125 protein-coding genes, 1 tRNA gene and 1 pseudogene (1 of these 127 running past the window's edge) are annotated in these 192,457 nt (G+C 49.8%); 94 read left to right on the top strand and 33 right to left on the bottom strand.

All coding sequences use genetic code 11. From position 1 onward, the window contains the following. The 4 genes from S2091_RS07010 to S2091_RS07025 form a co-directional block, all read left to right on the top strand. Window positions 1-2,416, top strand: partial view of a DUF3683 domain-containing protein gene (locus S2091_RS07010; protein ID WP_105531087.1) — the 3' portion only. It extends 1,562 nt beyond the left edge of the window; only the last 2,416 of its 3,978 coding nucleotides appear in the window; the start codon falls outside the window, past its left edge; it ends in the stop codon at window positions 2,414-2,416. A 2-nt stretch (window positions 2,417-2,418) separates the two neighbouring features. Then, window positions 2,419-2,847, top strand: coding sequence for an HIT family protein (locus S2091_RS07015; protein WP_105531088.1), 429 nt, complete (start codon window positions 2,419-2,421; stop codon window positions 2,845-2,847). Window positions 2,848-2,969: 122 nt separating this feature from the next. Further along, complete coding sequence (locus S2091_RS07020; RefSeq protein WP_105531089.1) at window positions 2,970-3,896, top strand: Tim44 domain-containing protein; 927 nt, start codon at window positions 2,970-2,972, stop codon at window positions 3,894-3,896. Between the two features lie 205 nt (window positions 3,897-4,101). After that, a complete protein-coding gene (locus tag S2091_RS07025; RefSeq protein WP_105531090.1) occupies window positions 4,102-4,500 on the top strand; it encodes a gamma-butyrobetaine hydroxylase family protein in 399 nt (132 codons plus the stop codon). Between the two features lie 19 nt (window positions 4,501-4,519). Here the strand turns inward: S2091_RS07025 and S2091_RS07030 are convergent, their stop codons facing one another. Together S2091_RS07030 and S2091_RS07035 are read right to left on the bottom strand one after the other, a co-directional pair. Further along, on the bottom strand, window positions 4,520-4,825 hold the full coding sequence (locus S2091_RS07030; RefSeq protein ID WP_207769651.1) for an addiction module antidote protein: 306 nt from the start codon (window positions 4,823-4,825) through the stop codon (window positions 4,520-4,522). A 14-nt stretch (window positions 4,826-4,839) separates the two neighbouring features. Next, the gene (locus S2091_RS07035; protein ID WP_105531092.1) at window positions 4,840-5,133 is read right to left on the bottom strand and encodes a type II toxin-antitoxin system RelE/ParE family toxin; all 294 of its coding nucleotides are present in this window, start codon (window positions 5,131-5,133) and stop codon (window positions 4,840-4,842) included. A gap of 136 nt (window positions 5,134-5,269) precedes the next feature. Between S2091_RS07035 and ubiE the strand changes: the two genes are divergently transcribed. From ubiE to ppc, 5 genes are all read left to right on the top strand, one after another. Beyond that, a complete protein-coding gene (gene ubiE, locus S2091_RS07040) occupies window positions 5,270-6,004 on the top strand; it encodes a bifunctional demethylmenaquinone methyltransferase/2-methoxy-6-polyprenyl-1,4-benzoquinol methylase UbiE (RefSeq protein ID WP_105531093.1) in 735 nt (244 codons plus the stop codon). Between the two features lie 69 nt (window positions 6,005-6,073). Continuing rightward, complete coding sequence (locus tag S2091_RS07045; protein ID WP_105531094.1) at window positions 6,074-6,649, top strand: ubiquinone biosynthesis accessory factor UbiJ; 576 nt, start codon at window positions 6,074-6,076, stop codon at window positions 6,647-6,649. 1 nt (window position 6,650) lies between these two features. Next, on the top strand, window positions 6,651-8,207 hold the full coding sequence (ubiB, locus tag S2091_RS07050) for a ubiquinone biosynthesis regulatory protein kinase UbiB (protein WP_105531095.1): 1,557 nt from the start codon (window positions 6,651-6,653) through the stop codon (window positions 8,205-8,207). 25 nt (window positions 8,208-8,232) lie between these two features. Further along, a complete protein-coding gene (locus tag S2091_RS07055) occupies window positions 8,233-8,850 on the top strand; it encodes a methyltransferase domain-containing protein (protein ID WP_105531096.1) in 618 nt (205 codons plus the stop codon). Between the two features lie 181 nt (window positions 8,851-9,031). Further along, complete coding sequence (gene ppc / locus S2091_RS07060) at window positions 9,032-11,833, top strand: phosphoenolpyruvate carboxylase (RefSeq protein ID WP_105531097.1); 2,802 nt, start codon at window positions 9,032-9,034, stop codon at window positions 11,831-11,833. A gap of 317 nt (window positions 11,834-12,150) precedes the next feature. On the opposite strand, the gene S2091_RS23990 is transcribed toward ppc, so the two are convergent. Continuing rightward, window positions 12,151-12,330 (bottom strand): hypothetical protein, encoded by a 180-nt coding sequence (locus S2091_RS23990; RefSeq protein WP_165794937.1) that lies wholly within the window; start codon window positions 12,328-12,330, stop codon window positions 12,151-12,153. Window positions 12,331-12,426: 96 nt separating this feature from the next. On the opposite strand from S2091_RS23990, the gene S2091_RS07070 reads away from it, so the two are divergent. Then, window positions 12,427-14,115 carry a M14 family zinc carboxypeptidase gene (locus S2091_RS07070; protein WP_105531099.1) on the top strand — a complete coding sequence of 563 codons (1,689 nt, stop codon included), beginning with the start codon at window positions 12,427-12,429 and terminating at the stop codon, window positions 14,113-14,115. 152 nt (window positions 14,116-14,267) lie between these two features. Then, window positions 14,268-16,110: pseudogene (locus S2091_RS24775) on the top strand (DEAD/DEAH box helicase). A 66-nt stretch (window positions 16,111-16,176) separates the two neighbouring features. Here S2091_RS24775 and S2091_RS07080 read toward each other — a convergent pair. Both S2091_RS07080 and S2091_RS07085 read right to left on the bottom strand, forming a co-directional pair. After that, entirely contained in the window at window positions 16,177-17,427 is a 1,251-nt protein-coding gene (locus S2091_RS07080) for a DEAD/DEAH box helicase (protein WP_105531100.1), read from the bottom strand. A gap of 78 nt (window positions 17,428-17,505) precedes the next feature. Beyond that, on the bottom strand, window positions 17,506-18,543 hold the full coding sequence (locus tag S2091_RS07085; protein WP_105531101.1) for a questin oxidase family protein: 1,038 nt from the start codon (window positions 18,541-18,543) through the stop codon (window positions 17,506-17,508). Window positions 18,544-18,683: 140 nt separating this feature from the next. Here S2091_RS07085 and soxR point away from each other — a divergent pair, with 140 nt between their 5' ends. Then, on the top strand, window positions 18,684-19,211 hold the full coding sequence (soxR, locus tag S2091_RS07090) for a redox-sensitive transcriptional activator SoxR (RefSeq protein WP_105531203.1): 528 nt from the start codon (window positions 18,684-18,686) through the stop codon (window positions 19,209-19,211). Window positions 19,212-19,213: 2 nt separating this feature from the next. Here soxR and S2091_RS07095 read toward each other — a convergent pair whose 3' ends face one another. The 4 genes from S2091_RS07095 to S2091_RS07110 all read right to left on the bottom strand — a co-directional run bounded on the left by S2091_RS07095 (window position 19,214) and on the right by S2091_RS07110 (window position 22,457). Next, window positions 19,214-19,693, bottom strand: a complete 480-nt coding sequence (locus S2091_RS07095; RefSeq protein WP_105531102.1) for an FKBP-type peptidyl-prolyl cis-trans isomerase — start codon at window positions 19,691-19,693, stop codon at window positions 19,214-19,216. Window positions 19,694-19,784: 91 nt separating this feature from the next. Next, entirely contained in the window at window positions 19,785-20,336 is a 552-nt protein-coding gene (locus tag S2091_RS07100; protein ID WP_243405340.1) for an FKBP-type peptidyl-prolyl cis-trans isomerase, read from the bottom strand. A 122-nt stretch (window positions 20,337-20,458) separates the two neighbouring features. Next, window positions 20,459-21,760 (bottom strand): ATP-binding protein, encoded by a 1,302-nt coding sequence (locus S2091_RS07105; protein WP_105531103.1) that lies wholly within the window; start codon window positions 21,758-21,760, stop codon window positions 20,459-20,461. A gap of 7 nt (window positions 21,761-21,767) precedes the next feature. Further along, the gene (locus tag S2091_RS07110; RefSeq protein ID WP_423828231.1) at window positions 21,768-22,457 is read right to left on the bottom strand and encodes a response regulator; all 690 of its coding nucleotides are present in this window, start codon (window positions 22,455-22,457) and stop codon (window positions 21,768-21,770) included. 428 nt (window positions 22,458-22,885) lie between these two features. Between S2091_RS07110 and S2091_RS07115 the strand changes: the two genes are divergently transcribed. The 3 genes from S2091_RS07115 (at window position 22,886) to S2091_RS07125 (ending at window position 25,498) form a co-directional block, all read left to right on the top strand. Beyond that, a complete protein-coding gene (locus S2091_RS07115; RefSeq protein WP_105531104.1) occupies window positions 22,886-23,710 on the top strand; it encodes a MipA/OmpV family protein in 825 nt (274 codons plus the stop codon). Window positions 23,711-23,727: 17 nt separating this feature from the next. Continuing rightward, on the top strand, window positions 23,728-24,465 hold the full coding sequence (locus S2091_RS07120) for a hypothetical protein (protein ID WP_105531105.1): 738 nt from the start codon (window positions 23,728-23,730) through the stop codon (window positions 24,463-24,465). Window positions 24,466-24,823: 358 nt separating this feature from the next. Next, window positions 24,824-25,498 carry a hypothetical protein gene (locus S2091_RS07125; RefSeq protein ID WP_105531106.1) on the top strand — a complete coding sequence of 225 codons (675 nt, stop codon included), beginning with the start codon at window positions 24,824-24,826 and terminating at the stop codon, window positions 25,496-25,498. A 252-nt stretch (window positions 25,499-25,750) separates the two neighbouring features. Here S2091_RS07125 and S2091_RS07130 read toward each other — a convergent pair whose 3' ends face one another. From S2091_RS07130 to S2091_RS07165, 8 genes are all read right to left on the bottom strand, one after another. After that, window positions 25,751-26,419: an energy transducer TonB gene (locus S2091_RS07130; RefSeq protein WP_105531107.1), complete on the bottom strand. Its 669-nt coding sequence runs from the start codon at window positions 26,417-26,419 to the stop codon at window positions 25,751-25,753. Between the two features lie 8 nt (window positions 26,420-26,427). Beyond that, a complete protein-coding gene (locus S2091_RS07135) occupies window positions 26,428-26,826 on the bottom strand; it encodes an ExbD/TolR family protein (protein WP_105531108.1) in 399 nt (132 codons plus the stop codon). Window position 26,827: 1 nt separating this feature from the next. Further along, the gene (locus S2091_RS07140) at window positions 26,828-27,523 is read right to left on the bottom strand and encodes a MotA/TolQ/ExbB proton channel family protein (protein ID WP_105531109.1); all 696 of its coding nucleotides are present in this window, start codon (window positions 27,521-27,523) and stop codon (window positions 26,828-26,830) included. A 192-nt stretch (window positions 27,524-27,715) separates the two neighbouring features. Continuing rightward, on the bottom strand, window positions 27,716-29,965 hold the full coding sequence (locus S2091_RS07145) for a TonB-dependent receptor (protein ID WP_105531110.1): 2,250 nt from the start codon (window positions 29,963-29,965) through the stop codon (window positions 27,716-27,718). A 225-nt stretch (window positions 29,966-30,190) separates the two neighbouring features. After that, entirely contained in the window at window positions 30,191-31,645 is a 1,455-nt protein-coding gene (locus S2091_RS07150) for an efflux transporter outer membrane subunit (protein WP_105531111.1), read from the bottom strand. 10 nt (window positions 31,646-31,655) lie between these two features. Beyond that, on the bottom strand, window positions 31,656-34,772 hold the full coding sequence (locus tag S2091_RS07155) for a multidrug efflux RND transporter permease subunit (protein WP_105531112.1): 3,117 nt from the start codon (window positions 34,770-34,772) through the stop codon (window positions 31,656-31,658). After that, entirely contained in the window at window positions 34,769-37,933 is a 3,165-nt protein-coding gene (locus tag S2091_RS07160) for an MdtB/MuxB family multidrug efflux RND transporter permease subunit (protein ID WP_105531113.1), read from the bottom strand. The genes S2091_RS07155 and S2091_RS07160 overlap by 4 nt, the downstream gene beginning before the upstream one ends. 2 nt (window positions 37,934-37,935) lie before the next feature. Beyond that, window positions 37,936-39,255: an MdtA/MuxA family multidrug efflux RND transporter periplasmic adaptor subunit gene (locus S2091_RS07165; protein WP_105531114.1), complete on the bottom strand. Its 1,320-nt coding sequence runs from the start codon at window positions 39,253-39,255 to the stop codon at window positions 37,936-37,938. 520 nt (window positions 39,256-39,775) lie between these two features. Between S2091_RS07165 and S2091_RS07170 the strand changes: the two genes are divergently transcribed. The 5 genes from S2091_RS07170 (at window position 39,776) to S2091_RS07190 (ending at window position 44,019) form a co-directional block, all read left to right on the top strand. After that, a complete protein-coding gene (locus tag S2091_RS07170) occupies window positions 39,776-40,600 on the top strand; it encodes a class I SAM-dependent methyltransferase (protein ID WP_243405341.1) in 825 nt (274 codons plus the stop codon). A gap of 75 nt (window positions 40,601-40,675) precedes the next feature. Next, the gene (gloA, locus tag S2091_RS07175; RefSeq protein ID WP_105531115.1) at window positions 40,676-41,080 is read left to right on the top strand and encodes a lactoylglutathione lyase; all 405 of its coding nucleotides are present in this window, start codon (window positions 40,676-40,678) and stop codon (window positions 41,078-41,080) included. A gap of 229 nt (window positions 41,081-41,309) precedes the next feature. Further along, window positions 41,310-42,194, top strand: a complete 885-nt coding sequence (locus S2091_RS07180) for an alpha/beta fold hydrolase (RefSeq protein WP_105531116.1) — start codon at window positions 41,310-41,312, stop codon at window positions 42,192-42,194. Continuing rightward, the gene (locus S2091_RS07185) at window positions 42,191-43,318 is read left to right on the top strand and encodes a sensor histidine kinase (RefSeq protein ID WP_105531117.1); all 1,128 of its coding nucleotides are present in this window, start codon (window positions 42,191-42,193) and stop codon (window positions 43,316-43,318) included. Before S2091_RS07180 ends, S2091_RS07185 begins: the two co-directional genes overlap by 4 nt. After that, complete coding sequence (locus tag S2091_RS07190) at window positions 43,315-44,019, top strand: LytR/AlgR family response regulator transcription factor (RefSeq protein ID WP_105531118.1); 705 nt, start codon at window positions 43,315-43,317, stop codon at window positions 44,017-44,019. The genes S2091_RS07185 and S2091_RS07190 overlap by 4 nt, the downstream gene beginning before the upstream one ends. Window positions 44,020-44,056: 37 nt before the next feature. Here the strand turns inward: S2091_RS07190 and arfB are convergent, their stop codons facing one another. Further along, the gene (gene arfB / locus S2091_RS07195; protein ID WP_105531119.1) at window positions 44,057-44,464 is read right to left on the bottom strand and encodes an alternative ribosome rescue aminoacyl-tRNA hydrolase ArfB; all 408 of its coding nucleotides are present in this window, start codon (window positions 44,462-44,464) and stop codon (window positions 44,057-44,059) included. Between the two features lie 201 nt (window positions 44,465-44,665). On the opposite strand from arfB, the gene S2091_RS07200 reads away from it, so the two are divergent. From S2091_RS07200 to S2091_RS07210, 3 genes are all read left to right on the top strand, one after another. Beyond that, a complete protein-coding gene (locus tag S2091_RS07200; protein WP_165794938.1) occupies window positions 44,666-46,936 on the top strand; it encodes a TonB-dependent receptor plug domain-containing protein in 2,271 nt (756 codons plus the stop codon). 321 nt (window positions 46,937-47,257) lie between these two features. Next, window positions 47,258-49,750, top strand: a complete 2,493-nt coding sequence (locus S2091_RS07205) for an ATP-binding protein (protein ID WP_105531121.1) — start codon at window positions 47,258-47,260, stop codon at window positions 49,748-49,750. Window positions 49,751-49,787: 37 nt separating this feature from the next. Next, the gene (locus tag S2091_RS07210) at window positions 49,788-51,248 is read left to right on the top strand and encodes a sensor histidine kinase (protein WP_105531122.1); all 1,461 of its coding nucleotides are present in this window, start codon (window positions 49,788-49,790) and stop codon (window positions 51,246-51,248) included. Here the strand turns inward: S2091_RS07210 and S2091_RS07215 are convergent. The 3 genes from S2091_RS07215 to S2091_RS07225 form a co-directional block, all read right to left on the bottom strand. After that, the gene (locus tag S2091_RS07215; protein ID WP_165794939.1) at window positions 51,245-51,640 is read right to left on the bottom strand and encodes an Hpt domain-containing protein; all 396 of its coding nucleotides are present in this window, start codon (window positions 51,638-51,640) and stop codon (window positions 51,245-51,247) included. The genes S2091_RS07210 and S2091_RS07215 overlap by 4 nt on opposite strands. Then, window positions 51,637-52,035 carry a response regulator gene (locus S2091_RS07220; protein ID WP_105531124.1) on the bottom strand — a complete coding sequence of 133 codons (399 nt, stop codon included), beginning with the start codon at window positions 52,033-52,035 and terminating at the stop codon, window positions 51,637-51,639. Before S2091_RS07220 ends, S2091_RS07215 begins: the two co-directional genes overlap by 4 nt. 319 nt (window positions 52,036-52,354) lie before the next feature. Beyond that, window positions 52,355-53,386: an MBL fold metallo-hydrolase gene (locus tag S2091_RS07225; protein WP_207769653.1), complete on the bottom strand. Its 1,032-nt coding sequence runs from the start codon at window positions 53,384-53,386 to the stop codon at window positions 52,355-52,357. Window positions 53,387-53,486: 100 nt separating this feature from the next. Here S2091_RS07225 and S2091_RS07230 point away from each other — a divergent pair, with 100 nt between their 5' ends. Next, the gene (locus S2091_RS07230) at window positions 53,487-54,107 is read left to right on the top strand and encodes a TetR/AcrR family transcriptional regulator (protein ID WP_105531125.1); all 621 of its coding nucleotides are present in this window, start codon (window positions 53,487-53,489) and stop codon (window positions 54,105-54,107) included. 91 nt (window positions 54,108-54,198) lie between these two features. Here the strand turns inward: S2091_RS07230 and S2091_RS23995 are convergent, their stop codons facing one another. The 4 genes from S2091_RS23995 to imuA all read right to left on the bottom strand — a co-directional run bounded on the left by S2091_RS23995 (window position 54,199) and on the right by imuA (window position 59,999). Next, window positions 54,199-54,348, bottom strand: coding sequence for a hypothetical protein (locus S2091_RS23995; protein WP_165794940.1), 150 nt, complete (start codon window positions 54,346-54,348; stop codon window positions 54,199-54,201). Between the two features lie 359 nt (window positions 54,349-54,707). Next, window positions 54,708-57,842 (bottom strand): error-prone DNA polymerase, encoded by a 3,135-nt coding sequence (locus S2091_RS07235; RefSeq protein ID WP_105531126.1) that lies wholly within the window; start codon window positions 57,840-57,842, stop codon window positions 54,708-54,710. Between the two features lie 14 nt (window positions 57,843-57,856). Further along, window positions 57,857-59,326, bottom strand: a complete 1,470-nt coding sequence (locus S2091_RS07240) for a Y-family DNA polymerase (RefSeq protein ID WP_105531127.1) — start codon at window positions 59,324-59,326, stop codon at window positions 57,857-57,859. Then, window positions 59,259-59,999, bottom strand: coding sequence for a translesion DNA synthesis-associated protein ImuA (gene imuA, locus S2091_RS07245; protein WP_105531128.1), 741 nt, complete (start codon window positions 59,997-59,999; stop codon window positions 59,259-59,261). The genes S2091_RS07240 and imuA overlap by 68 nt, the downstream gene beginning before the upstream one ends. A 138-nt stretch (window positions 60,000-60,137) precedes the next feature. On the opposite strand from imuA, the gene S2091_RS07250 reads away from it, so the two are divergent. After that, window positions 60,138-60,350 carry a hypothetical protein gene (locus tag S2091_RS07250; RefSeq protein WP_105531129.1) on the top strand — a complete coding sequence of 71 codons (213 nt, stop codon included), beginning with the start codon at window positions 60,138-60,140 and terminating at the stop codon, window positions 60,348-60,350. Window positions 60,351-60,680: 330 nt separating this feature from the next. On the opposite strand, the gene S2091_RS07255 is transcribed toward S2091_RS07250, so the two are convergent. Continuing rightward, window positions 60,681-61,565: an HTH-type transcriptional regulator ArgP gene (locus tag S2091_RS07255; RefSeq protein WP_105531130.1), complete on the bottom strand. Its 885-nt coding sequence runs from the start codon at window positions 61,563-61,565 to the stop codon at window positions 60,681-60,683. A gap of 151 nt (window positions 61,566-61,716) precedes the next feature. On the opposite strand from S2091_RS07255, the gene S2091_RS07260 reads away from it, so the two are divergent. The 3 genes from S2091_RS07260 (at window position 61,717) to S2091_RS07270 (ending at window position 65,808) form a co-directional block, all read left to right on the top strand. After that, window positions 61,717-64,083 carry a penicillin-binding protein 1A gene (locus S2091_RS07260; RefSeq protein ID WP_105531131.1) on the top strand — a complete coding sequence of 789 codons (2,367 nt, stop codon included), beginning with the start codon at window positions 61,717-61,719 and terminating at the stop codon, window positions 64,081-64,083. 9 nt (window positions 64,084-64,092) lie between these two features. Continuing rightward, a complete protein-coding gene (locus S2091_RS07265; RefSeq protein ID WP_105531132.1) occupies window positions 64,093-64,716 on the top strand; it encodes a trimeric intracellular cation channel family protein in 624 nt (207 codons plus the stop codon). A gap of 255 nt (window positions 64,717-64,971) precedes the next feature. Beyond that, window positions 64,972-65,808: a DUF1460 domain-containing protein gene (locus tag S2091_RS07270; RefSeq protein WP_105531133.1), complete on the top strand. Its 837-nt coding sequence runs from the start codon at window positions 64,972-64,974 to the stop codon at window positions 65,806-65,808. Between the two features lie 133 nt (window positions 65,809-65,941). On the opposite strand, the gene S2091_RS07275 is transcribed toward S2091_RS07270, so the two are convergent. Continuing rightward, window positions 65,942-67,483 (bottom strand): hypothetical protein, encoded by a 1,542-nt coding sequence (locus S2091_RS07275; protein ID WP_133166873.1) that lies wholly within the window; start codon window positions 67,481-67,483, stop codon window positions 65,942-65,944. A gap of 423 nt (window positions 67,484-67,906) precedes the next feature. On the opposite strand from S2091_RS07275, the gene S2091_RS07280 reads away from it, so the two are divergent. The 30 genes from S2091_RS07280 to S2091_RS07425 all read left to right on the top strand — a co-directional run bounded on the left by S2091_RS07280 (window position 67,907) and on the right by S2091_RS07425 (window position 100,154). Further along, window positions 67,907-68,410 carry a transglycosylase SLT domain-containing protein gene (locus S2091_RS07280; RefSeq protein WP_243405342.1) on the top strand — a complete coding sequence of 168 codons (504 nt, stop codon included), beginning with the start codon at window positions 67,907-67,909 and terminating at the stop codon, window positions 68,408-68,410. Window positions 68,411-68,676: 266 nt separating this feature from the next. Then, complete coding sequence (locus S2091_RS07285) at window positions 68,677-69,228, top strand: helix-turn-helix domain-containing protein (protein WP_105531135.1); 552 nt, start codon at window positions 68,677-68,679, stop codon at window positions 69,226-69,228. A 41-nt stretch (window positions 69,229-69,269) separates the two neighbouring features. Further along, window positions 69,270-70,958: a type III secretion system outer membrane ring subunit SctC gene (gene sctC / locus S2091_RS07290; RefSeq protein ID WP_105531136.1), complete on the top strand. Its 1,689-nt coding sequence runs from the start codon at window positions 69,270-69,272 to the stop codon at window positions 70,956-70,958. Then, entirely contained in the window at window positions 70,948-72,090 is a 1,143-nt protein-coding gene (sctW, locus tag S2091_RS07295) for a type III secretion system gatekeeper subunit SctW (protein WP_105531137.1), read from the top strand. The genes sctC and sctW overlap by 11 nt, the downstream gene beginning before the upstream one ends. Window positions 72,091-72,098: 8 nt before the next feature. Further along, window positions 72,099-74,168 (top strand): EscV/YscV/HrcV family type III secretion system export apparatus protein, encoded by a 2,070-nt coding sequence (locus S2091_RS07300; RefSeq protein WP_105531138.1) that lies wholly within the window; start codon window positions 72,099-72,101, stop codon window positions 74,166-74,168. Window positions 74,169-74,225: 57 nt separating this feature from the next. Then, window positions 74,226-74,633 carry an InvB/SpaK family type III secretion system chaperone gene (locus S2091_RS07305; RefSeq protein WP_105531139.1) on the top strand — a complete coding sequence of 136 codons (408 nt, stop codon included), beginning with the start codon at window positions 74,226-74,228 and terminating at the stop codon, window positions 74,631-74,633. Then, window positions 74,630-75,928 (top strand): type III secretion system ATPase SctN, encoded by a 1,299-nt coding sequence (gene sctN / locus S2091_RS07310; protein ID WP_105531140.1) that lies wholly within the window; start codon window positions 74,630-74,632, stop codon window positions 75,926-75,928. The genes S2091_RS07305 and sctN overlap by 4 nt, the downstream gene beginning before the upstream one ends. Continuing rightward, entirely contained in the window at window positions 75,885-76,367 is a 483-nt protein-coding gene (locus S2091_RS07315) for a hypothetical protein (protein ID WP_165794941.1), read from the top strand. Before sctN ends, S2091_RS07315 begins: the two co-directional genes overlap by 44 nt. Continuing rightward, window positions 76,355-77,641, top strand: a complete 1,287-nt coding sequence (locus S2091_RS07320) for a SpaN/EivJ family type III secretion system needle length determinant (RefSeq protein WP_105531142.1) — start codon at window positions 76,355-76,357, stop codon at window positions 77,639-77,641. Before S2091_RS07315 ends, S2091_RS07320 begins: the two co-directional genes overlap by 13 nt. Continuing rightward, on the top strand, window positions 77,638-78,618 hold the full coding sequence (gene sctQ / locus S2091_RS07325) for a type III secretion system cytoplasmic ring protein SctQ (RefSeq protein WP_165794942.1): 981 nt from the start codon (window positions 77,638-77,640) through the stop codon (window positions 78,616-78,618). Before S2091_RS07320 ends, sctQ begins: the two co-directional genes overlap by 4 nt. Beyond that, a complete protein-coding gene (locus S2091_RS07330; RefSeq protein WP_279337503.1) occupies window positions 78,608-79,279 on the top strand; it encodes an EscR/YscR/HrcR family type III secretion system export apparatus protein in 672 nt (223 codons plus the stop codon). The genes sctQ and S2091_RS07330 overlap by 11 nt, the downstream gene beginning before the upstream one ends. 5 nt (window positions 79,280-79,284) lie before the next feature. After that, window positions 79,285-79,539: an EscS/YscS/HrcS family type III secretion system export apparatus protein gene (locus S2091_RS07335; RefSeq protein WP_105531145.1), complete on the top strand. Its 255-nt coding sequence runs from the start codon at window positions 79,285-79,287 to the stop codon at window positions 79,537-79,539. Window positions 79,540-79,556: 17 nt separating this feature from the next. Then, complete coding sequence (gene sctT / locus S2091_RS07340) at window positions 79,557-80,327, top strand: type III secretion system export apparatus subunit SctT (protein WP_105531146.1); 771 nt, start codon at window positions 79,557-79,559, stop codon at window positions 80,325-80,327. Between the two features lie 2 nt (window positions 80,328-80,329). Beyond that, window positions 80,330-81,424, top strand: coding sequence for an EscU/YscU/HrcU family type III secretion system export apparatus switch protein (locus S2091_RS07345; RefSeq protein ID WP_105531147.1), 1,095 nt, complete (start codon window positions 80,330-80,332; stop codon window positions 81,422-81,424). Window positions 81,425-81,444: 20 nt separating this feature from the next. Further along, complete coding sequence (sicA, locus tag S2091_RS07350) at window positions 81,445-82,008, top strand: type III secretion system translocator chaperone SicA (protein ID WP_279337476.1); 564 nt, start codon at window positions 81,445-81,447, stop codon at window positions 82,006-82,008. A gap of 22 nt (window positions 82,009-82,030) precedes the next feature. Next, window positions 82,031-83,824 carry a type III secretion system translocon subunit SseC family protein gene (sctE, locus tag S2091_RS07355; RefSeq protein WP_105531148.1) on the top strand — a complete coding sequence of 598 codons (1,794 nt, stop codon included), beginning with the start codon at window positions 82,031-82,033 and terminating at the stop codon, window positions 83,822-83,824. 37 nt (window positions 83,825-83,861) lie between these two features. Further along, complete coding sequence (locus S2091_RS07360; protein WP_105531149.1) at window positions 83,862-85,010, top strand: IpaC/SipC family type III secretion system effector; 1,149 nt, start codon at window positions 83,862-83,864, stop codon at window positions 85,008-85,010. 14 nt (window positions 85,011-85,024) lie between these two features. Beyond that, the gene (locus S2091_RS07365; RefSeq protein ID WP_165794943.1) at window positions 85,025-86,137 is read left to right on the top strand and encodes an IpaD/SipD/SspD family type III secretion system needle tip protein; all 1,113 of its coding nucleotides are present in this window, start codon (window positions 85,025-85,027) and stop codon (window positions 86,135-86,137) included. Window positions 86,138-86,159: 22 nt separating this feature from the next. Beyond that, a complete protein-coding gene (locus tag S2091_RS07370) occupies window positions 86,160-87,977 on the top strand; it encodes a hypothetical protein (protein WP_105531151.1) in 1,818 nt (605 codons plus the stop codon). Further along, entirely contained in the window at window positions 87,974-88,261 is a 288-nt protein-coding gene (locus tag S2091_RS07375) for an acyl carrier protein (RefSeq protein ID WP_105531152.1), read from the top strand. The genes S2091_RS07370 and S2091_RS07375 overlap by 4 nt, the downstream gene beginning before the upstream one ends. A gap of 187 nt (window positions 88,262-88,448) precedes the next feature. Further along, a complete protein-coding gene (locus S2091_RS07380) occupies window positions 88,449-91,805 on the top strand; it encodes a hybrid sensor histidine kinase/response regulator (protein ID WP_105531153.1) in 3,357 nt (1,118 codons plus the stop codon). 312 nt (window positions 91,806-92,117) lie between these two features. Continuing rightward, window positions 92,118-93,317 carry a PrgH/EprH family type III secretion apparatus protein gene (locus S2091_RS07385; protein ID WP_105531154.1) on the top strand — a complete coding sequence of 400 codons (1,200 nt, stop codon included), beginning with the start codon at window positions 92,118-92,120 and terminating at the stop codon, window positions 93,315-93,317. An 11-nt stretch (window positions 93,318-93,328) separates the two neighbouring features. Next, window positions 93,329-93,592, top strand: a complete 264-nt coding sequence (gene sctF / locus S2091_RS07390) for a type III secretion system needle filament subunit SctF (protein ID WP_279337481.1) — start codon at window positions 93,329-93,331, stop codon at window positions 93,590-93,592. Between the two features lie 31 nt (window positions 93,593-93,623). Further along, entirely contained in the window at window positions 93,624-93,923 is a 300-nt protein-coding gene (gene sctI / locus S2091_RS07395; protein ID WP_105531155.1) for a type III secretion system inner rod subunit SctI, read from the top strand. Then, entirely contained in the window at window positions 93,920-94,660 is a 741-nt protein-coding gene (locus tag S2091_RS07400) for an EscJ/YscJ/HrcJ family type III secretion inner membrane ring protein (RefSeq protein ID WP_105531156.1), read from the top strand. Before sctI ends, S2091_RS07400 begins: the two co-directional genes overlap by 4 nt. After that, window positions 94,644-95,246, top strand: a complete 603-nt coding sequence (locus S2091_RS07405; protein WP_105531157.1) for a hypothetical protein — start codon at window positions 94,644-94,646, stop codon at window positions 95,244-95,246. The genes S2091_RS07400 and S2091_RS07405 overlap by 17 nt, the downstream gene beginning before the upstream one ends. Then, window positions 95,218-95,940 (top strand): hypothetical protein, encoded by a 723-nt coding sequence (locus S2091_RS07410; protein WP_105531158.1) that lies wholly within the window; start codon window positions 95,218-95,220, stop codon window positions 95,938-95,940. Before S2091_RS07405 ends, S2091_RS07410 begins: the two co-directional genes overlap by 29 nt. Then, complete coding sequence (locus S2091_RS07415) at window positions 95,937-96,362, top strand: hypothetical protein (protein WP_105531159.1); 426 nt, start codon at window positions 95,937-95,939, stop codon at window positions 96,360-96,362. Before S2091_RS07410 ends, S2091_RS07415 begins: the two co-directional genes overlap by 4 nt. Before the next feature lie 132 nt (window positions 96,363-96,494). Beyond that, window positions 96,495-97,154 carry a response regulator gene (locus tag S2091_RS07420; RefSeq protein ID WP_105531160.1) on the top strand — a complete coding sequence of 220 codons (660 nt, stop codon included), beginning with the start codon at window positions 96,495-96,497 and terminating at the stop codon, window positions 97,152-97,154. A gap of 69 nt (window positions 97,155-97,223) precedes the next feature. After that, a complete protein-coding gene (locus tag S2091_RS07425; protein WP_105531161.1) occupies window positions 97,224-100,154 on the top strand; it encodes an OspG family effector kinase in 2,931 nt (976 codons plus the stop codon). 252 nt (window positions 100,155-100,406) lie between these two features. On the opposite strand, the gene S2091_RS07430 is transcribed toward S2091_RS07425, so the two are convergent. Next, window positions 100,407-101,573, bottom strand: coding sequence for a Fic family protein (locus S2091_RS07430; protein WP_105531162.1), 1,167 nt, complete (start codon window positions 101,571-101,573; stop codon window positions 100,407-100,409). Window positions 101,574-101,917: 344 nt separating this feature from the next. Here S2091_RS07430 and S2091_RS24000 point away from each other — a divergent pair, with 344 nt between their 5' ends. Beyond that, the gene (locus tag S2091_RS24000; protein ID WP_165794944.1) at window positions 101,918-102,079 is read left to right on the top strand and encodes a hypothetical protein; all 162 of its coding nucleotides are present in this window, start codon (window positions 101,918-101,920) and stop codon (window positions 102,077-102,079) included. Window positions 102,080-102,645: 566 nt separating this feature from the next. Here the strand turns inward: S2091_RS24000 and S2091_RS24005 are convergent. Then, a tRNA-His gene (locus S2091_RS24005) sits at window positions 102,646-102,718 on the bottom strand. Window positions 102,719-103,129: 411 nt separating this feature from the next. Here S2091_RS24005 and S2091_RS07435 point away from each other — a divergent pair. The 5 genes from S2091_RS07435 to S2091_RS07460 all read left to right on the top strand — a co-directional run bounded on the left by S2091_RS07435 (window position 103,130) and on the right by S2091_RS07460 (window position 153,890). Continuing rightward, entirely contained in the window at window positions 103,130-103,525 is a 396-nt protein-coding gene (locus S2091_RS07435; RefSeq protein WP_105531163.1) for a hypothetical protein, read from the top strand. A gap of 10 nt (window positions 103,526-103,535) precedes the next feature. After that, the gene (locus tag S2091_RS07440) at window positions 103,536-104,045 is read left to right on the top strand and encodes a hypothetical protein (RefSeq protein ID WP_105531164.1); all 510 of its coding nucleotides are present in this window, start codon (window positions 103,536-103,538) and stop codon (window positions 104,043-104,045) included. A 546-nt stretch (window positions 104,046-104,591) separates the two neighbouring features. Beyond that, complete coding sequence (locus S2091_RS07450; RefSeq protein WP_105531166.1) at window positions 104,592-152,249, top strand: tandem-95 repeat protein; 47,658 nt, start codon at window positions 104,592-104,594, stop codon at window positions 152,247-152,249. Window positions 152,250-152,431: 182 nt separating this feature from the next. Beyond that, a complete protein-coding gene (locus S2091_RS07455; RefSeq protein WP_105531167.1) occupies window positions 152,432-153,409 on the top strand; it encodes a hypothetical protein in 978 nt (325 codons plus the stop codon). After that, entirely contained in the window at window positions 153,390-153,890 is a 501-nt protein-coding gene (locus S2091_RS07460; RefSeq protein ID WP_105531168.1) for a hypothetical protein, read from the top strand. The genes S2091_RS07455 and S2091_RS07460 overlap by 20 nt, the downstream gene beginning before the upstream one ends. A gap of 369 nt (window positions 153,891-154,259) precedes the next feature. Here S2091_RS07460 and S2091_RS07465 read toward each other — a convergent pair whose 3' ends face one another. From S2091_RS07465 to S2091_RS07475, 3 genes are all read right to left on the bottom strand, one after another. Then, window positions 154,260-154,973 (bottom strand): IS6 family transposase, encoded by a 714-nt coding sequence (locus tag S2091_RS07465; protein ID WP_105531211.1) that lies wholly within the window; start codon window positions 154,971-154,973, stop codon window positions 154,260-154,262. Between the two features lie 90 nt (window positions 154,974-155,063). Further along, window positions 155,064-155,828 (bottom strand): FliH/SctL family protein, encoded by a 765-nt coding sequence (locus S2091_RS07470; RefSeq protein ID WP_165794945.1) that lies wholly within the window; start codon window positions 155,826-155,828, stop codon window positions 155,064-155,066. Window positions 155,829-155,954: 126 nt separating this feature from the next. Continuing rightward, window positions 155,955-156,668, bottom strand: coding sequence for an IS6 family transposase (locus S2091_RS07475; RefSeq protein WP_105531170.1), 714 nt, complete (start codon window positions 156,666-156,668; stop codon window positions 155,955-155,957). A 177-nt stretch (window positions 156,669-156,845) separates the two neighbouring features. Between S2091_RS07475 and S2091_RS07480 the strand changes: the two genes are divergently transcribed. Next, on the top strand, window positions 156,846-157,505 hold the full coding sequence (locus tag S2091_RS07480; RefSeq protein WP_105531171.1) for a hypothetical protein: 660 nt from the start codon (window positions 156,846-156,848) through the stop codon (window positions 157,503-157,505). 156 nt (window positions 157,506-157,661) lie between these two features. On the opposite strand, the gene S2091_RS07485 is transcribed toward S2091_RS07480, so the two are convergent. Then, window positions 157,662-158,375 (bottom strand): IS6 family transposase, encoded by a 714-nt coding sequence (locus tag S2091_RS07485; protein ID WP_105531172.1) that lies wholly within the window; start codon window positions 158,373-158,375, stop codon window positions 157,662-157,664. Between the two features lie 642 nt (window positions 158,376-159,017). On the opposite strand from S2091_RS07485, the gene fliQ reads away from it, so the two are divergent. The 29 genes from fliQ to S2091_RS07635 all read left to right on the top strand — a co-directional run. Then, window positions 159,018-159,284 carry a flagellar biosynthesis protein FliQ gene (gene fliQ, locus S2091_RS07490; protein ID WP_105531173.1) on the top strand — a complete coding sequence of 89 codons (267 nt, stop codon included), beginning with the start codon at window positions 159,018-159,020 and terminating at the stop codon, window positions 159,282-159,284. Between the two features lie 5 nt (window positions 159,285-159,289). Next, the gene (gene fliR / locus S2091_RS07495; RefSeq protein WP_105531174.1) at window positions 159,290-160,057 is read left to right on the top strand and encodes a flagellar biosynthetic protein FliR; all 768 of its coding nucleotides are present in this window, start codon (window positions 159,290-159,292) and stop codon (window positions 160,055-160,057) included. Beyond that, the gene (locus S2091_RS07500; RefSeq protein WP_105531175.1) at window positions 160,057-161,142 is read left to right on the top strand and encodes an EscU/YscU/HrcU family type III secretion system export apparatus switch protein; all 1,086 of its coding nucleotides are present in this window, start codon (window positions 160,057-160,059) and stop codon (window positions 161,140-161,142) included. Before fliR ends, S2091_RS07500 begins: the two co-directional genes overlap by 1 nt. After that, window positions 161,139-163,178, top strand: a complete 2,040-nt coding sequence (gene flhA / locus S2091_RS07505) for a flagellar biosynthesis protein FlhA (protein ID WP_105531176.1) — start codon at window positions 161,139-161,141, stop codon at window positions 163,176-163,178. Before S2091_RS07500 ends, flhA begins: the two co-directional genes overlap by 4 nt. A 40-nt stretch (window positions 163,179-163,218) precedes the next feature. Then, a complete protein-coding gene (locus S2091_RS07510) occupies window positions 163,219-163,956 on the top strand; it encodes a flagellar hook-basal body protein (protein ID WP_105531177.1) in 738 nt (245 codons plus the stop codon). Between the two features lie 34 nt (window positions 163,957-163,990). Next, entirely contained in the window at window positions 163,991-164,863 is an 873-nt protein-coding gene (locus S2091_RS07515; protein WP_105531178.1) for a flagellar hook-basal body protein, read from the top strand. After that, a complete protein-coding gene (gene flgA, locus S2091_RS07520) occupies window positions 164,863-165,831 on the top strand; it encodes a flagellar basal body P-ring formation chaperone FlgA (protein WP_105531179.1) in 969 nt (322 codons plus the stop codon). The genes S2091_RS07515 and flgA overlap by 1 nt, the downstream gene beginning before the upstream one ends. A 4-nt stretch (window positions 165,832-165,835) precedes the next feature. Then, entirely contained in the window at window positions 165,836-166,408 is a 573-nt protein-coding gene (locus S2091_RS07525) for a flagellar basal body L-ring protein FlgH (RefSeq protein WP_105531180.1), read from the top strand. After that, entirely contained in the window at window positions 166,405-167,538 is a 1,134-nt protein-coding gene (locus S2091_RS07530) for a flagellar basal body P-ring protein FlgI (protein WP_243405343.1), read from the top strand. Before S2091_RS07525 ends, S2091_RS07530 begins: the two co-directional genes overlap by 4 nt. Before the next feature lie 13 nt (window positions 167,539-167,551). Next, window positions 167,552-167,935, top strand: coding sequence for a flagellar basal body rod protein FlgB (locus S2091_RS07535; RefSeq protein ID WP_165794946.1), 384 nt, complete (start codon window positions 167,552-167,554; stop codon window positions 167,933-167,935). Continuing rightward, window positions 167,935-168,369, top strand: a complete 435-nt coding sequence (flgC, locus tag S2091_RS07540) for a flagellar basal body rod protein FlgC (protein WP_105531182.1) — start codon at window positions 167,935-167,937, stop codon at window positions 168,367-168,369. Before S2091_RS07535 ends, flgC begins: the two co-directional genes overlap by 1 nt. After that, entirely contained in the window at window positions 168,366-168,677 is a 312-nt protein-coding gene (gene fliE, locus S2091_RS07545; protein WP_105531183.1) for a flagellar hook-basal body complex protein FliE, read from the top strand. The genes flgC and fliE overlap by 4 nt, the downstream gene beginning before the upstream one ends. Window positions 168,678-168,689: 12 nt before the next feature. Then, window positions 168,690-170,168: a flagellar basal-body MS-ring/collar protein FliF gene (gene fliF, locus S2091_RS07550; protein WP_105531184.1), complete on the top strand. Its 1,479-nt coding sequence runs from the start codon at window positions 168,690-168,692 to the stop codon at window positions 170,166-170,168. After that, window positions 170,165-170,713 (top strand): hypothetical protein, encoded by a 549-nt coding sequence (locus tag S2091_RS07555; RefSeq protein ID WP_105531185.1) that lies wholly within the window; start codon window positions 170,165-170,167, stop codon window positions 170,711-170,713. Before fliF ends, S2091_RS07555 begins: the two co-directional genes overlap by 4 nt. Then, a complete protein-coding gene (locus S2091_RS07560; protein WP_105531186.1) occupies window positions 170,704-171,426 on the top strand; it encodes a FliH/SctL family protein in 723 nt (240 codons plus the stop codon). The genes S2091_RS07555 and S2091_RS07560 overlap by 10 nt, the downstream gene beginning before the upstream one ends. Continuing rightward, the gene (locus tag S2091_RS07565) at window positions 171,426-172,781 is read left to right on the top strand and encodes a FliI/YscN family ATPase (RefSeq protein WP_105531187.1); all 1,356 of its coding nucleotides are present in this window, start codon (window positions 171,426-171,428) and stop codon (window positions 172,779-172,781) included. The genes S2091_RS07560 and S2091_RS07565 overlap by 1 nt, the downstream gene beginning before the upstream one ends. Next, complete coding sequence (locus S2091_RS07570; RefSeq protein ID WP_105531188.1) at window positions 172,771-173,238, top strand: hypothetical protein; 468 nt, start codon at window positions 172,771-172,773, stop codon at window positions 173,236-173,238. The genes S2091_RS07565 and S2091_RS07570 overlap by 11 nt, the downstream gene beginning before the upstream one ends. After that, window positions 173,235-174,179, top strand: a complete 945-nt coding sequence (locus S2091_RS07575) for a hypothetical protein (RefSeq protein WP_105531189.1) — start codon at window positions 173,235-173,237, stop codon at window positions 174,177-174,179. The genes S2091_RS07570 and S2091_RS07575 overlap by 4 nt, the downstream gene beginning before the upstream one ends. A 4-nt stretch (window positions 174,180-174,183) precedes the next feature. Continuing rightward, a complete protein-coding gene (locus S2091_RS07580) occupies window positions 174,184-174,597 on the top strand; it encodes a flagellar hook assembly protein FlgD (RefSeq protein ID WP_105531190.1) in 414 nt (137 codons plus the stop codon). Window positions 174,598-174,615: 18 nt separating this feature from the next. Further along, a complete protein-coding gene (locus tag S2091_RS07585; protein ID WP_105531191.1) occupies window positions 174,616-175,809 on the top strand; it encodes a flagellar hook-basal body complex protein in 1,194 nt (397 codons plus the stop codon). A gap of 2 nt (window positions 175,810-175,811) precedes the next feature. Then, window positions 175,812-176,600: a FliM/FliN family flagellar motor switch protein gene (locus tag S2091_RS07590; RefSeq protein WP_105531192.1), complete on the top strand. Its 789-nt coding sequence runs from the start codon at window positions 175,812-175,814 to the stop codon at window positions 176,598-176,600. Between the two features lie 11 nt (window positions 176,601-176,611). Then, on the top strand, window positions 176,612-176,950 hold the full coding sequence (locus S2091_RS07595; RefSeq protein ID WP_105531193.1) for a FliM/FliN family flagellar motor switch protein: 339 nt from the start codon (window positions 176,612-176,614) through the stop codon (window positions 176,948-176,950). A gap of 8 nt (window positions 176,951-176,958) precedes the next feature. Continuing rightward, window positions 176,959-177,408, top strand: coding sequence for a flagellar biosynthetic protein FliO (locus S2091_RS07600; protein WP_105531194.1), 450 nt, complete (start codon window positions 176,959-176,961; stop codon window positions 177,406-177,408). Beyond that, a complete protein-coding gene (gene fliP / locus S2091_RS07605; RefSeq protein ID WP_243405344.1) occupies window positions 177,401-178,177 on the top strand; it encodes a flagellar type III secretion system pore protein FliP in 777 nt (258 codons plus the stop codon). The genes S2091_RS07600 and fliP overlap by 8 nt, the downstream gene beginning before the upstream one ends. Before the next feature lie 6 nt (window positions 178,178-178,183). Continuing rightward, window positions 178,184-178,939 (top strand): sigma-70 family RNA polymerase sigma factor, encoded by a 756-nt coding sequence (locus S2091_RS07610; protein ID WP_105531195.1) that lies wholly within the window; start codon window positions 178,184-178,186, stop codon window positions 178,937-178,939. Window positions 178,940-178,981: 42 nt separating this feature from the next. After that, on the top strand, window positions 178,982-179,590 hold the full coding sequence (locus tag S2091_RS07615) for a tetratricopeptide repeat protein (RefSeq protein WP_105531196.1): 609 nt from the start codon (window positions 178,982-178,984) through the stop codon (window positions 179,588-179,590). 18 nt (window positions 179,591-179,608) lie between these two features. Next, a complete protein-coding gene (locus S2091_RS07620; protein WP_105531197.1) occupies window positions 179,609-180,034 on the top strand; it encodes a hypothetical protein in 426 nt (141 codons plus the stop codon). A 56-nt stretch (window positions 180,035-180,090) separates the two neighbouring features. Beyond that, window positions 180,091-181,257 (top strand): tetratricopeptide repeat protein, encoded by a 1,167-nt coding sequence (locus S2091_RS07625; RefSeq protein ID WP_112886595.1) that lies wholly within the window; start codon window positions 180,091-180,093, stop codon window positions 181,255-181,257. Between the two features lie 543 nt (window positions 181,258-181,800). Continuing rightward, on the top strand, window positions 181,801-192,457 hold a 10,657-nt coding region (locus S2091_RS07635; RefSeq protein WP_133166876.1), incomplete at its 3' end, for an RHS repeat domain-containing protein.

Consider the following 192,457-nt stretch of genomic DNA (forward strand, 5'->3'; position numbering starts at 1 on the left):
TGTGGCAGTGTCGCCGGAAGCGCGTAAAAAGTTCTGGTTGGACCGCGCAAAAACTGCCGCCATTTCCAAGCACACCAATGCTTTTAAAATCAATGAAGATGTGGTGATTCCGCTTGACCGAATGGGTGAATATACCGACGGTATTGAGCGAATTAATATTGAATTATCGTTGCAAAATAAATTGGCATTGGTGCAGTCCTTGCGCCAGTATTTTGCCAATGGAAATCTGCCTCTGGGTAAAAATGAAGATGCAGAAGGTGACGATATTCCCGCTGCAGAAATTTTTGAAGACCGCGTCGCACAAGCACAAACCTTGCTGGATGCGGTGCATACGCGCTGGCAAACGGTGTTGGATCAATTAGATCAACCGTTAGCGAGCTGCATGACGCAATTCGTAGCTATCGGCCTGGAAAAACTCATTCCTGTATTTGAGGTTCGCTTAACAACGCAGCCTGACGCAACTTTATTTGATGTGGTGCAAGACCGCACAATTCGCATCTCATGGAAAAATGAATTACGTGCGCAATTGCGGCAAATTTTTACCGGCTCAGCGTTCAAATTAATTCTCGACGAATGTATCGCAACCCACAAAAAAATATTGCGCAGCCGGGTTTTTGTTGCTCTGCACATGCATGCTGGCGACGGTAATGTGCACACCAATATTCCAGTGAATTCAGACGACTACGACATGCTGCAAGTGGCGCACACTGCTGTGGCACGGATTATGGTGTTGGCGCGACATTTAAACGGTGTAATTTCGGGTGAGCATGGCATTGGGATTACCAAGCTGGAGTATTTAAACGAAGCGGAAATTCAAGATTTCCGCGACTATAAATTGCGCGTTGACCCGGAAGGTCGCTTTAATAAAGGCAAGCTACTTAATTTGCCGGGTTTTGACGCTGATTTACGCAATGCCTATACCCCGTCGTTCGGGTTGATGGGGCATGAATCGCTGATCATGCAGCAAAGCGATATCGGTGCTATTGCCAACAGCGTTAAAGACTGTTTGCGCTGCGGTAAATGCAAACCGGTTTGTGCAACGCACGTACCGCGCGCCAATTTATTGTATTCACCGCGAAATAAAATTTTAGCGACTTCCCTGTTAGTGGAAGCCTTTTTGTATGAAGAGCAAACGCGGCGCGGTATTTCGATTAAACATTGGGAAGAGTTTGAAGATGTGGCTGACCATTGCACGGTCTGTCATAAGTGCGTAACGCCGTGCCCAGTCGATATTGATTTTGGCGACGTGTCGATGAATATGCGTAATTTATTACGCAAGATGAATAAGAAATCGTTTAATCCTGGCACCGCAACGTCGATGTTTTTCCTGAATGCGAAAGATCCGGCCACCATTAAAGCGGCGCGCAAAGTGATTTTTGGCTGGGGTGTAGCCGCGCAACATTTAGCAAATACGCTACTCAAATCTTTGGCTAAAAAGCAGACCAAAGCACCGCCATCGACCGTCGGTAAAGCACCGATTAAAGAGCAGGTAATTCACTTCATCAATAAAAAAATGCCGGGCAACTTGCCCAAGAAAACCGCGCGTGCATTATTGGATATTGAAGACGATAAAGTCGTGCCGATTATCCGTAATCCGCAAACCACTAATGCTGATACTGAAGCGGTGTTTTATTTCCCCGGTTGCGGTTCAGAGCGCCTGTTTTCACAAGTCGGTTTAGCCACGCAAGCGATGTTGTGGCATGTCGGTGTGCAAACCGTTTTGCCTCCCGGTTATTTGTGCTGCGGTTATCCGCAGCGTAGCTCCGGCGATTTTGAAAAAGGCGAAAAAATCATCACCGACAATCGCGTGCTGTTTCACCGCATGGCCAACACCTTAAATTATCTGGATATTAAAACCGTGGTGGTGTCTTGCGGAACCTGTTACGACCAATTGGCGGGCTACCAGTTTGATAAAATTTTCCCCGGTTGCCGGATGCTGGATATTCATGAATATTTACTGGAAAAAAACGTCAAGCTGGAAGGCGTGACTGGTACCCGGTATATGTATCACGATCCTTGCCACACTCCGATGAAATTGCAAGATCCACTAAAGACGGTGAATGCGCTGATTACGACGGTAGATGATCAAAAAATTGAAAAAAATGACCGCTGCTGCGGCGAAGCTGGCACCTTGGCTGTTTCTCGTCCCGATGTGTCTACCCAAATTCGTTTCCGCAAAGAAGAAGAAATGATTAAAGGTGCGGATAAATTACGCGCCGATGGATTCACCGGTGATGTAAAAATCCTGACTTCCTGCCCAGCGTGTTTGCAAGGTTTGTCGCGGTTTAACGATGACAGCGGCAGCACCGCCGACTATATTGTGGTGGAAATTGCCAAGCATCTGCTGGGTGAAAACTGGATGCCGGATTATGTTGCGAATGCCAATAACGGCGGTATTGAACGGGTGTTGGTGTAATGATGACTAAATGTGAACCTTGTGAACTTTGTAGCACGTCCGGTGATGTCATCATCCAAAGTGCTGAATGGCGCGTAATTCTGGTGGACGATGCGCATTACCCCGGTTTTTGCCGGGTGATCTGGACAGCACATGTACAGGAAATGAGCGACCTCAGCGTAAGCGAGCGCACCATGTTGATGAACGTCGTGTGGCAAGTGGAATTAGCGATTCGTGAAGTCATGCGGCCGCATAAAATCAACTTGGCCAGTTTCGGCAATATGGTGCCTCACCTGCATTGGCACGTGATACCGCGCTTTACCGATGATATGCATTTCCCGAATCCAATCTGGGGGCAAGTCGAGCGCAGTGTTAATCCCGGGATCCAGCAAAGACAGTTACTGATACCGGCGTTACGCAGTGCCATCGTTCATCGCTTAACCGAGGATTGAAATAAGTCTACTAGGAAATATTGCAAGCGGGAAAGCGTAATATAAATTCAACTGTAATGGAACCGGTCGGTTATGACGCAGTCGAATCCCACTTTCTAGATGACTATTATTAGGAGTGGGATGTGAAGAAATTTGTAACGGTAGTAATGATGATGGCAAGTGCATTTTTCATGACAATCAATGACGCAGAAGCGAAGCGGATGGGTGGCGGCGGATCAAGCGGCCGTCAATCGCAAAACGTCTCCAAGCAGCAAGCCCCGGCGCAACAGGGTGCTAATCAGACTCAGCCGGCTACACCGGCAGCAGCACCTGGTGCAACTCCGGCAAAATCGGCGAGTCCATGGAAGGGTATGTTGGGTGGTGCCTTGCTGGGTCTTGGTCTGGGCGCGTTATTGTCCAGTTTTGGTATTGGCGGTGCTCTGGCCAGCATGATCAGCACCTTGCTGATGGCAGGTATTGGTGTGGCACTGGTGATGTTTGTCTTTCGTATGCTTAAGAAGAAACCGACATCTTCGCCATTTCAAACGGCCTATGCTGGCGCCAACTCCTACAACAGTACGCCAGAAATCGGATCGCGCTTGAATAGCGATGACACACCGAAAGCAAGGGAAACGATCAACGGTTCCGGTTTCGGCAGCAACGTTGCTGCCGAGGCATCTGATGCCACCTGGGATATTCCGGCCGACTTTGACGTGCCCGGTTTTGAACGTAATGCCAAAACTTACTTTATCCGTTTGCAAGCAGCCTGGGATAAGGCGGATATTAATGACATCCGCGAATTTACCACGCCAGAAATGTACGCTGAAGTGAAGCTGCAAATTCAGGAACGCGGTGCCGGGAGCAATGTAACTGATGTCTTAACGATTAATTCCAAGTTATTAGGTATTGAGACCCAGGGGGCGGATTATCTGGCTAGTGTCAAATTTACCGGTACGATCAAGGAAGCGCCGGACGCGCCGACCGAATCGTTCGATGAAGTGTGGAACTTGGTCAAATCGATGGATGGGGCCGGTGGTTGGTTGCTAGCCGGGATTCAGCAAGTGGCTTAGCTTCTGAATTCATCGCTTAATTCATAACTTTAGCTCCAGTTGATTCAGGTAAACTGGTAAACTAAGGGCCGACTGTGAGATACGGGCGGCCCTTTTTTTATATGCAAAATGAATCCACAATTCAATAAAGGCAAGTGATGATTCCGGCTTTAAAAGCCGCAATTCATGAGCACGTGTCGGCACCAAATAATGAATGAAAGTTTGAATGAACCCAACAGCTATCAACGTACGGATGCAATCCAGATTAGTCGAGATTGAATTTGACGACGTAAAATTTGCCTTATCTTTTGAGCTGATGCGCGTGTATTCACCTTCCGCCGAAGTGCGCGGACATGGCGCAGGGCAGGAGATTTTACAAACCGGTAAACGCGATGTCTCGCTCACGGCCTTGGAGCCGGTCGGCCATTACGCCGTTCAACCGCATTTTACCGATGGTCACAATACCGGCATTTTTAGCTGGGAATACCTGCATTGGTTAGGTGAAAATCAATCGCGCTTGTGGCAAGAATATCTCGATAAATTACAGGCCGCTGGCTTTAGCGGTGATTCCGGGCGCGATGCTCCGATGGAAGTGGCTGGCAAAGGTTGCTCTACTAAGGGTTGAGTAATTAAAAATTCGCAGATCAGGAATGGATGGGTTGCGCCACCAAACGAACACCAAGTGCTGCGCAAACACGACTAATGGTGTCAAAACGTGGTGCGCTATCAGGTCGTAGTGCTTTATAGAGCGCTTCCCTGGTAATTCCGGCTGACTTGGCTATTTCGGTCATTCCACGCGCGCGAGCAATGTCGCCCAATGCTGCCGCAAGTAGGGCTGCATCGTTTGCTTGGAGAATGTCAGTCAAGTAAGCGGCAATGGATGCTTCGCTGTCTAGATAGCTGGCTGCATCGAATTCAGGCAGGTTGGCCACGACTATATGTTTTTTCATGTTGATTCCCTTAATTAATCTAGCAATGCTGCTAATGATTTGGCGCGCTTTATATCGCGTTTTTGTGTACGTTTGGAACCACCAACCAGCAACACGATTATTTGTGTGCCGCGCTGTGTAAAATACACCCGCCAGCCAGCTCCTATGTGTATGCGTAGCTCAGAAACCCCGTCTCCAACCGATTCAACATCGCCCATTAATCCGCGTTCTAATCGTTTGATCCTGGCGACAACCACGCCTCGCACCGTTGTATCGCTAAGGTCGTTAAGCCAATTGGTGAATTCGGGAAGCGGTTTGATCGAAAACATGTGAAAAGTGTATTCGAACGATTACGTGTAGTCAAGTTTTTTAACTTTCTGTTTAAAACTATCTATTGGGATAAGTCAATTTGGTATCAAAGCATAAAACCTCTATAATTCAGCATCTTAGAATTAAGTGAACATCATGACAAACACCACCCATTTTGGTTACAGCACCGTTGAAGAAAATGAAAAAGTCCATAAAGTAGCTGAGGTTTTTCATTCGGTGGCTGCTAAATACGATGTGATGAATGACTTAATGTCTGCCGGATTACATCGGGCTTGGAAGATATTCGCTATTGCGCAAGCTGGCGTGCGGACCGGATTTAAAGTGCTTGATATTGCAGGCGGTACCGGTGACTTATCCAAAGAATTTGCTAAGCAAGCCGGGCCGACAGGTGAAGTCTGGCTGACCGATATTAATGAATCTATGTTGCGGGTTGGTCGTGACCGTCTGCTAAATAAAGGCATTATTACCCCGACCTTACTGTGCGATGCAGAAAAAATTCCTTTTCCTGATAATTATTTTGACCGCGTAACGGTAGCTTTTGGTTTGCGTAATATGACGCATAAAGATGCCGCATTAGCCGAAATGCACCGGGTCTTAAAACCTGGCGGTAAGTTGCTGGTGCTGGAATTCTCAAAAGTAGCTAGTGCCTTGCAAAAACCGTATGACGTATATTCGTTTTCGGTATTACCTTGGCTAGGCAAAATGATCGCGAATGATGCCGATAGTTATCGCTATTTGGCAGAGTCAATTCGTATGCATCCTGATCAGGAAACGTTAAAAACGATGATGCAAGAAGCCGGTTTGGAATGCGTTAATTATTTTAATTTATCTGCTGGCGTCGCAGCACTGCACACAGGTATTAAAATTTAATGATGTAGGCTGGGCTAACGTTCCATCAAGCCAGCATTCTTCGCGCACCAATAAACGTGTTACACAAATATGAACCCAACGTTACTCCTGCCTGCACTTAATCATCTGTTAGCTCAAGAGCCTTGGGCCAGCCAAAAATTGCAACTCCATGCAGGTAAAATCGCTTGCATCGATATGTCGATGTTTTCCTTGCGTGTGAAAGTAACTGCGCAAGGGTATTTGGAATCTGCTCCTGAAGATGCAACGGCGAATGTCACTATTCATGTGAATCCGGCCGATGTGCCATTGATTTTGCAAGATAAAGAACGTGCTGTGTCTTATGTGAAGCTAGAAGGCGATGCAGATTTAGCGCAAACCATTTCTGAACTTGGCAAACATTTGCGTTGGGATGCCGAGCAACAGTTAAGCCAGGTGTTTGGCGATATTGCCGGGCGGCGCTTGGCAAACACTGGCAAAGCCGCATTAAGCAGCTTGCAGGCCAATGCGCAGAAATTGCAGGAAAATTTAGCTGAATATTTTTTAGAAGAAAACCCTCTTTTAGTACGGCCAGCCCGTGTAACAGAATTTGCCCAAGAAGTTGGGCGTACCCGAGATGATGTGGAACGCTTACTAAAGCGCATCGAAAAATTAGAAAAGGCGCGTTAGGATGTTTCGTAAAATTTTCCGATTTCTTAAAATTTTTTTAGTCACAGTGCGTTATGGACTGGATGAAATTGCTTTCTCCAGTTTGGGCGTCGGGCGGGTAGTCCGCGCTTTGGAATTGCTGCTGTTCTGGCGCGATTTAAGTGCGCCGCGTGGTCAGCGATTACGTTGTGCCTTGGAAGAACTGGGCCCGATCTTTGTTAAGTTTGGACAGGTACTTTCTACCCGTCGCGATTTAATGCCGATGGATATTGCCGACGAACTGGCGAAACTGCAAGACCGCGTACCACCGTTTGACAGTGACTTGGCAATAGCCCAAATCACTAAATCGTTAGGCGCACATCCTGATCAATTATTTGCCAGCTTTGAGCGCATTCCCGTGGCTTCCGCGTCGATTGCGCAAGTGCATTTTGCGACACTCAAAAATGGCCGCGAAGTAGCGGTTAAAGTGCTGCGCCCTGGCATGAAAAAAAGTATCGATCAAGATGTGGCGCTAATGCATGTGGCCGCTAGTTTGTTGGAATGGGTTTGGTCTGACGGCAAGCGTTTAAAGCCGAAAGAAGTGGTCGCTGAATTTGATAAATATCTGCATGACGAATTAGATTTAATGCGCGAAGCCGCCAACGGAAGCCAATTGCGCCGTAATTTTGCGGACTCCGATTTACTGCTGGTGCCAGAAATGCTGTGGGATTATTGTTCCAGTTCTGTCATTGTGATGGAGCGCATGAAGGGCATTCCAGTTTCACAAATTGACCAGTTAATTGAAGCTGGAGTCGATTTAAAAAAACTGTCGCGCGATGGCGTAGAAATATTTTTCACGCAGATTTTTCGCGATGGTTTTTTCCATGCCGATATGCATCCCGGGAATATCATGGTGTCGACTGACCCTGCCACCTTAGGGCGGTACATTGCTCTGGATTTTGGTATTGTCGGTACCTTGAATGATTTTGATAAAGATTATTTATCACAGAATTTTCTGGCTTTTTTCAGGCGCGATTATAAGCGCGTAGCACAAGCGCATATTGAATCTGGTTGGGCGCCAAAAGATACCCGCGTTGATGAGTTGGAAGCAGCCGTGCGCGCTTGTTGCGAGCCGATCTTTGATCGCCCATTAAAAGATATTTCGTTCGGCTATGTGTTGTTGCGCCTGTTTCAAACTTCACGCCGCTTTAACGTGGAAGTACAGCCGCAGTTGGTCTTACTGCAAAAAACGCTGTTAAATATTGAGGGTTTAGGCAGGCAGCTCGACCCTGAACTGGATTTATGGAAAACCGCTCAACCGTACCTTGAAAAGTGGATGGCAAAGCAAATCGGCTGGGAAGGTGTCTGGCAGAATTTGAAGATCGAAGCGCCGCATTTCGCCCATATATTCCCGCAGTTGCCACGTTTGATGCATAAGGTACTTACACGTGCCAATGATGACACGCCGCCGCAAGTAATGGAGCAACTATTAAAGGAACAAAAAAATACCAACCAGTTATTACGCACCATAATCTGGTTTGTCGGTGGATTTTTGGGTGGACTTGTATTGTTGCAGCTCTGGTCATTCTTCATGTATTAGGGCTCATTAAAAACGTTGGAGCAGCATGTCAATACCACCCATCTTTGTACAGCGTGACGCAACTATGCCGGAATTCTGGAATGAGCGTTTTGAACAAAAATTTGTGCCCTGGGACAAAGGTGGCGTTCCCCTCGCTGTTCAGCAGTATATTCAACATCAAACTCAACCGGCTGATACGCAATGCCTGATTCCCGGCTGCGGCAACGGTTACGAAGCGGCGTATTTATCTGAGTGTGGTTGGGACGTGGTCGCAATCGACTTCTCACCTGCCGCCGTGGCTAGCGCCCGCGCCGCACATCCAGATTGGGCGGACCGGATTGTGGAAGCCGATTTCTTTAAATACCAACCTGCAAAACCACTCAGCCTGATCTATGAACGCGCCTTTTTGTGCGCCTTACCTCCTGCTTTGCGTCTTGATGTTGCCGCACGTTGGGCAGAATTGTTGCCGACTCGCGGGTTGTTAATGGGATTTTTTTATATCACCGACACGGGTAGTAAAAGTGGCCCGCCGTTTTCGATTAGTCAGCAAGAATTGAATACCTTGTTAGCTCCTCATTTTGTTTGTCTGGAAGATAAAGCTGTAGATGACTCCATTGCGGTCTTTGAAAACTGTGAACGTTGGCAAATCTGGCAAAAGAAATAAATTTATTTTGATCATAAACTGGTTTAGTTTTATTTACTTGACTTGAAGCAGCGTTAGCACGGAAAATTGTCAAAAATAACGGATTATTCAAAATAAAATTCTGAAAATTCGTTGTTTTCTATTCATTTATCATGTATTTATTTGGTTTTCTTTTTACTCCGACTTCATAAAGATTCGCAGCATGAACGCTCAAGCCATTCCTGCATCAACTCCGCCTAACGCCTCCGCACTGTTAAATAATGACGATAAAGATCAACAGCTACGTGACGATATTCGCCACTTAGGCCGAATTTTGGGCGACACGGTGCGTAGTCAGCATGGCGACGAAATTTTCAATATTATTGAAATAGTGCGCCAAAGTTCAATCCGGTTTGGACGCGATGAAGACGAGGTCAGCAAGCAAGCGTTAGAAGCCATGTTGGACGGATTAAGTAACGACGAAATGACCAAGGTGATACGCGCCTTCAGTTATTTTTCACACCTCTCTAATATCGCCGAAGATCAACATCACATACGCCGCACCCGTGCGCATCTGGTTGCAGGCTCACCTCCTAAACAAGGTAGTTTGGCGTACACCATTAGCACCTTGATGGAACGCGGCTACAGCACTGCGCAATTAGTCGAATTTTTTCAAACGGCGATAGTTAGTCCAGTGCTTACAGCGCACCCGACTGAAGTGCAGCGCAAGAGTATTTTGAATTGCCAGATGGTGATAGGGCGTTTGTTGAATGAGCGTGACCGCATGCAACTGACGCCAGAAGAAACTGCCGCCAATGAAGAGGCGCTGAATCGTGCGGTACTCACGTTATGGCAAACGCGCATGTTGCGCAACTCGAAATTGTCGGTGCTGGACGAAGTAGAAAATGGGCTGACTTTTTATGACTACACGTTGTTGCGTGAATTACCTAATTTATATGCGGGTCTGGAAGACTTACTGAGCCAGCAGAGTCCATCAAAAGAGCCAACAGAACTAGCAAGTTTTTTAAAAATGGGCAGCTGGATCGGTGGCGATAGAGACGGCAATCCTTTTGTCACTGCCACGGTGCTCGAACAAACGCTCACCATGCAATGCACTAGGGCGTTGCGTTTTTATCTGGATGAATTGCATGCCTTGGGTTCGCAATTATCGGTGGCGCAATTATTAGTTGGCGCATCCGACCAATTGTTGGCATTGGCTGACAGTTCACCAGATCAATCGGTACATCGCTCGGATGAACCGTATCGACGCGCGATTAGCGGCATGTATGCGCGTCTGTCCGCCACTTACCATGAATTACTCGGCGGTGAACCAGTCATTCATCCATCTGGGCAGGCTCGGGCGTATCAAAACGTAGAGCAATTGTCTGCTGATCTGGCTATCGTACATAACTCCCTGTTATTGAACGGTTCTGCTGCATTAACGCGTGGCCGTTTGCGTCACTTACGGCGTGCAGTTGATGTGTTTGGCTTCTCATTAGCGCCGATTGATTTACGTCAAAATTCCGATGTGCATGAACGGGTTGTGGCTGAATTATTTGCCGCAGCCAATCCGGCTTGTCGTTATTTGGAACAAGACGAAGCAGGGCGCATTGCTTTGCTTCTTGCTGAAATCAGCACACCGCGCCCACTGTCTTCACCGTATCTGGTTTATTCAGAAGAAACTCAATCCGAGCTGGCGATTTACCGCGCGGCCCGTACCGCGCAAGACCGTTATGGCAAAGCCGCTGTACCGAATTGCATCATCTCTAAAACTGACAGCGTTTCCGATTTATTGGAACTTGCGGTGTTGTTGAAAGAAGCCGGTTTATTGCATCCGCAAGAAGCGCGTTTGGACGTCAATATTATTCCGTTGTTCGAGACCATCGCCGATTTGCGCAATAGTGCGCCGGTGATGAAGCATCTGTTGAGTTTGCCTGAATATGCGCGCTTGCTGGATAGTCGCGATTTGGCGCAGGAAGTCATGTTGGGCTATTCCGACAGTAATAAAGACGGCGGGTTTTTAACCTCAGGTTGGGAATTGTACAAAGCCGAATTGGCTTTGATCGATGTGTTTGCCGAGAAAAAAATCCGTTTGCGGTTATTTCATGGTCGAGGCGGTTCAGTTGGGCGCGGCGGTGGGCCGAGCTACCAGGCGATTTTGGCGCAACCGGCTGGAGCTGTCCAAGGGCAAATTCGTTTGACTGAACAAGGTGAAGTAATCACTGCCAAATACGCTAATCCGGAAGTTGGGCGACGTAATTTGGAAGTGCTGGCTGCCGCGACTTTGGAAGCTAGTTTGTTGGCTGAGACTGAACCGGCGCCACGGCCGGAATTTTTAACCTGTATGAATGCTTTATCCGATCATGCGTTTGCGGCCTACCGTAATCTGGTGTACGAAACGGAAGGGTTTGAGCAGTATTTTTGGGAATCAACCGTGATCTCGGAAATTGCTGGATTAAACATTGGTAGCCGTCCGGCATCGCGTAAAAAAACGACTGCTATTGATGATTTACGGGCTATTCCGTGGGTGTTTAGCTGGTCGCAATGTCGTTTGATGCTACCCGGTTGGTATGGCTTCGGTTCGGCGGTGCGGGCTTATTTGGAGGCGCATCCCGATACCGGTTTGGCGTTGTTGCAAGAGATGTATAGAGACTGGCCGTTCTTCACCACGCTGCTGTCTAATATGGAAATGGTGTTGGCTAAGAGCGACCTTAGCATTGCCAGTCGTTATGCTGGGTTGGTTAAGGAAGAGCAATTGCGCGAGACTATTTTTACGCGTATTTGTAAGGGGCATGTGGCGACTATTGCGGCGTTAAAAAGTATTTCTGGACAGAGTGAATTGTTGGCGGCTAATCCGTTGTTGAAACGCTCGATTCGGAATCGGTTTCCGTATATGGCGCCGTTGAATCATGTGCAGGTTGAATTGTTGAAGCGGTTTCGGAATGGGGATCAGGATGAGCGGGTTCGGAGGGGGATACATTTGTCTATTAATGGGATTGCTGCGGGGTTGAGGAATAGTGGGTGAGGTTGGATTTAAATTTTGTAGGCTGGGCTAGCGTTCTATCCGCCCAGCATTTTTGATATTTAATCGCCGTAAATTCGTGGAATTAGCTTCGTTTATTTGCCTAGTATGCTGAAATTTAATTCCTGTTTTTTAAAATTACCTTTGGAGTTGATTTTAGAGCTGTAGGCCGGTGGTAGACCGGCGGCTAGTTACCTTTTTTGCGTCGCCAAAAAAGGTAACCCAAAAAAGGCGACCACGCTATTTCGGAAACCCCGATTTTTCTAAGAAAAAAAGGGAAAAGTTCGAAACTCGCCTGCGGCTCAAACAGCGAACCTTTCTTATCCTTTTTTCCTTAGAAAAACCGGCCGAATTAGAAGTGGGGGTAGGTCAACTTCAACAGCAACTTCAACCCCAACTTCAACCCCAACTTCAACTTCAACTTCAACTTCAACTTCAACTTCAACTTCAACTTCAACGGCAACTTCAACGGCAACTTCATCCCTACTTTCCAGCTGCATAAAGCATTCCTTCCTTGCAATTTCAGTGCATTTTGGAAAATGCTACAATTCTGTCCTAAAATCCAACTATCTCCCAATTCAATAACAAGGAATACCATGCTGCCCGAATTGCTTACTACGTATGAAAAAGGTAATAAGAATCAAACTACTACTTGGGAAGAGTGCATAGCTTTTTATCAGCATTTGTCTGGGCGTTTCCCTGCTATTTTGCAGTTTTTTCAAATCGGCGTGTCGGATGGTGGGGTGCCGCTTTACGCTGGCTTGGTGAGCGCTGATGGTGTGTTTGATCTGGAGCAGATTAAGCGTGAAGGGCGGCCGGTGTTTTTTAATAATAATGGGATACATCCCGGCGAGCCGGAAGGTATTGATGTTTGTATGGCGCTGGTGCGGGATTTTTGTATTGAGCCGGAGCGTTTGGCGGCGTTGGGAAGGACGGTGTTTTTGTTTGTGCCGGTTTATAACGTGGATGGTAGCTGGAACCGGAATAGTAGTTCGCGCGTTAATCAGGATGGGCCGGAGCTGTTTGGCTTCCGCGCTAATTCGCTGAATCTGGATTTGAACCGTGATTTTATTAAATGCGACAGTCTAAATGCGCAGGCTTTTAATCAATTATTTACCACCTGGAATCCAGATGTGATGGTGGATACGCACACCTCCAATGGCGCAGATTATAGTTATACGATGACGCTGATTCAAACTCAGGCGGATAAATTGGGTGGGGAATTAGGTGGGTTTTTGCGTAATACGATGGTGCCGGAAATTTATAAAAATATGGAGCAGCGCGGCTGGCCGACTTGCCCGTATGTGAACCCGGTTACTGAAATTCCTGATGATGGTATTGAAGATTTTTTGGAAGTGCCGCGCTTTTCAACCGGTTATGCCGCCTTGCATCACACTATCGGTTTTATGCCTGAAACGCATATGTTAAAGCCATATGCAGATCGCTATGAATCGATGCGCGCTTTGGTCGAAGTGGCGTTGAATTTTACGGTTAAACATGCAGAACAAATTCAAACATTGCGTGCGGAAGCCAAACGCGCTGCTGCGCATAAAACACAGTGGCCGGTGTCGTGGAAAGTCGATCGCAGCAAGCCTTCCACCTTCCGGTTTAAAGGTTATGCCGCTGTGTATAGCCCAAGTTTGCTAGGTAATTACACGCGTCTTGCGTATGACCGTAGCCAGCCTTGGGAAAAGGATATTGCCTACTACGATAATTTTGTTGAAGACGTGGTGGTGAATGTGCCTAAAGCTTATGTTATTCCTCAAGCCTGGCGCGCTGTGATTCAGCGTTTGCGCTGGAACGGTGTGCAATTGGATCGGCTTACCGACACCAAAACTTGTTCGGTGCAGACTTATCATATTAAAGCCGTTACTTCTCGCGCCACGCCGTATGAAGGGCATATGTTTCATGATGAAGTGGAACTTGAAGAACGCACCGAACAAGTGATTTTACGGGCCGGTGATTACCTTGTTTCACTTAATCAACCTAATGCTCGCTACGTGGTTGAAACGTTGGAACCGCAGGCGCATGACAGTTTTTTCAGATGGGGATTTTTTAACAGTGTCTTAGAAAAGAAAGAGGCATTTTCTAATTATGTGTTTGAAGATACCGCGCTGGAATTGCTGAATGCTGAGCCGGGATTAAAGGCTCAGTTTGAACAATGGAAATCAGAAAACCCGGCTTTGTTGTCGGATCAAAATGCCGTGCTGAGTTTTATTTTTGCTCATTGCAAACGCTTTAATGAACCAGAATGGAAGCGTTATCCGGTGTTGCGGTTGGTGTAACTGAGTTTGCGCTACTGGTGGGCGAACTATTGACATTATTTTTTGTAGGAGGGCGTCCTGCGTTGATGAGCTAATTGATGTAATACACAGTGTTATTACACCTTATGTGTTGCAAGAAGGTAATATGCTGCTCTATTAAATGGAGAACACACGTGGCGACATTATTACCAGCAATCGGCTCATGTCTTTCCCGGATGACATCGGGAGAAAAACGCTTTGCCACTCTTTTGGAAGAGAAATTAGAGGACGATTACCTCTGTTGGTATGACGTTTCCATCGGGGAGCGTACTCAACATCCTGATTTCATCGTGTTTCATCCTGGCCGAGGGTTGCTGGTATTGGAAGTAAAAGACTGGAAGCTTGAAACAATTCACAGTATGGATAAGCAGCAGGCAACGATATTGACCGATCGGGGCCTAAAGCATGTATTAAGCCCTCTGGAGCAAGCTCGGCAATATATGTTTGCCGTTACCAATAAGCTGGAGCGTGATCCGCAATTAGTCTGGCCGTCAGGATCATTAAAGGGGAAGCCATTTTTCCCGTATGGACATGGTGTGGTACTCACCAACATTAGCCGGAAACAATTTGATGATGCCGAATTGGGTAATGTACTCCCTTCTCATCTGGTTATTTGTAAAGATGAAATGACAAAAAGCGTGGAATGCGAAGAATTCCAACAGCGCTTTTGGTCTATGTTTCCGATTAAATTCAAGATGCAACTTTCGTTGCCGCAAATTGACCGTGTTCGCTGGCATATGTTTCCGGAAATTCGCATATCGGCACAACAAGAACTGTTTGACGAAGTCGACGGGCAAAAAGTCACCGAAATTCCTGATATTTTGCGTGTGATGGATTTGCAGCAAGAACAGCTTGCCCGGAGCATGGGGGATGGACATCGCATTATTCATGGTGTGGCCGGATCGGGAAAAACACTGATACTCGGCTATCGGGCTGAAGTGCTGGCCAATGTATGCCAGCGTCCTATTTTGATCCTTTGCTATAACAAGACGCTTGCCACAAAATTGGCCAGTGTGATGGAGACCAAGGGATTGCAGGATAAAGTGCATGTGGTCAATTTTCATGCGTGGTGCAGCAGGCAGTTAGATGCCTATCATGTAGGAAAACCTCCCAGAAATACCGATTTGAATGTATTTTGAAGCCTGTGTTGATCGAGTGATTCATTCTGTCGATCAAAAATTAATTCCGTCGGCACAATATGACGCGGTATTAATAGATGAGGGCCATGACTTTAAGCCTGAATGGTTCAAGCTGATTGTGCAGATGGTGAATCCCGACACCAATTCGTTACTGGTGTTGTATGACGATGCTCAATCGATTTACAACGCACCTAAAAAACTGCGGTTTTCTTTTTCTAGCGTTGGAATTCAGGCTAAAGGCCGTACTACTATTCTTAAACTTAATTACCGTAATACCGTGGAAATTCTTTCCGTGGCGCGTGCCTTTGCTGATGATCTGGTTTCTTCGCATGAGGTTGAAGAAGACCATGCTCCGACGGTGCAGCCGATGAGTGCTGGTCGCCGTGGGGCCAAACCGCTGCTGGTCAAGCTGCCTACCTTGAAGGAGGAAGCTGAATATCTGGCGAGTGCATTGATGGACGCTAATAAAACCGGAACTTCCTGGAATGATATCGGTATTATTTATCGACGTTACGCAGTCGGGCAGCAATTGGCAGAAACGTTAGCCCGGAAAGGCATTCCATTCCAATGGCAGCAGGATAAAAAGAATTCCTATACACCGTTGCATGACAGCGTAAAACTGATCACCATGCACAGCAGCAAAGGGCTGGAATTTCCCGTTGTGTATATTCCGGCTATCGGTGCGCCATCAAAAGAGGTAGAAGAAATGCAGGATGAAGCTCGCTTGCTGTATGTGGCAATGACCAGAGCGACGCATCAATTGGTGATGACGCACAGTGATGAATCGTTACTTTCAGAAAAAATGCAGAAAGCAATGAATGTGCTGGCTGCATTGTAAATAGCGCGGTAGGTTTGTGTAAATAATTTGGCTCATCATATCGTCACTACCGTATGGGAATGACGATTATTCTTTAACCTGTGCCAACGCCAGCGCCCGCAATTTATCCTTCTTATTCGGCCGTTTCCCCTTAATTCCGCCATCCCCTTTATCCTCAGTACTGATTGAAACATCAGTCAGCAAAGGCTCAAAGCCGCTAATTCGTTCACGTTCCAATTTTATATTCTGGCGGTTTTCAATCAGGCGGAAATGCGCTTCATTGCCGGTGCTAATAAAATTAATCGCGAGTCCTGATAAACCGGCACGGCCAGTGCGGCCGATTCTGTGCGTGTAATCGTCGGATGAGCGTGGTAAATCATAATTAATTACGACCGGTAACTGGGCGATGTCGATACCGCGTGCCGCAACATCGGTGGCGACCACGACTTTGACCCGGCAGGCTTTAAAGTCGGCTAAAACCTGGGTGCGTTTGCCTTGGCTTAATTCTCCGTGAAACGGCTCGGCGGCTATCCGTGCTTTGCGTAGTTTGACGGCGATTAGTTCGGCGCTATAACGGCTGGCGGCAAAGACTAATACGCGTTCCCAGCGCATGGTTTCGATTAAGTGGCGCAGTAGCTGCGTGCGTTTATCGGTATCCACCACGATCGAACGTTGCAGGATGTCAGGCTTGTTGATAGCAGTGTGCTCTACTTCAATGCGGGTCGGTGTACGTAAAAAATCTTCGGTTAGCTGGCTTAATTGTTCTGGGAAAGTTGCTGAGAATAAGATGTTTTGGCGTTGCGGTGGAAGCAGCGCTAACAGTTGAGTTAACTCATCAGCAAAGCCTAATTCGAGCAAGCGATCTGCCTCATCCAGCACCAACGTTTGTACAAAAGAGAGCGATACGGCGTTGTGTTTTATTAAATCTAGCAAACGCCCCGGGGTAGCAATGACGATGTCTGCGCCGCCACGTAAATGCAGCATTTGCGGATTAATTGAAATACCGCCAAACACAATGGCCAGCTTAATTGGCTTGGGTAGGTACTGCGCTAAGCTACGTAGCGTGTCGCCGACTTGGGTGGCTAATTCACGGGTCGGAACCAGAATTAAGGTACTGACTTTGCGCGGTGTGCTGGTGCGTTGGAGATTCCATTGCTGCAATAACGGCAAGCCAAATGCGGCAGTTTTACCTGAGCCGGTTTGTGCAGAAGCCACGACATCGCCGCCTTGCAAGATGGCGGGAATTGCGGCCAGTTGAATCGGTGTCGGTTCAGCATAGCCGCGTTGTGTAATAGCGCGCAACAAAGCGGGATGTAGATTCAGGGTGGTAAAGGGCATTGAGCAGGGCCTTGCAGAGTGGATGGTGCTAAGTGCACTAAGAACGTGATTTTAATCCACTCAGGGTGATATACCAAATTAGCTTGCCAAGATCGCATTGGCCGAGTCCAGATAAAGCGGCGAAGGATCGCGCAAATATTCCTGATGGCAGGTGTAAATCATTTTAATCATGTGATCTCGCTGGCTGTTCAGCGTTTGCGCAAAAAGCGCTTCCCAAGGCTGATTGTTAAGGTGTTTGGATGGTGCCGCTGTTGGTTCAGCCGTTAATATTTTCGGTGCGATTTGAGGTGCGCCGATAGAAGCATAGGCTGCGCAATAGGCCAGCCATAAACTGGGCATAAATTGCTTGATTAGAGATATTGGCAGGCGTGAAAAAACCAGTCTTGCCGCGTGCAAGCCGGTGACCATGTGCAAGGCCGTAAAGTTGTGTGTTTGACTGTAAATCACAATCGCTGTTTTTGCCATCTCATCCAATAGATCATCATGCAATGGCATTGCTGGCACCGTGCGCGCAAATCGTGGGTCTGCGACCACGGCGCGGATGCGGTCTGTGATGTTGATTTCTTGCGTATCAAATCCCTTCATTTCAGTTGATAAAGCCGCCAATCCATCTAAAACGTTTGCTGCGGGTTCTTTGTTACGAAACTCAATTGAAATCGGTAAATTGCCAACCACTAAAGCCGCCAGTCCTGCGGCGATTTCACCGGAGTGATTAACTTCAAGACCATAAGCCAGCCGTATTATTGCGTGAAAAGCTACGCTGGCGGGTGCGGCTGGAATTTGATTTAGTACCTCAATGAGCACCTGATCGGCGCTAGTTTGCGTTATCCAATTTTTAAAAAATATCTGTAGTTGGCTGAAGTTGTCAGTTTGATTAAGCTGCTGCGGCCAAGTTTGCTGCGTAATGCTGAGTTTTTTAGCTTGAGCCAACTCTGAGTGAAAGCGGTTTTCCTGATTTGAATTAGTTAAATAAGTGCGCAATTGTTGTTCCGATGCCCCCATTTTAGCTAGCGCGATTAATACCATCGGGCCATGATTAGAAAAACCTTCCGGGTCTAATAAAAAGGACGATTGCGACTCCAACATTTCTCCTAATGTAGATAACTTGATATGCATGATTTTCTTCCTTTTTGTGAGTAAGGACTTTAGAATACAAGTTAAAGTTAACTTGAAGTCAAGCGTAAATTGAAAAATAATTTAAACCATGAGTGGAGGGGGCAATGGAGGTGAAAAAGAAAGCGGAAATGAGTACGGAAATGAGTACGGAAAGAGCGGCGGAAATAACTACGTTGATCAGCATTGGCGAACTTGCCCGTCGTTCTGGCGTAGCCAGTAGCGCATTGCGGTTTTATGAAGAGCGTGGATTAATCCAGAGTATTCGTCCAGTGGCATTGGAGAGCGGTAAACCCCGCAGTTCGCGCAGAATGTATGCCAAAGATGTGCTGCGGCGGGTCTCATTTATCCGTGTCGCGCAAATAGTGGGCCTGAGCCTGGATGAAATTCAGCAAGCGTTGGCGACATTGCCGCAGCAACGTACACCAGGCAAACAGGATTGGGAGCGCTTATCGCGCAGTTGGCAACCGCTCATTCAAGAACGGATTGATACCTTAACTAAACTGCGCGATCAGTTATCGTCTTGCATCGGTTGTGGTTGTTTGTCGCTAAAATCGTGCGCACTGTACAACCCCGGTGATTTGGCGGGATTGCGCGGCAGCGGCGCACGCTATTTAATGGGTGATAGTTCAAAAACGGTATTGGCGGAAAATCGAATTAAAAAGAAGTAGCTTTACTTCACAGCCAACAGTTCAATTTCAAATACCAGCGGCGCATTTTTAGGAATGACGCCACGTCCTGCACCTTGCTCGCCATAGGCTAATTCGCTAGGAATAATCAGTGTACGTTTGCCGCCCACTTTCATGCCGGCGACGCCTTGATCCCAGCCGGGAATGACTTGATGTGCGCCGAGATAAAAGCTGAATGGCTGGCCGCCTGCTGCGCCATCTCTGGAACTATCAAATTGTTTGCCGTGGAATTGGTCGGCGTTGGAGTCATATAGCCAGCCAGTGTAATGCACAGTAACTTGATGGTCTTTAAGGGCTTCAGCACCGGTGCCGATTTGCGTGTCTTTGGCGCTCAGTGCCGTGACCGCGATTTGTGCCGGCGCGTTGGTCTTGCTGTTGTTCTGAGTTTCGTTCTTTGGCTCACATGCTGCAAGAGTTGCGCTGATAGCGATGACGGCAGCGATTAACGGTAAAGAAATTTTCATGATATGAATAGCTCTAAGTGGATCAAGAATACGGTAGGGAGCCGTCTTTTAAACATACTCCCCTTCGCGTAAGTCCTATTAATGATATTTACTATTTCACTGCCAATAGTTCAACATCAAAAACCAGTTTGGCGCCCGGCGGAATAACGTCGCCAGCGCCACGCGTACCGTAAGCTAATTCGCTAGGAATAATTAAGGTGCGTTTGCCGCCAATTTTCATTCCAACTACGCCTTGATCCCAGCCTTGAATCACGCGATGTCCGCCAAGCGGGAATTTAAATGGTTGGCCGTGATCGCGTGAACTATCAAATTTTTTGCCATGAAATTTTTTGGCCTTGGCATCATACAGCCAACCCGTGTAATGCACGGTAACGTCTTGGCCTGCCACTGCTTCAGCTCCCTTGCCGATTTTTGTGTCTTTGATGACGAGTGCTGGAGTTGGAACCGGTGCCGGTGCCGGTGCCGGAGTTGGGGCCAGCGCCGGAACTGGCTCGGGCGCTACCGTTGGTTCGACACTTTGCTCCGAAGCCTGATTCACTGGCGTCGTAGTTTCCTGCTGCTTGGCGATGGCATTGTGTTGAAAAGCGCAAACGGAGAGAGTTAGCACGACGATCATTGCGCGTAGCTGTTGTGCATGGTTCATATTTTTTACCTGTTATTTGGGTGAAAGAATTATAAAGCAAGTTCATTGAAGGATGGCGCAACTCTGTTGGTGGCCTTAGAACGTATCGATCATTGTCAGGTTGTTCAAGCCCAGCCTGCGCTTCACTGTCTGGCGATCACAAAATAAAACTTCGCTCCGCTCAACGCAGATTCGGAGATCTGAATGGTTGATCCGTGCAGTTGTACCGCTTTTTGTGCAATCGCCAATCCGAGACCGAAGCCGCCGGTACTACGGTCGCGGCTTTGGTCGAGCCGATAAAAAGGTTCAAACACCCTTACGCGCTCATTAGGAGGAATGCCGGGGCCGTCATCCTCCACCGCAAATTCAATCGCGCCATCTGACAAGGCGTGCGCTGATATCAAAATTTGCTGGTTGCCGTATTTGACGGCATTGAAAATCAGGTTGCTTAGCGCGCGCGTCAGTATCCGTTGGTCGGCAATGATGGTGCCCAAATTATCGGCATAGCGTATGCTGCATTGCTTTCCGTTCAGGCTATACAATGCCGTGTTTTTCAACTCTTCCAGCATGTTCTGCACAGAAAAGCTGGCGGCTTTCAATGACTGCTGATGGTCGAGTTTGGTCAGGTTAAGCAATTCATTGACCAGTGCATTTAATTCATCAATGTCCGCCTCCATAGCCTGGATTCTGGATTGATCACCACCCGATTCTTCACGCAGCAATTCTAAACCGAACCCCAGCCGCGCAATTGGAGTGCGCAATTCATGGGACACGGAATGCAACAGAGTTCGGTGTGCGCTCAATAAATTTTCTATGCGCTCGGCCATTAGATTCATGCATTGCGCCAGCGGGTACATTGTGGCATTTTCATGCATGACGATTTTTTTGCCGAACTGCCCCTCGCCGAATTGGTCGGCAGCTGTTGACAATGACTGCAAGGCACGCCAGTGTGCGCGTGACCAGAACACAATCGGTATCAGCAGGAACAGCGCTACGATGGCATAACGAAATGCTTCCATTTGCAGGGTTAAGCCGACATTGATCGGCAATCCCTGCACATGGATCACATCTTCTGCGCTGCCGATATAGCGTTCACCGTCCTGGTCCACCCGGCGATAAAAAGCTTTGCCCGGTACATCCAGCACCACCTCACCTTTTAACAGCTGTTTGGTTTTTACTGCGCTGAGCACCACAGAATTTAATGGCACCAATTCCAGTTTGATATTTGATACTTCCCGTACTTTGTTCAGCCTGACCAACCATTCATCGGTCGGAGCTTTGTCAACAAATTGTTCTAGCAAAAAAATTTGCGCGGCGGATTGTTTGCGCGCGATTTCTTCCAGCGGGTCACCAAACCAGTAGCTGATCGCAAAATACACCGCCACCGATGCCACCGTCACGGACAGCAGTACTAGCAAAATAAAACGGGGGAGCAGTCGGTTCATGTTGCAATTAGTTCCAGGCGGAAGGGCTGAACAAATAGCCTTCGCTGCGCACGGTTTTAATTTTCTCTGAATCTGCGTCGTCAAATTTGCGGCGCAGTCTGGAGATGATGTTGTCTATGCTGCGATTCAAGCCATCAAACTCGATGCCGCGCATTTTCACTAAAATATCATTACGGGATAAAACCTGACCGGCCGATTCTGCCAGCAAAATAAATAATTTATATTCGGCGCTATTTAATGTAACCGGCTGGTCACGCCAATGGATTGTGCGGTTACTTTTGGAGATATGCAGTGCGCCAAAACCTAATGCATCGATATCTGCGACGGTCGGATTGTCCTGCACTCTGCGCAGCAAGGCACGCAAGCGCGCCAGCAGCACGCGCGGTTGAACTGGCTTATTGACGTAATCATCTGCGCCCTGTTCAAGTCCTGAGACTTCATCAAAGGCATCTTCACGTGCGGTTAGAATCAGAATCGGTACTTTGCTGACCTGACGTATCTGGCTGCATACTACCATTCCATCCAATCCGGGCAGCATCAAATCTAGAATTACGATATCTGGTTCGCATTCATTAAACTGCGCTAATGCCTGATCACCGCGCTCAACTACTACGACAGAAAATTCATAACGTGCAAGATAATCCGACACCAACAAAGCAAGTTTAGGATCATCTTCTATTAACATTACTCTAAACATAAGTATCCTTTTTGCAATCCAGTGCAGCATTGTATAAGAAACTTTACTAATCCTGTTCGTAAAAAATAACCAAATACAATTCAATGACATTCTGCACAATACCAACACAAATACGTGACAGGAGCAGGGGGAAAGCCGGCTGGAAAACGGCTAACCTGTTCATACTTTCTAAGTCAGAAATCTTCCTGGCTGTTGAATTCTTTGGAGATCGTATTAACGGATGAAACCGTTCAGTGCCGCTTTTAGCAGGTTGTGAATATGATCAAAGCTGAGCAGCCTTAACTTGCGGTCACATCAGCCACGCCGAGCTAAAAAAATACAGATTTAACTTAACGATAGGTCTGATTTCTGCGCAATTTGGTTTTGGGCAAGCCGGGTACGCTGCTAGAATGCGTTTAAAATTTCCAAGTCACTAATAAATTGATAATATGAAAAAAATATTTTTGCTCTTGTTGTTGCTTGCTTTTGATGCTGCACATGCTCAAACCAACTTGCCCAATAATCTGTTTATTGAACAAATACAGAGCAATGATTCCTTGCCCGAACACAGTCAAGATAATTATGTTGGCGTCTATCTGGCGGAAATTCCCAAGTACCAGGGATCCACCGAAATGGAATCAGAATTGGCCATTAATGTACATCGGGAATGGAGCAATGGCGCCCTGATATCGATCAATACCTGGAAACCCTATGACACCTATCAAATCGGAATGCATTTGAATTCGACTGGCAATCTGGATTATGGCGTTCTGCTTGGAGTCGGACGTAATCGTGCTTCGTTTATTGATAGTGATGGAGGTAACAAAGGTAAAGACTGGATGCCTTTTGTCGGCGGCTTTTTAAATTATAAAATTGCTGATGATATTCAACTGAGCAACGAACTACTTTATTACTTCGGCCAGTACAAGGGCGGCCAGTATGACGACCTGAATCTGATCAAAAGCTTCGCCATCACTGATCATCAATCTCTGGCATTGAGCGTTGGCACCGTGCTCGGCAACCAGAAATTTGCCAACACTCAATTCGGGATTTCGCCTGACCAATCTGCCGAGTACGGCTATCCGGCGTACACACCTTCCGCTGGTGTGCAAGATGTGCATTTTGGCGTTAACTGGCGCTGGAGTTTTAGTAGCGCATGGACACTTAATTCCAGCCTTTATGCTTCGCATTTAACCAGTAATGTCAGCGAAACAAAACAGGTTAAGAATGAAAACAATGGTTCCATATCTGTTGGCTTGGCTTACCGCTTTTAATTGAAGATCTAATTGTAATGAATATCAAACAATTCCCGCTTGTGGCCCGTTATCTGGTCGCATTTATTTTATGTTGCTTCAGCCTGACCGCGCTGGCGCAGGCGACCGACCTGGGAGAATTTAAAGACGGTGCATGGGTCAGTTATCGCGACGCGTATTTGAAGATGATACGCTTCGAAAAATACGGCGGGCCCAAACAATTTATTCAGAATAATTTGCGCGTGGTCGTTACCGATAAAAAAACATCCATGGATGGATTGCGCTTAATCCTTGAAGGTAAAAACACTCATTTGAATTTGTTGCTGGATCCGATAGGCAGAGCAATTTTCCCGATGCTCAAAACTGCCTATGATGACAATGCCGAGCTGCGCGTTAACCGGCCTGATAACTCAGTGACGTTTGAATATCGGATCTCGATTTTTACCCGCCCTGACGGCGTGTACGATGTAAGCGATTTACGCAGCGCCTGTGACCAGGTATTGCATTATTTACGCTATCAGGATTTGTTGCGCTACACGCTCAAGCAATGTATTGGAGTTAAATTCTCGTATCTCAAAGATCAATATAATATTAGTCTGAAGGCCAAAATAAACGATCAGAATCCCGTATCAATTTCGCTTTCTGACGGTAGTGTATTTAACGAAGATAATTTCAATATGTTTAAAGTCGGTGTTTATAAATTTATTGGTGGCACTGAGAAGGGACAGATCATATCGAGTAATGTGCCGCTTGCAATTACTGCCATCATTGAATGATTGAACGGTCAGCCGATGATGGCTGGCTCAACGGCACTATGATCGGACAGGCCGTTCACTTCTGCGTTATAAATCCGCATTGACGAAATGTGCGTTTCGCGAGCAATTCGCAACCATCTTCACACTTCGATTTCTCAGCAATTTTTCAACCTCACTGAATTTACCCAATTTTTTTCTTACGCAAAACGTTATCAACGTGACGGATTGCTGACATGTCATGGACGTAAATTAACTTGCCATACATTTTAATGACAAATTTTACAAATTGACGACTATCGAGCGACAGGATGAAGAGGATTCTTTAAAAAAATAACTTTAATCTAGAGCCTCTTTCAACCCAATCAAAAAAGGAAATATCGTGAAATTACATTACACCGCTGCTGTCCTGTTGCCATTCATTCTGCTTAGCGCAAACACAGCCCGTGCAGACGACAATTTTGTCTACGGCACTATTGGGCAGGGAATCGGAGCTGGTTTTGGCAGAGTTATCAATGACAATTTTTCTGTCCGCGCCGATGTTGATCGGGTAGGCTCTCCCGTGTATCAGCATAATTTCGGCAACAATAACTATGACATTAAATCTGAAGCCAGCACCCGGCTCAATGTACTGGTTGATTGGTTTCCAATTACCGGCAGTGGTTTTCGTGTTAGTGGCGGTTTAGGCTTTAGCAACGACCAATCATACAATTCGATCGCAACTCCAAATAGCTCCGGTAACTACATCATCAACGGCAATACCTACTCTGCCAATACGGTCGGACAATTGAAGGCCACATCCACATTCAACAAAGTGATACCGCAAATTGGTATAGGCTGGGATTCGGCTCCTGCCAACAAACCTGGATGGCGCTTGATGACCGGGCTTAATTTGAGCCTGATAAGTTCCGGAAAAACAACACTGGCTGCTACGAATAGCGCACAAAATAGTGCCCTTCTTGCGGATGTCGGCGCAGAACAGAGCCGGGTTAATTCTGACTTTGGTCGCCATGCGGCGCAATTGAATGTATCGGTAGGCGTCGGGTATTCGTTCTAGTCCGGTTTGATAACCAGCCAGCGACTTTATAGATCAACATTACGTTTGTGGCCGACATGTTTGATTTTAAATTGTAGTCGGTCTCTTATTTCGACTTTGTGGCGCGTCTCACAGTCGGGTTGGAGGAGGGATAGTAATCCGCTGACCCGGCTTTTTTAATCTTGGCCGGATCAATTTCAATTGCCTTTAGCACGTGCTAAAAGGAAGGGGCTCGCAAGGAGCCCCTAATAAATCAGCTAATTCAAAACAACCTTAACGCGTCGATAACTCTACCCAAATTTGATAATGTAAATCTTCTCCACGTAATGCGGTGGGGGGCTCTGGATAATGTGCGCTTTGTACGGCTTGTAATGCGGCTTTATCAAACAGGGCGATGCCGCATGACTTCAATACGCGTGGTTCCACTACGTGCCCATCGCGCAATTGAAACTCCACTCTGACACGTCCAGAAAAATGCATTGCAGCGGCAGCTGGCGGATAATAATAAGCCGCCTGTACCGCGGCATGTACTTGAGCCGCGTATTCGGCGTTCGGATCTACTTTGCCGGTGCTGGGTGCGGGTATCGGTGGAGCGGCTTTGGCCGGTGCCGGCTCAGCAAAGGCTGTCTGTACATCCGATTCAACCGCCGCTTCGGGTGGTGTAATTTGAGTCGTTACCGGCGTCGGCGGTGTCGGCACTTTTGGTGCGACGGTTTTTGTGACCACTTTCACTGGAAGGGGTTTAGTTTCCGGTTTTGGTTCGGCAGGTTTTTCAGGCGGAGTTTCATCTGCTACCAGTGTCAGTAACACGGGTTCGGTGTGAGCCGCATGAATTGTTGCGCTGCTGGCGAGAATAAGCGCAACGCCAGCAACCAGTGCAATTTCCACTGCCACCGCTAACCCGAATGCTTGCAGTGATTTAGCTTGTTTTGGGGAAGACATAACTATTCTTATTTCCCCGCATCGTGGCGTGTTGCTATGCCGATTTCGGTCGCTCCGCCGAGTTTAATTGCATCAATCACGCTCATGACTTGCTGTAAGGTCGCGGTCTCGTTACCTGCAATGGTGACAGCGGTTTTGCTGCTGCCACGTTGGCGTAATAAGGTCGTTAACTGTTCAGCATTGAGTACCTTGGTTTCTACTAACAAAGAGCCGTCGGCAGTAATTTCAACCAGCAATTTCGGTGGCGGTATGGTGGCCGCCGTGGAGCTGGTTGGTAGTTTAGTGACGTGGCCTGAAGCTGGGATCATGCGCAGGGTGAGCATCGCAAAAAATACCAGCAAAAACAGCATGATGTCGATCATGGGAATGATCTCAATCCGGGCCTTTTTAGTTTCTAAATAACGCATATTAAGCCCTCGCTGGAGTGCGAATTAATTCTACTTGTGCGCTGACTGGCGGTGTTGCCGCTGCGACTGTGTTTGGATGGCGATTCACCAGCATGATTTTTAATGTTTCCAGCTGATGTAAAACAATCCGTACACGATTGTGCAAGGCGTTAAAAAATACCAGGCCGATCATGGCGATTAATAAACCGCAGGCGGTTGATACTAGCGCTTCAGCAATACCGCCAGTAACTTGTGCCGCGCCATTTTGCGCGTCGCCAAGAACATGAAAAGCGTTAAACATACCGATGATGGTGCCGAATAATCCGAGTAGCGGGGCCAGTGTAATGACGGTGTCTAACACCCATAAGCTACGATCTAATGCAGGTACTTCATGCATGATGGCTTCTTCTAAATGGCCGATTAAGGCTTCGCCGGAAAGTGGCACAGAAGGCGTAGAGGAAGTAGATGCGTCATGACGCAACACATTGAATAAACGTGCGTGCGGCAGGTGTGATAATTTTTTAGGGAGGTCGATTTGTTCAGCGTGGTTAGCTTCTTTTTTAACCATATTAATCAATTTGGCGCCGCCTTTTTCCATCGAACCTAAATGGCGGGTGCGCTCAATGATGACGGTTAATGCAACCAGTAACAGCACCAGCATTAAGTAAAGTATGCCGCCAGATTCGTTGGCGAGTTCAACTAAGTAAGAGATATTCATATTCAAGTCATCAATGTAAAAATGGTGAGCTTGGAATCAAGCTCACCGAACAAACGAACAAACTAGCTAATCAATTGTATTGATAGGACTTGCGCAAAACTGTTCCGGCAAGGCACGCTGACGCAGACAGTACTTTAGTACGGCAAGGAGAGCGTAACGCCGCTGGAGCGGTTTTTCGTAAGTCCTAATTGATTAGAAATCGACAGTCACCGTTAAAGCTACGCTACGTGCTGGCAGCATCGTAATAAAATCACCAGCCAACGGGTTTGAGTCAGAACCGCTTCCGGAAATGCCGGTAATGTTATGTTTATCAAACAGGTTGTTGACGGCCAGTTGTACCTTCGCTGCTTTGGCAAACGAAGTTGGATTTTTGACCGTGTAGTTGACAAACATATTGGTCAACACTACTGGATTAATGGTGTAGCTGTCGTCACCGGCAGCTGCGCCATCGTTGTACAGTTTGCCTACCCGTTTGGCGATGATGGAAGAATTCCAGCCGCCGTCTGCGTAAATAAAGCCCAGTGTTTCTACATCAGATGGTGCGCCAGCTACCCATTGACCAGTGCTGTACTTAGTTGTACCTACTGTGCCGTTGGCATAAATACTGAAGCCGCCGCCAAGCAATAAAGTGCCTTCCAGCTCTAAACCTTGGGTTGTTTCTGTTCCGCTGGCTACGCAAATTTGTGTAGTGATATCAGTTGGATCGGTAGCGCATGAATAGCTGTTATCCAGTTTGGTGTGGTACACGTCCGCATCAACCGTAAACTTGTCGGCTTTATAGACAGTGCCGATTTGGTAGGTGGTCGATTTTTGTGCTTTTGGTGGTGTGGCCACTTTGGCGTAAGGAACGTCGAACACGGAAGTTGGTGGAATTAAATCACCTTGCGCTGCCTGGAAATAAGTCGACCAGTTAGGTTGCAACTGATAATGCACATCCAATGTTGGTAATACGTCGTGGTAATTTACGCTGTTGGTCACATCTGGCATGCCACCTGTAGTAACACCGGTTGTTTTGTTTAATGTACCGCCGAGCAAGCCCACTTTTTTAAGATCTTGCAGATGGTCATAGTTCTGTTCGTAATCAGCCAGCTTCAAACCTGGAGTGATTTTAAGGTCGTTGGTTACCTTAAATTCAAATTCCGCATACGGTTGCAATGTCGTTGTTTGATAGGTTTCGCTAAAGCGTGGCGTTACTTCATCTTGCCAGCTATCTAACTCATTTGAGTTGTATTGATGACGGTCGCTGTTGGCATACTCCAGCCAAACTCCGCTACGGAAAGTACCCAGATCGGTGTCTTTGCTAACGCGCAGGATATTACCGGTAGTGTGGTAGGAATTGAGCTTGTCAATACCGGTGTCGTTACCAGGAACATTGGCAGTGGCGAGAACTTTTGCAGTGCTTTGTGGAACCGCGCCGCCGATATTTTCTTGATTGTGATAGCCGTAGTTGTAAAACTTATTGTCTAACTTCCAGCCGTTACCTAAGTTAGAAGCAACGTCGATGTATTGGAAGCTGGTTTTTACATTGTAAAAATTGTAGCCGTAGTAATTCGACTGAGTTGGATCGTTACTATTGAGGTAGTTGTCGCCGAATTGAGCAACTTGTGCGCGAGTCGGAGCACCTGCATCTAACTGATTGTTACGCACGTCCATGTAGGAAGCAAAAAGCGTTACGACTGTATCTGCAGAAACGATGTATTGGTATTTGCCCGAAAACGCTTCGCGATTTTGATGGTTATATGTTTGGTAGCCATCTGACGTCATTTGCTGCGCATTGATTAATAAATTGGATGCGCCTTCTGGGCCAAATTGACCGGTTTCATGTTCCAGAACAACCAGGCCGGTATCCCATGTACCGTAAGAACCAGTGATGCTGGTGCGAGGTGCTGTTTCTAAATTACGTGACAATAAATTGAGCGAACCGCCAAATGTTGCCTGACCAATAGTTGCCGCTGTTCCCGGGCTACGATCAACTACTGCACCGCCGATTTCCATGGCCGGAAAATAGACATAGGAATGATGGCTGACGCCGTTAGTATCGTTAAATGGAATGCCGTCAAAAGTAACTAGGTATTGGCTGTCAGTTAAGCCACGGATCGTAGTAGCAGCGTTACCTTGGCCGACACCGTTCGGGCTGTAGCTGAATGCGCCGGGTGTTAATTGAAATACCTGGCTGAAATCAGACACCGGCGACATGAAGTTGTCGATGAAGTCGGCACTAACAACGGATTGAGCTGAACGCGCATCCAACGAGCCTTGTGACAACGCGGCTTTTGACGCTTCAGTTACCGGTGCTGGACTGTTTGTTGCAGTACCATTCGCGCCAACCACACCCAAATCAGTCGTTTGTTGTGCATGCACGAGCATAGGCGCAGTAAGGCACATTACAGAGAGAGCACGAATAACATTTAAAGCGCAAGGCTTCAGGTCAAACTGGTTCATCAAAAACTCCGTTGAAAGAAAACGCAAATGGTAATGTTGCTTTATTTCAAGGAAGTTACATGCGGATGAAGATTTGATGACGAGCTACTATTTATCTTGATTATTTTTGATAAATGAGAATAATTTTCATTTCAATTCTTAATTAGCCAAATAAAAAACTGAGTACGCTGTAAGTTTTGCAGCGTACTCCGTTGTTTTGTTTAGCGAATTAACTGCTGTTATGACTCAATTTTGAGCCACTTTATCTTTATTATCTAACCCATTCCAACCGCCACCCAAAGCGGCAATCAGTTGTACCGCGGCGATTAAACGTGAATTAGTGATGGTTAATTCAGAACGTTCATTGGTGAGTGCTGTCGTTTGCGCGGTTACCACATTCAGATAATTGACGGTACCGGCTTTATATTGATTCATCGTGACGGCTAAGGCCTTGCGGGCAGAAATGGTGGCCGCATTTTGCACGATATATTCGTCTTTTAAAATACGCAGCGAGGCCAGGTTGTCTTCGACGTTTTGAAAAGCAACCAGCACAGTTTGGCGATAACCGGCAACGCTGGCGTCATACGCAGCAACTGCTTGCGCATTTTGAGCGCGTTTGGCACCGCCATCAAAAAGGGTAGCGGCAAGAGCCGGGCCAACTGACCAAACTCGGTTGGGCAAGGAGATCCAATTCGCCAATGTGCTGCTTTGGTAGCCGCCAGATCCACCTAGTGTCAAGTTTGGAAAATAGGCGGCTTTGGTTACGCCAATTTGCGCATTGGCAGCCGCGACGGAGCGTTCAGATGCCGCGACGTCAGGACGTCTTTCCAATAAACTGGACGGCACGCCGACTGGAATTTCTGGCATCTCAGGCATATACGCGGTGGTTCCGATGGGAATTGCCGCAATGGAAAAAGAAGCAGGAGTTTTTCCGATTAAGATAGCAATAGCGTGTTCTAACTGGGCGCGTTGAATACCGACTTCTAAAGCTTGCGCTTCCGTGCTTTGTAGTTGAGTTTCCGCCAACAGAACGCTGTCGGTGGCAACTACGCCAGACTTGTATTGGTTTTGCGTGAGCGTTAAAGAACGGCGATATTCTTCTACTGTACGTTCAAGTAATTCTTTTTGCGCATCGAGTACCCGTAATTGAAAGTAGTTTTGCGCTAGCTGTGATTGCATGGAAAGGCGAGTCGCCTGCACATTGGCAAAGCTGGATAACGCCGTGTTTTCCTGCACTTCTACAGCCCGCCTGACGCTGCCCCACAGATCTACTTCCCAGCTTGCTGCAACACCGACTGAATTTACGGTGGTGGTGCCGGCCATTAAAGAATTGCTGCGAGTTCTACTTAAATTACCCGTCAGGCTAGGGAAGTACGCTGCTTTGGCATTGTCGACCAAGGCGCTGGCTGCCCGGTAATTTGCTTCGGCCTGCGCTAAAGTTAAGTTGGAGGTGGCGACTTGCTCAATCAAGGTATTGAGATTGTCGTCGTTAAATATGGTCCACCATTTAGCTGGAATTTCATGATCTTGCGGCTGTGCTGCTTTCCAGTTCTCTTTAAATTCTTTTGGAATGCCTGCTTCTGCCAGCGTCGTTGGGCGCACATAATCCGGGCCAACATTACATCCACTCAACGAAATCAATGCCAGAGCAACTGCATTAGCCAATACAAATTTTTCTGCTATAAATTTTTTAGAAATCATGATTATTTCCTCAACTAGGTTCTATTTGGGTTGGCATCGCAGGCGCAGCATGGGCGTGCCTGCGCGCCTTAATGCGCTGCCCCAGTGCGTGCAGCTTATCCATATATAAATAAACGACCGGTGTCGTGAATAAGGTCAGGAGCTGGCTGACGATCAACCCGCCGATAATGGTCACTCCAAGCGGTTGGCGTAATTCTGAGCCAGTGCCGGTGCCAAAAGCCAGTGGCACCGCACCTAGCAAGGCTGCCATAGTGGTCATCATGATAGGGCGGAAGCGTTGCAGACAAGCTTGTTTGATCGCATCAAACGGTGTTTTCTTGTCGATGCGCTGCGCCACTAGTGCGAAGTCGATCATCATAATGGCGTTCTTCTTGACGATACCAATCAATAAAATAATGCCGATGAAAGCCATCATGCTGAGTTCCATTTTAACCAGCAGCAACGCTAATAAAGCGCCAACTCCGGCCGACGGCAGGGTAGATAAAATGGTGATCGGATGTACCAAACTTTCATACAACACACCAAGCACTATATAAATAGTAAGTAGCGACGCCACAATTAAAAACGGCATTGTTTTTAACGAGTCCTGGAATGTTTTGGCAGTTCCCTGGAAGCTGCCTTGTATCGTTGCCGGTAATCCGAGCTTCGCCGTTGCCGCATCAATCGCTGTAACTGCATCGCTTAATACTGCGCCCGGTGCCAGGTTAAATGACATGGTGGTCGCTGCGAATTGTCCTTGGTGGTTAACGTTTAGCGTAGTGGTAGTTGGCTCGAATGTTGCAAAAGAGGACAGCGGAACCAAGGTGCCAGAAGCGGACGTGACAAAAATGCTGCTTAAAGTTTCGGGACGCTGCCAATATTCTGGCGAGACTTCCATAATCACATGATATTGATTACGCGCTTCATAAATGACGGACACCTGACGCTGGCCAAACGCATCGTATAAGGCAGCGTCGATCTTGGTCTGCGTTACGCCCATTCGCAATGCGGTAGGCCGGTCTATGCTTAAGGTAACTTGCAAGCCTTTATCTTGTTGCGTCGAGTTGACGTCAGCCAGTTGCGGTAAGTCTTGCAAGGCGCGTAAAACTTTGGGTGACCATTTATCCAGTTCCTTCAAGTCGTCGCCTTGCAAGGTGTATTGGTATAAGGCATTGCCGGAACGTCCACCCACCCGAATGTCTTGGCGCGCTTGTAAAAACAGGGTAGCACCGGGAATAGCGGCCAGTTTGCCACGCAGCCGGTTAATCACATTGTCAGCACTAATTTTGCGTTCATCCAAGGGCTTTAAGGTGATAAACATTCTTCCTGAATTGGTTTGACTGCCGCCCGTGAATCCAACCACATGTTTTACCGCAGGGTCAGCTTTTACCACATCAATATAGGCTGATAACTTGGGTAACATAGCTTGAAATGAAGTGGCTTGATCGGCCACGATAGAGCCCATAATCATGCCGGTATCCTGACTTGGAAATAAACCGCCGGGCACTTTTGTAAATAAAAATACATTTAATCCGATGACTGCAAACATCGTGAGCAGCGTGATGCGTGAGTGACGTAAAGCGACATCCAGACCGTTGGCATATTTTTGTTGTAACCAAACAAAAGCACGTTCACTGGCTTGATAGATCCGGCCGTGTTTTTGCTCATTATGCGGCTTTAATAATCGGGCGCACATCATTGGCGTCGTTGAAATTGACACCACTAAAGACACCAACACCGCAACTGATAAGGTAACCGCAAATTCATGGAAGATCCGGCCGATTATGCCGCCCATAAACAACATGGGAATAAACACGGCTACTAATGAAATACTCATCGACAAAACCGTAAATCCAACTTCACGCGCACCGCGCAAAGTGGCTTGCCAGGGAGTCATGCCATCTTCAATATGGCGTGAAATATTTTCTAACACCACAATCGCATCGTCCACCACAAAGCCGGTAGAAACCGTGAGCGCCATTAACGAGAAATTATCAAGGCTATAGCCGCATAAATACATAATCCCGAAAGTACCTAATAAGGAAATAGGCACCGCAACAGAAGGGATAATGCTGGCGCGTACATTACGCAAGAATAAGAACACCACCAAAATGACTAAGCCGATGGAGATGGCCAAAGTACGCTCAACATCATGCAGGGAAGCGCGGATCGTGGTGGTTTGATCCAAGGTTTCCGTCATGTCGATGGAACTCGGTATTGATGCTTTAAGTTGCGGCAAGACGGAACGAATTCGATCAACAGTTTCAATAATGTTGGCGTTGGGTTGTTTGAAAAGAATCAGCAATACCGCTGGTTTGCCATCGGCGCTACCGGCATTGCGAACATCTTCCACCGAGTTGACTACGTTGCCGATGTCACTTAGGTGAATTGGGTTGTTGTTTTTGTAGCCGACAATCAGGGGTATGTAATCGACCGCTTTTTTGGCCTGATCATTGGTAAAAATTTGCCACTGTTTGTCACCTTCTTCAACAGTACCTTTGGGTGTATTGGCATTGGTGCTGGTAATGGCAGTTCGTACTTGTTCCAGACCTATGCCATATTTGTTTAATGTCAGTGGGTTCAGCTCAATACGTACTGCTGGCAAAGCACTGCCACCAACAATGACTTGCCCAATGCCTTCAACTTGCGACAGTTTTTGTTGCATGGTGGTTGAGGCAATGTCATACATCTGACCTTGATTCATGGTGTCCGAGGTGAGCGCCAAGATCATAATTGGCGCATCAGACGGATTCACTTTGCGGTAAGTCGGGTTGGTTTTTAAGGTAACTGGTAAATCCACCCGGGCAGCAGCAATTGCTGCTTGTACGTCGCGCGCAGCACCGTCAATGTCACGACTTAAATCAAATTGCAGAGTAATCGACGTGGATCCCAGCGAACTTGATGACGTCATTTCATTAATACCGGCGATGCGCCCAAGTGACCGTTCCAACGGCGTTGCCACCGTAGTTGCCATGATTTCCGGGCTAGCTCCGGGAATACCTGCGGAGACGGAAATAACTGGAAAATCAACGCTCGGCATCGGCGATACCGGAAGCAGGGAAAATCCGACGATACCAGCCAACGCAACGCCTATTGTTAGTAGGGTGGTTGCGATGGGCCGTCTGATAAAAGGAGAGGAAATATTCATTCTGGGCGTGCTGGCGGTAACTGAGTTGGTAACTTTGTTTCCAATTCGTCTGGCTGTTCTTCTTCCTCATTCTCTTCAAGGCGGGAGCTGGCTTGAGGATTAATGCGGCGCGCCAAGCGATCAAAGGCGAGATAAATTACCGGGGTGGTGAATAAGGTTAACACCTGACAAACGATTAAACCGCCCACAATCGTAATACCGAGCGGATGACGTAATTCAGAGCCAACACCGCCGCCCAGCATCAGTGGTAATGCGCCTAATAACGCGGCCATGGTGGTCATCATAATCGGGCGGAACCGTAACAAACAGGCTTGGTAAATCGCGTCGCGAGGAGACATGTTTTGATTGCGCTCTGCATCTAGCGCAAAGTCAATAATCATAATGGCGTTTTTCTTGACAATCCCGATCAGCAGAATAATCCCGATCACCGCAATAATGCCCAGATCAGAACCAAATGCCATCAATGCCAATAACGCGCCCATTCCAGCTGAAGGTAATGTAGAAAGAATGGTAATAGGGTGAATATAGCTTTCATACAGCACGCCCAAGACAATATATACCGTCACAATCGCCGCTAAAATTAATAGCAGTTCATTACCCAGCGACGCATTAAATGCCTGTGCCGCACCTTGGAAATTAATTTGTGTTGAGGCGGGTAAGTTGACGGCCAACTTGGCTTTATTAATCGCTTCAACCGCTTGCCCTAAAGATACGCCGGGAGCCAGGTTAAATGACACCGTATTGGCCGGGAACTGACCAATATGGTTGATGACCAGCGGCGTATGTTTCTCCGTGATGCTGGCAATGGCGCTCAAAGGAACTTGCGTGTCATTGGTGCCGCTGATGTAGATATTTTTTAACGCTGCCGGACTAATCTGGAATTCAGGCTTCACTTCCAAAATAACCCGATACTGATTTGTCTGGGTAAAAATAGTCGAAACAATGCGTTGACCAAATGCGCTATATAACGTGCTATCAATCGCCGTTGGTGTAATTCCCATCCGTGCAGCGGTGCTGCGGTCGATGGTGAGAGCAACTTGCAAGCCCTGATCTTGTAAATCACTGGCTACATCGCGCAGTTCAGGCAGCTTGTTAAGCACTTCAACTAATTTCGGAGTCCAAGTGCTGAGCTGTTCTGGGTCGGCATCTTCTACTGAGAATTGATATTGCGTCCGGCTAACCCGGGTTTCTATCGTTAAGTCCTGTACCGGTTGCATGTAAAGCGAGATACCTTCCACGTCAGCTAACTTTTTTTGCAAACGCTGGATGATTTCTGCCGCGCTGTGTTCGCGATCATCATGTGGTTTCAAGTTGATTTGAATCCGGCCACTGTTTAAGGTGGTATTGACGCCATCGACACCGATGAAGGACGATAAGCTTTCCACTTCAGGGTCTTGCAAAATAACTTTGGCTAAGGCTTGTTGACGATCAGCCATGGCTGGGAATGAGATCGATTGCGGTGCTTCGGAAATGCCTTGAATTACGCCGGTATCTTGCAATGGGAAAAAGCCTTTAGGCACCACAATATAGAGCAGCACCGTTAATACCAACGTTCCAATTGCGACCAGTAAAGTGGCAGTTTGACGTTCCAATACCCAATTCAGCCAAACGCCGTAACGTTCAATAACGCGCTCATAAAACTGACCGGATGCATGATAAAAACGGCTTTGCTGGTCTTCTGGTGTGTGGCGTAATAATTTGGCGCACATCATCGGCGTTAAGGTGAGTGAAACAATCGCGGAAATGACGATGGTGACTGATAAGGTAATCGCAAATTCGCGGAACAGGCGGCCGACGATATCACCCATAAACAACAAGGGAATTAATACCGCGATTAGGGAAATAGTCAGCGACAAAATGGTAAAGCCAATTTGCTTGGAGCCTTTGATCGCAGCTGCTAACGGTTCTTCACCTTCTTCAATATAGCGAGCAATATTTTCAATCATCACAATCGCATCATCGACCACAAAGCCGGTAGAAATAGTGAGCGCCATCAAGCTCAGATTGTTTAAGCTAAAGCCAGCCAGATACATGACGGAGAAGGAACCAATGACGGAAAGCGGCACGGCAACGCTTGGAATAATGGTGGCAGCCAGATTACGTAAAAACAGGAAAATCACCATCACCACCAGGGCAACCGAGAGCATTAATTCAAACTGCACGTCTTTGACTGAACTACGAATCGTGTCAGTCCGGTCGCTAAGAATACTGACTTCAATTCCGGCAGGAATCGCGGCTTTTAATCGCGGTAATAATTGTTTAACGTGATCCACCACGTCAATCACATTCGCACCAGGCTGGCGTTGAATATTTAAAATAATCGCCGGCTTGTCATTGACCCAGGCAGCGAGTTTAACGTTTTCAGCATCTTCAATGACATCGGCCACATCGGATAAACGCACTGGCGCGTTGTTGCGGTAAGCGACAAACACATCGCGGTATTCAGCGGCGCTTTTCAACTGATCATTCGCGTCAATGGTGAATGCACGGGCAGGGCCATCGAAGCTGCCCTTTGCCTGATTCACATTCGCAGCGCCAATTGCTGTACGAACATCTTCAATATTTAATCCATACGAAGCGAGTGCCGTTGGGTTGACCTGAACCCGCACCGCAGGGCGTTGACCGCCTGAAATGCTGACCAGACCGACACCGGATACTTGCGAAATTTTTTGTGCTAACCGGGTATCGGCAAACGATTGTACCTGCGGTAACGGGAGTGTTTTTGAAGTCAGTGCCAAGGTCATAATTGGCGTGTCTGCCGGATTAACCTTGTTGTAAATCGGCGGAGCCGGAATATCCACCGGTAATAAATTACCGGCGGCGTTAATCGATGCTTGTACCTCTTGTTCTGCCACATCCAGGCTCAGCGCGAGGCTGAATTGCAGGGTAATGACCGACGCGCCGCCAGAACTGCTGGACGACATTTGGTTTAATCCTGGCATTTGTCCAAACTGACGCTCTAAGGGTGCTGTAATCGACGAAGTAATGACTTCGGGACTTGCTCCCGGATATAACGTAACGACTTGAATCGTAGGGTAATCTACTTCCGGCAAAGCAGAAAGAGGCAGCAAACGGTAGGCCATTAAGCCAACCAGCAGCAGTGCCACCATTAATAACGCGGTGGCGACTGGCCTTTCAATAAAGGGGCGGGATAAATTCATGATTAGTTAGGCGCGCTTGCTGAACTGCTGGATGAAGCCGATGCCGATGCCGATGCTGCATGCTTATGTTTGCCGCTTCCGTCTTTGCTTCCTTTATCTCCTTTTGCCGCATCAGTATTGCTGGCCGTGTCTACTTTGGCACCGTCACGCAGTTTGTCTGCGCCGTCAATCACCACTATGTCACCACTTTGCAAGCCAGAAACCACTTCAGTTTTATCGCCCTGAGTGGTGCCAACTACCACCGTGTGTTGGCTAACCGTACTGTCAGCCGCAACGACGAAGGCAAAGCTGCTCGATCTGCCGCGTTGAATGGCGGAGCTCGGTACGGTGATGACATTATGTTTGGTTTCAAGCAGTAATTTAGCGTTAACAAATTGGCTAGGGAACAGGTTTAAATCCGTGTTGGCAAATTCTGCTTTGAGCTTAACCATGCCCGTGGTTGGGTCAATCTGGTTATCAATGGTTTGTAATCCACCGCTAGTTATTTTTTCTTTAAAGGCGCGATCATAAGCATCTACCGCAATTTTTTTACCTGATTGAAGATTCTTCAGCAAAGCTGGAATGCTGTCTTCCGGTAGGGTAAACAACACCGACATAGGTTGTAACTGGGTGATGATGACAATACCGGTGCTATCGGATGCATGTATGACGTTACCCAAGTCAACCTGACGCAGGCCAGCACGACCAGAAACTGGAGCGGTTACTTTAGAGTAAACAAGATTGAGTTTGGCGGTTGCAAGAAGTCCTTCATCTACTTTTACGGTGCCTTCATACTGATCTACTAATGCGAGTTGAGTATCTACCTGCTGCGAAGCAATCGAGTCTTGCTTAAGTAAAGTACGATAGCGTTCCAAGTCGATCCGGGCGTTAGCCAATAACGCTTTATCGCGCATCAGTTGTCCTTCGGCTTGAGTCCATGCCGCCTGGTAAGGGCGGGGGTCGATTTCTGCTAATACGTCACCGCGTTTAACCATTTGACCTTCGGTGAAATAAATTTTCATTATTTCGCCGTCGATACGTGACTTAACAGTTACGGTAGCGAGTGGTGTTACTGTGCCTAGACCATTTAGATAAACGTTAATGTCATCCGTTTTAGCTAATGCAGTTACGACCGGTATCGGTTTTGCCGCATTAGCTCCGCCATGTTTGCCTCCATCTGCACTCGCGGATGCTGCGCCGCCATCTTTGGCGCTTTTCGCTGATTTGGAAAAGTACACAGCACCAGCGCCAGCAATAATAACTAGCGCTAAGAGCCAAAGCCATTTGTTGGAGGATTTTGTGGATGGTGAAGAATTAGTAGATGAAGGCGTGATTTTGTTCATGGGATTTAAAGGAAGATCACTTTGAAAGTTGGAAGAATCTGTTCAAGATTCAAATACTGTTTACATATTGCGGGCAAACAGAAGAGTTTGTATATATGAGTTAGCTTATAAAAAGATGCGTTATTAGACACTGGATTGAGAATTGCTGGCAAACAATTCTTTGTATAGTGCTTGTTACATACCTGCTTGTATTTTCACACTTTGACTGCCGTGATTATGGCACTTCTCACCCTCATCAGGAATTCACGTGTTTATTCTTGACGGGGTTCGACTGCCTATTTATAAAATTGTTCCAGGGAAATTGATTTTTCTTTTAAAGGCTAAATTACTTATTTATTTGTAATTTTATTTAATTAATTATTGCGATTGAATTTGTCATAATTAGCGTATTGCCCAATGTGTTTTTTTTCATTAGTATCACTGCCATGTCAGAATCTGTCCGCTGCCACCTTCCTGCTTGCCCCTCTTTGTCAAAATAACTTTTGCAAAGCCAACCGTTGTCATTAATTGGAGTCGCACCATGAAACGTTTTCCGTCAATGAGATTATTACCTACGTTGCTCACCGCATTACTCTGTCTTGGTTTTTCGCAAACAGTGTTAGCGGATGAAGCTTTACAAACAGCGATTGATGGAGCACATCGTTCCGATGTAAATAAAAGCCGGGATGCCGCGCGTCATCCCAAAGAAGTGTTGCAGTTTTTTGGCATCACGCCAACCATGACGGTGGTTGAATTAATGCCTGGTGCTGGTTGGTATACCGAAATTTTAGCGCCTTACTTAAAGCCACAAGGCCAGCTCATTGAAGCTTTGCAAGACCCTGTTTCTGAGAGTGAATATGGGCGAAATAGCTATGCGAAATTTCAGAAAAAATTAAACGATAATCCAGCTGTTTTCGACAAAGTGAAAACGGCTATTTTTGAACCACCAGTCAAATTAAATTTTGCGCCGAATAACAGTGTTGACATGGTGCTGACCTTCCGAAATATCCATAATTGGGCTATTAGCGGTGACGAGAACATGAAGCAGCTGTTTAAACATGTGTATTCAAGCTTAAAAACAGGCGGCGTTTTCGGCGTAGTTGATCACCGCTTACCAGCAGGCAAGGTGCAAGATGCGAACGCGTCTACGGGCTACGTATCTGAAGCGTATGTGATTAAATTGGCGGAAAGCGTAGGCTTTAAACTGGTCGCAAAATCAGAAATTAACGCCAATCCTAAAGACACCGCTGACCATAAAGGCGGGGTATGGGCGTTGCCTCCAACCTACGCTAATAAAGACGCGGACCGTCAAAGTTATGCTGATATCGGTGAAAGTGATCGTATGACGCTGAAGTTTGTAAAATAAAAAATGAGATGCATAGCAGCTGCTTACTTTGCTGGCGGCTGCTATAAATTGAAGTAAATTTAAATAAGGACAGTGATGCGGATATTACATACGATGTTACGGGTAGGCGATTTACAACGTTCAATCGATTTTTATACCAACGTATTAGGGATGAAATTATTGCGTGTAACAGAAAACCCAGAATATAAATACACCCTGGCTTTTGTCGGTTACGGCACTAATCCGGAACATGCTGAATTAGAGCTGACCTACAACTACGGCGTAGATAATTATGAGTTGGGCACAGCTTACGGCCATATTGCGATTGCAGTGGCAAATGCAGTCGAAGCCTGTTCTGCTGCGAAAGCTGCCGGCGGCAATGTAACGCGTGAAGCTGGGCCGGTAAAAGGCGGTAAAACAGTGATTGCATTTATCACTGATCCTGACGGATATAAAATTGAATTGATCGAACGCAATCCTGATGGATCGCGCATCGATTAGCTCGTCAGAAATACTACCAATTCGGTGGAATTCCCCCTCTGGTTTCCTCGGAGGCTAGAGGGTTATTGGTAGCAGGATTGGGGTACTGCTGCGCATTGAAAAAGTGGGCGTAAGCGATACATTACCGCTTCCTGCAACCATTCATCCTCGCCATTGACCACTCAACCCAAATCGCTGGTATTGCCCTCGCTGTCAACACTAAACTGGCTGCTCACAGGAGGAAATACCCATGAAAAACCATTTTTACTCAGTCGTACGGTGCTTAGCCAGTTTGATGTTATTCGGGTTGTTTTGTCAGGCATATGCAGAGGACAATGTTTCGCATAGTGTGTTGAATATTCAGGTTACCGGCTCAGGCAAGCCGATGATATTAATTCCCGGTTTAGCTTCATCAGGTGAAGTGTGGGACAGCACCGTTGCCCACTATGCCAAAGACTATCAATGTATCGTTATCACCCTGGCAGGGTTCGCCGGTAAGCCTGCGGTAGATACCCCGCTGTTTAGTAGCGCTGAAAAAGAATTGTCACGTTATATCAGTGATAAAAAACTCGACCATCCGATCATCGTCGGGCATAGTCTGGGTGGGTTTTTAGCCATGCAATTTGCCGCGCAACATCCAGAGCAGGTTGGTAAAGTAGTGATTGTTGACTCCTTGCCAGCCTTGGGCGCTACGCAAATGCCTAGCGTCACCAAAGAACAACTGCAAGGAGCAGCAGCCAATATGCGCGACAACATGCGGCAGAGCGACCCTGCCCAGGCGTTGGCTTCACGCCGCATGGCAGTTACCAGCATGGTCAGCAAGCCGGCCGATATTGAGCGTGTTATGGGGTGGGGCGCAGCTTCTGATAGAAACACGGTCATCAATGCCATGTACGAATTAATGGCGACTGATTTACGTGATGATATCGCACAGATTAAAGCGCCGACGCTGGTACTGGGCACTTGGATTGCTTATCAGGAGTATGCGCCGCGCTCGGCCATTGAAAACACGTTTAAAATGCAATATCAAAAACTGCCAGGCGTTAAAATTGCCTTCGCGGATACTGCCCGCCACTTTATTATGTATGACGACCCACAATGGATGTTTGCTCAAATGGATGAATTTTTGAAGTGAAACTAACTAGCTTGAATGTGCCCGGTTACCCGGGCACACATCCCCAAACTGCTGCTAACTCAGGCGGCACATCGTCAGGCAGTACAGCGCTTCGTTATGGCTTATGCCAACTGCTGGGATGGGGCTTAATCGTGCTCTTCAATTTGAGTTACAGCTTTTTTATGCCGTCATCGGAATGGTTGGGTTTGACCCTAATCGCTGTTTGGGGTGGTTGTGCCGGGCTGGCCTTGTCACATAGTTGGCGTCGTCATTTACGTCAGCATCACTTGCTGGAGCAGGCGCTACTGAGTCGCAACGCGTTGCACATAGTGATCGGTATCGTGGTTATTGGAAGCATTCAATTGCTACTGGTGTACGGTGCATTTTTGTTGGTACAACCAGTCGGAATGAGCAAAGGTTGGGCCTGGATACCTTCTTCGCTGTTATTTTGGATTTTCACTTTTGTAGCGTGGACAGTATTTTATGCCACCGTACTTTCCAGACGACGCATTCGACATACTGAGCTGGAAAAACTACAGCTTGAAATTTATCTCAAAGAAAACGAGTTACGCGCTCTGCAGGCACAAATTAATCCGCACTTTTTTTTCAATAGTTTGAATAGTATTCGAGCCTTGATTTATCACGACGCTGATGCCGCGGCAGAAATGATCGACCAATTGTCGAATATGATGCGTTACACCTTGCAAGTAGGTCAGACGACCACTGTCACTCTGGCGCAGGAATGGGCAGCGGTGCGCAGTTATTTGAGCATTGAAAAAATCCGTTTTGCCGAACGCATTAAGGTCACTGAGCAGATGGATTCCGCCTTTGATCAGCTGGAAATTCCGCCGATGGTGCTGCAAATATTGGTTGAAAATGCAGTCAAGTACGGTGTCGAACAGCGTAGCAGCGAATGCCAAATTGAGTTGCGCGTGCAGCGGCAAGACAAGCACCTGCAGATTCAGGTTGCCAATCAGGGGCGCTTAGCCACGATAATCACGACCAACAATTCCACCCGGCTCGGTATTAACAACATCGCTAAACGGCTGCAATTATTATATGGCGAGCAAGCCAGCATCGGTATTGAAGAAAGAGATGGCTGGGTTATTGCAACGCTGCTTTTACCTCTACCTTCCACACCATGAAAATCATATTAATTGATGACGAACACTTGGCGCGCATGGAATTGCGCCGCCTGTTGGCGGTATATGCTGATTGCGAAATTGTGGCTGAAGCTGCGAATATCGAAGAAGCACAGCGCGCCATTGAAGAGCATAAGCCCGACCTGATTTTTTTGGATGTGCAAATGCCGGACGGGAGTGGTTTTGATTTGCTGGATCAGTTAGAAAGTGTGCCGGAGGTTATCTTTACGACGGCATTTGATAGTTACGCGCTGCGCGCTTTTGAAGTCAATGCACTCGATTATTTACAAAAGCCGATCAGTGCAGAACGTCTGACGCAGGCATTAAAACGGGTTCGTAGCAAGATTAATGAAGCCAAACCAGCGTTGCTGGCGTCGAGCAGTAAAATTTTTATTAAAGATGGTGAGCGCTGCTGGTTAGTCGCCTTGGAAAAAATTGCCTTGTTTGAATCGGAAGGCAACTACACGCGCGTGTATTTTGATCAGCATCGGCCACTGTTGCTGCGCTCGTTAAATCAACTGGAACAACGTCTGGATGCTACCCAGTTCATTCGTGCCAGCCGCCGGTTTATAGTAAATCTTCAATTCGTTGAGCACATAGGCCCATCTGCCGCGAGTGGTTTGGTTTTCACTTTGCAAAACGGCTTGTCGGTAGAAATGTCGCGCCGGCGCGCGGCGGAATTTAAAGAACTGAGTCGGATTTAAGTGCCACTTTATATGCCAGGGGATATCTCCTGCTCCGTTACATAATCACTTTACTCCTCAATGATTTCACTTGGCCGCGCTGCGTTTTTCCATCCAATCGGCGCGTTTTTGCGGCTTTGCCGGGCTTGGTCGGATAGCGCACTTTAGCCACATAAGCAGCCTCTTGCACTATTTCATGCAGCCTTTGCAACGCATCTTCTTTGTTGCGTTCTTGCGTGCGGTGCGATTGGGCTTTCAAGACGATGACACCGTTTTTGGTAATTCGCTGGTCGCCTGATTCCAGAATGCGTTGTTTTAATTCGTCTGGCAAACTGGAGTTGATCACGTCAAAGCGTAAATGCACAGCGGAAGACACTTTATTCACATTTTGGCCGCCCGCACCTTGAGCGCGTATCGCACTGAGTTCAATCTCGGCAAGTGGGATGTTGATTTCTGATAAGGTCATTGGAGTAAAAAATTCTTTTTAAGTTAATTATTGCTTTGTAGCAAACCTGTTGCAGTATGCTACAAATCTATACAGCAAGCAGCTGGCTATTTTAGAGTGCTATTAGATAAAATGCTCGCTTCTTCGCCTTCTTTTAAGCATTGCTTTTTGAGTAGGCGCGTAGTTTGCTTATCCCAGGCGCTACTTTTAGCTTCGTCTCCTATGTCCTCATTGATTTCTACCGCCAGCTTTGCCTTACTAGGGCTCTATTCAACCCATTTGTTGGCGGAAGACGTTTTGCAAACTGCACCCGAACCGACTACAACTGTTCAGACGCCTGCTACATCAGCTACACCAACCGCCACTCCCGCAGTTATTCCAACTCCATCTGATACACCAGATACGCCAGCGCCTAAAAAGAGGCATAAAGAGGTGCTGACAGATTCATCCGTGCCCAAGGTCGTGATTAGCGGTGCGGGGCAAACTGATCTTGATGTACGTCGGCAATCTACGGCGTCAAAAATAATCATTGGACGCGAAGAGCTAGATCGGGATGGAGATAGCTCGGTCGGTGAGATTTTAAAACGCCTGCCCGGTGTGACGGTAGGTGGCAAGCCAGGGCGCGGCGGTGACATTCGGATGCGTGGCATGGGTAGCGGCTATACCCAGATTCTGGTGAATGGCGAACGTATGCCGCGTGGCTTTTCGCTGGATACTTTATCGCCCGATCAGGTCGAGCGGATTGAAATAATTCGTGCGCCAGTGGCTGAATTTACGACGCAAGCCGTTGCCGGTATTATTAATATTGTGCTGCGCGAAGATTACAAACAAAAAGACACGCAGCTCAGGTTGTCGGATGGCGTCGAGCAGGGGCGTAATGCACCGAATCTGTCTATTTCTACACCGGGTGAAATTGGTCAGTTGTCTTACACTTTATCTGGCTCTATTTTTCAAAATAGACGGCGTGATGAAGCCTTTACTGATAATTTGATTAATGATGAGCCAGGCCAGAAAATTGTTGATCAGGATATCGGTGTCACCAACGGTGTACATCTCACTCCACGGTTTGAATATAAGTTTTCAGATAGCGATAAATTGGTGATGCAGCCATTTGTCATGTTTGCTAATACGCAGACTAACGGCACTAGTGTGCTGGATCAATTAAATGATCAGGTCGCCCCTTATCAAAATGCTGTGTGGCATACCGGTGTTAATTCATTCGTGTCGCGACTCTTCACCAATTACACCCATCGACTGGAAGATGGTGCCAAGCTGGAATTGAAGTTAGGCACGGGAAAATCAGAAAACAGTACGATCACTGATCGGGTGCAAACCGGCGACGCAACCGGTTATCAGGACTTGCTCACCACCAGCCATACTGAAGACTTTAATACCAGCGTCGGCGCAAAATATTCAAAAATATTTTCCAATGGACACAGCTTGGTGACGGGTGTTAGTGCCGATTGGACGCGTCGTAATGAAACCGAAGTGGCGACCGATAATGGCGCACCGACATTTGATAATTCGGGCGACAATTTGAGCGCCGGAATTCGTCAGTTGGCAGGCTTTGTGCAAGACGAATGGGACATTAATCCCAACTGGGCAGCCAATGCGGGTCTGCGTTGGGAAGGGATTCAAACTACCAGCACATTACCAACTGGTGAAATACTTAATCAAAGCAGTGTTTGGAGCCCCTTGTTGCATTTGGTCTACCGTATTCCAGATACGAAAGATCAAATCCGCATGAGTGCGACGCATAGCTATCGCCCTCCGGTGCTAAATGACCTGATCGCGTTGCCGGCACTCTCGCAAAACAATAGCCCGATCAGTCCGGACCGGATTGGTAATCCTAATTTAAAACCGGAATTAGCCAATGGTATCGACGTGGGCTATGAGCACTATATTTCGCATAGCGGTATTCTGGCTGCGAATTTTTTCTATCGTGAAATTCACGATTTAATGCGCCATGAAGTGTCCTTGGTTGATGGGCGTTGGGTGTCGGCACCGGTGAATTTGGCAAACGCCCAGACGCACGGCATTGAGTTGGAAGCCAAGTTTGATATAGTCGATTTTTTCCCAGAAGCACCGGCAATTTCTTTGCGCAGTAATTACAGCCATTTTTGGTCGCAAGTCGCTGACATACAAGGGCCGAATAACCGGATTGATCAACAGCCTTCGCAAACTGCGAATCTTGGTATGGATTATAAAATGGCGACATTGCCATTAACGCTGGGTGGTAGTGTCAATTGGACGCCGGCGTACATCGTGCAAAGCAGCACCACGCAGGGAAATACAATTGGTTTGAAGCGACAGTTGGATATGTATGCGCTGTGGAAATTTTCTGCCAGCTCGCAATTACGTTTTGCGGTGAATAATTTGGTGAATAGCGATTATTTAACCAGCACGTTTTCTACTTTGGGCTATCCAGAGGTGTCCACGGTCGTTGCGCCTACGTACACAACGTATACCTTGCGTTGGGAGCTTAAATACTAGGTTTTTGTGCCCACATTGGCCAATGTAGTTGATATATAAATATTGAATCAGACGGTAGGGTGGGCACGGTTTTGTGCCCACGCGTTACTTTCGATTAATGATATTCTCACACAACTCGTTGTTTATTAACGGTTACGCGTGGGCACAAAACCGTGCCCACCCTACGCGCTGAAATTAAAATAGGCGACCCATCATCCACAACTCTGCAACAACCCTCTCAACCACTCGGGAAAAACTTGGTTTCCCTTTCCTTTTTACTATACTTACCCTGTCTTGCCGTAAAAAATCTGGCTCACTATTTGATCAGCAAAACATGTAAAGATGAAATTTACTGCGACCAAGGTCCGAATAAGCATCATCGTTTGTTCGCTACTGCTATGTATAGCGTGGGGAAGCGGCGCGTGGTTCTATGAACTTGATCAATTTAAATTGCGTACCAACAGCCTGATTGACAAGGAAAATGAGCACGCAGGAACCCGCGGTGAAACGATTTCAGCTGATATCCGACGTAGCCTTAAAGTAATGTATGGACTGCCAGAAGTGCTTGCTTCATGGCAAGAGGTTGTTAATGTGCTCAAACCACAACAACGGGCCAGTGACGCAATTAAGCAGCGCTTAGCAAAAGGCCGGGTCGATACGACATTGTCCGCCTTAGAACAAATCAATCATTTATTGCTGCTAGCCAAAAGTGATTTTTCGGCGGATGTGATCTGGATAATGGACGCGAATGGCAATTGTGTTGCTGCCAGTAATTTTGACCTGCCAACTTCGTTCATCGGCACTAATTACAAAGAGCGCGAATATTTTACTTCCGCGATGGGTGGCAATAACGGATACCAGTTTGCTGTCGGTAAAGTGTCGCATCAACCCGGGTTGTATTTTTCTGCTCCGGTGTACTTAAAGCAGAAAGTAATCGGCGTGGTTGTGGTGAAGGTGGACATTACCCGTTTGGCGCACAATATTGATATTTCCAATACCTTTTTGGTCGATGAAAATGGGGTAGTGATTTTGTCGGATGCAAAACATCTGGAAATGAAAGTCGTACCGGGTAACACCATTGATAAGATGTCCATAGCGCGGCGGCTCTCTGTTTATCAGCGCGAACAATTTGAATTGGTTCAGATTCATGCTTGGCCAGATAGTCGCTATGCGCGCTTGACCATGATAGAAAATTCTCCAGAAGCCTATGTGCTCAATATCACTAGCATTAATGGTGGCGAATTAAAAATTTATGTGCTGTCGCCAGCCAAAGAAATTGTGGTGCTGGATCAAGAATATTTTCGCTTGTTTTTACTCGTTACTTTGTGTGGTTCGGCTCTCATTATTATCGCGGCTGGCATCATTTGGTATGTGCATGGAAATCTTGTGACGAGCCAAATTTTACAAATGCAGCATGATGAGCTTCATGAAGCGCAGCGCTTGGCGCAGATGGGTAGTTGGAGCTACGAATACGCATCAAGACAGCTGCATTGTTCCGATGAATTAATCCATAATTTTTTTATGCTGGAAAAATTAACGGTCAAGCCGACGCTTGATCATATCTTGGTGAACATTCTGCCTGAAGATCAGGAGCGAGTGAAGAAAGTCTTCAATGAGGGCTTAAAAACCGGTAACGGTTACACGGTCGAATATCGAATCATGCGCAAAAATGGTGAGATAAGGAATGTCATCGGCAAAACAATCATTGAGAAAAATGAAAAAGGCCAACGCATCAAAGTAACCGGAACTTGCCGGGATGTAACCGAAGAGCAGCGTGTATTACGTGCGATTGAAGCTAGTGAAAATCATTTGCGCCGAGTCTTGAATTCATCGCTGATCGGCATTATTCAAGGCAATGATACGGGCGTTATTTGTGAAATGAATAAAGCTTTCATGGCGCTGACGGGATATACCAAGGCGCATTTATTTGAAAATAAACTCAGATGGAAAGACATTGCCGCTGTTGAATACCAGCAGCTTGATGCAGCGAATATTTTTGGTCAGATCGATACACCAATACCATTTGAAATGGAGTTGAAATGTAGCGACGGTAAGTTACTGCAAGTGTTGATCGGATTGGCAAAGATTGAAGAGCTGCGTAGTGAATGGGTTTGCTTTGTTTTAGATCTGTCAGAACGGAACCGGATGAGTCGGCTCAAGTCAGAATTCATTTCTATCGTCAGCCATGAATTGCGCACACCGCTTACTTCAATACGCGGCTCGCTGGCTTTATTGGAAGGCGGAATTACCGGAGAGCTGGAAGAAAAAAGCATGGAGTTAGTGAAAATTGCGCACCGCAATAGCCGTCGCTTAATTGATATCGTGAATGATATTTTGGACATGGAAAAACTTGACGCCGGAAAAATGGTGTTCGAGATGCGATCAATTGAAATCACGTCGGCAATCAGGCAGGCAATCGAGGTGAATCAGGCTTTTGCGGCCAATTTGAATGTGCGCTATGTGATGCACTCCTTTCCAGAGCCGGCCTATATATGGGGCGACGCAAATCGCTTAATGCAAATTTTGACTAACCTGTTGTCGAATGCGGCCAAATTTTCTCCTTCCGGAGCGGAGGTTGAACTTCGATTGTGCAAAGCAGAACATCATTGGCGGATTGAAGTGCATGATACCGGACCGGGAATACCGGAAGAATTCCGCGGCAGAATATTTGGTGCTTTTGCTCAAGCCGAAGATGCTAATACCCGGCAAAAAGGCGGTACTGGATTAGGGTTGAATATTACTAAAATCATGGTTGAGAAAATGGATGGAAAAATTGGTTTTGATTCGGAAGAAGGGCAGGGGGCGACATTCTGGGTGTCATTTACAGCGTTGTAATTGATGATAAAAAGTATTGAAAAAGTTGATATGGACAATGAAAAATAACCCTGCTCAATCAGAACATCTGGCCGACGGAATGTCGGCCGACGTTGACGCCAAGTTGAATGCGAACCCGCCGTGGCAGGTGCGCCACCTGGTCACGCATAAAAACTTTCCAGTACTGGTCAGTTTTGCTGCCTTCTTCGCGGTGACGCTGCTTGGATGGTTGCTTTTGTCGCGGATTGTTACGCTTTCCAATAGTGCAGAATCCACTGGTTTGGTGCTGACGCTCGTGGTGTTTGTCGTGGGCGCAAGTATCAGCCTGTTATTATTTCTTTTAATGTCGACCAACCTGCAACAGCGTGACCGCGCCTTGGGCATGGCGCATGCCATGACAGAAGAAATTCGCCTTCAATCTGAAAAATTAAGCTTTAGCCAGGAACGTTTTGAACTTGCCATTCGCGGCGCTAATGACGGTTTATGGGATAGAGATCTCGTGCAGGGAACGGCTTACTACTCACCGCGTTGGAAGTCGATGCTGGGTTATTCCGAAAATGAACTGCCTAGTTCGCAAGAGGAATGGATGAAACGCGTGCATCCGGAGGATTTAGCATTCATTCTAAGAAAAGAAAAATTATGTTTAGACGGAAAAATCGAACGCTTCCAAAATGAATATCGATTGCGGCACAAGAATGGTAGCTATATCTGGATACTGGATCGCGGTTTAATTTTATTTAATGCGAACGGAACCGCGACCAGATTCATCGGCGTTATCAGCGACATCAGTGAGCAAAAGCGATTGGAAAAATTAAAAAGCGAATTTATCTCCACCGTCAGTCATGAGTTGCGCACTCCGCTCACCTCAATTGCCGCTTCACTTGGTTTGTTGGAAGCAGGGGTGTTCGGTGAACTGCCTTCAAAAGCACTGGGCTTGGTTAATATTGCGAGCAAAAATAGCAAACGGCTGACTACGCTGGTGAATGATATTCTTGATATGGAGAAACTACTTTCCGGTAAAACAGTATTTCGGACGGATGAGATCGACTTGGTTGAATTAATTAAGCAATCTATGGAATTGAATGCCGAATTTGCCAGTTCATTCGGCGTGAACTTTACCTTGTCATCGAGCACTGGATTTCGCAGTGTGATTGGTGATAAAGACCGCTTGTTACAAGTGATGGCTAATCTGATGTCGAACGCCACCAAGTTCTCGCACTTTGGCGGTTCCGTTGAAATTCGCCTGGTTCAGCAAGACAGGTGCGTCAGAGTGGAAATTGAAGATCGCGGTGCCGGTATTCCTGTGGATTTTCGACACCGTATGTTTGGTGAGTTTGCGCAGGCAGATAGTAGTGATACCCGTCAGCAGGGCGGCACTGGGTTGGGGCTGAATATTACTAAAAAACTGGTGGAAAGAATGGGGGGGGAAATCGGCTATATATCCGAATTTGGGCAAGGCTCCACTTTCTGGTTCACCATGCCATCGACTTCATCATGGCATTTTAGTGTTAAAACCTAGCCCGCTATTTTTTTGACATGGTTTTCACTCATCCAAACCATAAATTTGCGCTGGTCGCGAATGAATTCTAATCGGCCTTGTAGCGCTGCAATATCATCGGATTTAAGTATCTCATTGATGCGTTGCTCGAGTTCACTGGCGCGATCGCCCAACTCAGAAAATCCAAAACTACCTGATGAGCCAGCCAGGCTATGAAGCAGCCGGTAGAGTAATTTCCACGGTGCCGGGTCCTGGGGATCTAAGCTGATTAAGTTTAATTCTTTTTCCATTGCGGCGATCATGGTAGGGATTCGGCCGATAAAACCTTCACCTAGTGCGCGCATGGCCTCTGCCAGTTCTTGGGCCTGGGCAGCAGTTTGTTCATTGTATTTTGACTTGGATTCATCACTCATACGCTGACACATTCATTCCATAACTGGCGTATTTGTTCTGCCAGTTGCATTGGGTCAAACGGTTTGGCGATTACGCCGATGGCACCGAGCGATTTGTAGTAAGCCACTTCGCTTACCTGTACTTTTGCCGTCATAAAAATCACCGGCGTATTTTTTAAGCTGGGTATGCTACGCAAGTGTTTTAAGGTGGTTGGCCCATCCATTTCCGGCATCATTACATCGAGCAGCATTAAATCAGGGGCAAATACGATAGTAGAAGGATTAAGCGCTTCTTTGCCAGAACTACAGCTGAGCAAGGTTAACCCGCCGACAATTTCGAGCGCTATTTTGGCCACGGATTGAATATCTAAGTCATCCTCAACATAAAGGATTTTAGTTAATGTGGGCGCCATCATTTTCTCCTTAAGCACCATCGCAGTTGAAACCGCAACACCTATTTTTAGTATAGATCTTAGCTAACTATTTCTTTTGATATTGTTAAAGATAATTCGTTAAATATAACAAAATTCTCGAGAAGTTTTAGCCTATCACCTAAGTCTAGGCGATTAACGTGTAAACGATAAGGTTAATTTATTTCTCGATGGAAACCTTGGTTTATTTCTGAATTAGTATTGCAGTGAAGAATTGTAATTACGGTATAGCACAAAGTTTGGCATTTTTTTAGTAAAACGAGGCTCTCAACAGTTAGTTTCAAGCGCTCGTTTTTAGTTTATTTTACTTCGCAGCGTAGCCATTAACCCACCAACGACTGCCGGCAGAGGGGGCATTGATGGCAAGTGCCTCACCCATTTGCGGTGTGCTAATTGAAATACCTTTGGAGGCGGCAAGTTGGGTGATTTTATCGAAGGGATCGTCCCAGGCATGGAGCGCTAAATCAAACGTACCGTTATGGACAGGCAGCAACCAGCGGCCACGTAAATCCTGATGTGCTTGCAGCGTTTCTGTCGGCTGCATGTGTACGTCCGGCCATTCTGCATCGTAAGCGCCGGTTTCAATCATGGTCAGATCAAACGGGCCATAGGTGTCTCCTATGCTCTTGAAACCATCAAAATAACCTGAGTCGCCGCTAAAAAAGAGTCGCAGTTCCGGCGTGAGAATTACCCAGGAAGCCCACAAAGTCTGATTTGAATCGGTCAAACTTCGGCCGGAAAAATGCCGTGCCGGTGTGGCGACGAAGCGGATTTTGCCAATAGTCGTTTCCGACCACCAGCCCAATTCTTGCACCTTGTGAGCAGGAATGCCCCAATCGATCAACCGCCGCCCGACACCGGTTGGCGCTAAAAAGTGTTCCACTTTATCAGCCAATGCCAAAATCGCGTGGTAATCAAGATGGTCATAATGGTCGTGCGAAAGTATCACGCCTTTGATGGGCGGCAAGTCGGCAATGCTGATGGGTGGTTGATGGAAGCGCTTAGGCCCCAACATAGAAAACGGCGATGCGCGCTCGGAGAACACGGGATCGGTCAGCCAGAAGGCATTATCCAGCTTGAGCAGCATGGTGGAGTGCCCGAGCCGGTACAGAGTCTGATCTGGCGCGGCCATTAGTTGTGCCTGAGTTATGTTTTGCACCGGAATGGCATGGGATGGTGTGGTATTGGCGGGCTTTTGAAAAGCAAAGCGCCAAGCCAATTTTATGGTCTTGATCAAGCCGGAACGAGCAATCGGGCGAGAATTGCGAAACTTTCCGTCTCGTTGTATTGATGCCATCAAAAGCGGATTGTCGCTAATTATTAAAGGAGCAGTCATAAGAATGGTCGCGGTTTAAAACTACACAGTGTAGTTTTTATTTTGCCGAATGTAAACTGATCAGTGTAAAATCTTGCTTTTACTAATTAAATGATAATTAATGTCTAAGCCTTTGACACTGACTGAGCGCAAGCGCATAGCAATTCTTGACGCCGCCGTTGCCGAGTTCCGTTTGCACGGATTTGATGCTACCAGCATGGACCAAATCGCACTGCGTGCAGAAGTTTCCAAACGTACGGTCTACAACCACTTCAGCAGCAAAGATGAATTGTTTGCGACGATGTTGATGCAACTATGGAATACCAGTGCGTCAACGCTGGATATCGCCTATCAGCCTAATATGCCTTTGGTTGAGCAATTAACAAAGATTGCCGCGCAGAAAATGTCCATGCTGTCAGATGGGAATTTTTTGGATTTGGCACGCGTCGCGATTGCCGCAACAATTCACTCGCCAGAGCGTGCGCAAGAAATGATAGCGCGACTTGGCGAGCGGGAAGAAAACATCACTCTCTGGATACGTTCTGCCCTGGCAGATGGCAAGCTTAAACCGCTAGATCCTCTATTTGCATCCAGTCAGTTGCAGGGGCTGCTGAAGGCCAGTGCGTTCTGGCCGCAGGTGGCAATGGGTCAGCCAGTAATTTCTGCTGAAAAGCAGCGGCAGATTATTGACGGTGCAGTACATATGTTTTTGGCGTGTTATGGCGCGGATGGTGCTGTTTAGTACTTAAAAAAAGCTCACTAAAAAGTGAGCTTTTTCTTATCCTCAATAAAGAGATATTTGCATCCATTTAAAATGGATTAGTTGATTAAGGCTATTTCTGCGTCTTGATTTTTATTATCCGGCTATCAAGAATTAAATCCCACCCTAACCGCCTGCGTATTTCATCGGTGGATGGCGGTGGCATTTTTTCAGCCTGTCGTTCATGCATGTAGTGACGGACTTGTTCTTTGGTTGGCATCATAGCCTCCAATTTGTTCAAACTAATAGGGCAATAATAAATCCCCGGGTTCACTTTTCATTGTAGGAGCATTCTATAAAATACCCAGCAATTTTGCGTTTAGTGGTTGGCGCAAAAACCAAGAACCCGTACTGATATTAACGTTCGTACTTGGTTAACGGCTGACATCCGTAAAACGTTAATTACCTTGAATGCACCTATGCTGAAAAAATTTCAATAATCCTTTTCAAATTTTTCTCATTAGTTAAAGTTAAGTACCAGCGATGTAGTTCCGTGCTCGAACATATGGTAAATTTGCAACCGGTTAGGGTATTTAATGAGGGGACGAAGAGTTGGTTCAGTGGGTTTGCCGTGTCATTGTGCTAGGTGTAATCACGACTACGCGTCTCCAGTTCACCCAGAAAATGTGACAAATCAACGAGTCGCATGGCAACCAAATGGCGCACGTTGTGTTGCGATTGCCACTTGCCATAAACGCCGAGCAGTCGCGCGTTTGATAATTCAATACGCTGTTTTTCTGCCAGATCAGGCCAGACGATGACGTTGACATTGCCAGTCTCGTCTTCGATCGTGACGAAGGTTACACCCTTTGCCGTTTCGGGACGTTGCCTTACTGTGACGATACCGCAGCCGCGCGCCAATTTTCCGTCAGGGTACGTATGCAAAATTTCCGACGTGGAAAAACGCATCGCCGACAGTTTTTTACGCAACAGTGCGAGTGGATGCCGACCCAGAGTCAATCCAAGGTGCCGATAATCTGCCACGATGTTTTGCCCTTCAGTCGGAGCCTCCAAATGTACTTCGGCTTCTTCTATCGTTGTCGGGCGCAACAACCCTTTATCGGGGACGCTGGCCACTGCCTGCCACAGTGCTTGACGGCGATTTCCTGCCAACGTAAATAAGGCATTGGCCGCAGCGAGTGCGCGGATATGTCTGGCATTTAACTGTGCACGACTAGCCAGATCACGCATATCGGAAAATGGTCGGATGGCCCGGGCTTCTTCGATGCGCCAGCCAGCTTCGCGCTCGAAGCCGCTGACATTGTTCATGCCGAGGCACACCGCAGCATCCGGCTCCAGCCTGGAATCCCAATCGCTGGTGGTGACATCCACCGGTAATACGACCACACCGTGACGCCGTGCATCTTGAATCAATGCTGAGGGCGAATAAAATCCCATCGGCTGACTGTTCAGCAAGGCGGTTAAAAATGCCGCTGGTTCGTGACACTTCAGCCAACTGCTGGCATACGCTAATAAAGCAAAACTGGAGGCATGCGATTCCGGAAAACCGTATTCGGCAAAACCGCGGATCTGGCTGATGATCGACGTAGCAAATTCAGGGCTATATTCACGTTCGGCCATGCCGGAAGTTAATTTTTCTTCAAATTGCTCCAGATTACCTTTGCGTTTCCATGCCGCCATAGCGCGCCGCAATTGGTCAGCTTCACCTGCAGAAAAACCAGCAGCAACCATGGCGATCTGCATTACCTGCTCTTGAAATATCGGAATGCCAAGCGTTCGGCTTAGTACGGCTTCCATTGCTGGTCCAGGATAGCTGATCGGCTCAAGACCCTGACGGCGTCGCAAATAGGGTTGTATCATGCCGCCCTGGATCGGCCCGGGACGGATAATAGCGATCTCGATGACCAGGTCGTAAAACTTCCTGGGCTGCAGGCGCGGCAACATCGACATTTGCGCGCGGCTCTCGATCTGGAACACGCCTATCGTATCGGCTTTGCAGAGCATGTCGTAAGTTGCTGAATCTTCCGCAGGAATGTCTTGTAACTCGAACGGTTCGCCGTTGCGCTGCGCGACCAGTTCCAGGGTGCGGCGCAGGCAACTCAGCATACCGAGCGCCAGAATATCGATTTTCATCAGGCCGACAGCGTCGATATCGTCTTTGTCCCATTGCACTACTGAGCGGTCAGCCATGGACGCGTTTTCTATCGGTACCAGACGCGACAGCTTGGTATGGGAAATGATGAAGCCGCCAGGATGCTGGCTGAGATGGCGCGGGAAGCGCATCAGTTTTTCTGCCAGCTCACTCCATTTTTCTGCGAGTGCTGAATCGGGATCAAAGCCGCATTCGGTCAAGCGTTGGCGTAAGTCAGCGCTTCCGTACCAGCCGTGACTAGCTTTAGCTACTTTGTCGACCACCGACAAATCGACACCCAGCGCCTTGCCTACATCACGTAAGACACTGCGTGGTCGGTAGGTAGTCACGACGGCAGTTAATGCGGCACGTCTGCGACCGTACTTGTTGTAGATATACTGGATAACTTCTTCGCGGCGCTGGTGTTCAAAATCCACGTCAATATCGGGCGGCTCATTTCTTTCTTTGGAAATAAACCGCTCGAATAACAGAGTACTTCGTGCTGGATCTACTTCGGTGATACCCAAGCAATAGCACACTGCGCTATTGGCCGCCGATCCGCGCCCCTGACATAAAATTCGCTGCGCACGGGCGAAGCGTACGATGTCGAACACGGTCAGGAAATAGCTTTCATATTGCATCTCGGCGATGAGCTGTAATTCATATTCCAGCTGTGCCTGCACGTTTTTCGGTATACCTGACGGGTAGCGCCACTGCGCGCCGATATAACTTTCCTGACGTAGATAACTGGTTGGTGTTGCACCGTCGGGCACGAGTTCATCAGGGTAATCATATTTCAGTTCATCCAGAGAAAAGGTACACAGGCTGGCGACTTGGACCGTTTCATTTAATGCTGCACGCGTATACAAATTATTTAACCTGAGTCGGGAACGTAGATGTTGTTCGGCGTTCGGTGCCAACTGATAACCGCATTGCGCAATCGGCACACCGATCCGGATGGCAGTCATGGTGTCTTGTATCGGTTTATAGGAACGCACATGCATGCACACGTCGCCAGTGGCTGTCACCGGCAATCCATATTCTGTGGCAATGGCGTTGACGACTGCCTTGTGCATTTCATCCTGTACGCGATGGTGCAGGGTTAGCGCAATGCGCGCTCTGCCGGGCGCGCATTGTAATAGCCACGCGGCCTGACGTTCCAGTTTTTCATAGGCGATACCGTAGTCGGGTGCCAGAATAATTTGACAGTCGGGCAAACCTTTCAGATGTTTTAGTTCGTCGCCCGGATCGGCAATATCGCGCGGCCTGGCGAGGTAGCTGCCTTTTTCAATGCGAGTGCGCGCCACCGTAATCAGTTCGGACAAATTGCCATAGCCGTTTTTGTTCATCGCTAGAATGATTAGATTAAATGCATTGCTGCCGTCTTCCGGTGTGATGCGAATCTGACTTCCCACAATCAGATGTAAGCCGAGCCGTTTGGCTTCGACATGCGCCTTGACGACGCCTGCCAAGGTACATTCATCCGTTATTGCTAAGCTGTGATAGCCGAGCTTGACCGCACGTTGCACCAACTGTTCCGGTGATGATGCACCGCGTAGAAAGGTATAGTGGCTAAAGCACTGGAGTTCGGCATACGTCGATAGGGTGGAGGAAGAAGTGGACATGACGAATTTAAAATTTAGGCATACAGCCCATGCAAGAACCAGTGCGGTTCGCTCGTCCGTTCGAGATAAATCCAGTAGCAACTTGACTCGGTGTTTTGCGCTACAAAATAATCTCGGGCGATCGTCTGGCTATCCCACCAGCCGGCTTCAACGCGTTCTGGCCCACGCACCAATTTGAGGGGAGAGCCGTAGAAGGGACGGTCATCACGCATCAAGAGTGCAATTGGCTTGGCCAATATCCAGAATGGCCGCTCAACGATATTGCTACTCTCATTTTTATTGGATAACTTATCGGTAGCGGGCACCCACGTATTGCAAATCTCGGGGCGGTAATCGTCGACGCAGGCAGGTGTTAGCACATTGCTTTTTCCCAGCCGGGCAATTAATAATTCCAGCAAGCGATTTAAATCTGCTGGTGAGCCGCCTGGCTCAGGAAATAAGGACATGGTTGGTGGCAGCATCGCCGTCACTTTTCGAACTTCCAGGCGTATGGCGATCACCGGTGCAACTAGTTCTATCCGACCTAGCCGTTCCTGCAACAAGCGGATTAAGTGTTCTTCATGCCAGGCAGATTCTGCTAATCCAATTTCAATTTCTGTCGGAGCGATGGCGTAGCGACCACGTTCGTGTTCCAGATGAAGCACAAAAATGGATACGGCTTGCTGTAGCGATACCAGCCATCCGATGAGTTGCAGAATAAGACGGGTTGCACCAAACATGAGTGCATCGGCATGTTCGATACGATCAAAGGTTTCCATGCGAGCAGAAAATGTCGCTGGTGTTTTTATCCAGTCGAACAGTTCCGGCGCTAGACCATAGGCGCGATCAAGCTCTTCAAGCAGATGTTGATCGGTGCGACGTAATAAACCTGGTCGGGGCAATTTGCGTAAATCACCCAAAGTACACGCACCTATTCCAGACAGCCATTCCGCATAAGGCAGTGTCGCGGATAAGGATGTGCAGCTCAAATGATTCAGCAATGCAGTCAATGTCTTCATGGTTACAGCGCGGTGACGCAATGGACGAAATTTTTTGCGATGCGATCTGGATAGTAGCCACGCTCCGGTTGCGGTGGGTGCTGCGCCCAACGTCATAGTAAATCCCAATGCTTTGACGCTGGCATTGATTCGTCGGCAAATGGCAAGCGGGCCATTAAAAAGAGTCAGGCTGGCCGACACGTCTAGCAATATGCAAAAATCATCCGCACAAGTTACTTCCGGAGTGAATTGAAGTAGAGCGATTGCTATCGCATTCAGGGCGATACCTTCCTTATCTAAATTTCTGTCCAGAACAATGGTAGCGGGCGACACGGTCGCAACGCCGCCCGCGCGCATGCCAAAGCGCACTCCATTACTGAGTGCTTCGTGTGATGCGACTAGTACGCGTCCCTGCTGCAAGACGGCGTAACACCCCGGTTCAGACCAGGATGGGCGTATCGCTTCGAGCGGCAACAGCGGGACGTGTATGCATAACCACAGGCGCATTTTCTTTATCCGAATAGTGACGAGCCACCGGCATATCTGCCAGAGGAATAAATAAGTTCTGCTTTGCACTCGGGCCACGCCGTTTTACGATATTCAACGAAACTCCGCCAGCTGCGGGTCGTAGAGTAATGCGCAGAGACGCCGGTGATGCATCCATGCTTACGGCTAGCGGTCTCATCAGCCAAAGCCAGGTGTCGGTGCTCTGTGCCGCTAGATGAAGCCGCCGTAACGATTCGGTGCGTACATTCCCTTGCCATAAAATGACTGCACCGCAGCAGCCATTTTTAAGAATTTGTTCGGCGGCCCACAACCCGTCCGTTGCACTGGAAGTTTTAATCCACAGCAAATTGTTGATGTGTATTCCCCAGCTTTTACATGCCATCGCTTGTGGTAAATGCGGTGGTTGGATCAGGACTATCTTTTGAGTTTTGGATAACTGGGTCAGAACAGGTTTGAGTAACTGCATTTCGCCAATGCCAGGCTGCTGGAGCAATAATTCGATGAGTGCCGAGCGAGGCCAGCCTCTGCTGGGAAGTTCGTTATCGAATTCATCAAAACCGGTTGAGTAGGTTGCCGTTCTGCTGACGGCGAGTTCATTGGCACGCCATACGCCTGGGAAATCAAGTCCCTGCGCAGTACTGAATGCGCTATTTGGTTGTTGTAACGTTGACATAATTTCTTCCCTACGACGCATACATATACTGTTTATTTAAACAGTATATGTATGCGTGTCAGTATCGTCAAGGAGCATGATTGTCTATAGCTAAGTAAAGTTTATGTTGTGATATTTAGTTGATTTAAAATGATATAAATGACATCCATAGTTGTGGCTAATAAGGTAATTAAATATCGAGTTCCTAATGTTTTCCTAGCAAATAAAGGAGATTTTAAAAAATGCGAAGATAAATTAATGAGAGAGGAGAATCCGGAAAATGTATTTAATTATGTCTCTTTGTTTTTACCTCGCTTACTTGAGAGCAAACAAGCAGGAGGAAATGCGATCATTAACTCGCCAAAGAATTAAGGGAGGGAGCTTGAAATTGGATTAGGGGAGCGTCGGGCACCGTAGCCCTTGTAAAACGGTGCCCCCATCTCGATAACTATTTTTGCTTGCGGCATGTAGGTAAGGCGTGCGCGCAGAAAACAGTTGACTGTACTTAGACTGCACCTATGGAATGTGGCTCATTAATAAAGAACTGTGTCGTTCTTTAGTGGAGAGTTAGGATGCAGTGTCCATACGGAATAAAAACTGCTGTATTTACATATCTTTGTTCGTTACATAAATAGCGGTGGCCACGGATCGACCATTGAGGCGGAGGCATCCGGCGACATAAGCACGATGTAAGCAAAACACTTATTTCAGAATTTTTCGCGCCGCGGCAATAATCTGCCGCGACAGGTTTTCCATACGCGGCGACTGCACTTTCCAGGTGTGCCAGTACAGTGCAAGTTCCAGTGGCTTAGCTGGTGCCAGATGGGCCATTTTATTCTTACCGGCAGCCTTCAGTAGCAGTTCTGGCACCATGCCGTAACCCAGGCCATAGCGGATGGCGTTGAAGTGCGAAGCGCTGCCCGGAACGTAGTGGCAAGGAAAGGCGCCGGCTGGCAGCCCAAGCTTGCTGAGCAAGAACGACGACTGCAAGGTGTCTTTGTGCGTGTAGGCCACCACTGGTGCCTTGCGTGCCGCCTTGCGCGTCAATCCGTCGGGAAACCAGCGGTTGCGGAAATCTTCCGACGCTACCAACCAGTAGCGCATCACGCCGAGCAGCTCGGCCGAACAGCCGCGCATCGGTTTCGGTTCCGTGCTGATACAGCCGATTGCCAGTCCGGTCTCCAGCAGCGAATAGGTATGATCCTGGTCTTCCACGGTCAGATCCAGCAGCACGCGTTCGCGGATCAGTACATCTGACAATGCAGGGAAAAACCAGGTACCGATTGAGTCTGCGTTGAGCGCCAGCACCAGCGTTAGCGGCGCGTCCTGCTGTACCGCCAGTTCGGCAGCAAGGTCGGTTTCGAGCAATTTCGCCCGTTTCAGATATTGCATCAGGCGCTGTCCCATACGGGTTGCTCGTGCTGGCCGGCTGCGCACAATCAATGCATTACCTAGCTGGCTTTCGAGCGCCCGCACGCGAAGTGAAATTGCTGGTGAAGTCAGGTGAAGGCGCACGGCGGCCTGCTCGAAACTGCCGCTCTCAATCACTGCGCGAAACGCTTCAGTGTGTTTGGGATTCAGATTCATCCTAGCTGTCCTTAGATAAGAAATATTTATGATTACTTAATAATACTTAATTATGCTAAGTATATATCTTGCGTCCCTCACAATAGCTTTCACCAAATTCATTCACACCGCGTTCGCCTTCGATTCGTTCGCTATTTCAACAGGAGCGAGCATGCGGCCAGCAGCCCAGCAAACAACATCTGAACTTCCCTTTCGTCTCAAATTCATTCTCGGTTTTAGCATCGGTTTAATACTGGCTGCCAGCCTCGCCGGCGGCTACTGGCTGCGTCAGGCATGGCGACAGCTTCCTGCCGTTGATCATCTGAATCAGTACAGCCCAGCCTTGCCATTGCGAATTTATTCCAGCGAAGGAATCCTACTGGCGGAATACGGTGAAGAGCGTCGTCAATTTCTCCCAATCGAGAAAATTCCGCTGGTGATGCGGCAGGCCTTGCTGGCGATTGAAGATGCACGTTTCTATGAGCACGGCGCAGTCGACTTCACCGGCTTGCTGCGCGCCACCTTGGCCAACCTGGGCAGCGGACGGCAAGGTCAAGGCGCCAGCACGATTAGCATGCAGGTAGCGCGCAGTTTCTTCCTGACGCGCGAGAAAACGCTGCAGCGCAAGTTGAACGAAATTCTGCTGTCCTATAAGCTGGAACAGCGCTACAGCAAGGACAAGCTGCTGGAGTTGTATATGAACCAGATTTATCTCGGTGAACGATCATATGGTTTTGCGGCCGCGTCCAACATCTATTTCGACAAGCCGTTGGAGCAGATTAGTGTGGCCGAGGCCGCGATGCTGGCAGGCCTGCCGAAAGCGCCGTCGGCGTATAACCCGGTGGCAAATCCGCAGCGCGCGGCGACGCGCCAGCACTATATTTTGCAGCGCATGCTGGAACTCGGCTATATCAAACCTGAGGCTTACCAGCAAGCTATGGAAGAAAAACTGATCCTCAATCCCAGCCGTAATTCCTCGGTGCAGGAAGCCGCCTATGCAGTGGAAGAAGCAAGACAGCTGGTGATGCAGCTGTATCAGGAGCGCGCCTACACCATGGGGCTGGACGTCACCACCACGATCCAGATGGCGCCGCAGTTAGCAGCCGACAAGCAGCTGCGTTCCGGACTGCTGGACGCGCAGGGGCGCCGAGGTTATCGTGGTCCCGAAGCGCAGCTCGGTACCAGCGCCCACAAACACGCGAATAGCACTCTGAACAAGCTGTTGTTGCCTTATCCGGACAGCGGCGAAATCCTCGCTGCACTGGTCACGGAAGTATCTCCGAAACAGATCAAGGCGGTCCTGCGCAATGGCCGAGTGCTGCAGATCGGTGCCATTGATCCGCGCATCGCCGGCGGTTGGGCTAAGTTGCCGGCCAGCGGCAAACGCATGATCTCCGTAGGTTCTGTCATCCGTACTTATCGCGATAGTTCTGAGCGCTGGCTGCTGAGCCAGGCTCCGGAAATGGAGGGAGCGCTGATCTCGGTCGACGCCAAAACCGGCGATATCCTGGCGCTGGCCGGTGGCTTCGATTTTTTCCGCAATCCTTTCAATCACGCCTTGCAGGCATACCGCCAACCCGGTTCCAGTTTCAAGCCCTTTGTTTATTCGGCGGCCTTGGAAAAAGGGTATTTCCCGGGCACCATGGTCGACGACACGCAGCGCGTCCTGTTACCGCAGGATACCGGTGCTCGTTCCTGGCGACCCCGTAACTTCGGTGATAATTATGAAGGATTCATCACTGTCAGGCGCGGCCTGATGCGTTCCAAAAACCTGGTGGCGGTGAGCCTGATGCAGGCCTCCGGCGCCGCCTATGTGCAAGAATTTGCAACGCAGTTCAGCTTCCTGCCTGAACGCAATCCGGTCTCGCTGCCGCTGGCGCTCGGCGCGGGAGCGGTGACGCCACTGCAGCTAGCGCAATCCTATGCTGTGTTCGCCAACGGCGGCTATGCCCAGGCTCCGCGCTTGATCAAGGAAATACGTGACCGCTCCGGCCAGGTATTGTTTGCCGATAGCGCACGCAAGAATCCGGGCAAGAAAGTCGTTTCGGCGCGCAATGCCTACATCATGGACAGCATGCTGCAAGATGTCGTGAAAGCCGGCACCGGCCATGGCGCCAAGGTACTGGCGCGCGGCGATACCGCCGGCAAGACTGGTACCTCGAACAATGCTTACGATGCCTGGTTTGCAGGTTATTCATCTGGCGTGGTGTCGGTGGTGTGGTTAGGCTATGATCAGCCCAAATCGCTGGGAAATACCACCGGCGGCGTAGCAGCCTTGCCGATCTGGAGCCGCTATATGCAGGTCGCCGTCAAGGACAGGAATGAGTATTGGCAGGAAGAACCTGCCGGGCTCAGCGTCGTCGACGGCGACTATGTCTATTCAGAATACCTGATGGGAAGTTGCGTGGCAGACAGCTACCCCTTCATCCACAGCAAGTTAACGTGTCAGGCCGGCGGCAGCAGCGACCTTACGCTTGAAAAAGAAGCCTTGAACGCAGCACAGGAGCGCGAGCAGATCCTGAAACTATTTTCTTCCTGAGACTAAGCCATGCTTCTGCATACCATCTATCTGATCGCCATCGTGGCGGAAGCGATGTCCGGTGCCATCATGGGCATGCGGCGTGACATGGACCTGTTCGGCATCTGCGTGGTCGGCACCATCACCGCGCTGGGCGGTGGCACCATCCGCGATATCTTGCTGGGCAATTATCCGCTGGGCTGGATCATTCATCCGCAATACCTGCTGTTCACCATCGGCGCTGCCATCGTCACCGCATTTGTGGCGCGTTTCCTGCATCATCTGCGCAGCGTGTTCCTGATGGTTGACGGTCTCGGCCTGGTGGCGTTCAGCGTGATCGGCTGCGACATCGCCCGCGCCAACGGCATGGTGCCGGGTATCGTGATCCTGGCCGGCATGATCACCGGCGTCTTCGGCGGCCTGCTACGCGATGTCTTGTGCAACGAAATTCCGCTGGTGCTGCAGCGCGAGCTGTACGCCACTATCGCGCTCTTCACCGGCAGCTTGTATGTTGGCCTGCTCTGGCTCAATGTTGATCCGACGATTGCGCCGCTGGTAGCGATCGGCTGCGGTTTTCTGTACCGCCTGCTGGCGATGCGTTTCCACTGGAAGCTGCCGAGTTTTAACGGCAGCGGTATTCGGGGATTTGAGTAGCTTCATGGTGATAATGATCAGGTAGTCCATGCGCCAAATCAGATCGCACTCCATTCTGATAATGGCAGTTTGAGGACTGAATCTGACTGAACTTTTTTCATTATCGCTGTCAATAATTTAGCAAACGTTTGCACGCAATGGTAACGGGCTAAATTATGTACCAAACATTCCCAGTGTTTGTTTCTCCATAAATCCGGCTACGGCGTCATATAACCATTACTTTGTAATTACTAATGAAAACACTTGGAGAGTTAAATGCGAAGAGTATCTCAATTAATTTTAATTTCATCTATATCAGTCGGATGCGCTCCTGGCTCAGGCGTAGATGAAGTTGCGCAGAATGATGAGACGGAGTCACATCAGAAGGCTAAGATAAATATAGATCCGCGTACGTTAAAAAAACTTAACATACTTCTTGAAGAGCGATCGCTGAATGCCGGTATCAGCACTGGTCAGATGATCGATTTGTTGTCTGGCGCTTTTTTAGAGACACCGTACCGTGCCAACATGTTGCAAGGGGCTGTAAATACGCCTGAGAAGCTGGTTATCGACTTTAGAGGTTTGGATTGTTTCACTTACCTGGATTATGTTGAAGCATTACGGAAATCAACATCGCAGACGGAGTTCGTAGAGAATGTAATTCAGACGCGCTATGTTGATGGCGATATTAACTTCTTGTACCGTAAGCATTTCTTTACCGATTGGGCGCATAGAGAACATAAACTTGCAGACGATATTACTGCCCTGGTCAGCCCTGATATCGTACGTGTTGAAAAATATCTTAATAAAAAGGTAGATGGTGAAACCTATTTGCCTGGACTGCCAGTTGTTGAACGCAGTATCAACTATATTCCAAGTGAATTTATTAATGACAAAGTTATTAGTCGTTTACAGACGGGTGATTTTATTGGTATTTACACCAAGCTTGCCGGGTTGGATGTGACTCATGTTGGCTTCTTTATCATGACGGATAATGGCCCGGTTTTACGCAACGCTTCTTCACGAAAAGAAAATGAAAAAGTCGTGGATTCACCTTTTATGGATTATGTAGCCAAAACACCAGGGATTATTATTTTACGAGCAAAACAATAACTTATTGACGATGTCATTAATATTGTAAGGGGGCAGAGCCCCCTATTGCATTAAAAAATATCTTGGTAACGAAATCCGGCACTGTCGTAGTAACAGAATAAGGTTAATTTTTTAGAGCGTGATTGCCCCCTGCTTACATCGGACGGAATTGGTTTCGACGTTGCACCGATCCACCCATGGCCTTGATCTGATCAAGTACCTCATCCATCCTCATTTTTCCAGCTTCGCATTGGAATTTCAACTCGTCTGCAAATTTTATATAAGCATCCGTGAAAGCTGTTTTTGGATTCTCCAGAATGGTTTTTTGTTTTATGTGATCGAGTACCGGATGAGAAAACTCGCCAGAGAAAGATTCAATATCTCGTGCCACATTGGCCGAGCCGAAAGATCCATTGTTACGGATAAGCTGCAATATTGCGTTATCTCTTTCTTCGGTCGTCATACTGCCCGGATCAAAGGTTCTGCTAAGTGGATTATTTGGTTTGCCATTTTCAAGGTTTGGTGTAGAAAAAGTATGGTGGGGAAACTCCTCGAAAACTTCTACCGTACTGGTTAATTTACTGCAAAGTGCAAGCCCAGCTTCGCTCAGTTTTCCATTGTCAAAGAATGTTGTCCCAAAACTTTCAGGCTCCTTTTCTGCGCAATTTGATAGCAATCTATGCACAGCGGAAGCATTCTTGAAAATGACGTCATCTGTGGGGCGAGCCAGCCCGGCAAGATTGTTGCGCTGGGTATCACAGATGGCCAAAGTATACGCCATGGCTATAATTTCCCGGCCTGATTCGCTCAGATTCGCTGGCAGGGTTTTACCACGCAACATCCCTTCAATGATCGTCCCAAGCCCGGGTTTGCCGTCTCCACCAACGTTAGGCATGAAATTAAAGGCTGTACCGGCTGGAATAACTGCTCCGGCGACTTTAAGCAGAGCTTCTTGTCCAGCCGCATCGACTCCGGATTCACTGGCCAGGGTAGCCAGTGCCGCAGCGGTAGCAATCTCATTCAATCCCCAGTGCAGGCTATTGCCGACACCCATACCATGGTCATCCTTGATCTGCACATGATCATGGCAATAGGCAAGCGTGTTAGCCAAGTCCTGGTAAGGATTGTTGCCAAAGAAATGTCGAACATCACTGTGCATTTCCCGCGCATGGCCCATCCTGCCACTTTCATGCGTGGCCTTGTGATAGGGCAAATCAAGCATGTTCAAAGTTCTGTCCAGTTGGGTGCTGCCCTGGCTATCTATGTCACTGTGAAAACGAGCTTTTATTTGATTTGCCGCACTCTGTGCCTTCGTAAGATCGTCCCTGGTTAGATTGCCTAAAAGATGGTTTGTCAGGTTGCCAACGACTTCAAATTTTGCGTTGTTGCCTGCTGTGACTTCGCCTGCATGTATCAGCAAAGTGGCCAGATGGTTGGCCATGGTTTGCGCTGCCTGACCTGAATCGCGACATGTATTGCAGATATTTGAGAATTTCGCCTCACAAAAATGGCGCATGGATATGGAGGCTGGGATGTTGAGTGTATTTAAAACGCTAGGGGATACCGTCGGAGCTGTTATTAAACTGCTTGCCTTTGAGCGTGATACGGGTGCTGCTTGAGTTATTTCTTGGATGACTATAGGGAGCATGGTGTACTCGTTAGGATATTGAATGAACCGAAAAGATACAGAGAGCATTCGAAGTCAGCTTTCAAAAATCGCACATTAGCTATACACCTGAGCTGGTAATCGGCCGTTTCTCCGCACATTGAAGGCACCTTTAAGGCCTAAATTGTTGAGCGCTCATTTTTTCGATGGATATTCTACAAAATGACTATCGCGATTGAATTTTTTTGGAAAAATCCAACCATGAATTCGTCCTGAAAATAGTAAACCGGCATTGCTCGATGCCTTTGACGAATGTGCTGCATTGAGCTATTCCGCGTCCCAGATCACACGATATACGGCTCACTTTCATAGCTAAGCTATTTATTGCATCTAATCATATTCGTCCTATTTTTATTGCGACGTTACTGCCCTACTATTTCGTTTTTCGTTGCGATCTTGCGGGAACACTGCTGTGATCCTGCAACGATTTGTCAGAATTTTTTGAAGGTGATTATGAGTTTCATATCGAAACGCTGGTTCATTTTGTTGCGCTGGATTATTTTTACTTTACTCGTGATGTTGGTGTCATCGACAGATTCCGCTTATGCCAGTTGCTTTGTTAGCGCCGGTAAAAAATACACCATTGATCCACAACTGCTGGAAGCAATCGCGCAGGTTGAATCGTCCATGAATCCGCAGGCGCTTAATCGCAATCGTGATGGTAGCGAAGATATCGGGCTCATGCAAATCAATAGTTCGCACCTCGTACGCTTGCGTAAAGATGGCATTACACGTCAGCAATTACTGGACGATGCGTGCCTGTCGGTGATGATCGGTGCCGAGATATTGTCGGGGTTTATTGGACAGTTCGGTTACACGTGGCGCGCCGTCGGTGCCTATAACGCAGGTGGTAATCCTGGCTGCGATCTGCTGCGGGAGCTTTATGCCGCAAGGGTCGTTCGTGAGTATCGCCGTTTGAGAGGCAGACCCGAGCTTGCGGCTTCGGGGAAAATGTAGATGCACCGTTTTCATTGCAGCATGCTCACTGATGACCATCGGGTCAAGCACCTGTTCACCCGCCAAGCCCAGTGACAACCCCGAGATCATTAGTAGCTAAGAGGTCTCTGTATTTTTGGCTTCGTGCTTGTCCTAAGTATTTTTATGCATTTTTAATACCTGTCCTATTTTTTGATCGAGGAGGCTACGGTAGGCTTCGTTGTTCTGAACGTTGTTTGAAAAATGATGAAGACAATGTGTTGAGCACCGGGTAGGAAAGCCAAATTATGGATAGTAAAGACGTAAATTCTTTGGCCAAGCTACAGGCATTCATCGATAACGCTCTTGGCATTTCGGTGGGGGCGCCTGCAACGGCAAGTTGCCCGGGCGCGACGGCTGCTACCGCAGTTTCTTTGTCGGCCTTGTCTGCGGTAGGTGGTAGTCAGCTTACCGCCAACTTCCTGCGCATGGCAATTGATGGTACGCCTGAGTATTGCAGGATTGCGGCGTCGCTGCGGCGGACCGAAGCCTACTCGATGGTGTCGTTTCTGTTGCAAGAGGGGCAGGGTGAGAAGGTGCGGTCATTAAGTGCTCGCTACGGAATTTCGGCCGGCCATTTCCGTCGAATCTTCCGTGCTGCGTTGGGCGGTAGTCCTAAGTCCGCACTCAACGATTGGCGTCTGGCAACAGCGATTTTGGCCTTGGTAGAGCGACAGCAGTCAGTTACCGAAGTGGCTATGGCGCATGGTTTTGCATCTCCATCGCATTTCTCCAGCGAAGTCAAGAAATCGCTCGGACAGAGCTTGACGCATCTGTTTGATGCGCAAAAAAAACAATAGAGGATATTGGTGTGAGTAAGTGGAATAGTTGGAGTCCTTTGATGTGGCTCGTGGTAATGGCATTGCTGTTTGTTTATCCGAAGTCGTCGGCGGTTGATTTGAGTGCTGGTGATAAGAGTGTTGTTGGTACCGGCACCTCTGCGGGTTATGTCGCGCGACAGGAAAATATGCGCGCATTTTTCGGCGGCGTATCGTCGTATCTGGGTAAGCCGATCATCGTCAGTAAGTTGGCTGCCGGGAAGCAGATTTCGGGCGAATTCAATTTCGCTGCTGGGGATATTGTCAGTAAAGTCTGTCGTGAGCTCGGCCTGATTAATTACTATGATGGGAATGCAATTTACGTCTACGACGCTAGTGAGACTAAAAATAGTGTCATCAAACTTAAAAGTGTCACGCCCAAAGCGTTGACGTCGTTCCTTCGTAAATCCGGGCTGGCCGACCCGCGCTATCCGTTACGTGGTGACGGCATTGATACCTTTTACCTGGCGGGGCCGCCGATCTATGTGGACTTGGTCACGCAGGCTGCTGAGTTCATGGACAGTCAGCGTACCGGTCTGGATAACCAACAAGTCGAAGTAATTAAACTCAACAATACCTTCGTCACTGATCGCGCTTATACCCGTCGCGACGAGAGCGTCGTTATTCCTGGGATTGCAACGGTGGTTGAAAAACTGTTGGCAGGAGAGGACGCCCAAGTTGCGTTGACGGTGCAAAAGTCGAGCAGTGCTTCTCCTTTTTTGGATGAGCAGATCGATCGCGTGGCAGGGGCATCGCCTGACCCGTCGGCGGCGGCACTCAAATCTGCCAATGTTGCGGTGCAGTCGCAAGCCGCGGGAAACATCCGCATTATCGCTTATCCGGAAACCAATAGCTTACTAGTCAAGGGTACTGCGGAGCAGATCCGTTTCATTCGTAATTTAGTTGAAGCTCTTGATGAAGAAAAGCGGCATGTCGAGTTGGCGTTGTGGATTATCGACCTGGAAAAGGATGACCTCGATCAGCTCGGCGTCAATTGGCAGGGCTCCGTTTCGATAGGAAACCAGTTCTCGGCTGGGCTCAATACGGGTACCTCACTAAATTCGTTCGGCACGCTCGAAGGAAATAAATTCATTGCCTCGATCCTGGCGCTGACACGAGAGAACAAGGCTCAGATCGTGTCGCGTCCTGTGGTACTGACGCAGGAAAATACGCCAGCCATGTTCGACAATAATCGCACGTTCTACACGCCGTTGATTGCAGAGCGTGCAGTGGAATTGCAAAAGGTGACCTACGGAACATTGGTGCACGTGTTACCGCGCATTACCACTAAGGGTGAAATCGAACTGTCGCTCAATATCGAAGATGGTAGTGAAGTGCCACGCAATGAAGCGGATACGCAGAAGACGCTGCCGACTGTTGGTCGCACCAAAATCAGCACCGTCGCACGGGTACCCAAAGGTCAGAGTTTGTTGGTGGGCGGTTATACGCGAGGAGAGAGTAGTGAGCAGATAGGAAAAATTCCTTTGTTAGGCGATCTTCCGTTCATTGGAGGCGCCTTTCGCTATCATCAGACGCTCAACAAGAACACTGTTCGTGTCTTCCTGATTCGACCGCGTGAGATTGTTGATGGTCTTGACCTGGATGCCGAGAACCTGGATGAATCGGTTGAGTTCGAGACGCTGATTAAAAAGATGGATAAGACGCGCGAAACTGCACATGGCCAAAAGGAAGGTTTGACCGATGGCAACTAGTATCACAGGCGGAAGCGCTATCGTTGCTGCGCGGGTGCTGGCGGACATACGGCAAAAAGAGTCCGTCAAGGTAGCCGACGACGGAATGGCGCAATCGGCGGATGTCGACGATGGTACGCCCGCGGCACTGCAACAGAAGTTGGTAGACATGGCCGACGACATGGCCAGTGTCGCTACCCAATTCCGCAATCGTCGCGATTTAGAGAATAAAGGCGCCGCTTCCAGCGACGGTTTCGAACGCGTTCTGGATGATGAGGCTGCACCAAAGGCACAAAAGCTGGTGGAAGTGTTGGCCGTGCAAAATCTGACCATGGACACGTTGTTGGCACAGGCACGCAGTCTGTTTCCTGATGATAGTGATTTGTATCTGGTGCTAAAGGAGTTGCTCAAACGTAGGCAACTGTCGGCTCTTCAGCGCAAACGGCTGGAGGGCTTACTCGATACGGTCAGCCGCGAGGCTGATCCGAAAAAGCTTAAGGGCGGCATAAATTGCGCGCTCAAGGCGCGTCTGTTTGGTGCGACTCTGAGCTTGAAGGCATCGTTGTTGCGCCAGACCTATCGGCGCTTTCTCGAAAGTGACCGCATGCCGCTGGAAGACTACGAAGACTGGATCGCCAGTTACGGCTACAAAGTGCGTCACATTGTGCTTGAGTTTGTCGAAGAGTCGCTCGGAACGGACATTCGCGCAGAAGATCCAAGCTGCAATCACCTGGAGTTCAGTTACTTGCTTGCGCATATGCGCAAGTTGCAGGTGCTGCGCGGTGCTGATCGTGAATTTGTTTTGTCGCTGTTGGAAAAAAAACTGACGCCGTTGTATGGCGAAGAGGAAGCTGACTGGCTGCTATTGCTGTGCTCGCTGGTTAGGCGGGAAACGCCTGCGGCCAGTTTGCTGCCGCAGGCTTTGGATGCCACGCTCCTGTCATCGTATACACAACGTTCGACCTGGCTAAATGCCGTGCGTAGTGCCTGGAAACGCCTGCCGCCGGAATTGTTCGAACTGCCGGGCGGGGCATCCGGTGGCTGTCCCGAAGCCGCTGCTGCAGTTTGTGCCGAGGTGTTGGCTGTCTTCGACCAATTGATTGACTACAACTATGCGGCCGAACTGCAAGAGCAGCGCCGCTTACCAACCTGATCCTATTTATGATTTCCCGTTTTCTTACCAATGCCCGCGCTCACCCGGAATTGATCATCGTAATGCTGATGGTGATGGTTATTGCCATGTTGATCGTGCCGCTGCCGACTTTTCTGGTGGACTTCCTGATTGCACTTAATATTGTCATCGCAATCTTGCTGTTCATGGGATCGTTCTATGTCGAAAGGATTCTTAATTTCTCGACATTCCCTACTATTCTGCTGATCACGACCTTGTTCCGTTTGGCGTTGTCGATTAGTACCAGTCGGCTGATTCTGACGCAGGCCGATGCCGGTGAGATTATTGCGACCTTCGGCGACTATGTTATCGGTGATTCGCTAATTGTCGGTTTTGTGATTTTCTCCATCGTCACCATCGTTCAGTTCATCGTGATTACCAAGGGTTCGGAACGCGTTGCGGAAGTTGCGGCGCGCTTTTCCCTCGACGGCATGCCGGGCAAGCAGATGAGTATTGACGGTGATCTTAAAGCCGGCGTGATCGATGCCGAAGGCGCCAAGGAACGACGCAGTGTGTTGGAGCGCGAGAGTCAGTTGTACGGCTCGTTCGACGGTGCGATGAAGTTTATCAAAGGTGACGCCATTGCCGGCATCATCATTATTTTGGTCAACCTGATCGGTGGCATTGCCGTGGGCGTGACGAGCCATCACATGGACATGTACACGGCGTTGCAGACCTATACCATGCTCACCATTGGTGACGGTCTGGTGGCGCAAATCCCGGCGCTTTTGATTTCGATCAGCGCGGGTTTTATCGTCACGCGTATTAACGGTGACGACGCCAATCTCGGTCGCAACATCATGGGGCAGTTGCTGGGTATGCCATTTGCGGTTGCCATTACGGCGCTGTTGGCGGTGCTGGTGGCATTCTTGCCGGGCTTTCCGATGGTGGCGTTTCTTGGCTTGGCGGTGGTGTTGGGATTGTTTCTCTATATTGGTCAGCGTCGTCGTCAGCGCGAGGAGAGTGGCAGTGAGATTGTCGCCGGTGAAGCCGAGGCGCAGTCCGAGGCCGCGCAAGACAGCGACCGGTCGCAGTTGGGATTGATTACCGATCTTGACAAGGTCGCCACCGAAACGGTTGCCTTCATCCTGTTGGTGCCGCAGGCGCAGCAGCAGTATTGCATTGACGAGCAGTTGGGCCAGCGGCTGCGTAGTCAGTTTTTTATCGACTATGGCGTGCGCCTACCGGAGTTTCTGGTGCGCGGATCGGACACGCAGCCGAAGGATTGCGTAGCGCTGCTGATCAATGAAATTCGCACGGAGACCTTATATGTTTGCTTTAACAAGATGCGGATTGTCAACATGTCGGACGAAGTTGGTCAGCTCGGCATTCACGTTGAGGTGCTGACGGATGCAGCACAGCAGGACGGACATTGGGTTACTCCGTCGCACCGGGAGGAGCTGATCAAGCTGGGCTTCCAGCTGCGCAGCGCACAGGACGAGTTGTATCAATGCTTGGTGGCGGTGCTGGTCAAGCATGTTCCTGAATTTTTCGGTATCCAGGAAACCAAGAAGATGCTGGACCAGATGGAGACGAGTGCACCGGACTTGCTCAAGGAAGTCTTGCGTAATGTCACTGTACAAAAGATTTCAGAGGTGTTGCAACGCCTATTGTCGGAACGCATTTCCATCCGTAATTTCAAACTGATTCTTGAATCGCTGGCGCAATGGGGTGGTCGTGAAAAGGATGTGATCGCTCTGGTTGAACACGTGCGCGGCGCCATGGCGCGCTATATCTCACATAAGTTTTCCATTGGTAATAAATTGCGCGTGGTGATGTTGTCGACAGATATGGAAGAGCAGGTGCGCAAGGGAGTCCGCCAGAACGCCAGCGGTGCTTTTCTTAACATTGAGCCGTCGGTGTCGGAAGAGATCATCGACAAATTCGCGTTGTTGTTCCAAGCGTTTCCGATTGCTCAGAAAGATCTGGTTGTCCTGACTGCAGTCGATGTGCGTCGCTTCGTTAAAAAACTACTGGAGGCGCGTTTCAAGGATCTTGACGTGATCTCGTTCGGAGAAGTCGCTAGCAACGTGGAAGTCAATGTTCTTAAGGTTATTTAGCTTATTTGGAATCCTTATTTAACCCCTTATTTAGCCTCATTATTTCAAGGAATAACTATGCATCAACACGATCTCGGTGAACTCGTTAAACGAGCGCTCGTGCGTTCAGGTTGTGAGCCGTCTCTGATCCGGCAACTGGATCATCACGCGACCATTCAGATCGATCTCATCGATGCTCCGGCCCTGTATGTCGGGCGCATGGGTGAACAGGTAGTGATTTGGAGCGATTTATGTGAATTCTATGACGGCATCCTAAGGCGTAACTCTGACGCGTTGCTTCACGAACTTATGAGCGGCTTTCCTTATAGTCGTAACCAGCAGTTGGTGTTACGTGAAAGTGATGGGCAGTTGCAGGTATATGCCGATGTGGCCAGCGAGTGCCTTGACGACGTCGCTGCCATGTCCGAGGCACTCAATGCTTTTTTTGAAAGTCAGACGCGTTTGCTGGAGATTATTCGCCAATGACGCAGCCATTGAGACTGTTGAGACAGTTGGTGCATCCACACTATTTGTCCGGTCCGATTATCGAAGCGCCGCTGCGTGATGTTGCAGTAGGGGAAGTTTGCGACGTGCGTCGCCACTGGCGCGACGAAGACGTGGTTGCACGCGCCCAGGTAGTGGGTTTTCGTCGCGACATGGCTGTATTGAGCCTACTGGGCAATCCACGCGGGTTGTCGCGAGAATCTGTGCTGGTGCCGACCGGGGGCGCGTTGAGGATATGCATCGATGACAGCATGTTAGGCGCAGTGCTCGATTCCAACGGGGTACACATTGCACGGCTAGCACCGGCGTTACCGGTAATACATCCTCAACGCTGGTGTGCGTTGGATGCGCCACCGCCGTCGTTTGATCGACGCATGCCGATCAGTGAAGTTTTTCATAGTGGCATTCGCGTGATGGATGCGCTGACGACTTGCGGTGTCGGTCAACGTTTAGGTATTTTTGCCTCCGCAGGAACAGGAAAAACCAGCTTCGTCACGATGCTAATGGAGCATGCCTCGGCCGACGTATATGTGGTCGGACTGATCGGCGAGCGCGGTCGCGAAGTAACTGAATTCGTCGAGGAGATGAAGAAATCTCCTCAACGCCAACGCAGTGTGGTGGTGCATGCAACATCGGACGCTTCGTCGATTGATCGTTGCAATGCTGCATTGCTTGCCACTACGGTCGCCGAGTATTACCGCGATCACGGTTGTAAGGTTGTGCTGATTCAGGATTCGCTTACACGCTATGCGCGCGCTTTGCGTGACGTGGCACTTGCTGCTGGCGAAGCACCGGCACGGCGCGGATATCCGGCGTCCGTATTCGAGGCTTTGCCGCGACTGCTGGAGCGACCCGGAGTAACAGACTGCGGCAGTATTACCGCGTTTTACACGGTGTTGCTGGAGAGCGACGACGAAGTCGATCCGATCGCCGAAGAGATTCGTTCCATCCTGGACGGTCATATTTATCTCAGCCGCACATTGGCGGCGAAGAATCATTACCCGGCGGTCGATGTGTTACGCAGCCTGAGCCGTGTGGCCAGTCGGGTCTGTTCGCCAGAGCAGTTGCAGGCGGCTGGCCGCATCCGCGAAAAGCTGAGTCGCCTGGATGAGTTGCAACTGATGCTCGATCTTGGCGAATACCGTCCCGGGGAAAGCGATTTGAATGATGGTTTGCTACAGCAGAAGGACGCTTTGATGGAGTGGATGCAGCAGTCGCGTAATAGCGCTTGCGATGCTGGCGCGATCGTGGCGCAGATGGTTGCTCTTGCTGCGTAAATACCAAGCGTTGTTGCACCACAGTCAGCAGCGCCTGCAAGTGGGCGAGCGTCGTCTGACGCATGTGCGTCAGCGCTTGGCGGCGATGGAACAGGAGTGCGACCGCCTTCAAGGCGAAATCGGCGTGCAGGAACAGTTGGCGCACGCGGTGGGTCTAGATGGCGCAGCACTTGGTCGCCAGCAGTTGTTCGACTGGTTGCGTAAGAGCGCAGCGGACCGGCGACGTAGTCAGGCACTGCGACTGGAACTGCGTCGGCAGCAAGAACTTTGTAATGAATGCACGTACCAGGTCAGTGAGCAACATGCGCATTGCCTGCGTCTGGAGCAACGGCGGGAACGCTATCGAACTTTGCTTGATGGTGAGCGAAAGAAAGTGCGATTGCGCCAACTTGAAATTGAAGAATGTGAAATAGAGGAGCGTGTGTCATGGTCGAAATAAGGAGTGGAAATGCGCTGTCTGGTGCTTGCGCTATACCGGAACAAGACGTGTTGAACTTACAGGATCGGTTGACGCAGAAGAGTAAGCACGATCACCACGACAGCGAACAGGTCGAAAGCGTTGATCCGTTTCTGTGGCCGTTTCAGGAAATATTGCCGCCATTAGGATTGCAGGAAAATGTTGGTGTTGCACCTGCAAGACCGGAAGTCGGAGCAAGCCCGGGCCGGTACGCTACCGACACGCGTCCTGAAGCGAGAGAAGCCTTGCTGGATTGGTCATTGCACAGTCAGCCGCAGGCGTTGAACGTTCTAACCAAAGGTGCTTTCGTCTTATCGGATTCAAAGGCGTCGCCGTCACCCGGTCAGTTGAAACAGATCGTATCGCAAACTGGTGGGGTAACAGCCGAGGTTGCGACTGCCATAGTCGGTGGCGTATTAGACCATCTTAGCGACCAGCCGATGAAGAAGTTGCCAACGTATCTGCGTGCCGAAGAATTCCCTCGCACAGCCGACACGGGCCATAAAGGGACGGTTGCTGATGACGGGGAATTGCAGAGCAGGTCGTCACCGATTGTAGTCCAACAGCAGAGTCGTCAAGGCAGTGCCCTTACAACGCCGGCAACGGCACGTCAGGAGTCGCCGACCGAAGCCTTGCCGGATTCCAAGACGCCGCCGTCATCCGGTAATTTGACGCAGGTCGTATCGTACACCGGTGGAGTAACAGCCGAGGTGGTGGCTGACATTGTAGGTCGAGTTTTAGACGATCTCACCGACCGGACACTGACGAAGTCATCGGAGTATCCGCGTGCCGAAGAAACCCCTCGCACAGCCGAGGCTCGCCGTAAAGCGGCGACGGTTTTTTCTGCTGATGACGGGCAATTGCAGGGCAGGCCATCGCCGATTGAAGTTCAACAGAAGGGTCGTCAAAGCAGTGTCCTTACAACGCCGGCAACGGTACGTCAGGAATCTCCGACGGTGCATCCGGGGCGTATGGGAACGTCCGATCGCGTTGTCCAGAATAGCTGGGTTTACAAATTCCGTTCATGGGGGAAAGAACATGCCGTGACGATTTTGTCGACACTGGGATCGAGCCCTCAGTTGCTTTCGTCATTGACCTTGCAACCGACCAGCGCGCTGGTCGAACAACGCTTGAACGCGCATGGCGACATGCCTGGGAGCAGCGATCAGTGGGTCTTCCAGGATCACGGCGATGAACGGCGACAACAGCAGGACGCCCGACATCAGTATCGTGAGCAGGAAGAGGATGAATCGTGAAATATCCTTCCCTACGCCATGTAGTCGATGCCGAGTGCCATGCTCGTGCTGCGCTGGCGCTTTGGCCGCGACGTGATGCTGCGTTGATCGGACGGCTAGCTTACGCGCCGTTGCCGAACGGCCCTTCAGTGTATGCCGTGCAGGCATACCGTAAAGATCGCTGCTGGCGCGGTTACGTCGATCTGGCCGAGTGGCTGGCAAACACGGCGCCCGAACTGGCCAGTTTAGCCTGTGCCGCGGACGCCAGCACCGAGCATGTGCGACATTTGTTCGCGGCTAGCGCACATCCTGTTGACATGCCTTTGCCTGAGCTCGGCTATGACATGCTGCAAATCGAGCATAACCCCGAGCAATCCCTGGCGCAATCCAAACTATGTCTGTTATCGATCCTCACGCCGCAAGGCCGTGTCTGGTTAAGCGAATTTCCACAGCCGATCGCACCCGTTGTGGGTGCAGTTTCTGCGTCCATGCAGGCGCTGCCGCTTTTGCTGGCCTGGCATTTAGGCAGTAGTAGCGCCAGCCGTCGGCTGGTTGCCGACTTACGGCGTGGCGACGTATTGCTGATCGGATGCGAGGCATTTGAACTGACCAGCGCCGGTAGGGTTATAGGGCGCTTTTCAATTAACGAAGATGGAGAAATTTCCGTGCAAGCCACAACGATGAACGAACTAAAAGAAGCTACAACGCAAGACCATGTAGAGGCGCACACCGCGCCGACTGTTGCTATCACCATGGGCGACATTCCGTTGCGCCTCGATTTCATCCTGCAACGCCGCACCATGACGGTGGCCCAGCTGGACGCTTTGTATCGTGGGCAAGTCCTGTCATTGGATCCACAAGCGGAACAACAGGTGGAGATCACGGTTAATGGCATGCGTCTGGCCACGGGAGAGTTGGTCGAACTGAATGGCCGTTTGGGTATCGAATTGCATGACATCGCGGTCGGCACATCTCTCGCTGAGGCGCATCGTGTCTAATGACATTTCCCTGATCGGGCTGTTGGCCCTGGCGACGTTGCTGCCGTTCCTGTTGGCGGCCGGCACTTGCTATCTGAAATTTTCTATCGTGTTCGTCATGGTGCGCAATGCGATGGGGTTGCAGCAGGTACCGTCCAACCTGGTTCTTAATGCGGTGGCGTTGATGATGTCAGTGTTTGTGATGTTGCCGGTGTCGCAAAAAATTTATGACTACCAGAGCGAAAATCCGGTCAATTTTTCCAGCCTGGCTTCGGTTGAGTCATTTGTCGATAACGGCCTTGATTCGTACCGCGGCTACTTGCAAAAATACAGTGATCCGGAACTGACGGCATTTTTTGAGAAAATCCAGGCCGCGCGTCTGGCAGAAAAGAACACGCCGCATTTGGAGGGCGAGGATCAGGTTTCCATCTTCTCACTGTTACCGGCCTACGCCCTAAGCGAAATTAAGAGTGCTTTCAAGATCGGTTTTTACCTGTACCTGCCGTTCGTGGTGATTGATCTGGTGATTTCCAGCATCCTGCTTGCGCTGGGTATGATGATGATGAGCCCGGTGGTGATTTCCGTGCCGATCAAGCTGATTCTGTTCGTAGCGATGGATGGCTGGTCGTTGCTGAGCCAGGGTTTGATCCTGCAATACATTGATCTCGGAAGCGGAGGGTAGCCGCCATGGATGATATCGTTTATGCCGGTAACAAGACGTTGTATCTGGTGTTAAAGCTGGTGCTGTGGCCGGTTATCGTCGCCACTGTGGTTGGCTTGCTGGTGGGTTTGTTTCAGACCGTGACGCAATTGCAGGAGCAGACGCTGCCGTTCGGTATCAAGTTGCTGGCGGTAAGTTTTTGCTTATTCATGCTGTCGGGATGGTATGGAGAAGTACTACTTAATTTCGGTCGTGAAGTCATGCGTTTAGCCTTGGGGTGAGTGTTACCTATGTGCCCATGAATACCTCCCTATTTTTCGACGTTAACACTTGGTTGCTTGGCGCTGCGCTGGGTTTTACCCGGTTGGCACCGGTATTTTTTATGCTGCCGTTTTTTAATTCTAGTGTGTTGAGCGGCGCCACGCGCAACGCCGTGATCGCGATTGTAGCCATGGGATTCTGGCCGGTGCCGTTGGCGACCATGGCAACGATCGATACAAACATCTATGTTGCGGCTATTGGACAGGAACTGCTCATCGGTGTCATCTTGGGTTGTTTGCTGGCCTGGCCGTTTTGGGTGTTCCACGCGGTGGGAAATTTCATCGACAACCAACGCGGCGCAACATTGAGTAGCACGATCGATCCAGCCAATGGTGTGGATACGTCAGAGTTGTCCAACTTTTTCAATATGTTTGCAGCAGCTGTGTATCTCCAGGGCGGCGGATTAATGCTGTTTGTAGAGGCTGTCAGTGACAGCTATCGCTTGTGTGACCCCTTGCAGGGCTGCACATTCTCTAGCGCGCCGCTGCTTTCGTTGCTGACCAACATGTCCACGCGAATGATTGTGATCGCCAGCCCGGTCATTGCCGCCATGCTGTTATCGGAGTTCGTGCTTGGACTGTTGTCGCGATTTGCTCCGCAGCTTAATGCGTTTTCGATTTCACTGACGGTGAAGAGTCTGGTGGCGATGTTGGTGTTGCTGATCTACTTTGGTCCCTTGTTTCCTGATGAAATTATGCGCCAAAGCGGCATGGCGAATTATTTGCCGTTATGGTTTGAGGGGCGTTAACCATGTCGGAAAGCAAAACCGAAAAAGCCACGCCGAAGAAACGTCGCGATGCCGCCAAACGCGGGCAATCTTTCAAGGCGCGCGACCTGGTGGTGGCCTGCCTGATGTTTAGTGGTGTGTTACTGGTGGTTTGGCTGGGTACGTTGGCGGAGATCGGCGCCGCTTTTGTCGGTGCGGTGCGTAGCGGATTCACGCTGGACTTGCATCGCTATGCGGCGGATATCTTGCTGCTTGCGTTGAAGGTGGTGGGGCCGATTATCTTGTTGAGTATTGTCGCCACGGCATTTCCATCCTTGCTGCAAAGCGGATTTTCGCTAGCCAGCGAAGCGTTCAAGATTAACTTCGGCGCGCTCAATCCGATTAAGGGTTTCAAAAAAATTTTCAACCTGCGTACCGTAAAGGAGTTCGTTAAGGCCGTGCTGTACCTGTGCTGTTTTAGTGCTGCATTTATGCTGATGTGGTGGTCGCAGCGCAAACTGATTTTTTCTCAGGTGCATGCGTCGATTCCTGAAATTATCGGCATCTGGGGAAAACTGATCATCAGTCTGGTGTTGATCTGCCTTGGCTGCATCGCGGCGGTGCTGGTGTTGGACGCGCTGGCGGAATTGTTTCTTTACCTTAAGGAATTGCGTATGGAGAAGCAGGAAGTTAAGCGCGAATACAAGGAGCTTGAAGGCGACCCGCTGATGAAGAGCAAACGTAAGCAAGTCCATATGGAAATGCTGTCGGAGCAGGAAAAACACGACATTGAGAATTCACGGATGGTGATTGCCAATCCAACACACGTAGCGATCGGTATCTATTTCAAACCCGAGCTGTCGCCGATTCCGTTCATTTCGATACGCGAGAGCAACCAGCGTGCGCTGGCAGTGCGGAACTATGCTGAAAAGGTCGGTGTACCGGTGATCGTTGACATTGGCCTGGCGCGTCGCCTGTATCGTACCCATCGACGGTATGCCATGGTTAGCATGGAAGAAATCCAACCTGTCGTACGCCTTCTGTTATGGCTACAGCAGGTCGAGATTGCCGGCATTGAGATCGATGTGGATACAAATCCCGAAAACGATAATAACGACGCAGCAAAAGATAGTCTCTGATTATATTTTAAAGAGAATGTATGTTCGTTTTTTTAATGCGCCTGCAAGGTGTTTATTTGATACTGGCGTTATCAGTTGATGACGCGAAAGGAATATGTGGCATGAGTCATCAAGATGAAGAAACCGCAGAGCAGGATCTGGAAGTCATCCTCGATGCGGTCAATCAGGGAGTCACGCTCAAAGAAATTCACGGGATTTCCGATGAGCAGATGGACGGATTGTATAGCTTGGCCTATGACTTTTATAACCAGGGCAGGCTTGATGAGGCGGAGAAGTTTTTTCGTTTTCTGTGTATCTACGATTTTTACTGTGTAGATTTTCTGATGGGATTGGCGGCAGTCTACCAGCTCAAAGAAATGTATCAGAAAGCCGCTGATATTTACGCGATTGCTTTTGCCCAGGGAGATGCCGACTACCGGCCAATGCTGTATTCCGGTCAATGTCAATTGGCGATGGGTAAATCGGGAAAGGCGAAGCAATGTTTCAAGGTGGTGGTTGAGCAGTCGGACGACGATGCGTTGAAAGCGAAAGCGCAAGCCTATCTAACTGCGTTGCAGCGAAGCCGTACTTCAGGCTCGAAGTAAGATAAATCAAAGGAAAATTGAAATGAGTGCGGTAATTGTAAATAGGCGGGTTGAAAATTTTCTACGTGATCCTTCCATGGTTGAGAAAGCCAGGGATGTGACTACGATGTCGCCATCTATTCTTAAGGAAGCGGAAAGATTGGCGGATGAGTTGGCGGAATTGATTACTGATGAGCTCGAAGAAGATCAGGTCTCTAGAAAGCGGCGTCAAAGCAATGCCATGCGCCCGCAGTTGGCGCCGCCAAGACAGACTGGTGCGGAAGCGACCGCTGGTACCCGTGATGCAGGGAAGATGTTGGCATCGATGTTGGTTCTGTTGGAGGGGGCTAAGTTGAGCAAGCTGGCTTTTAATGCCTATTCGGCTGCAGTGCAGGGCGAGGCGCGCGATGCTGGCAATGCTAAGTTGGTCGAGGATTACGAATCTGCTCTGAACGCCGTCTCTGAGATGGTTGAGCAGCTTGCGGCGCTGAAAGATCAGTTGGCCGGCCTGAGTGACAAAGCGAAGGCGCTTGAGCGGCAGCTCGCTGATGCTGAGGCGGCGCTTGCTGAGCTGGATCCTGATACACCGGAATATGAGGCAGCAATGAGCGCGCGCGATACGTTGAGTAGTGCGTTGGCGATAGTGAAGTCCGACCTGGCTCGTGTGCAGGGTGAGGTGCGAGCAATGCAGAGTGGTGTGGCTGAATTGCAAAAAATTGCGGATGACTTGTTTGTTCGAGCAGGGCAGGCTGGCGTTGATTTGCCGCGAACAGTGGTGGAGAAAGATGTAAGTAATATTGCGCGCATGTTGGCCTTGATGACGCAACTTGGGGAGCTGATGCTTGAGGTCGGCGAGACGCTTTTTGCGGTGCAGCGCGAATTGTTAAAGGTTCAGGAAGACGCTCGCATCACGCAGTTAAACAAGGACGCTGAGAAGGCCGAAAAGGAAATGGCCAAAGCGGAAGCGTTGAATAAAGCGATGGGTTGCGTTGGCAAGATCCTCGGCGCAATTGTTACTGCGGTGTCTCTAGTCGGCGCGATCTTTACCGGTGGTGCCAGTCTGGCGCTGGCTGGCATCGGTCTGGCGCTCATGATGGCGGATGAAATTTATAAAGGCGTAACCGGTAATTCCTTCATGGAGGAGGCGTTCAAGCCGCTCATGAAAGTGCTCGAGCCGATTCTGCAATATGTGATGAATATAGTGAGCGACATGCTTGTAGGACTTGGTGTTGATGCGCAGACGGCGAAGATGGCGGCCATGATTGTGGTCTCGGTTGTCATCGCGGCGGCAGTGGTTGCACTAGCGGTCACTGGAGCTGGTAGTGCGATCGCAAAAGTGGCGTCCTCCGCAGCAAAACAGGTGAGCAAGGTGCTGACCAAGGTGATGGAAAAGACCATTGCCAAGCTGGTCCCTCAGATGCTGAAGAAATCGATTGCGCAGATGACGAAGAAGATGTCGGGCACTACATCAAAAATGTTCGATGCTGTCAGTCAACGCTTGGGCCTCTCTACGGATGTTGCCAGCAAGCAGATCTATGCATCTAACTTAGGACGCGTGGCGGCTGGGGTCAACTTCGGTAAGACAGTCATTACCAGTGGACTCGATGTTGGGGCGCAGGTTGCCAATAAGGAGGTCGAAGAGAGTGTCGTTAGTATGGATAGAGTAATGTTCCTACAAGAACAGGGTCGAAAAGCGACTGATGATCTAGTGGCTCGGCTCATAAAATCATCCTCTTCTTGGGGGGAGCCGTTTGCTTTCATTAGCGAAGCAATCGGCCAGAGTACCAGTGTCGCCGTCGCCGTGATACGGGCTATCAGAGGCGGGCGTGCCGCCTGAATTTATAAGAAACACTACATACTTTAAAGGATGAAAAATGACAACTGTAGCTATTAATAATCAAGTATCGTTCCCGTTACAGGGTGGCGTAAAAGTAAGCGGTCTATTGGGCGCGAACGATGTAGCTAATGCCGGTATTGGGAATAAGAAGAGTGACCCGTTTCCGTTAGCGTTGGTGAGGTTTGATGAGGACGGTGACTCCGATAACGCGCGGATTCGAAATGACTTGAGCAATGCCCTGGTGGCGATGTCGCCGGAGCGTAAAGGCCGCGTTATCTCTAACCTCACGGATATGGCGCACAGCGCAGCGGTTGCTGGAGATTCTAAAGTTGTCGATGCCCTTAAAAGCAAACTGCCGGATGTCGAGAAAGAGGCGCGTAATGGCAACAGCTTTGATCACTTGCTGGAGCTGTTGTTTATGCTGATAACGCTACTAGGTCAAGCTAATACGGCGCGCAAAAATAGCGCAGCGAAGTTTGGCGAGATTGCGTTTAAGCAGGTGCAGATTGCTGGTGCTAATAATATCGCCGCAGCCAGTGCCAACTTGGCTGGATCACTTTCAGGCATGGTGATCGGTGTGGCTACCGGAGGCGTCGGTTTTGGTGTGAGCGCTAAGGCCACAGGAAATCAGGTGAAGAACATTAAAACCAATCGTCGCGATACTTTGGATTTGCGACAAAAGAATAACACGCTTTCCAATGCGATTAATCGCCCGACTTCACCTTCGAATGGTCAGTCTGCGCAGGATAAAGTTCGGAAGCTTGACGCGCAAGGGAAAGAGCTCCACGTTCAGGAAAATCTACCTGGTCTGACCAGCAGCGAGCGAGCAGTTCTGAGTCAGCCTTTGGAAAGAACGAACGCGCTGATCGATTCGAAACAAATGGTGATGGATACCAATACCCAGCAGTTTGCGTTGCAGCAGCAGGGCGGCCATCTTATTTCCAGTTACGCGATGCCGCTGGCGAATGTTGCGCAGGCTGGTGCGGGAGTTGATGCGGCGAGCAAAACTAGTACTGCTACGATTGTCACTGCGGGCGGTAATGCGGCAACGACAATGCAACATAGTGACGATGAGATCTCGGAACAAACGAATGGTTTGCTAGCTAAGATGTTTGCGCTGATTAACAGTTTGTCAAAAGCAAACGTCAACACGTTGAATGCTGTCTCGCAAAGCATCAAAGCTTAATGGGTGGAAATTATATGATGCCAATCACACTACAACAACGGCCGCCGGTGATGATGTCGGCGCTGGATGGGGCGGCAGTGGATAAGGTTAGACATAGTGAGCAGGAACCTGCTGCGGTCGCGGTTGAAAACGAGCCGCATGTGTCTAAGGTCTCCTTGGAAAAGATCCAGCGTGCAATGGCTGACCTCCTTGAGCTGCGAAACGAACAGCACCAGGAATATACGCAAATAGAGCAGGTGCAAAAGCAGGCGCTTGTCCCTGGGAATATGAGCGGCAATAAGTTGGCTGCGCTGAGCGAGGCACTTGATAGCGCAGAAATTAGTGAAAAACTCAACGCTTCAAAGATGAGCGCTGCTGGTGAAAGTCTTTTGAATCTTCTGAGTGCGACCTTTGGCAATGCAGGTGCCTCGGGGCGCTCGGAAAATGCGGAGGATGCACCGACGGATGCCCCATATGCTGCGCGTAGCATGCCGCCATCGTCGCAATCCGGCAATACGGCGCGCGGTGGCCTCGGCGACATCTGGAAGCAGCTGGCGGACATGATTGGCAAGTCGGAGAAGGGGGACCTCGCCGATTACGCCGCCGCGCTCGCTAAATACACTGATCTCTATCGAGCCATGACCAACATTTTATCTAAATTGGCACAGTGGGTCAGTGCCACTGACGCCTCTAATTTGAAGGTGGATTTTGGTGCGCTGGTAAAGGAGTTGGAGGCGTTGATAAATGAGTATGAGAGGAACCCCATCGCCAAAGGGCTGTCGTTGCAAGAAGCCGGTGCGCTCTGCAAAAAGCTTGGTCTCGATCCAGAAGCTTGTCGCGTATTCGATCCAATTACGGGAAATTACCGCGTCATAGCTGACTTAAGCCAGGTCAAGGCGATGTTAAGTGGGATCAAAGACTTGATCAAAACTCTGCCAGGCAATGGGCCGAAATACGCGATAACGCTTGTTAAATACAATGCATGGAAAGCCGGTTTCGATTCGCAAGTGAGCCGGTTAGAAGAGGCTTTGCAGGAGCGAGGCCAGAAGTACAGCAATAACTATAGTCGTTTTGAGAGCTTCCATAAGACCATTAGTTCGATCATCCAGTCGATGGCGGATATGTTGCGACAGTTTTTACAATTTTGATTATTGAATAAGGAGTTGAATCATGGGTACCATTAATCCTCTGCCTGGAACTGGTCAAGCCAATTATTTATCACCTTCACCAGGGGGGGCTTCATCCTCATATGGCTTCGGTAGTGAGGTGCAAGGCGTTAGCAGTAGCAACAATGTATTTTCTCCTTCGGTAGAACTTTGCCCTCGAGAGGGGCTATATGACGAGAACCAGCAGGTAATTGATGATCTGGCACGAGGAGTGCATAAAGATGTGTTTGAGGACCTCCTGAAAAACTGGTCGCCTGATTCGTCGAGTGCAGACAGCAACCTAGGCGGATTGCGAACAATCGATATTGCAGAGTCTAAAGCCCTGGAAGCCGTCTTTAAGCATGATTCCAACGTTGAAAGTATCTATAAAAATGGAAGTTACGCGGCAAAAATCGGCGTCGCTAACATAGCAATTGCTTTATCGGAGCTGAGTCACCACGACGGTAATGCAGATTACTGCGTTAGCAAGCAAAAAGAGCTTTGCGCATTGATCGTGAATGACAAGTACAGGCTTGGCGATGAATCGGGCTTCAGCGCATGGAAACAAGGTAACTGCTACGAAAAGGTGGAGGCATTGAGCAAAGATGTATTCACCAAACTGGGTGATCCATCTCAGGGAAATATATTTGAGAGAGTGATGGGGGGCGAGGTGATGCCGGCAATTAGAACGTTCATCGAATCATGCTTTGGCCCCCAACTTTTAAAAAAGTGGGCGGGGATCAATGAAGCCCGTGGCTTGATTTCGCGTCCAGCTGCAGCGTCCATCGAGCGTGCGCTCAAGACGATCCGCGCGACTGTCGATGGTGCCAGCAGCAGTTCTGCCAGATTACACACACGAGCCAACGAATTTCGTTTGGCCCACCACTGGTCTGAACTCATGCGAGCTACCTCACTGGCTCCCGATCAGGTGAAGCAAACGTCACCGCAGTCACCGTTAGGGCATCAACCAGCAAGTCAGCCCATGGCCAATAATCAGCCCCCGTCAATTATTGTCAGTCCCGTCATCAACAACGCTCCCATCTTCAACAATGGTCCCATCCCCGCCAATAATAATGGAGGGGAACAGGTGATTGTGGAATCTGGGGGTAGCGACAATGGACAACGTTTGCAAACTTCTAAAAATCCAAGTGTGATTAGTCCCGATGCCATCGACGGCGTTGAGGGCAATGCCGATACGTGGACGCACCAGCCCCAGATTAATAAAGGTGACGATACCGGCCCGTATGCCACCGGCGATAAAGAGGAAGGCGGTCGTGTCAGTGTGCCGACATCGCCTATCAATACATCGTTCACGACATCTATAGTAGTGCCGTCATTGAGCCGTTTGGATTCTTCGGACACGCCGCAGCCGCAACGGTTCAAAAAGCTTGAAAGGCCGGCGCCATCATCACCGGTACTACAGCGGGTTGAACAGATGAATAGTGATGAAGGTCAACAGGTGATTGTGGAGTCGGATCTCAGTAACAATGGACAACGTTTTCATATTCATAGCAACTCAAACATTAATGATGAAGCAGATCATTTTCAGCAGCAGCCGCCGAGTGAACTTTCGTTCAAACAAAAGATTGAGTTGTATGATAAGCAAAATATTGGTGTGCAGCAGCCGTCTTCTGTGCATGTTAGTTCTGTGCTTACCGGAAATAATCGTCTCAGCACAACAAGCTGGCCGATCCTAAAAGCGGTTCCCGATCCTTCCCATAAATACATGGACGAGAAAGGAAAAAATTGGCGATCCGATTACGACGGAGGCTCCAGTTTCAATGGTTCGTCGTGGGATTTAAGAGTGGACGGGGCTTATCAGAGGTCAGTGAATAAGGCATGAAGAATTCGTTATACACATCGCAAAACACGGGTGCAGGCATCCTGGTGACGGATCTGCGTGACCAGGTTCGTCGTTATCTTGCTGAATATTTCATGACCGATGATATGCCGGGCGACGAGGAATTGCTGGTTGAAGACCTCGGTGCCGATTCGCTGGATTTGTTGCAGGTGGCGCATAACTTGAACGACATGTTCGACATCAACATCGATACGGAATCTCTGCCCGACATGCTGATGGTCGGCAGCGCCTGCGATCTGGTGGAGCGACTTCGGTACGGCGATTGACATGCCCGGCTGACTGAAACATGCTGGCTGGGTTAAAATGAAAACTGAATGGATCTCAGAGCCTGTGCCTCCCAAGTGAGGTACAGGCTCTGTTTTATTAATAAGAAATAGGAGTATTTTTGCGCGCGAAAGCGTCGGTGTAGTGGTTTGTAGTCGGCGGTGTTGGTGTAGTGACGCTTAAAAAACGATGGCAGTTAAAGTTAATAGTACTACCCAAAAATCATGTGAAATCAAGCTCCTGCGTCGTTATCAACGCACGCTGCTGCTGTGCGGCGGTGCTTTGCTGTCCACGGCGCTGATTGTGAGCGCCTGCCTGGCGTTATGGATGGATATTCAGGACTATATCGCCGAAGGCCGTGCGATGTATGTCGCCAATAAGGCGCTGGTTACACAGGAGATCGAAAAAAAACAGTCCGCCATGCGGCGCGGAGTTATTTATTCGGAATTGGTTTGGAGTGAGATTGGATCGGAACGTCGTGTGGACGATTTCCGGCATGGACATCTGCTCATGCATGACAATCCGCACATCGTACCGCAATTGTTGCTTGGGGCGGTGACGCTGGATAATCCGCCGCAGCGTTATGCACGCTTTCTTGAGTTTAGTCGCATCCAGGCCTATTCTGCGACTGCCGGTGCCCTTGAGCGCGGCGAGTCGTTCGCTGGTTATTTTTTCGATCCGGCTCACACCTTCATCGCCATCGCATCGCCATCGAGCACACTTAAGCAGTTAAATAATATCCCGTCCAGCGATGTGCCCGACCTGATCGACCGACTCGCACCTGATATCGGGGATCTCAACGACCCCGTCTATCTGGCGGCAGTGCGCGACAGCCGCCGGGTCTTCTGGCAGCGGCCCATGCCTGATCCGCTGAGTGGAGAAACTGTACTGCAAGTGGCGGTGCCGGGCTTTGATGGGGGACGGCCGTTCGCCATTTTCGTTAGCAGCATTTCTTTCGACGTCTTGTACCAGTGGCTGAAGAAATCCAGTTATGGCGGCAACTTCATGATCATCGGCCGCAAAGGCGACTTGATTTTGAGCAGTTGGGACCATGATATTATCGACCCAACATTGACCACTAGGGTGCTGGATTCGGGTGCTTGGAAGGAAAAGCTCGACTCGTCCGGCTATGTGTATCACGACGGTATATTCACGATCAGCGAGCCGCTTTCTGATACCGGCTGGGTGTTTGCGTACGCTGTTTCCTGGCGCACCATCTTTACGGCACGCGGCAATTTTATTAAGATCTACGCCGCCGGTACGCTGTTGCTGCTCGGCTTGTTGTGGACGCTGATCGGCTTTTATCTTAAGAGAGTCCTGAATCCGCTGCTGTTGCGTTCGCAGCGCGTTTTCGATAGTGAAAAACTCAATCGCACTATCATTGCGACAGCGCCCAACGGCTTGTGCCTGATCGCCGAGGGTAGTGGCAAGGTATTGCTGCAAAACGAGATCATGAAGCAATATGATGGTGCGGATATGCCTTTGTCCAAACGATTTCTGTCTCTCTGGCGCGAGACCGGGATAGGGATAGGCGCTCCTGCGCAACCCATGGCAGGTCCGGTTTCGAAGCATGATTTGACGGTAACCAACTGTGATAACGAGCCCCGGTATTTATTGGTCAATATCGTGCGCACTCGCTATCTTAGAGAAAATTTTCTACTTTGCAGTTTTTCCGACATTACCGAACGTAAGCAATTGGAAAGTAGCCTGCGTGAAGCGCGCTTGGCGGCGGAGTCTGCCAACCAGGCCAAGTCAGTCTTTCTGGCGACGATGAGCCATGAAATTCGGACACCGCTTAACGGCATACTAGGCAACTTGGAACTGTTACTCCATACGCCGCTGACGGAACTTCAGCAAGATCGCTTGCAAACCATCACGCATTCCTCTCACACCATGCTGGACCTCACCAATGATGTACTCGATTTTTCAAAAATCGAGTCGGGGCAGATGCAGTTGGAAAATATCGATTTCGATCTGATTGATCTGGTGGAGCAGGCCATGTTGATTTTTGTTCCGATCGCGGAGGATAAAGGGTTGAATTTGTACTACCGCGTGGCACCTCAATTGCCGCGCTGCCATCTTGGCGACCCGACCCGCGTGCGGCAAATTGTGGTCAACCTGCTCAGCAACGCCATCAAATTTACCGAGCGCGGCAAGGTCAGTATCTCGCTAGATGTCGTGTCACCGCACAGCGAAAACGTGACCTTGCTAGTCTTGCGTGTCGCCGATACCGGGCCTGGCATTTCGGTAACGCAACGCCAGCAGTTGTTCCAGCCGTTCGAGCAAGGTAATGCTTCCATCGCACGCCAGTATGGTGGCTCCGGTCTCGGCCTGGCTTTGTGTCGGCGCCTGACGCAACTGATGAATGGCGAGATCGAGATAGAAAGTGAGTCAGGTCAGGGCACGGTGTTTGCCGTCACACTGCCGTTGCGTATGGCTGAAAAAACGTCGCAGCAGATCGCGATGTCGTTCAGCGAAATCGGCGTACTCTGTGAGTCATCGGAATGGCAGGTGCAACTGTTCCCGCAATTGCAAGCGTGGGGGTTGACGGTTAGGCTACTGCAACATCCTGGCGAATGGAGTAAGAGCGGCGCACCTCTGCTGCTGTTCTGTACGCCGCGGTCATGGAGCGTTGCCAGTGAGGAGTCCGCGATGGTTCGCGGCACACGCATCATCGATGCACGGGAGGATGGTCCTCGTCTGCCTGTGGTGCAAGGCAATCGCGTCCTGGTTTCCTGCTATTCACTCGAGGGCTTGCAACGCGCGTTGTTGTTGGCGCAGAACTCCAGTACGGCTGGTAGTAATGAAGAGTTGACGCGCCTGATATCGCTCAGCGCCGCCGTGCCGGTGCAGCAGGGGATGGTACGCGTGCTCGTGGTGGAAGACCACCTGGTTAATCGCGAGCTGATCGGTGCCCAGTTGCACTTGTTAGGTTACGACGTTAGCCTGGCCGCTGATGCGGGTGAGGCTTTGCAGTTATATAGCGGCGGTGACTACGATATCGTCCTCACCGATCTGTCCATGAAAGACGTGGACGGCTACATGCTGGCGCGGATGCTACGTGCGCAGGGTGGCAAATTGCCTATTGTCGCGATCACCGCACAGGCGTCATCGGATGATCGGCAGCGTTGTTACGGTGCCGGCATAGACGATGTGTTGCTCAAGCCGATGTCGCTGCTGGAAATTGACTGTGTCATACGTCGTCAACTTGCTGCATCGCGAACGTTGTCCGCCAGACCCATACCTGAGCAGCAAAACCAGACACTTTCCAGTCATCTGGTGCAGGCATTGCGCGATAGCAGCGAGGCTTCGATGGAACACATGCGCGCTGCCTGCGCCCAACAAATGCACGATGTAGTTCTGGAGCAGTTGCATGCCATCAAGGGAGCGTTCGCCATGCAGCAGCAAGCGCAAGTAGTCAACCTTTGCAACGAACTGGAACGGGATTGCAAAATAGTCGTGCCAGCCAATTTCCAGCTACGCCTGGACGCACTGCAGGCACTCGTACGGCAAGTGATCTCGCATCTCGAGAAAACTTGCGATTAATCTCTATTCTCATTTGATTTCCATCTAGTCGCAGGGATGTTTTGTGCGTAAGTACTGGACGTGATTGATTTCCTGCCAAACCTATGTTTGGGCTCAATCCTAATAAGCAGTTACCATTTTTAGTTCTAGTCCTATTTCCGATGTTAAGCAATTTCTGCATACTATTTTAGGTTAGCACGCGTCGCGCTATCCCATGTTGGATGGCGTCCGCGGCGGTTTTATTGTGGTTCATGCGGCGCTGCCGGAGTAGAGGGTAGTTGCGGATAAACAGGTAATGAGTGGGCAGTAGAGAAAGTTATCAGAGAAGTTTATATGTCATTGCATTTTGAAGTAGAAAGTCCGCAGGTTAAGGCTGTTCTACGGCTTTTGAGTGGACCGTTGTGCGGCTGCGAATATCAGTTGAATGATGGGGTAACACTGGTCGTTGCCGGTGCTGTCGGTACGCTGTTGGGCGTGGTGGATGGGAAAGAGTTATCCGGCATGCCCGAATTTCCGGAGCGCGCCATCGTTGTACCGTTAGAAGGCGGTCGCAATTTTGAGATCATCATCGATGACAATGCGCGTAGCGGTTTTCGTTTGCGCACCCTGGAGCCGCAGCTTGAAGAGTGGGGGTGTGTCTATCAGGAAATTTGCCAGATGGGATCGCTCCGTTTCGCTGTGCGTCCGATGGATGTCGATTGGGAGCCCGGCATTGTTGAGCCCTTGTTGCCGCTGACTGAGGTTGTTTCGTTACCGCAGAGGCGATCTTGGGGCGTTAGTGTGCTGATCGGTGCGGCTGCATTAGTTGTGGTGTTGGGTTTGGTGCTGGTGTTGTGGACGGTGCTCAATGAAGACAAGCGTGTTGCTGAAGTGGCGTCCGTCGTCGCCGGTTCCAGTGATGCGTATCGTCTGGTTAGTGGGCGCGATGGTGCTGTTTATGTTTTTGCGAAGAATGAACGAGATGTGTCATGGGCTAAGCAAGCGTTGAGTCGCGAAGGTCTGATCAGCGCGGCGCGTGTAGTGACCTTGCCTGACGAGGAAGCGCGCCTTGGTAAGCTGTTGGTTGAAAGCTATCCGGTGCTTGCTTTTTATCGCATGAGGCTGCTCGATCCGGCTAAGCCCGTGTTGGTGTTGAGTCAGGAGCGTGCGCAGATTAGCAGTCAGATGAGTCGGGAGCTTATGGCTAACATGATGTCATGGATGCCTTACGCGAAAAGCATCGACGTGGTTAATTGGTCCGATGCCATGCTCGACGAACGAGCCCAGGCAGGTCTGGATCGCTTGGGAATTAACTATGATCGTATTAGTAATGCAAGCAGTGTGACCTATGTTGTGCAGAGTAGCCTGACCGACATTCAGTTGGTGCATCTGCAGGACTTTATTGGTAATTATTATCGGGAATTCGGGATGCGTTATATCTATTTTTCTGTCGCACTCAAGGACGACTGGCTGAAAGGGAAGTCGTTCAAGTACGGCGGATCGGGTTACGTCAAAATGACGCAGCAACATTGGTTTTTTCCACAATCTTTTTAACATAGGAGTAAATGAATATGGCAACAACAGCACCTTATCCGGGTAGTGGTTTGATGGTGAAAACAGCTCAAGCATTTGAAGAGGGCGGGAAAGAATTGTTCGATCGCGAAGAGGCGCTACGCAAGGAGCTCGCCGCGGGTGGTAGTTCTGATCCGACCAAGCTGGCTGAATATCAAGCACTTATTTCGGAAATTAGTATTCTGCGCAATGCGCAGTCTTCCACGGTGAAGGCATTTAAGGATATGGACGCGACGATTGTCGCCAACTTCCGTTAATTCTTTTGAAGGAGTAGTCGTTGTGAATAATATGGCAATTTCCGGTGTTGGTGAAAGTGGCGGTCTCGCGGCGGTCAATATCACGCCGCAACAAATAACACCCTTGTCGCTCGATGACCGTTTACGCGATGCCTTTGCATCGACCTCGGTAGCGACGCAGGCCGAGTATGCCAACATTATGGGGATGGCCAATGACGCCAAATACTTGTCGACGCCCGGTGGACTGTTCGAACTACAGGTGCACCTGGGGGAATATAAGCAGCATGTGGAAGTCATTAGTGCGTTGACGCGCAAGGGAGTTGCTGCGGCAGAAACCTTGTTGCGGGCATGAACAAGCTTGCGATCATGGGGCTGTTGTGTCTAACTCTGGTCGGCTGTAAGCAGGAAAGCCTGCTGAAGGGGCTGGACCAGGGGCAGGCCAACGAAGTAGTTGCTGTGCTGCATCGGAATAATATTGAATCAGGGAAAAGGGATAACGGAAAAACCGGTTATAGCGTCGATGTCGACAAGGTGGATTTTGCTGCGGCGGTCGACATTCTCAAATCGTATGATCTGCCGTCGCGTAAGGCGGTGCAAATTGCCGACATGTTTCCTGTTGATAGCCTGGTGGCTTCGCCGCGAGCTGAGAAGGCGCGGTTGTATTCCGGTATCGAGCAACGTCTGGAGCAGTCGCTTTACACGATAGCCGGCGTGGTGTCGGCGCGGGTGCATGTAAGTTACGATCTGGACGCTGGCGAAGGTGGGCGCACGGTAAGACCGGTGCATCTGTCGGCGCTTGCAAGCTATGAAGGCGACGTCGATGTGCCAGCTTTGATCAATGATATCAAGCGCTTCCTGAAGAACAGCTTTACGGAAGTGGGATACGACAATATTTCAGTTGTCCTGTCGCGTCGAACGGCGTTGCAGCACGAGACGCCCAGAAAGCTGGAGAAATCCGACGGCGGCATGCTGGCGGGTGTATTGGCTGTACTGGTCGCTGCAATCGCCGCATTGATGTGGTTGTGGCATAAATACGGGGACAAGGGCAAGGCTAGATTGAAGATTATGCGCGATGAAAAAACGAATTAACGTAAAAGGGGAGGCATGGCTGGCGCAGATTATATTTGATCCGTTGAGCTATGTTCATCCCCGCCGGTTGCGATTGCCTGTCAGTCTAGACACACCGCGCCAGCGCGCTATTGTCAATCGGATGTTGCTCGGCGATTTGGCGGAGATGTCGAATCGGATAGAAATGGCGCAGCAACAACTTCTACGTCATTGGCGAGATTTGCCCTATATATGCACTCTGATTGGGGCGCAGTTGATGAGGCAGGATCTGGCGTGGCGAGGTAGGTTGCTGACGTTGCCTGCACCGGTGCTCTTCTTTATGAGTTTGCCGATACGACAGGCTATTGGTGTTACGTCGGAAATGAGCGCATTGCCGGCTCGGTGCGGTTCGGCAGACGTATTGCATCAGGTGCAAGGCGCAGGTGTTTCGTGCATTCTGGATTGGCAAATGAAAGCACCGTCGGCGTTGCTCGAGCGCATGCGGTTGATGTTTCCGCCTGAGTTGGATGGGCACTTTGAAAGTGCCCGGAAGCCGCCTCGGGCTTCCGAATTATTCCTTATATTACAAGCGATCCAATATGCCAAAAATCATCCAAACCTTGTGTAACGTTGTTCCCGATGAAGGGGTCTTGGTGCGTAGTGCCTATTTACGAAACAATATCAAGGCGTCGGCGCTAGTCGCAGAAGCACGACGACGCGCCAGGTCGCTAGTGATGCAGGCAGACGACGAAGCCGCGCGATCGTATCGCGAAGCGAAGTCGGAAGGGTACGCTGCCGGCATATTGCTGGCGGCAGACGCATTGGCTGGCTATCTTGCCGGACATGCGGCTCTTGCTGTGCAATTGCAAGTTCAACTGCAACAACAAGTCGGCACGCTGTTGGAGCGCAGCGTTAGCAATTCGGATGTTGTGATGGCAGCCTTCGAGGAATGTCTGAGTGAACAGGATCTAAGTGCCGTCCATGGACTGGACTTACTATTACCGGACAGCATGCGCGCACGCCATCAGGATTTAATAGAGCGTCTGCAGAAGCACGTGCACGGACAAGTTAATATCGAATATCAGAATGATGCGCGTTTCCTGTTGCGCCTTGGTGATCATGTAGCAGAGTTTGCACCGGATGATTTCATTGCCCGCGCCGGGGTGCGCGCCATGAGAAACCTATCGTCGATACATGCCGCCAGTAGTGAATTATCCGACCAATGCCGACAACGTCTTGCCATGTTATTCAGTTCGTCTTCGGAGTCGGATCGTGCATCTGGAGATCAGGTGGAACGGATATTTTCGGAGGTTCACGCATGATTCATCAGCTCGCGGAAAGTTATCTGAGCTCGCAGGCAGGTAGGGATGATGCAGTGCTGACCAGCTTGGATCAGCTCCTCGTAAATGACACGGATGGCAAGGAAAAGGACGACAACATCGACCAGTTATATGAGCAACTGAAAAAGTGTTGGGAGGCGAATCCGGATATTCGCAGTGAACAGATTATCGACTATCTGCGCAAGTTTGTTGCTGCTGACGGGAGTATGCCATACAAGAGTATTCCGACCCATACCGCCGCGTTGGGGCAGGTGATGGCCCGATTCAAAGAGGACGGCGGCGCCGATTCGCCGATTTATTCGGCACTTTATAAAGGTCTTGGTTTTGCGGTGGTTTCCAATGGAATACTGAACAGTTTTATTAGAAAGATGACGGAGCGGCCTGAAGAGCCGGAGCCTTGGTAACGTTAAATAATATAATTTTTTGATAAACTATTATTCTTAGGAATTGTCACTCCCGCGTACCAGGTAATTTACGACCAACAACGCTATTTGTTTGCTTCACGCATTTAATTTAAAGCGTAGAAAGGTAATGGGATGCAACCTTATAAAATCAGAGTCATCATTGCTGATGACCATCCTGTCATCGTCACAGGCATCAAGAATGCGATCTCCGTGAGCACCATCGACATTATGGATTCGGCGCGCAATTCAACACAAATTATTCAACTCCTGGACAAAGGCATTGCCGATGTTCTTGTGACTGATTATGCGATGCCTGGGGGCGAGTTCGGCGATGGTCTTCCATTATTCGAATTCATTCTCCGGCGCTATCCTAATATCAAGATCGTTGTCATTACCATGATGGATAATCCCGGTGTACTGCGCACGCTGATTGGATTGGGTGTGCGCTGCATCATTAGTAAATCCGACGACTGCAGCCACCTGATTCCGGCTATTCACATTGCCAAATCTGGAGGGAGGTACTTCTCGCCGACTATTAATGCCATCTTGCAAACGCTGGACAAATTTCCAGTCGGTGACAACAAGACCGTGAATCTCTCGAAGCGAGAGTCGGAAGTCTTACGCCTGTATCTCTCCGGCATGAAGATTAATGACATTGCGCAGCAACTTCATCGAAGCAAGCAAACCGTCAGCACGCAAAAGAGCAACGCCATGAAAAAAATCGGGGTTAGCAGCGATGCCTATTTGTTTAAATACGCTCTTGAAGTTGATCGTATGTTGTCTTCTTCTTGATAGTTATCTCGTATTTTTTTGAGTGCTTTTTTTATAGTTACAACTCCCAAACTATGAGGAAATGGAATCATGCCAGTCAGTGCATCTCATCACAGAGCAGCAACAGAAATTTATCAAAATCAGGTTCATTCGGGCGCCAGCAGGCAGATAAAAGCGACAGGACAGCCTGGCCCAGAGAATATGCCCGATGAGATTTCGCGATTTGCATCCCAGATAAGGGATGTAAGAAATTCGCCAGAATTCCCTCGGACAATAAATGCCCGGCAAGCCAGCGCCAACATGGTTTTACAGGTTATATCGCTACTTAGTCAGGTTCGTCCGGCAGAAAATATATCATCGGCGATTGATGGTTCTTTATTCCCAGTGGTAGGGATGAATCTTTCCCCGTTAGGTTGTGGTTCCGTCCCCGTGCTTGGGGAAAGTATGCTCCTCCCGTTTAATCGCACGCTATCCACGCCTACAGGTGGTGCTTCTTATTTTGCGGAAGCTGCTCCGGCTACAACTCCAGCCGGAGTAGTCGAGTGGAATGAAAAGAATCATATTTATATCGTTAAAGATGAATCGACTAAAGGTTTGATGATTAAATCATTAAAAGATTTTCTAGTCACCACCGGTCAGTTAACAGAAGATGGCGGTGAGCAGTTTGAATTCTTTCTGAAGCAACGAGCTGTAAATTCCGCGCTGGTTATGGCTCCAGAGCAGGGGCAGCAAGAAGGAGTGCCGAGAACAAAACGGGAGTCAATAGACGATAAAAATCGACGTATTGGAGAGCATATCGAAACGCATTGCGCCTTCGAAACAGAACTCCTGGATAATGGTGGAAACATTAAAGGTGAGGTTCTTCTCCTTATGGCGCAACGGGCTGAGAATCCCTTCCGTATGATTTATGATTCTAATAAAAACATAAAAAATCCATCGCCAGAACAGCGGGGTGTGGCAATCGGATTAAATTTTGCGGCGGATATATTAACAATTGGTATAAAACCGTTTATCAGCGCACTGATTGCCAACAATATTAGAAAACAGCATTACCAGCAAAATGGTGACGAAATATGTGCAACGAGACAGGACCATATCAGCTTCGCAGAGGTGGCAACAGCTATTGATGTGGGTGGGCTGAGTTTTCCTTCGCGAAATAAGGGCTTTAGTAAAAAACCTATGGAGTTGATGAATTCAGCTCCTCTACCTGAACGCGCGGCTTACTATTCCCGCAACCGGCATACCGGTGTGCAGCGCGAATTACTGATGGAAGTAAAGACCACTGCTGGTAATTCGGACGGCGGCGGAAAGATTTTTCTTAAATCTAAGGGTAATGGCGAATTTGTGACTTGGCTTCCGCATGCTGCCAGACCTGAATTACTGGAAAGGCGGGTCATTGTCGATGAAAGCACAATGAACTGGCGCTATGCAGACAAATTTGATGCAATGCCGTTGAATGTGGAAATGATAGAGGGGAAAAATTTTATTATTCTGCATCAACAAAAACACGAATTGCACGTGAACCGTAATCAGCATTATGAAGTAGTGGTTCATAAAGAAGCAGGCGTTAAAGAATATATTCCGGTATATATGGAGCCATTATCTAAGTCATGGCACCTGAAAGTACATAATGAACATCCCGTATTCAGGACAAAGCAGCAGAAAATTATTGACAGGATTAAAGTCGCCCCGGAAGCAGATAAAAGTTACCGTGCAATTGATAATCTCAGGCCAGATTATTACGGAAATGGGAAAGTATTTGAAGTGAGATATAAAGATAGGGGCATTTCCGAGAGTCAGTCACTTTATGAGGTTGCTGAAATGAACGGGGTTTTGGCTCCTGTCAGGACGAATACTGTCAAAGGACACGGCGTTACTTATGAGGTTTATGATGTAAAAAATATCAACCAAAAAGGGCATCCGATAGAATGGAGCGGGGATCGCTGGCTATTTGAACGCCCAACTTCTGTTCATGTAGCCGGACAACTTAAAAAAGCCATTACGCCAGAACTATATGCAAAGGATGTAGATGCCCGTAAGCTCTCAGCCCCTGATCATCAAGGATTGAGATGGGATGCAAATGATCAGGCATATTTAAAAGTGAAAAATAATTATGTCGAGGTGAATACATTTATTTCTCACCCTAACAATATCAACCGCAAGTATATAAAAAGACAGGATGGCAGCAATCTGTATATCAGGTTTAAAGGTGATAAATTTCACCCTGAGAGTCTCGCTGAAAGAATAAGTAACATTAAAACAAATGGATTTGGCGGGCGACGTTTTATGCCGGAAGACTTCCTTATTCAAGCTAAGGGTGGGATTGATAACGCTGAGACCAGAGCGTGGGCCACCGAGTTACTATCGCAATATAATTTACCGCCAAATAGCCTTTATAACGACCTTGAGTTTGCCATACATTATCTTGAGTGGCAGCAGATACCCGAATGGGCAGCCCGCTACAAAGTACCCGGGCTAAATAGAATAAATGTACTGGATAGCTCTGGAAATCAAAAGACATTACGTTATTTCCATGATGCTCCTCTAGGCTCAGGAGTGGAGGGCGATGTCTATCCAGATGGAAGTGATGGTTATTTAATAAAAATATACCACTCTGAAAATGAGTTGAGCGCGGTTAGCGATGCCAGTGAAGCTTTTTCCAGGTATTACGGAAAAGGTTCATCGGAACTTTTTCATAATAGTGAAAATGTGATTATGAGAATGAAGAAGGTGCCAGGAGAACCATTGAGTAAAGTCGGCACTTTACCGTCAGATGCAATTCAGAAGTTTGATGAGATGTTATCTACTTTGGCACAAAAAAATATTTATCATCCAGATTTAAAACCCGATAACATTCTTTGGGATAAGGATGCAAAAAAATTTAATCCTATAGACTTTGGTGTTGACTCTAATGATTACTCCCGTTCGTTATCTACAGACGAACTTTTTGATAATATGCAAAATGCAGCAGTAAATTGTATTACTCTTATCCGTAATAATGTGGACGTAAGGATTCGTTAATTTTATCCAGCGTCGACATGGCACCCTATCCGATCATGGTTTGTGTACGAGATGATCGTTGATTCAATTGTAGGAAATAATATTTCCCTGATCGATTCACTGGTATTTTTGGTGTTCAAATATACCGTCATGATGGCAAGCTGGTTCCTCGCTATTTATGTTACGCCAGTTGACTGATTGGTACCTTTACACTTTATTATTACAGCAAAACTGAATCGGTTGGCGAGGACTGAAAAGAGTTTTTCACATGCATTATGGCTGCGTTGTATCTTGATTTAAAATAGCGATGTAGGCACTGTAGGCATACACTCGATTACGTTTTTGACCAGTGAGTTCATGTACGATGCCAAGTTGTTCTTGCATCATATCCAGCGCCTTACCGATCGTTGCTGCAGTGAGACCAGTAGCGTCGGTAAGTTTGGAAATATTAGATATTGGATGCGCAAATAATGCATCAAGAACTTGTGTAGCGGAACCAGACAACCTGCCGGTTTGTGCGAGTCGTAGTTTATCGGCTGCAAGTAGATGCATCAATTGCTGCGCCGTGCTAACTGCTTGATTAGCGGTCGCGGCGATGGCATCCACAAAAAATAAAAGCCAGGCTTCCCAATCACCCGTCATGCGCACCTCCTGCAACAGACGGTAATACGTGTCGCGGTACTGTTTAAAAAAGAGCGACAAGTACAACAGTGGTTCGTTGAGTATGCCAGCCTCAACTAGAATCAACGGAATAAGTAAGCGGCCAATACGGCCATTACCATCCATAAATGGATGAATGGTTTCAAACTGCACATGCACCAACGCAGCCTTAATCACCGGTGGAGTTATTTCAGGCAGATCATTGATAAATTGTTCTAAAGATGCCCAGCAATCGGCGATCTGATTCGCCGGTGGCGGCACAAAAGTAGCTTCATCAGCGCGATGACCACCTATCCAGACCTGATTGCGGCGAAATTCACCGGGTCCGCGTTGAATACCTCGACCAGATGTCATGAGTACCTGATGAATTTCAGTAAGTAATCTGAAACTGATGGGATGCCCCTGACGTATGCGCTCCACACCCAATGTGAGTGCATTTACGTAGCATGAGACTTCTCGCACATCATCCATGGGCACGCCGGGTTGTCCTTCCATCTCGTAGAGCATGAGATCGCTCAGCGACGATTGGGTGCCTTCAATCTGCGAAGACATCACCGCTTCCTTTCGCACATAACTATACAAAAATAGTTTTGCATCGGGCAATAAAGTACTGATGGCATCCAAGCGGCCAAGAGCAATTAGTGCATTGTTGAGCCGCGTTTGTAGCTTACCGCTGATCTCCAAAGCAGGTTGTGGCGGTAATGGCATGGGCACAAAAGCCTGACAAGCGACGCCGCCGGCAATGGTTGATGTATAAGTGCCTGTTTTTCCGCGATGCATTTTTTGGGGTAAGTTAAATTAAGATTGATCGTTATTTTAACTTATCAATTAATTTAAAATAAGATATTTTCTTAGTATAGTTTGGAATCGTCTCAGAAAACAGAAGGTGCTCTAACCGATACTCCTCAAAATATGGCAAACAACCCATGTAATTTCTCGTTGTTACTCTGCTGACTATTCGAGCTTTATGAATCACCCAAAGGAAAGATTGCGTTACATATTAAATTTTTATTAATTAACCAAATTTCTCACTTTCAATTATGTGGTCATGGTGGGCTAACTTAAATATACAGTGATTAATTTCGTCTAGCCAATTGCGCTCAACGAAACTCAATGGGAGCCGGGTGACTTTCGTAAAAAAGCCAAGGCCACATAAGGTATTTGGGAAGCTAGCGCCAACGGCAATTAAACTTAAACACGTTTATAGCCATTCCTCTATTTGCGCAGACGCTGGCGCATTTGCTGAAGCCAATAAAGAAGTGACGTTGCTGTTTGCCGTTCTTTAGTATGGATGGATACATGGGGATCTTGAATTAGTCATTGTCGTAATATTAAATAAAATCCAACGAAGCCAACTGCTAATTTATTGAGTCCAATGATTTATATTTCGCCATAGCCGAAGCTAGAGTTCGTGGTGGTAGTTACCTAATTATGCCTCTTTGTTTTTATGTCGCTTACTTGACGGCAAGTAGGTCGGAGGAAATGCGATCATTAACTCGTCAAAGCATTAAGGAGGGGGCTTGAAATTGGATTAGGGAAGCGTCGGGCAACGCAGCTAAGTAAAAGTAAATTGATTAAATGGTCGCCGAGATTAAAAGCCACGATTGATGAAGTACTTAGTTTGAACGTTTTAGCTTAGCTAATATGCGCCCTAAAGCGGTGATTACTCGCAGAACGTGGCGATGTAAATATCAAAGGCGCAACAGGGCATGGCAGCGAAAGAATGATCGACAAGACTTATGACAGACGTGTTATCGAGGAGTTTGATGCGACGAGTAGAGTACTTTCTAGATAAAATATTCCTAGAAAAAGAAAAAGCCCACTAAAAAGTGGGCTAAGTCTTTGAATTTATTGGGGTGATCGATGGGGCTCGAACCCACGACAACAGGAATCACAATCCTGTATGTTATTTAATTAAAATCAACGTGTTGCGAAACAATTTAGGAATACAGTGATATTTTCTAGCCCCATAAATATCAGTTATTTTTGGGTATATTCCTAAAAAAACACCTGAATTTCGTCCCTTATCTTTGTATCGAAGAGGTGCTTAATTCATTAATTTCTTGTGCTGATAAATATCAATTTCCACCACAAGAAAACCCGTTTTATTGCTCATTCCTCCCAAATGCAGCACCTATTGCCACTCGTGAAAAAGCGAATGCTGGTTCCTTTGTATGGCTATCTGCCTCATGCATTGTCGCCAAAGCCAGTCTCAAGTAAAAGATTTCGAAAAATATTTTTCTGATGATATTTACACGGCATCATCGATTGTCCCGAATTTCTGATGCAAAATGCGCTTGATATATTAGCCCCTTTTTTTAACCATTCTCGACCAGATGATTACCAAAGAAGAATTACTCACAGCCCCTGTTGATATCGCCAATTTGCAAGCCCTTGAGGATGACCTGACAGCGCGTGCACGGAATTTGATCGATTTGCTTCTGAAAAGTGGTAAGCTAAATATCGCGAGCCTTGAATTTGACTGCACCTTTGACGATATTGCGGCAGAAGCGCAGATTCTAAAATCGGGGCATTACCGCATCAAGATCGGACGTCGCTTTAGCAGTGCTATCCTCCGTTTTGCGCACTGGTCGGCGCCGCGATTAGCTGACTTATTACCCCCCGACTGCCAGTCCAGCCGAGCTCAAACATTTTCTATACGAATACTGGATGTGGTTCACCTTTCACCACGAGCTTCATCACGTAACTTGTGGGCACCTCGATTTCCTTAGGAGCCACGGATTGGTAAAATATGCGGAAATCTACGGGGACGATGAGGTTCCCGATTCGCTAAAAGTCCCTGGCGTGAACAAACAAGACGCTTGGTGGGCGATAGAGTCAGAAGCGGACTCCCATGCGGCGGCCGCGTCTTTGGCTTCTCTGTCATTAACTAAATATCGGTATATGATAGCGAAGCAAGCAACGTCGGAAATGTTCTCAATGCATGGCATGTTGTTGAGCTTCTATTTCGTGCTGTTTGACCTCCTTAAGAGCGGCAACGATATCCGTCATCCAACTCCAGTATTTCGAAAAGCGATTTGTCAGCCATCTCTTGACCGATTGTGCGAAAAAATGCAACTCAATCCGCGTGCCGCTACTGAGCATATGATCATGGCAGATTTCAACGTTCTCTCGGAAGTACTAAAACTGAAGATTGACGTAATGCCTTATTTTGACGCGATTAATTGGATGTTGGGACTTGACGAATTGTTGGAAAGGATGGGTATGCGGGTGTTCCGCAAACAAGGATAAAATCGTCATTAATTACTACAAATGTAGCAATAGAGATGCGTTATTTTGTGCGATGCGGCATTTCGTTGCTACATCCGAGTCGGAGGCCTTCGGAAACTTCTGAAACGATCTTATCCCAATGCAGCAAATTTTTAGTGATGCGTTTGAGCAATCTAGGCGATCAAAGTTATGTCGCTCGTTGGTTTGGTCTTAACGGTACAGTACGATCTCGGCAGGTACCTTTGACTATCGATGATTTTTAATTCCATATTATTGAAGATCACTGTCCAATTCCTAGCCATAGGCTAGCCACCCCCCCCCATCAAAATCCCCAATCATCAACTGTTTGCAGTCTGCCGAGCATTCTGATCTGACGTCGCTGTAAATATATTTCCCAAAAATTCGTAAAACCGCTAAACATCCTAAAAAATCGCAGGACATATTGTCTGTGTAGCGGGTATTTTCGCTGTTTTTCCAGGTAAGTGGTACGGAAAATAGTAGGAATCCCACCGAAGCTTTAGAAAATAAATCATTTTTGATCATAATCAAGTCACTCAAGGACACCAGATGGTAGCGATCGTCAGCGGAAATAACCTCGGTTTAACGAACACATCAGCAGGACTGCTCGGACAAAATGGCTTGATTGGGCCGGCTGCAAATGGCGCCACCAAAGAAGAAGCCGTGGTCGATGTATCGAATGGCAATCTGGTATTACAAAATAATGACGATTTTCTTGCTTCGCAAGGGCTCGATATCGACGCGGTGCGTACCTACAATTCCCAAGGTAGTTTGAACGAGGGTAATGGTGCGGCCTGGAGTATGAGTATGATCACCCTGGTCGGAAGCCTCACTGGCACGGCCAATACCGCTGGTAGCACCATTACTCGCATCGACGGCGACGGTGGGCAGGTGGTGTATACCTATAATGCGGCAAGCAACAACTATGTTGCCCGGGACGGTTCTGGTGCCGACGACACGCTCAGTTTCAACGGGACCACGGAAGTGTGGACCTGGACTGAAGGCGCTACCGGCAATACGCAAACCTACGGACAAAACGGTTATATCACCAGCGCCGCCGACACCAGCGGAGATAAGCTGACTTACAGCTACACCAATGGGCTGTTGACGCAAATTACCGACGCCAGCGGAGAAAGCACCATCTACACGTATGTGAACGGTAATCTGACGCAGATTAGCGACGTGTTGGCGGGGGGGCAAACTAGTACGCGGGTCTACTATAGCTACGACAGCCAGAATCGCCTTTCCACTGTCACCACGGATCTCAGCCCGTCCGACAACAGCATTGCCGATGGCAATACCTATGCGACCAACTATACGTATTTTGGCAATTCCAACCTGATCGCCAGCGTCACGCAACAAGACGGTGTTCAACTCAATTTCACCTACGTACCGGTCAATGGACAGGAGCGCGTCTACACGGTTATTGATGCGCTCGGCAACAAAACCACATTCGACTACATCAGCAGTACCCAGACCAGCGTTACCGATCAGCTCGGCAATGTCAGTACCTATACCTACGACAGCCAGGGGCGTCTGATCAACATCGCGTCACCAGCGGTCAACGGCGCGGTTCCCAATACTGGCTACACGTATGACAGCAATGGTGACGTCACCAGTACGACTGACGCGCAAAACAATACCACGGTCATGCAGTACGATGCCAATGGCAATTTGCTGTTGACACGCGACGCCGCTGGCGACACCGTGACACGCACCTACAACGCGAATAACCAGTTGACCAGCGAAACCACTTACCAGATCGCGGACGACGACGGTGCCGGACCCGACCAGGCCGGTAGCCCTGAGACGACCTATTACTATTACACGCCATCCGCCACCACTGGGCAGCCTGGCTTGCTGAGTTATGTGGTTGGGCCGCAAGGACAGATCACCGCATATCAATACAATGCGCACAACCAGTGCGTGACGACACTGGTTTATGCTGGCCAAACGCTGGATGCATCGCAACTGACTGGTGCCGAGAGCGTCGCTACTATTGCGTCGTTGATCCAGCAAGTCACACCGGCTGACGATGTCGGTGCGCAGACCCGTACTGACGTTCAGCGGACCGACACGAGTTACGACGCACGCGGTCAAGTATCGCAAGTGGTTACTTACACGGCTGTATCGAATAACGCCGCATTGACCGGTATCGTCAGCGATAGCGCCACGACAGCGTATGCGTATGATCAATCGGGTAATCTGTTGAGCAAAACTAGCATCGCTCAGCAAACCAGTTATACCTACGATGGATTAGGGCGTGTGCTGAGTGCTGTTGATAGTAACAACGGCACGACCACAACCCAGTATGACGATGCGGCCAATACGATTGTTGCTACACAACAGTTGACTGGGAATACCGTCACCAGCGTTTATGATCGTGATAACCGATTGCTGAGTCAGAGTAATAGTCTGGACACGTCACAAAATTCGTCCACGGTGTATGACGACGATGGCCGCGCCATCATGACCACGAACGTGTCCGGCAATACCTGGATGATTTACGACGCTGATGGCAACAAGGTGGGCGTGGTGACGAACAGCGGCATGCTGACGCAATATGTATATAGCGCCGCCGGTCAAGTCATTGAGACTATCGCTTATGCGACGCCGGTCAATACCAGTCTGTTGATCAACGGTAGTGGACAACCTATCGATGTCACGTTAAATCAGATCACACCGGTTGCAAGCGCCAATGATCAAAAGACCTGGCAAGTCTACGACAACGCAGGTCGCATTGAGTACACGATTTCTGCAACGGGATCCGTTACACAAACTATCTATGACGGTGCTTCGAATGCGGTTGAAACAATCGCTTACGCGACGCCAGTGAATGTGAGTAACTTAGGCGGTGTTCTGACGCCAAATGACATCCTTGTCGTGCCAAATCCAGGTCAAGATCAGGTAACCCGGAATTTTTACGACGGGAGTAATAATCTCGTTGGGACGCTGAGTCCAACGGATAAGTTGACTCAATATATCTACAATGGCGCTAATGAATTGGTAGAAACGCGCGCGTATGCCGAAACGCCCAACGCTTCCCTGTTGACAACGGGGACGCTGGCGGAATTGACTGCGGGCTTGGAAAGCATCGATGATAGCCGCACGCTCTACGCGTATGATGGCTCGGGCAAGCAGGTAAGTTCGCAGGTAGTGCAAGGTTATTCCGACGATACGATGCCTGGCGTGACAAATATTGAAGGCACGCTTCTGCAACCCGGTGAACAGGACGTATACCAGTTCACGGTTACCGACCCATCACTTCTTTTCTTCGACGGTATTGCTGGTAACCAGATTCAGTGGCAATTGACCGAAGGTACACAACCCGCCCTTTTTAGCCAGAATTTAACGGCGAACAACAATTCTTTCTACAATCTGAATGCTGGTACCTACCAGTTGACTGTTAATAGTAGCCAAGGTGCAACGGGCAATTACGATTTTCGTCTCATGGGTGCTAATGCAGCGGCACCGTTGACCACCAATGTGGTAACCAGTAGCGAATTGGCCCCCGGAACCCAGAACGCGCTGTATTCGTTTTCAGCTAATGCTGGGCAGCAACTGTCTATGCAGGGGGACAATGCAAATTCGTCCTGGAGTTGGAGCCTCTTCGGGGCGAATGCGCAAGTTGTCTCTAGTGGTAATGCGTGGTATGGCTCCGCACCTTTCACGGTTCCTGCTACGGGTGTTTATTACCTAAGCATACAGGGGGACAGTAGCAATGCTGCGACGACGGAAAGTCCGTATTCGTTCACGATGTTCCAGACCACGCCAACCACCGCTTCACTGACGCTGGGACAGAGTGTCCAAACGCCGGTCGTGCCAGGTACTATTGCGAACTATACTTTCAATGTCACTGCGCCGGGCTGGTTAAAATTCGATCAATTATCGTCAACGTATTTAGGCGCGAATTGGACCTTGCTCAACGCGGCAGGGCAACAAGTGGCGTCAGGAAATACCAATAGTGATCAAAGCAATGTACCGCCTGTGGCCGTGTCGGCCGGTGCGTATACGTTGCAAATTACCGATTCAGGAGCAACTAGCGGAACTCTGTCTTTCCAGCTTCTCAATATCGCTGCAGCATCAGCCCCCGACCTTCAAAGCGGTCAGAACCTGTCGCTTGATTCAAGCTCTGACAGCAGCACGGCGGTGTACAAAATTAACGTCGCCAACGCGACTAATTTGGGCTTATCGGCAGACATTAGTAACAGCGACTCCGCGACCTGGCAGGTGACCGATGCGAGTGGCAACGTTCTGGGCGGTGGCGATCTCAACAATAATTCGTTTGCAAACGTCGCCTTGCCAGCAGGCGGCGATTATTACGTCTGGGTTGGAGGAACCCTTAGCAATGGCGCGCCGCTGCAAGGTAGCATACAAGTCAATACCTGGACGAATGCTGCCGTTATCAACGCAGGGCAATTGTCCAACACAGCCTTGAACCAGCTGTCTGGTACGGCTTCCGGTCCCGGTCAAACAGTGACTACGGATTTTAACGTTGCCCAGTCGGGGACTTTTTTATTTAACGCCAGCGGTTTGGCGGGAGCGGCCTGGACGCTCGTAGGCCCACTGGGTACGGCGATCCCTGTAACCAAGTTTGCAAGCGGGACAACGCAAGGTGATGCTTCGGCTTACCTTACTGCCGGAAATTATCAACTTGAAGTCACTAGCGCAGCGACAGTTGGCACCTTCAACATCCAGGCAACTCCGTTTGCGACTGCAATCGAATTGACAGACGATGCACCGACGGTTCTGCCTTCGCTGGCTGCTGGGGCATCGGTGCTGTACAGCGTTAATGCGACCCCCGGAGACACATTTTCCGGTACCTTGGTCGATACCGACGGTGCGTCCAATGGACAAGAGTTTGTGGTTCAGGCATTTGATGCCTATGGCACTTTGTTTTATTCGGGAAGTACTTCAAGTCTGAATTTCTCGCAGTCGCAAGCTAGCGGCCCGGTATATCTCCTGGTTACCCAAACTGCAGCACAAAGCGCCGGTGCCACACTCACTGTAGTGCGCACGGCAGCAACACCGCCAGCAGTCGTTCCAACTACCCCTATCACGATTGGTCAAGACGTTTCGGGCACGTATTCCGGAGAGCCGTCACCGCTCTATTCACTGAATTTGCCGCAAGATGATTTGGTGATCGTACAGTCTGCTTCTACCATCAACAATAATGTCACGCTGTCGGGTGCGGTTATTACGCTCAATGGTACATTACCTGCCGAGTCGCCACAGGGCGTTCAAGCGCCAGTTGTATTAGGTTGGGCAGCAGCAGGAAACTATCAATTACAGTTTTCCGATGCGAATAACAACTTCCCGTTTACGGTATATACCGGCAGTAGCGGTACTGCTATTACTGCTGGTCAAGATGTCGACAGCACATTAGCCGCCGGTCAGTCCGTCGGTATATTCAAAATCAATGCGCAGGCAGGGCAGAGTTATCAGTTTGATGGCCTTGCCGGCGCTAGCAGCGGCATGGGGTACGGGATTTACGACGCCTATGGCAATTTGCTCGATTCCGGTGACCCGTCTACCGTCAGCGGAAAAACTTGGTCGGTTGCGAATACGGAAACCTGTTACGTCGTCGTGTACCAGAATCCTAACCAGACATCCCAGGCGGCCTCGGTCAATTTCAGCCTCAATGCGGTAGCCACAGTAGCGCCGCCGACTTCATCGAACGATCTTGGTCCGCTCACTGCCGCGCAGTTGACTAGCGTTACGATTGATACGACTAACGGTAGTACACAAAGTGCCCAGTTCGAAGTAACCAAGTCAGGTTGGATGACCGTGCAGCCGAGTACTGCAAATGTAGTTTGGTGGCGCGTTGAGGATTCCGACGCAATGTGGTCGTTGAACACCTTCGGATCCAACACATCGGTTGCACACGGCTATTATCCTTTTGATGGCGGCATCTACTATGTTACGAGCGGAACCTACAATCTGTCGCTGAGTAACTGGTACTCAGGTTACGCGACCGGGAATCCTCAAATCAATGTCACAGCAGGCGCAGCGGTTGAAGTAACACCAGGTCAGCAAACAAATATTGGGCAACTTGCCACTGGTCAGTCGTTGGCGATCAGTCTTGCTGCGGATCCGTTCAGCCAATTTTCCGTGGACATAGCGTCTTCTAATGGCCAGAGCTACAATTTACAAGCCTATGATCAGAGCGGTAACTCGCTCAATGTTAATACTGAAATAGATTCCACGACCGGCGACCATATCGCAACATTTTCGCAAGGTAATTTGACGGGCCCTGTAGTACTGGTGTTGACGTCGAACAGCGATGAAGCGTCGCCCCCGATGAATGTGAGCGTGACTGCAACGCAAACCGCTGGTACGCCACCGGTTGCGCAGAACGGGGCGATCACGTCTGGCCAATGGGTCAATCAAACTGATTCTAGTAATTCTAGCTATGCCTACAGCCTGGATATCACACAGCCGACCACTTTTTTTCTGGATACAATCCCCCCAGGTGGACAAAATGTTGTGATAGAGTCGCTTACCGGTGACTACTGGCAGCAGATGAATGACAATAACGGTACCTGGACGCTTCAGCCTGGTGACTATATTGTTGCTAATGGTTATTCACCAAATTCAAGTCCGCAACCGTTCAGTTTTCGGTTGACGAGTTCAACGGACCTGAGTCCGCTGGTTGCCAATGCCAGTCAATCGATCCTGGTCGCGGCCAATAATGCGGCTTCCTACTATAGTGTCAACATTGCGGCGGGAGATCAGTTTTCCTGGACGCCCGGCGCTGCCAGCACAACAGGTGGCTATTCACTGTATGACGCTAACGGAAATGACGTTTTCGACGGCGATATTAATCAGGCAGCTGCGTTCATCCCAGCACAAGCCGGTACTTATACATTAAAGATATACAATGACGCCGCTACCGATGCGACCGTCAATTTCACTGCGACCGTGGCACCGCCACCGATATTGGCGACTAACGTTGCGCAGTCGGTGCAAATTCCAACTAATGGGGTGTCAAATTTTAGCCTCAATCTTGCGGCAGGTGACGACCTGACCTTGTTGCCGTCCGCAGGCAATTCGGACGGTAGTTATTCTATTGTTGACTCTAGTGGGAACGTCGTATTCAACGGTTCCATGTCTGACTCTAGCGGGGATGAAGTAGTCGACGGTTTCATTTCTCAGCCCCGCATCTTCACTGCGCCGAATGCCGGCACCTATTTTCTGAAACTAAGTAACGAGTCTGGAAATGCAGCAACATTCAATTTCGCCCTGCAGTATGTTCCATTGGCATCACCGCTGACGCGCAATGTCGGTAGCCTGGTCAACAACAGTACGTCGTTAATCATTACTAATTTTTCGGCTGGCAATCAAGTTGCAACGCAGAATTTTAATGTAACACAGAGTGGTTTTTGGTCGCTCGATTTTACCTCGGCTGGGCAAGATATCAGCGGTTCGATCAATGGTCCGCTGGGTCAAGTGGCAGGCTGGGGTAATGCGCAAAATGCTGTCGGTCAAGCTAATGTTGTGTTCCTGGCGGCCGGCAATTACACCTTGTCGCTCAATAATCAGAATAACACCGTCAATTCGGCGAGCTTGAAACTGACGCCTTTTTCTGATGCGACTGCGTTAACTACCACTTCCACCACAACGACTACCGTCGTCAATGGCGGTCAGAGTGACACCATCACCTCACTGTTCAACGGTAGCGGGACCAAGATCGGTGACACCTGGAAAAAGGCCGATGGCAGCTTCGGTACTGACGCCTTCAATGCAGACGGATCAAGCTTCGTTAGTGAAACCTATGCCGATGGTCATACTAGAATTTACAGCAATGACGGTCAGGGCAACATTACAACAACCGTCACGCAAGTCGACAGTAGTTATAGCATTCAACAACAAGTCAGCTCAGGTCAAATCACGACGACACAATATAACGCGAGTGGTGCCAAAATCAGCGATGCGTGGCAGAAGCCCGATGGCAGTTCCGGCAGTGACACCTACAATGCAGATGGATCAAGTTCAGGTAGCACCACGAACGCCGACAGCACCTCCAGTAGTTACGTCAATGATGGCAACGGCACTATCATTACGACAAACCTTAACGCCGCTGGCGTACAGACGAGTCAAATTCAGTCAATTACAACGTCGAATGCCGATGGCAGCAGCACGGTCGTCATTAAAGACGGTCAAGGCAACATCACTACGACCCAGTACAGTGCAGCAGGGGCCAAGAGCAGCGACACATGGCAGAAAGCAGATGGCAGTGTCGGCAGCGACACCTTCAATGCCAACGGTTCAAGCTTCGGCACGACGACGTTCGTCAATGGCATTACCAGTAGTTACACCAATGACGGTCAGGGCAACATAGCAACAACCGTTACGCAAGTCGACGGTAGTTATAGCATTCAACAACAAGTCAGCTCAGGTCAAATCACGACGACGCAATATAACGCCAGTGGTGTCAAGATCAGCGATACGTGGCAAAAACCTAATGGCAGTTCCGGTAGTGATACCTACCATGCTGATGGATCAAGTTCAGGCAGTACTACGAACGCCGACAGTACCTCTAGCAGTTACGTCGATGATGGACAAGGCACGACAATCACGACAAATTTTAACGCTACTGGCGTACAAACGAGTCAAACTCAGTCAATTACAACGTCGAATGCAGATGGCAGCAGCACGGCCGTCACTACAGATGGTCAAGGCGATACCACTACTACCCAGGACAGTGCAGCAGGATTTGAAAGCAGCGACACATGGCAGAAAGCGGATGGCAGTGTCGGCAGCGATACGTTTAATGCCGACGGCTCAAGCTCCGGAACGACGACGTTCGTCAATGGCATTACTAGTAGTTACACCAATGACGGTCAGGGCAACATCACAACAACCGTCACGCAAGTCGATGGCAGCTATAGCATTCAACAACAAGCCAGTTCAGGTCAAATTACAACGATGCAATACAATGCCAGCGGCACTGAATTGAGCGCTGTATCGCAAGGACCCCAGGGTGCATGGTCGGATATTTTCAATGCGGACGGCTCTGGTTCCGACACCTATACCAATACCGATGGCAGCTATGGTAACGATGTCTGGAATGCAGATAATTCAAGCTATGGCAATGAGTACTTTTCAAACGGAAGCTCAAGCAGTTATGTCGACAATGCCGATGGCAGTTCCAGCACTGTCGCTAACGATGGTCAGGGTAATATCACCACCACGCAACTGAACTCCAACGGCGTCAAAATCAGCGATACGTGGCAGAAAACGGATGGCAGTTCCGGTAGTGATACATTCAATATCGACGGCTCAAGCTCAGGCAGCGCCACGAACGCCGATGGCACCTCCACGAGTTATATCAACGATGGCAAGGGCAGTATCACCACAACACTGTTTAACACTAGCGGTGTCAAAATCAGCGATACGTGGCAGAAAGCGGATGGCAGTTCAGGTACTGATACCTTTAACGCCAATGGCAGCACCGTCAGTTACGCAGATGATGGTCATGGTAATACCGTTACGACGACCACTCAACTCAACGCGAGCGGCGTCAAGATCAGTGACACGTGGCAGAAATCGGACGGTAGCTCAGGTAGTGACACGTTCAATCTGGACGGTTCGAGTTCCGGTAATGCTGTCAATGCCGATGGCACGTCCAGCAGTTACGTTAATGATGGACAAGGCACGACAATCACGACAAATTTTAACGCCAGTGGCATTCAGACTGGACAAACCGAGGCGGTCACTACCAGCAGTACGATAAATAGCACTGGTAGTGTCGAACTTAACGCCATGGCAGTCGGTACGGAAACCTTGTACCAAGTCCCCGGCAAAGCTGGGGATACGGTCACCGTAAGCTTGTCTACATTGGACGCAAGCGGTGATTTTGAAGTGACGGTGATTGATGCGTCGGGCAACCAGATTTTGAGCACATGGACCGACCAAAGTAACCAAAGTGCGACGGTGACGGCCGATGGTCCGGTGACCATTGTCGTGAAACGCCTGGCTGACAATAGCAGTGCTAGCGTTACCTTGACCGCGACTGACACGGCAGGCCCGCCGCCCGCTGTTGTTCCGGTACCGGTTGCAATTGGTACCTCCACCAATTGGACAGCGCCTTCTTTGGGTTACACCTTCAATGTGGCAGCGGATGGCTTAGTTGCTCTGGAGTGGGAAGGCGGCAACTACCAGACTTATGAATTAACTGGCCCAAGCGGATCAGTCAGTGGGCAGATTAATGGTGCAACGGTACTTTGGCTGGTCGCCGGTAGTTACCAGTTGACGTTATCCGACGGTTCCGGTTCGGCACAGTTTAAAGTTGTCGACGATACGGATGCGACCCCGATTACGCTCGGAACACCAGTGTCGCTGGCCATGAATGCGGGCCAAAACTATGCGTTGTTTGACGTCACGTTGGATTCTTCCAATGAAACGTGGTTTTCCGGTTTGCCTGGAGCGGAGTCCGGTGACTCATACCAGCTTTATGATCCGGCGGGTAACTTGGTTGCTTCGGGCGATCCTTCACAAAACTACTATAGGCAGTTTTCCACTGGTTCGTTGAGTGGTCAGTATCTGCTGGTGGTTCAGCGTGGTACGCCGTCAAACAGTGGCGCATTGAATTTCTCCTTGGTGCAAACGCCGAGCGCACCTGCGCCGCTGCAATTCGGTAGTGTAACGCAGGGCGAGTTCCTCACGGATTACCAGTCCTATAGTTATACGTTTACATCAACCGTTGCTGCGCAATTTACACTGGCCGGTCCTGGCAGTAATAACGGTGTTTATTACTACTTGTACAATGCGGCTGGTGATGAGGTCGCGTACATGGACCCGAATTCGTCGCCTGACTACGAAGTCAGTCCAGGTACCTATACGTTAAAAGCTGTTAATTATGGGGTAAGTACGCAGCCGTTTTCGTTTACCGCGAATCTGTTGCAGCCAACTGCGCTGCAATTCGGTAGCCTGACACAGGGGCAGTTCGCGTCAGAAAATCAAACCAATATCTACACATTTACTGCGTCGTCGGCGTCGGAGTTGCTCTTGGCTGGGATCGGCAGCGGTATTGGTTACATCTTGACCAATGCGTCCGGTGTGCAGGTAGCCAATCTGGATCCCAATGGTAGTGGAGCGCCTGACTATGATGTCAGTGCCGGCACGTATACCTTGCAGGTCATCAACTACAATTACGTCGCGCCGGCGCAGCCGCTGGCGTACTCGTTTACGGCGAGCCTGCTGCCAACGACGCTGCAATTCGGCATCCCGACACAAGGCCAGTTCGTCGCCTATAACCAAACTAAAAACTATACGTTTAGTTTGACCTCCGCTGCCGAACTCGTACTGCCGATTTCCAGCGGCAATGTTGACTATAGTGTGTTTAACTCGAACGGGAACCAAGTTTCTGCGCTGTACCAATATAATATTTATGGCACCGAGCCCGCGGTGTATAGCCTCGGCGCTGGAACCTATACGGTGCGGGTGAATAACTATAATTCGGCCAGTCCGACGCAACCGTTGCCATTCTCGTTTACCGCAAACCTGGTGCAATCCGGCACCGATTTGGCGGCTGGCACTTCTGCGACCGTTAACTGGTCTAACGGTGTTCCTGACCAACAGTTAGTTGTCGCTGCACAGGCAGGGCAATCGTACTGGCTTACCCCCACTGCTGGGATGGTCTATGGCGATGGATATTCTTATAGCGTGCTCAATGCGCAGGGTATTCAAGTGTCGAGTGGAGTCCTTTCAAACGGCTATTTCAGTAACACCCCAGGCATCGCGTTTACTGCTGCTTCATCGGGCAATTACACCATCAACCTATACGGCTTGACCGGTGGTCAAGGGCGTTCGGATAGTACCAGCTTTAGCTTGACACAAGGTCTGCAAGATACCGCTGAATATACGCTGGGCAGCGTGGTAACAGGTTCTCTTAATTTGCCGGTTGATATGTCGACGCAGCAATTCACACTGACGGAACCGACCGATGTCTGGTTGGGAATTTCAGATGACGGATATACTGCGACGCTGTCGCGGACTGACCAACCGGCAACCATTTTTTCCACCAATGGCAATGTGAATGGCCTCTACCAACTGGATGCGGGTACTTATTCGTTGGTGCTAAGGCCAAATCAACCGTCTCCCGGCGCTTACAGTATTTCGAGCTCAGCGGTTGCAGACTTACCAACGCTGACACTCGGCACCACGACTCCGGTAGCCGTTGCACAAGGCAATCAGTCCAGTGCGTTCCAGTTGACTGGAGCAGCCGGACAACAGGTACTGATTGATGCGGACTGGGTTAGTGGTAATTCGCCTGAACAATATTGGGGATTGATTGGACCGAATGGGCAACTGGTCAGAAGTGGCATTGAGTACTACAGTGATGATGAATCGCAAAAATTGACCTTGCCGCAGAATGGTACCTATGTGTTTTATATGTACGGCAGTGGCACTGATCAAGCGCCGGATGCCAGCACGGTTACTATAACCAATTGCAGTAACCCTCTGACGGACATTAACGTTGGTGATCAAGTCAGCGGCACTCTGGTAGCAGGGAATGTCAATCAATATCAATTTACGCTGACCCAAGAAACCACGGTTTTACTCGACCCACAAGGCGGTTCGGCCAATCTCGCATTGGTCGGACCTGACGGCAGCACAATAGTCACTACGAATTCGAGCAGCAGTGCTTTCAATTATTATTCTGAACAACTAGCGGCAGGTACTTACACGATCAACGTGTCGAGCTCGGGGAGGAGTACGCCAAGTTTCGCATTCGGATTATTGTCGCTGCAAAATGCGATCGATGACGGCAATACCGGCACGATTACTGGTTCGGTCCCGGCTAATCAAACAGTGGGCGTGTACCAATTTGAAGCCACACCTGGAGTGAATTACAACCTGGATTTTACGACCCCTGGGGAAAACAGCTATTGGGGCGGGCTCACTTATACGCTGATTGATGCCTATGGCGATACTATTGCCAGCCAGACTGGAACTTGGGATCAGTCAATCAACTTCATTGCTCCACCAAGCGGCACAGTTTATTTGCTGGTCAATCAGGTCTCTTCCTCCGCCACCCCAACGCCATTTAGCGCCACGTTGACGCAGCCGATAGTCGCGACTGAACCACTGACCTGGGATGCACCGATGTCGGCCAGCCTGGTGACACGTCAGGATCAGACCACGTTTAATTTCGAACAGGATTCTTCCGGGTGGGTCGAGTTGCAGGGGATTAGTGCGCCTTCGACAGCGGTGAGTTTTTCTATCATTGAACCGAACGGTACCGTAGTCGCAACCCAAAATGGGTTTAACGCCACCACTCCGGGCACATGGGATGTTTACCTGCCTGCCGGTCAATATGCCGTGCGGGTCAATGCCAATGCCGATGGCCTGGTTGGCACCGCGCAATTTAGCGCGGTACAAGTACCTGCTGCGCAACAATTCCCGCGCCAGGGTGGCGTGCCGCAAACACTGGCACTGCCGGACGGCGACGATACGCTGTCGCTTTGGAGTATGAGTGCACAGGCTGGCGACGCATTTGATTTGACGGCACAAACCTGGTCGGGCGTCGGTTCAGTACAGGTTGTTGCACCCAACGGTACTGTGCTTACGAATTGGGACCCATCCAGCGGCACACCGCTCGACCTGACTTTCGCGCAAGCAGGGAGCTACCTGATCAGGGTGCAACGCGACACGCTGGCCGATGTGCCATCGAACGCTTTCAACCTTAGCGCCACCGTCGGTGCAGTAGCTACAAGCGCGCCACCGGCCATTGTGTCCACGTTCACCGCTGCAGGCTCCATCAGCGCAGGAGCCCCCCCTCTAACCTTTCAGTTTCAATTGACCCAGGCTGGGCTGTACTACATAGATAACAACAACGAAGCGTTAGAGAACTGGTATTGGGGTGGAAATTCTCAAGTTGTCACCATAACGGATGCAAATGGTGTGACGGTTGGTACGAGCTATGACCAACCGATGTCGCTTCAGGCTGGTACCTACACTATTTCGCTGCAACAGAACGATTTCAACAACTCGTACAATTTTAGCGTGCAGCAACTGGATGGCAATCAATTGCCGACATTGGCCTATGACCAGGCAGTGACTACCGCATTGCCCGCTTACGCTTCTGTGGCATATCAGATCAATGCGACTGCAGGAGATCAGATCAGTTTTAATGCATTGGGTGGTACTGGGGATTACACTGCGCGTAGCTGGATTCTGGTGAATCAGTACGGCCAAATTTTACAGCAAGGCAATACAGGAACTAATTCCAACGTGTACCAGGTTGCCAACACTGGCCCACTTTATTTGCTGATCACGAATCCTACTTATTACGACAACACGAGCGGCGCTACTTTGTCGTTTGAAGTAAATGAAGGCGTGACTACACCGACAGCGATTGCTCTGGGTCAGACAGTGACCGGAACGTTAGACGCACAGACCGCGAGCCAAAGCTATACCTTCAATGTCACTCAACCGACCATCGTTCAATTTAATCAATTAAACGATGGCACTGCCTATGTGGGCTGGAGCCTCACCGGTCCCTACGGCCCTGCCGGCTCGGGCGGTATCGATGTTGACTACCCACCGCAAGATAATCAAACAGTGATGACCCTGGAGCCAGGGCAATATACGATGACGCTGCAAAACAGCGGCTTTGCTACCAATGCATTCGGTTTCCAGTTGCTGGTTCTTGGTTCGTCGGCACCATTGACCAATGCACAATCGGTGCAAGGTCAACTGCAGCCGAGTGGTCAGGCAGACAGCTATACCGTCAATTTACAGTCGGGCGATAGCCTGTACCTGGCGCTGGTTGCTCCGGCGAACACGTATGGCTACAATCCAAACAATAATTCCTGGGGTTACGACAAGTACGCCAATTTGGAAGTGCTTGATCCGACCGGGCATGTCGTTGCTTCAGGTGACCTGTCCAACACCCAATTAATCGCGACGATGTCCGGTCAATACACGGTTGAAGTGGTCAATGACTATTCAACGGATATTCCGATTCCTTACACGTTGACGGCGTACATCAATCCCCAAACTGATCCGCGCATCATTGACCTAAACAATAATACCGCTCCGACGGTCGACCTGACGGTACAAAACGTCAGTGTTGAACCGGCAACAGCCGGGGGGACGATCCAGTCAGGATCCTCAATCCAGGTCAATTGGACCACCGCAAATATAGGTACTGTCGCAACTCAGGGTAACTTCACTGAACGCGTCATCGTCACCAATGCCGCGACTGGCCAAGTTGTGTTGCAAGCCATTGTGCCCTATACCGAATCTGCTGCTGGAAATGGCCCACTGGCGACGGGGCAGTCCGTTGCACGCAGTGTCGTGTTACAGCTTCCTGCAGGTGCCTTGGGTGCTGGAAATTTGGTGGTGTCGGTACAAACGGATTCCGACAATTCACAAAACGAAGCAGGTACAGCACTTGCCAATAGCATTGCGTCCACCTCGTTTACCAGTGCGGCAATCGTTTACCCGGATTTGCAGGTTTCGGGATTGGGTATCTCACCGGCCTCCGGCTGGCAAGCAGGTGAGCCGGTGACCGTTAACTGGAATACCGTTAACAATGGCACCGGTGCGGCAACTGGTAATTGGAGCGAGCAGCTGCAATTGATCAATACCACGACCGGCAATGTCGTCGCTAATATCAGTCAAGCATTTACGGGGCAAGATATTGATGCAGGCGCATTCGCTGCTCGTTCGGCCACCTTCACCTGGCCAAGTGGATTAAACGGCGTAGGTACGTTCCAATTGAAGGTGACTGTGGATTCACTCGGGCAGGTTGTGGAATACAACAGCCAGGGAAGTCCTATTACCGGCGACAACACGGCATCCCGACAATTGGCTGTGGGGCCGAGCATCGTTGCACAAAACGTTGGCTTGTTGCAGCCGTCCGTACAAGACGGTCAGACCGTCACCATCGTCTGGAATGACGTCAATCAAGGCAGCGTTGCCGTGCCGGGGCAATACCAGGATCGCGTCACGGTAACTCAGTTGAATGCCAATGGCACTCTTGGTGCCGTCGTGATGGATACTGCCGTCGCGTTTCCTAATGATGCTACTAATCCGCTTGCTGCGGGCGCCACACGCCAGCGGTCCGTCCAGTTGACGTTACCGGCCGGTTTGGCCGGTAGCGGCAATTTCATCGTGACGGTGGCAGCAGACAGCCAGGCCAATGGCACGACCAGCGTGTTCGAGGTGAATGCCGCTGGGGTTCCGGTACAAACACCGATGGTTTCCATCGGTAATTTTACGTCGACTGAACACGCCTACGCCAATCTCGACGTGACAGCACTCACGGTACCTTCGACAGTCAATTCGGGTAGCAGCGCTCAGGTGAGTTGGACGGTGACCAACAGCGGCAGTGTCACGGCCACCGGTCCGTGGGTGGATCGCGTGGTTCTGATTGGTACTGACGCCAGCGGTACGTTTGAAGATATCACCCTTGCCAACCTCACTCAATCGACTCCGCTCGCACCAGGAGATAGCTATACGCAAGCGACCACCGTGCAGATCCCGACCCGCTTGTCAGGAAGTTACAAAATTGTATTGATCAGCGATGCAAATCAATCCATTGCTGAACCCGATACAAGGGCTGATAGCACGCGCACGTCCGGGACTGTGAATGTGGTTCAGACTTATTCGGCCCTCGTTCCGACAATCACCCAGCTACCGATAACAGCCAATGCAAATACGGCGAGCTCAGTCCAATGGACGGTCACCAATAACGGCACCGTGCCGACCGATGTATCGAATTGGGTAGATCAGGTATACCTTTCCAGCACCTCAACACTCAATGCCAATTCCATTCAGATCGGCGCTGTCACGCATGTTGGCACGGTCGCAGTTGGGGCCAGTTATACCAGCAGCCTGAACTTCACCTTCCCGAGCGTTACGGGGCCGTATTACATCATCGTTAAGGCCGACGCGCTTGGTAACACCTTTGAGCCAGGTCATACCGCCGGTAACGTGGCGGCGAGCAGTACAGCGATCAACATCGCGCCGCAACCTTTGCCGATTCTGGTGGTGAGCAACATCAATGCGCCCACCACCTGGACGGTCGGCAGCTCCGTGCAAATCGGCTACACCATTACCAATCAAGGTAACGCGGGCGTGAATGGCTATGCCGGCGAGAGCTTGCAGTTAGTGAATGCCGCCGATCCGAGCGATGTCATCAATTTGAGCCAGCAATTCGGCACGCGCGTTATTGCCGACGACGGTGGCACCTTTACCAATCAAGTGAACATCACCGTTCCCACCATGCCGGTTGGAAATTGGCAGTTGCAAATCACCGCCGATGCCGGTAATTACGTTCGGGAATCGAGCACCAGTAACGCGACATCGAGTACGCCGATAACGGTTGTCAGCCCTGAACTGGCCGTTGATTCACTGGTCACCACCGGCACCTTGCAAGGTGCCAGCACGGTGACGCTCAATTGGATGACACGCAATATTGGAACAGCGGATGCCGGCAGTTTTAATGATGCGGTTTACCTGACGTTGAACGGTGTTGTCGATGCCAACGCGGTGAAGCTGGGCGAAGTGAATCACACCGGGCTTGCCGCAAACGCGAGCGTGGCAAGTCAGCTGACATTCCAACTACCTGTTGCCGATTCCGGTAACTACCAATTAGTCGTGGTCAGCAATGCAGAAAACACGGTGAACGAAGATGGACTGATCGCGAAAAATACCGCATCGTATGGCATCAATGTCGTACAAGATAATTATGAAATCCTGACTGTCAGTAACGTTCAGGCACCATCCCTGATTGTTGATAATCCAGCGAACATTAATGTGAGCTACACGGTCACCAATAGTGGCAATGGTATTGGTAGTACCACGTCGTGGACGGACGAGCTGGTCTACTCGGCGAGCGGTAATTTAAACGACAGTAATAACATCATTCTCGCCACCAATACGCAAACCGGCGGCCTGGGTGTCGGTGATAGCTACAACGGTATATTTACAGGACAGTTCCCGGTTGGCTTCAGCTCTCAGGGTCAACTTTTTGTGGTCACTAATGCCGGCAATACAGTTTGGCAAGATGGCCAGACCAGCGGCAATGTTGTGAGTAACGCACTCACTGTAATGCCGGAACCGTATGCCGACCTCGTCACGTCCTCCGTGACCACCACGGGCAATCCGGTCAGCGGACAACCGTTGACCATCAACTGGACTGTCGCCAATAATGGCGAGGGTATTACTAGCACCTCGAACTGGGAAGATAACGTCTGGCTCAGTACGGTTAATGCGAACGGCACCGTTACGACTTATCAACTGGGTACGGTCGATCATATCGGCCAATTAATACCTGGTAAATCTTACGTCGGATCGTTGACGGTAACGTTGCCAGAGGGACTGCAAGGCACCTACTACGTCAACGTGCAGGCCGCCGCGACCGGAACGCCGTACGAATTCACGCACACCAACGACAGTACCGCTAGCTCGATGGCGGTGCCGATTACGTTGTCGCCATCGCCCGACCTGATTGTGCAATCGATTAACGCACCAGACGGCGCGCAAGAAAGCGGGACCATGGACCTTAGCTGGACGGTGCTGAATCAGGGCGCCGGCACTGCGGACGGACCATGGGTCGATAACATCCAAATGGTCAATACCCTGACCGGTGCCGTCGTTTCTTTGGGGACCTTTACCTATAGCCAGGATCTGGCTCCGGGCATCACGTATACCCGGACCCAGCAAGTTACTGTGCCGGAGCATATTGATGGCAGTTATGTGGTGCAGGTCACCACGAATAGCACGCAGTCCCTTTATGAATACGGTACGGCTGCTAACAACGATATGACGCAGGCGCTCAATGCGACCGAAATCACCGCCACCCAACGCCCTCTGTTGCAAGCCGGTGGCGTTGGTGTACCTTCCGAAGTGACTGCTGGTACCGACATGTCGGTCAGCTATGTCGTTACTAATAACGGCCCGGCCGTCGCAGCAGGTCAGTGGACCGACAACGTTTATTTGTCCTTGAATGGCCAACTCGATGCCAACTCGGTCTTGGTCGCCAGTGTTCCTAACGGCTCGGCGCTAACTACAGGCCAAAGCTATAACAGTCAAACGCCATCATTCCAAGTACCGCTGCGTTATAGCGGCACGGTCTACGTTATCGTGCAAGCCAACGCCAATGGCGCGATTGATGAATGGCCAAACGGCGGCGACGTTGCTCCTGCTGTGAAAGCATTTCAAGTTGATTCCGTGCCGTTCGCTGACTTGGTGACTAGCGGTGTCACTGCACCATCCCAAGCCACCTACGGTTCGACCATTAACGTCGGTTATACGGTCACCAACCAAGGATCCGGTACGACGGCAGCGGCCGATGGCAGCACCAATGAATCCTGGACCGATTCGGTATGGCTCACCACCAGCCAAGGTCAGCCGGCGCCGGAAGCCGGAGACATCCTGCTCACTTCAACGACCCATACCGGTGCGTTGGCTCCAGGTCAGGGCTACAACGGCAATATACAAGTAACGTTGCCGGGCGATGTCGGGTCCGGCCAATATTACATTACGGTCTGGACTAATCCGACCGGCGTGATCGCCCAGACTGAGCTCGCTAGCAACGTCAATCCGAACGCACCGAACACCGTCGACAGCGACAACTTCGCGGCGAAGGCGATCAGCATCATCGGCGCGGTTCCAGCCGATCTGGCGATCACCAATATCACCGCACCACCGACCGCATCCGCCGGTGGCAGCTACAGTTTTAGTTACACGGTACAAAACCAGGGCAATCAGGCGACCGGCCCTTGGGCCGACCAGGTTTATTTGACCAACAATCCTAATCTCAGCCTGGCGACCAACAGTTGGTTGTTGGGGACATATGTCCAAAACCAGACGCTGAACCTGAATCAGAACTATACCGTTTCAGATACCGTGAACCTGGCACCTTCGGTGACAGGCCAATACCTCGTTGTGGTGACCAACGCGCCGGGAGTGTATGGCGTGCCGCAGATTGCCGAGTCGAATAACGCCATCAATATGTCGTCGAAGGTCTCACAAGTGACCGCCGCGCCGAGCGATTTGCAGGTTACTTCCGTGACTGTACCGCCCACCGAGCATGATTCGGGTGAGCCGACCACGGTGACGTATACCGTGACCAACCAGGGTGCAGCGGTATGGAGTGGCACGCAGAGCTGGATCGACAATATCTACTTTAGTGCCGAACCAACGTTTAACCCTAATCAGGTCATTCTCCTGGCTTCCGTCACGCACGAGAATACCAACGGCCTGGGGGCAGGGCTGAGCTATACCACGACGGCGGCGATCACGCCACCGGCCGGTACCAGTGGCCCGTACTATATCTACGTCATACCGAACAACGACCCTGGTTATGTCTACGGGACAAACGGCTACAAAACGGCTACGCAAGAACTGGTCGGCAGTGCGGGGGAGACGAATCAGCAAGCGCTGAATTACTATCAAAATATAGTTTACGAGGGCACGAATACCTGCGTCGGACAAGGCACGATTAATATCACCTTTATAGAAGCGGCGCTGACAGTTGATAGCATCAAGCTATCCGACCCGACGCCAAGCGCCGGCGAGACGATTACGGTGAGCTGGACGGTCACCAATACCGGCAAACGTGCGACGCGGGTAACTCAGTGGGACGACGGTGTTTATTTGTCCAGCGGCACCGCGATTGAATCCGGCGACTTAGCGCTGGTTCAACCTTCGTACGGCAATCCAATCGCTGCGCAGTTGACCCAGATTACGGATACCAACGGGGTGCCAGCCTATCTGCAACCGGGTCAAAGCTACACCAACTCTGCCGTGATTACGCTGCCGACCTCAGTTTCTGGCAGTTACAATATCATCGTTAAGGCCAGTACCGATCTGACTTCGGATAACCAGTCAGCGAGTGATATTCGCACGGGCCTGATCGGCTTGCAGCAATACGACCCAACCGGCATGGGTGCCGTGCAGGCATTCCAGTTTGAAGGCTCCAACGTAGCCAGTGTTGCGTTGCCAATTTCTGCGGTGACGCCGCCGTTCTTGCAGGTTGCCGGGATTACGGTAATACCGACCGCGACGACGACCACGAGCGGTGACGGTAGCGGTACTTCAGGCTCATCAGGCGGCACTGGCGACGGTTCTTCTGGCAGCTCAGGCAATTCTGGTAACAACAACGGTCAGCAGACTGGCATTAGCGTAACAGCCGGTCAAAGTTTTACCGTGAACTACACCGTCGAGAATAATGGTGGAGCGACACCGGCCGATCAGGGTAAGTGGAACGACCTGATCTACTTGTCGCAAGATCCGAATAACCTGGATCTCAATAAAGATACCCTGCTGGGCTATGTGACCCATAATGGCGGCTTGTCCGCCACCGGCACCTACAGCAATACCGAAACCTATACCGCACCGCAGAACCTCAGCGGCACTTACTACGTTTGGGTGGTGACGAATCCGGAGAATGCACTCGGCAATTCGGCGACAGCGAATGTCATCGAGACGGCGGCCGACCAGATCCAGAACATGGCAGCCTCGAAACCGATCTTGATTCAAACGCCGCCGCCGGCCGATCTCGTGGTGCAAGCAGTGAACGCCCCGACTTCCGCCGAAGTAGGTCAGCCGGTTAACCTGAGCTACACCGTCACGAACACCTCCAGCAACGCCGCGAACGGTAGTTGGACCGATGCCGTGTATTTATCGCAAAGTACCACCTGGTCGACTTCCGCCATTCTGTTAGGTAAAGTTCCGCAAGGCGGCCCGTTAGCCAGCGGCGCCAGCTACACCGGTAACTTAACTGCGAACGTACCGCCTTTGTCAGCAGGCAGCTGGCATGTGATTGTACGTCCGGATATTTACGATAATGTTGGTGAAGATGCCAATCCGCAGCTTGCTTCGGCGGAAGGCAATGCAATTAGTGTGACTGTGCCACCTTTGGTGCTGGGCACACCGCTGTCGACTACGCTGAGCACCGGTCAGAGTCTGGTGTATGAAGTGACTGTTCCAGCAGGCCAAACCCTCAGTGTCAACCTCAATTCCACGGCCACTACCGGCAACAATGAGGTCTACATTAAGTATGGTGCTATCCCGACTTCGTCGGACTACGATGCGGCGTATACGCAAGCACTGGCGCCAAGTCAGTCGGCCCTCATTCCGTCCACGCAAGCCGGCGTTTATTACGTATTGATCCAGTCGGACAATTCCCCGGCCAATACGCCGGTGACGATCAGCGCCAATTTGTTACCGTTGTCGATCACTAGCATTACGCCGACCTCCGGTGGTGCGGCGACGGCGGCCAATCAATACGTCACGATGGACATCTATGGCGCCGCCTTTGCCGCTGGCGCGCAAGTTGAACTGTCGCGCCCCGGCGAATTCCAGATCCAGCCGCAAAGCTGGCAGGTGCTGAATGCCACGCATATTCAGGCGACGTTCGATCTCTCCAACGTGCCTTACGGTCAGTACGACGTGGAAGTGATCAACCCGGACGGCACCACGGTCACCCAGCCGTACCAATACCTGGTGACCCAGGCGATTCAGCCCGACGTTACCGTCGGTATCGGTGGCCCTTCGCAAATTATTCCGGGCGATAACGCGACCTACACGGTATCGCTGCAAAACCTGTCGAACGTCAATACACCGTATGTCCAGTTCAATGTCGGTGCTACCAATATGGGCGCGCCGGATACCAACTATGGTACCGAGGGCGACCCGCTGCTAGCCGCGCTGGGCGTACCATACGTCACCTTTGCCTCGAATGTGGAAGGTCAACCTCCGGGAGCACCGGTGGATGATGGTGGCAATGATCAGGCCTATGGCGGCACGCCGACCGACAGCGCGTCGTTGCCGACCATTCAGTGGTCGTCATTGACTGGCAGTCAGGACACTTCCGGCTTCAACATGACGCCGGGCTTTGCGTTCAATCTGGCCGGCAGCGGCACGATCGACCAGACCTTCAGCGTGCAAACTTATCCGGGCTTGACCGCATGGCTGTCGCGGGATTTCCCAGCGCTGCGCAATGTGCTGTATGAACTGCATCCAACATGGGCAGCAGAAGGCTACTTGGCCGACGGCCCGCAAGACCTGGATAAAATTTCGCCGGGGCTGACTGCGCAATACCTCGGCACCGACCCGGATACAGGTACCAATCTGACACCGGAAGAAGTGTTGTCGTTGTCGTTTGTGTTTAACGTCTTCGCCTCGGCGACGCCATTGACGCGCGCTCAGTTTGTGACGGAGCAAACCGCCTATGCCGACCAGATGCGTACGGCCATCCTGACCGAACCGAAAGCACCGATTTCGCTACAGGTACTCGCTGCCAACCAGACGCAATGGGAACAAGGCTGGCTCGCCGCCCTGGAAGAGGGCGGCGTATTGCTGCCGGACGGTACTGCGCCACCGGTCAGTACCCAGCCGCAAGTGATGAGCTTGAACGCCATGCTGTCGACCGGCATCTTGCTGCAAAACGGGGCGCAAAGTTATACCACCCAAAACAGTTTGCTTGGTTTCTTCAATCAGGTGCAGCAATGGTATGGCAGCACCGGCCTGTATTCCGGCGACCCAACTGCCTCAGTCGATAGCCTGAACAGTATCGAAACCCGCACCATGACGACCGCGGACGGCGATGAAATCCAGGCCCAAAGTCCGGTTACCAATCTGCCGACGGCATCCAGTTATGTGAACCCGTATTCGACCGCGCCGAATCAATTCATCGCTCTCAACGTGTTCGCCGGTGGACAGGCACAGCTCGAGTATCTGCAACGTATCGGTCTGCTCAATGCGGACTTCCAACCGGTTGGCCCCGGCGCGCTGAACTTGCTGCAATACATCCAGGCAGCGACCACGGCCGCGCCAGGTACGACGGCACCGATTACGGTCCAAGGTCCGACCGTCACGCCGAATCCGCAAGGCGTGTCTTACGTCCCGACCTCGCAAGCGCTGCCGTATACCGTGTCGTTCAAAAATACGACCGACGAACCAGCTGGCCAGATCCGTATCGTCACCCAACTTGACCCAAGCCTGGAGATGGGCTCGGTCTTGTTGGGCGATATCCAGATCGGCGACCTGAACATCCAAATACCACCGAACCGTGCCGACTTTCAGGGCACCTTCGACTACACCACCAGCGAAGGTTTCATCCTGAGCGTGAGTGCGGCTGTTGACCCGACTCAACATACCATCACCTGGTTATTGCAAGCGATTAATCCCGATACCGGCGAAGTGATGAACAGCCCGACGTTGGGCTTGTTGGCAGGCGATTCAACCGACCCGGATGCACCGGCGCCAACCGGCTATGTCAGCTACACCGTACAAGCCAGCCCGTCCGCGCTCACCGGTGCCACCATTAGCACCAGCGCCACCATCGCGATCGACAACGATCCGCCGGAGACCAGCAATACCGTCAACTACACGTTAGATGCGGCACCACCGAAAACCACCGTTACGGCAACCGCCAGCGGCACGGCTGCCAGCGGTGCCCCACTCTATGACGTCAATTGGAGTTCGGTCGACAATGGCAGCGGCGTGAAATACGTCACCGTCTACGTCGCCGAAGACGGCGGCAACTTCATGATCTGGCAAGACCAGATTGCGGGCGCTACCGGCCAGTCCGTGTTTACCGGCCAGGCCGGTCACACCTATCAATTCTTAGCTGCCGGTACCGACTACGCGGGCAACAGTGAAGCGGCCAGCATTACCAATGCCGTGTTGCCGAGTGATGGCACAGCGGCCGAAGTTGCCGCCAGCCTCGGCGGTACACCAACCGTTGGCTCAACCACAACGCAAACTCCGGTTGCACCCGAAGACCGTACTTACGTCAGCAACACCATGTTCCAGCAGGCTAGTGCTGCTTTGCCGGGACAAGTATCGACCACCAACCCGGGCGACTTGCAAGCCGTATTAGCACCGATGTCGCTGCAAAGTTTTGCGAGCGGTTTTGGTAGTGGAGCAGCCGAGATCGGCGCGATGGCCATGGTTGAATTGCCGAATCAAACTATCCTCGCCAGCGCTGGCCCGGACGGCAATCAAGTATTTGCGTATCCGGCCGTCAATGGTCAGATCAGCGGCAATCAAAGCACCACACCGTTATTCACGCTGAACGCACCGATCCTGTCGATGGCAGTCGATAAGATGGGCCAATTGTGGGTAACCACTGGCGATCAGTTGCTGCAAGTCGATCCGACCACCGGTACCGTCTTGCAAACCTTCAATGGCCCAGGCGGCGAACCGCTGACACAAGCGCTAGCTATCGATCCGAGCACTGGTTTGATCTACGTATCCTCCGGTAATGGCATCGAGATTTTTAACCCTAACGCCACCAGTCCGTCTACTTCTTGGGTGCATTTCTCCAACACCCAAGTCACCAGCCTGGCCTTCGGCCCGGATGGCCGTTTATGGGGTGTGCAGGGAACAGGTTCGATCATCAGCGATGCTGAACCGAATCCGACCACCAATATCATCAGCTTCCCGATGACCGGCGCTAACGCCGGTCAGGCGCAGCTCGAATACACGCTGAATGGCACCATCGACAGTATCACCTTCGGCCAAAGCGGCACGGGACTCGCTGGTTTGATGTTTGCATCCAGTTCATTGCCGCAACAAGCCATTCCACAAGGAGGTGCAGCTGCGCCGCATGAAAGCACCGTATGGATGGTGGCACTCGCAACGCGTCAAGTGTTGGCGTTGGCCACTGGCGGTACACAGGGTGAAGGTTTGGTTGCGACGTCTAGCGGCAGTTTGCTGGTTGCACAGACCAATAGCATTGACCAGATAGCACCGGCTGCGCCGCCACATGTGACGGCCAGTTCTGTTCCGGATGGCGCCATGGTAACGCTGCCACTGAGCACGATATCTGTCAGCTTTGATGAGCCTATGTGGCTTGGCGCAAGTGGCAATGATCCGACCGATCCAGGTAGTGTGTTGAACCCGGCAAACTTTACGCTGGTGTCGACTTCGACCGGAGCCGACATCACCCTCAATCCGACTTCGATCACTTGGGATGCTGCATCCAAATCGGCGATCCTGACATTGCCAAGCCTGGCAGCAGGCGGATGGCAATTACAAGTTTCGAACCACTTGCTTGGTGCTGATCAAATTAAACTGGCAAATTCTTATGACAGTAACTTTACTGCAGCTCTTAATTTCTCCAGTCAAATAAAACTGACATTCGATAATACTCGTGTCAACCACGCTACGGGGCAAGTCAGTTACGATATCAGCATCACCAATATTGGCAGCGAAGATATCCACGGGCCACTGATTTTGATGTTAGATCCGGGCCAATATTTCAATGGGCAAGTGACTAACGGCACTCAGGACAGCGATTCCCAATTCTGGACTCTCAATTTGACTGCAGCACTGAATGCTCAAGGTGGCGTACTAGCCGCTGGTGCGACGCTGGCTAACCAGACCGTCACTGTAGGATCAAGCGCAGCTTTGGCGGCCGCTACCGGCCCCGGGCAGTTGATCAAATTCAATATGGGCAGTGGCGTGTACGCTGTTCCTTATGCCGATAGTGCACCGACTATTTCGGTAGAAAACGGCAATGCCAGCCAGGCCAATAATGGCGACGGTACGACGGCAGGCACGGTAGACCATGCTGATGGCAGTTATACCGTCACCACGAATGACGGGCAAGGTAACGTCATGAGCAAGACGTATGCAGCTAATGCGACCTTCATCAGCGATCTATGGGAAAGTGCGGACGGTTCGTCTGGAGGTGATACCTATAAGGCGGACGGCTCCAGTTCCGGTGTCATTAACAATGTCGATGGCAGCTTTAAAACCTATAGCAAGGATGCGCTTGGCAATTCTTCCTATACTGATTACGAGGCGAATGGCAATCAAGCCGATAGCGGAACGGTTAGCGTCAACGCCAATGGCACAACAACGACGGTAACCAAGAATGCAGACGGTACAACACACAGCCAAACGGTGGATGCAACTGGCAACGGTTCGTTCTCTTACTACGATAACAGCGGCACATTAAGCGCAAGCGGTACCATAGCGGTTAGTGTGGCAGGTCTGACGACTACGACGACACAAAATGTCAATGGCACGAAGTCTGTTCAAACCAGCGACGGTAAAGGCGATACCACGACGACTAATTATGCAGTTGGCGGTGCGGTCGTTAGCGACAGTTGGCAGAAATCCGACGGCAGTTCGGGTACAGATGCTTTTAATACGGATGGTTCCAGTAGCGGTGCGGTTGCCTATGCCGACGGATCAGGCAACGATTATGTCAACGACGGCAAGGGCACGCTGGTATCTGTAGGGTCTGACAGCAGCGGCAATCAAACTGTCACTACGACCACGACAACGGTACATCCCGATGGTACCCGTACCGTGGTTGTCGATGACGGTCTTGGCGACGTTACCGTCACCCAGCAGAATACTGCTGGCGTTGCCGTCAGTGATACCTGGCAAAAATCCGATGGCAGCAGCGGTACTGATACGTTCAATGCCGACGGCTCCAGCAGCGGCAAGTCCGTCAACGCGAATGGCACATACAGCACCTACACCAACAATGGTCAAGGGACTGTCATCACGATTAACTTTAACGCTATTGGCACACAAACTAGCCAAAGCGAACAAGCAACCACCATCAATAGCACCGGTTCTACAACAACGTATAGCAATGATGGTCTGGGCAATATCACTACTGCGAACTATAGCGCTAGCGGCTCGGAAACTAGCGACATCTGGCAAAAATCCAACGGTAGCTCGGGAACCGACATTTATAACACTGACGGCTCCAGCAGTGGCAGTACCAAAAATGCTGATGGTAGTTCAAGTGCCTACAAGAATGACGGTAAAGGAACGGTAGTCACCACTTCCTATAACGCAGCAGGAACAGAAATTGGCGTCGTGACATCAGTGACCAGCACTAATCCAGACGGAACCAGCAGTGAAATTACTAACGATGGTTCAGGGGATATCACTACTACGCAATTCGATGCATCCGGCGATAAGCTGAGTGACTCGTGGGTTAAGGCCAACGGCAGTACTGGTACTGACACATTTAATACCGGTGGCTTCAGCTCCGGCACTACGTATAACGCCAACGGATCGAGCAGCAGTTACACCAATGATGGTGCTGGCAATATCACCACCACGATTTATAGCGCGAGTGGTGTCAAAATTGGCGATACCTGGCAGAAAGCCGATGGTCGCAGCGGCAGTGACACCTTTAACGCCGATGGCTCCAGTAATGGTACTGCGACCAACGCCGACGGCAGTTCATTGACTGACGTTAAGGATAAATACGGTAATGAGGCATTTACCCAGTATGGCACCAGCGGCAGTGAGACCGCGAGCGGCACAATCACCCTGAATACTGACGGGACGACAACCACTGTCACCAATAACGTGGGCGGCACAGCCACTTACGCGTCTAGTAAGCAAATTTTTGACGCTGCCGGTAACGGCAGCATTATGTACTACGACGCAAATAATAGCGTTACTGCGACGACTGCGGTTACAGTCAATGCGGATGGCTCAGGCAGCAGCGTGACCAGCTATGCAAACGGCACCAGCAGTACGGAAACTAACGACGGTCAAGGCAATATCAAGACCACGCTGTCTGACGCAACTGGCAAGCCGCTAAACGATACATGGCAGAAATTCGATGGCAGCTCTGGCACCGATGTCTATAATGCTGACGGGTCTGGTAGCGGAACCAGCAAATACGCGAATGGTACTTCAAGCAGTTATATCAATAATGGTCACGGCACGATAGTTAGCACACTTTACAGTTCAGCCGGTGTTCAAACCGGCCAAACTACCGCTGTCACAACCACCAATACGGATGGTACCAGTACCTCGGTAACCACTGATGGTCTGGGAAATATTACCACCGCTCAGTACGATGCAAGCGGCAGGGAGACGAGTGATACATGGAAAAATGCGGACGGTAGCACCGGTAGCGACACGTTTAATGCCGATGGTTCCAGCAGCGGTTCGATGACAAACACAGACGGCACATCAAGTAGTTACACCAACGATGGGCAGGGCAGTATCAGCACCACGCATGACAATGCGCAAGGCCAACAGACCGGCAAAATTTGGACAGATGCTAATGGCAGTTCCGGTGGTGATGTCGTCTATGCCAGCGGTACTACAACGACCTGGAGCCTGGATAGCAGCGGCAATCTCACTTTGAGGCAAGATAACTCGGCAGGTAGCAAGACCAGCGATGTCTGGGTGAAATCCGACGGCAGTTCCGGCGTAGATATTTTCGCCGCAGGCGGATCCAGCAGCGGTTATGCATTGAATGCCGACGCGAGCGCCAGTAGCTATGCGAACGACGGTAAAAGCAGTCTGATCACCGATAATTACAATGCGAGCGGCGCCTTCACGGGTAAAATCACGGGAACCGTTACTACCAAAAATGACGGTAGTACAACCACCGTCGCAGTTGATCCGGCTGGTAATGCGATCACTACCAATACCGACTCAGATGGCACAGTAACCAGCGATCAATGGACCAAGATCGATGGTGCCAGCGGTAGCGATATTTGCTATGCTGATGGCAGCAGTTCCGGCCGCACTACTAACGCAGACGGCAGCTATAGTACTTACAGCAACGATGGTAAAGGTGACAGCACAACCACATACTTTAACGCCAGCGGTGTAAAGTTGAAGGACATTGCAACCCAGGCCAGTGGTAAAACAGTCAGCACTGTATTTAATGCTGACGGCAGTCTTGCCAGCACTAGTACGAGTGCGTCTGTTAATAGCAACGACGCTGTCAGCAGTTCCGATCCGAATGCAGTGCAATTGTCCGATGCAACAGTCAGCCAACCCTGGACAGTTACGTTATCTGCCAATTCGGCGGACGATAACGAATTTTACTGGCAACTGGTGCAGGCGCCTCCAGGCGTCACCTTGACACCTTCTTCCACAGTTACCAACGGAACCACCGGTGGTTACCTCAATGAGGCGACGTTGAGTTGGACTCCTGGTGCGACAAATACAGTAGATAACGACATCTACGTGCGTGTCGAAGACGGTCGAGGCATGACCACACTGGTGCATTACACAGTTTATCTCCAGGGCGGTGATAATCCGCCAGTGATTGCGCCAATCAGTGCCGTCAGCGGTACGGAAGGCCAGGCGATTTCTATCCCGATTTCCGTTTCCGATGCTGACGGTAATCCGATCACCACGACGATACGCAATCTGCCGGCCGGTGCCAGCTTTGACGCCATTAACGGTCAGATCAGTTGGACGCCAGCCTATACGCAGGCAGGCACCTATAATATTACGGTTGTTGCGACCGATGGAATTGCTACAACATCGCAAACATTCACGATTACTGTAGCTCAAGGGTTTGCCAATCCGGTTCTCAATCCAGTACCGGCACAGACTTTGAGCGAAGGTACCAGCTTTGGTTTGCAACTTGCAGGTAGTACGCCCGGCGGCTTGACCAAAGCAGATGGTTCTAGCATTACCCTCAGTTACAGCGCGCCAATGTTGCCTGGCAACGCCACGCTTGATCCGGCTACCGGCTGGTTCGCATGGACGCCCGGATATGACGAATCCGGCACAATCATCGTGCCGATTACACTCACAGCAACCTATACACCTGCAGATGGCAGTGCGCCGATCACCACTCAGGTTATCCAAAATTTGACGTTTAATGTACTGGCAACGCCGGTGGCACCACAATTCGCCCCTGTGCAAACCTATTACACGCTGGAAGGTCAACCGGTGCAATTGAGCGTGTTCGCATTTGATCCGGCTAATCCTGACTATCAACCCGCGATCAGCGCCACGCTTGGCGGTGCTGATGCGGATGAAATTGGCACGCCATCAGTCACGTATCAGGTAACAGGTTTGCCGCCTGGTGCCAGTTTCGACCGGAATACGGCAATGATTTCCTGGACACCTGGCTACGCCCAGGCGGGTACGTACAACATCACCGTGGTCGCAACTAGCAATGGTGACGGAACCGGTGTTTTATTGTCGAGCACAATGACCATTCCGCTTGTGGTCGAGTCAGTTGTCCAGCCACCTGTTATCGCGCAAATCGCAGATGCAAGTGTTGCTGAAGGTAGCACTTTGAGTATCCCGGTCAGTGCAACCGATGCAAGCGGTAATCCGCTCACGTTTACTCTCAGCGGTTTGCCACCGTTTGCGACGTTCACGCAAACTGGAACCGGCCCGGATGCGACGGGTACTCTCAATTTTGCACCGGGTACGTATCAGCGCGGTAATTACACCATCACGGTAACCGCCAGCGATAACGGTGGCGGTAATCCAACGCAGGTGCAGTCATCTACGACGACATTTGTTCTGTCGGCTACTAGTCTGACCGAACCACCGCAATTGACTGCGCCTCAACAGGTCGTCGCTGTCGTTGGTCAATTGTTGACAGTTCCACTTACTGGCACCGACTTGGATCAAGATACGCTCACATTTGGCGGTCAAGGCTTACCGCCCGGTGCACAGATCGTGCAAGGAACGCAATACGGTCAAGCTTATCTGGAATGGACACCGTCAGCAGGTACCGCGCTCGGTAACTACAACGTCAGCCTGACTGTCACCGATGCAGGTATGCCGCCTGCCAATACGGTGTTGCCAGCTGGTTTTGTGCCGACGACGACAGTGGCAGCGGTTGATATGACCATTGTCCTCAAGTCCAGCAATACACCGCCGCAGATACTCCAGGTCCAGGCTAACGGACAGGCTGTCACTGATGAAGTTGGTAGCCCCGGCACTACGCAAGTTGCTACTGCTGAAGGTCAGTCGGTTTCTGTGAACCTACAGGCCTATTCACCGGACGGTGATTACCTTAATTGGACCACCGGCAACATGCCATCTGGCATGACGATGACAGCGACTCCAGGCAGCGATGGTCAGACGCAACTTGCACTCAACTGGACGCCCGGCATGTTGGCGTCGCAAGCATCTACCAGCGGCAATCCAAATGGTGTCTATAGCGTGACGGTTACCGCGGGTGACGGTATGGATCAGGTCACACAAACTATCGTATTTGATGTCGCCCATGTAGCCCAGCCGCCAGTATTCCAGCCTTTGTCGACACAAATTGTCACCGAAGGTAATGCGCTCAATTTCAACATGGTTGCCAATGACCCTGACGGTACTACACCGACGCTTAACCTGGTGCAAGACGCTAACACACCGGCTGGCGTTAGTTTCAATGCTGCGACGGGAATGTTTGCATGGACGCCACCGGCTAATCTAGTGACTGCGTTTGGTGCTAGCAGCCAGACCTTTAACTTTACGTTCTCTGCGACCAATGGTAATCAAACCGTCTACCAGACGGTTGCCGTGCAGGTGGTGCATGTCGATCAGGCACCGCAGATTTTTAGTTCCAACCACTCCTTGACAGTTGGTCAGAGCTTTAACCTGGCTGTGGTCAAAGGCGGCGACGCATCTACCGCGAATACCTCGGATACGATGGTCGTCAACGACGTGGATGGCACTGCGCAAACCCAGGCATTGACGATTGCCTTTAGCAACCTTCCTGCCGGAGCAAGCTATAACGCGCAAACTGCTAGCCTGAGTTGGACACCTGGCCCTGGTCAGGTTGGTAGTTATCAAATAACGGCCAATATCACCGACAACTTCGGCACCACCAGCACGCAAACATTTACCTTGCGTGTTGCTGCAAACGCCGCTGCCAATGCACCGACGATTTCAATCAACAACACGCCATCCATGGCAGTGCAACCTGGCGCCACCGTGTTGACGACAGTACGAGCCACGGCGTTCGCTAATGTTGCGAGCGTGCAGGTCGCTACTAGCACCGATAATGGCAACACCTGGACCAACGTTCAGTTGGATGGCGCAGGGCAGTTCAGCGTAGCGCCGAGCGCACCGGGCATCATCCTGGTGCGTGTCACGGCAACCGATGTCGACGGTAATAGCGCCACTGAAACCGGCAATATCTTGGTCGCCAATCCGAACGCCGATACCGCCCCAACGCTTGCGTGGGGCGGTGCACTGACCGGCAACTGGGGCACTGGTGGCACCGCTCTGCCACCGGCGGTCATTTCTCAGCCTGCATTACTGCAGGCGCAGATCAACGACGACCAGTTAATGGGATGGCAGTTACAAATCGCACCAGTTGGCAGTAATCAATGGAGCACTATCGCGAGCCAGCAGGATAGCGCCAGCAATGCCAGTGGCCTGGTTAGCCTTGCGATTGTTGATCCTTCCACGTTGGCAAACGGGGTGTACGAGCTACGCTTGACCGCGCAAAACCTGATCGGCGGCACTAGTGAAATCGACAGTCGGATCGAAATCGATTCTACCGTCAAGAATCTGACCCAAGCCACCGTCACCGATGCCGTGTTCCAGCTTGGTAATAACAGCTTGGCGCTGACACGCACCTTGCCAAGCACCGCTAACGGCATGGCGAGTACAGCGAATGACATCGGCAACTGGCAATTGCCAATGTTGTCCGCACAACTGACTTCCGATCAGCCTGCCACAAATTCCCAAGGTGGCACCACTGCGTGGAGCACAGGTGCACAAGTCTGGCTGCAAATGCCAGGTTCCTTGAGTACGCCGGACGCACCGACGCAATACCTTAACTTTACACTTGGCACCAATGCTCAACCATTGAGCAACGTGCCAGGCGCGCCAAGCATCGTCACCCCAGTATTCACCGCTAGTAATGGATGGACCCTGCGTGCGGTCAATGTTGACGCCAATGGCAATCCAACCACTGGACCTGTCAACCTGCAAGTCGAAGGCAGCAAACTCTATGACGAAGTGACCGGTATGCCTTGGCAACCGGCCGCCTATCAATTGACTGGCCCGGACGGAACTCAATACGGCCTGACGGCCAGCGGCCAAATTACTAGCGTGGAGTTCACTGACGGTCAGCAATGGCTGGTTAGCGATGCTGGGATTGCACTGGTAGAAAGCGCAACCAACCCAGACCCAACTCAACGTATCGTCTTCACCCGCAATGCGGAAGGACAGGTCACCAGCGTTAGCGGCCCCGTGAGCAGTACCGTTTCTGGAACTAACGCCCAAAATCCGTCTACGACAACCCAAACGGTTCTGTACGAATACGATACCCAAGGTCAGTTGCAATTGCAGCGCGATCTCGGAAGTAGTGGGTACAGTGCTGTGTATGGATATAACAGCGACGGTAGCCTGATCACTGCTCCGAATGGCGGCAGCATCACAGCCAGCCTGGGTGAGCCTGCTGACTGGATTACCAGCGGACCGAATGCGGCTGCCAACCCAACCAACAATTGGACCGGAACTCTCAATACAGCAACACCTGTTAACCTCAGCTATTTCATCCGCGACAGTGAAATTGCGTCCACGGTAAAAACACAGGGCGCAGCAGGTAGTGTGATTCTCTCGGTGCAAATGCAAGGGATAAACGTCAACCTACTTGTTGCTGGTGCGACAGTATTGAGTACCTCGACCGTTGGCAACGTAACGACCGAGCTAATCAGTGTAACCAGTTCAGGCATGAAGCTGCTGTCCTTAACCGGAACGGGTAACGCCAGCGTGACCATCTCAGTGGCTGGCGACTTGAATCATGACGGCTCAGTGAATGGTTCCGATGCGGCATTACTGACACAGGATTTGGCAAGCAACAGCAGTAGTGGCGATATTATCGGCAACGGCGAGGTTAGCGATGCTGATACGGAAGTGCTTGACGCCAATTACGGTTTCAGTGCCGCACTGGCACCACAAACAATCGCCCAGAATGGCCCTGCAATCAACACGCACACCAACCTGAACGGCAGCGTCGCTTTGTCGACGATTGCGCAAGATGATGAAGGCAACCCGATCTATTGGACTATTATTGGTGCTACGAATGGCACAGCAAGTCTCAGTGCCGATGGTCAAAACCTTATCTTCACACCCGCAGCCGGTTATGTCGGCCCGGCCACAGTCACTCTGCAAGCCGACGATGGCTTTGCCTCAAGCGCACCGATCATTGTCAACGTCAACGTAAGTGGCGCTGCGCTGCAGAATATCCACGTCACGCGCGTATCAACAATCGATACCGGAACGACGGAAGCGCTGCAAGTCACGGGCGACTTCGCTGATCAAACCGGCGTTGTTTTGTCAGGTAATTATTTGTCGCTGCAATCAAGCAATGCTGATGTTGTGTCAGTCGACGCGAACGGTATATTGCACGCCAATGGCGGTGGTGTTGCTACGATTACGGTGTCCGCTGACGGGATCAGTGCGGAAAACGTGATCACCTCCGGCACGGCACCGATCACGCCATCAACTGATAGCAATGGTAATGAATTGAACGTCTATCCATTGTCGGTAGATTTGCCTTCAGGAGTAGGGCAACGTCAGATCGATGTGCATACATTGACTACAGATGGCACGCTGGGTACAGACCTGAGCGCTGCTTCGACTGGAACGCAGTATTTCATTAGTGATCCGTCGGTAGCAACAATCAGTGCAGATGGTTTGATTCAGGCGAAAGCTGGTGGTATCGCGACCATTACGGTAATTAATGGCGGCTGGCAGGGAGCGATACAGTTGCAAGTACAAGCAGCGGTGGTTGGGCCGACAACTGCGACTGTTGCGAATGGCGCGGTAACGCAGGATGCGAATGGCGATACGTTGATGGTTGGAGCAGGTGCGTTGTCTGCGGACGCCACAGTGTCCATCAACTCGTTGAGCGTCGCGACATTGGCGACGCTGCCGGCACCTGGATTAATACAGGCCTTAGGTGCAGTGTCAATTAATATCGGTAGTAATAACTCACAGTTGCCATTGCAATTGGCAGTTCAGGTCACAGGGCCGATCGACCCGCAAACAGGACAGCCAACGCAACTGGCTGCTGGTACTCAAGTTCTGTTCTGGCAGCAGGGTATTCTTGTTGACGCTAACGGAGTTAGTCACGAAACTTGGTGGCTTGTCGACAATGGCGTAATTGGCACAGATGGCCTGGCCAGAACTGCTAGTCAGCCATACGATGGAATTACGAGTGATGGTGAAATAGTAGTTACAACAGCGACAAACCAGGATACTGGCGCGGCTACTGGAAAAGACATAAGTGTAGGACCTTTTAGTACCTTATATGCGTCGGCGGCAAATTGTGCAATGTCGTTGGCATCATCTATGGGTAGCGCTGCTGTCGATTTATTTAGCTCGTTGATTTCAAATATTTCGGACGCGGTATACGCGATTGCTTATAGTGTTGAAGGTAGTTACCAATTGGAGGTTCCTCTTGCAGCCGCGAGCCAAGGCACCATTTCCCTGCAACCTCTGACGACACCGGCAGTATCTGGTAATTCACCTCAAATTACTGGATCTAGCTACGATATCAATTCAGGAAACCTGACTTTAAGCGGGATTAATTTCCTTCCGAAGACCGGAGGAGCGAACAATTATCAGATCCGAGTGTGGTTTGAGCCTCAGGGCGATCAGTTGGCCGATCCACAAGCGCAAGGCGCAGCGCCCGATCGCGGTCTAATTTGGCAATACATAGTTGCTTCGCCAAACAGCTCAGGAAATTTGGTGGTGGCAGTGCCTTCAGGAGTGGCATTGTCACAGGAAATCGTCTACGTGCAAGTGGTTGCAATGGCCTCGGTGAATGGTCAACAAGTCGCGCAATCTAATTCACTTTCGAGCGAGCCTGTGCAAGTAGAGAGTGATAACGTTACCAACGATACATTGGTGACGACGTCATCTAGTATTGATGTTTTTGTGCCAGGTGCGGATGGAGCGCCGCTTGCCCTATTAACGCAAGTAACGACCGATGCGCAAGGGAATCCTCTGGTTCTTTATGGCGCTTATACAAATCAAATAGCTTTCAGTGCCGATGGTACGCTGGCGTTTATAGCCGGTGCCGCTGGTAATGTGTATGTTCTGGATACCGCAACACAAAGTATCGTATATACATTGCATATTCAGTATTCAACGACACCAATAACCAGTCTTCTGGTCAATGCAGGATGGTTATATGTCACTGAAGGAAGCACAGGAGAGGCGAACAGTGGGCGGCTGCTGAGGGTAAATGTTGATCAAGATAGTGCAGATTTTTTAGCTGTCCAACAAACGCTGAATATCCCAGGCGTCCAGGCACCTTTTGGGTTCCAAGATATTGCGATTAATTCGGGCCGATATTTGGCCGTAACAGCTCCCGTAAGCTCTATTCCTCTGACCAATAATCCGGGCGAATCTGCAGGCAACATCTACGTCATCGACCTTAACTTTGTGCATGATGACGGTAGCTTTACCTCAGGGGTAGTTGTAACTGTCAACGCAGGAAATTATCCTACGTCGAATTCTGGCAAAGGGCCGCAGTATATAACCAGCGGAAGTGGTCCCGGCGAATTCCTTGTGTCGAACGCCAAGGATTATGACTCTGGCGTGACAGATTTAACGTTTAACCTTTCTAGCTACGGAAATTTGAGTCGTACGTTTACTGCGACGGCCGCCAAACTAATTCCGATTTTGCCGAATACTCCAGATTCAAGCAGTTGGCTTCAAGTTGAAGATCAGCAAAATATTCAGCGCGCAGCGGGTGTAGTAACAGTTTACTATCAGGGCGTTGAATACGCGCTTGTTGCAGATTACAACTTCATATTTGATGATGTGCATTTTAACGAAGATAACAACTTCGGCGCGAACAATCAGATCGGCGGAAAAATTGGTATTATTCGCGACCCATCTGGCCAAAATGGTGGGCCGACCTACTTGGGCGCAACCACTCCAATTCCTGGAGTAGCTCTGAGTCAATTGACATTGACATCAGCCGGTACGTTAATAGCAACTGGCTTTGTCAATAGCGGAAATACTGATTATTCGGCACTCTATTCTTGGAACGTTAATGGACTTATTCAAACCGCACTAAATGAAGAGCAGGCAGGACGGCAACTTACAATTCCGATTGATCAAACGAGTGCAAGCAATCTCTTTAGCAGTCAAATTCCAGCGGCGACTCCAGTTTTATATACTGGGCCGTCGGCTAGTTCAAACTTTGGATGGATTTATGGCACAGGAACCTACAACCCGGCAACAGCAGTTGTATATCCAAGTACACCGCCGACACCTTCCGCTCCATATGACCCTACTGTAAACTCGCTTCTGCATCAGAGTACAGCGGCTGGAGGTGGGTATAGCATAGCCACCATTACATTGCAAAGTGGCCTGATAGCAAACGTTTATGCGGATGGTTTCACGATAACTGCCGGGACTGCGGTCACATTCTTCCCGGCAAATCCAGCTGTCGCATTATTGACTCTTGAGTCATATCAAAACTCTCAGGCGCTGGAAGCGACGATATTAACCCCAGCTCAGTATGCCATCGTAACAAATCGACTGGCATATCTAAATTCGCTCGCCGATCCGAATAGCACCTGGGATCAGGTAAGCAACGTAATTAATCATAAACTGAATAGCACCGCCACAACGATTACAAGCAGCCAGCAAGCTGAACGAGACGACCTAATAACCGTAGTGGAATTGTATTTGGATAATTACTCAAACAGGGCAAAGTACTCAGCGTTCATCCAACGCATGGATAACTTAAATTCAACTGCTGGTACGGCGGCTTATTTAATTGCAAATCTCGTTGGCGCTTCTCAACAACAGCAAGATGCATGGGCTGCGATGGGAAATGCTTTAGGTAATGTTGCTCTTGGGTTTTCCATGACAGAAGTTGAAGCTCCTACATATCTTGGAGAACCGGTGGGCCCGTTGTACACAGACGGTAACCCTATCGCGGCGAAGGCAAGCGCCGAAAGTGAACTTGCTGAACTACAAAGCAGAGTTACAAACATTACCTTAAATGAAGTAACAAATGTACAGCAGAAAATTACAAATAAATTACAGGCAAATGACGGGTCGTTGGGGGAGATCCAGATTAAGCAGGCAATGTATGACTTAACGGGAATAACATTTAAGTCAATCACAAATGCATCGGGAAATGGCATCGACCTTATTGGTATCTGTCCAACTACAGGAAATATTTATGTTATCGAAGTAAAGAGCTCAATTAATGGAAGCCCAAAAGATCCAAATAGCGGAGGTGCATTACTGCAACGTGTAGCCAATTGGCTGGAACAAGCCGAGCAAGGATACATTATGAATGGAGTGCGGCAACTACCAATTTCGGACGCAGATGCAGAGTTTGCGCAGCAGGTTCAAAATCTGAGGCTAAATGGCGCGACACTAACAGTATTAGGCGCCCAAATAAATATTCCAAAGGAGGGCCAGTCCGGCGCATCAACAGCGACGATTACTCCGATTGGTAATTTGTTGCCGCAAGGAGCGTATGTGCCTATCTCGACTCAGCCGCAAGACGTATTGACTGAGGGACCTGGCAATGGCATAACTCCGCTAGCGCAATCAGATGTGAGCAGCCTGCTCGGCACTGCGGAGCAATATTGGGCCAATGCTGGAGCCCCAGTCGCGCTGTTGAATAATATCGCGGTGAATATCGGTAATCTACCCGTTGGTGTCGCCGGCGAGACAGTCGGCAACCAGATCACTCTTTCAGCAAATGGAGCAGGTTGGGGCTGGTATGTTGATCCAAACCCGACATCGGAAGCTGACTTCAATGCCACCAGTCAGCCAAACGAATTCACCGCCATTGCGGGTAGCGCAGCCGCTGGCAAGCTAGACTTATTGACAGTGTTGATTCACGAAATGGGCCACGTGCTGGGCTTGGGCGATGTCTCGGATAACAACGACATCATGGCGCAATATTTGACACCGGGTGTTCGTCGTTTGCCAAGCGCTGACGACATTGCTGAATTGCAGGCAGCGTTGACTGTTCAGGCTCAAACTGTCGCAAACGGTACCGCTGTCATCGGTCAAACCATCGTTAACCCACCGCCTGCAACTGTTCCGCAAGCTGGTCCATACGTTGTTGGACCAATCGCGTCAACTCTTGCGAATGGCAATTTCGGTAGCAGCCTCACCAACTGGACCACCGATGGTACAGTCACCGCCGACGGTAATGGCAACGCAATACTGGTTAACAGCACCAATGCAGATGCACAATTGTCGCAAACGTTTGACATTAGCAGTAGCGACCGCTACATCGAGTTCACCGTCGCCAATGGCATGCAAAATAACGGCGGCAACGGCCCAGAAGATGCATTTGATGTCGCATTGGATAACGCCAACACCGGCACTGCGCTGGCTGGTACTGATGGTCTTGCCGATACTGATGGTCTGTTGAATATCCAAGCCGACGGCACTACCAGCACGGCTTCATCAGTGACGACAATCGCCAACGCGAATGGCACTACCACCTATGTAATTAACTTGCAAAGTGCATTAGGAAGTGGAGCAGTCAGTGCGACACCAGCAACTGTGTCGTTTGATCTGGTCGGTTTCGGCAATTCGCAAAGTCAGGTAACGCTCAGTAATGTACAACTGGTGCAAACCCCGCTGGCTTTAAATGAAAGCGTATCGACGCAAGAAAATGCCGCAGTCACCATCAACCCTGTAGCAGCAGACTCAACCGATTCCGGCGCAGTACCAACGATACAAATCGACCAAAACCCAGCGAATGGCGTATTGACGCAAAACGCTGACGGCAGTTTCGCCTATGTTCCGAATGCTAATTTCTTCGGCACCGACAGCTTCCAGTACAGCTACACAGTCGATGGGCAAACGTCGAATGTCGCGACAGTCAGCATCACCGTAAATGAAGTGGCTTACCCACCAACCGGCAGCAACAGCAGTACCACTATCACCGCCGGTCAGCCATACACCTTCAATCCGTTAGCCGGTGCGAATGACATCAACAACAACCCGATGACGGCGGTGCTCGACACACCACCGGCAGACGGTACGTTGGTGGTCAACGCCGATGGCACCTGGACTTACACGCCAACGGAAAGTTACTCTGGCGCCGACAGTCTGGTCTATCACCTGACCGATGGATTTGCCTCGTCCGAGCCGCTGACCGCCAGCTTCACGGTACTCCCAGCGCACCACGCGCCGGTAGCACAAAGCAGCGTCGTGCAGGTGCAAGAAAACGGCAGCCTGTTGATCAACCTTGCCAATTATGGCACCGATATTGACGGCAACCCGATGACCGGTACCATCGTTGCGCAACCGACCCACGGAACGTTGACGCAAAATGCCGATGGCACTTATACCTATACGGCAGCAGCAGGTTACTACGGCGCGGATTTGCTGAGCTTCGTGTTAAGCGACGCATATCTAAGTTCGCAACAAGCCACCCTGAGCCTGGATATCACCCCGGTTTTGGTCAACAGCAGCTTAAGCCTGAATGAAGACAGCACGGTTGTATTTAACCCGCTCGCCAGCCAAAATCCTGGCGCACCGTTGACCGCAAGCATCGTCACGCAACCGGCCCACGGCATTATTACGACTAATGCCGACGGCACCTGGACTTACACGCCAACTGTTCCGTTCTACGGCACAGACAGCTTCAGCTACGCAGTCAATGACGGCACCGACAATTCCAACGTCGCCACCGTCAACCTGACAGTCGCCCACCCAGCGCCGGTACTCGCCAGCACCAGTGCGAGCGTGAACGAAGACGGCAGTGTGAACATGAATCTGGCAGCGAATGCCAGTGAAGTGCCTGGCTACACGCTCAGCACGCAAATCGTTACGCAACCGGCCAACGGCACAGTTACCCAGAACGCGGATGGCACCTGGACCTACACGCCGAACCAATACTTCTTCGGCACCGACACGTTTACATATTCAGTGAGCGATGGCACGGATAGTTCGAATGTTGCGACAGTGACGTTGAACGTCAACAAGATTGAAATCGCACCAACCCTCGTCAACAGCAACGCGACGTTGAACGAAGACGGTACGATGAATTTGAACCTGTTGGCGAGTGCAACGGATGTCAACGGTGATCCAGTCACCGCAAGCATCGTCACGCAACCGGCCAATGGCACGATTGCGCAAAACGCGAACGGCACCTGGACTTACACACCGAACCAGTATTTCTTCGGCACCGACACGTTTACATATTCAGTGAGCGATGGCACGGATAGTTCGAATATTGCGACAGTGACGTTGAACGTCAACAAGATTGAAATTGCACCAACCCTCGTCAACAGCAGCGCCACGCTGAACGAAGACGGCACGGTTAACTTGAACTTGCTGGACAGCGCAACGGATGTCAACGGTGATCCAGTCACCGCAAGCATCGTTTCGCAACCGGCTAATGGCGCGATCACACAAAATGCCAATGGCACCTGGACTTATACGCCGAATCAGTATTTCTTCGGCGCCGATACCTTCACGTATTCAGTCAGTGATGGCACGGACATTTCCAACGTTGCGACAGTGACGTTGAATGTCAACAAGATTGAAATCGCACCGACCCTCGTCAACAGCAACGCGACGTTGAACGAAGACGGTACGATGAACTTGAACCTATTGGCGAGTGCAACGGATGTCAATGGTGATCCAGTCACCGCAAGCATCGTCACACAACCGGCTAATGGCACGATTGCGCAAAACGCGAACGGTACCTGGACTTATACGCCGAATCAGTATTTCTTCGGCATCGATACCTTCACGTATTCAGTTAGTGATGGCACGGACATTTCCAACGTTGCGACAGTGACGTTGAATGTCAACAAGATTGAAATCGCACCAACCCTCGTCAACAGCAGCGCCACGTTGAACGAAGACGGCACGGTTAACTTGAACTTGCTGGCCAGCGCAACGGATGTCAACGGTGATCCAGTCACCGCAAGCATCGTCACGCAACCGGCTAATGGCACGATTGCGCAAAACGCGAACGGCACCTGGACTTACACACCGAATCAGTATTTCTTCGGTACGGACACGTTCACGTATTCAGTCAGTGACGGCACGGATAGTTCGAATGTTGCGACAGTGACGTTGAACGTCAACAAGATTGAAATCGCGCCAACCCTCGTCAACAGCAACGCGACGTTGAACGAAGACGGTACGATGAACTTGAACCTATTGGCGAGTGCAACCGATGTCAACGGTGATCCAGTCACCGCAAGCATCGCCACACAACCGGCTAATGGCACGATTGCGCAAAACGCGAACGGCACCTGGACTTACACACCGAACCAGTATTTCTTCGGCACCGACACGTTTACATATTCAGTGAGCGATGGCACGGATAGTTCGAATGTTGCGACAGTGACGTTGAACGTCAACAAGGTTGAAATTGCACCAACCCTCGTTAATAGCAGCGCCACATTGAACGAAGACGGCACGGTCAACTTGAACTTGTTGGCGAGTGCTACCGACGTCAATGGCGACAAAGTCACCGCAGCAATTGTGTCGCAGCCAGCGCACGGTACTGTCACTCAAAACGCCAACGGCACGTGGACGTATACGCCGAACCAGTATTTCTTCGGGACGGATACGTTCACCTATTCGGTTAGTGATGGCGCAGACACTTCCAGCATTGCGACAGTGACTTTGAATGTCAATAAGATTGAGATCACCCCGACCTTGGCCAGCAGCACGGTATCGTTGAGCGAAGATTCCACAGCGACACTCAATCCGTTGTTGAGCGCAACTGATGTCAATGGTTCGCCTTTGACAGCGAGTGTGGTCACACAACCAGCCCACGGAACGATCACCGTCAACGCGAACGGCACTTGGACGTACACACCGAACCAGTATTTCTTCGGCACCGATACGTTCACGTACACAGTCAGCGATGGCGTTGATAGTTCCAACGTTGCGACAGTGACCTTGAATGTGAATAAGATTGAGATCGCTCCGACCTTGGCTAACAGCACTGCATCGTTGAACGAAGATTCTAGCGCCATACTCAATCCGTTGACCAGCGCAACTGATGTGAATGGTTCACCGTTGACAGCAAGCGTTGTTACACAACCTGCTCACGGCACGATCACCGTCAACCCCAATGGCACGTGGACTTATACGCCGAACCAATATTTCTTTGGAACAGATACGTTCACGTATTCGGTGAGCGATGGCGTTGATAGTTCGAACGTTGCCACTGTCACACTGAACGTGAACAAAGTTGAGATTGCACCTACTTTGGCGAGCAGCACAGTATCGTTGAACGAAGATTCCACAGCGACACTCAATCCGTTGACTAGTGCAACGGATGTTAATGGTTCACCATTGACAGCTAGTGTTGTCACGCAACCAGCCCACGGTACGATCACCGTCAACGCTAACGGCACATGGACGTACACACCGAATCAGTATTTCTTCGGCACGGATACGTTCACGTATTCGGTTAGTGATGGCACGGATACTTCCAACATTGCGACAGTGACGTTGAATGTCAATAAAGTTGAGATTGCACCTACTTTGGCGAGCAGCACAGTATCGTTGAACGAAGATTCCACAGCGACACTCAATCCGTTGACTAGTGCAACGGATGTTAATGGTTCACCGTTGACAGCTAGTGTGGTCACGCAACCAGCGCACGGCACGATCACCGTCAACGCGAACGGTACTTGGACCTACACGCCGAGCCAGTATTTCTTCGGAACCGATACGTTCACGTATTCGGTTAGTGATGGCACGGATAATTCCAACATTGCGACAGTGACGTTGAATGTCAATAAAGTTGAAATTGCTCCGACTTTGGCTAGCAGCACGGTATCGTTGAACGAAGATTCCACTGCGATACTTAATTCGTTGACGAGCGCAACCGATGTGAATGGTTCACCATTGACAGCTAGTGTAGTCACTCAACCGGCACACGGAACGATCACCGTCAACGCTAACGGCACATGGACGTACACACCGAATCAGTATTTCTCCGGCACGGATACGTTCACCTATTCGGTTAGCGATGGTACGGACAGTTCCAACATTGCGACAGTGACGTTGAATGTCAATAAGGTTGAGATCGCTCCGACTCTGGTGAACAGTAGTGCTACATTGAACGAAGATTCCACAGCAATACTCAGTCCATTGACAAGTGCAACAGATGTCAATGGCGTACCGCTGACAGCCTCTGTCGTGACTCAACCTGCTCACGGAACGATCACCGTCAACGCTAACGGCACATGGACGTACACACCGAATCAATATTTCTTCGGTACGGATACGTTCACCTATTCGGTTAGTGATGGCACAGACATTTCCAACATTGCGACAGTGACCTTGAATGTCAATAAGGTTGAAATCGCACCGACCTTGGCGAATAGCACAGTATCGTTGAACGAAGATTCCACAGCGATACTCAATCCGTTGACAAGTGCAGCGGATGTCAATGGCGTACCGCTGACAGCCTCTGTCGTTACTCAACCTGCTCACGGCACGATCACCGTCAACGCTAACGGCACATGGACGTACACACCGAATCAGTATTTCTTCGGCACAGATACATTCACCTACAAAGTCAGCGACGGTACCGATAGTTCGAACGTTGCGACAGTGACCTTGAATGTCAATAAAGTTGAAATTGCTCCAACCTTGGTCAGCAGCAGCGCCACCGTAAAACAAAACGCCAGCGTGAATTTGAACCTGTTGGCCAGCGCCACCGATGTCAACAACGTAGCATTGACCGCCATCATCGTCACGCAACCAGCGCACGGCACGGTTACACAAAGCGCCAACGGCACTTGGACTTACACACCAAGCGCCAGCTACTACGGTGCCGACAGCTTCACTTACAAGGTCAGCGATGGTGTTGATAGCTCCAATATCGCTACCGTCAGTCTGACGGTACAGCAAGTGCAGCAAGCACCGGTGTGCAGCAATTCACTGATCACCGGCACAGAAAATACCCCACTCGTCCTACAGTGGAGTAACTTCTCCGTTTCGAATCCAAGTGATCCAAACGGCGCACTCACCGTCAACATTAACGCCTTACCTGCTGCCGGCCAATTGCAAAGTCTGGTCAGTGGTCAATGGGTAGCCGTGACGGTCGGCGCGCAATTCACTGAGGCTAGTATCAACGCAGGTAACTTGCGCTTCGTCCCGGCTCAGTATGGAAACGGTGGCCCTGGTTACACGGCAACTGGCTATGGAGACATGCACCAGATCTACGCTGCATTCGGCTACACCGTCAACGATGGTACATTCACCAGCAACGCTGCCTTGGTCAATATTGATATCACCCCGGTTGCAGTTGCGCCGACCCTCACAATCGGCTCGGCAACGAACACCCAACAACTGTTCGACACCGGTTGGGAAGATTCTCCCGGCCCTGGTGCCAACATGCAATCAACACTGGTCACCAGCAGTGTATTCGACGGCTGGAACGTCGTCACCACTGGCGGCCAGTTAAGCGGTGGACAAAACGGCTTTGAAATCTGGGACAGCGGCGACCAAATGCAAGCAGCCAACGGCCAGACCTACACCGTCAATGCCGCACCCGGCGATGGTAGCAAGTTCCTGGAACTCAACGATGCCGGTGGCAATCAATCGAAAACCCTGGGTATTACGCGTCAAGTCACTACGGTTGCCGGCGACACGTATTCGTTGAGCTTCGATCTGGCCGGTCGCTTAGGTTTCGATGCTGCCACCACCAGCATCGGTGTGATGGTCGATGGTCAACTCGTCGCCAGCTACGACCCAACCAGCCCGACTAACACGCTCGACTGGCAACACGCCAACATCAGCTTCGTTGGCACGGGCGGAGTACAAACCATTAGCATCGTCACCACCGCCACCGAACGCTATACCAGCGGGCGCGGCACGATGATCGACAACATCGCGCTCAACCAGATCCAACCACTCGATGTCGGTAATCAAGGCAGCACCATCGGACTGGAAAGCATCAACGCGGCGCTAGTCGACACCACTGGAGATGAAACCCTGCAATTGATGTTAGCTGGTATGCCGATCGGCACCACACTGACCGACGGCACCCACAGCGTCACAACAACCGCTGCCGCGCCGACAGTCAATATCACCGGCTGGAACACCAGTGCGCTGTCTATCACGCCACCAGCTGGCTACAACGGCACGATCACGTTACAGGCAACTGCCACCGCAGCAGAACTGGTCGGCGGCAGCACCGCCAGCGTCTCGCAAAACCTGACGGTACAAGTCAACGCCATCGCCCAGGTACCGACGCTGACTCTCAACCCACCGACGGCCAGCGTCAGCCAAAACCTGATCAGCACCAGTTGGGAAAACGTCTGCAACAACGGCTGCGGCCCAACCATCATCAACACCAACCAATTCGCCGGTTGGAACATGATGCCGGTCGCTGGCAACAAAGACGCCGCCTTTGAAGTTTGGAGCGACGGTGATCAGGAGCAAAACGCCCAGGGTAAAAACGAAACCGTGGAAGATGCACCGGGAGCAGGGCAGGAATGGCTGGGTCTTTCTAACGGCGTCAACAGCTACTACCAGGCACCCGGCATAGCGCAAACCGTCAACACCGTCGCCGGCGCGCAATACACCTTCACTCTAGACTATGCCGGTCAACTGGTTCTCACCAGTGCCAACACCGAGATCGGCGTCTATCTCGACGGCACACTGCTTGGCACCTACAGTAACACCAGCGCAAATAGTCTCAACTGGCAAGCGCTCAGTTACAGCTTCCAAGGCGATGGCGGTAGCCATACCCTGAGCGTGCAACTGATTAACGGCACCAACCCCAGCACCGCACGGGGCGCCATGATCGATGCATTGAATCTGACGGAAACTGAACCGGAGAGCGCCAACACGGTATACGGTTTTGTCGGCAGCCCGATTGCCTTGCCGAAGATCAGTGACCAGTTAGCCGCCAACGACCCGGGCTTACTGGAAACTACGTTGGTTGGTTTGCCTGTGGGCGCCATCGTCTCCGATGGCAAGAACAGCGCTACGATCAGCAACGCGAACACACCGCTTATCGTCACGGGATGGAATTTTAGTGCCCTGACCGTGACCGTGCCGCAAAATGTCGCACAAGGTAGCGGTAGCGGATGTGGCGGCGGATGCGGTGGTAGCTGCAGCAGTTGTTGCGGTGGCGGCTCGGCTAATAGCAGCACGCTGAATCTGCAGGTAGTCGCGACCAGCGTTGAACCAAGCAATGGATCGATGGCGAGTGTCGCCAAAGATGTAACAGTACAATTGCTTAGCGGTCAAGCCTGTGCTACACCAGCCGGAGTGAATCCGTATGTCAGCTACGTCAACAGCACATCGATGACGCAGGTTCTCAAGGCAAGCAATAACCCGATTGTGGTCGCCAGTTCGTTGGTACCGGTCAGCAGTAGTTATGCGATTACATTGCCGATTACGTCGAACATGAATTCTGGTACGGTTAATGTTGAGGATGATCTGGATGCGTCGATGGAGAGTTTGCTGGAGAGCTTGAGTCAGTCGGTGGGAACGGCTTTGTGGAATCAGTTGGGGAATACTACAGGAAGTCAGTGATTTAAATTTTCATGACAAAATAGGATTCTGTGGCGGGGCTTGATATTGAAGACATTAGATCGGATTGATAGCCTTGCATTACAGTTTTTGATAAGTATTTATTTCTATGCTATGGTGGCGGACGATTATTGGATTGTGCCAGTGAGCAATATTACGGTGCTAATTTAACAGGGGAAATGTGAATGAGTGGTGTCGCGCGTTTTGGAGTCAATCCAGACTGGCTCCGAAATCGGAATGCAAAATTTCTTCAGTATGCAGAAATACTAAATGTGCATAATGATGCAAATATTGCATCTCTCGAATATTATGCTGAGAATGGGGAGACGAAACAAAAAAAATTCCCTACGGCCGTTCAAGAAGTGCAGAACAAACGGAAATGGGAGGATTTTGTTGATTCTCTTTTGGGAAAATATGGTTTATATCGACTTTGGAATTTTGAACAAACTAGTATTGAAAAAAACACCTTTGATATAGCACTTGCGAACAGTTCGTTTTCAGCAACTTATCTATCGCAAATGATAAGATTGTTTATTCATTTCAAATTTCCCGCTCGATTTAATGGGCGAAAGCTGCAAATGCTGCTTATGGACGGAATTGCTTATACAGCGTTAGGAATATTGATTGGGCGAAATGATCAGGCTTTTAGTTTAGCTCGATTGCAGCTGCTAGCTTATAGACAAGGTTTTTATTCAAAAGCGGATTTCTATCCAATTTTCCACTTTATGATGCGTATACTGGCGGATTATCTAGGAGAGCTTCCTCACATTCAACGAGGCGAATCTGTACATGAACCAGTTTTTAATGCTTTGTATAGTTTGTGGCGAGCTCCGGATGCTGAGGCGATTGTGCCAACTTGTCTCGCCGCACTCGATTTGCACACCTATTGCAGCACGTATTGTGAGGGTGAGATCCATGAGTTTGATGCTGCCTGGCATATAACGCCGATTGAACTCTTACTGATGTTCAAGTTGCGAGAATTGCAGGGATTAGCCAATCCGAAAATTGATCATCCATTAATGAATTCTCCTTTAGGGGTTTTACCCCATATGACAACTTGTGGTTCGGATACATTGATGGATAGCATGCGGGACCGCATGCAAAAAGATGGATTTAATGAAAACGAAATTTTTGTGGAATGTTATGGATCTAAGAAAAATTAAGAATGACTATAAGTTGCTGTTTTCATCAGAATTGAATTTTTTCAGAGATCCGCGGTATGGCCTAATTCTTGGGGTGCCGATGGGGTTGGAAGACAATAGTAGCCAAGATTTTTTCCAAATTTGCGAACCTCATGAGAATACATATTTCACAGCAAGTATGTACCATGTGAATGGCATGACGCTTTCTGGATGGGCAAAGATTAGGTATTCAACTGTCGAGCAGAAAATGCCCTATTTGGAAATGGTTTGCGAGCCCTATCAGGTAAACGGTGCCAACTGGATCGGTTTTGCTGCAGAGTATGAAGGCACATTTCCAGGTAATGACTATGTAAGTCGCTATCTAGTTCTTTGTTTTTGCCAAGGTGTGAACTTAATTTCTTTTACAATTACCGCGCGTCGAGATAAATTTGAGGAAAATGTTGAATTGTATAATTGGATTATTAAAAACGCATTAATACTTGAAGTATTAGGCACAAAATAAAAACTTCCATATGCCGCTGCTGCTGCAAAAAAAATTGATCCACATTCCGATACTGGACTACCCGGCATTTAAATGGCGTAACCAATAGTACTGGAAATAGTTTTCAATGCACCAGCGCGGGGGTAATGAAATTCCGGTACATGGGTCAATTTGGCGCCTGCGACTAAAGCCTCGTAAGGAATTTCGGTGCAAACAGGCTAAAATCTGGCTCTGGTAAAACTTATCCGTAGCGGGGGGAGTTCATCGATGGAGCTGTTTGGGCAGGTTGGTAATTATCCCAAGGTGTCTTTCAACGGTGCTGTCAACTTAACTTCTAACTAAATATAGTTAGAAAATTTTAACGAAAAAACTCCAAATTCCGATCAATATTTATTGAGTTATGTATCCTGAATCGACTATTTCGCTCCATTCAGTAAATCGTCGATGCATGATTTCGCAATAATTTTTAGCAGATAGCAAATGTCGGCCTGGACGAAAAAAAGATGCAATGACGCCATAGGTTGCTAAAAAGCGTTGAGCGTGACCAGGTGATTTAAATCTTCGCATTCGCCGTTCCCGCTCCCTTGTCGGTTGATGTGAGTTTTCAGCACGATTGTTTGCCCCTTTGCTTTGAATGTGCTTAATCTGGGGCATTATTTCTGCCTTAGCTGTAGCATAGCTTCCCAATTTGTCGGTGATGATCAGGCGTGGAACGTATTGTAATCTCTTGAGTAATTTTTGAAAAAATTTCTTGGCGGCGCGTTTATTGCGACGCGGTTGAACTAAGATATCGAGCACTTCACCATCTTGATCAACAGCGCGCCAAAGATAGTGTGTTTTGCCGTTAATGGAAAGATAGACTTCATCCAGATGCCATTGATCATTAGCTTTTTTTGATCGAGAGCGCATTCGTTTTGCGTAGATGCCATCAAATTTTTTCGACCAATTACGAATGGTTCCATAGGTAACGACCACCCCACGTTCGGCCATCATTTCTTCAATATCACGGTAACTTAAAGAAAAACGAAAGTAGAGCCAAACGCAATGACTAATGATTTCAGAAGGAAACCGGTGGCGGAAATAGAGAGGTTTTGATGGATTCATGCCACATAATAGACCGACTAAACTAACCTTAGTTAATCTGACAGTACCTCGCTCCCATCGTATTTCTTGCCGAATTAAAATCATACGATTTCAGCAGAGCAGCAAGCCGTTTATTGTAGCGCGCCTCTCATCACGCACTTTCACCAACACAGTCCGCAAGGCCTGCACCTGTGTTTCCAGCCGCGCATCAAGTTCGCCGGTGGCAGTTTCAATCATGCAGCCACCCATGACAATTTTTTTGTCAGCCACCCATTTAACGGTTTGACCTGTTTTAAGCGAGGCACTAAACCCACCGGCGTCTTGTAGTAGTTTGAAATCATTGGGTTGAAGGCGCACTACTAATTGTTCATTACTGAGTGTATTCGCTGCGGCTTGTTGCACGATGGTTTTTATGCCTTCTCGTGTGACAGCGCTTGTGCCTAGTATTTTGCAGACCGCTTCAAAGGCAATTGAGACCAGTGCATCTTCCATTCCATGTATGCCTGATTCGAGTGCCTGGGGCAGTTTTTCGGCGATGGATTTAATGCGGGCTATTTCATTGGCAAAGCTCTGTTTTGATTCTTCTATACCGGTCACACGACCTTCTCTTAGTCCTCGCTGCCGCCCCAGTTCACGTGCCGCAGCGGCTTCTTCTTTAAACTGCTCCATGATGGATAAGCGGGTTTGCTCCAGCGCCGACGCTAATTCATTTGCGCGTTCTTCTTTTTGAATGGACTCAGTCGTTTTATGATTTTGTTGCGTCGCCAGCGGCAATGAATTTCTGTCTGTTTCGTGTTTTTCCGGTGAGCGATTACGACGTACTGATAACTTGTGCTTGTGCTCCGAAATGGCGGGAGAGCGAATAATGGAAACCATAAATTTCATACACCTTAAACGATGAAAAAAACGACGATATTAGAAGATAAGGGTACTGTCAACTTAACTTCTAACTAAATATAGTTAGAAAATTTTAACGAAAAAACGCCCAATTCCGATCAATATTTATTGAGCTATGTATCCTGAATCGACTATTTCGCTCCATTCAGCAAATCGTCGATGCATGATTTCGCGATAATTTTTAGCAGATAGCAAATGTCGGCCTGGACGAAAAAAAGATGCAATAACGCCATAGGTTGCTAAAAAGCGTTGAGCGTGACCAGGTGATTTAAATCTTCGCATTTGCCGTTCCCGCTCCCTTGTCGGTTGATGTGAGTTTTCAGCGCGATTGTTTGCCCCTTTGTTTTGAGTATGCTTAATCTGGGGCATTATTTCTGCCTTAGCTGCAGCATAGCTTCCCAATTTGTCGGTGATGATCAGGCGCGGAACGTATTGTAATCTCTTGAGTAATTTTAGAAAAAATTTCTTGGCGGCGCGTTTATTGCGACGCGGTTGACCTAAGACATCGAGCACTTCACCATCTTGATCAACAGCGCGCCAAAGATAGTGTGTTTTGCCGTTAATGGAAAGATAGACTTCATCTAGATGCCATTGATCATTAGGTTTTTTTGATCGAGAGCGCATTCGTTTTGCATAGATGCCACCAAATTTTTTCGACCAATTACGAATGGTTTCATAGGTAACGACCACCCCACGTTCGGCCATCATTTCTTCAATATCACGGTACCTTAAAGAAAAACGAAAGTAGAGCCAAACGCAATGACTAATGATTTCAGAAGGAAAACGGTGGCGAAAATAGAGAGGTTTTGATGGATTCATGCCACATAATAGACCGACTAAACCAACCTTAGTTAATCTGACAGTACCGTTCGAAGAGATGTGGGAAATTAGCGCTACAATTCACGTCTTGATCTAGAGGCAATTCTGTTATTTAATTTGACGGATGTTGGTTTAATTTGAGTACCAATACAATATTTGGAAGAAAGGCATAAGTGAATGAAAATTGCAGAGGTTAGGGATGAAATTGCGGTTACGGTTTCAAGTCTTTTTGCAAGTCATGGTTTTGATGTCAAAAAAACTTCGCAAGCAGTGGTTTGTGTCCGGAAGATTAGCGGAGGAAAGCAAGAAATTGAATTTGTATTGCACAATTATCGCCCGCTCTACAAAATTTCAGTAATGGTATGCTGCCGATTTGATGAAATGGTAAACATCTCAAACGAAATTTGTGAAACGGATTCTAGGTATCATGCTGATGCATTGAGTTCGATAACAAAACTAGATTATTTCTCAGGTATCAAAAATCAAAGATGTGATGTCACTACTCCTGAGGAAATTCAAAATGCAATAAACAGCCTTAGACCTGTTTTGCTAGAAAAAGTGGTTCCGTTGCTTGATCGATGTTTGGATTTTCGAACATTCGAGGCAATATTAAACTCACGATCCTCCCCTAAGTTTGATTTTACCTATCTCCCTGTTGCGGTGGTCAACTCTCTGATTGCTGCACATTTAACGGGGAATCAAGAATTTGAAAATCTCGTTATCGAAGCCAAACACAGTTTAAAAGAATTTTCGGATGAAAATAAGCAACTTTTGGTCAAATGTGTAGAATACTTGCGAAAATATGACAGTGCAAAGAAAAATATTGGAGCTAATTGAATGAAAGAATTTTGTAAGAAAGCGATAGCATACGTGAAGGAGCCTGTTACGGGGGGGGCAGTCGCAGTTAATGGTTTCGAAGGTGCTGTCAACTTAACTTCTAACTAAATATAGTTAGAAAATTTTAACGAAAAAACTCCAAATTCCGATTAATATTTATTGAGTTATGTATCCTGAATCGACTATTTCGCTCCATTCAGTAAATCGTCGATGCATGATTTCGCGATAATTTTTAGCAGATAGCAAATGTCGGCCTGGACGAAAAAAAGATGCAATAACGCCATAGGTTGCTAAAAAGCGTTGAGCGTGACCAGGTGATTTAAATCTTCGCATTTGCCGTTCCCGCTCCCTTGTCGGTTGATGTGAGTTTTCAGCGCGATTGTTTGCCCCTTTGTTTTGAGTATGCTTAATCTGGGGCATTATTTCTGCCTTAGCTGCAGCATAGCTTCCCAATTTGTCGGTGATGATCAGGCGCGGAACGTATTGTAATCTCTTGAGTAATTTTAGAAAAAATTTCTTGGCGGCGCGTTTATTGCGACGCGGTTGACCTAAGACATCGAGCACTTCACCATCTTGATCAACAGCGCGCCAAAGATAGTGTGTTTTGCCGTTAATGGAAAGATAGACTTCATCTAGATGCCATTGATCATTAGGTTTTTTTGATCGAGAGCGCATTCGTTTTGCATAGATGCCACCAAATTTTTTCGACCAATTACGAATGGTTTCATAGGTAACGACCACCCCACGTTCGGCCATCATTTCTTCAATATCACGGTAACTTAAAGAAAAACGAAAGTAGAGCCAAACGCAATGACTAATGATTTCAGAAGGAAAACGGTGGCGGAAATACAGAGGTTTTGATGGATTCATGCAACATAATAGACCGACTAAACCAATCTTTGTTAATCTGACAGTGCTAAAAATATCCTAAAATAATATTCGACTGCGAGATCGTGGTAAAACGAAAAAGTCTTAAAGCATTTACCTAAGACACAAATCCATTTTTTTGACAACGCGACACTAAATAGCACCGCGCTCCAATGTAGCAACTAACTCCAATGAGTTCTTTTGTTACACCTGTTGCAGATACGCAACGGTTCATTTTAATTAATTTAACATTCCTACATTAAACCCTGAACATCCCACCCGCTGGAAGTGTTGATGTAAACACCTCATTTTGATGTCAAAAATAAAATACATTCACCTTAAAATGCCCCAAATAGGGCATATACATTTGCCACGGAACAATATATTGTTCGGATGAATTTAAGTTGGCAAATGGGATTTCCGCAGAATGCTAAAAGAGCAAATTTTACACGCACCGCATTGGTGCGGAATTTACTTTATTTAAAAGCGCGGATTTAAAATTCAGAAACAAAATGTTACTTCAAGGGAGGGAATTAATATTTTCCACTGGAAATAAATATGTATTTAGTTTATGAAAAATAATTATTTTGTTTAGCAACTTTGCATCAAAGCGGCCGATTGCAGCACCACCACAGGGGTATTTTAGTGAATTCAGATGTTGTACTTCAGTTGTCCTCTCAATTGTTATGGAATGCAATATTAATATCGGCTCCCATACTTGGTTTAACCTTATTAGTTGGCTTAACGGTGAGCATCTTACAAGTCGTCACCCAGGTACAGGATATGTCCCTGACCTTTATTCCCAAGGTGTTATCAGCAGTTGTTGCCCTGACCGTATTTGGTCCTTGGATGTTGCATAAATTACTCAGTTACGCAACAAACCTCATCTCAAATATTCCTAGTTACTTTTAAGCCCCATGCCGCTCGAAATTGACGTCGGTATGGCGTGGATTACCTCTGTATTGCTTTGCTCATTACGTTTGAGCGCAATGCTAATGATGACGCCGATTCTGGACGGCTTCGGTATTCCTGCGCGGATTCGTATCTTCCTCGTTATTGCACTGTCTGCCGCGCTGGTTTCGGCCTTGCCCCACAATTCAGCCGCAGAAACATTTGCAGCAGGACCATTCTTCGCTTCGGCTGCTAGCGAATTATTTACCGGTGCCTTGCTCGGTTTCGGTGCCATGTGCGCTTTCGCTGCTTTTTCTTTTGCAGGCAATTTACTTGATCAGCAATTGGGATTCGGGCTGGCGAACGTATTTGATCCGATGACCCGCGCTCAATCTCCTTTAATTGCCTCGCTATTCGGCTTGATGGCCGTAGTGATGTTTTTTACCGTTGACGCACATCATGCGTTGCTGCGCGGCTTCGCCTATTCGCTAGAAAAAGTCCCACTCGGGAGCGCTATGCACATTGTTTCACCTGGGCTGCTGGTACATCAATTCGGCCTCATTTTTAGTTTTGGTTTATTGCTGGCAGCACCGGTATTGTTCTGTGTTTACCTAATTGAAATCGGCATGGCGGTGATTTCACGCAACCTGCCGCAGATGAATATTTTCATGATCAGCATTCCCGTTAAGATCATTTGTGGCTTGATTCTGCTGTCGATCCTGATGACGCGTCTAGCACCGCTATTTAATAAAATTTTCGGCTCTATCTTCTCGTTTTGGGAGGGAGTCCTGTAATGTCAGAGCAAGAACAAGATCGTAGCGAAGCAGCGACGCCCTACAAACTAAAGGAAGCGCAACATCGCGGACAGGTATCCAAAAGTCAGGAAGCAACCTTTGCCGCCATATTGGCCGCTTTCGTTATGGTGCTTTATTCGGTCGGCCCGTCTATCGCCAGGCAAGAATTACGATTGACGCAGCAAGTGTTTGATCATGCAGCACGTATGGACTGGTCCGCGGACACCACCGGCGCATGGTTGTTTGGCGTGTTGTCGACGGCGCTGCTGTATTTAATGCCGCTTTTTTTGGCAATTATTTGCGCTGCCATCTTGGCGAATATGGCGCAAGTCGGTGCTATTTTCAGCTTCAAACCGGTCACCCCAGATTTTGACCGGATCAATCCGGCCAACGGGCTTAAGCGCATTTTTTCAATTACGCTAGTCTATAACGCGGGCAAAAGCTTATTCAAATTGTTTGCGCTGACCTGGGTACTTTGGATCGTTCTTGAGCACGCCTTTCCGCGACTATTTACCTTAGGCCAAATTAACGTGCGTGCGCACGGCAGTTTGGTGATGGGAGAATTACCTCCCATGTTATTCAAATTGTTGCTGATTATTTTGATACTGGCTTTACTGGATGTGGGTTACACCCGCTGGGACTACAGTAAAAAAATGCGTATGAGTCGCCGCGAAGTACGCGACGAAGGCAAACAGCGCGAAGGCGATCCGCGTATCCGCGCGCGTCTGCGTCAAATTCGTGCTGAGCTGCTTAAACAAAGCCGCGCCTTGCGTAGCTTGCCGGACGCCGACGTGTTGATCACCAATCCGACCCATATTGCGATTGCTCTTTCCTATAAACATGGAGAAATGCCAGCACCGAAAATGCTGGCAAAAGGGGCTGGTGGCTTGGCGAAAAAAATGCGTGAGATTGCGCGTTTGCATAATATTCCAGTAGTGGAAAATCGCCCTTTGGCGCGAGCGATGTATAAACGAGTGAAGTCAGGTGAATACTTGCCTGAAGACTTATATCCAATGACAGCCAAGATCCTTCTGTGGGTCTACTCTTTAAGAAAAGCACGAGCACGTATGGAAAGTAGTCAATGAACGCGTTAAGGAAAATTCTTGGCGCCAATACCGACATCTTTATGGTGTTGCTGATTGTCGGTGTGCTGCTGGTGCTGTTTACGCCTATACCACCGGCGCTGCTTGATCTGCTGATTCTGGCTAATTTCAGTTTTGCTTTGCTGATTTTGCTGCTGACTTTTTACATGGCCAAGCCAGTCGAATTCTCGACTTTTCCATCCATGCTATTGATCGCAACGCTGTTTCGTTTGTCGCTCAACGTCGCCGCCACCCGCCTGATTTTGCGTGATGCCGACGCCGGGCACGTTATCGGCGCGATCGGCTCCTACGTTGTCGGCGGTAATTACGTCATCGGTTTGATCGTGTTCTTTATCTTGATCGTTGTGCAGTATGTGGTCGTCACCAGCGGTGCGCAGCGTGTTTCTGAAGTTGCTGCACGCTTCACGCTGGACAGCATGCCCGGTCAGCAGATGAGTATTGATGCTGACTTGAATATGGGTTTTATCGATCAACAAGAAGCGCAGCGTCGTCGTAAAAACATTAGCAAAGAAGCGGCATTTTATGGCGCGATGGATGGCGCGAGTAAATTTGTTAAAGGCGATGCGATCGCCGGGATCATCATCATGATGATTAACATCATCGGCGGCCTGATCATCGGCGTAATGCAATTGGGCATGGGCTGGACCCAGGCATTGCAAAGCTACACCTTGCTGACGATCGGTGACGGTATCGTCACCCAAGTACCTGCACTGATTATTTCGGTTGGAACCGGGTTGATTGTTACCCGCTCGGCGTCGGATGATAATTTGAGCCTGGCCGCTTTCCGTCAGATGACGTCGCATCCAAGAACGATCCTACTGGTTGCGCTGGCTTTATTTGGCTTGACCGCGTTGCCGGGAATTCCCGCTATACCGGCCATGGTGTTGGTGGGCGCTTATTTACTCGTTTTTGTGCTTAAGCGTGGAGCTAAAGCAGCAAAGGAAAATATTGAACAGGAAAGCACCGACGCAGATGTGGTTGAGCAAGACACTTATTCAATGCTGAACATTGAGCCGATTGAAGTGACATTTGGAACCAATCTGGTTCCCTTGCTGGAAGGCGATGAGGCCTTGTTCATGGAACGTATTGCCTCCTTCCGCAAACAATATGCGCTTGAATCCGGTTTGATTTTACCGAGCATTCGCTTCCGTAATGGGGCAAAACTTGGGCCCAATGAGTATGAAATCATGATCTTCGGTGTCAATGTCGCCCGTGGTGAATTACTACTTGATCATACCCTTGCCATTCACAGCGGAGGCGACCAGAAGAAGTTGCGTGGGACCGAAACCAAGGAACCTACTTATGGATTACCGGCAGTCTGGATTGACGCCGCTGAACGCGAAGTGGCACGCGCAGCCAAGTTTACATTAGTTGATCCGCCGACTGTTTTTATGACACATCTCAGTGAAGTGTTACGTCGACAATCCGCCAACTTACTTACCCGTAAAGAATTAGAGCGTTTGCTAGGTCGGGTGCGTACGCAGCAGCCAGGTCTTGTGGAAGAAATTATTCCCACGTCCCTGTCGATTAGCGACGTACAACGGGTACTGCAAAATTTGCTGAAAGAAAAAGTGTCGATCCGCAATCTGGACGCGATCGTAGAAACCCTGGCTGACCGGGTCAGAACAAGTAAAGATCCGATGCAACTGACCGAGATGGTACGTCAGCGCCTGGCTTCTGTTATTTGCCAGTCGTTGGTCGGCAACAATGCCTATCTTCAAGTGATGACGCTAGACCCCATCATTGAACAACGCTTGTTACAAGGTATACGCGATATTGAATCCGGTGGTGCATTTGCTATCGAGCCAAAATTTGCAGAACAATTCGTGGCACGACTAGCGCAACAGGCCGACAAAATGATGAAGAGCAATGCCATACCCGTGTTGATCTGCGCACCGGATTTGCGGCGTCATATAAGAACCTTGTCCGAGCGCATGGCTCCGCATTTACGTGTGCTTTCGCTGGCGGAGATACCGACTAATATTGAACTTCGCGCATTTGGCGCTGTAACGCTGTAACTCGCGGTGCAACACAACAACATCACAAGGAGACAATGACATGGCAGATGCATTTTCCATCGCAATACAAAGCATGCAAAACGACATGCAACGTATGGACATTATTAGTGAAAACGTCGCTAACAGCGCTACGCCGGGTTATCGTCGCGCGCTGAGTACCAACCAATCTTTCGGTGACGTATTGCAAAGCAGCTCTCTCTCCAATGTTACGCATAGTATTGAAATCACATTACCAACGGTAACCAGCGTACTTGACACTGCTTCCGGCTCGATCAAATCGACTAGCCAGCCACTTGATCTGGCTATTAGCGGCGATGGCTATTTTGAATTAACCACCCCTGATGGCCTTGCCTACACTCGCGCAGGCAATTTTCATATTAATGAAGACGGTCACTTGGTTAGCCAGGACGGCTACCCCGTTAGCGGTAAAGGTGGCGATATCATCGTTAATGGAAAAAGTACACCAACTATTACTCCTAGCGGCGAAGTCAGCGATGGCAGTACGGCGGTTGGGCAAATCCGGATTGTAAGTTTCGCTGACAAGCATGGCTTGCAAACGCGCAGCGGCGGATTACTGGTATCAACCAACAACGATGCAGAAACGTCCGATTCGTCAGCCCAGCTTCAGATCGGATTTTTAGAAAATGCCAATGTCATACCGTTGAATGAAATGGTCAGTATGCTTGAAACATCACGTCATTTTGAATCACAACAAAAGCTGTTTCAGGGATACGACGAACAAATCTCTTCCGCCATACAAAAATTGGGGCAATTCTGATGTTTAACATTTATTCGTTTAGGAAAACTGTCGCGTGAATAACTCTCTTTATATCGCAGCCACTGGCATGCAGGCTCAACAATTGAACCTGGATACGATTGCTAATAACCTGACTAACCTCAGTACCAATGGATTTAAATCGAGCGTCGTTAATTTTCAGGAATTGATGTATGTCGACCCGGTTGGCGCTCGTTCGGCACAAACAGAGATGCACTCTGTGCATTCCGGTATGCATGGCGTACATGGCGACCATAGTGCTCATGGCATCCAAAGTACTCAGGGACAGGACAGCGACGCAGCGACGTCCGCCATTACTCCCTATGGTACTGGCGTATCGGTCGGCAGCGTTACGAAGGACTTTAGCCTCGGCACGATGACGCAAACTAATTCTCAAATGGACTTGGCAATTCAAGGTAATGGCTTCCTGGAAGTCACTATGCCGGACGGTAGCCATGCGTATACCCGCGGCGGTACGTTAAGCGTCGGCGCTGACAATTTTTTGATGAGCCCGCAAGGTTATGAACTCAAGCCGTCCATTCGTTTGCCAGCCAATCCGACCAGCATCACTATTGCGCAAAATGGACAAGTATCCGTGACAACGGGAACGTCGGCGCAGCCTACGCAAGTTGGGCAGATCGAGTTAGCTAATTTCAATAACCCAGGCGCACTCAATCCACAGGGAAACGGTATCTATGTGCCGACCGCCGCCTCTGGTAATCCAACCTATAGCGTCCCCGGCAGCACCAATGCCGGAACACTGGCGCAAGGCTCACTAGAAGGCTCGAACGTGAATATGGTGAACCAGATGGTCAACTTAATGGTAGCGCAACGCGCGTATGAATTGAGCTCCAAAGTTGTTCAAACTGCCGATGAACTCATGTCGTTGACCAATAACCTGCGCCGTTGATGAAAACCGTTTGCACCTTCTTGACTTTGCTGTTGATCAGCGTCTCCGTTTGCTGCCATGCGCAGCAAACTGGCGCAGTACATGCTGTTTTGCAAGCCGAGGTGTTGGTTGATGGGCGTGTTATCACGCTGGGAGATGTTGCGCGACTAAGTGGTGCAAGCCCAGCAGCACTAGATACGCTGCGCGGAGTACAACTGGCCACAGCGCCGCAACCAGGTTATTCCTCGCACTTGACACAGCGCGAAGTGTTGCGTCTGCTGCATGAAGCGGGAATACAAGAACTGGTAGTAGAAGGTGCGGATGCGACGACGGTGATGACGGTAGCAATCCCGTTTGATCCGGAGCCTCTGGTCGCCGTTGCAAAGACAAGTCTGGCTGGTAGTCTTCGTCGCGACGGACTGTCGTTAGAGTTAACTCATAGCGAGACGTTGCCAGTTATCCGCTTACCACGTGGCGAGGTAACGCTTCGCCCTCGGCAGGCTTCCGTTGACCGACCACGTAGCCATATGGTGGCGTGGGTAGATATTCTGCTTGACGGCAGTTTTTACCGTTCGGTGCCGGTCTCGTTTTCGGTTAGCGCACTCCAGCAAGTGCTAGTTACCCGGAGTAGCTTGAACAAAGGTCAGGTACTGAGCTGTGACAATGTCGAGCTTGAACAGCGTGATATTGCGCAACTCGCCGCCAACCCTCAAGTCGGTGACTGTAGTAATTTAAAACGTAGATTGCGCCGCAACCTGTCGACTGGAGAGGTTCTTTTGTCGGGTGAGCTTGAAGCCATTCCAGCAGTAAGTGAAGGCGACATCGTTACTCTTGAAGTCACTAAAGGTGCCGTTGTGTTGGAGTCGCACGCACTGGCGCTGACAGATGGTCAAGTGGGTCAGCGTATTTCGGTTCGTGCCACATTGAGCCAGGAACCGGTGCTTGCCATGGTGATTGCACCAGGCATCGTCAACGTATCAGAAAGATGAGAATATGAAAAAATCCATGCTCTGCGCGACAGCGCTAATCGTCAGTTTTGCAAGCCAAATACAAGCTGAGGATTTATACAAAGAACAAACCTATCGCCCGCTTGCAGCGGATAAGCGCGCTCATTTGCCCGGCGATTCAGTTACCGTCATGATTTACGAAAATTCCAGCGCCTCAAGCAGCGCCAATACCAATGTAACTCGAAGCAGTAATCTTGGCGTACAAGCGGCAGCGACCCAGGTCAATCATCAAGCTTCATTAGGTACTAGTTCAAACTTTGATGGCGGCGGCACAGTGCAGCGCAGCGATAATCTATTAGCTCAAATTACTGTCACAGTAGAAAAAATTGCGCCCAATGGTGATCTTTGGGTAAGCGGTGAGCAAGTCGTTGAAATCAACTCCGACAAGCAGCATATAAAAGTGGAAGGCCGCATCAGAACACTCGACATTTCTGACACAAATACTGTGCCATCCAATCGGATCGCCGAAGCGAAAATTAGCTACTTGGGCGATGGTGACCTTGCATCACATCAAAAACCAGGATTGATTACCAGTTTCTTTGCTTGGATAGGATTATGATGCGCCGCTTGCTTAATTTTAAACAGTTGATAATTGCCCTACTCTGTTGCAGCGTTTTCATCACCAATGCCATGGCCGAGTCCGAATCGGTACGCCTGAAAGATCTTGGTAAGTTTGCCGGTTGGCGTGAAAATGCGTTGGTCGGTTACGGCCTCGTCACGGGCCTTGCCGGTACCGGTGATTCGAGCAGCAACAAGGCGACACGACAATCTATTGCTAACATGTTGGCTCAATTTGATGTTGCCGTTTCTCCTGACGATATCGTCAGTCGAAATACGGCGGCAGTAATGGTCACGGCCGTTTTGCCACCGTACACCACGACGGGTGACACGCTGGATGTAACGGTAACGTCCATGGGCGATGCGCGCAGCCTCTCTGGCGGTAGCCTGCTAATTACCCCGCTTAAAGCGCCCAATAATAAAGTCTATGCATTGGCACAGGGCCCAGTCTCGCTGGGTGGATATAAGTTTGCACAGAACGGCACCTTAGCGCAAAAAAATCACCCCACCGTTGGCTCTATCCCCAATGGCGCTAGTGTTGAAGTCGCGGTTAAAGCCAATGTGTTGAGTCCGGAAGGCAAACTCACCTTTACGCTGGCCGATGCTGACTATACAACCGCCGCTCGCGTAGCTTTTGCCGTCAATAATGCATTCGGGGCTTCAATCGCTGATCCGCGTGATGCTGAGTCCATTGAAATCCGGGTTCCCGACAATTTGCACCTGGTTGCTTTTATGGCGCGGATAGAAAGCCTCAATGTTGAACCGGATGTACGCGCACGCGTTGTCGTCAATGAACGTACCGGCACGATTGTAGCGGGTGGTGATGTGCGCATTTCTAAAGTAGTGATTTCGCACGGTGATTTAAAAATATCGATTGTTACTGACAACACCGTTTCGCAACCAATTTATGTCCGACAAACCGGCCGTGGCGTACGCACGCAAAGTATTTCTAATTCGCGCATTGATGTGGATGAAAGAGAAGAAAGCGGTTATGTCAGTGCCTCCAACAATACGGTTGCAGACCTTATTCAAGCATTGACTCAAATCAAAACGAATACACGCGACATTATTTCTATTCTTAGGGCGATCAAGGCAGCGGGCGCCCTGCATGCAGACCTCGTGGTCCAATAATAAGGAGCATTTTATGATACATAAAACGGAAGCCGTCACAAGCAGCATGCTTAAATTGGCATTGGATGCGGCCAGCTTGAACCATCAAGCTATCGCCAACAACATCGCCAACATTAATACCGTTGGCTACTCACCGGTTCGCGTGAATTTCGAAGAGCAACTCGACAGCATCCGGCAAACGCTGGAGCAAGGCGGCAAGGTTAAAGCCGACATGTTGAGTGGCATTCAGCCTGTTATCGAACGAGGCCAGCCTTTCGGCGACGGCGATCGGACTGCAACGCTGGATATGGAAACAGCCAAGCTTGCGGAAAACACCGTGCATTACGAAGCATTATTAAAAGTCATGGGCATGCGTATGTCGATGGTGGGTTCTGCAATTAGTGAAGGGAAACGATAATGGATTATCGCAACGCATTTGCGATCAGCGCCTCAGGTATGAGCGTTGAAAAATTAAGGCTCGATGTGACGGCAGCCAACTTAGCCAACATTCATAGTGGCAAGCGGGTTGACGGCACGCTGTTTCAACCGATGCAGGTCATTTCAACGGAAGCGGGCGAAAATTTCTCCACGCAATTTGAACAACTGGCCGGTGCACAGTTGCACGGCGCCCAAGTCGTAGGTGTGACCACGACACCGACTGCACCGCACATGGTCTACCAACCGGGCAACCCCGATGCGGACGACAAGGGCTTCGTAACAGAGCCGGGCGTTAACCAGGTGACTGAAATGGTTAACATGGCCAGTGCGCTACGTGCTTATGAGGCCAATGTGGTTGCCATGAATGCGGCCAAAACGATGGCGCTCAAAGCACTCGAATTAGGAGGTTCATGATGACGATTGATGCCATTTCATTTCTGCCTGCCACATCGCTGCCTTCACTGCTACCGGCTGGTGAATCCAACTCCACACTAACGACTGGGGGCGCTTTTGGTGCCTGGTTCGAGCAGCATTTATCGGAGATCAATAGCAAGATGGCGATCGCCGACACCGGCGTACAACAGCTTGCGGCAGGAGACGCCACCAATTTGCATGAGGTGATGATTAATCTCCAGGAAGCCAGGATGTCGCTTCAACTCATGATGCAAGTGCGTAATCACTTGCTTGATGCCTACCACGATGTTGCACAAATGCAGCTGTAAAGAAAGATCCGCATGACCATTTTCAAACAAATTTGGGAACGACTCGACCAGGCTGCGCGTATTGGCCTCGTGTTGTGTCTGTTCGTTTTAGCTGGCGCAATGATTGGCCTGTCTTTCTGGTTTTTAAAGCCGGATTATCAAGTTCTGTTCAGCGACCTTGCACCGGCAGATGCTGCTGCAATGACGACAGAACTTGATCACATGAAAATTCCTTACCATCTCGACGGTGGCGGCAACACCATTCTCGTTCTGGCTGACGAAGTTTATAAAACCCGCCTCAAGTTGGTTGGTCGCGATTTGCCGTTACATGGAACGATCGGTTTTGAGCTGTTCAATAATGCCGATATCGGTATGACGGAATTCGCGCAAAAAGTGAATTACCAGCGCGCACTGCAAGGCGAACTTACCCGTACCATCCTCTCTTATGAGGAAATACAGGCGGCGCGTGTTCATCTGGCTCTTCCTGAACAGACCTTGTTCAAGAAAACCACTGCGCAAGCCAAAGCATCCGTATCGCTGACGCTTAAACCGGGCAAAACCTTGCAGCCGCATGAAGTACAAGGTATTCAACGGCTTGTTGCGGCATCGGTTCCTGATATTCAGGAGCAAGATGTCACCGTGATTGATCAACATGGCGTAGCACTTACCCGCCCTGCCAGCAGCGATAGTGAAAACACTGAATCCGGTGCCTCGAACCTTGACAGCAAAGAAGCCATTGAACGCTACTTTACTCACAAAGTAAGCGATGTACTCGACCGTACATTCGGTGCCGGACAAAGTATTGCCAGCGTCGATGTGGTGCTGAATCATGATGCGGTGAAAACCACAACTGAAAATGTTTTAGGTTCTGACGATGCGACACCAACCGGTGTGATTGTGCATGAACATCAAACAGGACAGGGATCTCCCCCAGACACACAACAGGGCACTATTCAAGCTGGTGGCCCGACGCATCCAAACCCAGCGACAAGTACCAATCGCGATGTAGATTACCAGGTTGGTCGGCGGGTAGAACAAGTGGTAACTGGACCCGGCACCATTGATAAAATTAACGTTGCAGTCGTTGTTCGTCAGCCCTTGGACGCAAGTCAAATCGATCGGATTAGCGACATTATCGCTAAGGCGGTAGGTATCGATAAAGCACGTGGCGATGGTATTGCCGTGTATACGATTACGCAATTTGGAACAGGCCAAAATACGCTTGCGCCGACGAGCGCAGAGCAACCAGCAACTGCCGCACCGGTGACAGCTTCTATAGATAGCGTGCCGGAAACGCACAGCTCGGCGCGCACTGCGCCAACAACCGTAACAATTGTGCTGGTGTCATTGATCGTGCCGATTGTGCTGATCGCGTTGGGCATATTGCTACGGAGCGGTAAGCCGGGACAAGCACAACCTACGCCATTGACGCATCAAGAAAGAGAAGAATTACTCGCTCGTGTACGGCATTGGCTTGATGCAAAATCCGGCAAGCATGGAGACATTGCATGAGTGACGCCTATCGTCAATCAGCACTGCTGCTGCACGGCATAAATAAGGTTGATCGCCAATGGATATTGGCGCAACTGGCCGAAGAGCAGCATGTGCAGTTAAGCACGCATTTGGAAGAGTTAACTCAAATGGGGATGCTTGCGAATCGCTCCCTGGTGGAAGGTCTGTTGTCACGTGCTGCTGGAAAATCAGACGCGCCAGCTACATCGACTGAACAGCCGGGTTATGCATTACGCAGTGCGCACGCTGATGTTGTATTACACCTGCTGAACAAGGAGCCAACCTGGTTGATTGCTGCCGTGTTAAGCATCGAAGCCTGGCCTTGGCGCGAAGCGATCTACATTGGACTTGATGCCAGCAAACGTGATCGGGTCAAGCATGCGCTGAGAGAGACATTGCCCAAAAAACTGGGATTGGCACTGATAACCCAATTGGAAGAACGCCTGCCCTATGCCGTGCTCGAACTACAAAGTCGTCCTGTCGAATTGACTGGATTCGCTCGCTTTGGACAACAGATCAGCCGAAAGATGCGTACATGGATATGATCCTCCGAGTGCCGGTTATTGCCAGCGAAAAGCGCGTTTTGCGCGGTTCGTTTCACAAAGCATACGGGGTGAACTCATCGCTGCCGAATGAACTATCAACAGGCCAGCAAGAAAACGCGCCGCAGTCGTTGCGTGAAGCGCCTGATAGTGCGGCGCTGATTGCGCAGGAAGAGCAGTTGGCAGAGCGGTTGCGCGAAGCGGATGAAACAGGCAAGCGAGCATATGAGGAAGGCTACGAAGCAGGTTTACGCAATGGCGAAACGGATGGTCGTGAAGTCTATACATCGGGGCTGCGTCAGCTGGAAGAATTAACGCAAAATATGAATGACACGGTGCAACGCAGCCTAGACGAATCAGAAGACATGATGGTTTCGATTGTCTTTGAATCGGTTTGCAAAATCATCGGCGATACATTAACCACTCGTGAAGGTGTTGTTGCCGTGGTAGAAGAGGCACTTGCGCGCATTCGCGGTAAGTCCTCAGTGATTATTCGGGTTAATCCGCTGGATCTTGAGTTGATAGAAGAAAGCGCCGCATTTGGTGTTGCCTCCGAGGCGGATTGGCGTGCCGACGAAGGCGTCGCTATGGGTGGCTGCATGATCGAATCGGAATACGGCACGCTGGATGCGCGTATCGATACACAGTTGAACCAGCTCAAGCGTGTGTTGTTGTCAGCACGTCACAAGCCTGTCGATACTCAGAGGGACGACTAATGGAGCATTCTCTCCAGCACTATCGCGACGCCATCCATAAAGCTGAGTTCGTACGTCGAATCGGCCATGTTCGCCGCTTAGCAGGGCTCAGTATCGAATCATCCGGACCGGACGTTCAGGTCGGTGAAATATGCGAGATTGCGCTTCGCACCGGCAAGCGCGTGTTGCGAGCCGAGGCGGTTGGACTCAAAGATGACCGCGTCGTACTCATGCCTTACGGCAGTGTTCACGGCATTGGCGCAGGCAGCACCGTCATCGCTACCGGACAGATGCCGCAAGTGGCTGTTGGCACAGAATTACTAGGACGCGTAATTGACGCGTTCGGCGATCCGCTGGACAACAAACGCGCTCCGCGTACGACGGGTTTTAGACCGCTCAAGTCCGTACCACTTAACCCAATGTCACGACCACGCGTCGACACGATCCTGGAAACTGGCGTACGCAGCATCGACACGATGCTGACGATCGGACGTGGTCAGCGGGTGGGTATTTTTTCAGGTAGTGGCGTCGGTAAAAGTACGTTGCTCGGGATGATAGCGCGCCACGTACAGGCAGACGTTAACGTCATTGCGTTGATCGGTGAACGTGGTCGTGAAGTGAAAGACTTTATTGAAAAACATCTGGGCGAAGAAGGCTTGAAACGCTCGGTCGTTGTTGTGGCAACCTCAGATCAACCCGCTTTGGCTCGCGCTCGCGCAGCCTACGCGGCCACGGCTATCGCTGAATATTTCCGTGATGCTGGTCAGCATGTGGTGCTGACGATGGATTCTGTCACACGGTTTGCGATGGCCAAACGCGAAATTGGTTTAGCCGTTGGCGAGCCGCCGACCGCGCGCGGCTATACCCCGTCGGTATTCGCCGAATTGCCCGAACTATGTGAACGTTGTGGAACAGCCGAATCCGGCGGCACGATTACCGCTCTTTACACGGTATTAGTGGAAGGTGATGATTTTAACGAACCAATTTCCGACATGCTGCGCGCCACCTTGGATGGGCATATTGTGCTGGCGCGTCGCTTGGCGCAGCAGGGCCATTTTCCCGCGATTGATGTATTGCAAAGCGCCAGTCGTCTTGTCACCGATTTGACGACCGATGAAGAATTGAATTTGATACACACGATGTTCGAAGGTCTTGCTGCGTATGACCAGAATCGCCAGATGATCGCGATGGGTGCGTATCGTAGCGGTAGTAGCCCTGAAATCGATCGCGCCATTCGCCTCAACCCAACACTCACGCGGTTTTTACGACAACCTGAAAGTGAATCTGCCTCGCGTTCGGAAGCATTAGTCGAATTGCGCAAGATTGCGCAATTAGCTGAACAGATTGAGGTAACAGGAGATTCCAATGCAACGTGAGCCACGCGGATTTCAATACGGACTGGAGCCGCTGCGCCGCAAATCCGATTGGGAACTGCAAGAGCTACGACAAACTCTGGCGCGCCTCAACACAGAGATTGCAGCCCAAACACAGACCGTACAACAGTACGAAGACCGGTTGTCAGTGGCAACGAAGGATATTGCCCGGCAACAGGGTAAATCTCAAATTATTCATATTGATAAGCAATTTATCGCCCACACCTACATCGCCCACCAGATGCAGCTGTTGGCACTGGCGCGTAAGGCGTTGACGCAGCTTGAAACAAACCGCGATCAGACAATCCAGAATTTACATCGTTTGCAAAAATTTGCCGATGGACTGGAAGAACATCGGGAAGAAGAAGTGAAAGACTATACGCAGGTACTTGAAAAGGTGAGCATCGCCGAAGCAGACGATGCTTGGTTACGAGGTATACATTGGAAGGCAGCACAATGACGACGGTGAATTCAGCATTAAGGCCTGATCTGGAATTAATTTCATCAAGTAATCGACAAGTTGACGCGGAAAATCAGAAAGACGCATGGTTACGCCAATTGGAACTCAGCCAGATGTCGCTGCTGCAACAGCTAGGCCAGCAAAATTCCGGCTCATCCGGAAATAACAATGGTAGTGCTGTCTCGAAAGATTCGCATGATGGGCAAAGTGAATCACAACCAAACTCTTCTTTTGGTGGTTCATCTGAAACCACTTCGGCGACTCTTTTACCTGTGCACCCAATTCTTAATCAACACAGTACAACCACAGATGAAGCATCCCATTCGCCAACACAGTCGAATCAAACAGTGAAAAGCAACGAAGTATCACATTCGTCGATTCAGACTACGAAGCCGGAACAGGAGACGATAGGTCAAATTACCCAGAATCAGTTGGATGTATCGAATCAGCAGGGTAATTTATCGGCACCGATCATCTCAGAACAATTAGGCAGCACTCTGACTCAACAAATTTCGATTACTACGCCGACCACCGTGAATAACCTCGCCGTAATCGCAATGCGTGTATCGAATGAGTCCACATCAATGGAAAAAGAAGAAGCAAGCGAATCTTCGGAACAGCAAAAAACAGAACCATCGGAAACGCATGATGCGGCATCGAATAACGTTTGGCAAAAACGTCTTATGCACGTCGCGCAAGAAGGAAAAAATGTTAGCGTATCGATTCGCGACAATACGTTGGACGCTCACCAGTCGTCGCAAATTGTTACCAGGCTAGCTGGCGATGCCGCGCAATCCGGTTTGCGTTTACGTAATGCCACCGTCAATGGCAAGACGCTCCTTAAATTACCACGTACAACTACAGCATTGCCCAATTCACCGTCGAATGACGTCGACATCACCACTCATTCGTTCACCTCATCCCTCGAAATTCAGGAGTAATTACATGGCACTTGATCCCGTTACTAATAGCACCGGCAATGCCAATTTACAGGCTGCCGGCATCTCGCAGCAAGATTTTTTGAAGATTTTGCTCACGCAGTTGACTGAACAAGATCCGCTCAAGCCGATGGACAATACACAGTTTGTCGCCCAGCTGGCGCAATTTTCTCAACTTGAGCAAACGCAACAGCTAGCCGATACGGCGACGACCTCGTTAGCGACGCAAACGGCATCGCAGGCAATTGCTTTGTTAGGAAAAACCGTCACCGTTTCATCTACATCAAGCTCCGGATCGAGCACCAGCGGATCAGTGACATCGATCAGTTTCAGTGGCAATGCGCCGACGCTCACTGTAACGCCCACCTCAGGCCAAGCATTGACTGGCGTCGCCTTGAGTCAAATCACGGCAACGCATTAATCGCAAAAGGAAAACATCATGTCATTATCATCGTCCATTGATATCGGTATGAGCGGCCTGTTGGGCTTCTCTCAAGAATTACAAACAATTAGTAACAATGTTGCCAACCTTAACACCCCCGGTTTTAAAGGATCCGACTCGCAATTTTCTGATTTATTTTCTCAGGATAATAGTTTTTCTGGAGGTTCCGGCGATTCTACTGGCGGTGGTATGCAAGTATTACCTGCCGTGATTAATTTCTCTCAGGGGCAAACTACGCAAACGGGTGTAGCAACCAATATGGTCGACAGCGGGAATAGTTTTTTTGTTCTTAAAGATCCAAAAACTGGACAAATTTCCTACACGCAGGACGGCCAATTTCAATTCAACTCAAGTGGCGTATTAGTCGATAGCACTGGTAATTTTGATGTTCAAGCGCTCGATAGCAGTGGTAAGTTGGCCAACCTGACTCAGAGCGGTTTGCAAAACAGTCTGCCAAAAGCTTCGTCGACAATTACCTTGGCTGGCAATTTGTCGACGACAACATCACCCGATGTAGTAAGTTCGATTAACGTGACCGACGCGGCGGGTGGAACACACACGTTGACGGCGACATTTACCAATAGCACCAAGACTCCTGGTACTTGGACAGTAAGTTTGGCGGATGCCAATGGTACTGTTTCAAGCGGCGGTTCATTCGTATTTACTAATGGCACGCTCACCACAACTGGCGGTGCGAATTCGTATGCATTCACCTATTCGCCAGCCGGTGTTCCAGCGATGAATTTAACGTTAACACTCGACCCATCCAGTACCTATTTAGCGTCATCATCAACATTAGGTGTTGAATCAGTGGATGGTTATGCAGCCGGAACGGTGACCAACGCCACGTTCAATCAAAGTGGTACGCTGGTGTTGTCTTACTCGAACGGGCAAACAGTCAACGGTCCTAATGTTGCGCTGGCTAATTTTTCGTCGACAGCTAATTTACAGCATGCCGGCAACAACGCTTTTATCACATCCAATAACGGCGATGCGCAACTTGGCATTGCAGGTAATACGAGTGCCTGGGGCACCATTAATTCTGGCTCAATCCAAGCTTCTAACGTTGATCTGTCGACTGAATTTAGTAACATCATCATCACGCAACGCGGTTACCAAGCAGCATCTGAAATCGTGAGTACCGCAAATCAAATGATGCAAAACGTGCTTGATATGAAAGGACAGGGTTAAGTTTGGCAACTCATACTTTTGCGCTGCTTAAGCAACGCGACATCAATTCTTGCATTGAACGCGCCTGCGATGCGGTGAGCGAATGGGAGAGCGCTTGGTGCCCTTCTTCCGGAATCGAGATTGATTGCAGTGAAACCTGCGACCCATCAGTCATACAACCGGGTGGTCTATGGACTGCACATCGGCTTACACAAGGCTCTCTTGTCTGGTGTTACTGCCCGACCGAATTTGGTAAGCAGGCAGAACGTTTGATTTTCGATTTGAACGATGCATTGCGCAGCACCGACCGGCATCGTGAATCCGCACTTGCCGAAAACGTTGCCAATGAAGCCGTTGATGAACTGGTCGCGCTACTGCTCAATCGCTTAGCAGGGCCAACAACCGCACAACTTGAATTCGGTACAAAGCCTGCTGATTGGCAATTCCGTCGCCACAGCGGCACTGCATTAATCAAGATCACAATAGGCGGGAAGACGCTCTCATTACTCATCCCCTCTGAGCGACTTCCTTCGCACGAAATTGCTCGCAAGTCGCCGCCGCGCGAGGCAGTCACACCGCTGCCCGTTGCATTGAATAAAATCGAAGTTCGCTTGATTGCCGAGCTTGGTGACGTAGAAATGTCGCTGGGCCATTTTGCTTCGCTGCAGCTTGGTGATGTCATCAATTTGTCCATCGGCATTGATCAATCCCTGACGGTTTTTACTGAAAACCGTTGCCCGGTGGGCGTTGCTCATCTGGGTAAACAGGATGGCAATCGTGCCCTCGAAATGTTTAAGATTCCGCATAATTAATAGAGTACCTAATGAAAAATTCCGAAACCGAAATAATCCAACTAAATCCGCAGATGATTGAACTAAGCGAAATTGCGCCACACCACGGTAAAGGGCCAGCGATCATATCAGACAGTTTAGATGCCATCGAGCACGTCAAAGTGCGGCTAGTTGTACAAGTTGGTGAAGCCAGTATTACTGTGGGTGAATTGCATGCGATGAAGGAAGAACATGTGATCAAACTGGAAAGTTTAGCTGATGCGCCCGTTGACATTCTGTTAGAAGGTCGTGTTGTCGCGCGAGGGCAACTTGTCGCCGTGGATGATAATTTCGGTGTGCGCATCACTGAATTACCGAAAGCACGTTTGTGACGATCGTAATGAACAGCTTGAAACGGCGCAGCATTGCCGTGGCCGGACTAGTAGCTGTAATCGGCATGCAGGTTTCGTCAGCTTATGCGAATGCCGTAACGCTACCTGCGAACATTCCATTCAAATCGACTACCGTCGCTGACGATAATCTGGTCTATCGTGCGATTGCGGCCTTTCTTATCGCGGGTGCAGTTGCATTCGGGCTAGCTTGGTGTATCAAGAATTTCATGCCGTCGTTCAATAAAAAGATGAAGCGTGATAAGCAACTGGAGCGCCTGGAAAGCATGCGCTTAAGCACCCGCTCTATGCTGGTACGGGTGCGCTGGGGTGATGAGGAATTATTGGTCGGAGAAAGCGAGCATGGTGTGACTCTGATTGGTAAGCGCCCAATGGAATCTATCATCGCAGCAGAAGCCACATTACCGGAAACAACAAAAGTAAAGGGAAGCCATGAGTAAGCGTACGATATTGGCGATTGCAGTCGGTTTTTTACTTGCCATGCTCGGTATGCAATTGCACCCTTGCTTTGCCGCACCCAACACGTTTGCCGCCCTGCCAGGCATTGATGTGCATGTAATTTCACATGGAGCAAAGAACGAAGAAGTATCGTCAGCATTGAAGATTTTGCTGGGGATGACCATCCTCACTTTAGCGCCGGCTATTCTTGTTTCAATGACGTCGTTCATCCGTATTACCATCGTGCTGTCGATGTTGCGCCATGCATTCGGCATGCAAGAAACGCCGCCCAATACGGTATTGGTCAGTCTTGCGCTATTCCTTACCCTGTTCACCATGATGCCGGTTATCAACCAAGTAAACGACCAGGCATTCGAGCCATTCATGAATGGAAAAATTGAGGCTGGCCCGGCGTTTCAGCTCGGCTTGAAACCTGTGCGTGAATTCATGATTCGGCAAACGCGGGAGCAGGATTTATCGCTGATGGTGGAACTAGCTAAACAGCCTGAACCGAAAACGATGGACGACATTCCGACCGTCGAGTTGATTCCAGCCTATATGCTGTCCGAACTACGCTCAGCTTTTCAAATAGGATTTGTGATCTTCCTGCCCTTCCTGCTGATTGACTTATTAACGTCGACGATTTTAATGTCCTTAGGGATGATGATGGTGCCACCTGTAACGATTTCGCTACCGGTGAAGGTATTAATGTTCGTGCTGATTGATGGCTGGAATCTCGTAGTAAAAGCATTGGTCGGAACCTTCCAATAGACACCTGTGACCAACCTTTCAACCTTTACGCCAGATAAATACGTGCATACCAGTGAGGTTGCTGCGCTATGGCATGACTGGCATGAAAATAAAGGCCGGGAGGTGCGCGATCGGATTATCGAGCATTACCTGCCCTTTACCAGAATGATGGCCGCCAAGCTTTATAGTAAGCGGCATAGCGAAGAGTTCGAGTTTGATGATTACCTGCAGTTCGCTACGATTGGGCTGATGGAGTCCATTGATCGCTACGAATCCAACTCCTTGGCGCAGTTCACCACCTATGCCGCTAAGCGCATCAATGGCGCAGTACTGGATGGGGTCGAACAATTGAGTGAACGGCAACAACAAATAAGTACCCACCAGCGACGCCTAAAGGAGCGAAGCAAGTTGGCCGGCGATGCTCTTAAAACCGGCACTGGCACTCTGTTCGACCAACTTGCCGAGATCGCTGTCGGTCTCGCGCTGGGCCATCTTCTTGACGATACCAGGCTCTATTTTGACGACGAAACGATAGAGCCTTACAATCAATATCGCGGCGTCGAATTGCGGCAGTTACAAAACCGATTGCAGATACTGGTGGAACAACTGCCAGAACGAGAGCGTTTGCTGATCAAATACACGTATTTTAATCACATGACATTTGATGCCGTGGCACAGCAATGGGGTTTAACTCGAAGTAGAATTGCCCAGCTTCACCGTAGTGCGCTAGACCGTTTACGCAAATCGGCTCTTGATCTAAAACAATATGATATTACTTGCTAGATATTCTAAACAACGGCGTCGTTTTTCGACTGAAATAGCGTTATGACCAAACCAACAAATTCTAAGAAATCGATAGCGGCGGTAGATACCGAGGTTGGCGCATTATTTGAGCAAGCCCTCGCTGCCAGTCTGCAACATCAATCCGAAATCGCCGTCAATATTCTGAACGAACTATTACACCGTGACCCTTACCATGCGCGTGCGCGGCACTTGTTAGGTGCCGAATATGCGCAAGCAGGCAACATTGATAATGCCTTGCTTGAATTATTCACTGCGCTGGAGTTGAATCCGGCTATGCCGTTGGCGCGTTTCCAACTCGGCCTTTTGCTGTTGACCTGTGCCCGTGTGGATGATGCGGTGAACGTTTGGATGCCACTTGATCAACTCGGAAACGAACACGTTCTCAATCGTTTCCGGGTAGGTATGCTGCAGATGGTTCAAGGAAATTTTGAGCACGCCCGTCAACTACTTGCTACAGCGATGGCTGAAAACACCGAGCTGCCCGAGCTGAACAAAGAAATGGCCATTGTCATTGAAACTATCTTTGCTGCGGCCAATCGTGACTCACCATTGGTAGATGCAGCCGAAGAAGATCCGAATGCTCAGCACATTCTGGTTTCTTCTTATTTGCAATCGCCCGTCTTTCACTAACGCTGATATAGAAGAGTTATGGCCATTTCCCCTCTCAGTGTCCAACAGATCGTTGCTGTCATTCGCCAGCAGATGACTGATCCAATTCGCACAATGAGCACCTCAGTACCAATGAGTGCTCCAGGTGTCGTGCGTAAAGGTGCAGGAACCCGTTCCCAGACAACAAAAGTGAAACAAGGCGGACTGAGTAAAATGATTGGGCATCGGGTCAACGCACTTCAGGTGACAGACCCGGAACGCGGACGCAAGGCCTTTCGTATTTTTTTGGAATCGGTACTCATTAATGAATTAGGCGAAGATTTAATCAACGACCCTAGCTTTTATCAGATGGTGGACGATATCCAGGTGCAGATGGAAAGTAATCCCGATATCGCAAAAGCCATGCGAGAAGCCACAGACCAATTATTGAGCGGTGTAGACCCTCTCAAGAATGCCCCAAAATAGGCTGGACCAGTTCAACGCCATTGACCAGCAAGCCCCATATAAAAGTAGACAAATTCATGAATTCAACACCAAACACAGCCAACCCAAGCTCGGCGTTAACGCGCATGCTCGGTTATCTTGAGCAAGACCCACAAAACGAACCGCTAACTTTTGATACCATCGATCTCTGTCTGGCAGAAAACAATCTCGACCTTACAGACCGCTTGCTCCTAAATGCCGCTAAAAATTGGCCGGAGGCGCTGGGTGTATTGAATCGCAAGGCAATAGTTGCACTACGCCGCAATACCCCTCACGTAGCCATCATCGAGTTGGAAAAGATTATGGCTAGCGGCAAGGCAGACGCTGCAATTCGCTACAACCTTGCCTATGCCAACTACCTGATCGGCAACTATGCCCGCACGTGTGAAGTGATTAAGCCAGCGCTTGATGATGCGGATCGGATCCCAGGTTTGGATTCAATTTATGTACTTAGTTTGCATCAGAGAGGTGAAATTGATACTGCCATTGCCTACGCGGAAAAGCGTCTCAAAACAAAGCCGACCGATACCGAATTACAAGGCGTACTTGCTCTGCTGTACCTCGATGCGGAGAAAGATATTGACACTTGTCGTCAGTACACTTACGCCGCGTTGCGCTCCAATCCGAATCACCCGATGGCGCTAGTCACTGCTAGTGCGTTGTCGATGATGGATGAAAAACCCGCTGCCGCAGTGGAATTCGCCCAGAAAATTATCAGCCGCAATCCGAGCGATGGTCGTGCATGGTCATCGATTGGCGTCGCCCAGATGTATTTGCTTGACTTACCGGCTGCACAAACAGCCTTGAAAAATGCCGTACAACATATGTCTAATCATATAGGCACCTGGCATGGGCTAGCCTGGACGCAGCTATTGCAAAACGACATTGATGGCGCTGAAGCTAGCTATAACCAAGCTATTGAACTTGACCGTACTTTCGGTGAATCGCAAGCTGGCCTCGCCATTATTGCGCAATTGCGTGGCGATAAAATCAAGGCCAAAAGGTTAATGGATCGCGCCAAACGCCTTGCTCCATCTGCCATGACATTGCATTACCTGAAGTTGTTACAGTTGGAGGAAAGTGGCGATCATTCAACGGCCCAGAGCTACTTGCAAGATGTTCTTAAACGAACTCCGTCATTTATGGGGGATTCAGTTTTAGATATGGTTCGGCGCATGGGGCGGAGCAATATTAAAACTGATTAAGGGAAAATTGAATCGTTGCCGTTGCTGATGTGGCTGCGCACCGTCAAAAGACCATCTGGTTCACATCAAAAATAAGCAATTTTTTGGTTAAATTGAAGTCCGCTCAAGCCATGTGCATATTGAACTACTCCCCGCTTGTAAGGAGTTGTTCAATATGATTTGATAATACCTGTGCAATTTCCATGGTTGATAAATAGAAAATAATCGTTGGCTATTTACTTGATCACTATTCTCACGTGTCGATCGTGCGCGTGCTTACACAAAAAATATTTGTTTTTACCCCTAAACAAATTTCCAATACCTCAGATATATTGACACTGCCGATTGTTCGAACGGTTGGCTTTTTTAAATTTATCATTTTACTAAATCTAAAAATTGTTTCGCGTTGCGCTTCACAGTCAACGCTTCCCTGTGCCTCGTCAAGAGAGGCGGAAGTTAAGCGAATCCCGGCAGTCAAATTTCAGGATCTGCGTGCCTTTTGGCCACGCAGGCCAATTGTTTTGTTAAAAAAAATTAATAAGTCTATTTAAAAGGTTTTTGGTTATGGTCGCGATCGTCAATGGAAATGAACTCGGAATTGCAGCAGGTGTACTTGGTCAAACAGTAGGGCAAACGCAATATGGTCAGCAACCAACTGGTGTGTATGTTAATGCCGCGACCGGCAACTTGGTAGTTCAGAACAATGACGTGAATTTAACCGGTGTCGGTTCGGATCTGACCGTTACGCAAACTTATAACAGTGACGGTAGTCAGCTCGGCGCGCAAGGCTGGCTCATCGGTACCGGAAAACAGATCACGTTAACTAGCGGAACGTTAGATCAGGCAGGAAGTACCATAGTTCATACCTTGCAAGATGGCAGTATGGTCGTCTACCAATATAACGCAGCCCAAGGTGACTACGTTAGTGACGATGCCAGCGCAGAAAATGGCCTGATATCGGCCACGGCAACCGGCTGGACCTACGTTGATTCGTCAACGCAAGTGACTGAAACATATGACCAATCGGGTCGTATGGTGACGTCAAGTGACGCAAGCGGAAATACGACGAGTTACACCTATGAGGGAACCAGTAATCAACTTGCGAGCATTGTGGATGCATCCGGTGAATCGGTGCAGTTTGGTTACAACGCACAAGGCCAATTAACCAGTTTGTCCGAAGTAGTGGTGGGCGGCACGAATCAAACCTTAGTGAATTATGCCTATGACAGTTTAGGTCGGTTGAGCCAAATATCTGTCATGCCGAATCAAACCGGCGGCACGAATTATGTCACGACCTACGGCTATCTTGGCACTGGCGATCAGCTAACTTCTTTGCAGCAAAGTGATGGAACACAGCTGAGCTTTACTTATACGCAGACCACATCAGGTACCTGGTATATCAGTCAGATTAAAGACGGTGCTGGCAATATAACCCAGATCAGCCAAGCCCCAGGCGGGTCGATTAATCAGTACGTAACAGCGCCGGTTAGCAGCAATGCCTCGCTCACGCAGCAAAGTACGCAAAATTATTACACAGTTCAAGCTGGCGACGATTGGCAGACCATCGCGCAAACGTTGTACGGCAGTGCGCAAGCGGCAAGCGCCTTGCAGCAAGCGATGGGCTCCGTTAATCTCGTCGCGGGCATGCTGATGACCGTGCCAAGCAGCCTTCAGTATGTCGCTGTCGTCGGACAAAGCGGCAGCACCGTTATCACCGGCCCGGACGGCAATAGCACCACTTACGCTTACGATGGCGTCGGTCACGTCACGTCGGTTGCGCAAACAGTCGGCATTGCCGGCGTTAATCAGCAGGTGGTACAAAGCCACTACCAGTACAGCAGCAATGGCCAATTACTATCGCAAACCAATCCCGACGGCGCAACGACGACCTACAGTTACGATGCCCAAGGCAATCTCGCCACAGAGACTGACCCGGAAGGCAATGAGACCACCTATCGCTACAACAGCACCGGTCAAGTTGTCGCCAGTACCACCTACCAGTTTGCCGTTGTCTCCAATGAGAACGCATCCCAGGCAGGAATCGCCGCAACCCGGCGCACTATCTACAATGCCCAAGGTAATTTACTCTATACCATTGGCGCCACCGGCGACGTGGTGGCCTATACCTACAACGCCAGCGGCGAACGTATTGCTGAGATTGACTATCAGGGAGCCAGCTACACTATCAGCGGCCTAACGCCCAATCAAGACATCAGCGTATCGGCCATCGAAACATGGCAGGCTACCCAAGATCCCACCCAGACCCAACTGACGCACTACAGCTACGATTTCCGAGGCAACCTGAGCAGCGTCACCACCTACGCCAGTGTGGACAGCAACGGCAATGGCGTCGGCGCCAGCACCACGCACTACGTTTACGCCGCCAATGGCCAATTGCTGCAAAGTATTAACGCCAACGGCGGGCAATCGCACTATACCTACGACGCACTCGGTCAACTGGTGAGCAGCACCAATGCGCTCGGCGTAGTCAGCACCGTGCAATATAACGACGCCGCTAATTCAGTCACCACGACGTTGTCGACAGGCCTGGTCACCACACAACTACGTGACGCCGACGGCAACATCATCGAAACCAGCACCACCAGCACCACCGCCGGTGCCGCACTCAGCACCACCTCAAACTACTACGATGCCGATGGACGCCTGCGCGCCAGTACCGACGCCACCGGCGTCACCACCTGGTATTTCTACGACGCGCTGGGCCGCGAAGATGCCAAGGTCGACGGCAACGGCGATGTCACGCAATACGTCTACGATGCCGCTGGTTTGCAGGTCGAAACTATCCACTATGCACAGACCGTGGGTTCGGCCAGTTGGGTCACCCCGCAAGGAACACCCGCCATCGCCCAGTACACCACGCTGGCACAAATTTTACCTGCCTCAACCGCGCAAGACCAACACCAATGGAACGTCTATAACACCGACGGCTTGCTCGCCTATACTGTAGATGGCGCAGGCGATGTCACTGGCTACCAATACGATAGCAACGGCCGACAGACTGCACAGATCGCCTATGCCAACCCGCTCAATATCAGCACACTTATAACTAACACCAGCACCGGCCAAGCACTGACTGCAACAGAAATTAATGTCACCCCTTCAATCAACGATCGCATTACACGGACGATGTATGATGCGGCAGGTAAACTGATTGCCAAAGCCGATCCAAACGGCGCTGTCACCAGTTACAGCTACGACGATGCCGGAAACCTGACGTCGCAAACAACGTACGCCACTACCGTGACGCCATCGCAACTGGCCGACCCACAACTGTGGGACGGTAACACCCCACTAGCCCAATTACTGCCAGCAGCGAGTGCAGCAGATCGCACTACTCTTTATTTTTACAACGCCAGCGGACAGCAGGTCGGCAATATCAACTCCGATGACTACCTGACGACCACAACCTATGACGCTGACGGCAACGTTGCCAGCATCACGTTACATGCGCAAGCAGTCAGCTACACAACAGGTGAAACACTGGCACAGATAAGCCCCGCAAGTTTGCCGGGCGATGCCACCACGACCTATCAATACAACACCGATAATCTGCTCGAATCAGAAACCAGTGCACAAGGTGTGGTCACCACCTACAGCTACGATACCAACGGCAATCTGCTGCAAACTTCAGTAGATGCAGGTCAGGCCGATGTCCGTAGCGACACCAAACAATATAACGTCCAAGGTGAATTAGTCGCTGAATTGGACGGTGTAGGCAGTGCCGCCTTAGCCGCCGCAACCACCCCGACCGACGTAGCACAAGTGTGGGCCAGTTATGCAACCCATTACACTTACGACGCAGCGGGTCGCCAGATCACATCGACGAATGCCGAAGGTAACACCACCTATTATTACTACGACGGCGCAGGACACAACGTGTATACCGTCAACCCTGACGGCGACATAACACACAACAATTACAACGGCATCGGTCAGTTAACGAGCACAGTCCACTTGGCAACGCAGATTGCAACAACCAATCTTGCAGGCGGCATTGTCACCTCAGCCCTGACTAACCAGATCGCGACTATTGCCAATGCATTAGCAGACCGTACGGTGAGTTACACCTATGACGGAGCAGGACGATTGCTCTCAACGACCGACGCTCTTGGATATACCACCACGCAAAATTACGATGCGTTTGGCAATGTTATTGAAGTTCAGCAGCAGTTAAGTGCAAGTCAAACTACCGTTGTGCAAACGAGCTACGACGTTGATGGCAATAAAGTTCAAACTATTGAAGACCCAAGCGGTATCGATACATTAACAACAGCGAGCTTCAATACCTTTGATGAACAAATGACGTCGACGGATGCCGACGGTCATACCACGACCTATGTACGGAACAACCTCGGTCAGATTACAGAAAAAATTGACGCGACTGGCGCAAAATCGTTCTACAGCTACGATGCGCAAGGAAGAGTACTAAGCACAACAAATGCAGATGGAAATACCACCACCTATCAGTATGATGATGCAACGCGCACAGGAACCGTCACCCAACCAAGCGGCGCGAACACCATCACCGTAAGCAACGCTTTCGGCGACGTAGTGAGCAGCACCGATGCTAACGGGAACATCATAACCAACACCTATGACCAGGACGGTCATCAACTGAGCAGTGCTGGCGCAACTGGCGGTACAACAACGCAGCAATACAGCGTATTAGGGCAATTAATTGCGAATACGAATGCCGACGGTGTCACGACAACGGATACATATGATGCGGCTGGATTTCTAGCTACGCAAACATTGGGTTCCACAGGCGCAGTCAGTACTACCCAGTATGCGCACAACGCATTTGGTGAAGTAAATGTTGCAACAAATGCCAATGGCAATAACGTGTATACGCAGTACGAAAATAACGGCAATGCCACACAAGTTAATGTAACGACGGGGCAAAGCGCGGATGTTAGTGCAAACATCGTTTCTAGCACCAGCTATCAATACAATGCGATTAGCCAGATAGTGGAACAACAAGACGGTAACGTGGCCGGTTCACAAACTGTAGAAAATAAATATGACGCATTAGGCCGCTTAGTTGCGCAAATTTCTGACCCTGCCGGTCTCGCGTTGACGACCACCTATCATTACGATGCGGCTGGAAACTTGATTGCCAAGACTAATCCAACTGGGGCAACGACAACCTACATCTACGATGCCGATAACCGTCAGACTTACGCGATTGATGCGAACGGTAACGTGAATCAAACTGAGTACGATGCGGCTGGTAATGTTGTTGAGCAGTTGAATTATCAGGAAGCAAATTATGTAGAAACAGTGCAATCAGGGAATGGCTCAGTCAGTGTGTCAGCCGGTACTATTCCACTTGCCAATGCAGCCGACACGCAAACATTAATGAGTGACTTTGCGGGCAACAACATGACTGACATGCTGGAAATCCAGCATGCAGCGGATGGTACGGCGGTCGCTACCGAATGGATCGCGACGCAAAGCGGGTATACCCAGGGACCGTCCACGGTCTTGGGTCAGTGGACTGCGGGTACGCAATACATGTTTGGACAAACAGCTACTGGCACCGGCACTGCGTTGATTGAAATTCAAAATATCAATGGACAGACAGTCGCCACGCGTTGGACAGTCGGCGCAACGGGCTTGACGAAGTCAGATCAAACGACGTTAGGAATCTGGTCAGCGAACAATACCTTTAAATACGGCGATGTAACCGGCACGGGTGCGCTCGATCTGATGCAAGTATCGGTGATGACGGATACGCGGAGTTATTCAGTCACGCGCTGGATTGCCGGTGCAAGTGGCGTTGGCTTTACGCAGGGTGCTAGTTATGCTGGTAGTAACAGTGGGGAGCTATTCGCAAGTTCACCCGTGCAGGTCGAATTCCAGGATATGGGGGGGGCAGGGAAATTATCCTTATTAATTCCATGGACTGATGATGATTCGGAATACAGTTTTTATCAAATTAGTGTGAATAGCGACGGTTCGCTGGCAAACGTAACTAGTGGGTTCAACCGTTCGCTGGTAATCGCTGCTGGCAACGGCACTTTTCCTGCCATTGCCTTTTATGCGCAATTAAGCCTGAAAAATGATCCAAATAATACGGGTGGTAGCGTTGGATTGGTCTATGCGGATAGCGTTGACGGAGTCACTCAATTCGAGTCACTGGTCGCCAGTACCGGCACGACGATTAAGGTATCGTTGGGCACACCTAAGCTAAACCAACAATTCTTCGCCGCTGATGTGGATGGCAATGGCCGCTCTGATCTAGTGCAAATTTGGGAGAATGCGCAAGAGCAAGCGGTGTCGAGCGTTTGGTATTCCAACGTGCAAGGTAGCGGCTATGTGCAAGGTGCTGATACTGTGTTGGGCACATGGCAACCGGGTGCGACGTACCAACTGGCGGATGTTAATGGCGATGGTCGCGCCGACATCGTGGCAAGTTGGACAGCAACCAACGGCAGCACGATGGTTAGCACGTGGTATAGCACCGGAATCGGATTTAGTCAGACAACCAATTGGAGCGCGGACACCCAAACGGTACTGGGCGACTTTACCGGTAACGGCATGACCGACATGTTGGAAATCCAGCATGCGGCAGATGGCACGGCGGTCGCCACCGAATGGATTGCGACGCAAAGCGGGTATATCCAGGGACCGTCAACGGTCTTGGGCTCATGGAGCGCTGGGACACAATATCAGTTCGGTCAAACAGCTGGCGGTGTGACAAACAACGCGCTGGTGTCCATTCAGAATATGGAAGGCAAGACAGTAGTCACACGCTGGACGGTGGGTGCGTCTGGATTGACGCAAGCAGGTCAAACGACGTTGGGAATCTGGTCGGCGAATAATAGCTATCAATATGGTGATGTCACCGGAGCAGGTGAGTTTGATCTGATGGAAGTCATCGTAACGGGCACACACACTGCCACGGTGACGCGCTGGATTGCGAGTGCATCCGGATTCACGCAGGGTGCCAGTCTGCCCATTAATATCACGAATAACTTTAATGTAACGATTAACTCTCCGGACCAAATCGAACTACAGGACGTGACTGGAAAAGGAGTGTTGGCTTTAGTGCTTCCCTTTACCTATTCCTCTTATCATGGTTTTTATCAAGTCAATCTTAATAGTGATGGCTCGCTTGCGCTTGCTAGTAATGGACTTGCCGTGTTGAATTACGCTAATTACAGCAGTACCGTTTATGCGCAATTGAGTTTGAGTAACGATCCGAATAGCCCTGGTGAGGGAATGGGGCTAGTTTATGATAATGGTGCTGGGGCGATGAGTTTCGAGTCGATTACTCCGAGCACGGGTGCATCAAGCACCATATTGCTTGGCGTACCGAAGTTAAACCAGCAATTCTTTGCCGGTGATGTGAGCGGTAGTGGCCGTTCCGATTTAGTGCAACTATGGGAAAATGAGAAGGGCCAAGCGGTCGCCAGCGTCTGGTATTCGAATGCGAATGGAAGTGGTTATACGCAAGGTGCAGATACGGTATTAGGCACCTGGCAGCCAGGTGTTGCGTATCACGTAGTCGATGCCAATGACGATGGTCGGGTAGATATTGAAGCGAACTGGGCTGCCGCTAACGGTAGTCTGGTGGTGAGTACGTGGTACAGCACCGGAAGTGGATTTAGTCAGAGCGGTAATTGGGCCGCGGACACCCAAACGCTGATGAGCGACTTTGCTGGAAACGGTAAAGCAGACATGCTGAAAATCCAGCATGCAGCGGATGGTACGGCGGTAGCTACAGAATGGATCGCGACGCAAAGTGGGTATGCCCAAGGAGCGTCGACAGTATTGGGTCAATGGCAAGCAGAGACGCAATACCAGTTTGGTCAGACGTCCGCAGGTTCAGGAAATGCGCTGATTGAAATTCAAGACGTGAATGGCTACACCACGATAACCCGTTGGACAGTGGGCGCATCAGGCTTGATGCAATCAGACCAAACGACATTAGGAATTTGGTCGGCGAATAATACTTTTAAATACGGCGACGTGACGGGTACGGGTGAACTGGATCTGATGCAAGTGTCGGTGACGGGCGCGGAGAGTTTTAGCGTGACGCGCTGGATTGCCGGAACTAATGGTGTTGGCTTTACGCAGGGTGCGACTATTGTCGGCGGCATCTATTGGCAGCAACTCATTAGTTCACCCGAGCAGATCGAATTCCAGGATGTGGGTGGGATAGGGAAATTATCGTTATTGATTCCTTGGGCCGATACTCCTTCGGAATACGGACTGTCTCAAGTTACTGTGAATAGTGATGGCTCGCTGGCAAACGTCAGTACCGGGCTCACCACTACCCAGAGAGTCAATGCTAACAGCGTCATTTATGCGCAATTAAGTCTGAACAATGACCCGAACAATACGGGTGACGGCGTTGGCTTAGTTTACGCGGATAGCACAGATGGCGTCACTCTATTCCAGTCACTGGTTGCCAGTACCGGCGCGTCGATCAGTATATCGCTGGGCGCACCTAAGCTAAACCAACAATTCTTCGCCGCTGATGTGGATGGCAATGGCCGCTCTGATTTGGTGCAAATTTGGGAGAACGCGCAAGGTCTGGCAGTGTCGAGCGTCTGGTATTCGAATGCGCAAAGTAGTGTCTATACCCAAGGTGCCGATACGGTACTCGGCGCATGGCAAGCAGGTGCGACGTACCAATTGGCGGATGCCAATGGCGATAGCCGTGCCGATATTGTGGCAAGCTGGATCGCCGCCGACGGTAGTACGATGGTGGGTACGTGGTATAGCACCGGAAGTGGATTTAATCAGACAGGCAATTGGAGCGCGGACACCCAAACGGTAATGGGCGATTTTACCGGCAACGGCATGACCGACATGCTGGAAATTCAGCATGCGGCAGATGGCACGGCGGTAGCTACAGAATGGATCGCGACGCAAAGCGGGTATACCCAAGGACCGTCAACGGTCTTGGGGCCATGGACCGCTGGGACCGAATATCAGTTCGGTCAAACAACTGGTGGTGTGGCAAGCAATGCTTTGGTGTCCATTCAGAATATAGAAGGCAAGGCAGTATCCACACGCTGGCTGGTGGGCGCGTCTGGATTGACTAAGTCGGATCAAACAACATTAGGGTTGTGGTCGATTAATAATAGCTTTCAATATGGTGACGTGACCGGCAAGGGTGCATATGACTTAATGGAAGTAGCTGTGACGGGCACACACAGTGCCACGGTGACGCGCTGGATTGCAGGTACATCTGGATTCACGCAGGGTGCCAGTTTACTCATTAACAGTGGGTATATCGGTGTGAACTCTCCAGCCCAAATCGCAATGCAAGACGTCAGTGGAACGGGGAAACTGGCGGTACTGATTCCCTGGTCATATAGCACTGATTTCCATGGTTTTTACCAAGTGAATCTTAATAGTGATGGATCGCTTGCGCTAGCTAGTAGTGGACTGACCGCGGAGAATTACGTTACAAACAGCAGTATCATTTATGCGCAATTAAGTTTAAAAAATGACCTGGATAACTTCGGTGAAGGAATAGGTCTGATTTATGGTAATGGTGCTGGGGCGATGAGTTTTGAATCGATCCTTCCGAGCGCTGGAGCGATGACTTACACATCGGGTGTTTCGAGCAACGCTGTAACGAGCACCACGTCACTGGGCATACCTAAGTTGAATCAGCAATTCTTTGCCAGCGATGTGAACGGTAATTGCCGTTCCGATTTAGTGCAGATTTGGGAGAATGCGCAGGGTCAAGCGGTTGCCAGCGTTTGGTATTCGAAAGCGGATGGAAGTGGTTATACGCAAGGTGCAGATACGGTATTAGGCACATGGCAGGCGAGCGCCATTTATCAAGTTGCGGATGTGAATGGGGATGATCGCGCCGACATTGTGGCGAGCTGGACAACCGCTACCGGTAGTACTGCGGTGAACACGTGGTACAGCACCGGAAGTGGCTTTAGCCAGAGCGGTAATTGGAGCGGGGATACGCAAACGCTGATGAGTGACTTTGCAGGAAATGGCAAAGCAGACATGCTGGAAATTCAGCATGCGGCGAATGGTACTGCGGTAGCAACCGAATGGATTGCGACGCAGAGTGGGTACACCCAAGGACCGTTAACGGTATTAGGACAATGGGTAGCAGGTACGCAATACCAGTTTGGTCAAACGTCAGCCGGAACCGGTAATGCGCTGGTTGCCATTGCTAACGTGAATGGACAAACCGTGGTCACCCGCTGGACGGTGGGCACGACTGGCTTAACGCAAGAAGATCAAACGACATTGGGAGTCTGGTTGGCCAACAATGCCTTTCAATACGGTGATGTGACCGGGACAGGCGAACTGGATCTGATGGAAGTGTCGTCGACAGGGGTAGAGAACGTAACGACGATAGGAACCGATAGTGTGAAGGTGACGCGTTGGATTGCGGGGGCGACTGGTGCCGGATTCACACAGGGTGCCAGCCTTAACCTGACATATCCTTTAGGTGCGGGAGGATTTATTTCCCCAATTGCCTTGCAAGATGTTAGTGGGACGGGAAATCTGTCGGTACTGATACCTTGGACGTATCCGACTAATCTCTACGGTTTTGATCAAGTGAGCGTCAGCAGCACTGGCACGCTGACCTCGGTGAGTAGCGGATTGACTGGAGTGAAATACGGCGCCTCGACCTTTAACACTGTCTATGCGCAATTTAGTTTAAGTAACGATCCCAACAGCACCGGAAAAGGGATGGGCATCGTTTATGCAAATTCGAGCGGAGCGATGAATTTCGAAGCGCTCATACCGAGTACCGGTGCGATGATTACCGTATCACTGGGTGCGTCGCAGTTGAACCAACAATTTATAGTTGGTGATGTGGATGGTAATGGTCGTTCTGATTTAGTGCAGATTTGGGAGAACGCCCAGGGGCAGGCGATCGCCAGCGTGTGGTATTCGAATGCGCAAGGGAGTGCGTATGCCCAGGGTGCCAATACAATTCTGGGTGCATGGCAAGCGGGTGCGTCATATCGGTTGGCAAATGTCAATGGCGATGGTCGTGCCGCGATTGTGGCGACCTCAACAGCCGCTAGTGGTAGCACCGTTGTGAGCACCTGGTATAGCACTGGCACAGGATTTAGCCAGAACGGCAATTGGAGTGCGGACACCCAAACGGTGATGGGTAATTTCACGGGTAATGGCATGACCGACATGCTGGAAATCCAGCATGTCGGCGATGGAACGGCGGTCGCCACAGAATGGATTGCGG

The sequence above is a fragment of the Solimicrobium silvestre genome (genome assembly GCF_002976435.1).
In the GTDB taxonomy this organism is placed as follows: Bacteria; Pseudomonadota; Gammaproteobacteria; order Burkholderiales; family Burkholderiaceae_D; genus Solimicrobium; species Solimicrobium silvestre.

Coding starts and splice junctions, on each gene's coding strand:
- fliF (WP_105531184.1), top strand. CDS start 168,690: ATGACCATTTTCAAACAAATTTGGGAACGACTCGACCAGGCTGCGCGT.
- S2091_RS07500 (WP_105531175.1), top strand. CDS start 160,057: ATGTCAGAGCAAGAACAAGATCGTAGCGAAGCAGCGACGCCCTACAAA.
- S2091_RS07375 (WP_105531152.1), top strand. CDS start 87,974: ATGAAGAATTCGTTATACACATCGCAAAACACGGGTGCAGGCATCCTG.
- S2091_RS07475 (WP_105531170.1), bottom strand. CDS start 156,668: ATGAATCCATCAAAACCTCTCTATTTTCGCCACCGTTTTCCTTCTGAA.
- S2091_RS07345 (WP_105531147.1), top strand. CDS start 80,330: ATGTCGGAAAGCAAAACCGAAAAAGCCACGCCGAAGAAACGTCGCGAT.
- S2091_RS07250 (WP_105531129.1), top strand. CDS start 60,138: ATGACATCCATAGTTGTGGCTAATAAGGTAATTAAATATCGAGTTCCT.
- S2091_RS07160 (WP_105531113.1), bottom strand. CDS start 37,933: ATGAATTTATCCCGCCCCTTTATTGAAAGGCCAGTCGCCACCGCGTTA.
- S2091_RS07210 (WP_105531122.1), top strand. CDS start 49,788: ATGAAAAATAACCCTGCTCAATCAGAACATCTGGCCGACGGAATGTCG.
- S2091_RS07135 (WP_105531108.1), bottom strand. CDS start 26,826: ATGCGTTATTTAGAAACTAAAAAGGCCCGGATTGAGATCATTCCCATG.
- S2091_RS07035 (WP_105531092.1), bottom strand. CDS start 5,133: ATGTTTTCGATCAAACCGCTTCCCGAATTCACCAATTGGCTTAACGAC.
- S2091_RS07265 (WP_105531132.1), top strand. CDS start 64,093: ATGCTTCTGCATACCATCTATCTGATCGCCATCGTGGCGGAAGCGATG.
- S2091_RS07300 (WP_105531138.1), top strand. CDS start 72,099: ATGATTTCCCGTTTTCTTACCAATGCCCGCGCTCACCCGGAATTGATC.
- S2091_RS07485 (WP_105531172.1), bottom strand. CDS start 158,375: ATGAATCCATCAAAACCTCTGTATTTCCGCCACCGTTTTCCTTCTGAA.
- S2091_RS07620 (WP_105531197.1), top strand. CDS start 179,609: ATGGCCATTTCCCCTCTCAGTGTCCAACAGATCGTTGCTGTCATTCGC.
- S2091_RS07410 (WP_105531158.1), top strand. CDS start 95,218: ATGCCAAAAATCATCCAAACCTTGTGTAACGTTGTTCCCGATGAAGGG.
- ubiB (WP_105531095.1), top strand. CDS start 6,651: ATGTTTCGTAAAATTTTCCGATTTCTTAAAATTTTTTTAGTCACAGTG.
- S2091_RS07405 (WP_105531157.1), top strand. CDS start 94,644: ATGAAAAAACGAATTAACGTAAAAGGGGAGGCATGGCTGGCGCAGATT.
- S2091_RS07415 (WP_105531159.1), top strand. CDS start 95,937: ATGATTCATCAGCTCGCGGAAAGTTATCTGAGCTCGCAGGCAGGTAGG.
- S2091_RS07205 (WP_105531121.1), top strand. CDS start 47,258: ATGAAATTTACTGCGACCAAGGTCCGAATAAGCATCATCGTTTGTTCG.
- S2091_RS07625 (WP_112886595.1), top strand. CDS start 180,091: ATGAATTCAACACCAAACACAGCCAACCCAAGCTCGGCGTTAACGCGC.
- S2091_RS07070 (WP_105531099.1), top strand. CDS start 12,427: ATGCTGCCCGAATTGCTTACTACGTATGAAAAAGGTAATAAGAATCAA.
- S2091_RS07270 (WP_105531133.1), top strand. CDS start 64,972: ATGCGAAGAGTATCTCAATTAATTTTAATTTCATCTATATCAGTCGGA.
- S2091_RS07510 (WP_105531177.1), top strand. CDS start 163,219: ATGGCAGATGCATTTTCCATCGCAATACAAAGCATGCAAAACGACATG.
- S2091_RS07425 (WP_105531161.1), top strand. CDS start 97,224: ATGCCAGTCAGTGCATCTCATCACAGAGCAGCAACAGAAATTTATCAA.
- S2091_RS07360 (WP_105531149.1), top strand. CDS start 83,862: ATGACAACTGTAGCTATTAATAATCAAGTATCGTTCCCGTTACAGGGT.
- S2091_RS07470 (WP_165794945.1), bottom strand. CDS start 155,828: ATGGTTTCCATTATTCGCTCTCCCGCCATTTCGGAGCACAAGCACAAG.
- S2091_RS07115 (WP_105531104.1), top strand. CDS start 22,886: ATGAAAAAAATATTTTTGCTCTTGTTGTTGCTTGCTTTTGATGCTGCA.
- S2091_RS07455 (WP_105531167.1), top strand. CDS start 152,432: ATGAGTGGTGTCGCGCGTTTTGGAGTCAATCCAGACTGGCTCCGAAAT.
- S2091_RS07165 (WP_105531114.1), bottom strand. CDS start 39,255: ATGAACAAAATCACGCCTTCATCTACTAATTCTTCACCATCCACAAAA.
- S2091_RS07145 (WP_105531110.1), bottom strand. CDS start 29,965: ATGAACCAGTTTGACCTGAAGCCTTGCGCTTTAAATGTTATTCGTGCT.
- ppc (WP_105531097.1), top strand. CDS start 9,032: ATGAACGCTCAAGCCATTCCTGCATCAACTCCGCCTAACGCCTCCGCA.
- S2091_RS07530 (WP_243405343.1), top strand. CDS start 166,405: ATGATGCGCCGCTTGCTTAATTTTAAACAGTTGATAATTGCCCTACTC.
- S2091_RS07565 (WP_105531187.1), top strand. CDS start 171,426: ATGGAGCATTCTCTCCAGCACTATCGCGACGCCATCCATAAAGCTGAG.
- S2091_RS07430 (WP_105531162.1), bottom strand. CDS start 101,573: ATGCATCGCGGAAAAACAGGCACTTATACATCAACCATTGCCGGCGGC.
- ubiE (WP_105531093.1), top strand. CDS start 5,270: ATGACAAACACCACCCATTTTGGTTACAGCACCGTTGAAGAAAATGAA.
- sctF (WP_279337481.1), top strand. CDS start 93,329: ATGAATATGGCAACAACAGCACCTTATCCGGGTAGTGGTTTGATGGTG.
- S2091_RS07460 (WP_105531168.1), top strand. CDS start 153,390: ATGGATCTAAGAAAAATTAAGAATGACTATAAGTTGCTGTTTTCATCA.
- S2091_RS07365 (WP_165794943.1), top strand. CDS start 85,025: ATGATGCCAATCACACTACAACAACGGCCGCCGGTGATGATGTCGGCG.
- S2091_RS07305 (WP_105531139.1), top strand. CDS start 74,226: ATGCATCAACACGATCTCGGTGAACTCGTTAAACGAGCGCTCGTGCGT.
- S2091_RS07285 (WP_105531135.1), top strand. CDS start 68,677: ATGGATAGTAAAGACGTAAATTCTTTGGCCAAGCTACAGGCATTCATC.
- sctN (WP_105531140.1), top strand. CDS start 74,630: ATGACGCAGCCATTGAGACTGTTGAGACAGTTGGTGCATCCACACTAT.
- S2091_RS07045 (WP_105531094.1), top strand. CDS start 6,074: ATGAACCCAACGTTACTCCTGCCTGCACTTAATCATCTGTTAGCTCAA.
- S2091_RS07280 (WP_243405342.1), top strand. CDS start 67,907: ATGAGTTTCATATCGAAACGCTGGTTCATTTTGTTGCGCTGGATTATT.
- S2091_RS07030 (WP_207769651.1), bottom strand. CDS start 4,825: ATGAAAAAACATATAGTCGTGGCCAACCTGCCTGAATTCGATGCAGCC.
- sctC (WP_105531136.1), top strand. CDS start 69,270: ATGTGGCTCGTGGTAATGGCATTGCTGTTTGTTTATCCGAAGTCGTCG.
- fliP (WP_243405344.1), top strand. CDS start 177,401: ATGAGTAAGCGTACGATATTGGCGATTGCAGTCGGTTTTTTACTTGCC.
- S2091_RS07400 (WP_105531156.1), top strand. CDS start 93,920: ATGAACAAGCTTGCGATCATGGGGCTGTTGTGTCTAACTCTGGTCGGC.
- S2091_RS07555 (WP_105531185.1), top strand. CDS start 170,165: ATGAGTGACGCCTATCGTCAATCAGCACTGCTGCTGCACGGCATAAAT.
- gloA (WP_105531115.1), top strand. CDS start 40,676: ATGCGGATATTACATACGATGTTACGGGTAGGCGATTTACAACGTTCA.
- imuA (WP_105531128.1), bottom strand. CDS start 59,999: ATGTCAACGTTACAACAACCAAATAGCGCATTCAGTACTGCGCAGGGA.
- S2091_RS07130 (WP_105531107.1), bottom strand. CDS start 26,419: ATGTCTTCCCCAAAACAAGCTAAATCACTGCAAGCATTCGGGTTAGCG.
- S2091_RS07465 (WP_105531211.1), bottom strand. CDS start 154,973: ATGAATCCATCAAAACCTCTCTATTTCCGCCACCGGTTTCCTTCTGAA.
- S2091_RS07015 (WP_105531088.1), top strand. CDS start 2,419: ATGACTAAATGTGAACCTTGTGAACTTTGTAGCACGTCCGGTGATGTC.
- S2091_RS07595 (WP_105531193.1), top strand. CDS start 176,612: ATGAAAAATTCCGAAACCGAAATAATCCAACTAAATCCGCAGATGATT.
- S2091_RS07315 (WP_165794941.1), top strand. CDS start 75,885: ATGCTGGCGCGATCGTGGCGCAGATGGTTGCTCTTGCTGCGTAAATAC.
- S2091_RS07535 (WP_165794946.1), top strand. CDS start 167,552: ATGATACATAAAACGGAAGCCGTCACAAGCAGCATGCTTAAATTGGCA.
- flhA (WP_105531176.1), top strand. CDS start 161,139: ATGAACGCGTTAAGGAAAATTCTTGGCGCCAATACCGACATCTTTATG.
- S2091_RS07230 (WP_105531125.1), top strand. CDS start 53,487: ATGTCTAAGCCTTTGACACTGACTGAGCGCAAGCGCATAGCAATTCTT.
- S2091_RS07420 (WP_105531160.1), top strand. CDS start 96,495: ATGCAACCTTATAAAATCAGAGTCATCATTGCTGATGACCATCCTGTC.
- S2091_RS07235 (WP_105531126.1), bottom strand. CDS start 57,842: ATGTCCACTTCTTCCTCCACCCTATCGACGTATGCCGAACTCCAGTGC.
- S2091_RS07385 (WP_105531154.1), top strand. CDS start 92,118: ATGTCATTGCATTTTGAAGTAGAAAGTCCGCAGGTTAAGGCTGTTCTA.
- S2091_RS07585 (WP_105531191.1), top strand. CDS start 174,616: ATGTCATTATCATCGTCCATTGATATCGGTATGAGCGGCCTGTTGGGC.
- S2091_RS07180 (WP_105531116.1), top strand. CDS start 41,310: ATGAAAAACCATTTTTACTCAGTCGTACGGTGCTTAGCCAGTTTGATG.
- S2091_RS07225 (WP_207769653.1), bottom strand. CDS start 53,386: ATGACTGCTCCTTTAATAATTAGCGACAATCCGCTTTTGATGGCATCA.
- S2091_RS07140 (WP_105531109.1), bottom strand. CDS start 27,523: ATGAATATCTCTTACTTAGTTGAACTCGCCAACGAATCTGGCGGCATA.
- S2091_RS07025 (WP_105531090.1), top strand. CDS start 4,102: ATGAACCCAACAGCTATCAACGTACGGATGCAATCCAGATTAGTCGAG.
- S2091_RS07055 (WP_105531096.1), top strand. CDS start 8,233: ATGTCAATACCACCCATCTTTGTACAGCGTGACGCAACTATGCCGGAA.
- S2091_RS07105 (WP_105531103.1), bottom strand. CDS start 21,760: ATGAACCGACTGCTCCCCCGTTTTATTTTGCTAGTACTGCTGTCCGTG.
- S2091_RS23995 (WP_165794940.1), bottom strand. CDS start 54,348: ATGATGCCAACCAAAGAACAAGTCCGTCACTACATGCATGAACGACAG.
- S2091_RS07120 (WP_105531105.1), top strand. CDS start 23,728: ATGAATATCAAACAATTCCCGCTTGTGGCCCGTTATCTGGTCGCATTT.
- S2091_RS07380 (WP_105531153.1), top strand. CDS start 88,449: ATGGCAGTTAAAGTTAATAGTACTACCCAAAAATCATGTGAAATCAAG.
- S2091_RS07600 (WP_105531194.1), top strand. CDS start 176,959: ATGAACAGCTTGAAACGGCGCAGCATTGCCGTGGCCGGACTAGTAGCT.
- fliR (WP_105531174.1), top strand. CDS start 159,290: ATGCCGCTCGAAATTGACGTCGGTATGGCGTGGATTACCTCTGTATTG.
- S2091_RS07080 (WP_105531100.1), bottom strand. CDS start 17,427: ATGCCCTTTACCACCCTGAATCTACATCCCGCTTTGTTGCGCGCTATT.
- sicA (WP_279337476.1), top strand. CDS start 81,445: ATGTTCGTTTTTTTAATGCGCCTGCAAGGTGTTTATTTGATACTGGCG.
- S2091_RS07450 (WP_105531166.1), top strand. CDS start 104,592: ATGGTAGCGATCGTCAGCGGAAATAACCTCGGTTTAACGAACACATCA.
- S2091_RS07110 (WP_423828231.1), bottom strand. CDS start 22,457: ATGTTTAGAGTAATGTTAATAGAAGATGATCCTAAACTTGCTTTGTTG.
- sctE (WP_105531148.1), top strand. CDS start 82,031: ATGAGTGCGGTAATTGTAAATAGGCGGGTTGAAAATTTTCTACGTGAT.
- S2091_RS07525 (WP_105531180.1), top strand. CDS start 165,836: ATGAAAAAATCCATGCTCTGCGCGACAGCGCTAATCGTCAGTTTTGCA.
- S2091_RS07575 (WP_105531189.1), top strand. CDS start 173,235: ATGACGACGGTGAATTCAGCATTAAGGCCTGATCTGGAATTAATTTCA.
- flgA (WP_105531179.1), top strand. CDS start 164,863: ATGAAAACCGTTTGCACCTTCTTGACTTTGCTGTTGATCAGCGTCTCC.
- sctI (WP_105531155.1), top strand. CDS start 93,624: ATGGCAATTTCCGGTGTTGGTGAAAGTGGCGGTCTCGCGGCGGTCAAT.
- S2091_RS07085 (WP_105531101.1), bottom strand. CDS start 18,543: ATGCATATCAAGTTATCTACATTAGGAGAAATGTTGGAGTCGCAATCG.
- S2091_RS07220 (WP_105531124.1), bottom strand. CDS start 52,035: ATGATGGCGCCCACATTAACTAAAATCCTTTATGTTGAGGATGACTTA.
- flgC (WP_105531182.1), top strand. CDS start 167,935: ATGGATTATCGCAACGCATTTGCGATCAGCGCCTCAGGTATGAGCGTT.
- S2091_RS07260 (WP_105531131.1), top strand. CDS start 61,717: ATGCGGCCAGCAGCCCAGCAAACAACATCTGAACTTCCCTTTCGTCTC.
- S2091_RS07580 (WP_105531190.1), top strand. CDS start 174,184: ATGGCACTTGATCCCGTTACTAATAGCACCGGCAATGCCAATTTACAG.
- S2091_RS07100 (WP_243405340.1), bottom strand. CDS start 20,336: ATGAACCATGCACAACAGCTACGCGCAATGATCGTCGTGCTAACTCTC.
- S2091_RS07095 (WP_105531102.1), bottom strand. CDS start 19,693: ATGAAAATTTCTTTACCGTTAATCGCTGCCGTCATCGCTATCAGCGCA.
- S2091_RS07150 (WP_105531111.1), bottom strand. CDS start 31,645: ATGATTTCTAAAAAATTTATAGCAGAAAAATTTGTATTGGCTAATGCA.
- S2091_RS07480 (WP_105531171.1), top strand. CDS start 156,846: ATGAAAATTGCAGAGGTTAGGGATGAAATTGCGGTTACGGTTTCAAGT.
- S2091_RS07215 (WP_165794939.1), bottom strand. CDS start 51,640: ATGAGTGATGAATCCAAGTCAAAATACAATGAACAAACTGCTGCCCAG.
- sctW (WP_105531137.1), top strand. CDS start 70,948: ATGGCAACTAGTATCACAGGCGGAAGCGCTATCGTTGCTGCGCGGGTG.
- sctT (WP_105531146.1), top strand. CDS start 79,557: ATGAATACCTCCCTATTTTTCGACGTTAACACTTGGTTGCTTGGCGCT.
- S2091_RS07240 (WP_105531127.1), bottom strand. CDS start 59,326: ATGCGCCTGTGGTTATGCATACACGTCCCGCTGTTGCCGCTCGAAGCG.
- S2091_RS07370 (WP_105531151.1), top strand. CDS start 86,160: ATGGGTACCATTAATCCTCTGCCTGGAACTGGTCAAGCCAATTATTTA.
- fliE (WP_105531183.1), top strand. CDS start 168,366: ATGATGACGATTGATGCCATTTCATTTCTGCCTGCCACATCGCTGCCT.
- S2091_RS23990 (WP_165794937.1), bottom strand. CDS start 12,330: ATGCAGCTGGAAAGTAGGGATGAAGTTGCCGTTGAAGTTGCCGTTGAA.
- S2091_RS07570 (WP_105531188.1), top strand. CDS start 172,771: ATGCAACGTGAGCCACGCGGATTTCAATACGGACTGGAGCCGCTGCGC.
- arfB (WP_105531119.1), bottom strand. CDS start 44,464: ATGACCTTATCAGAAATCAACATCCCACTTGCCGAGATTGAACTCAGT.
- S2091_RS07155 (WP_105531112.1), bottom strand. CDS start 34,772: ATGAATATTTCCTCTCCTTTTATCAGACGGCCCATCGCAACCACCCTA.
- S2091_RS07335 (WP_105531145.1), top strand. CDS start 79,285: ATGGATGATATCGTTTATGCCGGTAACAAGACGTTGTATCTGGTGTTA.
- S2091_RS07320 (WP_105531142.1), top strand. CDS start 76,355: ATGGTCGAAATAAGGAGTGGAAATGCGCTGTCTGGTGCTTGCGCTATA.
- S2091_RS07170 (WP_243405341.1), top strand. CDS start 39,776: ATGAAACGTTTTCCGTCAATGAGATTATTACCTACGTTGCTCACCGCA.
- S2091_RS07200 (WP_165794938.1), top strand. CDS start 44,666: ATGTCCTCATTGATTTCTACCGCCAGCTTTGCCTTACTAGGGCTCTAT.
- S2091_RS07615 (WP_105531196.1), top strand. CDS start 178,982: ATGACCAAACCAACAAATTCTAAGAAATCGATAGCGGCGGTAGATACC.
- S2091_RS07190 (WP_105531118.1), top strand. CDS start 43,315: ATGAAAATCATATTAATTGATGACGAACACTTGGCGCGCATGGAATTG.
- S2091_RS07560 (WP_105531186.1), top strand. CDS start 170,704: ATGGATATGATCCTCCGAGTGCCGGTTATTGCCAGCGAAAAGCGCGTT.
- soxR (WP_105531203.1), top strand. CDS start 18,684: ATGAGTACGGAAAGAGCGGCGGAAATAACTACGTTGATCAGCATTGGC.
- S2091_RS07255 (WP_105531130.1), bottom strand. CDS start 61,565: ATGAATCTGAATCCCAAACACACTGAAGCGTTTCGCGCAGTGATTGAG.
- S2091_RS07435 (WP_105531163.1), top strand. CDS start 103,130: ATGATTACCAAAGAAGAATTACTCACAGCCCCTGTTGATATCGCCAAT.
- S2091_RS07275 (WP_133166873.1), bottom strand. CDS start 67,483: ATGCTCTCTGTATCTTTTCGGTTCATTCAATATCCTAACGAGTACACC.